Origin of the sequence: Mycolicibacterium stellerae (assembly GCF_003719305.1) — a bacterium.
In the GTDB taxonomy this organism is placed as follows: Bacteria; Actinomycetota; Actinomycetes; order Mycobacteriales; family Mycobacteriaceae; genus Mycobacterium; species Mycobacterium stellerae.
On sequence record NZ_RARC01000007.1, the window covers coordinates 57,071 to 228,964 of the forward strand.

At 66.1% G+C, this 171,894-nt stretch carries 169 protein-coding genes (1 of these 169 running past the window's edge); 74 read left to right on the top strand and 95 right to left on the bottom strand.

The window, feature by feature from the left end; translation table 11 throughout:
- Positions 1 to 1,088 carry the 3' portion of a P-loop NTPase family protein gene (locus D6M19_RS11475; protein ID WP_123025345.1) on the top strand. 997 nt of this gene lie to the left of the window's left edge, so the window shows 1,088 of its 2,085 coding nt (coding positions 998-2,085); its start codon lies beyond the left edge, outside the window; it ends in the stop codon at positions 1,086 to 1,088.
- Between the two features lie 48 nt (positions 1,089 to 1,136).
- Here D6M19_RS11475 and D6M19_RS11480 read toward each other — a convergent pair whose 3' ends face one another.
- Positions 1,137 to 2,729: an ABC-F family ATP-binding cassette domain-containing protein gene (locus tag D6M19_RS11480; RefSeq protein ID WP_123025346.1), complete on the bottom strand. Its 1,593-nt coding sequence runs from the start codon at positions 2,727 to 2,729 to the stop codon at positions 1,137 to 1,139.
- 82 nt (positions 2,730 to 2,811) lie between these two features.
- A complete protein-coding gene (gene dapE, locus D6M19_RS11485; protein ID WP_123025347.1) occupies positions 2,812 to 3,894 on the bottom strand; it encodes a succinyl-diaminopimelate desuccinylase in 1,083 nt (360 codons plus the stop codon).
- Positions 3,895 to 4,027: 133 nt separating this feature from the next.
- Here dapE and dapD point away from each other — a divergent pair, with 133 nt between their 5' ends.
- Complete coding sequence (gene dapD, locus D6M19_RS11490; protein WP_123025348.1) at positions 4,028 to 4,972, top strand: 2,3,4,5-tetrahydropyridine-2,6-dicarboxylate N-succinyltransferase; 945 nt, start codon at positions 4,028 to 4,030, stop codon at positions 4,970 to 4,972.
- A 1-nt stretch (position 4,973) separates the two neighbouring features.
- Here the strand turns inward: dapD and D6M19_RS11495 are convergent, their stop codons facing one another.
- The 5 genes from D6M19_RS11495 to D6M19_RS11515 form a co-directional block, all read right to left on the bottom strand.
- A complete protein-coding gene (locus D6M19_RS11495) occupies positions 4,974 to 6,356 on the bottom strand; it encodes an L-serine ammonia-lyase (protein ID WP_123025349.1) in 1,383 nt (460 codons plus the stop codon).
- Between the two features lie 2 nt (positions 6,357 to 6,358).
- Positions 6,359 to 8,815 (bottom strand): GcvT family protein, encoded by a 2,457-nt coding sequence (locus D6M19_RS11500; RefSeq protein ID WP_123025350.1) that lies wholly within the window; start codon positions 8,813 to 8,815, stop codon positions 6,359 to 6,361.
- Positions 8,815 to 9,738, bottom strand: coding sequence for a choline/ethanolamine kinase family protein (locus tag D6M19_RS11505; RefSeq protein WP_123025351.1), 924 nt, complete (start codon positions 9,736 to 9,738; stop codon positions 8,815 to 8,817). Before D6M19_RS11505 ends, D6M19_RS11500 begins: the two co-directional genes overlap by 1 nt.
- Positions 9,739 to 9,868: 130 nt before the next feature.
- Positions 9,869 to 10,219, bottom strand: a complete 351-nt coding sequence (locus tag D6M19_RS11510; RefSeq protein WP_123025352.1) for a VOC family protein — start codon at positions 10,217 to 10,219, stop codon at positions 9,869 to 9,871.
- 49 nt (positions 10,220 to 10,268) lie between these two features.
- The gene (locus D6M19_RS11515) at positions 10,269 to 11,690 is read right to left on the bottom strand and encodes an acyl-CoA synthetase (RefSeq protein WP_123025353.1); all 1,422 of its coding nucleotides are present in this window, start codon (positions 11,688 to 11,690) and stop codon (positions 10,269 to 10,271) included.
- A 99-nt stretch (positions 11,691 to 11,789) separates the two neighbouring features.
- Between D6M19_RS11515 and D6M19_RS11520 the strand changes: the two genes are divergently transcribed.
- The 4 genes from D6M19_RS11520 to D6M19_RS11535 all read left to right on the top strand — a co-directional run bounded on the left by D6M19_RS11520 (position 11,790) and on the right by D6M19_RS11535 (position 14,124).
- The gene (locus D6M19_RS11520; RefSeq protein ID WP_123025354.1) at positions 11,790 to 12,323 is read left to right on the top strand and encodes an NUDIX domain-containing protein; all 534 of its coding nucleotides are present in this window, start codon (positions 11,790 to 11,792) and stop codon (positions 12,321 to 12,323) included.
- Positions 12,324 to 12,335: 12 nt separating this feature from the next.
- Positions 12,336 to 13,124: an SDR family NAD(P)-dependent oxidoreductase gene (locus tag D6M19_RS11525; RefSeq protein ID WP_123025355.1), complete on the top strand. Its 789-nt coding sequence runs from the start codon at positions 12,336 to 12,338 to the stop codon at positions 13,122 to 13,124.
- A 47-nt stretch (positions 13,125 to 13,171) separates the two neighbouring features.
- Positions 13,172 to 13,576, top strand: coding sequence for a YybH family protein (locus tag D6M19_RS11530; protein WP_123025356.1), 405 nt, complete (start codon positions 13,172 to 13,174; stop codon positions 13,574 to 13,576).
- Between the two features lie 74 nt (positions 13,577 to 13,650).
- Positions 13,651 to 14,124, top strand: a complete 474-nt coding sequence (locus tag D6M19_RS11535) for an Rv2253 family sensor-like surface protein (protein ID WP_407665328.1) — start codon at positions 13,651 to 13,653, stop codon at positions 14,122 to 14,124.
- A 383-nt stretch (positions 14,125 to 14,507) separates the two neighbouring features.
- On the opposite strand, the gene D6M19_RS11540 is transcribed toward D6M19_RS11535, so the two are convergent.
- Together D6M19_RS11540 and pruA are read right to left on the bottom strand one after the other, a co-directional pair.
- A complete protein-coding gene (locus D6M19_RS11540) occupies positions 14,508 to 15,500 on the bottom strand; it encodes a proline dehydrogenase family protein (protein WP_123025357.1) in 993 nt (330 codons plus the stop codon).
- Between the two features lie 12 nt (positions 15,501 to 15,512).
- On the bottom strand, positions 15,513 to 17,141 hold the full coding sequence (pruA, locus tag D6M19_RS11545; RefSeq protein WP_123025358.1) for an L-glutamate gamma-semialdehyde dehydrogenase: 1,629 nt from the start codon (positions 17,139 to 17,141) through the stop codon (positions 15,513 to 15,515).
- Positions 17,142 to 17,237: 96 nt separating this feature from the next.
- Between pruA and D6M19_RS11550 the strand changes: the two genes are divergently transcribed.
- A complete protein-coding gene (locus D6M19_RS11550) occupies positions 17,238 to 18,827 on the top strand; it encodes a PucR family transcriptional regulator (RefSeq protein ID WP_123025359.1) in 1,590 nt (529 codons plus the stop codon).
- Between the two features lie 83 nt (positions 18,828 to 18,910).
- Here D6M19_RS11550 and D6M19_RS11555 read toward each other — a convergent pair whose 3' ends face one another.
- From D6M19_RS11555 to fdxA, 3 genes are read right to left on the bottom strand one after another with little or no spacing between them, the layout of a single operon-like run.
- On the bottom strand, positions 18,911 to 20,683 hold the full coding sequence (locus D6M19_RS11555; protein WP_123025360.1) for an acyl-CoA dehydrogenase family protein: 1,773 nt from the start codon (positions 20,681 to 20,683) through the stop codon (positions 18,911 to 18,913).
- Positions 20,684 to 20,732: 49 nt separating this feature from the next.
- On the bottom strand, positions 20,733 to 21,821 hold the full coding sequence (dapC, locus tag D6M19_RS11560) for a succinyldiaminopimelate transaminase (RefSeq protein ID WP_234834824.1): 1,089 nt from the start codon (positions 21,819 to 21,821) through the stop codon (positions 20,733 to 20,735).
- Between the two features lie 32 nt (positions 21,822 to 21,853).
- A complete protein-coding gene (gene fdxA / locus D6M19_RS11565) occupies positions 21,854 to 22,177 on the bottom strand; it encodes a ferredoxin (protein WP_067071854.1) in 324 nt (107 codons plus the stop codon).
- A gap of 266 nt (positions 22,178 to 22,443) precedes the next feature.
- Between fdxA and D6M19_RS11570 the strand changes: the two genes are divergently transcribed.
- Both D6M19_RS11570 and D6M19_RS11575 read left to right on the top strand, forming a co-directional pair.
- The gene (locus D6M19_RS11570) at positions 22,444 to 23,001 is read left to right on the top strand and encodes a PadR family transcriptional regulator (protein WP_123025362.1); all 558 of its coding nucleotides are present in this window, start codon (positions 22,444 to 22,446) and stop codon (positions 22,999 to 23,001) included.
- Positions 22,998 to 25,013: an NADPH-dependent 2,4-dienoyl-CoA reductase gene (locus D6M19_RS11575; RefSeq protein WP_123025363.1), complete on the top strand. Its 2,016-nt coding sequence runs from the start codon at positions 22,998 to 23,000 to the stop codon at positions 25,011 to 25,013. The genes D6M19_RS11570 and D6M19_RS11575 overlap by 4 nt, the downstream gene beginning before the upstream one ends.
- Positions 25,014 to 25,122: 109 nt before the next feature.
- Here D6M19_RS11575 and D6M19_RS11580 read toward each other — a convergent pair whose 3' ends face one another.
- From D6M19_RS11580 to D6M19_RS11590, 3 genes are all read right to left on the bottom strand, one after another.
- On the bottom strand, positions 25,123 to 25,674 hold the full coding sequence (locus D6M19_RS11580; RefSeq protein WP_123025364.1) for a YceI family protein: 552 nt from the start codon (positions 25,672 to 25,674) through the stop codon (positions 25,123 to 25,125).
- A 71-nt stretch (positions 25,675 to 25,745) separates the two neighbouring features.
- Entirely contained in the window at positions 25,746 to 26,204 is a 459-nt protein-coding gene (locus D6M19_RS11585; RefSeq protein ID WP_123025365.1) for a DUF2231 domain-containing protein, read from the bottom strand.
- 114 nt (positions 26,205 to 26,318) lie between these two features.
- Positions 26,319 to 28,898 carry a bifunctional FO biosynthesis protein CofGH gene (locus tag D6M19_RS11590; RefSeq protein WP_164478437.1) on the bottom strand — a complete coding sequence of 860 codons (2,580 nt, stop codon included), beginning with the start codon at positions 28,896 to 28,898 and terminating at the stop codon, positions 26,319 to 26,321.
- A 217-nt stretch (positions 28,899 to 29,115) separates the two neighbouring features.
- Between D6M19_RS11590 and D6M19_RS11595 the strand changes: the two genes are divergently transcribed.
- A complete protein-coding gene (locus tag D6M19_RS11595) occupies positions 29,116 to 30,408 on the top strand; it encodes a hypothetical protein (protein WP_123025367.1) in 1,293 nt (430 codons plus the stop codon).
- Positions 30,409 to 30,411: 3 nt separating this feature from the next.
- On the opposite strand, the gene D6M19_RS11600 is transcribed toward D6M19_RS11595, so the two are convergent.
- Together D6M19_RS11600 and mshB are read right to left on the bottom strand one after the other, a co-directional pair.
- Positions 30,412 to 30,831, bottom strand: coding sequence for a hypothetical protein (locus D6M19_RS11600; protein WP_123025368.1), 420 nt, complete (start codon positions 30,829 to 30,831; stop codon positions 30,412 to 30,414).
- A gap of 113 nt (positions 30,832 to 30,944) precedes the next feature.
- The gene (mshB, locus tag D6M19_RS11605; protein WP_123025502.1) at positions 30,945 to 31,829 is read right to left on the bottom strand and encodes an N-acetyl-1-D-myo-inositol-2-amino-2-deoxy-alpha-D-glucopyranoside deacetylase; all 885 of its coding nucleotides are present in this window, start codon (positions 31,827 to 31,829) and stop codon (positions 30,945 to 30,947) included.
- 1,329 nt (positions 31,830 to 33,158) lie between these two features.
- Here mshB and D6M19_RS11610 point away from each other — a divergent pair.
- Both D6M19_RS11610 and D6M19_RS11615 read left to right on the top strand, forming a co-directional pair.
- On the top strand, positions 33,159 to 34,745 hold the full coding sequence (locus D6M19_RS11610) for a hypothetical protein (protein ID WP_123025369.1): 1,587 nt from the start codon (positions 33,159 to 33,161) through the stop codon (positions 34,743 to 34,745).
- A gap of 136 nt (positions 34,746 to 34,881) precedes the next feature.
- Positions 34,882 to 36,141, top strand: a complete 1,260-nt coding sequence (locus D6M19_RS11615; RefSeq protein WP_123025370.1) for a chloride channel protein — start codon at positions 34,882 to 34,884, stop codon at positions 36,139 to 36,141.
- Between the two features lie 21 nt (positions 36,142 to 36,162).
- Here D6M19_RS11615 and D6M19_RS11620 read toward each other — a convergent pair whose 3' ends face one another.
- Positions 36,163 to 38,052, bottom strand: coding sequence for an ABC transporter family substrate-binding protein (locus tag D6M19_RS11620; RefSeq protein WP_123025503.1), 1,890 nt, complete (start codon positions 38,050 to 38,052; stop codon positions 36,163 to 36,165).
- 85 nt (positions 38,053 to 38,137) lie between these two features.
- On the bottom strand, positions 38,138 to 40,033 hold the full coding sequence (typA, locus tag D6M19_RS11625; RefSeq protein ID WP_206428510.1) for a translational GTPase TypA: 1,896 nt from the start codon (positions 40,031 to 40,033) through the stop codon (positions 38,138 to 38,140).
- 279 nt (positions 40,034 to 40,312) lie between these two features.
- Between typA and D6M19_RS11630 the strand changes: the two genes are divergently transcribed.
- A complete protein-coding gene (locus tag D6M19_RS11630; RefSeq protein ID WP_123025371.1) occupies positions 40,313 to 40,585 on the top strand; it encodes a hypothetical protein in 273 nt (90 codons plus the stop codon).
- 75 nt (positions 40,586 to 40,660) lie between these two features.
- On the opposite strand, the gene D6M19_RS11635 is transcribed toward D6M19_RS11630, so the two are convergent.
- Both D6M19_RS11635 and D6M19_RS11640 read right to left on the bottom strand, forming a co-directional pair.
- Positions 40,661 to 41,737 (bottom strand): hypothetical protein, encoded by a 1,077-nt coding sequence (locus D6M19_RS11635; RefSeq protein ID WP_123025372.1) that lies wholly within the window; start codon positions 41,735 to 41,737, stop codon positions 40,661 to 40,663.
- 135 nt (positions 41,738 to 41,872) lie between these two features.
- The gene (locus D6M19_RS11640; RefSeq protein WP_123025373.1) at positions 41,873 to 42,265 is read right to left on the bottom strand and encodes a (deoxy)nucleoside triphosphate pyrophosphohydrolase; all 393 of its coding nucleotides are present in this window, start codon (positions 42,263 to 42,265) and stop codon (positions 41,873 to 41,875) included.
- Positions 42,266 to 42,291: 26 nt separating this feature from the next.
- Between D6M19_RS11640 and D6M19_RS11645 the strand changes: the two genes are divergently transcribed.
- Positions 42,292 to 42,576: a 4a-hydroxytetrahydrobiopterin dehydratase gene (locus D6M19_RS11645; protein WP_123025374.1), complete on the top strand. Its 285-nt coding sequence runs from the start codon at positions 42,292 to 42,294 to the stop codon at positions 42,574 to 42,576.
- Here the strand turns inward: D6M19_RS11645 and D6M19_RS11650 are convergent.
- Complete coding sequence (locus tag D6M19_RS11650; RefSeq protein WP_123025375.1) at positions 42,521 to 43,798, bottom strand: mannosyltransferase; 1,278 nt, start codon at positions 43,796 to 43,798, stop codon at positions 42,521 to 42,523. The genes D6M19_RS11645 and D6M19_RS11650 overlap by 56 nt on opposite strands.
- 109 nt (positions 43,799 to 43,907) lie before the next feature.
- Here D6M19_RS11650 and D6M19_RS11655 point away from each other — a divergent pair, with 109 nt between their 5' ends.
- Positions 43,908 to 44,537 (top strand): hypothetical protein, encoded by a 630-nt coding sequence (locus tag D6M19_RS11655; protein WP_123025376.1) that lies wholly within the window; start codon positions 43,908 to 43,910, stop codon positions 44,535 to 44,537.
- Between the two features lie 41 nt (positions 44,538 to 44,578).
- Positions 44,579 to 45,520 (top strand): Rv1157c family protein, encoded by a 942-nt coding sequence (locus D6M19_RS11660; protein WP_123025377.1) that lies wholly within the window; start codon positions 44,579 to 44,581, stop codon positions 45,518 to 45,520.
- Between the two features lie 50 nt (positions 45,521 to 45,570).
- Here D6M19_RS11660 and D6M19_RS11665 read toward each other — a convergent pair whose 3' ends face one another.
- On the bottom strand, positions 45,571 to 45,717 hold the full coding sequence (locus D6M19_RS11665; RefSeq protein WP_123025378.1) for a DUF1059 domain-containing protein: 147 nt from the start codon (positions 45,715 to 45,717) through the stop codon (positions 45,571 to 45,573).
- Positions 45,718 to 45,749: 32 nt separating this feature from the next.
- On the opposite strand from D6M19_RS11665, the gene D6M19_RS11670 reads away from it, so the two are divergent.
- Entirely contained in the window at positions 45,750 to 46,409 is a 660-nt protein-coding gene (locus tag D6M19_RS11670) for a nitroreductase family protein (protein ID WP_123025379.1), read from the top strand.
- 3 nt (positions 46,410 to 46,412) lie between these two features.
- Here the strand turns inward: D6M19_RS11670 and D6M19_RS11675 are convergent, their stop codons facing one another.
- Positions 46,413 to 47,027 (bottom strand): HhH-GPD-type base excision DNA repair protein, encoded by a 615-nt coding sequence (locus tag D6M19_RS11675; RefSeq protein WP_123025380.1) that lies wholly within the window; start codon positions 47,025 to 47,027, stop codon positions 46,413 to 46,415.
- Between the two features lie 149 nt (positions 47,028 to 47,176).
- Here D6M19_RS11675 and D6M19_RS11680 point away from each other — a divergent pair, with 149 nt between their 5' ends.
- The 10 genes from D6M19_RS11680 to D6M19_RS11725 all read left to right on the top strand — a co-directional run bounded on the left by D6M19_RS11680 (position 47,177) and on the right by D6M19_RS11725 (position 57,265).
- Positions 47,177 to 47,473: a DUF732 domain-containing protein gene (locus tag D6M19_RS11680; RefSeq protein WP_123025381.1), complete on the top strand. Its 297-nt coding sequence runs from the start codon at positions 47,177 to 47,179 to the stop codon at positions 47,471 to 47,473.
- Between the two features lie 197 nt (positions 47,474 to 47,670).
- Complete coding sequence (locus tag D6M19_RS11685; RefSeq protein WP_123025382.1) at positions 47,671 to 48,024, top strand: DUF485 domain-containing protein; 354 nt, start codon at positions 47,671 to 47,673, stop codon at positions 48,022 to 48,024.
- Complete coding sequence (locus D6M19_RS11690) at positions 48,021 to 49,661, top strand: monocarboxylic acid transporter (protein ID WP_123025383.1); 1,641 nt, start codon at positions 48,021 to 48,023, stop codon at positions 49,659 to 49,661. The genes D6M19_RS11685 and D6M19_RS11690 overlap by 4 nt, the downstream gene beginning before the upstream one ends.
- Before the next feature lie 61 nt (positions 49,662 to 49,722).
- Positions 49,723 to 50,910 carry an MFS transporter gene (locus D6M19_RS11695; protein ID WP_268812306.1) on the top strand — a complete coding sequence of 396 codons (1,188 nt, stop codon included), beginning with the start codon at positions 49,723 to 49,725 and terminating at the stop codon, positions 50,908 to 50,910.
- A 115-nt stretch (positions 50,911 to 51,025) separates the two neighbouring features.
- Positions 51,026 to 52,042: an amidohydrolase family protein gene (locus D6M19_RS11700; RefSeq protein ID WP_164478439.1), complete on the top strand. Its 1,017-nt coding sequence runs from the start codon at positions 51,026 to 51,028 to the stop codon at positions 52,040 to 52,042.
- Positions 52,039 to 53,181 carry a Gfo/Idh/MocA family protein gene (locus tag D6M19_RS11705; RefSeq protein WP_123025385.1) on the top strand — a complete coding sequence of 381 codons (1,143 nt, stop codon included), beginning with the start codon at positions 52,039 to 52,041 and terminating at the stop codon, positions 53,179 to 53,181. Before D6M19_RS11700 ends, D6M19_RS11705 begins: the two co-directional genes overlap by 4 nt.
- 14 nt (positions 53,182 to 53,195) lie before the next feature.
- Complete coding sequence (locus tag D6M19_RS11710) at positions 53,196 to 54,275, top strand: Gfo/Idh/MocA family protein (RefSeq protein ID WP_123025506.1); 1,080 nt, start codon at positions 53,196 to 53,198, stop codon at positions 54,273 to 54,275.
- The gene (locus D6M19_RS11715) at positions 54,268 to 55,335 is read left to right on the top strand and encodes an amidohydrolase family protein (RefSeq protein ID WP_164478440.1); all 1,068 of its coding nucleotides are present in this window, start codon (positions 54,268 to 54,270) and stop codon (positions 55,333 to 55,335) included. The genes D6M19_RS11710 and D6M19_RS11715 overlap by 8 nt, the downstream gene beginning before the upstream one ends.
- A complete protein-coding gene (locus D6M19_RS11720; RefSeq protein ID WP_123025387.1) occupies positions 55,332 to 56,393 on the top strand; it encodes an Ldh family oxidoreductase in 1,062 nt (353 codons plus the stop codon). Before D6M19_RS11715 ends, D6M19_RS11720 begins: the two co-directional genes overlap by 4 nt.
- A complete protein-coding gene (locus D6M19_RS11725; protein ID WP_123025388.1) occupies positions 56,390 to 57,265 on the top strand; it encodes a fumarylacetoacetate hydrolase family protein in 876 nt (291 codons plus the stop codon). The genes D6M19_RS11720 and D6M19_RS11725 overlap by 4 nt, the downstream gene beginning before the upstream one ends.
- A 63-nt stretch (positions 57,266 to 57,328) precedes the next feature.
- Here D6M19_RS11725 and D6M19_RS11730 read toward each other — a convergent pair whose 3' ends face one another.
- Genes D6M19_RS11730 through D6M19_RS11745 form a run of 4 tightly spaced genes read right to left on the bottom strand, consistent with a single transcriptional unit; the run spans position 57,329 to position 61,085 of the window.
- A complete protein-coding gene (locus D6M19_RS11730) occupies positions 57,329 to 58,072 on the bottom strand; it encodes an ABC transporter ATP-binding protein (protein WP_123025389.1) in 744 nt (247 codons plus the stop codon).
- 13 nt (positions 58,073 to 58,085) lie between these two features.
- A complete protein-coding gene (locus tag D6M19_RS11735; protein ID WP_123025390.1) occupies positions 58,086 to 59,075 on the bottom strand; it encodes an ABC transporter permease in 990 nt (329 codons plus the stop codon).
- Complete coding sequence (locus D6M19_RS11740) at positions 59,072 to 59,911, bottom strand: ABC transporter permease (RefSeq protein WP_123025391.1); 840 nt, start codon at positions 59,909 to 59,911, stop codon at positions 59,072 to 59,074. Before D6M19_RS11740 ends, D6M19_RS11735 begins: the two co-directional genes overlap by 4 nt.
- A gap of 58 nt (positions 59,912 to 59,969) precedes the next feature.
- Entirely contained in the window at positions 59,970 to 61,085 is a 1,116-nt protein-coding gene (locus D6M19_RS11745) for an ABC transporter substrate-binding protein (protein WP_123025392.1), read from the bottom strand.
- Positions 61,086 to 61,262: 177 nt separating this feature from the next.
- Between D6M19_RS11745 and D6M19_RS11750 the strand changes: the two genes are divergently transcribed.
- The 3 genes from D6M19_RS11750 to D6M19_RS11760 are packed head-to-tail and all read left to right on the top strand — an operon-like array spanning position 61,263 to position 63,638.
- Positions 61,263 to 62,363, top strand: a complete 1,101-nt coding sequence (locus D6M19_RS11750; RefSeq protein ID WP_234834816.1) for an LLM class flavin-dependent oxidoreductase — start codon at positions 61,263 to 61,265, stop codon at positions 62,361 to 62,363.
- Positions 62,353 to 62,925 (top strand): carboxymuconolactone decarboxylase family protein, encoded by a 573-nt coding sequence (locus D6M19_RS11755; RefSeq protein ID WP_123025393.1) that lies wholly within the window; start codon positions 62,353 to 62,355, stop codon positions 62,923 to 62,925. The genes D6M19_RS11750 and D6M19_RS11755 overlap by 11 nt, the downstream gene beginning before the upstream one ends.
- A complete protein-coding gene (locus tag D6M19_RS11760; RefSeq protein ID WP_123025394.1) occupies positions 62,922 to 63,638 on the top strand; it encodes an alpha/beta fold hydrolase in 717 nt (238 codons plus the stop codon). Before D6M19_RS11755 ends, D6M19_RS11760 begins: the two co-directional genes overlap by 4 nt.
- Here the strand turns inward: D6M19_RS11760 and D6M19_RS11765 are convergent.
- Together D6M19_RS11765 and D6M19_RS11770 are read right to left on the bottom strand one after the other, a co-directional pair.
- A complete protein-coding gene (locus tag D6M19_RS11765) occupies positions 63,622 to 64,944 on the bottom strand; it encodes a PucR family transcriptional regulator (protein ID WP_123025395.1) in 1,323 nt (440 codons plus the stop codon). The genes D6M19_RS11760 and D6M19_RS11765 overlap by 17 nt on opposite strands.
- A 69-nt stretch (positions 64,945 to 65,013) precedes the next feature.
- A complete protein-coding gene (locus tag D6M19_RS11770; protein WP_123025396.1) occupies positions 65,014 to 66,006 on the bottom strand; it encodes a Gfo/Idh/MocA family protein in 993 nt (330 codons plus the stop codon).
- A gap of 143 nt (positions 66,007 to 66,149) precedes the next feature.
- On the opposite strand from D6M19_RS11770, the gene D6M19_RS11775 reads away from it, so the two are divergent.
- Genes D6M19_RS11775 through D6M19_RS11785 form a run of 3 tightly spaced genes read left to right on the top strand, consistent with a single transcriptional unit; the run spans position 66,150 to position 69,115 of the window.
- Positions 66,150 to 67,298 (top strand): flavin reductase, encoded by a 1,149-nt coding sequence (locus D6M19_RS11775; RefSeq protein WP_123025397.1) that lies wholly within the window; start codon positions 66,150 to 66,152, stop codon positions 67,296 to 67,298.
- On the top strand, positions 67,298 to 67,717 hold the full coding sequence (locus D6M19_RS11780) for a cupin domain-containing protein (RefSeq protein WP_123025398.1): 420 nt from the start codon (positions 67,298 to 67,300) through the stop codon (positions 67,715 to 67,717). Before D6M19_RS11775 ends, D6M19_RS11780 begins: the two co-directional genes overlap by 1 nt.
- Positions 67,718 to 67,771: 54 nt before the next feature.
- Positions 67,772 to 69,115, top strand: coding sequence for an acyltransferase family protein (locus D6M19_RS11785; RefSeq protein ID WP_123025399.1), 1,344 nt, complete (start codon positions 67,772 to 67,774; stop codon positions 69,113 to 69,115).
- On the opposite strand, the gene D6M19_RS11790 is transcribed toward D6M19_RS11785, so the two are convergent.
- From D6M19_RS11790 to D6M19_RS11795, 3 genes are all read right to left on the bottom strand, one after another.
- Entirely contained in the window at positions 69,073 to 69,684 is a 612-nt protein-coding gene (locus D6M19_RS11790; RefSeq protein ID WP_123025400.1) for a LysE family translocator, read from the bottom strand. The genes D6M19_RS11785 and D6M19_RS11790 overlap by 43 nt on opposite strands.
- A 32-nt stretch (positions 69,685 to 69,716) precedes the next feature.
- Positions 69,717 to 69,884: a DUF5302 domain-containing protein gene (locus D6M19_RS34215; RefSeq protein WP_164478441.1), complete on the bottom strand. Its 168-nt coding sequence runs from the start codon at positions 69,882 to 69,884 to the stop codon at positions 69,717 to 69,719.
- A gap of 75 nt (positions 69,885 to 69,959) precedes the next feature.
- Positions 69,960 to 70,403, bottom strand: a complete 444-nt coding sequence (locus D6M19_RS11795; RefSeq protein ID WP_123025401.1) for a PPOX class F420-dependent oxidoreductase — start codon at positions 70,401 to 70,403, stop codon at positions 69,960 to 69,962.
- Between the two features lie 67 nt (positions 70,404 to 70,470).
- Here D6M19_RS11795 and D6M19_RS11800 point away from each other — a divergent pair, with 67 nt between their 5' ends.
- Together D6M19_RS11800 and D6M19_RS11805 are read left to right on the top strand one after the other, a co-directional pair.
- Positions 70,471 to 70,992, top strand: a complete 522-nt coding sequence (locus D6M19_RS11800; protein ID WP_123025402.1) for a DUF1697 domain-containing protein — start codon at positions 70,471 to 70,473, stop codon at positions 70,990 to 70,992.
- Positions 70,989 to 71,813, top strand: a complete 825-nt coding sequence (locus D6M19_RS11805; protein ID WP_123025403.1) for a class I SAM-dependent methyltransferase — start codon at positions 70,989 to 70,991, stop codon at positions 71,811 to 71,813. Before D6M19_RS11800 ends, D6M19_RS11805 begins: the two co-directional genes overlap by 4 nt.
- On the opposite strand, the gene D6M19_RS11810 is transcribed toward D6M19_RS11805, so the two are convergent.
- Positions 71,810 to 72,175: an Rv1152 family transcriptional regulator gene (locus D6M19_RS11810; protein WP_123025508.1), complete on the bottom strand. Its 366-nt coding sequence runs from the start codon at positions 72,173 to 72,175 to the stop codon at positions 71,810 to 71,812. The two genes, D6M19_RS11805 and D6M19_RS11810, sit on opposite strands and share 4 nt — an antisense overlap.
- A 36-nt stretch (positions 72,176 to 72,211) precedes the next feature.
- Here D6M19_RS11810 and D6M19_RS11815 point away from each other — a divergent pair, with 36 nt between their 5' ends.
- On the top strand, positions 72,212 to 72,925 hold the full coding sequence (locus D6M19_RS11815; protein ID WP_123025404.1) for an NAD-dependent deacylase: 714 nt from the start codon (positions 72,212 to 72,214) through the stop codon (positions 72,923 to 72,925).
- 50 nt (positions 72,926 to 72,975) lie between these two features.
- On the opposite strand, the gene D6M19_RS11820 is transcribed toward D6M19_RS11815, so the two are convergent.
- From D6M19_RS11820 to D6M19_RS11830, 3 genes are read right to left on the bottom strand one after another with little or no spacing between them, the layout of a single operon-like run.
- Entirely contained in the window at positions 72,976 to 73,632 is a 657-nt protein-coding gene (locus D6M19_RS11820; RefSeq protein ID WP_123025405.1) for a class I SAM-dependent methyltransferase, read from the bottom strand.
- A complete protein-coding gene (locus tag D6M19_RS11825; protein WP_123025406.1) occupies positions 73,629 to 74,327 on the bottom strand; it encodes a TetR/AcrR family transcriptional regulator in 699 nt (232 codons plus the stop codon). The genes D6M19_RS11820 and D6M19_RS11825 overlap by 4 nt, the downstream gene beginning before the upstream one ends.
- Positions 74,328 to 74,329: 2 nt before the next feature.
- A complete protein-coding gene (locus D6M19_RS11830) occupies positions 74,330 to 76,612 on the bottom strand; it encodes an MMPL family transporter (protein WP_123025407.1) in 2,283 nt (760 codons plus the stop codon).
- A 216-nt stretch (positions 76,613 to 76,828) separates the two neighbouring features.
- On the opposite strand from D6M19_RS11830, the gene D6M19_RS11835 reads away from it, so the two are divergent.
- Entirely contained in the window at positions 76,829 to 77,368 is a 540-nt protein-coding gene (locus tag D6M19_RS11835; RefSeq protein WP_123025408.1) for a DoxX family protein, read from the top strand.
- 114 nt (positions 77,369 to 77,482) lie between these two features.
- Positions 77,483 to 77,614 carry a hypothetical protein gene (locus D6M19_RS35100; RefSeq protein ID WP_123025409.1) on the top strand — a complete coding sequence of 44 codons (132 nt, stop codon included), beginning with the start codon at positions 77,483 to 77,485 and terminating at the stop codon, positions 77,612 to 77,614.
- A gap of 100 nt (positions 77,615 to 77,714) precedes the next feature.
- Here D6M19_RS35100 and D6M19_RS11845 read toward each other — a convergent pair whose 3' ends face one another.
- The 3 genes from D6M19_RS11845 to D6M19_RS11855 form a co-directional block, all read right to left on the bottom strand.
- Positions 77,715 to 78,713 (bottom strand): NAD(P)H-dependent flavin oxidoreductase, encoded by a 999-nt coding sequence (locus D6M19_RS11845; RefSeq protein WP_123025410.1) that lies wholly within the window; start codon positions 78,711 to 78,713, stop codon positions 77,715 to 77,717.
- Between the two features lie 28 nt (positions 78,714 to 78,741).
- Positions 78,742 to 79,494 carry a 3-hydroxyacyl-CoA dehydrogenase gene (locus D6M19_RS11850; protein ID WP_123025411.1) on the bottom strand — a complete coding sequence of 251 codons (753 nt, stop codon included), beginning with the start codon at positions 79,492 to 79,494 and terminating at the stop codon, positions 78,742 to 78,744.
- 107 nt (positions 79,495 to 79,601) lie between these two features.
- A complete protein-coding gene (locus tag D6M19_RS11855; protein ID WP_123025412.1) occupies positions 79,602 to 80,693 on the bottom strand; it encodes a CaiB/BaiF CoA transferase family protein in 1,092 nt (363 codons plus the stop codon).
- Between the two features lie 106 nt (positions 80,694 to 80,799).
- On the opposite strand from D6M19_RS11855, the gene D6M19_RS11860 reads away from it, so the two are divergent.
- Together D6M19_RS11860 and tet(V) are read left to right on the top strand one after the other, a co-directional pair.
- A complete protein-coding gene (locus D6M19_RS11860; RefSeq protein WP_123025413.1) occupies positions 80,800 to 81,612 on the top strand; it encodes an enoyl-CoA hydratase in 813 nt (270 codons plus the stop codon).
- Between the two features lie 157 nt (positions 81,613 to 81,769).
- Positions 81,770 to 83,026, top strand: a complete 1,257-nt coding sequence (gene tet(V) / locus D6M19_RS11865; protein ID WP_407665329.1) for a tetracycline efflux MFS transporter Tet(V) — start codon at positions 81,770 to 81,772, stop codon at positions 83,024 to 83,026.
- Here tet(V) and D6M19_RS11870 read toward each other — a convergent pair.
- From D6M19_RS11870 to D6M19_RS11885, 4 genes are all read right to left on the bottom strand, one after another.
- Complete coding sequence (locus D6M19_RS11870) at positions 83,023 to 83,760, bottom strand: CPBP family intramembrane glutamic endopeptidase (protein WP_123025415.1); 738 nt, start codon at positions 83,758 to 83,760, stop codon at positions 83,023 to 83,025. The two genes, tet(V) and D6M19_RS11870, sit on opposite strands and share 4 nt — an antisense overlap.
- Positions 83,757 to 84,902, bottom strand: a complete 1,146-nt coding sequence (locus D6M19_RS11875; RefSeq protein WP_123025416.1) for an NAD(P)H-binding protein — start codon at positions 84,900 to 84,902, stop codon at positions 83,757 to 83,759. The genes D6M19_RS11870 and D6M19_RS11875 overlap by 4 nt, the downstream gene beginning before the upstream one ends.
- A gap of 42 nt (positions 84,903 to 84,944) precedes the next feature.
- Positions 84,945 to 85,469 carry a gamma carbonic anhydrase family protein gene (locus D6M19_RS11880; RefSeq protein WP_164478442.1) on the bottom strand — a complete coding sequence of 175 codons (525 nt, stop codon included), beginning with the start codon at positions 85,467 to 85,469 and terminating at the stop codon, positions 84,945 to 84,947.
- 104 nt (positions 85,470 to 85,573) lie between these two features.
- Positions 85,574 to 86,530 carry a GlxA family transcriptional regulator gene (locus tag D6M19_RS11885; protein WP_123025417.1) on the bottom strand — a complete coding sequence of 319 codons (957 nt, stop codon included), beginning with the start codon at positions 86,528 to 86,530 and terminating at the stop codon, positions 85,574 to 85,576.
- An 83-nt stretch (positions 86,531 to 86,613) separates the two neighbouring features.
- Between D6M19_RS11885 and D6M19_RS11890 the strand changes: the two genes are divergently transcribed.
- Positions 86,614 to 87,894, top strand: coding sequence for an MFS transporter (locus tag D6M19_RS11890; RefSeq protein ID WP_234834817.1), 1,281 nt, complete (start codon positions 86,614 to 86,616; stop codon positions 87,892 to 87,894).
- 80 nt (positions 87,895 to 87,974) lie between these two features.
- Positions 87,975 to 88,697: a fasciclin domain-containing protein gene (locus tag D6M19_RS11895; RefSeq protein ID WP_123025418.1), complete on the top strand. Its 723-nt coding sequence runs from the start codon at positions 87,975 to 87,977 to the stop codon at positions 88,695 to 88,697.
- A 12-nt stretch (positions 88,698 to 88,709) separates the two neighbouring features.
- Here D6M19_RS11895 and D6M19_RS11900 read toward each other — a convergent pair whose 3' ends face one another.
- The 3 genes from D6M19_RS11900 to D6M19_RS11910 form a co-directional block, all read right to left on the bottom strand.
- The gene (locus D6M19_RS11900) at positions 88,710 to 89,504 is read right to left on the bottom strand and encodes a crotonase/enoyl-CoA hydratase family protein (RefSeq protein ID WP_123025419.1); all 795 of its coding nucleotides are present in this window, start codon (positions 89,502 to 89,504) and stop codon (positions 88,710 to 88,712) included.
- Positions 89,501 to 90,646, bottom strand: a complete 1,146-nt coding sequence (locus tag D6M19_RS11905; protein ID WP_123025420.1) for a thiolase family protein — start codon at positions 90,644 to 90,646, stop codon at positions 89,501 to 89,503. Before D6M19_RS11905 ends, D6M19_RS11900 begins: the two co-directional genes overlap by 4 nt.
- A 207-nt stretch (positions 90,647 to 90,853) precedes the next feature.
- Entirely contained in the window at positions 90,854 to 91,606 is a 753-nt protein-coding gene (locus D6M19_RS11910) for a class I SAM-dependent methyltransferase (RefSeq protein WP_123025421.1), read from the bottom strand.
- Between the two features lie 135 nt (positions 91,607 to 91,741).
- Between D6M19_RS11910 and D6M19_RS11915 the strand changes: the two genes are divergently transcribed.
- On the top strand, positions 91,742 to 92,539 hold the full coding sequence (locus D6M19_RS11915; protein ID WP_123025511.1) for a FadR/GntR family transcriptional regulator: 798 nt from the start codon (positions 91,742 to 91,744) through the stop codon (positions 92,537 to 92,539).
- A 42-nt stretch (positions 92,540 to 92,581) separates the two neighbouring features.
- Here the strand turns inward: D6M19_RS11915 and D6M19_RS11920 are convergent, their stop codons facing one another.
- The 14 genes from D6M19_RS11920 to D6M19_RS11985 all read right to left on the bottom strand — a co-directional run bounded on the left by D6M19_RS11920 (position 92,582) and on the right by D6M19_RS11985 (position 108,058).
- On the bottom strand, positions 92,582 to 94,351 hold the full coding sequence (locus D6M19_RS11920) for a DUF3556 domain-containing protein (protein WP_123025422.1): 1,770 nt from the start codon (positions 94,349 to 94,351) through the stop codon (positions 92,582 to 92,584).
- Positions 94,352 to 94,494: 143 nt separating this feature from the next.
- A complete protein-coding gene (locus D6M19_RS11925) occupies positions 94,495 to 95,757 on the bottom strand; it encodes a WS/DGAT domain-containing protein (protein ID WP_123025423.1) in 1,263 nt (420 codons plus the stop codon).
- Between the two features lie 9 nt (positions 95,758 to 95,766).
- Positions 95,767 to 96,669 carry an alpha/beta fold hydrolase gene (locus tag D6M19_RS11930; protein WP_123025424.1) on the bottom strand — a complete coding sequence of 301 codons (903 nt, stop codon included), beginning with the start codon at positions 96,667 to 96,669 and terminating at the stop codon, positions 95,767 to 95,769.
- A gap of 9 nt (positions 96,670 to 96,678) precedes the next feature.
- Entirely contained in the window at positions 96,679 to 97,359 is a 681-nt protein-coding gene (locus tag D6M19_RS11935) for a hypothetical protein (RefSeq protein WP_234834818.1), read from the bottom strand.
- Positions 97,356 to 98,009: an Rv1363c family protein gene (locus tag D6M19_RS11940; RefSeq protein WP_123025426.1), complete on the bottom strand. Its 654-nt coding sequence runs from the start codon at positions 98,007 to 98,009 to the stop codon at positions 97,356 to 97,358. Before D6M19_RS11940 ends, D6M19_RS11935 begins: the two co-directional genes overlap by 4 nt.
- Positions 97,973 to 99,475, bottom strand: coding sequence for an MCE family protein (locus D6M19_RS11945; protein ID WP_123025427.1), 1,503 nt, complete (start codon positions 99,473 to 99,475; stop codon positions 97,973 to 97,975). Before D6M19_RS11945 ends, D6M19_RS11940 begins: the two co-directional genes overlap by 37 nt.
- Position 99,476: 1 nt before the next feature.
- Positions 99,477 to 100,610 carry an MCE family protein gene (locus tag D6M19_RS11950; RefSeq protein ID WP_407665325.1) on the bottom strand — a complete coding sequence of 378 codons (1,134 nt, stop codon included), beginning with the start codon at positions 100,608 to 100,610 and terminating at the stop codon, positions 99,477 to 99,479.
- Between the two features lie 20 nt (positions 100,611 to 100,630).
- Positions 100,631 to 101,947 carry a virulence factor Mce family protein gene (locus tag D6M19_RS11955; protein ID WP_123025429.1) on the bottom strand — a complete coding sequence of 439 codons (1,317 nt, stop codon included), beginning with the start codon at positions 101,945 to 101,947 and terminating at the stop codon, positions 100,631 to 100,633.
- Positions 101,944 to 103,299, bottom strand: coding sequence for an MCE family protein (locus D6M19_RS11960; protein ID WP_123025512.1), 1,356 nt, complete (start codon positions 103,297 to 103,299; stop codon positions 101,944 to 101,946). Before D6M19_RS11960 ends, D6M19_RS11955 begins: the two co-directional genes overlap by 4 nt.
- The gene (locus D6M19_RS11965) at positions 103,296 to 104,327 is read right to left on the bottom strand and encodes a virulence factor Mce family protein (RefSeq protein ID WP_123025430.1); all 1,032 of its coding nucleotides are present in this window, start codon (positions 104,325 to 104,327) and stop codon (positions 103,296 to 103,298) included. The genes D6M19_RS11960 and D6M19_RS11965 overlap by 4 nt, the downstream gene beginning before the upstream one ends.
- A gap of 34 nt (positions 104,328 to 104,361) precedes the next feature.
- Entirely contained in the window at positions 104,362 to 105,813 is a 1,452-nt protein-coding gene (locus D6M19_RS11970) for an MCE family protein (RefSeq protein ID WP_123025431.1), read from the bottom strand.
- A 4-nt stretch (positions 105,814 to 105,817) separates the two neighbouring features.
- Complete coding sequence (locus D6M19_RS11975) at positions 105,818 to 106,672, bottom strand: ABC transporter permease (RefSeq protein ID WP_123025432.1); 855 nt, start codon at positions 106,670 to 106,672, stop codon at positions 105,818 to 105,820.
- Positions 106,669 to 107,436, bottom strand: coding sequence for an MlaE family ABC transporter permease (locus tag D6M19_RS11980; RefSeq protein WP_123025433.1), 768 nt, complete (start codon positions 107,434 to 107,436; stop codon positions 106,669 to 106,671). The genes D6M19_RS11975 and D6M19_RS11980 overlap by 4 nt, the downstream gene beginning before the upstream one ends.
- Before the next feature lie 148 nt (positions 107,437 to 107,584).
- Positions 107,585 to 108,058: a VOC family protein gene (locus tag D6M19_RS11985; RefSeq protein WP_123025434.1), complete on the bottom strand. Its 474-nt coding sequence runs from the start codon at positions 108,056 to 108,058 to the stop codon at positions 107,585 to 107,587.
- A gap of 232 nt (positions 108,059 to 108,290) precedes the next feature.
- Here D6M19_RS11985 and D6M19_RS11990 point away from each other — a divergent pair, with 232 nt between their 5' ends.
- Together D6M19_RS11990 and D6M19_RS11995 are read left to right on the top strand one after the other, a co-directional pair.
- A complete protein-coding gene (locus D6M19_RS11990; protein ID WP_123025435.1) occupies positions 108,291 to 109,142 on the top strand; it encodes an alpha/beta fold hydrolase in 852 nt (283 codons plus the stop codon).
- Positions 109,139 to 112,099, top strand: a complete 2,961-nt coding sequence (locus tag D6M19_RS11995) for an aminotransferase (RefSeq protein ID WP_123025436.1) — start codon at positions 109,139 to 109,141, stop codon at positions 112,097 to 112,099. Before D6M19_RS11990 ends, D6M19_RS11995 begins: the two co-directional genes overlap by 4 nt.
- A gap of 78 nt (positions 112,100 to 112,177) precedes the next feature.
- On the opposite strand, the gene D6M19_RS12000 is transcribed toward D6M19_RS11995, so the two are convergent.
- The 3 genes from D6M19_RS12000 to D6M19_RS12010 all read right to left on the bottom strand — a co-directional run bounded on the left by D6M19_RS12000 (position 112,178) and on the right by D6M19_RS12010 (position 116,627).
- A complete protein-coding gene (locus D6M19_RS12000; RefSeq protein ID WP_123025513.1) occupies positions 112,178 to 112,945 on the bottom strand; it encodes a TMEM165/GDT1 family protein in 768 nt (255 codons plus the stop codon).
- 333 nt (positions 112,946 to 113,278) lie between these two features.
- Positions 113,279 to 115,897: a helix-turn-helix transcriptional regulator gene (locus D6M19_RS12005; RefSeq protein WP_164478444.1), complete on the bottom strand. Its 2,619-nt coding sequence runs from the start codon at positions 115,895 to 115,897 to the stop codon at positions 113,279 to 113,281.
- Positions 115,898 to 116,015: 118 nt separating this feature from the next.
- Positions 116,016 to 116,627: a TetR/AcrR family transcriptional regulator gene (locus D6M19_RS12010; RefSeq protein WP_164478445.1), complete on the bottom strand. Its 612-nt coding sequence runs from the start codon at positions 116,625 to 116,627 to the stop codon at positions 116,016 to 116,018.
- Between the two features lie 91 nt (positions 116,628 to 116,718).
- Here D6M19_RS12010 and D6M19_RS12015 point away from each other — a divergent pair, with 91 nt between their 5' ends.
- Positions 116,719 to 118,173, top strand: a complete 1,455-nt coding sequence (locus D6M19_RS12015) for a purine-cytosine permease family protein (protein ID WP_123025438.1) — start codon at positions 116,719 to 116,721, stop codon at positions 118,171 to 118,173.
- Positions 118,174 to 118,217: 44 nt separating this feature from the next.
- On the opposite strand, the gene D6M19_RS12020 is transcribed toward D6M19_RS12015, so the two are convergent.
- Positions 118,218 to 119,171 carry a hypothetical protein gene (locus D6M19_RS12020; RefSeq protein WP_206428505.1) on the bottom strand — a complete coding sequence of 318 codons (954 nt, stop codon included), beginning with the start codon at positions 119,169 to 119,171 and terminating at the stop codon, positions 118,218 to 118,220.
- A gap of 25 nt (positions 119,172 to 119,196) precedes the next feature.
- Here D6M19_RS12020 and D6M19_RS12025 point away from each other — a divergent pair, with 25 nt between their 5' ends.
- Positions 119,197 to 119,976 (top strand): adenylate/guanylate cyclase domain-containing protein, encoded by a 780-nt coding sequence (locus D6M19_RS12025; RefSeq protein ID WP_123025439.1) that lies wholly within the window; start codon positions 119,197 to 119,199, stop codon positions 119,974 to 119,976.
- On the opposite strand, the gene D6M19_RS12030 is transcribed toward D6M19_RS12025, so the two are convergent.
- A complete protein-coding gene (locus D6M19_RS12030; protein ID WP_164478446.1) occupies positions 119,973 to 120,683 on the bottom strand; it encodes a class III extradiol ring-cleavage dioxygenase family protein in 711 nt (236 codons plus the stop codon). The two genes, D6M19_RS12025 and D6M19_RS12030, sit on opposite strands and share 4 nt — an antisense overlap.
- 375 nt (positions 120,684 to 121,058) lie before the next feature.
- Here D6M19_RS12030 and D6M19_RS12040 point away from each other — a divergent pair, with 375 nt between their 5' ends.
- On the top strand, positions 121,059 to 122,045 hold the full coding sequence (locus tag D6M19_RS12040; protein WP_123025442.1) for a hypothetical protein: 987 nt from the start codon (positions 121,059 to 121,061) through the stop codon (positions 122,043 to 122,045).
- Between the two features lie 564 nt (positions 122,046 to 122,609).
- Here D6M19_RS12040 and D6M19_RS12050 read toward each other — a convergent pair.
- Positions 122,610 to 122,771, bottom strand: coding sequence for a hypothetical protein (locus D6M19_RS12050; protein WP_123025444.1), 162 nt, complete (start codon positions 122,769 to 122,771; stop codon positions 122,610 to 122,612).
- Positions 122,772 to 122,798: 27 nt separating this feature from the next.
- On the opposite strand from D6M19_RS12050, the gene D6M19_RS12055 reads away from it, so the two are divergent.
- The 3 genes from D6M19_RS12055 to D6M19_RS12065 are packed head-to-tail and all read left to right on the top strand — an operon-like array spanning position 122,799 to position 124,451.
- Entirely contained in the window at positions 122,799 to 123,494 is a 696-nt protein-coding gene (locus D6M19_RS12055; protein ID WP_123025445.1) for a guanylate cyclase, read from the top strand.
- Positions 123,495 to 123,513: 19 nt separating this feature from the next.
- On the top strand, positions 123,514 to 123,918 hold the full coding sequence (locus tag D6M19_RS12060) for a hypothetical protein (RefSeq protein ID WP_123025446.1): 405 nt from the start codon (positions 123,514 to 123,516) through the stop codon (positions 123,916 to 123,918).
- Positions 123,919 to 123,950: 32 nt separating this feature from the next.
- Positions 123,951 to 124,451, top strand: coding sequence for a nitroreductase/quinone reductase family protein (locus D6M19_RS12065; RefSeq protein WP_123025447.1), 501 nt, complete (start codon positions 123,951 to 123,953; stop codon positions 124,449 to 124,451).
- A 6-nt stretch (positions 124,452 to 124,457) separates the two neighbouring features.
- Here the strand turns inward: D6M19_RS12065 and D6M19_RS35165 are convergent, their stop codons facing one another.
- Positions 124,458 to 125,123 (bottom strand): LmeA family phospholipid-binding protein, encoded by a 666-nt coding sequence (locus D6M19_RS35165; protein ID WP_327389787.1) that lies wholly within the window; start codon positions 125,121 to 125,123, stop codon positions 124,458 to 124,460.
- Between the two features lie 548 nt (positions 125,124 to 125,671).
- On the opposite strand from D6M19_RS35165, the gene D6M19_RS12075 reads away from it, so the two are divergent.
- Positions 125,672 to 125,917, top strand: a complete 246-nt coding sequence (locus D6M19_RS12075; protein WP_123025449.1) for a hypothetical protein — start codon at positions 125,672 to 125,674, stop codon at positions 125,915 to 125,917.
- A gap of 69 nt (positions 125,918 to 125,986) precedes the next feature.
- Positions 125,987 to 126,382: an HNH endonuclease gene (locus tag D6M19_RS12080; RefSeq protein ID WP_123025450.1), complete on the top strand. Its 396-nt coding sequence runs from the start codon at positions 125,987 to 125,989 to the stop codon at positions 126,380 to 126,382.
- Positions 126,383 to 126,487: 105 nt separating this feature from the next.
- On the opposite strand, the gene D6M19_RS12085 is transcribed toward D6M19_RS12080, so the two are convergent.
- From D6M19_RS12085 to ychF, 4 genes are all read right to left on the bottom strand, one after another.
- On the bottom strand, positions 126,488 to 127,234 hold the full coding sequence (locus D6M19_RS12085) for a class I SAM-dependent methyltransferase (RefSeq protein WP_123025451.1): 747 nt from the start codon (positions 127,232 to 127,234) through the stop codon (positions 126,488 to 126,490).
- Positions 127,224 to 127,631 (bottom strand): ester cyclase, encoded by a 408-nt coding sequence (locus D6M19_RS12090; protein WP_123025452.1) that lies wholly within the window; start codon positions 127,629 to 127,631, stop codon positions 127,224 to 127,226. The genes D6M19_RS12085 and D6M19_RS12090 overlap by 11 nt, the downstream gene beginning before the upstream one ends.
- A 417-nt stretch (positions 127,632 to 128,048) precedes the next feature.
- Positions 128,049 to 128,477 carry a hypothetical protein gene (locus tag D6M19_RS12100; RefSeq protein ID WP_123025453.1) on the bottom strand — a complete coding sequence of 143 codons (429 nt, stop codon included), beginning with the start codon at positions 128,475 to 128,477 and terminating at the stop codon, positions 128,049 to 128,051.
- A 120-nt stretch (positions 128,478 to 128,597) separates the two neighbouring features.
- Complete coding sequence (gene ychF, locus D6M19_RS12105) at positions 128,598 to 129,677, bottom strand: redox-regulated ATPase YchF (protein WP_123025454.1); 1,080 nt, start codon at positions 129,675 to 129,677, stop codon at positions 128,598 to 128,600.
- A gap of 131 nt (positions 129,678 to 129,808) precedes the next feature.
- On the opposite strand from ychF, the gene D6M19_RS12110 reads away from it, so the two are divergent.
- Positions 129,809 to 130,864, top strand: a complete 1,056-nt coding sequence (locus tag D6M19_RS12110) for a DUF6542 domain-containing protein (RefSeq protein ID WP_327389788.1) — start codon at positions 129,809 to 129,811, stop codon at positions 130,862 to 130,864.
- A gap of 10 nt (positions 130,865 to 130,874) precedes the next feature.
- Here D6M19_RS12110 and D6M19_RS12115 read toward each other — a convergent pair whose 3' ends face one another.
- Entirely contained in the window at positions 130,875 to 131,876 is a 1,002-nt protein-coding gene (locus D6M19_RS12115; RefSeq protein ID WP_123025456.1) for a 4-hydroxy-3-methylbut-2-enyl diphosphate reductase, read from the bottom strand.
- Between the two features lie 174 nt (positions 131,877 to 132,050).
- Between D6M19_RS12115 and D6M19_RS12120 the strand changes: the two genes are divergently transcribed.
- From D6M19_RS12120 to D6M19_RS12135, 4 genes are read left to right on the top strand one after another with little or no spacing between them, the layout of a single operon-like run.
- Positions 132,051 to 132,605: a lipid droplet-associated protein gene (locus D6M19_RS12120; RefSeq protein ID WP_123025457.1), complete on the top strand. Its 555-nt coding sequence runs from the start codon at positions 132,051 to 132,053 to the stop codon at positions 132,603 to 132,605.
- Positions 132,606 to 132,661: 56 nt separating this feature from the next.
- The gene (gene xseA / locus D6M19_RS12125; protein ID WP_234834827.1) at positions 132,662 to 133,837 is read left to right on the top strand and encodes an exodeoxyribonuclease VII large subunit; all 1,176 of its coding nucleotides are present in this window, start codon (positions 132,662 to 132,664) and stop codon (positions 133,835 to 133,837) included.
- Positions 133,834 to 134,046, top strand: a complete 213-nt coding sequence (locus D6M19_RS12130; RefSeq protein ID WP_123025459.1) for an exodeoxyribonuclease VII small subunit — start codon at positions 133,834 to 133,836, stop codon at positions 134,044 to 134,046. The genes xseA and D6M19_RS12130 overlap by 4 nt, the downstream gene beginning before the upstream one ends.
- 51 nt (positions 134,047 to 134,097) lie before the next feature.
- Positions 134,098 to 135,222 carry a 3-beta-hydroxysteroid dehydrogenase gene (locus D6M19_RS12135; protein WP_206428506.1) on the top strand — a complete coding sequence of 375 codons (1,125 nt, stop codon included), beginning with the start codon at positions 134,098 to 134,100 and terminating at the stop codon, positions 135,220 to 135,222.
- Positions 135,223 to 135,227: 5 nt separating this feature from the next.
- Here the strand turns inward: D6M19_RS12135 and D6M19_RS12140 are convergent, their stop codons facing one another.
- Positions 135,228 to 135,506 carry a DUF1876 domain-containing protein gene (locus D6M19_RS12140; protein WP_123025461.1) on the bottom strand — a complete coding sequence of 93 codons (279 nt, stop codon included), beginning with the start codon at positions 135,504 to 135,506 and terminating at the stop codon, positions 135,228 to 135,230.
- Between the two features lie 86 nt (positions 135,507 to 135,592).
- Positions 135,593 to 136,051 carry a DUF5994 family protein gene (locus tag D6M19_RS12145; RefSeq protein WP_123025462.1) on the bottom strand — a complete coding sequence of 153 codons (459 nt, stop codon included), beginning with the start codon at positions 136,049 to 136,051 and terminating at the stop codon, positions 135,593 to 135,595.
- Between the two features lie 355 nt (positions 136,052 to 136,406).
- Here D6M19_RS12145 and D6M19_RS12150 point away from each other — a divergent pair, with 355 nt between their 5' ends.
- From D6M19_RS12150 to D6M19_RS12165, 4 genes are all read left to right on the top strand, one after another.
- A complete protein-coding gene (locus D6M19_RS12150) occupies positions 136,407 to 137,951 on the top strand; it encodes an arylsulfatase (protein ID WP_123025463.1) in 1,545 nt (514 codons plus the stop codon).
- A 2-nt stretch (positions 137,952 to 137,953) separates the two neighbouring features.
- Positions 137,954 to 138,883, top strand: a complete 930-nt coding sequence (locus D6M19_RS12155) for an HAD family hydrolase (protein ID WP_123025464.1) — start codon at positions 137,954 to 137,956, stop codon at positions 138,881 to 138,883.
- Positions 138,884 to 138,959: 76 nt separating this feature from the next.
- Positions 138,960 to 139,844: a formylglycine-generating enzyme family protein gene (locus D6M19_RS12160; protein ID WP_123025465.1), complete on the top strand. Its 885-nt coding sequence runs from the start codon at positions 138,960 to 138,962 to the stop codon at positions 139,842 to 139,844.
- A gap of 2 nt (positions 139,845 to 139,846) precedes the next feature.
- Complete coding sequence (locus D6M19_RS12165) at positions 139,847 to 141,169, top strand: adenylate/guanylate cyclase domain-containing protein (protein WP_123025466.1); 1,323 nt, start codon at positions 139,847 to 139,849, stop codon at positions 141,167 to 141,169.
- Between the two features lie 3 nt (positions 141,170 to 141,172).
- On the opposite strand, the gene D6M19_RS12170 is transcribed toward D6M19_RS12165, so the two are convergent.
- A complete protein-coding gene (locus D6M19_RS12170) occupies positions 141,173 to 141,637 on the bottom strand; it encodes an SRPBCC family protein (protein ID WP_123025467.1) in 465 nt (154 codons plus the stop codon).
- Between the two features lie 91 nt (positions 141,638 to 141,728).
- On the opposite strand from D6M19_RS12170, the gene D6M19_RS12175 reads away from it, so the two are divergent.
- Genes D6M19_RS12175 through D6M19_RS12185 form a run of 3 tightly spaced genes read left to right on the top strand, consistent with a single transcriptional unit; the run spans position 141,729 to position 144,617 of the window.
- A complete protein-coding gene (locus D6M19_RS12175) occupies positions 141,729 to 142,502 on the top strand; it encodes an SDR family NAD(P)-dependent oxidoreductase (protein ID WP_123025468.1) in 774 nt (257 codons plus the stop codon).
- Positions 142,499 to 143,329 (top strand): SDR family oxidoreductase, encoded by an 831-nt coding sequence (locus tag D6M19_RS12180; RefSeq protein WP_123025469.1) that lies wholly within the window; start codon positions 142,499 to 142,501, stop codon positions 143,327 to 143,329. The genes D6M19_RS12175 and D6M19_RS12180 overlap by 4 nt, the downstream gene beginning before the upstream one ends.
- 52 nt (positions 143,330 to 143,381) lie before the next feature.
- Positions 143,382 to 144,617 carry an AI-2E family transporter gene (locus D6M19_RS12185; RefSeq protein WP_123025470.1) on the top strand — a complete coding sequence of 412 codons (1,236 nt, stop codon included), beginning with the start codon at positions 143,382 to 143,384 and terminating at the stop codon, positions 144,615 to 144,617.
- On the opposite strand, the gene D6M19_RS12190 is transcribed toward D6M19_RS12185, so the two are convergent.
- Both D6M19_RS12190 and D6M19_RS12195 read right to left on the bottom strand, forming a co-directional pair.
- Complete coding sequence (locus D6M19_RS12190) at positions 144,598 to 145,545, bottom strand: dienelactone hydrolase family protein (protein ID WP_123025471.1); 948 nt, start codon at positions 145,543 to 145,545, stop codon at positions 144,598 to 144,600. The two genes, D6M19_RS12185 and D6M19_RS12190, sit on opposite strands and share 20 nt — an antisense overlap.
- 8 nt (positions 145,546 to 145,553) lie before the next feature.
- The gene (locus D6M19_RS12195) at positions 145,554 to 146,192 is read right to left on the bottom strand and encodes a DUF4245 domain-containing protein (protein ID WP_123025472.1); all 639 of its coding nucleotides are present in this window, start codon (positions 146,190 to 146,192) and stop codon (positions 145,554 to 145,556) included.
- Positions 146,193 to 146,230: 38 nt separating this feature from the next.
- Here D6M19_RS12195 and glpX point away from each other — a divergent pair, with 38 nt between their 5' ends.
- A complete protein-coding gene (glpX, locus tag D6M19_RS12200; RefSeq protein ID WP_234834819.1) occupies positions 146,231 to 147,277 on the top strand; it encodes a class II fructose-bisphosphatase in 1,047 nt (348 codons plus the stop codon).
- 30 nt (positions 147,278 to 147,307) lie between these two features.
- The gene (locus tag D6M19_RS12205) at positions 147,308 to 148,729 is read left to right on the top strand and encodes a class II fumarate hydratase (RefSeq protein ID WP_123025474.1); all 1,422 of its coding nucleotides are present in this window, start codon (positions 147,308 to 147,310) and stop codon (positions 148,727 to 148,729) included.
- Here D6M19_RS12205 and D6M19_RS12210 read toward each other — a convergent pair.
- The 6 genes from D6M19_RS12210 to D6M19_RS12235 form a co-directional block, all read right to left on the bottom strand.
- Entirely contained in the window at positions 148,726 to 149,976 is a 1,251-nt protein-coding gene (locus tag D6M19_RS12210; protein WP_164478447.1) for a cation:proton antiporter domain-containing protein, read from the bottom strand. The genes D6M19_RS12205 and D6M19_RS12210 overlap by 4 nt on opposite strands.
- A 5-nt stretch (positions 149,977 to 149,981) precedes the next feature.
- Positions 149,982 to 150,863: a polysaccharide deacetylase family protein gene (locus D6M19_RS12215; protein ID WP_123025476.1), complete on the bottom strand. Its 882-nt coding sequence runs from the start codon at positions 150,861 to 150,863 to the stop codon at positions 149,982 to 149,984.
- An 83-nt stretch (positions 150,864 to 150,946) separates the two neighbouring features.
- Entirely contained in the window at positions 150,947 to 152,260 is a 1,314-nt protein-coding gene (locus D6M19_RS12220; protein ID WP_123025477.1) for an RNA 5'-3' helicase PhoH2, read from the bottom strand.
- 248 nt (positions 152,261 to 152,508) lie between these two features.
- Positions 152,509 to 153,336, bottom strand: coding sequence for an acyl-ACP desaturase (locus D6M19_RS12225; RefSeq protein WP_123025478.1), 828 nt, complete (start codon positions 153,334 to 153,336; stop codon positions 152,509 to 152,511).
- Positions 153,337 to 153,393: 57 nt separating this feature from the next.
- Positions 153,394 to 154,866, bottom strand: coding sequence for a glycine hydroxymethyltransferase (locus D6M19_RS12230; RefSeq protein ID WP_123025479.1), 1,473 nt, complete (start codon positions 154,864 to 154,866; stop codon positions 153,394 to 153,396).
- Between the two features lie 254 nt (positions 154,867 to 155,120).
- Positions 155,121 to 156,341 (bottom strand): DUF885 domain-containing protein, encoded by a 1,221-nt coding sequence (locus tag D6M19_RS12235; protein WP_123025480.1) that lies wholly within the window; start codon positions 156,339 to 156,341, stop codon positions 155,121 to 155,123.
- A 30-nt stretch (positions 156,342 to 156,371) separates the two neighbouring features.
- On the opposite strand from D6M19_RS12235, the gene coaA reads away from it, so the two are divergent.
- Complete coding sequence (coaA, locus tag D6M19_RS12240) at positions 156,372 to 157,310, top strand: type I pantothenate kinase (RefSeq protein WP_123025481.1); 939 nt, start codon at positions 156,372 to 156,374, stop codon at positions 157,308 to 157,310.
- A 93-nt stretch (positions 157,311 to 157,403) separates the two neighbouring features.
- On the opposite strand, the gene D6M19_RS12245 is transcribed toward coaA, so the two are convergent.
- The 4 genes from D6M19_RS12245 to D6M19_RS12260 all read right to left on the bottom strand — a co-directional run bounded on the left by D6M19_RS12245 (position 157,404) and on the right by D6M19_RS12260 (position 160,630).
- The gene (locus tag D6M19_RS12245; protein WP_206428507.1) at positions 157,404 to 157,814 is read right to left on the bottom strand and encodes a hypothetical protein; all 411 of its coding nucleotides are present in this window, start codon (positions 157,812 to 157,814) and stop codon (positions 157,404 to 157,406) included.
- Positions 157,815 to 157,910: 96 nt separating this feature from the next.
- Complete coding sequence (locus D6M19_RS12250) at positions 157,911 to 158,318, bottom strand: hypothetical protein (protein WP_123025482.1); 408 nt, start codon at positions 158,316 to 158,318, stop codon at positions 157,911 to 157,913.
- Positions 158,319 to 158,430: 112 nt separating this feature from the next.
- The gene (locus tag D6M19_RS12255; protein ID WP_123025483.1) at positions 158,431 to 159,786 is read right to left on the bottom strand and encodes a hypothetical protein; all 1,356 of its coding nucleotides are present in this window, start codon (positions 159,784 to 159,786) and stop codon (positions 158,431 to 158,433) included.
- A gap of 46 nt (positions 159,787 to 159,832) precedes the next feature.
- Positions 159,833 to 160,630 (bottom strand): (2Z,6E)-farnesyl diphosphate synthase, encoded by a 798-nt coding sequence (locus tag D6M19_RS12260; RefSeq protein ID WP_123025484.1) that lies wholly within the window; start codon positions 160,628 to 160,630, stop codon positions 159,833 to 159,835.
- Positions 160,631 to 160,685: 55 nt separating this feature from the next.
- Here D6M19_RS12260 and trhA point away from each other — a divergent pair, with 55 nt between their 5' ends.
- Positions 160,686 to 161,432, top strand: coding sequence for a PAQR family membrane homeostasis protein TrhA (gene trhA / locus D6M19_RS12265; RefSeq protein WP_234834820.1), 747 nt, complete (start codon positions 160,686 to 160,688; stop codon positions 161,430 to 161,432).
- Between the two features lie 60 nt (positions 161,433 to 161,492).
- On the opposite strand, the gene D6M19_RS12270 is transcribed toward trhA, so the two are convergent.
- The 4 genes from D6M19_RS12270 to mca form a co-directional block, all read right to left on the bottom strand.
- On the bottom strand, positions 161,493 to 161,864 hold the full coding sequence (locus D6M19_RS12270; protein WP_123025485.1) for a nuclear transport factor 2 family protein: 372 nt from the start codon (positions 161,862 to 161,864) through the stop codon (positions 161,493 to 161,495).
- A gap of 10 nt (positions 161,865 to 161,874) precedes the next feature.
- Positions 161,875 to 163,872: a thioredoxin domain-containing protein gene (locus D6M19_RS12275; protein ID WP_123025486.1), complete on the bottom strand. Its 1,998-nt coding sequence runs from the start codon at positions 163,870 to 163,872 to the stop codon at positions 161,875 to 161,877.
- A 78-nt stretch (positions 163,873 to 163,950) separates the two neighbouring features.
- Positions 163,951 to 164,208: a hypothetical protein gene (locus D6M19_RS12280; RefSeq protein WP_123025487.1), complete on the bottom strand. Its 258-nt coding sequence runs from the start codon at positions 164,206 to 164,208 to the stop codon at positions 163,951 to 163,953.
- A complete protein-coding gene (gene mca / locus D6M19_RS12285) occupies positions 164,201 to 165,076 on the bottom strand; it encodes a mycothiol conjugate amidase Mca (RefSeq protein ID WP_123025518.1) in 876 nt (291 codons plus the stop codon). Before mca ends, D6M19_RS12280 begins: the two co-directional genes overlap by 8 nt.
- Positions 165,077 to 165,171: 95 nt before the next feature.
- Here mca and D6M19_RS12290 point away from each other — a divergent pair, with 95 nt between their 5' ends.
- From D6M19_RS12290 to D6M19_RS12300, 3 genes are all read left to right on the top strand, one after another.
- On the top strand, positions 165,172 to 165,594 hold the full coding sequence (locus D6M19_RS12290) for a DUF4307 domain-containing protein (RefSeq protein ID WP_123025488.1): 423 nt from the start codon (positions 165,172 to 165,174) through the stop codon (positions 165,592 to 165,594).
- A 232-nt stretch (positions 165,595 to 165,826) separates the two neighbouring features.
- Positions 165,827 to 166,321, top strand: a complete 495-nt coding sequence (greA, locus tag D6M19_RS12295; RefSeq protein WP_123025489.1) for a transcription elongation factor GreA — start codon at positions 165,827 to 165,829, stop codon at positions 166,319 to 166,321.
- 37 nt (positions 166,322 to 166,358) lie between these two features.
- Positions 166,359 to 167,021, top strand: a complete 663-nt coding sequence (locus D6M19_RS12300; protein ID WP_123025490.1) for a GOLPH3/VPS74 family protein — start codon at positions 166,359 to 166,361, stop codon at positions 167,019 to 167,021.
- Here D6M19_RS12300 and D6M19_RS12305 read toward each other — a convergent pair.
- Positions 167,013 to 168,167 (bottom strand): cystathionine gamma-synthase, encoded by a 1,155-nt coding sequence (locus D6M19_RS12305; RefSeq protein WP_123025519.1) that lies wholly within the window; start codon positions 168,165 to 168,167, stop codon positions 167,013 to 167,015. The genes D6M19_RS12300 and D6M19_RS12305 overlap by 9 nt on opposite strands.
- Before the next feature lie 46 nt (positions 168,168 to 168,213).
- Between D6M19_RS12305 and D6M19_RS12310 the strand changes: the two genes are divergently transcribed.
- Together D6M19_RS12310 and D6M19_RS12315 are read left to right on the top strand one after the other, a co-directional pair.
- Positions 168,214 to 169,053: an alpha/beta fold hydrolase gene (locus tag D6M19_RS12310; protein ID WP_123025491.1), complete on the top strand. Its 840-nt coding sequence runs from the start codon at positions 168,214 to 168,216 to the stop codon at positions 169,051 to 169,053.
- A 60-nt stretch (positions 169,054 to 169,113) separates the two neighbouring features.
- The gene (locus D6M19_RS12315) at positions 169,114 to 170,286 is read left to right on the top strand and encodes an acyl-CoA dehydrogenase family protein (RefSeq protein ID WP_123025492.1); all 1,173 of its coding nucleotides are present in this window, start codon (positions 169,114 to 169,116) and stop codon (positions 170,284 to 170,286) included.
- A 6-nt stretch (positions 170,287 to 170,292) separates the two neighbouring features.
- Here the strand turns inward: D6M19_RS12315 and D6M19_RS12320 are convergent, their stop codons facing one another.
- Both D6M19_RS12320 and D6M19_RS12325 read right to left on the bottom strand, forming a co-directional pair.
- Positions 170,293 to 171,300 carry a DUF2189 domain-containing protein gene (locus D6M19_RS12320; protein WP_123025493.1) on the bottom strand — a complete coding sequence of 336 codons (1,008 nt, stop codon included), beginning with the start codon at positions 171,298 to 171,300 and terminating at the stop codon, positions 170,293 to 170,295.
- 29 nt (positions 171,301 to 171,329) lie between these two features.
- Positions 171,330 to 171,894: Rv1078 family RDD domain-containing protein (locus tag D6M19_RS12325; RefSeq protein ID WP_164478448.1), on the bottom strand; the 565-nt coding region annotated here is incomplete at its 5' end.

Consider the following 171,894-nt stretch of genomic DNA (forward strand, 5'->3'; position numbering starts at 1 on the left):
TGCTCGCCGCTGTCGACGCGGCGACCCTGTCGGACACGGAGCTGATGGCGTGGGCGCTCCCCCGCGCGGCCAACCAGTTCTGGATGCTGTCGGAGCCGGAGCGGGCGACGGCGTTCCTGCAGACCACCCGCAACCGCGTCACGTCGGCTGTCGCGCGCACGACCCTGGACGCGCTGTCGGCGACCTTCGCGATGAACGCGGGCCGTCCCGGCCCGGCGATGGAGATTGCGCAGGGCGTGCTGGCCTCGCCGGACGCCGACGACACCGCCGTCGGCTGGTCGGCGGCGGCTGCGGCGCTCAGTTGCGCGCGGATGGGCCGGTTCGCCGAGGTCGACGCGCTGGCCGACCGCGCGATGGAGGCGCAGCATCCCGGGCTGCTCCGCTTCACCAGTGGGTTCGGCCAGACGACGGCGCTGGTGATGTCGGGTGAGTTGGACCGGGCTCAGGAGCTCGCGCAGCAGCTGACCGATTTCGCGCAGATGCAGCAGCCGGGGCGGGCGATCGGCGAGATTCTTGTCGCCGATGTGCTGATCGCGCGCGGCGAGTCAGTCGCCGCGGCGAAGTTGTTGCGCGGGGCGGCGGAGGCCTTGGCGCCGACCGGGTATTCGTGGGGGCCGTTGGCGTGGATGCTGCTGGCGCAGGCGCTCGGCCACCAAGACGAGATGGGTGAGGCTGCGAAGGCGTTGTCCAGGGCGGAGTCTCGACACGGGCTGAAATCGATGCTGTTCGCCCCGGAGCTGCTTTTGGCCAAGGCGTGGACGACGGCGGCGCGTCGTGACCCGGCCGGGGCGCGGTCGTCGGCCCGCGATGCGGGGCGGGCGGCCGAGCGCGGCGGCCAGTCGGCGATCGCGATACGCGCATTCCATGATGCGGTGCGGCTCGGCGACATCCGCGCTGGCGACGCGATCGCCCGGGACACCGCGGGTGTCGACTGTGTGGTCGGCGCGCTCGCGCTGCGGCATGCCCGCGCTTTCGTCGCGCGCGACGCGGATGAATTGGCCGCGGTTTCGGGCGCGTTCGCCGACATCGGGATGATGGGCGCCGCAGCCGACGCCTCGAAGCAGGCCGCCGCCGCCCTGCGCTCGTAGTGATTTCGGCGCGCTGGCACACCCTCAGCGTCGATTAGCGCGCCGAAATCACAACCGCAGAGTGCGCTCGACGCGAATATTGGCGAGAAAGCTGGTGTCGTGGCTGGCGACGACGAACGCACCGCGATAGGCATTCAGCGCGGACTCGAGCGCAGCGACGCTGGCGAGATCGAGATTGTTGGTCGGCTCGTCGAGCAACAACAGCTGAGGTGCGGACTCGGCGAACAGCACACACGCGAGGGTGGCACGCAGCCGCTCACCGCCGGACAGCGCCGCGACGGGAAGGTGAATCCTGTTGCCGCGGAACAGGAATTGCGCCAGCAGATGCATGCGTCGCGTCTCGCTCAGATTCGGCGCATATGCGATGAGGTTCTCCAGCACGCTGCGGGTCTGGTCGAGCAGGTCGAGCCGCTGCGACAGGTAGGCCGTCCGCCCGTCGGTCCGCCCGACGGTGCCCGCGTCGGGCTGGAGGTCTCCGGACACGACGCGCAGCAGCGTCGTCTTGCCTGCGCCGTTCGGCCCCGTGAGCGCGATGCGCTCGGGCCCGCGAATGGAGACGTCGAACCCGTCACCGAACAACGGACGGCCCCCTCGGGTCATCCGTAATCCGGTGCCCGTGAACATGTTGCGGCCGGCGGGGACTGCAGTGTCGGGCAGGTCGAGCACGATCGACGGGTCGTCGCGCAGCGCGCGTTCGGCGTCGTCGAGCCGGGTTCTGGCGTCGTCGACCCGCGCCGCGCTGACGCCCTCGATGCGCCCGGCGGACTCCTGTGCCCTGCGCTTCATCGCGCCCGCGATGATCTTCGGTAATCCGGCGTCTTTCACGTTGCGCGTCGCGGTGCTCGACCGCCGCGCTGCGCGTTCGCGGGCCTGCTGCATCTGCCGCTTCTCGCGTTTCACCTGTTGTTCGGCGTTGCGGACGTTGCTCTCGGCGACTCGTCGCGCCTCGCGCACCTTTTCCTGATAGTCGGTGAAATTGCCGCCGTAGAAGGTGATTTCACCTCCGCGTAGTTCGGCGATGCGGTTCATTCGGTCGAGCAGCATCCGGTCGTGGCTGACCAGCAGCAGGCACCCTTTGTAGTCGTCCAGCGCGCTGTAGAGCCTTGCGCGGGCGTCGGCGTCGAGGTTGTTGGTCGGTTCGTCGAGCAGCAGCACGTCGGGTCGCTTCAATAGTTCGGCGGCCAGGCCGAGCGAGACCACCTCACCGCCACTCAGCGACCCCAGTCGTCGATCGAGCGCGATGTGTCCGAGGCCGAGCCGGTCGAGCTGGGCGCGAGTGCGTTCTTCGACGTCCCAGTCGTCGCCGATGGCGGCGAACACCTCGTCACGGGCATCGCCGCCCGCCAGCGCCGTCAGCGCCTCGAGTGCGGGTGCGACGCCGAGCACCTCGGCCACCGAGCGGCCGGCTTCCAGCGGCAGTGTCTGCGGCAGATATCCCAGCGACCCCTCGACGGTCACCGAACCCGCCGACGGCCGGTACTCCCCGGCGATCAGCTTCAGCAGCGTGCTCTTGCCTGCCCCGTTAGGCGCCACCAGACCAGTAGGCCCGTCGTCCACGGTGAAGGACAATGCGTCGAACAGTGGCGTCTCGCCAGGCCACGAGAAGGACAGGTTTGAACAGGTAATGGAACTTTCAGACATGTGGGAGCTCTTCGTGACCGCACGGGGAAGGACGACAGCATCGACCCGGAAGTCACTTCCGGGGGCGTCAGCTCACATGCTCTCAGGCTAGCCGCGGCGTCAAGGGAGTTAAGTATCGGCGCAGCATCTCGGTTGCCGCGGTGATCTGCCCCACCTCGACGCGCTCGTCGACGCGATGCGCGAGGTTGGGGTCGCCGGGCCCGAAGTTGACGGCGGGCACCCCCAGAGCCGCGAACCGCGCCACGTCCGTCCAGCCGTATTTCGCGCGCACCTGCCCACCGGCGGCCTCGACCAGCGCCGCGGCGGCGGGTTTGGTCAGCCCGGGCAGTGCACCGGATGCCGCGTCGGTCTGCTCGATCTGCACATCGAGGCCGTCGAGCACGTCACGCACGTGTTGACCGGCCTGCTCGATGCTGCGGTCAGGGGCGAAGCGGAAGTTGATGGTGACCGACGCCGCGTCGGGAATGACGTTGCCCGCGACGCCGCCGTCGATGCGCACCGCCGACAGCCCTTCGCGATAGACACACCCGTCGATGTCGACGCTGCGCGCCTGGTACTTCGACAGTCGGTCCAGCACCGCGCCGAGCTTGTGAATGGCGTTGTCGCCCAACCACGATCGCGCCGAATGCGCCCGGGTGCCGCCGGCGGTGACGACGACGCGCAGCGTGCCCTGACAGCCCGCCTCGATGTATCCGCCGGACGGCTCACCGAGGATTGCGACATCAGCGTGCAGCCAGTCGGGCAACTCGCGCTCGATTCGGCCCAAACTGTTTGCAGAGGCCTCGATTTCCTCGCAGTCGTACATGACCAGCGTGATGTCGTGTGCCGGATCGTCGACCGTGGCGGCCAGGTGCAGGAACACCGCATCGCCGGACTTCATATCCGAGGTGCCGCAGCCGTGCAGCTCGCCGTCGACGCGGCGGCTGGGCACATTGTCGGCGATGGGCACGGTGTCCAGATGTCCGGCCAGGATGACCCGCGACGGCAGGCCACGGTTGGTGCGCGCCAGCACGGTGTTGCCGGTGCGGACGATCTCGAACCCGGTGGTCTGCTCGCGAAGCGCGGCCTCGACCTCGTCGGCGATGCGCGCCTCGTCCCGCGACTCGCTGGGAATGTCCACCAGCGCCGCGGTCAGCTCGATCGGATCACCACGTAGGTCCAGCACAACTCACCAGGTTAGCGGGTCGCCTTCTCCTGGCGAGTCCTGGCGAGCAGACGCAAAAGTCCGCAATTGACGGCGTGTCGGGGCACTTTTGCGTCTGCTCGCGCAGGAAAGGCATCCAGTACCGTGTACCAGCGTGACTGCAGCTTCAGGCGTCGGCGTGGCGACCATCTCCGCCGACGGGACCGTCCTCGACACCTGGTTCCCGGCCCCCGAGCTGGCAGGCGACGGCCCGTCGGGCACGGTGCGGCTGTCGGTGGCCGAGGTTCCGCCCGAGCTGGCGGAGCTGGCGGGTCGCGACGATGACCGTGACGTCGACGTCGTCGTGGTGCGCACGGTGATCGCGTCGCTGGACGACAAGCCGGCCGACACCTACGACGCCTACCTGCGCCTGCACCTGCTGTCCCATCGGCTGATCCAGCCGCACGGCGCGAACGTCGACGGGATTTTCGGCGTCCTGGCGAACGTCGTGTGGACCAACTTCGGGCCGTGCGCGGTGGACGGATTCGAGCTCGTGCGGGCGCGGCTGCGGCGGCGCGGCGCGGTCACGGTGTACGGCATCGACAAGTTCCCGCGGATGGTCGACTACGTCGCGCCCACCGGTGTCCGCATCGCCGACGCGGACCGGGTGCGGTTGGGTGCGCACCTCGCCGCGGGCACGACCGTCATGCATGAGGGCTTCGTCAACTTCAACGCGGGCACGTTGGGCGCCTCGATGGTCGAGGGCCGGATCTCGGCGGGGGTGGTCGTCGACGACGGCTCCGACGTCGGTGGCGGCGCGTCGATCATGGGCACGCTGTCCGGCGGCGGCACCGAGGTGATCGCGGTGGGCAAGCGCTGCCTGCTCGGCGCCAACTCCGGTCTTGGCATCTCGCTGGGCGACGACTGCGTCGTCGAAGCTGGCCTGTATGTGACGGCAGGCACGAAGGTGCAGACCGCCGACGGTCAGACGGTCAAGGCCCGCGAGCTGTCGGGGGCGAACAATCTTCTGTTCCGCAGGAATTCGCTGAGCGGGGCCGTCGAGGTGGTCAAGCGCGACGGCACGGGCATCACGCTCAACGATGCCTTGCACGCCAACTGATTCAGCATTCGACGACGTTGAGCGCCAGGCCGCCGCGCGCGGTCTCCTTGTATTTGTCCTTCATGTCGGCGCCGGTTTCGCGCATCGTCTTGACGGCCTTGTCCAGCGACACCTGATGCGTTCCGTCGCCGCTGAGCGCGATTCGGGCGGCGGTGATCGCCTTGACCGCGCCGACGGCGTTGCGTTCGATGCACGGGATCTGGACGAGGCCGCCGACCGGATCGCAGGTCAGCCCGAGGTTGTGTTCGATGCCGATCTCGGCGGCGTTCTCCACCTGCCGCGGCGACCCGCCGAGCAGTTCGGTGAGCGCGCCCGCCGCCATCGAGCAGGCCGAGCCGACTTCGCCCTGGCAGCCCACTTCGGCGCCGCTGATGGACGCGTTCTCCTTGATGATGCTGCCGATGCCCGCCGCGACGAGAAGGAATCGCACGGTGGCGTCATCGTCGGCGCCGGCGACGAAGTCGTGGAAGTACTGCAGCACGGCCGGGATGATGCCCGCGGCGCCGTTGGTCGGCGCGGTGACCACCCGCCCGCCCGCGGCGTTCTCCTCGTTGACCGCGATGGCGTACAGGTTGACGCGGTCCATCGCGATCAACGGGTCGCTTGAATGATCTGCGCCGGAAAGCTTTTCGGCCAGTTGCGGAGCGCGACGACGCACCTTGAGTCCCCCTGGCAGTACACCCGGCGTGTTGATGCCCGCCTGGATGCACTCCTGCATCACCGACCAGATCTTGAGCAGTTCGGTGCGAACGTGATCTTCTGTGTGCCAAGCCATTTCGTTTGCCATGACGATATCGCTGATACGCAGACCGGTCTCGGCCGCATGAGCCAGCAGCTCGTCACCAGTGCTGAACGGGTACCGCACCGGCGTCGGGTCGGCGACCACGACGGGCTCGTCCTCGTCGGAGACCTGGGTATCGTCCAGGACGAAGCCCCCGCCGATGGAGTAAAAGGTGCGTTCCGCCAACACCGCATTGCTGTCATCGAATGCTCGAAACATCATGGCGTTGGCGTGAAATCGGGCCTGCTTGTTTCGGTGCAGGACGATGTCGTCGGCCAGGCTGAACGCGACGGGATGCTCGCCGAGCAAAGCCAGCTCTCCGGTGTCGGTGATGGCCGCTATCCGCTCGGGGGTGCGGTCGGGGTCGACCCTGTCGGGCCGCTCGCCCATCAAACCGAGCGCGACCGCCGGGATGCTCCCGTGGCCCTTGCCCGTCGCACCGAGGGAGCCGAACAGTTCGACGGTGACCCGCGTCGTCGAGTCGAGTTTCCCGTCGCGCGCCAAACCGCGGGCGAACCTGTCGGCGGCGATCATCGGGCCGACGGTGTGTGAACTCGACGGTCCGATACCGATCTTGAACAGATCGAAGACGCTGAGGGCCATGGTCAGGGTCGAATCTTGGTGCTAGTTGGATCATAGATCGGCTTAAGGGACACCGATATCGGATAGAGCTGACCACCGACGTTGACCTGGTAGCTGCCCGCCTTCACCCAGGCGGCGTCGATGACGGAGTCGTCGGCCGCACGCACGTAGGCCAGACCTACGCAGCCGCCGACCGTCTCACCCCACGCAGCCGAGGTGACCTGACCGGCGACCGCCCCGTCTCGTAGTATCAGTTCACCGCCCCACAACATGGCGTCGGGTGCGTCGACACTGAAGCCGACGAGCTTGCGGCGCGGGCCATCGGCCTTGGCCTTCTCGACGGCCGCGCGGCCAAGGAACTCGATGTCGGCTTTCAGCTTGCAGGCGAACACCAGCCCGGCCTCGACGGGGTTTTCGCTGGGCGTCAGTTCGCGCCCGAATGCGCGGTAGCCCTTCTCCAGCCGCATCGATTCGATGGCGTAGTAGCCGCCGCGGCCGACTCCCAACCGTTGCCCCGCCTGCATCAGGTCCTCGTACACACCGACGGCGAACTCGGCGGGTACGTAGAGTTCCCAACCCAATTCGCCGACGTATGTGATGCGCGTCGCCCGCACGGTCGCGTACCCCAGCGGGATCTGCCTGCTGGTACCGAACGGGAACGCATCGTCGGACAGGTCGGCGGTGGTCAGCGTGGACAGTAGGGCACGCGAATTCGGTCCCATGACACCGAATACCGCGTACGCCGACGTCACGTCGACCAGCGACGCGCGGGCGCCCGTCGGCAGGTTTTTCCGGATATGGTCCTTGTCGCGTTCGGTGGTGGCGGCGCTGCTGACGATGAAGTACTCGTCGGCGCCGGTGCGAGTCACCGTGACGTCGGACTCGTATGTGCCGCGCTCGTTCAGCATTCCGGTGTAGACGGCCCTGTCGACCTCTCCCCCGACGTCGGCGGTGCACAGCCACTGCAACGCCAGTTCGGCGTCGGGCCCCACCAGCAAGTATTTGGAGAACGAGGTCTGGTCGAACACCGTCACCGCGGTTCGGGTGTTGACCTGTTCGGCCGCGGACCATTTCAGCCAGTTCGGCTTGTCCCACGTGTACTCGATCGTGGGATCGGCTCCGGCAGGGGCGAAGAAGTTGGCGCGCTCCCAGCCCATCCGGCTGCCGAAGTTGGCGTTGGCGGCCTCCAGCAGATGATGCACCGGTGATCGCCGGAATGGCCGGGCGGTCTTCATCTCCCGGTTGGGCCAGGGGATTTCGTAGTGCAGGCCGAGCACCTCGGCGACCCGGTCGTGCAGCCAGCGGTTGTTGCCGTTGAACGGTGCGAAGCGGCGGATGTCGACGCCGGTGAGGTCGCTGGTGGGGGAACCGTTGACGATCCACTCCGCCAGCGCCCGGCCGGCACCGCCCGCGGTGGCGATGCCCACCGAGTTGAATCCGGCGCCGACGAAGAAGTTGTCGAGTTCGGGTGCCTCGCCGAGGATGAACTGATTGTCGGGGGTGAAGCTCTCCGGGCCGTTGTAGAACTTCTTGATGCCGGTCACCTCGAGCGCGGGAATGCGCAGCAGGGCGTTGTTCATCAGGACCTCGAAGTGGTCCCAATCCTCGTCCAGCAGCTGGAATTCGAACGGATACGGGATGTCGTCGGGAGACACCCACGGCTTGGCCTCCGGCTCGAAGCCGCCGATGACGAGGCCGCCGACCTCTTCCTTGAAATACGTGTAACCGTCGGGGTCACGCAGGATCGGCAGGTCGGGGTGCACACCCTCGATGTTCTCGGTGACGACGTAGAAATGCTCGGCCGAGTGCAGCGGGACGTTGACACCCGCCATCGCGCCGACCTGCTTGGCCCATTGCCCGGCGCAGTTGACGACGATCTCAGCCTCGATGTCACCCTTGTCGGTGCGCACACCGGCGGCCCGCCCGTCGCGGATGAGAATGCCGGTGGCTCTGGTCTTTTCGATGACGCGGGTGCCGCGCATCCGCGCTCCTTTGGCGAGTGCGAACGTCAGATCGGTAGGGTTGGCTTTGCCGTCGGCGGGCAGCCAGATCGCGCCTGCCAGGTCGTCGACCCTCATCACGGGGTAATGCTCGAGCGCCTGCTCGGGGCTCAGCAGTTCGCATTCCATGTTGAATGCGTCGGCGTTCGCGGCGGTGCGGCGCAACTGGACCATCCGGTCTTCGGAGCGGGCGACGGTCACGCCGCCGCACTGCTTGTACCCGGCGGACAGTCCGGTCTCTCCCTCGAGTTCGGCGTAGAGCTGGGTGGAGTACTGCACCAGCCGCGTCGCACTCTCCGACGCCCGCAGCTGGCCGACCAGACCGGCGGCGTGCCAGGTTGTGCCGCTGGACAGTTGGCCCTGCTCCAGCAGCACGACATCGGTAAGCCCGAGCTTGGTCAGGTGGTAGGCGACGCTGGTGCCGATGACGCCGCCGCCGATGATGACGACACGGGCCCGGTCGGGCAGCTCGACGGCCATCAGTCGTCGGCCCGCACATCGTCGAGCAGCCTGGCCAGGTTGGGGCCGTTGAACTCGGCCACCGCGCCCTCATAGCGTTCCATCGCCCATTCCCAGAAGTCGAATTCGATTGCGCTGGAACCGTTCTGTATGCAGCCCCACAGCGTCCAACCGTACTTGCCGACAACACCTTGCAGGTGGGCCCGCGCGATCTTGTGGCGCAGCCGCCGCCCATAGTAGGCGGTGACGTAATCGTCGAGCTGGTCGGTGGACATACCTGTCTCGCACCAGGTATTGCCCAGCTCGAAACACGGGTCGTTGTTACCCGAATACTCGTAATCGATCAGCCACATCCTGTCGCCGTCTTCGATGAAGTTCCCTGCCAGCAGGTCGTTGTTACACGGGACGGTGGTCTGGTCCGTTGCCCTCAGCACACGCGCAATCTCGTCAAAGGTGTCCGCATGGTCGAGGTAGTCTCGTGGCAGCCGGAACCCGTTGTCCATCACGGTCTTCAAGTAGGTCGGCTGCCTTTCGAACATGTCGAACCGGCCCTGGAACCGCGGGCCTGAGTGCAGGGCGCGCACCGCGGACGCCGCCTTGGCCACGATCTCGGGTCGCTGGAAATCCTCGTTGCACAGGGTCTGCCCCTCGAGATAGCTCAGCAGCAGGATCCCGACATCGGGCCGGTAGTCGATCACCTGTGCGCCGACGCCTGCCTCCGCGGCGGCCTTGGTGTTGTAATGCTCGCGGTCGCGGTCGATGCCCAGCATGTTGGTGGCGGTATCGGTGCAGCGGGCCACGTAGATGCCGTCGGGCGTGGTTACCTTGACGTTGCGGTTGGTCAGGCCGCCCGACAGTTCCTGGAGCTGCCGCGGCCGTCCTGCCAGGACGGGGATCGACTCGAACAGCTCGTCGAGCTGGGCGTCGGTGAGCGGTGGCGACATCGATTCACTCTATGCCGCCTGCGCAGCCCGGTCAGGCGAAAAGCGGGCCACTCGATCCGCGCGAGCGAGGCGCAAATGTACAGAATTTATCGGCGTGTCGCGTACAAACACGGGCGCTCGCGGTGCGACGTCAGTCGTCGGGAGCCAGGATGCAGAATTCGTTGCCTTCGGGGTCGGCCAGCACCACCCAGGACTGCTCGCCCTGGCCGATGTCGACGTGTCTGGCGCCCATCGCGATCACCCGGTCGACCTCGGCCTGCTGGTCGTCGGGCCGGAAATCCAAGTGGATGCGGTTCTTGACGACCTTCTCGTCGGGCACCGCGATGAAGATCCAGTCCGGGCCCGCTCCAGGTGGCGGGTGAAGCCGTACGTCGCCGTCGCCGTCCAACTCGTGCGGCCAACCCAGCACCTGCGCCCACCACTCGCCGAGCGCGGTGGCGTCGTTGGCGTCGATGCAGATCTCGTCAAAAGCTAGAGACATTGGTCGACTCCCGCTCGCTCCGGTCCTCGCTCGTTCCTCGCTGCGATCCTCACTCGCGTTCGTCTCCAACCCATCCCGCCAGCTCCTTCTTGAGCAATTTGCCCATCGCGTTGCGCGGCAGGCTGTCCACGACGCGGACCTCCCTGGGTCGCTTGTGCACCGAAAGCTGTTCTGCGACATAACTTATCAATGCCTCGGGCTCGGCGTCACCGACGATGAACGCGATGATGCGTTGGCCCAAGTCGTCATCGGGTACTCCGATGACCGCAGCCTCGGCTACACCGCGATGCGCGAGCAGAACCGTCTCGATCTCGCCCGCACCGACCCTGAATCCGCCGGTCTTGATCATGTCCACCGACTCGCGGCCGACGATGCGGTGCATACCATCGCCGTCGATCACCGCCGCGTCGCCGGTGCGGTACCAGCCGTCAGCGTCGAAAGCCTCGGCGGTGGCCTCGGCCCTGTTGAGGTAGCCGTCGAAAATCGTCGGAGTCTGAACCTGCAGTCGCCCAATGGTTTCGCCGTCATGCGCACAGGGTGCACCGTCGTCGTCCACCAGCCTGGTCTGCACGCCGCGCAACGGCAGCCCGACCCAGCCGGGCCGTCGTTCACCGTCAGCACGGGTACTCACGGTGATCAAGGTTTCGCTTGCGCCGTACCGCTCAACGGGGGGGTGGCCGGTGAGCTCGGCGAGTTTGTCGAAGACCGGCACCGGCAGCGCCGCGCTACCTGACACCAACAGCCGGGCCGAGGACAATGCTCTCGCCGTGTCGGGGTCGTCGACGACTCGCGACCACACCGTCGGCACCCCGAAGTACAGCGATCCCCGAGCGGCCGCATACTCGGTCGGCTTGGGTTTTCCGGTGTGTACAAAGCGATTTCCGATTCGCAATGACCCCAACAGGCCGAGTACTAGGCCGTGAATGTGGAACAGCGGCAGGCCGTGCACCAAGGTGTCGTCCGGCGTCCACTGCCACGCCTCTGCCAGCGCGTCGATGTCGGCGGCGATGGCACGGCGACTCACCAGAACGCCCTTCGGCGGACCCGTGGTTCCGGAGGTGTACATGATCAGTGCGGTGGCCTCCGGAGCAGGCTCTTGATAGCGGTGCCACGAACGCGCGTGCAACCGCACCGGGATGTGCGGCAGGCCCTCCGGCTCGTCCGGCCGCTCTCCCAGCCACACCTGCGCACCGGAGTCGGTGAGGATGTGTCGCCGCTCAGCCGTGCCGACATCCGCGGGCACAGGAACGACGGGCACCCCGGCAATCAGGCAGCCGGTGACGGCCAGCACGGTGGCGGCGGTCGGCTTGGCCAGCACGGCTACCCGCTGCGCGCCACCGACGCGTTCGGCCACCGACGTCGCGGCGCCGACGAGGTCGCTACGGCTGAGCACGCCGCCGTCGATGCGGACCGCGTCGCCGATGTCGGCACCGCCCGCGACCGCGGCGGGATTCAGCGAGGTCAGCAACACGTCAGCGAGGCTACCCCGGCCGATCCCCGAGTCACTTCGTCTCCCCCACCCTCCGGGTGTGGGCCCGGCCCACCGAGTCCGGCTCGGCATACTTGGCGTGTGGATGAGATCCAGCGTGTCGCGTCTCGCGAGGTGTATCGCAACGACTGGATGACGGTACGGGAGGACCAGGTGCGTCGGCCGGACGGCTCGAACGGCATCTACGGCGTCATCGACAAGCCGACGTATGCGTTGATCATCGCCACCGACCACGACCGCTTCCGGATGGTCGAGCAGTTCCGGTATCCGCTCGGCCTGCGTCGTTGGGAGTTCCCACAGGGCACCGCGCCGGGGCGGGCCGATGTCGACCCCACCGAGCTGGCGCATCGTGAGCTGCGCGAGGAGACCGGGCTGCGCGCCGAATCGATGGTCCCGATCGGGCTGCTCGACGTTGCCGCAGGCATGAGCAGTCAGCGCGGCAGGGTGTTTGTCGCCACCGGCATCACAGAGGGCGACCACGATCGCGAGCACACCGAGCAGGACATGCACAGCGAATGGTTCAGCCGCTCCGACGTCGAACAGATGATGTTAAGAGGTGAAATCACCGACGCTCAGTCGCTGGCGGCATGGACACTGTTCCTGTTGACCGAGTAAAGAGGAGATGCCGTGACAGCCGCCCTCATCACCGGTGCATCTACCGGCATAGGCCGTGAACTGGCGCGGCTTTTCGCCGCGGACGGCGTCGATGTGGTCGTGGTGTCGAGCGAGCGAAGCGTCGCCGAGCTCACCGCGGTGGCAGACGAATTGCGGTCGGCCCACGGTGTGCGGGTGGACACCATCACGATGGATCTCGCCAAGCCGGGCGCGGGCGCCGAACTGGTGGCCCGCGTCGACGAGCTTGGTGTGGACGTCGAGTACCTGGTGAACAATGCAGGCGTCGGCATCCTTGGCCTCACTGTGCAGGACTCCGATCCAGACGCGGTGTCGCGGATGGTTCAGCTGAATGTGGTCACCACAACCGACCTGACCCTGCTGTACGCGGGTCGGATGGTGCAGGCGGGTCGCGGGGCGATCCTGAACGTCGGCTCGATCGCGGCCTACGTCATCCCGCACGGCCTGGAGGCGGGATACGCCGCCAGCAAGGCGTTCGTCAGAAGCTTCTCCGAGTGTGTGGCCGACGATCTGCGCGGCACCGGCGTGACATGCACACATCTGGCGCCCGGACCCACCCGCACCCAGTTCATGGACACCGCCGGACTTGGCGACACGTCGCGGCTGGACAGGTACTTCATGGACGCGGCGCCGGTGGCCAAGGCGGGCTACGCCGCGATGCGGGCCGGACGCGTCAACGTGATACCGGGGGTCGGCACGAAGATCATGCGGGCGATGTCTGCGCTCTCGCCGTCACGCCGCCTAACCGCCGAGTTGTCGGGCAGCTTCGTCAGCAGGCACTGACCTGTGATGAACTAGCGGTGCCACCAAATACGAGATGGGGCGAGACGATGGATGACGAACAAGCCATCCGCGACCTGTTCACAGGTTGGGTCGAGGCGGTACAGTCACAGGAGCTCGAAGGTGTTGTGGCCGATCATGATCCGAAGATCGTGATGTTCGACGTGCCGCCGCCGTACGACGGTGTGCGTGGCATCGAGGAGTACCGCAAGTCGTGGCCGCCGTTCTTCGAGTGGCTGCGCCAGGGCGCCCAATTCCAGCTGTTGGAGCTCCACGTCACCGCGGGCGCCGACGTGGCGTTCGCATATGCGCTGTTGCGGTGCGGCACACAGGATCACTTCGACGCGAACCCCGACAACCGGTTGCGCATCACCGTCGGGCTGCGCAAGCTCGACGGGCGCTGGGTCGTTGCGCACGAACATCATTCGTTCCCGATGACGGACACGGCTTCCTAATCCGCGGGATTGCCCGGCGCGGCGACTACGCTATGCCTCTCGTGGGGGCAGGGCGATGTCGAGTCGGGACGGCGCTGATCGCTGCCACTCTTGTCGCTGCCAACGCCTGCGCAGCACCGGTCGCCGGTGCCGCAGGCCAGGTGTGGAACGGGAAGTACTCGCTGTTGCGCTACGCAGGCGAGAAGACGGGCACCAGCCTGGCTGCCCGCCAACCCGAACCGGACTTCAGCAACATCTACACCTTTGTCACCGAGTGCTCTCGCGAGTGCGTCTCCACTGTGGTCGACGGCCCCAAGCCGGCCAACCCGACTCTCCCGCTGCCGCCCCGCTACACCTGGAACGGCTCCACATGGGTGCACGTCTACGAGTGGCAGTGGGACTGCTATATGGGCGAAGGCGTTCCGAAGGTGTGGAACCCGGCGAGGTCGGTGGCCTACTACACGCCGCAGTCGGACGGGACGTTGAGGGGCAGCTGGCGCACCGACATCTACGGCGGCCCGTGCGACGGCTCCGTCATCATGGACGTCGCAGCGTTTCCGGCCGGCTGACCGCTCATTCGTCCGGGCAGGTCACGTCGCACATACACCGTCGTGAACCCGATGGCGGGGCCTGCGGCATCCGGGTTGTGCACTCCGGTGACGCTGCATTCCGACAACGGCTCGGTAATCGAGCCGTTCCGCATCACGTTGTGGCCCTGACTCTTCAGGCTGGCCACCACATCGTTCGCTGACCCGGAGCCGGTAGGCGCCGCCGTCGCGGACGACGCGCTGAGCATTGCGGCCGTCAAGACCCGGCAGCGCCACCCACAATCACACATGTCTTCATGCATGTGAATAGGGCAGCGGGTTACGACCACGCGCACCACACCGGCGAGCCTGCGACAGATCGCAATTTCACGCATACCCGCGATTTGTGCGCAGTCTCGCCGTCGTCAGTGACGCCGCTCAGCCAGTGCACGAAGGAAGAACGTCAGGTTCGCGGGCCGTTCGGCGATGCGGCGGACGAAGTAGCCGTACCACTGCGTGCCGAACGGGACATAGATCCGGACGTGATTGCCCGCGTCGGCCAGCCGTCGCTGTTCGGCATCTCGGATTCCGAAGAGCATCTGGTATTCGAAATCGTCCACGCCGCGGTTGTTGTCGCGAACCATTGCCGGCACGGCGTCGATGATCTGCGGATCGTGCGAGGCGACCATCGGGTAGCCCGACCCTGCCATCAACGCCTGCAGGCAGCGAAGGTAGGAGTCGGTGACATCCTCGTGGTCGCGGTAGGCCACCGATGCCGGCTCGTCGTAGGCACCCTTGCACAACCGGATCCGCGCGCCGGAGGCGGCGAACTCCTCGCAGTCGCCAAGCGTGCGCTTCAGGTACGCCTGCAAAACGGTGCCGAGCCAAGGAAACTCGGCGCGAAGGTCACGCACGATGGACAGCGTCGAGTCGGTGGTCGTGTGGTCCTCGGCGTCGACCGTCACCCAGGCGCCGACGTTCTGGGCCCTCTCGCAGATCGTGTGGGCGTTGTCCCTGGCGATCTTCTCGCCGTCCCGGGGCAGGGCCTGACCGAGCGCAGACAGCTTCAGCGACACCTCCAGCGGACGCACAGACGTGCTTGGCGTCTCGTGGCGCGTGCCGAGCGTATCGAGCAGACCCAGATATGCCTGCACCGTCGTGTCGGCATCCTCGACCGCGGTGGTGTCCTCACCCAGATAGTCGATGCTGACCATGCGGCCGCTATCCCGCAGTTGCGCAACCGATTTCAATACGTCGTCGATCGACTCTCCGGGCACGAAGCGGTGCACGACGTCGCGGGTGATCGGTAGCCGCTCGGCGGTACGCCGCAGTCCGTCGGATCGGCTGGCAGCCAGAATCGCCGGGCGCGCGACGCGTTGAAAGACGCGATGAGCGCTTGTGCGAAGAGCAGACTCCACAACGACATCTCCTCAACCCATGTGTGGATAGTTGTGATCGGTGGGCGGAACGAACGTCTCCTTGATGGAGCGGGCGGACGTCCATCGCAGCAGGTTCAGCGCCGAGCCGGCCTTGTCGTTGGTGCCCGACGCCCGGGACCCGCCGAACGGCTGCTGGCCGACGACGGCGCCCGTCGGCTTGTCGTTGACGTAGAAGTTGCCCGCGGCGAAGCGCAGCCGGTTCTGGGCCTGCAGCACCGCGTTGCGGTCGTCGGCGATGATCGCTCCGGTCAGCGCGTACTTCGCTCCGCTGTCGACGACGCCGAGCATCTGCTCGTATTCCGAATCGGGGTAGACGTACACCGACAGGATCGGCCCGAAGTATTCGGTGGAGAACGACTCGTCGCCGGGGTCGTCGGAAAGTAGCACCGTCGGCCGGACGAAATAGCCTTCGCTGTCCTCGTATTCGCCACCGACGGCGACGGTGACGCCCGCGGCACCCTTGGCGCGCTCGATGGCCTTGACGTTCTTGGCGAACGCGCGGTCGTCGATGAGCGCGCCACCGTAGTTGGAGAGGTCGGCGACGTCGCCGTAGCCCAATGCCTCTGTGGCACCGAGGAAGTCGTCGCCCATCGATTGCCACAGCGAGCGGGGTATGAACGCCCGCGAGGCCGCCGAGCACTTCTGTCCCTGGTAGTCGAAGGCGCCGCGGATGAGAGCGGTGCGCAGCACGTCGGGCCGTGCCGACGGATGCGCGAGCACGAAGTCCTTGCCGCCCGTCTCACCGACCAGCCGTGGATAGGTGTGGTAGCGGTCGATGTTCGTGCCGACCTCTCGCCACAGGTGCTGGAATGTCGCAGTGGAGCCGGTGAAGTGGATGCCTGCCAGCCGCGGATCGGTTAGTGCCACATCGGAAACGGCGATCCCGTCGCCTGTGACCATGTTGATCACGCCCGGCGGCAGGCCTGCGGCCTCCATCAGCTGCATGGTCAGGTAGGCGGCGAACGTCTGCGTCGGCGACGGCTTCCACACCACGGTGTTACCCATCAGCGCGGCCGCGCTCGGAAGGTTGCCTGCGATCGCGGTGAAGTTGAAGGGCGTGATGGCGTATACGAAGCCCTCCAGCGGCCGGTAGTCGCTGCGGTTCCATACCCCACGGGCGCTGACCGGCTGCTGCGCCATGATCTCTTGCGCGAAGCCGACATTGAACCGCCAGAAGTCGATCAGCTCGCAGGCGGCGTCGATCTCGGCCTGATAGGCAGACTTCGACTGGCCGAGCATTGTTGCCGCACAAAGCTTCTCGCGCCAAGGGCCGGCCAGCAGGTCGGCAGCGCGCAGAAAGACCGCGGCACGCTCGTCGAACGGGGTGTTCGCCCAGGCGTCCTTGGCGGCCATTGCAGCGTCGATAGCGGCCGTCGCGTCGGAGTGCTCGGCGTTGGTGAAGGTGCCCAGTTTGGCGGCGTGCCGATGCGGCTGCACGACGTCGACGCGCTCGCCGCTGCCCATCCGGTGCGTGCCGCCGATGACGTGCGGCAGATCGATCGGGTCAGCGTCGGCCAGTTCGGCGAGCGCGGTGAGCAGGCGCGTGCGTTCGGGACTGTTCGGTGCGTATTCGAGAACCGGCTCGTTAACCGGCCTCGGAACCTCGGTGACGGCATCCATGCAGTAAGGATCCCCTTTTCGAGCATCGTTAACCGATGGCTGATCGAACAACACCGTCGGGGACTTATAGTCGAATCGGACAAAAGGGGGTTGGCGATGGCGGAGCGCGAGGGACTGTCACTCGGCCAGCTGCTGCTCACCCTCGACCGGACGATGGTGACGCTGGTCGAGGCGCCGCGCGGGCTGGACATGCCGGTGGGGTCGGTTGCGCTCGTCGACGTCGACGACATCCGGCTCGGTTTGGCCCTCGGCGCCGGCTCTGCCGACCTGTTCTTCCTGCTCGGGGTGTCCGACGCGGAGGCGGTCGGTTGGATCGCGCAACAGGCCAACGGGGCGGTGCCCGCCGCGATCTTCGTCAAGCAGCCGTCCCCCGCCGCGGCGAAACTGGCGGCGGAACTCGGCAGCGCGGTGGTCGCCGTCGAACCCCGCGCCCGCTGGGAATTGCTCTACAAGCTGGTCAACCATGCGTTCGAACACCACGGCAACCGTGGCGACCCGCGCAGCGACTCCGGCACCGACCTGTTCGGGTTGGCACAGTCGATCGCCGAGCGCACCCACGGGATGATCAGCATCGAGGACGACCAGTCACACGTGCTGGCCTATTCGGCGTCCAACGCCGAGGCCGACGAACTGCGCAGGTTGACCATCCTGGGCCGCGCCGGTCCGCCCGAGCATCTGGAATGGATCGGGCAGTGGGGCATCTTCGACGCCCTGCAGGCCAGCGGCGAGGTCGTCCGCGTCGCCGAACGTCCCGAGCTCGGCCTGCGCCCCCGGCTCGCCGTGGCCATCCACCTGCCCGCCACCGACGCGCGACGACCTCCCGGCTTCGCGGGCACGATCTGGCTGCAGCAGGGCTCTGCGCCGCTTGCCGACGACGTGGAGGAGGTGCTGCGCGGCGGGGCCGTGTTGGCTGCACGCATCATGGCGCGGCTGGCGGCTGCGCCGTCCACGCACACGGTGCTGGTGGGAGACCTGCTCGGGCTTGGTGAGGGCCCCGCCGACGTCGGCGCGATCGCCCGCGAGTTGGGTATCGCCGCCGACGGCCGCGCTGCGCTTGTCGGCTTCCGCGGCGAGGGAGCCGCGGTACCGTCCAACGTGATCGCGTTGAGCGCGAGCGCTTTTCGCGCCGATGCGCAGGTCGCCTCTTCCGGCGATCGTGTGTACGTGCTGTTGCCGAAGATCGGGGCGACGTCGTCGGTGACGTCGTGGGTGCGGGGCATGGTCGCCGCGTTGCGCCGCGAGCTGGGAACGACGATGCGGGCGGTGATCGCCGCGCCGCTGGCCGGGCTGGCCGGTGCTGCCGCAGCCCGCGCCGAGGTGGACCGGGTATTCGACAGCGCCGACCGCCACCCCACCGCCATCGATCAAGTCACGTCGTTGGACGAGGCGCACACCACGGTGCTGCTCGACGAGATCGTCGCGCACGTGGCAGGCAGGCAACGGCTCATCGATCCGCGCGTCCGCGAACTGCGCGAGCAGGATCCGATGCTCGCCGACACGCTGGCCGCCTATCTGGACGGGTTCGGCGATATCTCCGCTGTGGCACATCGACTGCATGTGCACCCGAATACGGTGCGCTACCGCGTGCGTCGGATCGAGAAGCTGTTGTCGACGTCGTTGGACGATCCCGACGACCGCCTCGTTCTCGCGCTCGGCCTGCGGGCGACCGAGCGCTCACCCCAATAGCGCTCACCCCAATATGCCGAGCAGACGCAAAAGTCCCCGAAATGCCGCGTTTTGGGGACCTTTTGCGTCTGCTCGCCGGGGAACTAGCCCGTCAGCGCGCCGGTCACCAGTTCGTCGAAACGCTCGATGGCCTCGTCGCCGTCGGCGTCAAGGCCACGCAGCGGGCCTTGGTCAGCCAGGTATCTCTGCGCGTAGAGCCGGGCCACGAGAGTCTTTCGGTCTGTTCGGTTTTCGGCCAGCTCCCACGCCGCCTGCTCTGTCAAAAGGGCACCGGCATACACGTCACCCATGAACTTCGCGAGCGGGAACAGCCTGGCTTCGGCGACCGCACCGCCGAGCTTGCTCCACGCGGTGATAGCCGCATCGAGGTCCTCGACACGACGAGCGACAAGTGCGGTGGTGTCGTCGGCGTCGGACACCGACACCGCATCGTGCAGACGTTGCAGAAGCGGTTCGTGCGCCTGCGCGCGCTCGATCCCGCGCTTCACGTCCAGACAGAGGATGTTGTCTGGGCCTTCCCAGATGGTGTTCACCTGCGCGTCGCGCAGTAGCCGTGCCACCGGCCATGTCTCGATATAGCCGTTGCCGCCGTGGATTTCGATCGCATCCGATGCCATGGTGATGCCGAGCCTGCAGACCTTCAGCTTGGTGACGGGTACGGCGATGCGCTGACGGACCCGCCGCGGCTGCCGGTGGTTGGCGGCCCCGGTGCCGTCGAAGACGAGCGCTTGGGCGGCTTCGACGTCGACGATCATCTCGGCCAGTTTGCGCCGCATCAACGGCTTGTCGATGAGCGCGTCGCCGAAGGCCTGCCTACGCTGGGCGTAGCACAACGATTCGACCAAGGCGCGTCGCGCATTTCCGAGCGCGAAGAGCGCGATGCCGAGGCGTGCGGCATTCGTCAGCTCCATCATCCGGCCAAGGCCCTTGCCGTCGGATGGACCCGCGTCGTCACTGGCTTGGCCGGACAGAAGAAACGCTTCGGCGTCGACGAACTCGATCTCACCCGACGCGACCGAGCGGGTACCGAGCTTGTCCTTCAGCCTGCGCACGCGGACACCGTTGCGGGACCCGTCGCGGCGCGTCCGCAACACGAGGAACGTCGCGACGCCCCGGCTGGAGTCGGGTGCTCCCTCGGGCTTGGCGAGCACGACGAACGCCTCGCCGTTGCAGTTCGACGCGAACCACTTGAATCCGTTGAGCAGCCACGCGTCTCCGTTGCGCGTTGCCGTCGTCTCGAGTGCGCCGAGATCAGATCCGCCGGTCCGTTCGGTCAGCAGCTGGGCGGTCTGCCCCTCCCACTCACCCGACTCGAACTTGGCCAGCACGTGGTCGCGCACATCGGCCGGGGCGTACGCCGCCACCAGAGCCTTCACCATGCCGCCGCCGGTGCCCAGCGCGCAGCCCATCCCGATATCGGCCTGGTTGAGCAGATAGTTCGACGCGAACAGTGGCAGCGACGAGCTCATGCCTGCGCCACGGGCGTCGTTGCGCAGCGCCTTCTGGGCATCCAGCACGGCTCGGCGGGATTCGTCGAACGAGGTCGGCATGATCACCCGGCTGACGTCGTGGCCCCACCGGTCGTAGCGTTCGAGCCGGGGCGGGTTGCGGTCGGTCTCCTCCGCCCACCGCGAGACCGGGCCAGACATCAGCGCGCCGATACGCGTCAGGTGCGGCGTGGCGACCGCGAGCTCATCGGGCTGTAGGTAGTAGGCCATCGCGGCTTGCAGGGTGGGATCGGTGGTGTACCAGTTCAGGCCCGTCGCACCCTGGTAGTCCTCGGTGCGGTAGCGCGCGGACTTCTCCGGCGTCGTGAACGGCAGCCGGTCGACAGCCTCGACGTCGTAATCGCTCATGACGCGACGGTATTGCAGGTTCGGCGTCCTGCGCGGGCAGACGGTGTAACTAGGCGGCAAGCCGCTCGACGGCGGCGTCGATCCGTTCGTCGGTGGCGGTCAACGCGATTCGAACGTGCCGGCTGCCGCGCGGTCCGTAGAACTCGCCTGGGGCGACGAGGATCCCTCGCTGCGCAAGCCATCCGACCGTGTCACGACACGGCTCACCCCGCGTCGCCCAGATGTACAACCCGGCTTCGGAGTGGTCAACGTCGAAACCGGCGGACTTCACGGCGGGCAGCAGCGCATCGCGACGTCGCGCGTAGCGCTCCCGCTGATCGCGTTCGTGTGCGTCGTCGTCGAGCGCGGCGACCATGGCGCCCTGCACGGGCGTCGGCATCATCATCCCCGCGTGCTTGCGAACGGCCAGCAATTCGGCGATCAAGCCGCGATCGCCTGCGACGAAGCCGGCACGGTAACCCGCCAGCGAGGACGTCTTGGAAAGCGAGTGAATCGCCAGCAGGCCCGTGTGGTCGCCGTCGCAGACCGAGGGATGCAGCAGCGAGACAGGTGCGGCATCCCAGCCAAGGCCCAGGTAGCACTCATCCGACGCGACGATCGCGCCGCGTTCGCGCGCCCAGCCGACGACCTTCCTGAGGTGGTCGGCGCCAAGGACGGCACCGGTGGGGTTGCTTGGCGAGTTGAGATAGATCAACGCCGGTGATCGAGGACCGATCTGGGTCAGCGAGTCGGCCAGCAGCACCTGCGCCCCGGCCAACTTCGCGCCGACTTCATAAGTCGGGTAAGCCAATTCGGGCACGACGACGACATCGTCGGGTCCAAGGCCGAGTAGCGTCGGCAGCCACGCGATGAGCTCCTTGGTGCCGATCGCGGGCAGCACGGCGTCGTCGGCCAGGTTCGTCACGCCGTAGCGGCGACTCAATGCTGCGACGGCCGACGCGCGAAGCGCAGGTGTGCCAGCGGTGGTCGGATAACCCGGCGCGGCGCTGGCGGCCGCCAACGCATCGCGGATGACGGGCGCGACCGGATCAACCGGCGTGCCAACGGACAGGTCGACGATCCCGTCGGGATGCGAGCGAGCCAGCGTCGTCGCGTCGGCGAGCGTGTCCCAGGGAAATACCGGCAGCCCCGCAGAGATGCCGCGGCGGACCACGTCGGGTCTAGCCGTTATCAGTCCTCACCCTGAGGCGGTAGGTCCTTGACCGACTGCGGATCGTTGTCGGTCTGGCCGACTTTCGACGCTCCGCCGGGTGACCCGAGCTCGGCGAAGAAGTCCGCGTTGATCTGGGTGTACCCGCTCCACTGATCCGGCACGTCGTCTTCGTAATAGATGGCCTCGACGGGGCAGACCGGCTCGCATGCGCCGCAATCCACACATTCGTCGGGGTGGATGTACAGCATGCGGGCGCCCTCGTAGATGCAGTCAACAGGGCACTCCTCGATACATGCCTTGTCTTTGATGTCGACGCAGGGTTCGGCGATGGTGTACGTCACTGAGTACTCCTCAAGTCCTCTCGATCAACCTGATCAATGGGGCTGCCTGTGTACAGGGCATGGGTGAAAATTCGCTCCAGTATCCGATGCGGATGCGTGGAGGTCTACCTCAGCCTGCCCTAACTTTTTGCGCCCACCCATGGGGGTGGACGCGTGGTTACTGATACTAGACGTTGCATATACACGTGCCTAGTCGGCACACCCCTATGCGCACGGGTGCAGTGCAACAAGTTGCATATGGATCGCGCCGCTTCTAGGCTGCCGTCGTGGCGCTTCCGCACGCGATCCTTGTCTCGCTGTCCGAGCAGTCCGGCTCGGGCTATGAACTGGCGCGCCGCTTCGACCGTTCGATCGGGTTCTTCTGGAGCGCCACCCATCAACAGATCTACCGCACGCTGCGCGCGATGGAGGACGACGGCTGGGTGCAGGCCACCTCCGTTGTGCAACACGGCAGGCCCGACAAGAAGGTGTACACCGTGGCCGACGCCGGCCGAGCCGAGTTGGCCCGCTGGATCGCCGAGCCATTGACGGGCCGGGGCAGTTCGGTGACCGACAACCGCACGCGGGACCTGGCCGTCAAGATTCGCGCGGCCGCATACGGCGACGTAGCCGCGCTGTGCGTGCAGGTCGGCGCACTTCGCGCCGAGCGTGCCGAGTTGCTCGACACCTACCGGGGATTCGAGAAGCGCCAATTCCCCGATCCTGGCGCACTCAGCGGCAGTGCTCTGCATCAATACCTGGTGCTGCGCGGCGGCATTCGGGCCGAAGAGAGTGCCATCGAATGGCTGGACGAAGTGACGGCGACTCTGGGGAAGAACACATGACCAACCCGTACCCAACTTTGTTGTCGCCGTTGGACCTTGGGTTCACCACATTGCGCAACCGGGTGGTGATGGGGTCGATGCACACCGGCCTGGAGGATCGCGCCGGTGACACTGACCGGCTCGCCGCGTACTTCGCCGAGCGGGCCCGCGGCGGCGTCGGCCTGATCATCACCGGCGGATACGCACCGAACCGCACCGGCTGGCTGCTGCCGTTCGCATCGCAGTTGGTGTCGTCGTCGGAGGCGCGTCGTCATCGCCGCATCACCGATGCCGTACACGACGAGGGCGGCAAGATCCTGTTGCAGATCCTGCATGCCGGACGCTATGCCTACCATCCGTTTTCGGTCAGCGCGTCGGGCATCAAGGCACCGCTCAATCCGTTCAAGCCGCGCGCGCTGAGAAACGTCGACGGCACCGTTGGCGACTTCGCCCATTGCGCGGAGCTGGCCCGCGAGGCCGGCTATGACGGCGTCGAGATCATGGGCAGCGAAGGCTACCTGGTCAACCAGTTCCTCGCCCCCCGCACCAACAGGCGGACCGACAGGTGGGGTGGTTCGGCCGAGAATCGCAGGCGCTTTCCGGTGGAAATCGTGCGCCGCAGCCGCGCGGCAGTCGGGTCGGACTTCATCATCTGCTACCGAATGTCGATGGCCGACTACGTGGACGACGGCCAGAGCTGGGATGAAATCATCGCGTTGGCAACGGAAGTCGAGGCGGCCGGGGCGACGATGATCAACTCCGGGTTCGGCTGGCATGAGGCGCGGGTCCCGACGATCGTCACCTCGGTACCCAACAGCGCGTTCGTCGACATCAGCAGCGCGGTGGCCGAACACGTCGAAATCCCGGTGGTGGCATCGAACCGCATCAACATGCCGCAGGCGGCCGAGCAGATCCTCGCCGACACCCACGTGCAGCTGATTTCGATGGCGCGACCGCTGCTGTCGGATCCGGACTGGGTCGCCAAGGCGCAGCACGACGTCGCCGACGAGATCAACACCTGCATCTCCTGCAATCAGGCGTGCCTGGACCACGCATTCGTCCACAAGAAGGTGTCGTGTCTGCTCAACCCGCGTGCCGGGCGGGAGACGGACCTGGTGCTCTCGCCGACTCGCCGCACCCGCCGCGTCGCCGTGGTCGGCGCGGGCCCCGCCGGGTTGGCCGCAGCGGTGACCGCCGCCGAACGTGGCCACGACGTCACGCTGTTCGAGGCAGGCGATGTCATCGGCGGCCAATTCGACATGGCCAGAAGGATTCCCGGCAAGGAGGAGTTCAGCGAGACGATCCGGTATTTCACGCGGATGCTCGCCAAGCACGGTGTCGACGTGCGCCTGCGCACCCGGGCCGGCGTCGACGAACTGACCGGATACGACGAAGTGGTGCTGGCGACCGGCGTGGCGCCGCGAATGCCAGACATCCCCGGCATCGACCACCCGATGGTGCTGTCGTACGCCGAGGCGATCATGGGCAAGCCGGTCGGAAAGACGGTGGCCGTCGTCGGCGCGGGCGGTATCGGCTTCGACGTCAGCGAGTTCCTGGTCACAGACGAGTCCTCGACGCGCAACCTCAAGGAGTGGAAGGCGGAGTGGGGTGCGGCCGACCCGCAGGAGGCGCGCGGCGCGTTGACGACGCCCATCCCCTCGCCCGCCGCACGCGAGGTGTATCTGTTGCAACGCACCAAGGGCGCCCAAGGTCGGCGACTCGGAAAGACATCGGGCTGGGTGCACCGGGCGTCGTTGAAGGCCAAGGGCGTCACGCAGCTATCCGGTGTGAACTACGAGCGCATCGACGACGACGGCCTGCACATCAGCTTCGGCCCGGATCACGAGCGCGGGCAGGTGCTCGAGGTGGACAACGTGGTGATCTGCGCGGGCCAGGAATCGGTGCGAGAGCTGGAGGACGGGTTGCGCCGCAACGGGATCGACCCGCACATCATCGGCGGCGCGGACGTGGCGGCGGAGCTCGATGCCAAGCGTGCGATCAAACAGGGCACCGAACTCGCCGCCCGCCTCTAGCTCATCCCCTTGCACCGCGAGCGTGCGTGTCTGCACACGACACGCCGCAGATCAGCGTCATTCCGTGCACGTTCGCGGGGCGTTTTGTGCACGCTCACGCGGCGATGCGTCAGACCTGCTTGAGCGCTTCGATCTCGAGGGTGATGGTGACCTTGTCGCCGACGACTGTGCCGCCGGTCTCCAGAGGCATGTCAACCTCGATACCGAAGTCCTTGCGGTTCAGCACGACCGACGCCGTGAAGCCGGCGACCTCGCCGTGGCCCATGCCGGGGTTGGTCCCGTTGAACTCGAGGTCGAGGCTGACGGGCTTGGTGATGCCCCTGAGGGTGAAATCGCCGTCGAGCACGTACTTGTCGCCGCTCTCGCGTACACCGGTCGAGACGAAGGTGGCGGTCGGATAGTTCTCGGCGTCGAAGTAGTCGGCGGCCTTCAAGTGGGCGTCGCGCTGCTCGTTGCGCGTGTCGACGGAGTCGACGGCGATCTCAGCAGTCACCGACGGGGTGCCGTCCTCGGCGACGACGACCGCGCCGGAGAACGTCGTGAAGTGCCCTCGCACCTTGCTCACCAGGAGGTGGCGCACCGAGAACGCGATCGACGAGTGGACGGGGTCGATCGCCCAGGTGCCTACGCTGAGCTTGGTCGTAGCGGTGGCTGCGGTCATGTGACTCTCCTCAAGTGTTGGCGCCGGCCTTTCCGACACCTCGAAGAGAGTAAACGGACCTTAGTCCGCTTCTATTCCCCACCCCACACCGCGCGCGCACCCGCGTCGCCGATCAGCACGATGCCAACGGTGGCCCACCCGCCCACCACAACCGCGAGGACTGCGGCGATCACCGCCAACGCCCGCTTGGGCTCCGCCGATCGTGACTCGATCCGGTGCTGAACCGCCTGGACGACGGCAACCACCAGCAGTCCGATCGCGAAGTAGATCGCCCATTCCGCGCGTTGCTCGTGAGTCTCCAAAATCGCCGAATGCTCGGGTGACTGGTTGTACAGCCACTCACCGGCCGACACCGTCAACGGCGTCAAAACAACGACCGCGGCGGCAAGCGCGAGGTTCAGCCACACCAGTCGCCGTCGTGCTGCTGGCCACAGGGCGCACAGAATCTCAAGCAGTGCGAGGAGCGGTGCGAGCACCACGATCGTGTGGTTGAGGAGGGCATGGGCAGGCAATCCGAACAACGTCGTCAAGGCGCGCTCCTGGGGCTGAGGTTGGCGGCTGTCACTTCGTATACGTGCCGAGCTTGGCACCCGGTTCACCTCAAAGGCGGGATTTCGGCCTTGATTCGCGCTACGCCGCAGGTCCTACGCCGCGAGCGGCGCGTAGGTGGTGGTGCGCTGACGGGCGGGGCGGCCGATACCCTCGGCGATCGCGGTCAGCTCCTCGACGGACTTCGCCGAGCCGAACTCCGAACCGGCCATCCGGGAGATGGTCTCCTCCATCAACGTGCCGCCCAGATCGTTGGCGCCGCCATTGAGCATCACCTGCGTGCGCTCCACGCCGAGCTTGACCCAGCTGGTCTGGATGTGAGAGATCCTGCCGTGCAGCATGATTCGTGCCAGCGCGTGGACGGCACGGTTGTCGCGATGCGTCGGGCCTGGCCGTGCCCCGCCCGCCAGATACAGCGGAGAGGACTGGTGCACGAACGGCAGCGGCACGAACTCGGTGAACCCGCCTGTGCGGTCCTGGATATCGCGCAGCACGCGCAGATGCCCGACCCAATGCTTAGGCGTGTCGACGTGGCCGTACATCATCGTCGAACTCGACCGCAGCCCGACTTCATGCGCGGTCGTGACGACCTCGATCCACATCGACGTGGGCAGCTTGCCCTTGGTCAGCACCCAGCGGACCTCGTCGTCGAGGATCTCGGCGGCGGTGCCGGGGATGGTGTCGAGCCCGGCCTCGCGCAGGCTGATCAGCCACTCCCGGATGGACAGCCCGCTCTTGGTGACACCGTTGGCGATCTCCATCGGAGAGAACGCGTGCACGTGCATCGACGGCACCCGTTTCTTCACCGCGCGCACGAGGTCGGCGTATCCCGTGACCGGCAACTCGGGGTCGATGCCGCCCTGCATGCAGACCTCCGTCGCACCTGCGACGTGGGCCTCCCACGCCCGATCGGCCACCTCGTCGGTCGACAGCGAGTAGGCGTCGGCGTCGCCCTTCCGTTGGGCGAACGCGCAGAACCGGCATCCGGTGTAGCAGATGTTGGTGAAATTGATATTCCGGTTCACGACGAACGTGACGTCGTCACCGACGGTCTCGCGGCGCAGCGAATCCGCCAGCGCAGCAACGGCTTCCAGTGCCGGGCCGTCGGCGGTGGCCAAAGCAAGGTAATCGTCGTCGGTGAGCCCGGCCGGGTCGCGTTCGGCCGCACGCAACGCCGAGGCGACGTCGGTGTCGATGCGCTCCGGAGCGCGGGCCGCCAGCTCTCCCACCTTCTCCCGGATGGACTCCCAGTCACCGAAGGCGCTGTTCAAGTCGCTGCGGGTGGCCGTCAGCCGCCCCTCGGCATCGATCGCCGAATGCAAATCGGTCCTGCCGAGCGACTCGGTCGCTTCGTCGGGCTCCTGCCAGGCCCGCCCAACAGGGTTGACGTCCCTCGCGAAACCGGTGTCGGGATCGGCAAGCGCGGCGACGTGGCCCTGCACCCGCGGGTCGATCCACGCCGCGCCGGCCTGAACGTAGGGCGGCTGGGCGGTCAGCCGCTGCACCAAGTCGTAGCCCGCTTCGGCGGTGACAGCGGCGAGTTCGTCGAGAGCCGGCCATGGCCGTTCGGGGTTGACGTGATCGGGGGTCAACGGCGAAACGCCGCCCCAGTCGTCGACGCCTGCGCCGATCAGAGCGAGACACTCATCGCGCGAGACCAGGTTCGGCGGCGCCTGGATGCGCATCTTGGGGCCGAGCACCAAGCGGGACACGGCGACCGTCGCCAGGAAGTCGTCGATACCGGTGTCGGGCGTCGCAGCCATCGCGGTGTGATCCTTGGCGCGGAAGTTCTGCACGATGACTTCTTGGACGTGGCCGAACGCTTTGTGCGACTTGCGGATCGCGTGCATCGTCTCGGCGCGCTCGGTCAGCGTCTCGCCGATGCCGACCAGTAGGCCGGTGGTGAAAGGAATCGACAGTCGACCGGCATCGTCGAGCGTGCGCAGCCGAACCTCGGGATCCTTGTCCGGGCTGCCGTAGTGGGCGAGCCCTTTCGTCTCGAACAGCCGCCGCGACGTGGTCTCCAGCATCATGCCCATCGACGGCGCGACCGGCTTGAGCCGCGAGAGCTCCGACCAGCTCATCACACCCGGATTCAGGTGCGGGAGAAGGCCCGTCTCCTCCAGGACGCGGATCGCCATCGCACGCACGTAGTCCAGTGTGGAGTCGTAGCCGCGCTCGTCGAGCCACTGCCGCGCTTCGTCCCATCGCGTCTCGGGCCGGTCGCCGAGCGTGAAAAGCGCTTCCTTGCAACCGAGTTCGGCACCACGCCGGGCGACGTCGAGGATCTCGTCGGGCTCCATGAACATGCCGAGGCCCTGGGCGCGCAGCTTGCCGGGGACGGTGACGAAGGTGCAGTAGTGGCAGGTGTCACGGCACAGGTGGGTGACCGGGATGAACACTTTGCGGGAGTAGCTGACCGGCAACCGACCGTTGGGCCCACGCCGATCCGACGACGTCAGCCCGGCATCGCGCACTCGCGCGGCGCTGGCGCTGAGATCGGCCAGGTCGTCACCGCGGGCGGTCATCGCGATGGCGGCCTCGTCGACGTTCAGCGCCACCCCGTCGCGGGCGCGCCGAAGTACCCGCCGCAAAGCGGCGGTGCTGGGGGCGCCAGAAATGGATGGGACCACCGGGCTGGGCAGATCGGTGCCGTGCTGGGGGTTCAGAGCCACTCCCGTGTAACCCCACGTTCGTCGATGATCATCCGCGCGTCTCACATTCTGAAACATGGGCGCCTGGCATATCGCCACAGTAGTCCGCGCATCGGTCTGCGTGTCGGCAGCCTTCGCGACTGTGGAGGCCGACGCGGGTAAGGCGGCCATTCGGCTACGCCCACGTGAGCGTCCGCGTAGGTTCGTCCCGGTCGGGGCAGGAACTGGGAGGATTCTGATGACGATCTCCGCGCGATCAATTCTGATGGCCGGGGTCGCGACGCTCACAGTCACCGCCATCGCCGCCGCCCCGTCGATACAACCAGCGGCCCCGCCGCGCTCAGAGCCCGCGGGCGCAGTTCAGCTGTCGGCAAAGACACAACCACTGATCGACCGTGCCGAGTTGACCGCCTGGCTGGCGGCGGCCCAGAGGCGATCGCGGCCGTCGAGCGTCTCGACCGCCCTGGTCGATCAGCAGGCTGCCCCGACCGCGGCGCTCTTCTCGTTCCCCGGTCTAGGCAACGCAATCATCAACGCCTACAACTTCATCGAGCCCATCGTCGCCTATGGCGTGCAATGGGCTCAGTATTTGGTCGGCTGGATCCCATTCGGCTACCTCATCGGCGACCAGATCGGCATCTTCTACTTCAACCTAATCGAACCGATCGCCGAGACGATCACCTACAACATCGCCTACTGGATCGGCGGCTCGAAAAGCTTCCTCCAAGCCCTCAACGACGGCATCCTCGACTCCGCCAATGCCGGCATCGGCTTTCTGAACGCCGAGATCCGCTGGGGGTGGGGCTTCCTGCCGCCCCTCCCATTCGGGCCCCCGCAGATCCCATACCTACCGTGGTTCGGACTTCTGCAGACGCAGACGGCAGGCGTCGCGACGGCGGGCTTGACCCCCGAGGTGGGTGCGACGAACGCTGCCAGCGATTTGGTCGACGCGATCTACGTCCCCGTCCGCAACGGCATCGACTACGGCATCGACGTGTTGCGAGCCGTGCTCGCCCCAATCCCGCTGGCCAATATCGCGGGCGATCAGGTGAGCATCCTGAACTCGCTGATCAACACCGGGATCAATGAGATCAACTATTTCGCGGGGTTCCCGTTGATCCCGACGGCGGCCGCACAGACACGCGAACTGGACCGTACGACCGAGGTCAGCACCGTCCCGTCGATCGTCAAAAGCCAACCAATCGAGAGCAACGGGTTGCGCGCCGGGCTGATCGAACGCCGGACGGATGACGCGACGAACGTCGGCGCGGCCGCGGAGGAGGCGGGCAATGGCGTGGTCCGGGCTCCCGGTGCGATCCGCGGTGCCGTGACCAAGGCTGTGAGCGACGCGACCAACACTCTGCGGCCGGGCAAGCCCGACAAGTCCGTGGCCGGTGTCGCCAACGCTTCGACCAGCGTGGTGAAGAGCTTGGCCGATACCGCGAGAAAGGTTGTGAAGCAGGCGCGAGAGGCCGCGAAGGACGCCGGCGACGCGGTCAAGAATCGACCTGCTCCGGCCGCCGACGAGTAGCGGCTAGCGCGGTTGGTTGCGCCGGTACAACAGCATCAACGGCGGAATCGCACCCACCGCGATCAGCAGCAGCAATTGCCACTGGGCGGCGTACACCGCGTCGTCGCCGGGACCCGGCAACGTCATCGCCGCGACCGTCGCAAGCCAGGTCCACAGCGGCAGGGCCGCCAGCCGCGGCGCCGACGTCCATTGAAGCGCGACCCACACCAGCGCGGCGTTGAGCAGACCGCTGATCAACGCGCTGATGGGGAACGGAACCGGGCCGATGCGGATCGAGAGGAAGAACGCGGCAACTACAGCCGAGATGACGCCGTTGACACCGAGCAACGTGAGGACGACGGCACGCAGTGCCCGAGTGTCGTCGGGCGGCGGGGTCAGGTCGGGATGCTGTCGAGCACCGATGTGATCGAACCGATCACCCACTGGTAGCTGTCCAGACGGTCCTGCCAGTGCTGCAGGTTGGGGTCCAGATCCTGATCCATGACTGTCCTTTGTCTCTGCCGCGGGTTGGTCGAAGCTTAGCGCGTCTAGCCCGGTTATCCGAGATCCAATCCGGCGAGCAGATCGGTTTCCCAACCGCGGTCGTCGCGGTCTCCGGGTTCGCCGGCCACGAGTATGTAGTGCTCCTCAGCGAGGATGGGCAATGCAATGTTGTTGGAGAGCGCGCCGCAACGACCGTTCGGCGCGACGGTGACCTGGGTGGCGTGCGCACGGAGCGCCGCCACCTTGGCGGGAAGTTGTTCACTTGCATCGACGACGGCGTCGATCTTGTCGTCGGGATAACCGAACGGGATGAGGTCGATCGTCACGCGCACCCATCCGTCGGGTAGCCCGTCGAGGCTGTCGAGGCCGGCGCCCATCGCGCTCGTTGAGGTGACCGTCCAATAGAACTTGGGCACCTTCCACGGCGCGCCCGGGTAATCGTCACCCGCTGCTGCGACGACGGCTTCGGTGGTGACTCGGTGGGCCTGGATGTGATCGGGATGGCCGTAGCCGCCGTTGGGGTCGTAGGTAACGACCACGTGGGGACGCAGCCTGCGAATGATGGCGACGAGTTCGCCGACCGCCTCGCGCATGTCTGCATCCACGAACCGCTGATGGTGGCGCGGGTTGGTGCCCTCCATGCCGGAGTCGCGCCAGCGTCCGGGCCCGCCAAGGAAATTGGGTTCTTTGATGCCAAGAGCTGAGAGCGCCTTTGTCAGCTCGCTGATGCGGTACCCGCCAAGCTGGTCGGCGGCGTCAACCGCGAGTTGGGCGTAGCGCTCGCCGATGACCTCGCCCTCTTCGCCGAGAGTGCAGGTGACGACGTGGACGTCGGCGCCGTTGGCGATGTAGTGGGCGATGGTGCCGCCAGTCGTGAGGGTTTCGTCATCCGGGTGCGCGTGGACGAAGAGCAGGCGAGGAGCTTCAGGCGCAGGCATCGAACCGAACATACCGCCGTATACCGATCCGGGGCGCTGGGCGGGATCTCAGCCGTCGGGCACACAGGTCATTGCCAGGATCCGGCCATGGCGGGTTGCGAGCGACTCATGTTAAGGCGGAAGTGAGCAGTACAGAGCATTTTTCTCGCATGGCCAGTTATTATTGTTCCACGTGGCGGCGCCATGTCGATTGGTTGCTGAGGCCGTAACTGCCGCGGCTGGCCGCCGCGAGGTTGTTAGACAACTCAGCAAATGCGTCGCACAGCGCGGATCTCGAGATGCGCTCAGCGCAAATACGGTTTTTCGTATGCCCAGCGACTCCGCCAGCTAATTCCGCGTGATCTTGAAGGGCTAGCTACCTAGCGACACTAACGACGATTGCGGGTGGTTGCCAGTTTCCGCGCGACCTCCCCTTGGCCTCTCAGGTGTCGGCGCCTTTTGCCGACGGGATCGCGCCGCGCATTCCATGTGGCTAGGGTTAATTACCCTGATCAAACTATGTAGTTGCCGACGCAATAAATCCGCCCGGACCCAAGATTCAGCTGAGAATTGTGTAATAGATTGGTCACTAGCAGCTCGCAGATAGTTTGCGGAATTGTTGGCGGTCCGCGAGATCGCCGGCGCTGCCTGGACGTAGAAGGCGAAGCCCCGCACTTAGGTGCGGGTGGCGGAGGGGGAGCCGCCGATGCCTTCTCTATCGGCCCCGCTGTCGAAGGTGCCCACACCACAGACAGCGGGGCCGGTCCACGTCTGAGGTCGGTTCGCGAGATTGCCGCCAGCACCACGCCCCTTGAAGGTAGCTACCGAGGACGAAGGCCGTTGTCGGTCATCGGCGTGTCGAGCGAGTCTCCCGTAATCTGCTCGTGATCATGAAAATTGACATCGCCGTTAGTTAACGGCACGTTTCGCGCGCGTCCGATCGTCGGATGTAACTGTGGTGTTGCGCACGAGCCGGGTGGTTCCATTGGGCTCCAGCCGGGGCCTCGATCGGCCGAGTTCGCCAGAGGGTATGCACGGTATTGCGGCAAACTACACGATGCAAGAACTTGCTGTTAGCGATGATTGGCGCGCCGTTATGGCTAATAAGCTGTTGCTGAGCACACTTTTCCGGCAGAACCAGGTGGGCATACGATCCGCATCCTTGTTCGATAATTTGCCGACCTAACCAACTATCGAATACCTCGCCGCATACAGCTAATCAATAGCCGTAAGCGGACTTATTGCATATGCAAATACCGCGCTGCCCGTTGGCCCTGAACCTGAGAATTACGTGAATTTTCCGACATAGATTCCTGAGTGCTGCATCACAGTCGATGGCCAGGAGGTCTCATGCAACTCGCACTTCGCCCGTACGTCACCACCGGGGTGGCCCTCGTCGGGGCCAGCGTGCTCGTCGCCGCCCCGATCTCCGTGACACCACCTGACATCCAGATGTCGAATCCAACGGTGCAGGTCGAGCGGGCGGTGCAGCTGACTGCCAATGAGATTGAGAATGCGGTCAACAAGCTGGTGTTCGCCGCAACCGAGGCGGGGGTGTCCATCGCCCAACTCACGACGCCCCTGGTCGCGCAGATCCTCGGAGTCTCGGAGACGGAAGCGGCGATCTTCCTCGCGCTCGGGACAATCGGACTGTTTGGCCCGTTGATCAGCGGAACGGGCGCAATCGGGACTGCGCTCCAAGACATCGTCGACTCCGACGGACTCGAGGAACTCCTCAACAACCTCATTGGTGCTCCCGGCACGATCGCCGACGGCTTCGTCAACGGAGGGTACGGACCGAACCTCGTATCCCTATTGGGATTAGGGTTACCGACGACGGCCTATACGCTACTGGCCGGGGGACTCATCAACCCGGGCGATGTGGAAGATCTCCTGACCTATTTCGCTCCTGGTACATATGTCGCGTCCGGCGCCATCCCCACGCTGCAGAGTCTCGTCGATCAGCTGTTCGGTCTTTTCAGCACCACTTCGATGAGTGCTGAGAGCGTCAGCGCCCTGGCGGCACCCGCCCCCGACTCGACCATCGAAGATGGCATCAACTCGTTGCTCTACACGCTTACCGGGGCGACGTTGTCAGTGGTTGAGCTCGGGGCGCCCCTGGTCGCGAAGATCCTCGGTGTGTCGGAAGCCGACGCGGAAGCCTTCCTGGGGCTCGCCACCGTCGGATTGCTCGGTCCGGCGATCAGCGGCACAGGAGCCGTCGGAACCGCGCTTCAAAACATCGTCAACTCCGACGGCATAGGAGAACTAGTAACCAACCTGATTGGTGCGCCCGGTACGGTCGCCGACGGCGTTGTCAACGGAGGCTACGGGCCCAATCTGCTGTCGCTTCTGCCGGCCCTCCAAGCGATCCCTGGGGCAAACGAGGCCTTCGCACCGGGACTCATCCAGAACCCAGGTTTCATTTATGGCCTACTACCCGGGGGAATCGGCTTGAAGCCGAACGCCACCGGACTGTCCCTTCTGCCTCCCGGCACCATCGCGGTGTTGCAAGGGCTTGTCGAACAGGTCTTTGGTGCATTGCCCTCGGCTGCGAGCGCGAATACAGCCGCTCTGCGGACTTCTGAAGGAACCGAGTCCACCGGTGAAGATCAGAGCAACCTCACACTGACCGAGAACAAGGGCGTGGAAGGCGGCGCTGCGGCTGAAGGCCCAGAAGTCACACCGAAGAAGCACCGCCCGCGCGTCGAGCTGAACGTCTTCAAGCTCAACCCGCTCGATCAGAACAACAACAGTAAGGACGCTGACGGAGCTGCGGCGGACAACAAAGACGCCGCGACTACAACCACCGCCAAGCATGAGCTCGGTTTCGGCAAGACGCCGGTCCGCGATCTGGTCAAGAAGGTCCTCGGCGGCGGAAACGACGATGACGACAAGGACAGCGCTGCGGAACCCGCTAAGACAGCGGCTGAGTAGCGGCTGCTCGAAGATCAATGCCCACCTCATGACGGGGTGGGCATTGGTTTCTCGTCGAATTCTGCAGCCGGGCTGTGCTTTATCGAAATAACCGACCCGCCTGCAGAACTCGCGGACGTGGGCTTAGATTCACAGTGTGACTCGCCGCAACCTTGAGTTCTGTTGCGGCATCATCGTCATCGGGCTCTTGGCCGGAGTCGCCGGTTTGTGCACGACGCTGCTGCTGCGCTTCGTCGAGCACCTGACCTACCACTATACGTTCGGCATGCTGCTGGCCGGAGTCACGGACAGCAGCCCGGTGCGACGAGCTGTCGGCCCGATGATCGGTGGGGCGCTTGCCGGGTTCGGCTGGTGGATGCTGCGCCGGCGCACCGAGGTGCCGCCGCTGACGGAGACAATCCTTAACCACGGGCCGATTCCACGACTCACGATGACGATCGACGCCGCACTTCAAGTCTTGATCGTCGGCTCGGGCGCCTCTCTTGGCCGTGAGGGTGCACCCCGCCAATTCGCCGCTGCCCTTGGCGATCTCGGCACCTCCCGGTGGGCTCTGACCCCACGAGACCGCGAAATCCTGCTCGCTTGCGGCGCCGGCGCCGGTTTGGCCGCGGTCTACAGTGTGCCGGTCGGCGGAGCTCTCTTCGCCACCGCCATCATCCTGAAGACTTGGCACCCGCGGGCCGTCGGCACGGCGCTGATCACCTCCAGCCTTGCGGTAGCGGTCGCTTCGCCGGTCACTCATGAGTCCGCGCCGCTAGACTGGCCCGATCCCCAACTGTCCTATCTGCTGGCAGCTTTCGCGGTCGTACTCGCGCCGCTGGCCCTTGGCGTAGGGCTGGCCTTCAACCGAATCATGGCTCGCGCACGGCCCGCCACCGTCACGAAGTCTTGGGTTCTGATACCGGCGATCGCCGCGGCGGGACTACTCATTGGCATCTGTTCGATCCGATACGCGGAGCTGCCGGGTAACGGGAAGAGCATCCTGACGGTCAGCCTCAACAGCGGCATGACGTTGGGCGTGGCCGTCGTCATTCTTTTCCTCAAACCACTTCTCACGGCTGTCTTCCTGCGTGCCGGCGCTGTCGGCGGCATGCTCACCCCCGCGCTGGCCACCGGCGCGGCGATGGGATCCGTTGTGGCATTGGCGATCAACACCTGGACCGAACATCACGTCAGCGTTCCGGCCGTCTCGTTAACGTGCGCGGCCGGAGTCCTCGCGATTACCCAGCGGGCGCCGATATGGGCGGCGATTTTCGTGTGGGAGCTAGCAAGGCCGCCATGGTGGTTACTCGTCCCCTTCCTGGTCGCAGCAGTCGCGGCCCACTCGTTCCGACTCTTGATCGAGCGGAGTCGCGCCGCTAGGACGCCGGTGAACACCGCTGGCCTCAACCCCTGACGGGCCGATGTGCATGCAAACCTATTGCGGCTTCTTGGCCCAGATGCCGGCATCGCCGACGATCCCGACAGGCACCGCACCCGACAGGCTGACATTCTGCACCCGCGGACCGGCCGCAACGATCGTCGTGTCTTGCAGGATCGGCAGCACCGTCGACATGTTCCACAGCCGAGGCTCGACCGCATCGATCACCTCGCCGATGTTCTCGGTACCCCGTAGCGCCGCATCGATTTTCGGCTGAATGCTTCGGTCGCAGATGCCGGTGAGGTTGGACGGCGCCTGAATGAGCTCATCGGACTCCGGAGCTGGACTCGGTGTCGTCGGCGTCGCCGTCGTGGTGCCGGGCGTCGGCGGTGGACTTGGAGGGCTGGACATCGACGAGGTCGGCGACGTCGGGGGCCCACCCGTCGTCGTCGTCACCGGTGTCGCCTCAAGTGCAGGGCAGCCGTACCGTGACGACAGGGCGGTGGCGAGGTCGCCGCCGGCTTGGTGCCAGCCGACGATCGCGTCAACCCGGTCCTGGGCGAGGGCATCGCCGTAGAGCGCAACGGGATCCATGGCAAGAACCGACGCCTCGATACCGACGTTTCGTAGTTGGTCTGCGGCCGTGTTGGCGACCGCGACCGAAGTCGGATCGTTGGTCGCCACGCCTATCACCAACGACAGCGCCACGCCGTCTTTCGTGATGCGCCCGCGGTCGTCATCGGGCACTGGCGTTCCCGGCGTCGGCGTCGGCGGTGTATCGACTGGCACCAGTTGGTAACCGCTGGCTCCCAACAAGTTGAGGGCAGCCGCCTGGGTCAACGCAGGCGGCGCCGTCGGCGTATAACCGGGATCCGACGGTGAGCGCACCTGCGCCTGTGCCAGCGTCACGGTGTTGTCGCTGCCGGCACCGACAGACGCCAGCAGATCGACGTCGAGTAGACCCAGAATCGCCTTGCGCACTTGGACATCCGCGAGTTTCGGCTGCTGTGCCCGCAGCGTCATCTGCATGACCCGCGGCGTGACGATCCGCGACGTGCGCACATCGGGAATGGCCGACAGCTGCGCGAACGCCGCAGCGCCGCCGTGCACCTGGGCGACCTGTGTGTCGCCGTTGCGAATCGAATCCGCCAACGCCGCCGTCGCGCCTGCGCGTCGGAACAGAAGCTGGTCGGGCTTCGCCGGCTCGGCCCAGTACCGGTCGTTGCGCGCCAGCAGGATTTCCTCGCGCTGCGGATCGATGTTCTCCACGCGGAACTGGCCGCCGGTGACGGGCAGCGCCCGAGTCAAGCCCGATGCGAAGCCACCCGGAACGTCCTTGACGATGTGCGCGGGCAGGATGTCGTTGAACATCTCCCGCCACGCCGGGTACGGCTGCGAGAACGTCACCACCGCCGTCTTCCCGCCCTCGATCGACTGGACGCCGGTGACGAGGTCGTAGCCCGCGGGGTCGACGACACCGGGCTGGCTGACCATCTGCCGCCAGAGATACCAGTAGTCGTCGGCGGCGATCGGCGCGTTGTCGGTCCATTGCGCTTCCGGCCGGATCTTGTAGGTGACGGTGAACGGGTCGTCGTTCGTCACCTCTGCCGATACCAACAGCGTGTTGTCCAGCTCCCAGCGCGAGCCCGTCGGCGATGCCGGGTCCGAGACAGGCCGGAATGAACTCGGCAGGACCAACGAGCTGATGGCCGCATTCACCGGCGACTGGTCGGACAGAAGATGCGAATTGAAGCCGGGGCCGATCGTGTCGATGGCCATGATGATCTGCGTGGCCTTCGGTGGCGGTGGAGCCGCGGTTTCCGTGGTGTCCGTGCTCTGCGGTGCAGGTGGCGGGCTGACGGTGCAGCCGCCGACGAGCAGTACCGATGCGGTGATCAGTGCGCTGCGCGTGATCCAGTCACGTAAGCAGGCGGTCGGCACGCCCAACAGGGTATCGACAGGCCTCGAATAGTCCGATTCGAGAGCCGGGCCGCTGAGTCCACCGGGGCCAGGCGGCCCCGTGACGAGCACACTAACCGCGGGCTTTTGCCCTGGACCGGCTGCGCGCCCTGGTGGTCGCATCTAGTTCGACCTTGCGCACCCGCACCGCCTCGGGGGTGACCTCGACGCACTCGTCCGTCGCGCAGAACTCCATGGCGCGCTCAAGGTCAAGTTCGATCGGCTTGGCGAGTGTCTCGAAGACATCCGCCGTCGACGACCGCATGTTGGTCAGCTTCTTCTCTCGGGTGACGTTGATGTCGAGATCCTCCGGACGCGGATTGATCCCGACGACCTGTCCCGCGTAGGTGTCCTCGCCCGGCTCCACGAAGAACGTGCCGCGGTCGGCGAGCTGAGTCAGCGCGAACGGCGTGATGGTTCCGGTCCGGTCGGACACCAACGAACCCGTGTGCCGCGACCTGATCTCGCCCGCCCACGGCCGGTAGCCGTCGAACACCGCGTTGGCGATGCCGGTGCCGCGCGTCTCGGTGAGGAAGTCGGTGCGGAAACCGATCAGCCCGCGGCTTGGCACGATGAAATCCATTCGGACCCACCCCGCCGCGTGGTTGGTCATCTCTTCCATGCGGCCCTTGCGCGCGGCCATCAACTGGGTGATCGCGCCGACGTACTCCTCAGGGCAGTCGATGGTCATGGCTTCGAACGGCTCATGCAGCTTTCCGTCGATCGTGCGGGTGACGACCTGCGGCTTGCCGACCGTCAGCTCGAATCCCTCGCGGCGCATCTGCTCGACGAGCACGGCCAGCGCCAGCTCGCCCCGCCCCTGCACCTCCCACGCGTCGGGCCGGTCGATGTCGACGACCTTGACCGACACGTTGCCGACGAGCTCGGAGTCCAGCCGCGACTTCACCATCCGGGCGGTGAGCTTGTGCCCCTTCACCTTGCCCGCAAGCGGTGAGGTGTTCGTCCCGACCGTCACCGAGATGGCGGGCTCGTCGACGGTGATCCGCGGCAGCGCATGCGCGTGCTCGGTGTCGGCGAGGGTGTCGCCGATCATGATCTCGGGCAGACCCGCAACGGCGACGATGTCGCCGGCGATGGCCTCGTCCGTCGATGTCCGGTCGACGCCTTCGGTGACCAGAAGTTCGGTGATCTTGGCGTTCGTGATGACCGGGTGACCGTCGACTTCGCGCATCCACGCGACCTGCTGGCCCTTCTTGATCCGACCCTTGTAGATGCGGATCAGCGCGAGCCTGCCCAGGAACGCCGATGCGTCGAGGTTGGTCACCAATGCCTGCAGCGGCGCCTCGGGGTCGCCCTGCGGGGGCGGGATGTGTTCCAGAAGCACGTTGAACAGGGGGTCGAGGTTCTCCCCATCGGGATTTTCGCCGTTGGCGGGCTCGGTGGTGCTAGCAATGCCTGCCCGGCCCGACGCGTACAGCGTGGGCAGTCCGAGCGCGGCCTCGGCGGCCTTCTGGGCCTCGTCGTCGAGGTCGGAGGCGACGTCCAGCAGCAAGTCGTGGCTTTCGGAGACGACTTCGGCGATCCGAGCGTCGGGGCGGTCGGTCTTGTTGACCACCAGGATCACCGGCAGGTGGGCGGCGAGCGCCTTGCGAAGCACGAACCGCGTCTGCGGCAGCGGCCCCTCCGACGCGTCGACCAGCAACAGCACGCCGTCGACCATGGACAGCCCGCGTTCGACCTCGCCGCCGAAGTCGGCGTGACCCGGGGTGTCGATGACGTTGATGACCGTCATGCTGCCGTCGGGGTTCCTGCGATGCACGGCGGTGTTCTTCGCCAGGATCGTGATGCCCTTTTCCTTCTCCAGATCACCGGAGTCCATTAGGCGCTCGATTGCATCGTCACCCCGATGCGTCAGCGCACCCGACTGACGCAGCATCGCGTCGACGAGGGTCGTTTTCCCATGGTCGACGTGTGCCACGATGGCGACATTCCGGAAATCCACCTCCAAATCATCCCAGTGCAGTGGGCCGATCACGAAAACGAGAGATTCCCGTCACTTTGAAGCCGAGCCAGCTTGCCGACCTGAAACCGAAGAAAAAGTGCTGTCGCAGCAAGCCACGCTGCAAAAAATGCCCGGTCGTGGTGCATCAGGTGCGCAAGGCGCAGCGCAATGGAATCCACGGTAAGCACTTGGCGAAGGTGTTCAAACGGGCGCGAAAGTCCTGATCGTCCCAGGGTCCAGGCGTACCGTTGTGTTCTCCGGCAGCTGAGTGCGAAGGTGGCGAAAATGTCGGTTTACGAGGTATTGACCATCGCTTTGATCGCGGTGCTGGCGATCGCAACGACAGCGGCCATTTATCTGGGGCTCCTGAATTGGATCGGCGCCTTCTTCGTCGTCCGGTGCGCTTCGTGCCACCATCTGACGTTCTCTTCGGCGAAGACGGCGCAGAAGTCCTGCCCGCACTGCCGCCACCCGGTGCTCACGCATCCGCTTTATGCCCTGCACCATCCCCGGGACCTCAGCCAGGTCCGCGTGGTGGGCGATCGCCTTCACTACTGAACCCGTCGTCGCCCCGCCGAAACTGCTCACAGATCGCGAAAATCTACGACATCGCGATCTCCCCGCAATCTCGCGTTAGGGGTACGACAGAAGCATCATCACCCTGCCGTCGGGAGACCGTTCGGGGAAGGCGTCCTCGTCGAAGCCGTAGTACTCCTGCTGGTCCTCGGTGATGGCATCGATCACCTTGCCCTGCGCCTCGAGCTTCCCGTTCTCCGTGTCTTTCATCATGCCGACGAAGTCAGGAACCGACAGCGACTCGGCCAGCAGCAAAGCTTCGCCGCCAGAAGGCAATTCGACCAAGACCCCGGCACCGGCGAAGTTGTTGCCGCCGCGACCCGTCCCTCGTGGCGCCCAATACACCGCGTCCGTGAGCATCGGCCCCTCGATGCGGCGATACTCCCCCGCGAACTTGGTGTCGTCGACGGTCACGACGGGCAGCGTGGCAATCGTGCGCTTCTCCTGAAAAAACATCCAGCCCAATGGAATACACACAATCGCGTACACCATCACCATGAGCATCAGGACGGGCTTCCATGCGATTTCCCACGCGAGTTTGCGCTGTGACATCTCTTTCTCCACGGCTCGGTCGTCGACCTGGCGACGACCGAATCGGAAGACGTACCAAGCCAATACGCGCGCCAGCGCCATCAACGCCAGAATGATCAGCCCGACGATGCCCGCGACCCGCCAATAGAACGTGCTGTCTCCGTGGTTGGCCGTGGCCAGAAACATGACCGCCGGGATCGGAGCGGTAAGCAACAGCAGCAGCGAATACGACGGGTGACTCGTCAGGTAGTCGTAGCTCGTCGTCCACCGCCGATTCTGGCCGTAGACGGTCAAGCCGCCGACTTCGGCATGCACCACCGGCGTCCACGAGCCGTGCACCACCCGCGGGCGGATCAGACCCCTGACAAAGAAGAACCCGCAAACCAGCGATACCACCAGCGCGCCCCAGAACACCCCGGGTATGGACTCACCGGTTCCTGGCACGCCGAACCCACCGCGGATATCGATGACCTTGGCGATGAAGAACATCAGCGGCAACGCGAAGAACAGTTCGACCAGCCAAATCTGGATCAGTTGCGGGATACGGGAGCCGATCCGGTCGAACGCCAGGACGCCTCGCCAGATGAACCGCAGCACACCCATGGGTGGGAAGAATAATGTGTGCCGAACGCCGAAGGGGCAAACATGAACCGAGCGGCACCGCGAGACGGAATCCGAGCAGCGAAGTGCGAGTGGACACGTGCCGGGATTCCGTTTCGCGAAGTAGCCCGGCCGGGCTCAGCCGCCGCGCAGCGCCAGCGTCAGTGCTCCCAGCCAGGCGCGGTCGGCAGGCACCCATGGCAGGCCGGCCAATTCGTCGGCCTTCACCCATCGCAGCGCCCGATGATCGTTGCGCCGCAGCGTGCCACCGGTCTGCGTGACGCGATAGGCGCGCAACGTCATCGTCTGACTCAGCGCGACGTCATCGCCCAACCGCTCGCCGACGGTCACCTCGACACCGAGCTCCTCGTGAAGTTCACGGGCAAGCCCGTCGGCGTCGCTCTCCCCCGGCGCGACCTTCCCGCCCGGCAGCTCCCACAGACCGGCCAGGTCGGGCGGCCGGTCACGCTGCGCCACCAGCAGCGCGGCACCCGCGATGAGCGCGCCCGCGACGACGATCTGGTTTGGCATCGCGGCTGACGGTATACGGTCGAAAGATGGCTGTGTTATCCGACGATCAAGTAGACGCCGCACTTCCCGACCTCGACGGCTGGGAACGCAAGGACGGCGCGCTACGCAGGTCGATCAAGTTCCCCGCCTTCCTCGAGGGCATCGACGCCGTACGTCGCGTTGGCGAACGCGCCGAGCAGAGGGACCATCATCCCGACATCGATATCCGATGGCGGACAGTGACTTTCGCCCTCGTCACGCATTCCGAGGGCGGCATCACCGATAAGGATGTGGAGATGGCCCGGGAGATCGACGGGATCTTAGAAAAGTAGGCCGGGTAGAGGCGATCCACGCCAGCGTCACCAACGTCGCCACGATGTAGATCAACCCTGCCCAGGCCAGATACCACGGCCTGCTGATCACCCAGATCGTCGGTTGGGCGAAGCTGAGCAGCCACGGCACGCCGACGATCGTCAGCACCAACCAGCCCCAGCCGAGGATCTGCGCGCCCAGTCGTTCCCGCAGCGGGCCGTGCAGCAGCCAGATCATCAACGGAAGCACCCAAACCCAGTGGTGCGTCCACGAAATCGGCGACAACAGCAGTCCGAACAGTTGCACGACGACGATCGCGCCCAGCCGGTCGTCGGCGCCGCCCAGCGCGCGCCACGCCAGGACCGCCAGCACCGCGGTGACGGCGATCGCCACCACCACGACCGGTCCGTAGCCGGCGTCGTGGCCCAGGATTCGCGAGATTCCGCCGCGCCACGACTGGTTGAACGACGTGCCGATCGGGCCGACGCGGCTGGCGTCGCCGAGCAGTTCGGTGAAGTAGTAACGGGTTTGGTCGCCCACCACCAGTGCCGACACTCCGACCGTCGCGAAGAACACCACCGCCGAGAACACCACGGTTCCCCAGCGGCGCGCACCCAGAAAGTAGAGCCCGCTGACCGCAGGCGTCAGCTTCACACCGGCCGCGAGCCCGACAAGGAGCCCGGACAGCCACCATCGCGTGCTGTACACCGCGTACAGCACGGCGAGCACCAGCAGCACATTGATCTGCCCGTAGTCGAAGGTGCTGCGCAGTGGTTCGAGCCAGATGCCGACGGCGGTCCACGCCATCGCGACGCGTCTGCCCTTCGCGAAGTCGTCGTCGACCGAAAGCAACCGTTGGCTGACCCGCACCACGCCGTAGAGCGCGGCGACGATGCCCAGCTGCCACGCGAGCGCGACGAGCCCGAACGGTAACAGGTGCATTGGATAGAAGACGACGGCCGCGAAAGGCGGGTAGGTGAAGGGCAGCGGGAAGTCCGGCGTCTGGTCGGCGTAGACGTAGTCGTAGAGAGTCCCCGGGTGGTCCAATGTGCCTGCGCCGCCGACGTATACGTGAAGGTCGACGAAGTTCGCGCCGTTGGGCGCCAGGTAGGTCCACGCCAGCCGGGCCGCGATGCTGACCAGCAGCAGCCACGGTGCCGCGGCCGCCAATCGCGCTGGCAGCCGCGGGACTGACTTCGCTCCTGCGTCTATCCGACCGACTCTAGCGACCGGTAACCGTATGCCTTCGTCTCAGTAACGGTTGCATAAATGCCACTCGTGTCACTTGAGTCACACCAGTAACAAACTAGCTTCGGCTTCAGGCCTTCGCCGTCCAACGATTGGGAGAACCATGTACCGCACCAGGAAACTGCTCGTCTCGACCATGATCGCCGCCGCGGGCGCGGCCTCAGCGCTTGCGCTCAGCGCAACGGCCTCCGCCGACCCCGTGCCTGCTCCACCGGTGAACCCCGGCACACAGCTGCTGGCCTCGCTGGGCACCATGGGTTCCGCCGCGCCGCAGCTGATGCAGACCCTCGCGACCGCCATGTCCGGCACCGCCGCCCCTGCCGCAGCTCCGGCGACGCCTCCCCCCGGCGCCACCGCGTCACTGACCCTGCCCGAGGTGCCCGCGCTGCCGACCGCCGCGGCTCCTGCCGCCACTCCTGCTGCTGCCGTCGCAGGCCCGGCCGCCGCTCCGGTCAACGCGCTCTCGTCGCTCACCTCGGCGCTTCCCGCGCCGCTGTCGAACACAGCTGGGCTGGCCCAGTTGCTTCCGACCGGACTTTCGCTCCCAGGCCTTAGCGCGCCTGCGGCGACCGCGACGGCACCCGCAGCCGCCGCACCGCTGGCCGCCGCCGTGCCTCTTGCGGCAGCACCTCTGGCACCCCTGGCCGCCGCACCCGCAGCAGCCGCACCCGCGGCCGCGGCACCCGCAGCAGCCGGCCTCGTCCCCGCCGGAGTCCTCAGCGCCCTGCCGTGACCCCGTAACACAGCCACACACCTTCGAGCCTTGGGAGAACCATGTCACCGACCCGCAAGCTGTTCGCCAACGCCGCCGTCGCGGTCGGCTCGTCGGCAGCGCTGCTATTGGGCGTGACCGGGACCGCCAACGCTGAACCCCCCGCACCGCTGCCGATCGATGCCATGCAGGCACCGGGTATGCCTGCGGTGGAGGGCCTCAGCCCGGCGATTCAACAGGCTGCTTCCGATCCGTACAACGCCGTCTCGACGCTGATGGCGGCCGCGGCAGCGTTCACCGGCAACTCGGCGGCACCCACCGACTCGAAGAATGTGGCAACGGCGGTCAACAGTTTCGTTGCGCAACCGGCCGCCGCGCACGTGCCGGCACCGGGTGCGGTGCCGGGCGCGGAGGCGCATCTGCCGGCGGGCGTCGACCCGGCCAATGCCGTCGGGCCGGCGCCTGAGGCAGTTCCGGCACCTGACGTCGAGGCGGTGCCCGCACCTGCTCCCGAGGCTGCGCCCGCACCAGCGCCGACACCGGACGGTGCGCCGCCTGCTCCCGAGGCCGCCGCCAATCCGCAGTTCGGTCCGGATGCGCCGACGACGCAGGACTTCCTGTATCCGTCGATCAGCAATGGGTGTTTGAAGGACGGTGGCAACGTGTTGGCGACGGCCATCTCGGTGGCCGGGCCCGCCAAGATTCCGGCGCCGGGCCCCGCGGCAGGCCAAACGGCCTACGTGTTCACCGCGATCGGAACCCCCGGTCCGGCAGCAGAGCAGAAGCTGCCGCTGAACGTCACCTGGGTCAACCTCACCACCGGCAAGTCGGGCAGCGCCACGCTCAAGCCGAGGTCGGACATCAACCCCGAAGGCCCGACGACGCTGTCGGTCATCGCCGACACCGGTTCGGGCAGCATCATGTCGACGATCTTCGGCCAGGTGACGACCACCGAGAAGCAGTGCCAATTCATGCCCACCATCGGCTCGACGGTGGTGCCGTAGCGCCGCGTGCGACCTGGGGGCACCACCCCGCGCTCGCGGAGCGAAGCAGGTCAGTAGGCCATGAAGAGGATGGCGTCCCGGTCGTATTCGCGGCCGGGATGCGCCTCGGAGAGGTGCTTCTGCGCCTTCTCGACGAGATCGTCCTCATCCGATCCGGTGATCGACTCGCCGCAGGGGCAGTTCAGGTGTGTCTTCATTCCTCCAGAATCCCACAGTCAAGATGTTGGGCATGGAGTTATACGACGTCATGCGCACCACGGGTGCAGTCCGCCGATTCACCGATGAGCCGCTGCCCGACGAAGTGCTGGTACGAATCCTCGACAACGCCCGGTTCGCCCCGAGCGGGGGCAACCGACAGGGCACCCGGGTGATCGTGGTCAGGGACAGGACGACCCGCAAGGCGATCGTCGACCTCAGCGTGACGGGCGCACAGCGTTACCTCGCGCAGACCAAGAACGGCGAGGGTCCGTGGAACCCCTTGCAGCCCATGAAGGTCTCCCCCGAAGAAGTGGCCGCCACGGCGGTGCCTCCCTACCTGGGTGCGCCGGTGCTGACGGCTGGGGCGGTGCTCGTGGTCTGTGTCGACCTCAACGTCTGCGCGGCGTTCGATCAGCACCTCGACCGTATCGGCGTCATCCCTGGCGCGTCTGTATACCCGTTCGTCTGGAATATCCTGCTGGCCGCGCGCAACGAGGGCTACGGCGGCGTGCTGACGACCATGGCGGTGGCCGAGGAACCACGCGTCAAGGAGCTGCTCGGCATACCGGACGACTACGCGATCGCCGCACTGCTTCCGATCGGCAAACCGGTCAAACAGGTCAAAAAGCTTACCCGCAAGCCGGTTTCGGAGTTCGCGACAAAGGAACGGTTCGACGGCACGCTGCTCTAGCGGCTACTTCTTGGCCGACTTGGCGGGTCCCTTCGCCTGGTCGCTGCGCTCCTGCCCCATCGCGGCCTTCATCTTCTTCTTGTACGACCGCACCTTCTCCAGCGAGCCGGCGTCGACGATGTCGGCCACCGAAAGGTGCGAGCCGGCCTTACCGTAGTCACCCGCGGCCTGGCGCCAGCCCTTCGGCGTTACGCCGTACTGCTTGCCCAGCAACGCGAGAAAGATTCGCGCCTTCTGATCGCCGAATCCGGGCAGTTCCTTCAGTCGCTGCAACACTTCGGCGCCGTCGGGTTCGCCCGCGGCCCAAACGCCGGCAGCGTCGCCGCCGTAACGGTCGACGACGATCTGAGCCAGCGCCTGTATCCGTTTTGCCATCGAGCCCGGAAACCGGTGGACGGCAGGGCGTTCCGAACACAGCGCAGCGAACTTTTCCGGGTCGTAGTCGGCGATCTCGCGGGCGTCCACGCCGCCCATGCGGTCCGCGATCTTTTTGGGGCCGGCGAACGCCACCTCGAGCGGGATCTGCTGGTCGAGCAACATACCGACGAGCAACGCAAACGGATTGGACTCCAGCAGGGCATCGGCCGCCGGATCCTGGGCAAGCTGCAGGGTGGGCACCGGATGAGTTTAAGGCGTGTCAAACGGAGTCAATAAGTGTCCAAACCGCCGCAGGTGCGGACGGGTAGTGACAATTCAAGGCTGTGCATCGGTGGACTGTGCGAACGTGTATACACGGCAACCGGTGTTAGATCCGTGGGGGACGAAAAATGAGACGTGTGGTGGGACCTCTACTTGCGGCGGTGGTAACCGCCCTCACCTTGGCCACCGCGGCGAACGCGGTACCGGACCAGGGCACGCCGGCTTTCGACGAATACATGCAAGGCCTCGATCGCAACGGCTACCACCTGAATCCAGACACCGCATGGCGCGTCGCTCACCAAGCATGTGAGGGCGGCATACCGGGATATATCGGCTTGGAAATGGCTGCTCAGGGGGTTATCGGCCCCGGAGCGCAGGAGCGGGTGATGGACGTGGCCCGGAAGTACGCCTGCCCGGTTCAGTAGCGCATCTTTTCGGATCGGCCTTGACATGGTCGCCCTGTGAGAGAGGTGGCGCGTCGACCCCCGCTTCACGCCTTGAATATCTCTTGACTTGCTGAATCGGCGGTTTCGTGGCGCCACCCGACGGGAACCCTTCCCTGTGAGCCAGGTCTCAGTATGCTGTCACTCACACAATTTCAGATCGAGGTCAGGAGTCCGCCTTGTCCGATACCGACCTTCCATCCGCAACGGCAACCTCCGCGAGCGGTCCTAATTTCGTCGCTGTACAGGCCAGTCCGGAGTTTCAGGACCTTCGACGTAGGTTGCGCCGCTTCGTCTTTCCGATGAGCGCGCTATTCCTGATGTGGTACTTCGCCTACGTGATGCTCGGCGCGTTCGCCCACGACTTCATGGCCACCAAGGTGTGGGGCAACATCAACGTCGGCCTGCTCATCGGCCTCGGCCAGTTCCTCTCCACCTTCGTCATCACCGCCATCTACGTCGTGTGGGCCAATCGCGAACTCGATCCGCACGCCGAAGCCATCCGCGCCGAACTCGAAAGTGGTGCAGCATGACCATCGACGTCCTCGCCGCCGAAGACGCCACCATCGGAAACCCCGCCGTCAACATCGGCATCTTCGCGCTGTTCGTTGCCGTAACGCTCTACATCGTGATCCGCGCCAGCAAGAAGAACGCCACCGCAGCCGAGTTCTTCACCGCGGGGCGCTCGTTCACCGGGCCGCAGAACGGCGTCGCGATCTCCGGTGACTACCTGTCCGCCGCCAGCTTCCTCGGCATCGCAGGCGCCATCGCGGTTTACGGATACGACGGCTTCCTGTACTCCATTGGCTTCCTCGTCGCCTGGCTTGTCGCGCTGCTTCTTGTTGCCGAATTGCTGCGCAACGCAGGCAAATTCACCATGGCTGACGTGCTGAGCTTCCGGCTGAAGCAACGCCCCGTGCGGCTCGCCGCGGCGACCACCACTCTGGTCGTGTGCCTGTTCTACCTGCTGGCGCAGATGGCCGGCGCCGGCGGGTTAGTGGCCCTGCTACTCAACGTCACCAGCGATATCGGCCAAGCGTTGGTCATCGCGGTCGTCGGGGTGTTGATGATCGTCTACGTGTTGATCGGAGGGATGAAGGGCACCACCTGGGTGCAGATCATCAAGGCCGTCCTGCTGATCGGCGGCGCTGCGCTGATGACGGTGTGGGTGCTGGCCAAGTTCGGTTTGAACTTCTCCGAAATGCTTGGTACGGCGCAATCCGCCGTGTCGGGCTCGTCCACCGAAGCTGTCGCTAAGCGCGACATCCTCGCACCAGGCGCGCAGTACGGCGCGAGCCTGACGTCGCAATTGAACTTCCTCTCGCTGGCGCTGGCGCTGGTGCTCGGCACCGCCGGCCTGCCACACGTGCTGATGCGCTTCTACACGGTGCCCACCGCCAAGGAGGCCCGTCGCTCGGTGGTGTGGGCGATCGCCCTCATCGGTGCGTTCTACCTGTTCACGTTGGCGCTGGGCTACGGCGCCGCCGCACTCGTCGGGCCCGACGCCATCCTGGCGGCCCCCGGTGCGCAGAACTCGGCCGCGCCGTTGCTGGCATTCGAGCTTGGCGGGTCGATCCTGCTCGGCATCATCTCGTCGGTGGCGTTTGCGACGATCCTCGCGGTCGTCGCCGGCCTCACTATCACCGCGGCAACGTCGTTCGCGCACGACATCTATGCCAGCGTGTTGAAGAGCCACCAGGTCACCGAGGACGAGCAGGTGCGGGTGTCACGCATCACGGTCGTGGTGCTTGGCGTCCTCGCGATCGGGCTTGGCATCTTGGCCGCCGAGCAGAACATCGCGTTTCTGGTGGCGCTGGCGTTCGCGGTCGCCGCCGCCGCCAACCTGCCGACGATCCTGTACTCGCTGTACTGGCAACGGTTCAACACCCGCGGTGCGTTGTGGAGCATGTACGGCGGGCTGATCTCAACGATCGTGCTGATCATCTTCTCGCCCGCGGTGTCGGGCGCCAAGACCGCGATGCTGCCGAATGTGGACTTCGCCTGGTTCCCGTTGGCCAACCCCGGCATCGTGTCGATCCCGCTCGCATTCATCCTGGGTATCGTCGGCACGCTGAGCTCGTCGGATCGTGGCGACCCCGAGGTGAACGCGGAGTTCGAGGTGCGAACGTTGACCGGCTTCGGCGCCGAGAAGGCGGTCACTGCGCACTAGCGCTAGCGTCATCGGAATAAGGCACCCCGCCTTTGCCGCTGACTCCCTAGTGCTGGAGACCTTGCCCCGACACCGCTTCGCGTTCCCGCTGCTCGCGTACGCATTCGCGGCGATCATGGCAGGCACGACGCTGCCGACGCCGATCTACGCGCTCTACGGCGAGCAGCTGCACTTCTCCGTGCTGACCACCACGGTCATCTACGCCACCTATGCGGGCGGGGTGTTGTTCGCGCTCGTGGTGTTCGGGCGATGGTCGGACGCAATCGGGCGGCGGCCGGTGTTGTTGGCGGGTGTGGCGTTCGCGGTTGCCAGCGGCGTGGTCTTCCTGTTCGCCGATTCCGTCGCTGTTCTGCTCATCGGTCGAGTGCTGTCCGGTTTCTCGGCGGGTCTGTTCGCGGGCACCGCGACGGCAGCGGTCATCGAGGCCGCACCGCCTCGCTGGCGTACCCGCGCGGCGTCCGTCGCGACCGTCTCCAACATCGGCGCGCTCGGTATCGGCCCGCTGTTGTCGGGTCTGTTGGTCCAATACGCACCCGAGCCTCTGCGGCTGAGCTTTGCGGTGCATATCGTGCTCGCGCTGCTGGCGGCGGCGGCCGTGGCATACGCGCCGGAAACGTCGCCGCGCGGCGGGTCCATCGGATTCCAGCGGGTCTCGGTGCCAGCCGAGGTGCGACCAGTGTTTGTCATCGCGGCGCTCGCGGCGTTCGCCGGGTTCGCGGTGACAGGATTGTTCACCGCGGTGGCACCGTCGTTCCTCGCCGACGTGATCGGCATCGGCAACCATGCGCTCGCGGGGCTCATCGTTTCGTCGATCTTCTTCGCATCGGCGGTGGGCCAGCTGATATCCACCAACGTCCGCCCGCAGCGGGCCGTCGCTGTCGGTTGCGGAATCCTGGTCATCGGGATGGTGACTCTTGCTCTGGCGCTGCACTTTTCGTCGTTGATCGCCTTGGTCGCGGCCGCGGTGGTGTCGGGGATCGGCCAGGGCATGAGCTTCAGCAGGGGGCTCGCGGCCATCGTGGAGCTCACGCCGCCGCACTGCCGCGCCGAGGTCAGCTCGACGTACTTCGTCGTGGCCTACATAGCGATTTCGCTGCCGGTCGTCGGCGAGGGCCTGGCGTCGCAAGCCTGGGGTCTGCGGACCTCCGGTGTGACCTTTGCCGTGCTGGTCGCGACCCTGGCCACTGCCTGCCTGGCGGCGATCCTGGTACGCGAGGCACTCGACGCACGGCGAGCGACCTCCGTCTGAGCCGCCATGCCGGTGCCCATGAGACCGTCGCACCGACATTCACGGCCGACGGCAGTGTGCGGCCAGTCCGCGCGTCCTACCCTGGCGCTGAACCCGTAGGAGGGAGAAGGTCAGCGTGGTCAGGGCGTCCCGTAGCGACGGTCCAGTCATTGACATCCATTGCCACCGAGAATGTGCACCCGCAGCCGAGATCATGGCGGACGCCGCGCGTGCAGCCGGGAAGGTGGCTCTCGGCCACGGCAACCCCATCACCCAGGCGGTGAACCGGCGCCAGCTCGAGACGATCAAACCGAAAATGGACATGCTCGATGTCCGAATCGCCGACATGGACCGCATGGGCGTCGACGTCCAGGCGGTGGCCGTCGCGGTTTACCAGTACTACTACTGGGCCGACCCCGAACTGGGGGCGAAAGTCGCGCGCCTGACGAACGAGGAGTTCGTCGAGGCGACATCGACGTATCCGGGACGGTTCCAGCCGCTGGGCACCGTGCCATTGCAGGACACCGACGCCGCCATCCAGGAATTGCGCTATCTCGCAACCGATCTCGGTATGCGGGGCATCGAAATTGGCACCCACGTCGAAGGCGAGGAGATCTCCAGTCGGCGCCTCGATCCGTTCTGGGCAGAGGTGGAGGCGCTCGGGCTCGTGGTCATCATCCACACCCAGGGCGCTACCCATGCGCAGCGGTTGGAGGACCACAACTTCGTCAACATCGTCGGCCACGCATTCGAGGCCACGCTCGCCACCGCACATCTCATCTTCAACGGTGTCATCGAACGCCACCCGGGCCTCAAGATCCTGGTGGTGCACGGCGGTGGCTACCTGCCCGCCTACGCGGGACGCATGGATCACGGTTGGCGCGCGCGCGAGGATGTGCGTGAGGATGTCCCTGCACCGCCGACGACTTACCTGCGCAGATTCTTCTTCGACACCATGGTGTTCGAGCCCGGCCAGCTGGAGTACCTGGTCGATCTCTACGGCGCCGACCATGTGCTGCTGGGCACCGACTACCCATACGACATGGGCGACGACGATCCGCTCGCGTTCCTCGGTGCGGCCGAGGGCTTCGACCAGGCGCAGGTCGACCTGATCGCGGGCGGTAACGCCGCACGGCTGCTGGGGCTGCCATGACCGAAGCGCTGCGGGCGCACGGCACGGTGGGTCTGGCGGTTATCGGCTGCGGCACCGTAGGGCGGATCCGCGCCGTACTCGCCCGCGAATATCCGGGCATCGGCTGGCTCGGCCTGTGCGACGTCGACGAACCGACGCTGAAGACCATTGCCGACGATGTGCGGGCCGACTTCGCCACCACCGACCTCAGCGAATTGCTTGCCAGGCCCGAAGTCGGGGCGATCATCGTCGCGACCGACGAGCGGGTACACGTCGAGCCGATCCTTCGTTCCGTCGAGCTCGGCGTGCCGATGTTCATCGAGAAGCCGCTCGCGACGGATCCGGTTGACTCCGCGCGGGTACTCGAGGCGATCGAGGACGCGGGCGTCGACGCCGTCGTCGGCTACACCCAACGCTTCCGTCGGCGGTTTCAAACTGTCAAGCAGCGCCTGCGTGATGGTCAGATCGGGGACGTCACAACGGTTATCACCCGTGCGTTTATGAACCGCATGGTGCCCGAGGCGACACTGCGAAAGGTGGACGACACGACCGGGCTGACACCGATGGTGGTGTCCGGCACGCACAGCCTCGATATGTGCATGTGGCTGATGGAGGGGCGCACCCCGGTCGAGGTGTACGCCCGTTCCACCGACCGCACACTCGGACCGATCGGCACGAAAGACGGCACGTCGGGCATCTTCACGATGGACGACGGTGTCGTGTTCAGCATGAACATCAACTGGGCTCTGCCGACGGTATGGCCAGGTGCCGTATACGGGTTGGAGATCGGGATCGTCGGTACGCGCGGTGTGATCGACGTCGAGGACACGCACCGCGATGTCATCCTCGCCTCGGAAATCGGTCAGCCTGCCGGGTACAACAGCCGAGGGTTTGCGCCGCCCACCCCGCGACACGTGGACTTCATCGGCAGTTATCCGCCCGGCGACGTGTCGAACGGCATGCTCTGGGGGCCCATGCGGGAAGAGACCACGACGTGGTTTGCCCGAATATGCCGCGGGATCGAGACGCCGCATGCGACGGCGGCGGACGGTCACGCCAACCTGATCAACACCATGGCGATGGACTTATCGGCCCGTACAGGACAACCGATATCTCTTCCCATCAGCCCCGACGAGCTGATCGCCGGGCTCACCCCCTAGCGAAGAGGATGGACATGCGACAGATCAATCTCGGCATCATCGGCACCGGCTGGTGTGGCGGAATTCGTGCCGTCGCCGCGTCGCGTAACCCGTTGGTTGGCGATTTGCATCTGGCGGAGATCGATCCGGTCCGGCTTGACGAGATTGCCGCGCAGACTAATCCGACGACCGCGACTGCGAACTGGGAGGACATTGTCGGCAACCCGGACATCGATGCCGTCATCGTGTCGGCGACACCGGAGGATCTGCACCATCCGATGACCAAGGCGGCGCTCGAAGCAGGTAAGCACGTGCTGCTGGAGAAGCCGATCGCGCTGACCCTCGATGAGGCCGACGAGCTCATCGGCATGGCGGATGCGAACTCGCTGAAATTCACCATCGGCTACTCGCAGCGCTTCAATCCCAAGCCGGCGATGATCAAGCGGGCAATCAACGACGGCAAGCTCGGCGAGGTGACGAGCATCCTGCTGAGCCGCCACATCACCCGCACGCTCGGCGCGAAGATCAGCTCGCGCACCAAACTCTCCCCCGCCGCAATGGAAGCCACCCACGACCTCGACTTCGCGTTCTGGTGTCTCGAGCCGCGACGCCCTGTGCGGGTGTACTCCCAAAATGCCTGGGGCGTCCGCCAGTCCACGCACGGCGCACCCGACACGCAGTACATCGTCGTCACGATGGACGACGGCGTCGTCGTGACGGTCGGCGCCGGAATGTCGCTGCCGCCGCACTACCCGAACGCATCGACGATCTGGATCGAGGTGATCGGGACCGACGGGGCGGTCCTCGCCGATGCCAGCCACCGCGACATCGTGCTCAACACGGTCGCCGACGGAATCCAGTTCCCGCTCTCGACCATGCCCGGAGAGTACATCGACCACATCTATGAAGGCCCGATGGAAAGGGAGACAACACATTTCATCGAGGCGGTTGCGCTGGACCGTCCGGTGATGGTCGACCCGCAGCTGGCCCGCGTCACGATGGAGGTCTACGTGGCAGCGGATCTGTCCGCCGAGCTGAATCAGGTCGTCGAGCTTCCGCTGAGCCGAGAACAGATCGGCCTGGCCCTTGCGGAGGCATACGTCGACCGTGGGTGACTGGTGGCCCGAGCTTGCGCCTCGCATCGAACAATCGCGGGTGCCACGCCACCGCGGCCTTACCGTCGACGCGCACACCCATCTGTCCGTTCAGCCGGCGGCGACACTGGCTAAGCCGTTCTTCCGGCCGGAGTTCGAACCGCGATCAACGCACTCGTCGGCCGAGACGATACGCTACAACGCCGAGTACCGGGCCAGTGAGCACAACACCGCCCAATTCGAGGACGCCGAACAACGGCTGTCCGATATGGACGCCCAAGGCGTCGACATGCAGGTGCTCTCGGTACCGCCGACCGAGTACTTCTACTGGCTGCCCGAGGCGGAGGCGTTGCGCGCCAACCGGCTTCAGCACGAACGGTTCGCCGACGTCGTCGCACAGTGGCCCGGTCGCTTCGCCGCCGTCGCCAACGTGCCGATGGACCACCCGATGCTGGCCGTCGAAGTGCTGCGCGAAGCCCGACGAGACTTCGGCTTCGGCGGCGTCGAGATCAGCGCCGACGTACTCGGTCGTGATCTCGACAACCGACGCTTCGACCCGGTGTGGGAAACGGTCGTGGAACTCGACATGACGGTGATCCTGCACCCGCAGGGCTTCACCCACGGACAGCGGTTCACCGACTACTACCTCGTCAACGTCATGTGCATGCCGCTGGCGTCCACGCTCGCCGTCACCCGGATGATCCTCGGCGGCGTCTGGACCCGTCATCCCGCCCTGCGCGTGATGGTCGTGCACGGCGGCGGATACCTGCCGTTCTACATCGCACGCACCGACCACGCATGGCGGGTGCGGCCCGAACTGCGCCACCACCTCGACGTGCCGCCCAGCGAGGTTCTGCGTTCGATCTTCGTCGACACCAACGTTTTCGACCCGCGTATGGTCGAGAAGCTGGTCGCCGACCTGGGCGCCGACCATGTGCTGATGGGCACCGACTATCCCTTCGACATGGGCACGGTCGATCCGCTCGGATTTTTGGCTTCCGCCGAATTGCGCGACGACGAGCGCGATCTCGTGATGGGCGCAAACGCCGCCCGGCTGTTCGACATCAAGGTGTCGCCATGACGACACGCCAGGCCCCCGCCGCGTTGATCGAGCTCGCGTCGGCGATCCTGCGGGCCAGCGAGGTCCTGCCCAAACACGCCGACATCACCGCGTCGCGCCTGGTCGACGCCGATGTACGGGGACGTTCGGGGCACGGGCTCATCCGCCTGCGACCGTATGTCGACCGTATCCGCTCCGGTGGCATCAACATTCGGCCCGATATCGCGGTACTGCACGAGACGTCCGTCTCCGCCCAGGTGGACGGCGACAACGGCCTCGGGCAGGTCGTGATGACGAAGGCGACAGAACTGGCGATCGCCAAGGCGTCCACATCGGGTCTGGCCTGGGTCGGCACCGTGCACTCCAACCATGCGGGCGCGGCGGGCCTCTATGCCGAGCAGGCCGCCGATGCGGGGCTTGTCGGACTGTACTTCGCGGTGGCCAACGCCAACGGCATGCCGCCTTGGGGTGGCACCGAGCCGCTACTGGGCACCAACCCGATCGCGATCGCCATGCCCACCAACCGGACTCCGTTCGTTCTCGACATCGCCACCACCGCTACATCACACGGGACCATCAAGGTGCACGCCCGCGACGGCCGGCCGCTCCCGGAAGGCTGGGTGGTCGACAGGGAAGGGCGGCCGATCACCGACGCAGCCCGCGCCGGTGAGGGCTTCCTGTTGCCGATGGGCGGATACAAGGGTTCCGGCCTGACGATCGCGATCGGCCTGCTCGCCGGGGTGCTCAACGGTGCCGCGTTCGGCGCCGACGTCGTCGACCATCGTCGGGACCAGGTGACGCCGACCAATACCGGCCAGTCGATCCTGGTCTTGCGGCCTGACCTCTTCCGGCCGAACGCCGAGGTGCTCGCCGATCTGACCCGGCAGCTGGATGCATTGCGCGATACGGGCGGCAGCGACGGACGGCGCGTGCGTCTGCCGGGCGACGAAGCCGCGAGGGTCCGAGCGCAGAACCAGTCAGGCGGCGTCCCGCTGTCGGAATCGCTGGCGACCGAATTGCACGAACTCGCCGGGGAACTCGGCGTCGAATCGCCCTTCACGAAGGCAGAAACGCGATGAAGCTCGTCACCTTCCAGTCACGCGGCAGCGGGCCCGCCATCGGAATACTCGACGGCGGCGAGATCATTCCGCTCGCGGCCGACGCGGGACTACCCGCCACCATGGTGGAGTTCGCCGCCCTCGGTGCCGACGGCGTCGAGCGGGCTGCGGCACTGCAGGCCACCGCGCCGCGCATCCCACTCGACGGCAGTCGTCTGCTCGCGCCGATCCGGCCGCGCAACAACATCATGTGCGTCGGCAAGAACTACCACGAGCATGCCCGCGAGTTCGCGGGCAGCGGCTTCGACGCGTCGGCGAAGCAGACGGTCCCCGACGCGCCGGTGATCTTCACGAAGGCGCTCTCGGCGATCGTCGGCCCCGACGATGCCGTCGGGGTGAGCGACGACGCCACCGGCACAAGCGATTACGAGGGCGAGCTCGGAGTCGTGATCGGTCCCGGTGGGCATCACGTGTCCGAGCCCGCCGCGGCCAGCCATGTCTATGGGTACACGATTGTCAACGACGTCACGATTCGCGATCTGCAGAAGCGACATGTGCAGTTCTTCGTCGGCAAAAGTGCAGCGACCTACTGCCCGATCGGCCCGGTCCTCGTCACGGCCGACGAAATTGTCGATGTCGGGTTGCTGCGGGTTCAGACCCGAATCAACGGTGAGCTGCGTCAGGACGCGCCCGTCAAGGACCTGATCTTCGACATCCCGAGGCTGATCGCGTCGATATCGGCGGCGGTGCGGCTGGAAGCAGGCGACGTCATCTCCACTGGCACCCCCGCAGGTGTCGGCATCGGGTTCACTCCGCCACGCTTCCTGTCAGCGGGCGATGTCATGGCGGTGACGATCGACGGCATCGGCACTTTGACCAACCCCTGTCGTTGACTCTGCGGTGAGGGCGCGAATTCTCGCGAAATCGAGCCCTGTGCGCAAACTCAACGCACGCAGCTAGCTGACGGCCAGCGCTCCGAGGTTCTCGAAGGTCTTGAACACGTCGGCCTTCATCAGCGCGACCTCACTGTCGGCGACATCGCGCGGGAACGGAAGCGTGACTTCGATGTCGTCGGCGAGCCGGCCGCCCTTGGCGAATATCAGGATTCGGTTGGACAGCTCGACGGCCTCGCCCACATCGTGGGTGACAAACACGACGGTCTTACCCGTCTCGGCCCAAATCGTATGCAGCTCTTTGCGCAACGTACGGGCCGTGATCGCGTCGAGGTGGCTGAACGGCTCGTCCATGAACAGCACGTCGGGCTCCGTCGAGAACGCCCGGGCGATGCCGACGCGCTGCTGCATACCGCCGGACAACTCGCCCGGATACTTTCCGCCCTTGTCGCCCAGCTGCACCATCTCGAGATAGTGCTGGCAGCGCTGCCGGGTGGCCTCGTTGCGTTCCTTCTGCACGAACAGCATGTTGTCCATCACCGAACGCCACGGCAGCAGACGCGCCGCCTGAAACACATAGCCTGCCCTTGCCGGCTTGCCGTCCTCGGTGATGTTCACCCTGCCGCTGGTGGGCACGTCGATGCCGGACAGGATGTTCAGCAGCGTCGACTTCCCGCATCCGGATGGCCCGACGATGGAGACGAACGCGTGCCCGCTGATGCTCAGATTTACGTTCTCCAGTGCGACGACCTTGTCGGCACCCAGACCGAACTCCTTGTGCAGGTTGTCGATCGTGATGTCAGCCATGCGATTTCACTCCTCAGTCTTCGGGTGGTTCCAGGTCGTCGTCAAATTGGGGTCGTCCCGATGTCACCATCGAGATGCTGCCGAGCGCGGCACCGGTCGCAGTCGCCCCGGTCGCGGCGGCTCCAATCGTCGCCTTGGTCGGTGCGTCGAACTGCTGCTCGACGACCTCGACGTCATCCAACGATGGACGCCACTTGAACAGCTTCTTGGACAGCTGATCGAACATGAACTTCTCGAAGATCAACGCGAAGATCACGAATAGCAGCGCGTAGCCGATGACACCGTAGGCGCGGTGCGCGTCGTACCAGAACTTGATCGTCCACCCGGCACCGTCCTGCCCGCCGAACACCTCGGCGACGACCAGGCCCTTCCAGCCGAGCGCGAAGCAGTACCGCGCCGCGGCGAACAGGAACGGAAGCAACGACGGGATCAACACGTGGCGAATCACGCGCTGCCGCGGAACGCCGAATGCCCGGGCCATGTCGAACAGGTCGGTCGGCGTGTTCTTCACGCCCTCGCGCACGTTCATGATCACGAACGGGATGCCGGTCAGCACGACGGTGATGATGGGCCCGGTATCGCCGAACCCGAACGCCAGGCTGCAGAACAGCGCCCACGCCAGATTGGGCATCGCGAGGATTGCGACCACCCAGTCGTTCAGGAAGGCGTCGACGGCCTTGGACAGTCCCATCGCGATGCCGATGATCGTACCGAGGATCATCGCGATCACCATGCCGATGGCCAAGCGCTGCAGGGAGATCCCGAACGTCACATACATGTTGTGCGGAGCCAGCGTGTGCCCGGTGATCTCGTCCCACATGAAGCCAAGCACCTGCCACGGCGTTGGCAGCACGTCGACGGCGAACGGCCAGATCGTTGTCACCAGCTTGATCGACAAAAGCCAGATGACCAGACAGACGACCGGGAACAGCAGTCTGCCGGTCAGCGAGCTGCGAGTCAGCCACCGCCATGCGCGGGCCGGTGTCATCGTCGGGGTGCTCATGACTTGAGCTCCCCTCGCCACGCGAAGAACCGGCGCTCGATGGTCTCCAGCACCACCTTGTCAAGGAACAACGCCAGCACGTAGAACGCCAGAATCCAGGTCAGGAACTCGTCGAGCCGGAAAAGCTGTGTGGCCGTTCTCATCTCGAAGCCGATGCCCTTGGAGGCGGCGAACACCTCGGTCAACACCGTGACCTTCCACGCGATGGAGAAGCCGAAGCGGATGCCGGTGAAGATGAAAGGCGCTAGGTGCGGCAGGACGATTTGGCGGTTGCGTCGAACAACGCCGACGTCGAACGACTTCGCCATGTCTATCAGGTCCTTGGGCAACGACTTGATGCCTTCGGACACGTTGACCGTGATAATCGCGAACGTCGTCAACACGATCGCCAGGATCGGGCCCGCGTAGCGGTTGCCGAAGATGATGGCGGTGATCAGCGCCCAGATCAGGCCCGGCGTCGTCACACCGATGGTCACTGCGTCGCGGAAGAACCCGTTGAGGAAGCGGTTCTGCATCAGGATGCCGATACCGATGCCGACGATGAACGCGATCGTGAACCCGACCGCGATGCGGGCCAGCGTGGTGGCGAAGGCGCCGGGCACTTCGCCTGTGGCCCAGAGTTTTCCGAAGGTTTCGAAGACGGTGGACGGACCCGGCAGCAGCCGCTCGTCCATGACCCGACCGGAGGCGAGCTCCCAGATGCCGAGGAAGAACACGTAGCCGGCGATCCGCCAGCCCCACCTCGTCATGCGGTCTTTGCGCTTGGCCGCGCGGACGAGGTCCTCCTCACTGGTGCGCTTGGCCGCCGCTGGCGGGGTCTCCAAGGTCGTCGTCACAATGACCTTTCATCTGTCGATGGTGCCGGGGCCGGCATCGCCGACCCCGGCCAGGTGATCACTGGGGGTTGATGGCCTCGAACCGGGGCGTCGGCGCGTCCGCTGCGAGGTAATTCGCGTTCTCGGGGTTGAGGTCCTTCTGCAGATCCCAGATCTCGGTCTCGTTGCCGATCCAGTCCTGCTCGAGTGCGACCTTGTCGACGAACCAGTCGTTGTCACCGGACACGAAGTCGATCATGTAGTTGACGTCGTCCTCGGACTCGACCGAGAAGTGCTGCGGATACTTGCGGACGGTCTCTGCCTTCTGTTCCTTCCACATGTCGACGCCCGTCTGCCACAGGTCGACGAACTTCGCGGCGAGGTCCTTGTGGGCGTCATACCACTTCTCGGTGGCGACGAAGTTGTTGCCCGAGACGTGCAGCTTGCCGTCGCTGTTCGGCGCGAACTCCTTGTACAGCTGGAACGGCAGCTTGCCGTCGTACATGATCTCCAGCTCACGCTTGCGCAGCTGCGGGATCGCGGCCTCGGGAATCACAGCGGCCGCCTCGCAGTCGCCGCGCAGCAGGTTCGTCGGGTTCACGAAGTGGTCGTTGACGACGAGCTCGAAGTCGCCGCCGCCCACCCGATAGTCCAGGTTGTGCATCTCCTTGGCCAGGATGGTCCAGAACGCGGTGTTCGACGTCGGCCCGGACACACAGATCTTGCTGCCCTTGGGGATGTCGGCCAGCGTCTTGTACGGATCGCCTGCCCGCTTGAGCAGCGGGACCCGCTGGTAGTTGTATTTGCCGAAGGTCACCGTCTTGATGCCCGTCTCGGCCTCGAGCACCGGCGTCTCCTGGGTGGCCATCGAGACGATGTCGCCGTGACCGCCTGCGAAGTAGGTGAACTCGTCCCACGTCGAGCTGGTCTCGATCTTGACGTTGTTCTCCGCTTCCCACTTGGCCGTCGTGCCCGAGTCCTTCAGCAGATCCCACACCGGGTCAGGCGCGAACGCGAACTTGATGACCTGGGGCTCGCCCTCGGCACCCTGATCGGCCGACTTACTACACCCCACCCCGAGCGTCAGCGCCAAGGCGGCTGCCGCGGCGACGCACATTGTCTTCTTGACCTTCACGATGGCCCTCTCCTTGTGCACGTCCACCCGTGGATGGATCACGACTGTGATGCGTACCACTGCTGAGTACAGTGCCAGCCCGCCCGACGTCCTATGTCGTCGCCCGTGAATTTCGATCCCGAAGGCTGTCGCGCCCTGTGACGCCTCCCGTCACCACCCCGTCGCAGTGACGAATCGCGTGATCGAAGCGGCCGGGAATTCGCGGTGCACGCCACTGACCGGTCGACCCTCGCGGCCTTGACTGACCTGATGCGACTCGGCTACTTCTCCATGCCCCTGCACCCCGCCGGCCGGAACTGGTCGGAGACGCTCCGCGAGGACCGGGAGGCGGTGCTGCTGGCCGACCGCCTGGGATACCACGACGCGTTCATCGGCGAACACCTGACCGACCGACACGAGAACATCACCAACAGCCTGGTCTTCCTTGCCACGCTGATCTCGGAGACGAGGCAGATCAAGCTGGGCACGGGCACCACGAACCTCTCGCAGCAGCATCCCGTGCTGGTCGCGGCGAACTCCGCGATGTTCGACCACCTCGCCGACGGCAGGTTCATCCTCGGCATCAGCCCCGGCGCGCTCCCGTCGGACGCCGAAGCCCTGGGGATTCTCGACCAGGACCGCAACGAAATGTTCGCCGAGTCCATCGACGTCATCACCGCAATCTGGGAGAGCGAGCCCCCGTATTCGCTTGTCCGCCAGGGGGGCCGGTTCAACGTCACGACAGAGAAGACACTCGATCTCGAGCTCGGCGTTGGCATCCTGCCCAAGCCGCTGCAGCAGCCGCGCCCCGAGATCGTCGGCACCGTCGTCGCACCCTTCTCCAAGGGCGTCATCGCGATGGGCACCCGGAACTTCCATCCACTTTCGGCGAATTTCCTTCTGCCGCAATGGGTTGCCACGCACTGGCCCAACTATGTCCAAGGCAAGGAGTCGGTGGGTGAGGTCGCCGACACCGCCGACTGGCGGGTGGCCCGCACGGTGTTCGTCAACGACGACGAGGCGGTCGCCGAGGCATACGGTCGCACCGACGACCGCAGCCCCTACCGGTTCTACTACGACAAGATGCTGACCAAGATGCGCAAGATAGGCCGCCTCGAGCTGTTCAAGACAGACCGCGAACAACCCGACGAGGAGGTCACCCTCGACGGCGTCGTCGACCAGCTGGTCATCACAGGCACCCCGGACTCGGTCGCCGACCAGCTGCTGGCCTTCCGCGAGCAGACCGGCGAATTCGGTGAACTCGTGTACGCCGGGCTGGACTGGGTGGATCCCGATCTTGCGCGCCGGTCCATGGAGCTGATGGCCGAACAGGTCATGCCGCGGGTCAATGCCGGCTGAGCTGGCCACCGGCGCCGAACGGTTACCTCTGCCGTCCACGCTGACGGCAGACCAGCAGTATGCAATGGACAAGGTCGCAGCGGGGCCGCGTGGCGAGCTGATCGCGCCGTTTGTTCCGCTGCTACGGGCGCCGGAGTTGATGACGCGGTTGCAGCTGGTCGGCGAGTACCTGCGCTTCGGGTCCGGGCTCCCCGACCACCTGACCGAGCTGGTGATCCTGGTGGTTGCGCGGCGCTGGGATCAGGACTACGAGTGGGGCCATCACGTGCCGCTGGCCCGCGCGGCAGGCCTCGACGAGGACACCATCGCATCGGTTCGCGACGGCGGGACTTTCACCGGGCCCGACGACGTACGTACGGTCTGGCGACTGATCAGCGAGCTCGAATATCGCCGCGGCGTCAGCGATTCGACGTTCGAAGCCGCCCTGGATGCCGTCGGCGACGACGGTGTCGTCGAGGTGATCGCCACGGCCGGCTACTACACGACGTTGGCCATGACCATGAACGCCGCCCGCACACCCGTGCCTGCCGACTACGAACGCCTACCACCCCGAGGAACATGAGCGCACCTGTCGTCTTCCTGCATCCGTTGGGCGCCGACGCACGATTCTGGGACCCGGTGCGCGCCGAGCTCGGGTCGCTGACCACAGTCGCGTTCGACCTGCCCGGGCACGGCTCGGCACCACCGTCACCCGCCGGTGCGGGGATCGACGCCTATTCGGCACCCGTTGCGCTGCAGATCGCGGCACTGGGTGAGCCCGTCAATATCGTCGGCATGTCACTCGGCGGCCTGGTGGCCCAACAGCTCGGCACGGCACACCCCCATCTCGTCGCGTCCGTCGTTCTCGCCGACACCGTGCCGGTATACCCCGAGCCGTTCCGCCGGACCTGGCGTGAGCGCGCCAAGACCGCCCGCGAGAACGGACTCTCGTCGCTTGTGCAGCCGATGGTCGAGATGTGGTTCACCGCCGAGCTGTCCGGTCGTGACGACCCGCGAGTTGAACAGGCGCGACGCACGTTTGCGGCCACCGACCCGGAGGGCTACGCGCGCACCTGCGAGGTGCTCGCCGACGTCGACCTCCGCGAGGGGGTGACCTCGCTGGCGGTGCCTGCGGTGGTGGTCTGCGGAGACGACGACGCCCCGGCGTTCCGTGACGCGGCTCAATGGCTGGCCGACGCCACGCGCGGGACGGTGCACTGGCTGCCCGGCCGTCATGCCTGCGCGGTCGAAGAGCCAGAGCGGTTCGCCGCGCTGGTGGCTACGACGGCGGCATAGCCGGCACCTGCTCGATACCCGACAGCAGCCGGATCAAGCGCGCCGCGACCTGAAGCTCGGTCCGCCGTTCGTTGAGGGTGTGGCCCAGCAGTTCCTCGGCCTTGTGCAGTCGGTTGCGGACGGTGTGTTCATGCAGCTGCAAGTGCTCGGCGGCGGCGACATGGGAACCGAATCGAAACGACGCCTCTAGCGTCTCGCGCAGCCGCGCCGCCTCGACGGTGTCACCGGCCAGGGGGCCGAGTTCACGCTCGACGAATTGACGGGCTTGCTCGGGGTCGCGCATGAGCAGTATTTCCAGGCCGACGTCGCCGTGATGGACCACCGACGGAGCCCCCGGCCGATCCCATGCCGCCCGGATCCGCTCGGCGTCCATCGCTTCGGCCAGCGTGGTGCGGAAACCGTCGATGCCGGGCTGCGCGCCGCCCACCGCGGCAGGCACGCCTGCTTCCGTCAGGACGCCGTCGAGCGCGTCGAGCACGGCACGTTTCCACTCCCCGATCCGGCCCAGCCACACCACCGTCGAGCTGAGGGTCAGCGGATAGACGAGTGAGTGCTGGCAGCTGACCGCGTTGCGCAGGCCGACCGCCAGTTGGGTCGCCGCGCCTTCGGCGACGGTCGGCAGCAGCACCGCGATGTGCCTGCTCGTGAGGTCATAAGACAGGATGGCGGAGTCGGAACCGGACAGCACACCGTTCTCGTCACGCAGGATGTCTTTGACCAGGCTGCGGCGCATATGGGCGCGAGATCTGTTGAGCGCCTCATAGTCTCGCGTGTACGTCTCTGCTACCTGGGACGCGACGAAGTCCTGATATCCGAGGATCGTCTGGGTGAGCAGCTGCTGGGCCATGGCCGCCTCGTCGCGGTCGACGTCACCGTCCTTGATGGCCTTGCGCAGATGACCGCTCCACGCCTCCCACATGGTGAAGAAGCTGATGCGGTAGGACCGCTGCATCGACTTCTGCGGAATACGAAGCTGCGCTTGAACTTTGGCGAAGGACAACACCGTTTCGAGGTAGACGTCTTCGAGTGCGATCTCGCCGGCGATGACCGAGCGCAGGCAGCGGGCGTTGGCGCTGGTGCTCGCCGTCAGGTATTCGCGGAACTCGTCGTCGTGCGCCTGGTTCGGGAAGGCAATGGACAGACAGCGGCCGATGATGACCTCGACCAGGTCTTCGACGTCAAAGTCGTTGGCAAGCGCCTGCACCCACGGCGGCAGCGGCCGGTCGTCGTGCCACAGGTCCAGCGGGGCGGGCATGCGCACGTCATCGGACTCCGTGGCATGACCGTTGTCGATGGTCAGTGACATCGCGATGCACCTCGATCAGGTTGTGTGCGCGATCCTAGTCCGATGACGGGTACCCGTTGTGGGGAAACCTCATCCGACCACCTCGACCGAACCGCTTAGCGCTGACCTGGTGATCGCTTCGAAGGTTCGGGCGTTGGCGACCATCTCCTCAAGCGGAATCGGGTACGGCTCGTCACCCGCAACGGCCTTGGCGAACGACTCGATGTTCTCGCGGACCGAACCGTGCGGCGGGAAGAAGGACGTACGGGCGGGCTCGCCGCGCACTTGCCGGGTGACGTCCCAGCCCCGCGAGTCCTCCGGATGGTTGCGGTCGCGGATCTCCACCCAGCCCTCCGACCCAAGCAGCGTGATGCGGCCGACGAACGGCGTTGCCAGGATCGCCGTGATCAGTGCCGTCTGCCCCTTTTCAAACGCCAGGGTGATCGCGAGGGTGTCGCCGTTGGCGAAGCTCGTGGCCTGCGTCGAGAGCCTCGCCCACACCTCGGTCGGTCGCCCGAAGATGCTGATAGCCAGGTCGACGAGGTGGATACCGGTCGCCGACAGCGGCCCGACAGGCGCCTCGACAGCGGAGAGTCGCCAGTTGTCGGCGGGCAGATCGAGGAATTTGTCCTGGCTGAAGTTGCCCTCGAAGACCAGAGGAGTGCCCAGCTGGCCGTCGACGACCGCGTGCCGCAACTCGACGACGGCGGGCTCGAAGCGCCGTTCGTGCCCGATGCCCAGCTGAAGGCCCGCCGCCGTGATCGCGTCGACCGCGCGCTGGGCATCGTCTCCCGAGGCGCTGAGCGGCTTCTCGCAGAACACGTGCTTGCCGCGCGCGGCCGCGGCGATGATCTGCTCGGTGTGGAATTTGTGTGGGGTGCACAGGATCACGGCTTCGACGGCATCGTCGTTCAACACGGCGTCGATGTCGGGATGAACAACGTCGAGCAGACCGGCGATCTCGTCACGCACATTCGGGTCGAGGTCGACACCCGCGACGATCTCGATATAGGGGCTCCCGTCGAGGTCGCGCACGATCTTGCGGCCCCACCATCCCAGTCCGACGACCGCTGCTTTGATCACGCAATCAGTCAATTGCGGGCGCCGCGGCGATGCATTGTCTGCAGACGTGAACTTCGCGTCCGTGTGTGTCGCAATCCGTGAGTGTTTGCCGCCGAACGCCGACGTTCAATTGACGTAGCAACGGCAACTACGGGAGATCTGTCATGACACAGGAATACGTGCACGCCGCTGAGTCGGTCGACACGGACCTGTTCCGACACGTCGTCGGCCACCTGGCCAGTGGCGTAACCGTCGTGACGACCAGAGACGACGGCCGCGACCACGGCATGACCGCAAGCTCGGTGACATCGCTTTCGATGGACCCGCCGATGATGCTGGCGTGCGTGAACAACGCCGTGCCGACCGCGGCGGCGATCGAGCGCAGTGGCCGGTTCACGGTGAATGTGCTGGGCCAGGCGCACGGCGATCTGGCATACCAGTTCGCCACCCCGCGGCCGGACAAGTTCGCGGGCGTCACCGTCGAGCGCGGCGCGGGCGACGTTCCGATGCTCGCCGAGGCGATCGCGTCGATTGAGTGCGAGGTCACCGAGAAAGTGGCAGGCGGGAGCCATTCGGTGTTCCTCGGTCATGTCACAGCGGCCACCGCACGCGAGGGCGCACCGCTGACGTACTTCCGCGGCGGGTTCGGCCGTTTCGAGTTCGAGCGCAACGACCGCGCCTACGAGCGGGCCAGGGACATGGTGCTCAGCCGCGTGTTCGCCGCGGGACAGGTGATCACCGTCGACGAGCTCGCCGAGCATTTGGACGGCGACCGGGCCCGCGCCTTCTACGCGCTGACTCGGCTGGCGGGTGACGGGCTGGTGCGGCGCGATCCCGACCGCGGCTACGTCATCACGCCGTTCGACGTGCGCACGTCGGACGACACCTTCGAGGCCCGGCTGGCCATCGAGTTGGGCGTCATCGATCGCGTTGCGGGCCAATGTGATCCGGCTCTGCTCGCCGAAGCCCGACGGCACCTGGACTCGATGTCCCGACATCTGGTCGACGACCACTTCGAGGACTTCCACGCGTACCTTGACGCGAACTACGCGTTCCACGAGGCGATCGTCGCGCTGTCGGGCAACCCGCTGCTGATCGCGGCGTTCGGCTCGCTGAGCGTCAAGAACGTGATGGCGCGCAGTTTCGGCACGACGGCGCAGTCGTCGCACGCATTCCTCGCGGTGCAGCGTGATCTGCTCGTCGCGCTCGAGAACGGCGACGCCGACGGAGCCCGAACGGCGGCGAAGGCCTACTGCGAACTGGCCAAGGCACGGGCCCGTCAACTGCTGGCGCTGACCGGCGGACAGGTCTGATGACCGACCGGGTTGGCGTGATCCTGCGGCCGGCGCAGATCCCGGCCCGTCAACGCGGCGGCGGCGCAAGCACCATTCCGCTGGTGTCGCAGCGGGTCGGATCGACCGGTTTCCTCAACGGCATCACCAGGTTCGAGCCGGGCGCAGCGATCGCGGAGCACTTCCACAACTGTGATGAGAGCGTCATGTTGCTGCGGGGAAAGGCCATCGCCCACATCGACGGGGTCGCACACCGGGTCGGCGTCGGCGACACGTCGTTCATCCCCTCAGGGGTCCACCATTACTTCGAGAACGCGTCGGCCACCGAGGAGATGCAAATCTTCTGGACCTACGCATCCGTCGACGCGACCCGAACCATCGTCGCCACCGGCGTCACCACCCGCATCGACGAGGAGCACGGAACCGCGGTCAGCGGCTGAATTTGAGTGCTTCTACTCAGACATCGGAGCGCAGGTCGGGCCTAGATTTGCGGCATGGCCGTGACCGCTTGGTTCCCCTGCCCGGCTGAGGTCGAGGCGAACACTCCCGCGACGCGGGACCGTGCCATCGACGTCATCAGGATCGTGTCGTTGGTCGGCGTGGTCGTTGGACACACCGTCATGGCGACGAGCATCATCCGCGACGACGTGTTCATCTGGAGCAACCTGCTCACCGCCTCCGTCATCTTTCAGGCGCTGACCTGGGTGTTCCAGATCATGCCGCTGTTCTTCTTCGCCGGGGTCGCCGCCTGTGTCGACTCTTGGCACCCCGCGGCGAGCTGGGGCGACTGGCTGATGCGCCGCTGCACGCGGCTGTACCGGCCGGTGTTCTACTACCTGGCGTTCTGGATCTCCGCGCTGGCGATACTGCGCTACTTCCTGCCCGAACACGTCTACGACCCGGTCGCGGGGATCTCGATCCAGCTGCTGTGGTTCCTGGGCGCCTATGTGCTTGTGCTGGCTGCCGTGCCGCTACTTGCGCGCATCACCACGACCGGTCGCCTGATCGGCGCGGTCGCAGGCACGTACGCGTTCATTGCGGTCGTCGACGCTATCCGGATCAACACCGACGCGCCCACGGCATTGGGTTATCTCAACCTGGTCGCCTGGTTGATCCCTGGCATGCTCGGCGTCGCCTACCGTCGGCACCTTGTCGCAGGCCGCTCGGCGCTGGCACTCGGCGGTGTGATGCTGGCCGTCAACCTCGCGCTGATGTGGGTCGGCCCCTACGAACTCAGCCTGGTGGGCATCGAAACCCAACAGCTGAAGAACATGACGCCACCGTCGCTGCTGCTGGCCGGCCACGCAATCATGATGTGCGCGTTCGCGATTGCCGCAGTGCCTGCGATCGGGCGGTGGGCGAGGCGGCCCCGGGTCTGGTGGCTGACCGCCATCGGTAACTCCGGGGCGATGACGCTGTATCTGTGGCACATCCCTGCGCTGCTTTTCATGCACCTGGTGTTCGACTACCTCGGCCATCCGCGCTACGAGGCGGGCGCTCCCGGCTTCGTTGCGCTGAGCATCCTGCAGCTGGCCGTCATGGCCGTCCTCGTCGCGACGGCGTTCGTCGCGCTGCGCCCGTTGGAGAACAACCCGCTTCCGCTGTGGGCCGGCGGCTGTGTGGCCGCTGCGGGTCCGCGCAGTGCGGCGGTCGGCGTCCTGCTGTGCGTCGCGGGTGCGGCGACGCTGGCGTCGGTCGGCTGGGGCCTCAAGGGACCGGGGCTCTACTGCGTGGCGGTGATGCTGGCGGCGCTGATCGGTGCCCGGCTTTTGGCCTGTGACCGGCCGGTCGCCGCTCAGCGGGTCTGCGCGGCCAGCCTGCCCGCGAGCACCAGGTAGGTGGCGCCGAAGCTGCGGCGCACCCACGCCACGACGCGGGGGCGACTGAACACCTTCGTGCGGACCGCGGCCGCGAACACCCCGTAGAGGCTGAACACCACCAGCGTCACCCCCATGAAGACCGCGCTCAGGTACACCATGCGCGATACCGCACCCGCACTGCCGGCGGGCACGAACTGTGGCAGAAACGCGAAGAAGAAGATCGTCAGCTTGGGGTTGAGGGTGTTGACCAGAATCCCCGACACGATCACCCGCCACGGCGAAGGCTTCCCGGCTTCGGTGTCGATCGCGAATATCGACTTGTCGCGGAACGTCTTCCACGCCAGGTACAGCAGGTAGGCCACGCCGAGCCACTTGATGATCGAGAAGGCCACCGCGCTGGCGTGCATGATCGCGGCAAGACCCGCGACCGCCGCGAACATGTGCGGGACGATGCCGAGCGTGCAGGCAAAAGCCGCCACCAGGCTGGCCTGCCAACCGCGCGAGACCCCCGCCGCCAGCGTGTAGAGCACGCCTGCGCCCGGCGTCGCCACGACGATGAGCGTGGTCAGCAGGAACTCCGGAGTCACGTCATTCCTCCTGCTCCCCGCGTCCTGTCCGGTTAACCGCTCTTGCGGCGGAATTCCCGACGGCTCTCCAGCGGGCCGTGTGCCTTGGGTTGCTTGTTGCCGCCGTCTCTGTGCTCGGCGCCGCTGGCTGACTTCGCGTTCTTGCGTTCCAGCGCCTCCCGGAACTTCTTCTTCGTGTCGTCTTCCGGTTCTTTAGCCATAGCCGCAGCTTAGCGTGGCGACTCAGGCGCCGTCGCGGACTTTCCTGCCGCCGAACGCGCATGCTTTCCGGCGGCTCAGCGCATGCCCGGCGGCATGCCGTACAGGTGCGAGATCGGCAGGGTCAGCACGACCCGGCGGTCGTCGACCATGGCGCGTCGGTAGTCGTCCCAGTCGGGGTGCTCACCGGCAATGTTGCGGTACAAGGCAATCAGCGCTTCGACGGTGTCGTCGTGCTCAGAGGCGGCAGGCGGGGTGAGGATCGCGTTACCCTCGGCCACCGCGTACGACCAACCGTCGTCGCAGCTGACGTGCAGCGACGCCCGCGGATCCCGGCGCAGGTTGCGGGTCTTGGCCCGCGGTTCGGTGATCGATGACGAAACGGTGAGGTTTCGCGGATCGAAGTGGTAGGAGACGTTGGACAGTTGCGGCCTGCCGTCCCGTTTGATGGTCGCAAGGACGCCCAGCGAGTTGTTGCTGATCACCGCGAGCAGCTTGTCGTCGAACACCTGGCGGACCATTCCCCGAGCCTACGTCGGCCACCGGCGGGACCGACCCCGATTCGCAGCGCGTACCTACTATGGGTGAATGACCACGTTCGCCGCCTTCCTACGCGGAGTGAACGTCGGCGGGGTCAACCTGAAGATGGCCCAGGTCGCCGCCGCGTTGGAGCAAGCCGGTTTCACAAACGTCAAGACGATCCTCGCCAGCGGTAACGTGTTGCTGGAGAGCCGATCTGGCGTCGATGCAGTTCGTAAGAAGGCCGAGAAGGCGTTGCGCGACGAATTCGGTTACGACGCCTGGGTGCTGGCCTACGACCTGGACACCGTGCGGACGATATCCGACAAGTTCCCGTTCGAGCGCGAAGTCGATGGACACCACAGCTATGTCACGTTCGTCACCGACGCCGACGTGCTCGACGAACTGGCTGCGCTCGCCAAGGACGCCGGTCCGGACGAGAAGATCAAGCGGGGTAAGGGTGTCATCTACTGGCAGGTGCCCAACAAGGGCACCCTGGACACCACGATCGGCAAGACGATGGGCAAGAAGCGCTATAAGTCGTCGACGACGACCCGCAACCTGCGAACGCTCGACAGGCTGCTCAAATGAGCAAGGCAGACGGCTCCGCTCTGACCGGGGTCTCCGAGACGGCGCTGCTGACGCTGCTGGTGCGGGCCACCGAAGCGCGCAGGCCGGACTCCGTCATCGACGACCCGATGGCGATCAAACTGGTCGACTCGATCGACTTCGACTTCGGCAAGTTCGGTTTCACCCGACGCCAGGACATGGCGCTGCGGGCGCTGACCTTCGACCAGTACACCCGGGGCTACCTCGTCGACCATCCATCGGCGACGGTCGTGGCGCTCGCCGAGGGTCTGCAGACCAGCTTCTACCGGCTCGACGCCGCAGGTGTCGGCGACCAGTTCCGTTGGCTCACTGTCGATCTGCCACCGATCATCGAGCTCCGCGACAGGCTGTTGCCGCACTCAGATCGGGTGGCGATGATTGCGCAGTCCGCGTTGGACTTCAGCTGGATGGATCGGGTGGACCCCACCGACGGGGTTTTCATCACGACCGAGGGCCTGCTGATGTATCTGCAGCCAGAGGAGGCCCTTGGCCTGATCGCCGAATGTGCCAAGCGATTCCCCGGCGGCCAGATGATGTTCGACCTTCCGCCGGTGTTCTTCGCCTGGTGGATTCGCGGCGGCTCACGGGTGTCGCTGCGCTACCGGGTGCCGCCGATGCCGTTCGTGCTGTCCCCCTCGGATATCGCAAACCTGGTGAACACAGTGCCCGGCATCCGCGCCGTGCATGATCTACCGATGGTGCCGGGCCGCGGCAAACTGATCAACGGGTTGATGTGGACTCTGCAGCGAGTCCCGCTTCTCGACCCCCTCCGGCCGGTCGTCACCCTGCTCGAGTTCGGTTAGCCGAACGCGGCCTCGACGTACTTCAGCGCCTCGCCCTTCGCGATGCCCAGAGCCTTCGCCGCTGTCGCGTAGGTGTGCGCGGCGGTCGCCATCGCGGCGTCGGCCGGATCTGTACGAGCGACGAAAGTGCCGAAGCGTCCACGTGTTTCGAGAATTCCGGCCGACTCCAGCTCGCGATAGGCGCGGGCGACGGTGTTGACTGCCATGCTCAGCTCCGACGCGAGTTCGCGCACTGTCGGCAGTCGTGTTCCCGGTGTCAGCCTGCCATTTCGAATCCCCTCGATGATCTGACTCCTGAGCTGGTCGAACAGCGGTTTAGCACCGCGCGGATCAGCCTGAACCCATTCCCCCAAATCGGTCACGTGCTCAGTATTGCCCATAGGCGTTACTTTGGTCAGGTGCAATTGACGGTCCTCAGCGGAGCGGGTATCTCCGCCGAGAGCGGGGTTCCAACGTTTCGGGACGTCGAGACGGGGCTGTGGGCGAAGGTCGACCCGTACGAGATTTCCAGCGCCCAGGGCTGGAGCAGGCATCCGGAGAAGGTCTGGGCCTGGTATCTCTGGCGGCACAACCTCATGCAGGGCGTCGAACCCAACAGCGGGCACCGCGCCGTCGCGGCGTGGCAGGACCACGCGGAGGTGCATGTCGTCACCCAGAATGTCGATAACCTGCACGAACGTGCCGGCAGCGAGCGGGTCTACCACCTGCACGGCAGCCTCTTCGAGTTTCGTTGCGACCGTTGCCAACGGGAGTACGTCGGCCGGCTGCCCGATATGCCGGAGCCGGTCGAGACGATGCCGCCGCCCGAGTGTCAGTGCGGCGGCCTGATCAGGCCCAACGTGGTGTGGTTCGGGGAGCCGCTGCCCGACACCGCGTGGCAGAAGTCCGTCGACGCGGTCAACAACGCCGACGTCGTCATCGTGGTGGGCACGTCGTCGATCGTCTACCCCGCCGCCGGGCTGCCTGAGCTGGCGCTGGCCAACGGCATCCCGGTGATAGAGGTCAATCCCGAGCGCACACCGCTATCGGATGCCGCGACGGTCACGGTGCGGGAGTCCGCCGCGGGTGCGTTGCCCACCCTGCTGCAACGCCTGCCGTCGCTTCTCGGGTAATTGCGATTCGGCGCGGCAATCGACGCTGAGCGCACGCCAGCGCGCCGAAATCACGAGGCGACGGGCTTGGTTGCGCGACCGATGGTGTACTCCGCCACCGGCGTGGGAAACCACGCGGGCAGGGCGGGCTCGTTCCGGCTGCGGTCCACCTCGAAGCCGGCGCCGACGATCGACGCCTTCGTGTCGCGATGGGTGTGGCAGTTGCCCATCATGCGGGGCCACACGGTGGCGTCGGCAACCTTCTGCAGCCGCCCACGGAAGCCGCCGCTTCCGACGTGCTCGAGGAAGCGCAGCTCCCCGCCCGGGCGCAGAAGCGAAAACAGCTGCCGCAGAACGGTATCCGGATCTTCTATCGAGCAGAGCACCAACGAGCACACGACCGCGTCGAACGGCTCCCCGTCGGTACCGCCAAGGTATTTCTCGACGGTGCCTGCGCTCACGGTGACCGGGACAGGCGCCTTCTCCGCCGCCGCCCGCGCATGTGGCTCCAGCCGTCGCTCGGGCTCGACCGCCACCACCTCGGTCACCGTCGCCGGGTAGTAGGCGAAGTTCGTCCCCGTGCCGGCACCCACTTCCAACACCCGACCGGACAGGCCGGCCAAGTTCTCCGTCCGCAGGCGCTGAATCTCCTCGGTCTCGTGGCTGGACAGAAACGTCCACAGTCGCGCGAAGAATGGATTGTCGGTGGTGTCACTGGATTCGGTCACGACTTCCTTTCCGGCTGTTGGCGATTCAGCAGCCAGTCGACGGTCTGCTGAGGTGTCGCGTCGTCATCTTCGACGAGGCCGAGCACGACATGACCCAGGCACGCCGCCGACAACGTCTGGTCGGCGAATTCCTCGACATCGCCCCACGGCAGATACGGCTTCGAGATCAGCAGTGACGCAACGCCATGCGCGGCGGTCAGCAGCTGCAGGGCGGCCATCGTCGGATCGCCGGCCCGAAAGATACCCTCCTCGATCAACAACTCCACCGAGTGACGCAGGTGCTGAAACGCCGAGCTGTTCAGCGTCATGTCGATGTCGCTGCCTGGCCTACCCTCGCCCATCGTGGCGATGCGGTACAGCTCGGGCGTCTGCATGGCGAATCGGACATAGGCCAGGCCCTGGGCGCGCAGCACCTCGACCGTCGACGGCTGATCTGCGGATACCCGCTGCATCTCCTCGTCGAGCTTCTCGAAATATCGTGCGCACACCGCGTCCAGCAGCGCGTCCTTGTCGGCGAAGTGCAGGTAGATCGAGGGCGGTGTCACCCCGACCCGCTGCGCCACCGACCGGATCGGCACCGCCTTGGCGTGCCCGGTCTCCAGCAGCAACTCGGTGGTGGCGTCGAGGATTTCGTCTCGCAACTGCTCACCGGAGCCGCGGGGGGCGCGCCGTCGCTTCAGGGGCTGCAGGGACATCGTCACCCAGTGTCCGTCACCGTGACCGCCGCCCGCTCGCGTTTCTCCGCCTGCGGAATGAGATCGTCGGTTGACTCACTGATGCCGATGCGTTCGTGCAGTTTCGCCAGCGGTTTGGGCGCCCACCAGTTCCAGCCTCCCAGCAGGTGCATGAAGGCAGGCACCAGCAACATCCGCACGAGCGTCGCGTCGACCAGGATCGCCAGCGTCAGCCCGACCCCGAACATCCGCATGAACGACACCTGGGCGGCCATCAGGGCAGCGAACGAGATCGACATCACCACCGCCGCCGCCGTGACGACGCGGCCGGTGCGCGCCAGACCGAGCGCCACCGCCTCGTCGTTGTCGGCGCGGGTCTTGCCGGGCAGCGAAAGCCAGTACTCCCTGATCCGGCTGACGAGGAACACCTCGTAGTCCATGGACAGTCCGAATGCGATGCAGAACAACAGCACCGGCATGTTGGCTACCAGCGTGCCGGTCGGCGTGGTGCCAAGGGCGCCGAGGTGGCCCGCCTGGAATATCCATACCAGCGCACCGAACGCTGCCGTCAACGACAACACGTTGAGCACCAACGCTTTCAGTGGCAGGAGCACGCTGCCCGTCAGCAGGAACAGCAGCACGAACGTGATGGCGGCGATTGCCGCGAGCACGAGCGGGAGCCGCTCGGTGATGCCACTCGAGCTGTCCTGGTTGATCTGCGCGACGCCGGTCAGTTCCACCGACTTTCCGCCGGGCGTGCTCACCGCGTGCAGCCGGTCGAGCTGAGCCTCGGAGGCGTCGGAGAACAGCGGGGCATCGCCGACCACGGTGAGGAACGCACTGCCGTCCTTTAGACCCGTTGCCGCCGAGGGCGGCCCGGCCCGCCGACCCTCGACGAAGGCCCCGGTCGGAGACGATACCGACGACACGTCGGGGACCAGGGATAGGTCGGCGGCGTAGCGACCGAGGTCCTGGGGCGTGATCCCGCTGGCGTCGGGGATGACGACGGTGGTGTTGCGCGCCGAGTCGACGGCGAAGTCGTTGCGCATCTGGTCGCCGACCTCGCGAGCCGACAACGACTCGGGCAGCACGCGGTCGTCGGGGAAGCCCCACTTGGCACCGAGGAACGGCGCGCCGAGCAGAAGCAGTAACACGACTATCGCGAGGCCGATCGGAATCGACCGGCGCATAACGAATTTGGTGGAGCGATACCAGAAGTTCTTCTCGACCGGCTTCGGCGTCGGTTCAGGTCGCCCGAGTATGCGGCGGAGCAGACGACGCATATCGAGCGCGTCGAGCCGGTCACCGAGGAGCACGATCGCGGCGGGGGCCACCACAACCGCGGCGACGGCGGCGAACGTCACCACCGCGATTCCGGCGTACGCAAACGATTTGAGGAAGTACATCGGGAACAGCACCATCGCGATCATCGACAGCGCAACCGTCAGCGCCGAGAACAGCACGGTCCGCCCGGCGGTGGCCATGGTTCGTATCAACGCCTGGTCACGCTGCGATCCGGCGGCGAGTTCGTCGCGATACCGGCTGACGATCAACAGCGTGTAGTCGATCGCGAGGGCAAGCCCCATGGCGACGCTCAGATTGAGTGCGAATATCGACACTTCGGTGACGTAGGTGATCGCACGCAGCACCGCCATCGACCCGAGGATCGCGAATGTGCCGACGGCCAGTGGCAACGCCGCGGTGAGCAGGCCGCCGAAAACCCATACCAGCACAAGAAAACTGAGCGGAATCGCAATGGATTCCATCAGCAGCAGGTCCTTTTCGGTCTGGCCGTTGATCTGCACGTAGATCATCGCCTCGCCGCCGGCGCGGACGGTGACGCCGTCGCGGTCATGCACCAGGCGCTCGCTGAGCTCCTTGGTGTATTTCTGCGCGTTGGTCTCCCCGCCGGTGACGCCTGCGACGATCAGCCCGGTCTTGCCGTCCTTGCTGACCAGCGCGGGCGCGGCCGGCGCGGGTGCGGTCCACGCCGAGGTCACGTCGACCACGTGCGGCGACGCCTGCAGCTGGGAGGCGATGTCGGTGCCGACCGCCCGCGCCTCGGGACTGCGCGCGCCGCCTTCGGATGTCACGCTGATGACCAGATCCATGTCGCCCTGGCCGAATTTGTTGACGAGCAACTGCGCGGCCTTGGCGGACTCCGACGTCGGGTCCTGGAATCCGCCCGCGGACAGGCTATTGGTGACCGGTATGCCGAAGATGCCCGTCGCCACCATCACCAGCAGCGCGATGACGATGATCCGCTTGGGAGCCCTGATGGCCATCCGTGCGATCTGTTGCAGCACTTTTGCGCCCTCTCCAACCAGTCCAGCAGTGGCTATCATCAGTAAGTTATCAACGGTAAGTTAGCTCCGTCAAGGCGACCTTGGTGTGGTAGCCCCGACCCATGCCGTGGAATCGTTCCGAGTTCTTACGGCGCGATGACTTTCCGGCCCCTGGACGGTCGGTAGTGCATGACGAACGCATTCACAGGAACCTCACAGGGCCCTAGGCTCGGCGGCATGGCGACCACCGAAACCACCGAAACGACCGAAACGACGACCTCACCGGCCGATGTCGGCCTGCTTATCCTTCGCGTCGGTGTCGGCGCCGCGATGATCCAGGCCGGCCTCATCAAGGCGCTCGACTTCGGCGCGACCGCGGGATTCATGGAGGCGGGCGGCTGGAGTCTGCCGACGATCGGTGCCCTGATGGTGACCGTCGCGGAGACGCTGGGCGGGATCGGGCTCATCCTCGGTGTCCTCACGCCCCTGGCCGCGTGCGCCGTCGTCGGCGCGATGATCTGCGCCTGGGCCGTCAACGTGTCGCAGGGCGCCTTCTGGTCGGAGCCGTTCAATGTGCCGTTCCTGGTGTTCATCGGCGCGGCCACGCTGCTGTTCACCGGCGCAGGCGCTTATTCGGTTGACGCCCGCGTGTTCAACAGGTTGCGGTGGTCGCCCCGGATCCGGGTCGGACTGCTCGTCTTGGCGTTCGCGGTGGCGATCCTCACGTGGGTCGTGCTGAATGGCACAAATCCCATCCACTTCAGCTCGCCGGCATAATCCCAGGTCAGCTACTCGCGAGTAACTTGGCACCCTACCCGGCGGTAAGAATTGCCACGATATTGCGAATCGTGACTCAAAGAACTCTTAATGGTGACCCATACGCTCAGTGTTATGTGGATCGACGACACCAGTGCTGATGTCATCAAGGTTGATTTCGAGGCGCTCTACCACGGCGATGTCCTGGTTGAGGGCGACACCTCCGAACAGCTTGACGGCGATCAGCAGCTGCCCTACGCAGTCTGAGGCAACGCGCTCGCACTGAGCGCGTTGACCCCGTCAGACAGTTTGCCCCGTACGGGGCCTTCGTTGATCCTTCGCTGATCCCAAAATCTCGCGCGATCGCTTATGCGACGTTTTCCTTCGCCGGCGACTCGACCATGTCGGCCAACCGCTCGGTGATAAGTTCCTCGGCGTCGCCAACGATGCGTGACACCAACTCGTCGCATGTCGGGATGTCATTGATCAATCCCATCGATGTGCCCACCGACCAGATACCGGCGTCCAGATCGCCGATCTCGTAGACCTTGACCCCACGCGAGCCCGCAACCAGGTCCTTGACGTCCTCGAACTGGCCACCGTTGTTGAGAATCGCAACCACCTCACGCGACACCGCATTGCTTGCGACGCGCGCAGTGTTGCGCAGCGGCCGGAAGATCATCTCGGTGTCGAGCTCGGTGCCCGCCACGATCGCTTCCTTGACTTTCTGATGAATCGCCGACTCCACCGTGCACATGAACCGCGACCCCATGTTGATGCCGTCGGCGCCCAGCGCAAGCGCGGCCACCAAACCACGGCCGTCGGCGAACCCGCCCGAGGCGATCATCGGGATGTCGATCTTGGCCGCCGCCGCGGGGATCAGCACAAGACCGGGGATGTCGTCTTCGCCGGGGTGGCCCGCACACTCGAAACCGTCGATGCTGATGCCGTCCACACCCAGGCTCTGCGCTTTCACCGCATGCCGCACCGACGTGCACTTGTGCAGCACCTTGATGCCGTTCTCATGGAACATCGGCAGGTGCGGCGCCGGGTTGGACCCGGCGGTCTCCACGATCTTGATGCCCGCCTCGACGATCACCCGCCGGTACTCGTCATACGGCGGCGGGTTGATCGTCGGCAGGATCGTCAAGTTCACACCGAACGGCTTGTCGGTCAGATCGCGACACCTGGCGATCTCGGCGGCCAGATCCGCAGGCGTCGGCTGCGTCAGCGCAGTGATGAAACCCAACGCACCCGCATTCGCCACGGCCGCAACCAGTTCGGCGCGGCCGACCCACTGCATACCGCCCTGTACGACCGGGTGCTCGACCCCGAACGTCTCGGTGAACTTCGTCCTGATCGTCATCGGTGCTCTCTCCTCTTCGCGCAACCGCTCATCGCGGAGCCATCCTGATCGCGCCGTCGAGGCGAATCACCTCACCGTTGAGCATCGGGTTCTCCACGATGTGCACGGCCAGCGCGCCGTACTCGTCGGGGTCACCGAGGCGGGCCGGATGGGGCACCTGCTTACCCAGCGAGGCCTGCGCCTCCTCCGGGAGCGAGCCAAGCAGCGGCGTCTTGAACAGACCCGGCGCGATGGTGACCACCCGGATCAGATCGCGGGACAGGTCGCGGGCGATCGGCAACGTCATGCCGACGACGCCGCCCTTGGAGGCCGAATATGCGGCCTGGCCGATCTGACCCTCGAATGCGGCGACGGAGGCGGTGTTGACGATGACGCCGCGCTCACCGTTGATCGGTTCGGTCTTGGCGATGCGCTCGGCGGCCAGCCGCAGCACGTTGAAGGTGCCGATCAGGTTGACCTCGATGACCTTCTTGAACGCGTCGAGCGGGAACGGGCCGTCCTTGCCCAGCGTCTTGGCCGCATTGCCGATGCCCGCGCAGTTGACGTTGATGCGCAGCGGGCCCATCTTCTCGGCGGCGTCGAGCGCGTTGGCGACGGCGTCGGGATCGGTGACGTTGGTTTCGACGAACTGGGCGCGATCGCCGAGTTCGGCCACTGCGTCGCCACCCCTCAGGTCGATGACGACCACCGATGCGCCCCTGTCCAGCAGTCGCTTGGTGGTCGCCAGGCCGAGCCCGGAGGCTCCGCCGGTGACAACGGCTACGGCGTCCTTGATCTCCACTTAGTGCGTTCCTTCCTATCGATTTCTTCTGGCGAGCAGACGCAAAAGTCCCCTCTCCACGGCGTGTCGCGGCACTTTTGCGTCTGCTCGCGCGGAAAAAGTTGCTTCTATTTCCAGTCGCGCAGAACGGATTCGATGTCGGTACCCGGCTCGCCGAGCGGCTTCGGGGTGGACGGCGCGCTGCGGGAGAACCGCGGCGCCGGAGACGGCAGCAACACGTCGCCGTCGAGATAGAACGTATCGCGTTCGGTGTTGTGCGGCTCGTTCTGTACCTCTGCGAAGGACAGCACGGGCGTGGCGCATGCGTCGCTGTCGGCGAACACCTTGGCCCAGTGGTCGCGATCTTTGGAGGCGAACACCTCGGTGAAGCGGGCGCGCAGTTCGGGCCACCGGCTGACGTCCTGCTGGCCGGGCAGATCCTCGCCGTCGAGGCCGAGACCCTTGAGCAGCTCCGCGTAGAACTGGGGCTCGATCGACCCGATCGACATGTAGCGGCCGTCGGCGCATTCGTAGGTGTCGTAGTAGGGCGCCCCGCTGTCGAGCATGTTGGCCCCACGCTCGTCGGACCACATTCCGCCCGCGCGCATCCCCCACATCATCGTCATCAAGATGTTGGAGCCGTCGACCATCGCGGCGTCCACCACCTGGCCCTTGCCGGAGGTCTGCCGCTCCCACAGAGCCGCGAGGATGCCGACGATCAGGAACATCGAGCCGCCGCCGAAGTCGCCCGTCAGGTTCAGCGGCGGCACCGGGCGTCCGCCCTTGTGACCGATGGAGTGCAGCAGGCCGTTGAGCGATATGTAGTTGATGTCGTGGCCGGCCTGCTGGCTGCGCGGACCGGTCTGACCCCAGCCGGTCATCCGCGCGTACACCAACCGCTCGTTGACCTTCGCGCAGTCCTCGGGTCCCAGGCCCAGTCGCTCGGTGACGCCGGGCCGGTAGCCCTCGATCAGCACGTCGGCCTTGGCGATCAACGCGAGCACCTGCTCGCGGCCTTCGTCGGACTTCAGGTTGGCCGCGACCGCGCGCCTGTTGCGGTTCATGGCCTCGTGGCTGCCCTTCGGCACGCCTCCGGTCCCGCCGGGGCGCTCGACGCGCACGACGTCGGCGCCGAGATCGGCGAGGATCATCGCCGCATGCGGTCCGGGGCCGATGCCGGCCAGTTCGACGATTCGCAATCCCTGCAGTGGTCCCGCCATTGAGAACCCACCTCCCGTAGTTGACCGCGACATAGCTTACTTGTATAACCAAGTGGACCCGCCGCTGGCCTGTGTGGGCTACGGCTCCTCGATCTAAGGTTCAGCAATGACTTCCCTCGACTCGAGCACCGGAGCGTATGTGAGCGTCGACGGCCTTGAAGTCAGTCTCGGCGACGGAGTGCTGTCGCTGACGCTGAACCGGCCGGACAGCCTCAACTCGCTGACCGCGACGATGCTGAACGGCATTGCCGACGCGTTGGACACGGCGGCCACCGACCCGCAGGTCAAAGTTGTGCGGCTGACCGGCGCGGGTCGCGGGTTCAGCTCGGGTGCGGGGATCGGCGCAGAGGACCAGGCCAAGAAGGCAGGCGGGTTGACCGTGCTGGACGCGGCCAACCGGGCGATCCGCGCCGTCGTGGCACTGCCCCGCCCTGTCGTCTGTGTCGTGCAAGGCCCCGCGGCGGGTGTCGGCGCGTCGCTGACGCTGGCATGCGACGTCGTAATCGCCTCGGACAAGGGCTATTTCATGCTCGCCTTCACCAAGATCGGCCTGATGCCCGACGGCGGCGCTTCGGCTCTGGTCGCAGCGGCCGTCGGCCGGATCCGCGCGATGCGGATGGCGCTGCTGGCAGACAAGATCCACGCCGCCGAGGCGTTGCAGGCGGGCCTGGTGACCGCGGTGTATCCGGCCGACGAACTCGACGCGGAGGTGGACAAGGTGATTGCGACCCTGGTGCGCGGGCCGGTCGTCGCGCTGGCGAAGACGAAGGACGCCATCAACGCCGCGACGCTGACCGAGCTCGAGGGCGCGCTGGAGCGCGAACACTCCGGCCAGGCCGCGCTGCTGCGGGGCACGGACTACCGCGAGGGCATCAAGGCCTTCCAGGAACGTCGCGCGGCCAACTTCACCGACTCGTAGCGACAACGAACTACGCCCAAACCAACGTTTGGGCGCATTTGTGCGAGTGCGTGGCGCCATATCGTCGATCTCGGCGCACAGGAAATTCGGTGGACGCCGTCCTACCCGGTCAGCGACCATCGACGGTGTGAGCACGCAAATCGATATTGAGAAGCCGGTGGTCGACGCCGGCCGATGGCGTGTGCTCGCACCATTCAAGTCCCGCGAATACCGCCTGCTGATCACCGCGGTATCGCTGTCGATCTTCGCCGACGGCATGTTCGCGGTGGTGTTGGCCCTTCAGGTGATCGAGCTCGACAACAATCCCGTGTCGTTGTCGATCGTGACGACCTGCTGGGGCGCGGCCTTCGTCGCATTCGTTCTGGTCGGCGGGATCACCGCGGACCGAATCAAACAGCGCACGATCATCATTGCCACCGAGTCCGTCAACGTGATCGCGTCGTCGGCTGTCGCGGTGCTGGGGCTGGTCGGTGTGCTGGAGGTCTGGCATCTCGCGGTCGCCTCAGCGGCGATGGGCGCCGCGGCGGGGTTCTTCTTTCCCGCGTACAGCGCGATTCTGCCGAGGATCCTGCCTGCCGACCAGCTGCTGGCGGCAAACGGAGTCGAAGGCGTAGTGCGGCCGGTGTTCCAGCGCGCTGTCGGCCCTGCGGTCGCCGGGCTCGTGGTGGGCGCATCGTTCCCCGCGCTGGGCGCCACCACCGTGGCGGTGTTGTTCGCCATCGGGCTGGTGCTGCTGGTGGCAACCCGGCCGACGACGAAAACACTTGCTGCAGAGCCTGATCACGAGCGGCCACACGTGCTGCGCGATCTGCGGGACGGCTTCGCGTTCATGCTCCACACGCCGTGGCTGTTGTGGACGCTGTTGTTCGCGAGCATGTTCGTGCTGGTGGTGCTGGGACCGATCGAGGTACTGCTTCCGTTCATCGCCAAAGACCGGTTCCACGACGGCGCCAAGACATACGGCTTCATCCTGGCGTTCTTCGGGATGGGCAGCGCGCTTGGCGCGCTCGGGGTGTCATCGAGACGGCTTCCCCGTCGCTACCTGTCGGTGATGATGGCGATGTGGAGCCTCGGCTCCGTCCCGCTGGTGATCGTCGGCTTCACCTCGTCGTTCCCGCTGATGGCCGTCGCGACGTTCATCATCGGCGTCACCGACGGCGCCGGCATGGTCATCTGGGGCACGCTGTTGCAGCGGCGAGTACCGAGAGAGATGCTCGGCCGGGTGTCGAGCCTGGACTTCTTTGTCTCGCTTGCGTTTATGCCGGTGTCATTCGCGATCGTCGGCCCGCTGTCGAAGGTCGTCTCGATGGAGACGATCTTCCTGGTGGCCGGGCTCGCACCCGTGGTGTTCGCCGCCGTCGCGATGCTGGCGGCCCGGATGCGCCGCGACGAGCTGGCGAACCCGTTGCGCTAGACGCCGAACACCGGCGGAAGTACGAGCACCATCGTCAATCCCCACACCATGTGGGTGAGGATCGGTGCGAGAACTCCGCCGGTGGCTCGGCGCTCGAACGCGCACACCGAGCCGAGCACCAACGCAGCGAACCCCAGCATCGGGTTGCGGGTCGCGACCAATATCGCAACCGTGTAGATGATCGTGGAAATGATTGCGGGATGGTGCTTTTCCAGGGCGGTATAGAGCGCGCCCCGGAAGAACAGCTCCTCGGCAACGGCGTTGAGCAGGATGCTGAACACCATCAGCCACAGTGTCTGGTAGTTCGCGAACTCCAGGACCTTGGTCACATAGCTTGAGAGCGTGGGGATTTCGCGGGCCCCCAACGCACCGACCACGAAGGCGGCGCCGACGGCAACGCCGACCACCGTTCCGGTGATAATGGGCCGTTGATTGCGGCCGAAGAACCGCACATGGCCCAGATGCAGCGGGCCAGACGCGAGCGCGCCGACCGTCCATACTGCCGCCAGGACAAGGGTGAGCCAGTAGAAGGAGGCGTCGCCGGGCTGCAGCCCCAGCGAGTAACCGAGCAACGCACCGCCGATCACCACCACGAACGCGACCGCAATTCGGCGTCGCTTCACGACAATTGGAGACTCGTGGACCGGGGTGGCGACCCTGGTGATGTTGTCCTTCACCTCCTGAAGGAAGGGAGGATGGGACTGCGCAGGTTCTGTCGTGGTCGGTTCTGTCATCCCAAGTGCGCCTTCGGTGTGAGGTTGATCAGGGTGTCGATTCCGGTCCGCAGCGCTGCGGCGACGGGGCCTGGTACGGCGTTGATGAGCCCGAGGAACGGGCGGGCCATCGGCGGGGTGACCGAACTCGCCAACCGCCGCAGCCGCAGCGTGTCGCCGCCTGCCCATCCCGGGTCGGTGTCGGCGAGATGATGTTGATCGGTGAGCGCGTTGACGGGTTGCGGCTTGCCGTTCGGCAGGGAGCGCATGATGGCGTCGTCGATGCCGACGAGCCCGCCTGGCGGGTCGGAGACCAGGTCGCGCAGACCGTCGGATGCCGTCATCGGGTGGTCAAGTGACGCAACCAGATCGGCGGCGAGTCCGCCGGGCACCGGCAACACGGCGGCGGTCAGCATCGATGCCAAGCCGGTATCCACTCCACGGATCGGCACACTAGCCCGCCACTTGCGGGTCGCGCGGCCATATGCGGCCAACAGGTCGCGATAGGTGGTGGTTTCCGGGCCCGAGATGTCGTATGCGCCCGCAGGCACCCGGTCTGCATCGGCGGCGATCGCCAGGTAGTAGAGAACGTCGGTGATGGAGATCGGGTCCATCGGGTTGTTCATCCACTCCGTCGAGGGGATCACGACGAAGCGATCACCGACGTAGCGCAGCATCTCGAACGACGTGGAACCCGCTCCGATGATCATCGCGGCACCCAGCCAGACCACCTCGGGTCCGCCCTGGATGCTCAACGCGGCGGCGACCTCCGCCCGGCTGGTCAGGTGCTCGGACAGGTCGCCTTCCTCCGGCACGAAACCACCGAGATAGACGATGCGGCCAACGCCTGCCTCCTTCGCGGCCTCCGCGACATTGGTCGCGGCCGCGTTGTCAGCATCACGAAAGTCGGGCTGGCCGATGCCGTGCACCAGGTAGTAGACGACGTCGACCGGACCCGCCTCGGCGAACGCCGCGTGCGCCGACGCAGGATCGTGTGCGTCCATTGCGACAGCCGTGACGTCACCGTTCCAGCCGAAATCGGCCAGCCGATCGACGTTGCGCGACGAGGCGACGACGTCGTGGCCTTGGGACAGCAGTTCGGTGACGAGCCGGGATCCGACATAGCCGGTGGCCCCGGTGACCAGGATGCGCATTGGTTTCACCGTACGGTCTTACCCGGACTCAGCCGACGGGAACCGGAACGGTCAGTCGAGCGCGGCGCGGTGCAGATCGATCAACCGTTGGTAAACCTCCGCGTTGTAACGGTTGTTGGCGATCTCGGCGTCGCTGAGTTCGCGCCGAACGGCACCCGGCACGCCGGTGACGAGCGATCGCGGCGGCACCACGACGCCCTGTGGCACCAACGCGGAGGCCGCGATCAACGAGCCCTTGCCGATGCGTGCGCCGTTGAGGATGACGGCGCCGATGCCGATGAGCGCGTCGTCCTCGACTTCGCAGCCGTGCAACACAGCGTTGTGGCCGACGCTGACGCCTGCGCCGACCTTGACGGGGAACTCCGAGTCGACGTGGATGGTGACGCCGTCCTGGATGTTGGTGCCGAACCCGATCTCGATGGGTTCGGCCTCGGCCCGCAGCGTCGCGCCGTACCAGACGCTGGCCCTGGCGGCGAGGCTGACCTGCCCGATAAGGGTTGCGTTCGGCGCGACCCAGCTCTCGGCGTGCAATTTCGGCGCGCGTCCGCGAATGGGGACGATCAGCGGCTCAGCCATGCGCGCCATCGTCGCACCCACCCTTTGCGCGCAAACCGACGTTTCGCAGAAAAAGTGCGAGTAACCGCCGCCAAAACGTAGATCTCGGCGCGACTAGTGACGGGTCAGGCGCCTTGGTAGACCTTGCGATAGCTCGACGGGGACATGCCAACGCCGCGACGCAGGTGATGTCGCAGATTGCCGCCGGTGCCAAGACCCGACAGCCTGGCGACCTCGTCGATCGGCAGGTCACGGGACTCCAGCAATTCGCGGGCGCGGTCGACGCGTCTGCTCCGAATCCAGGCACCCGGCGACTCGCCGGTCTCTTCGCGGAAACGGCGGTTGAATGTGCGCGCGCTCATCTTCGCGTGCCGCGCCAGCCGTTTCACCGTCAGCTCGCCGTCGAGGTGACCCAGTGCCCATTCGCGTGTCGACGCGGTCGAGTAATGATCCGGCGTCGGCACGTGGCGATCGATGAACTGCGCCTGACCGCCTTCCCGCCACGGCGGCACCACGCAGTATCTTGCGACGGCATTGGCCACTTGTGCGCCGTGGTCACGCCGAATGATGTGCAGGCACAGGTCGATTCCCGCCGCTAGTCCCGCGGACGTCAGGACGTCTCCGTCATCGACGAACAACACGTTCTCATCGACGAGCACCTCGGGATGCATGCGGCGCATCGCATCGGCGAACTTCCAGTGGGTGGTGGCAGGCCGCCCGTCGAGTAAGCCGGCCGCGGCGAGAATGAAGGCGCCGGTGCAGATCGACACGAGCCGGGTGCCGGCACGAATCAGTGCCAGCGCGGCGGAAACCTCGCTCGGGAGTACGCCGTCGATGCGGGCGGGCGGATATCGAGTTCCGGGGATCACCACGGTGTCGGCGGTGGCGAGCGCGGCGGCGCCTGCGCTCGGCACGATGTCGAATCCCGATGTGGCTGCCACCCGATCGCCGGTCAGTCCGCAGGTGACCACCTCGTAGAGCGCATTGCCGTCGGCGTCGGTGGCGCTGGAGAACAGGGTCGGCGCGATCGCCGCGTCGAAGCCGACCACGGGCGGCAGCAGCAGGACGACGACACGATGCACGCGGTCAATATTGGCACGTTTTTGATGACTGTTGTCGTTCTTGCCACTATGTGCAGGCCGGGCCCATCGGACACAGTGTTCTGGTGACGCTCGCCGCCGCAGACAAACGCACGCCCGTCGGCCGGATCCACTGGGCCTGGGTGGTGGCCGCCGTCAGCTTCATCGCGATCCTCGGGGCCGCGGGGTTCCGCTCGGTCCCCGGGGTGATGATGACGCCGCTGCACCACGAGTTCGGCTGGTCGCACGGCACGGTCGGACTGGCGATGTCGGTCAACATGACGCTGTTCGGCCTGACGGCGCCCTTCGCCGCCGCCCTGATGGACCGGTTCGGCGTGCGTCCCGTCCTCTCGGCGGCGCTGACGCTCGTCGCGGCCGGATCGGCGCTGAGCGTGTTCATGACGGCCAGCTGGCAGCTGGTGCTGTTGTGGGGGGTGCTGGTCGGTGTCGGCACCGGGTCGATCTCGATGGGCTTCGTCGCGACGGTAGCGACCCGATGGTTCGATGCACGACGCGGGCTGGTCACCGGCGTGCTCACCGCGGCGAGTGCGACGGGCCAGCTGATCTTCCTGCCGGTCGTTGCGCAGGTCACCGAACACCACGGGTGGCGCTGGGCGTCTCTCATCGTCGCCGCGGCCGCGCTTGCCGTGGTGCCATTGGTCCTGGTGTTCATGCGTAACTACCCGCAGGACAAGGGCTTGACCGCCTACGGCGCCACCGAAGCGGCCGAGCCCGCGGCGGTGCCTGCGTCAAGTTTCCGCAGCGCGTTCGACGGCCTGCTCCTCGGCGCGAGGGTGCCCGCCTTCTGGCTGCTGGCCGGCAGCTTCGCGATCTGCGGCATGACCACAAACGGGCTGATCGGGACGCACTTCATACCCGCCGCCAACGACCACGGCATGCCGACCACCGTCGCGGCGGGGCTGCTGGCCACGGTCGGCATCCTCGACGTCGCAGGCACCGTGTTCTCCGGCTGGCTCACCGACCGTGTGGATCCGCGGTTGCTGCTGGTCATCTACTACACCGGCCGTGGGGTGTCCCTGCTGTTGCTGCCGTCGCTGCTTTCCCCGCATGCCGAACCCAGCACTTGGGTCTTCGTGATCTTCTACGGCCTGGACTGGGTGGCCACCGTCCCTCCGACGATCGTGCTGTGCCGCAATTACTTCGGCGCGAGCACACCCGTGGTGTTCGGCTGGGTCTTCGCGTCGCATCAACTCGGCGCCGCGATCGCTGCGGCAGGGGCCGGCAAACTGCGTGATCTGCAGGGCGATTACGACCTCGCGTTCTACCTCGCCGCGGGCCTCTGCATCGTTGCAGCGGCGCTCTGTGCGAATGTTCGCAAAGCGCAGGTCAGCACCCCTGCGACATGACTTCTCGGTGATCTTGACTTTGGCAAAGACTGCTCGGGGCACCTAACATGCCTAGCGACTGACGAGCTGAGGAGCCGATAGTGAAGACTCGCACCAGCAAGGCAACGGGCGCAGCGGCGGCAATCGTCGCGATCGCGGCGTCGATACCGCTGGCAATCAACGCATACGCCGACCCCGAACCGGCGCCGCAGCCTGCAGTGGAGATCCCCGACCCGCAGGGCAACTGTGACCCGTTCAAGGCGGCAGTGCCCAACTGGAAGGGGCTGAACGACGTGCCGGTCAGCAAGGCGCTGGCCAGCATCCCCGATATCAGCACCTTCAACTCGGCGGTGTCCGGCGGGCTGAATCCCCAGGTCAACATCACCTCGGTGCTGGACAACGGGCCGTACGTGGTGTTCGCACCGACCAACGACGCGTTCGCCGCGCTCGAGCCCGCCCAGCTCGAGGCGCTGAAGACCGATCCGGCCGCACTGACCAAGCTGGACTACTACCACGTATTCCTTGGCCTGCTGGGACCCGAAGACGTGCACGGGCAGCGTCCCACCCAGGAGGGCGCCGAAATCAAGGTCGAAGGCAAGAACGGCGACATCAAGGTCAACGACACCGCCAAGGTGATCTGTGGTGGCATTCAGGCCGAGAACGCGCGCATCTACATCATCGACAAGGTGCTGGATCCCGCGAGTCCGCCCGAGCCGCTGACTCCGACCCTGAGTAGCTCGTCGTCGACGACCACGACGACGACGACCACGTCGGAGATGCCCAATGCCGAGGTGGTTCCAGGGGCCGAGGCGCCGGCCGGATAACGGCTCGCGCGCCTACCTGGCTTTCCACACGGGTTGGCGCTTCTCGGCGAACGCCAGGGGTCCTTCCCTGGCATCCTCCGAACGGATGAGCGTCCCGATCTCGCGCATGGTCCTGCCCCAGCCGGGCTCGTCGCCGGTGATGACGTCGTCGTCGACGCCCATTGCCACCCGCTTGCTGGCCCATACGGCCAACGGGGCATTGACGGTGATCCGCTCGGCGAGCGCAAGCGCGGCGTCGACGGCGGTGCCGTCGGGCACGACCTGATTGATCAGGCCCCACTTGAGCGCGTCGGCCGAACTCATCGGCTCTCCGGTGAGGATCAGCTCCATCGCGACCTTGCGCGGCAGGTGGTCCACGATGCGGAAGACGCCACCGGCGGCGGCGATGAGCCCGCGCTTCACCTCGGGCAGGCCGAACTTCGCGCGTTCCTCGGCCACCACGAGATCGCTTGCGAGGGCGAGTTCAGAGCCGCCGCCCAGAGCGGTGCCGTTCACCGCCGCGACGGTCGGCTTGTCGATGTAGTGGTGGACGTAGCCCGCGAAGCCCCACTCGCTGTGGTCGGGGTGGAAGAGGTTCTCGCGTCGAGATATGGCCTTGAGATCGGCTCCGGCACAGAAGGATTCACCGGCGCCGGTGATGACGACCGCGCGCACATCCGGGTCGTCCTGCGCTTCCTGTAATGCGTCACCGACGGCGACGCTGAGGGCGCTGTTGACGGCGTTGCGCGCCTCGGGCCGGTTCAGGGTGATGACCATGACGTTGCCCCGCCGCTCGGTGAGAGCGGCGGGAGCAGGAGCGTCTGTCACAACAACTCGACGATGGTGGCGTTGGCCTGGCCGCCGCCCTCACACATGGTCTGCAGGCCGTACTGAATTCCCTTGTCCCGCATGTGGTACAGCATGGTCGTCATGATGCGGGCGCCCGATCCGCCGAGCGGGTGGCCAAGTGCGATCGCGCCACCGTTGGGGTTGAGCTTCTTCTCGTCGGCGCCGATGTCCTTCAGCCACGCCAGCGGCACCGGCGCGAAGGCCTCGTTGACCTCGAAGACGCCTATCTCCTCGACCTTCAGCCCGGACTTCTTGAGCGCCTTCTGCGTTGCGGGGATCGGGGCGGTCAGCATGATCACCGGGTCCGCGCCCGCGAGGGTCGCCGTGTGCACCCTGGCGAGTGGCTTGAGCCCCAACGACTTCGCCTTCTCCGCCGACATGATCAACAACGCGGCAGAGCCGTCGGAGATCTGGCTGGAGTTCCCGGCATGGATCACACCGTCCTCCTTGAACGCAGGCTTGAGCGTCGCCATCTTCTCGATGGTGGTGCCGCGTCGGATGCCCTCGTCCTTGAGCACCGGGTTGCCGTCCTGGTCCTTGATGGCGACGATCTGGTCGTCGAATGCACCGGAATCCTGTGCCGCGGCGGCCTTCTCGTGGGAGCCGAGCGAGAACTCGTCGACCGCGGTGCGGTCGAAGCCCCACTGCTCGGCGATCATCTCGGCACCGATGCCCTGGTTCGGGGTCCGCTCGTAGCGGTCCTTGAAGCCTTGGGGGTACGGGTTTCCGCCGCCTGCCAGCGACGCACCCATCGGCGTGCGCGACATGGACTCGACGCCACCGGCGACGACGGCGTCGTAGTGCCCGGCCACCACTCCGGCAGCCGCGAAGTGGATGGACTGCTGGCTCGAACCGCACTGGCGATCGATGGTCACGCCGGCGACACTCTCCGGCCAGCCTGCGGTCAGCAGCGCGGTGCGGCCGATGTCGAGCGCCTGCTCGCCTGCCTGCATGACGCAGCCCCAGATGACGTCGTCGACGATGCCGGGGTCGATACCGGTGCGCTCGGCGAGGCCGTTGAGAACCTGCGCGGACAGTTCGGCCGGGTGCACGCCCGAAAGACCGCCGTTGCGCTTGCCGACCGGTGACCGTACGGCCTCGACGATTACGGCTTCTGCCATCACACTTCTCCTTCGAAGATTTTCCTGTGTTCTCCCACGACGTCCATTCTCGAACGTAGAGGAACAAGGTTTACTAGGTCAACCTACTGGTTGGTAGATCACCCCACCTCCGCGGCCCACTTCATGTGGCCCTCGAAGCCCAGGTCGTCGGCCATCTTGCGATAGCGGTCGCGGTAGTCGCGGAACGCCGCCGTCTCGGCCTTGTCGTCAGGTCACGGCGACGAGGTACTCGCCGCGGTAGCGCAGCGTTCCGTCGTCAGCCTCATTCACCTCGTCGACCCAGCGCAGATAGGTCTCGCGGACGATCTCGTCGCCGACGTCGGCGCGCAAGGCGACAAGGGGTGGAAAGCGGGTCAGCATGAAATCGGCGTAGCTCGCGGCCGACGGCTCGTCGAACTCAACGTCATGCCGCTCGAATTCAACGCCGTCGCCGAGCAGTTCGCGCACGTGGTCTTCGGTACCCCACAGCAGAGGCGATTGGAAACCCGGCGGCGGCGGCGCCGAGATCTCGCCGAGCCGCTGGAACATGGCGCCGATGCTGCCCTCGGGCGTCCAACAGGCAATCGCGATACAGCCGTCTTTCCGGCTGACACGGCGTAACTCATCCGCTGTTCGCCTGTGATCAGGCGCGAACATGTGCCCGATCGCAGAGATGACCCGGTCGAAGCTGTCATCGTTGAATGGGAGCGACTGCGCGTCCCCTTCGAGCCACTCGATGTCGACGTTCGCCTCGGCTCCCAGCTCGCGGGCGACCGCGATGAGATGCGGCGAAAAGTCCAAGCCGGTGACTCGTGCACCCAGCTCTGCCGCCGCGATACTTGCATTGCCCGTTCCACATGCGACGTCAAGGACCGTCATCCCGGACTCGACGTGCGCACGCCGTACGAGGACATCGGCGATGGAGGTGACCTTCTGCGCCACTGCCTGGTAGTCCCCAGCTCCCCACATGTCGTCGGTCATGGCGTCAAGCCTTCGCCGGTTGCCGCCGATAAGCCAGTGGGCGGTTTCAAGTCCCAAGTCCCCTACTCGCAACATGGTTTACTGAGTTGTATACCTGGCTGCTACGGCCAGGCGGACCTCGGATCAGGAGTAGTGGTGGCTCGCAGTACACCGTTGGCGCCGATGATCGGGCCCGACGCGGTCTCATCCGCAGCCGGTGCGCCGATCCGGTCGCCGAAGACGGCCGAGCTGGTGGCCGGGACACTGCGCCGCATGGTGGTCGACGGCCAACTGAAGGAAGGCGACTACCTGCCCAACGAGGCCGAGCTGATGACGCACTTCGGTGTCAGCAGGCCGACGCTGCGCGAGGCGGTGCGGGTGTTGGAGTCCGAGCGTTTGGTCGAGGTGCGCCGCGGATCGCGCACCGGCGCGCGCGTTCGGGTGCCCGGCCCCGAGATCGTCGCCCGTCCCGCCGGCCTTTTACTCGAGCTGTCGGGCGCGACGATCTCAGACGTGATGACGGCGCGCTCCGGGATCGAGCCGATGGCGGTCCGACTGCTCACCGAAGCAGGCAGCGCGGAGGCCTTCGACGAGCTCGACCACATGCTCGACGAGGCTATCCCGGCGGGCTGGCAGTCCGGGCGCCTTGCCGAGACGACGGGTGAGTTCCACCGCAGGCTCGTCGAACTCTCCGGCAACGCAACGCTTGGCATGATCGCGGGCATGCTGCACGAGATCACGGTGCGGCACACAGCGTTCGTCTTCAAGGAGCGCAGGCCCGTCTCGAAGGCCGACTACGAGAAGGTGATGCGGTCGTACCGGCGGCTGATGGAGTTCATGCGGTCCGGCGACGGCGCGGCCGCAGAGGCGCATTGGCGCAGACACCTCGACACGACGCGCAACCTGCTGCTGAAGGGGCTCGAGACCGTCAAGGTCCGCGACGTCGTGGGCTGACTCGCCGCCGCATGCCCTCCCCGAGACTGCTGGGAGATCGCGCTACTGCGCAGAATCGCGATCTGCCCGCAGGCTCGGTGCGTCGGCGGACCATTCGACGTGCACGGGTATGTCGTCGGTCCACGGTTGACCCGTCACCATGTCGGCGACGTTGACGTAGCCCCGCTCGAATTCGCCCGTCGCCGCGTCCACCAATCGGTATTGCTGGCGCTGCCGATGAAACGGTTGCGCGTCGAGCAGGATGACGCGCACCTCGCCCGGCTCGAAACCGCAGCGCTCCTGCATGGCTTCGATCAACTGCTCGTTGTGCATGTGGCCGTCGCCGAAATTCCAGCCGACCGCGGTGCTGCACAACCGCTCGCCCTCGGTGATGACGTACTCGTCCTCGTTGCGTCCCGCCAACGCATTGTGCACAAGGGTCAGAAGCGCCTTGCCGTGAGAGTTGAACCCGCGGAACGCGTATCCCTTATACAGGAATATCTGCGCTTGTTCCTCGCTGCCGTAGAACTTCTCGAGCTGAGAGGCGGGCATGCTGGCGATCGCGACCAGACCGCGGTCGATCTTCTCGTTGGCCGACGGCTTGATGCACCACCACGACGTGTCCCAGTTACCTGCGTAGTAGCGCATGCCCGGCAGGAACGAGATCTTGCGCGGGAAGAGGTTGCCAAGCACGACGATCGTTGCGAGCAGCGCGAAGAGCAATACGGGAAGCGGTGTGGTCATATCCGACAGCCCCACCTCGGCATGGCCGACGAACAACGCCAGCACCGAGAACATCATGAAGACGTTCCACTCCAGCGGCACGCCCATCGGGATCGCCGACAGGATGCCGAAGTGGAAGCAGAGCATCACGAATGCGGCGATCGCCGTCGGCCAGCCGCCGTGGGAGAACAGCAGCGCCAACGGCACCAGCATCTCGATCGCCGTGCTGAAATGCGCGATGAATCGCGACAGCCGGCCTGGCCGCAGATCGTCGGGGAACTGTTCGAAGAACTTCCGTTTCAGCCACTTGGTTCGGATCAGCGGGTTGTTCGACATCATCGTCGAGATCACAAACGGGAAGTGCTTGTTGAGCTTTGACGTCGCGGCCCCCATCCAGATCGCGACGCACACCAGCTTGGCGGCGATGATCATGTCGACCCCGTAGCCGGCGAACAGGAACGCCACCGCGAACGAGCCGTACACCTCGCCGCGCGCGGCCAGGAAGATCACCTTGTCCCGCAGCCCGAGTACCGCCAGCAGACCGAGAATTGTCCAGATCTGCCACAGCGGCACCACGCCGATCTGGGTGCCGAGCGCGGGAATGGGCCCCGAGCCGTCGGAGAACAGCGCGACGAGAAGCATCACCAGCAGCGCCCCGTACAGCGCGACATCCACCGGCGTGCGCGCCGTGCCCTTTGTCAGCGGCACCCGGCTCGGCCATGGCGGCAGCCGAATGGTGTTGGGCCGCAACCAGTACAGGATCGACCCCAACGGCGGGAAGAACCGGTTGTTCAGCGGCCCGAAGCCGCACCCGAGGCCGACGACCTCGAACAACATGGTGTAGAGCACGACCTTTTCGAAAACGATCGGCTCGGTCCACCACTGCGCGACGTTGGTGAAGCCGTCGACACCCTTGGTGGCAAGCGCGAACAGCCAGCCGCCGAGGATGTAGAGCAGGATCTTGAACACGTAGAACAGGTGCATGACGACCGGCGTGCCGAAGCCGACCTCGGCCCAGTGCCTGGCCATCGGGCGGATCTTTTCGGAGCGGGTTCCCTTACTCCACTCGGCGAAGTCGACGACGGGCATGTCGGGCTGAAGGAATCCCATGGCCACACAGACTAGAACGTGTTCTAGCTCGGTACTAGGGGGTTCGGCTCACTCAGCGCGAGCAGACGTAAAAGTGCCCGTCGGACCGGCGTGTCGCGAACTTTTACGTCTGCTCGCGCAGGGGGTCGAGTCGGATAGGGCGCTCAGCCTGACAGTGCCGCGTCCAGTCGCGCGACGTATTCGTCGACGTCCCCGATGGCCGACTCGGCGGCATGCACGCTGACGGCCACGGTGTCCCCGATGCCGTGCACCCCGTGGGTGAGACCCATCATCGGCGACAACGCCGGGTAGCCGGCGGTGACCACAACGGGTGCACCGCCGAACTGCAGGTCCGCCGGTCCCCGGTTGACGCTGGAGACGACGGTGTTTCCGGTCACCGTCGGCGACCGCACGGTCGGGTCGAACTGTGCAACGCCCCAGCGCAACAACGGAGCGGGCGTGACAGCGAACGCGCGGCTGGCCGCCCGCATCGCCGGGTGCTCGGCGCGTCGGCGGCGGTCGGCGAACTCGGCGGCGATCCGCGTCGCGCGCTCGTCGAAACCCAGCTCAGGGTACAGGCCGACAGAGACATTGCCGAAATGGTTATTTGCCTCTCGCGCAGTGGTTTTCGCCATCGGTACCTCGGCACCGAGCGTCGACGGATCATCGCCAAGCCCGCGCAGATGAGCCGACAGCGCGGTGGACACCGCACACAGCACGCCGATCGTCACAGTCGGGCCGGGCAGTTGGTCGCGGTGCCGGACCACGGTGCGCACGCTGCGCACACCGGACGGTCGGGTGTTGCTCCGCAACGCGGGTCGCGACGGGGCCTGTGCTGGCACCAAACCCGCCGCGGTGTCCCCGACCAGGCGGCGGTGCGTCCGTGCGGCGAGCAGGCCGCGCCACGGAAGCTTGACGCCGCGCACCCGCGGCGCCGTCACCGGCGCAATGTCGACTGTGCGGCCGAACAGCCGCGCCGCCATCGCCGATGACCGCACCCCGTCGGCGAGCACATGCGAGATCTGCAGCACGGCGACCGTTCCCACCCCCGTGGCGCCGGGCACACCGTCCACCGAGGTGAACACGTGCATCCGCCACGCATACATCCGCGGATCGAGGTGGTCATCGGCGAGCCTGCTGATTGCGGCCAAACAGCCCGCCCAGCTGTTGTCATCGATTTCGTGGACCGTGAACTGGCCTTCGTCCACGTCGCGGCTCACCCATGCCGGATAGGTCATGGCGTTGCCTTCGCGAACCCGAAGCCGAAGCTCCGCACAGTCACTTGCCCGGCAGCGGATGACGTCGATGGCGTGTTCGAGATCGGTGGGCACGCCCGCGAACCCGTACACCAGGAACTGGTCGTTGGGAATCTTGGCCGACATCCAGTAGGTCTGCGCATCGACCGCTGCAAGCCGGCGCACCGTCATGCCCTCCAGTCAGAATCGACCGATGTAGTCGACGATGTGGCGCCCCACCACATCCGGCTGCTCGAGTTGCAGGAAGTGCCCCGCACCCTCGACCACGAAGGCGCCTCCGCCCGGCGGGAGTATCCGTTCGACCCACGCGACGTAATCCGGTGCCATGCAACCGTCGTCGTCGCCGTGCAGGTAGAGGATGGGCATCTCGGGTGGCTTCATGAACAGCGGCTGCAGATCCGCATACTCTGCGGGCGGCTTGCTACCGCGAAAGTTCTGGCGGTACATGCTGATTGCGGCGCGCCAGTTGTCGGGCGCTCCGATGGCGTCTTCGACAAGCCGGACGTCCTCCGCCTCGTCATAGCCCGGCGACCACTGCCGCCACAGCGTCGGCACCACCCGCGACGCGGAAAGCTCAGGAAGCCAGGGCAATTGGAAGTACATGATGTACCAGCTGCGCAGCAGCTGCCGGGGGATCTGGGCCAATAGGCGGAGTTGGTCGGGCGCTCGCCCCCATGGTCGATAAGCGGCGAGCGGCGGCATCGACATGATCACCGACTTGGCGAACGGGCTGTCCGGCATTGCGGCGAGCCCGGCGGCCGTCATCGCGCCCCAGTCATGGCCGATCACCACGTCGCGTCCGGTCGGGCCTGCTGCATCCAGCACATGCAGCGCGTCGTCCATCAACGCGCCGACGTGGTAGCTGTCGTCCGCGGAGACCGTCGACGGTGCGTAGCCGCGCATGAACGGCGCCACCACCCGCCAGCCCGCGTCCACTAGCAGCGGCGTGACTTTGCGCCAGCCCCAGGCGGTGTCGGGAAAACCGTGGAGGCACAACGCGATCGGGGCGTCGGGCGGCCCCCAGGTCAATGCGCGCAGCTTTACCGAGGGGGTCGCGATGTCGATCCAATCCGGCTCCCTCATGTCGGCGGGCTACACCGGTTCGAATTTCGAGATCAGCCAGCGGTCGCCGACCTTGTCCAGCGTGATGCGCACGCTGGACGCGGTATCGGTGGGTACGCCGTTGCCGATGGTCACGGTCTGGTTGACGAACAGCAAGACGACCGCCTCACCGGGATCGGCCGAAACCGAGGCCGCGCCGGGCACACTGGCGACCGCCGCGATCTGCTTCTCCTTGGCACCGGGTATCACGACGTTCTTGGTCAGGTCGGCGTACTCGCCACGGAACTCGCCGGTGAGTCGGTCCTGCGCCGCGGTCAGTTGCTGTTCGACCGTGTCGGGTTTGTACGACAGCAGGGCCACCGTGCTGTCCTTGGCGGCCTGCACCGACTGTTCACGGGCAACGTCGCTGTCGCGCACGCCCGAGTCCAGAAATTTCAACACCCCGGCGCCAATCGCCAGCAAGAACGCGAGCGCAGGCAGCAAGGCGAACGCCACGATGCGCGACCGATCGAGCTGCCGTTTCGGCTTGGCCGGTTCGGAAACTTCTGGTTCCTCTGCCGCCTCAACTTCTGGTTCCTCTGCCGCCTCCGGCTCATCGACCGCCGAGTCCTTCGCCGGCGATTCCGTCGTGGTGTCGGTATCGGCTTCGACCTCGAGCCTCGCCGCGGCTTCCTCGACGGTCTCGTCGCTCAAGTTCTTGTTCTCGGTCACGATACGAACCTCACGTTGGCCACCTTGGCTTCGTCACCGACTTTCTGCACCGTGATCCGCATCCGCCAGGCACGCGGCTCCTGTTCGGCCGCACCCGCATTGGACGTCTTGACGGTGACGGCGACCAGCACCTCTGCTCCGTCGTCCGTCTCCGATTCGACGCCCGCCTCGGCGATGGTGCCGACGGATTTAGACTTCGCCTGCTTCACGACCTCTTTGAAGGGTTGGGCACGCGCCTGGAAGTCGTCGTAGAACGTCCCCGTTGAGGAGTCCAGTACGCGCTGCACGTCCTCGTCGGCGTGTTCGAAGTCGATCGTGGTCAGGTTCAACGCGGCCTGACGCCCCACCTGAAGGAACAGGCTGCGCTCGTCGGCCGCCTTTCGGGATTCGTACGCGCGGAAGCCCAGCCACCCGCACAGCCCGGCCAGCGCGACCACCGCAACGAGCCCCAGGATCGTGGCGAGCCGGACATGCGACATCTTGGCCTTGGCGGTCGCCGGCTGTTCCTCGCCTGCCCCCTCCTCAGCGTCCTCGCCGGATCCCTCGCCGGACTCGTCGGCGACGGATTCGGTCGAAGTATCGGCTTCGGCTTCGTCCTCCCTGGTTTCCTCGCTCAGTTCCCCGTCGGGGGCAGCAGCATCGTCTGCCATGTTTGCTCCTCTGTGGCGCCACGTGCCAAGTCGGCTTGTGTGTACACATGCCCGTCCGGTCCAACGTACGTGCCGGATGCTGGATCATATTCGGCGGCCGCTATTGGCGGCGGCACCGGGCTGGGCGGAGGAGGCGGTTCTGCAGGTGACTCGCCGGGCGGCACGTGCGGTACCGACTGCCCGGACAGTGTCGCGTTGGGGTCACCTTTCCAGTTGTAGCCGTCGTTGAGCGGCACGTAGTACTCGTCGCTCTCGCACTGCTGCCACGTCGGCGCACGTTTGCCAGGGACTGCCACGCACGGCAGGTTGCGGGCGCCTCGCACGTTGAACGGCCCGTCCTGCGGGACTCGGCAGTACAAGTCTCCGGCAGGCCGATCGGGGTAATCCTCGAAGGTGGGCACTCGCTGCTGCTGGGCGGGCAGGAAGCCGGTCGTGCACGGTGGTGGCAGCTGCTGCGGCGGCAACGGTATCGGCGCCGGAAGCGCGGGAATCACCAGGTTCAGGTTGAAGACCAAGGCATCGCCCTTGTAGTCCTGCTTCGTGTTCCGCTTGTGCACGCCGACGGCCTGCGTGACCGCGGTGCCCTGGGGCAGCAGCACAAGCAGCTGCTCGAGGCTCGGCTGGTAGGTGACGGCCACCTCGCCGATGCTGACCAGGTTGGCTAGCACGATCGGCAGCGTGGGCTGCAGCCGGTCGATCAACGCCCGCGTCTCCTCGGCAGCCCCTGGGCCCTTGTCCAGAATCCCGGCCACGGCCGGGTCCTGGCTCTGCAGCTGGCCGGTGATGGAGGCCAGGTTCGCTGCCCATGCCTGGATCGAGTCCGCGGTGTCGGTCTGGCTGTCCAGCACCGGTTGGGACTGGTCGATGAGGGTGGTCAGCGAGTCGAGGTTCTTGCGCGCGTCGATGGCCAACGTGGTGCTGCCGGTGACCAACCTGCGTAGCTCCGGTCCGAGCCCGCCGACGGCGATATAGGCCTCGTCGACCACCGTCTTCAGGTTGTCGCGCGGGATCGCCTCCAGACCGCGGTTGGTCATGTCCAGCACCGTGTTGATATCCGTCGGGACGGTTGCGCGGTCGCGCGGGATCACATCGCCGTCCTTCAAATCCGGACCATTACCGCTGCGTGGGATCAACTGGACGAACTGCTCGCCGACGGAGGACACGCTGTGTATTTCGACGTCGACGTCGGCGGGGATTCTGGTGTCCGACTTCAGCGACAACACGGCCGCGACACCTGAGTCGGTGAGCGAAACGCTGTCCACGATCCCCACCTCGACACCGCGATAGGTGACGTTGCTCCTGGGATACAGCCCGCCGGTCTCGGGTAATTCGACGGTTATCCGGTACTCCCCGACGCCCAGCATCGCCGGCAGCCGCATGTAGCCGAACACCATGATCGCCAGTGCCGTGGTCGCTATCACGGCGAAGATCGCCATCTGGATGAGGATCTGTCGGGTCAGGATCATGTCACGGCCCCTGGTCCAAACGGTATGGAGCGATCAGGGGGTTGCCTGCGCCGTTCGGCGGGGCGCTCGCCATGCACGGGCTGGGGAACTGGCCGATCGTTCGGCCCCACTGCAGCTCCAACCAGGTCAGATCGCACTCCCAGCGCGTTCCGGTGAAGAAACTGGAATCGAGCCGGCTCAACGTCAGGTCGACGATCAACGTGAGGTTCGCATAGTCGCCGCGCATCCAGTTGGTAAGTGTCTCCTTCGGGAAGGGGAACGTCGGCAGGAAACTCAGCGCACGGGTGAGCGCGGGTCCGGCATTGGCCAGTGACTCCAGCACCGGCCCGAGATCCTTGAGCTCCTGGACAAGTGCTTCCTTGGTCTGGTCGACGGAATCGGCCGCCAACGCGCTGAACTTTCCGAGCTGCACCAACGCCTCGGACAGGTTGTCGCGCTGATCTCTCAGCACGGCCAGAGCATCGGGGATTGTCCGTAATGCCTTGTCCACCACGGGCTTTTGTTCGGCGAACTGGCCGATGAGGTCGTTGACGCCTTGCGTGGCGGCAATGATGTCGTCCTTCTGGTCATCGAGGTAGCCGACGGCCTTGTCCAGCTGCTCGATGAGACTGCGCAGGTCATTCTCGCGACCGGTGAAAGCGGTGCTCAACGCCTCGGTGATGTCCTGGATGTTGCCTATTCCACCGCCATTGAGAAGCAGCGCAACCGCCGCCAGCGCCCGCTCGGTGGTCGGATATGCCCCCGACGAGGACAACGGGATGACCGAGCCGTCGTGCAGCCTGCCCTCAGGCGAGACGTCCGTCGGTGCCGCCAATTCGATGTGCTCGGAGCCGAGGAGGCTGGTTTGGCCGAGCTTGGCGGTGGCGTTGGCGGGCAGTTCGACGTCAGCGTTGAGCTCCATCGTCACCAGCGCGTGCCAGTCCTGACGTTCGATCCTCTTGACGGTGCCGACGTTCACGTCACCGACGCGGACGCGGGAATTCGGTTCGATGTTGTCCACGTCGGGCATCTGGGCCGTAATTGTGAATGCACCGGGGCCCGCGCCCTGGACACCCGGCAGGGGAATGGAGTTCAGCCCGCGCCAGTCGGAGCAACCCGACACCGCCGCAGCCAGCACCGCCACGCCGGCCAGCATGCGTATCACCCTGTCCCGCTTCATGGTCCAGCTCCGGCGGGCACCATCATCCCCTGCAGGCCGTCGCTGGGGTTCGTCACAGCCGGTGCCTCTGCCGCCAGCGGTGGCCCGGTTGGCACATCGGCAACCGGCGCCGCTTGCGCACCCTCCGGCGGAATCGACTGCGGTGGAACGTAATCGGGCCGCATCCAGTCCTCACTGTAGGTGAGCTCATTCGGCCGGGTGGTGCCACCGACGAAGACGTTCTGCGCAAGAGGCAGGAAGTTGTATTGGCGGTTCTTGACGATCGGCGCCAGGTATTGCACGCACAGCTTCGCCGACTGCTCGGCGCCCAGACGTGACGCCGCCTGGATAGCGCCGCACAGGAAGGAGATTGGATTGGCGAAGTTGTTGAGCATTGGCACGCTGCTCACCGCACCCTGCGCGGGCTGCCAGATGTTCACATAGTTCTGCAACGTGTTGGGCGCCACGTGCAGGAACTGCTTGACGTCGCCGAGGCTGTCGGTCAGCGCCTGGGTCACCCCCGCCAACTTGTCCGAAGTGGTGCCAAGCGCTTCGCGATTCTCGGCCACGAACGTCTGGACCTCTCCGACGACGTTGTTGAGATCGCTGACCGCGTTGGCGACCTCGTCTGGATCGTTGGCAAGCAAGCCGGTGACCGATGCCAAGTTCTGGTTGAGCTGGCGCATCAAGTCGGTACTGTCCTGCAGCGCCGAAACCAGGATCGCCAGATTCTTGACGGTGGAGAAGATGTCGGAGCTGTGATCGCCCAGCGCCGAAAACGCTTGCGACAGCTTGATAACGGTGTCGCGGATGTTCGCGCCCTGCCCGCGCAGGTTGTCGGCGGCGGTGTTGATGACCGAACCCAACGGGCTGACCCCGCCGGGCTCGGTGGGTTGCAGCGAGTCGGCCAGCTTCTCCAACTGCTGGCGGACCTCGTCCCACTCGACGGGAACTGCGGTGCGTTCCCGCGGGATCACCGCGTTGTCGGGCAGCGCAGGCCCCTCGGTGTAGACGGGCGTGAGCTGAATCGCACGCGAGGTCACCAGCGTCGGCGACAGGATCGCGGCGTTCGCATCTGCGGGCACCTTGTACTTGCTGTCGTACCAGAACGCGATCCTGACTCGCTCGGGCTGCGGCTCGATGGTCGTGATCTTGCCGACGGTCACCCCGAGAATGCGAACGTCGTCGCCGGGGTAGATGCCGTTGCTGTTTTCGAAGTACGCGACGACGTTGGTGCGGTTGATGGTGTCCGTCGTTCGCATCAGCACCACCACCCCGGCGATCAGCAGCGCGACCAGCCCGACCGACAGCCCGATTCTGAGTTTGCGGTTCACGGACCCACCTCCGCAGACACGAGCGGCGGAACTTCGTTGGGCGCAGGCACGTAGACGCGGGTCGGGCTCGGCAGAGGCGTGGAGGCCACCCCGGCAGGGGCCACCGCGGGCGGTCCCGGTGGCGGACCGCCAGGGGGCGGAGCAGGCAGTGGCTCGCGGTAGGGATAGCAGCCAGTGGGGCCGGGCAGCGGCAAGCCGGGCGGACCGCAGCCCTGATCGCCGGGGTTACCGGTGATCGCATCGGGCAGGGTCAGATGCGGTTCACCGCCCTGGCCCGTCCGCGGAAAGGGCACGGGCAGGGCCGGTGTGCCCGGCTGGCCAACCTGCGGGTCGCTGCGCTCCGAGGGAAGCAGCACATTCGGATCAAGCCCGAGGTCGGAGAACGCGGCGTCGATGAACGGCTGCAGGAACTGCCCGGGAAGCAGGTTGGCGACGTACGTCTTGAAGAACGGCCCCGACGCCACCGATTCACCGAGCGACATCGAATACTGGCCAAGCAGTTTGATCGACCTCTGTAGACGTTCCTTACGGTTGTCGAGGATCGTCAGCACACCATTGAGCTTGTCCAGAGCCGGTCGCATGGTGTCCCGGTTATCCGCGATGAACCCCTGCAACTGCCGGCTGAGAGCCGACACGTTGCCCGCGATCTGATCGACTGCGGCGCTTTGGCCCTCCAACTCGGCCAGCAGCGCGTTCGTGTTGCCGATGAGGCTGACCACCTGGTCGCTGCGTTCGGCCAGCACCGTCGATGCCTTGTTGGCGTTGGTCAGCAGGCCACGCAGGTCGGCGTCGCGTTCGTTGAGGGTCTCGGAGAACCGTGCCACGCCTTCGACGGCGATGCGCAGCTGCGGCGGGGTGTCGGCGAACGTATCCGACAGCACCCTCAGCGAATCCGACAGCTGGTTGGTGTTCAGTCCGCTGATCGTCATCGCCAAATCGCCGAGCGCATCGGGCAGTTGATACGGCGACGTGGTCCGGTCGAGCGGTATGGTGCCCTCCTGCTGGCCGGTGCCGCGGGAGGTGACCTCGAGCATCTTGGTGCCCAGCAAGCCCCTGGTCTTGATCGCAGCCTCGGTGCGGTCACCAAGGCGGATCTTGCGGTCCACGGTGAACTTGATCAGCACCCGGGGCCCGTCAAGCTCGATGGACTTCACCTTGCCGACGGTGAAACCCGACACCTGGACGTCGTCGTCGGTGGTCAGACCGCCGACCTCGGCGAAGTACCCGGAATACTCCCTACCCTGAAAGATCGGCAGCTTGTCGTATTGCACCGCACCGATCACGATGCCGATGGTCAACGCCAGCCCGATCGCGCCGATGACGTACGGGTTGCGTTCGCTGAAAGGCTTCACTTCGGCGCGCACCTCCCAGTGGACTGGCCGGCGACCTTGACGTACACCGGTTGACCGCCCTTTCCGTTGAGTTTGAGGACGATGTCGCAGAGGTAGAAGCTGAAGAAGTCGCCGTAGATGCCTTGCCGCGCAAGCGCTTGATACGCGTCGGGCAGGGTGTTGATCAGGTTGTCGAAGTACTCGTGGTCGGCGACCACGATGCCTGCGGCCCTGTCGGTCTCCCGAATCGTTTTAGCGAACGGCGGACGCGCCTGCGCCAGTAGATCGGTGATGCTTGCGGCGGCGGCATTGGTGTACGCCAGGCCGTTGCTGATCTCCTGCTTGCGGGATGCCAGCCCCTGCACCAGTCCTGACAGTGCGTCGACGGCCTTTGCGAACTGGTCGTTCTGGTCACCGAGCGATCCCAGCACCACGTTCAGGTTGACGATCACCTCCCCGATCAGCTGATCCCGGTCGGCCAACGTGGTGGTCAGAGCCGCCGTCTGGGCAAGAAAGGAATTGATGGTCCCGCCCTGGCCCTGCAGCGCTTGAATCAACTGGCCCGACAACGCATTCACCTGCTCGGGATCAAGCGCCCGGAACAGCGGCCGGAACCCACCGATCAGCGCGTCCAGGTCAAGCGCGGGCGAGGTGCGGGCCATCGGAATCGTGCCACCGGGCCGCAGCTTGATCGTGCTGCCCGCACCTTCCTCCAGCCCCAGATAGCGCCCGCCGATCAGGTCGTCGTAGCGGATGACGGCCCTGCTGCCCTCCGTCAACACCACCGAACGATCCGCGGTGAAGTCGACCAACGCGGTGGTATCTGGTTGGATCTCAACGCCTTTGACCTGGCCGACCTCGACCCCGGCGATGCGGACGAAGTCGCCTTTCTCGAGCCCGGTCACGTTGGTGAACTCGGCCCGGTAGCCGTTGGTCTCCTCCCCGAACCGCAGGTTCCCGAACACCGCGTACACCCCGAACACGCCGAACAGGCAGACGACCAAGAACACGCCAAGACGCAGTGCGTCGTGACGAAGCCTGGTATTCATCGCCGGTTACCTTTCTGGGCTGACGGTCGGATGATCACGGTGACGGTGCCGCCTCCCGCGGCAACGGGATCGGCGGTAGCGGTGTCGGCTGCATCTGCGCAGGCGCGGGAACCACGAACGACTCGGAGCCCGGGGTCTGGCCGGGATCCCGGGGTGCGCCGGGCGGCGGTGCCGGGGGTAGTCCAGGCCAGAGCGGCGTACCGTCCGGCGCGTAGAGGTCTGCACCGTAGGCCGGGGCGCCCGGATACGGGATCGGTCCCGGTGCCGGACCACCGAAGAGATTGCGGATGCTCGGCGGCTCGGGCACCGCGCGGGTGACCGGCAGGTAGTTGGCATAGGCGGGGAACCCGATGCCGGGGTTGGGGCGCCAGTCCATGCCGGTGCCGAACCCGGTGTTGGTAACGAGATTGCGCACCGGCCAGTTCTGCGCGACGTCGGGAAGCGAGCCGCACGACGGTTTGCCGCCCGGCCCGCCCTTGGCGCCGACGACCGGCAGGTTGTCCGGATAGTGGTACGGGTCGTCTCCGAGCGACAGCGTGGTGTCCAGCACCAGTGATCGCCCGTTGCCGCCTGGCGCCTCGTAGCCGCCGGTGTCCAGCAGGGTCTTGGCGCCAACGAGCAGACAGGTGTATTCCGGGTTGTACTTGTACAGCAGGTTCGTCGTCGGCTCGAGGACGTTGACGGCCTTGATGAGATTGGCTTGATTGGGCGCCAACAGTTCGATGCCGGCATTGGACAGCCCGATGGTGGCCATCAGCAGCGCATCCAGTTCCGTGGCGTTGTTGGTGACTGTCACGCTCGTCGTGCTTGCCGCGTTGAGTGTGGCCAGGATGTCTTGCGCTGCAGCACTATAGGCGTCGTTGAACCGTTTGAGCGCTCGAAAGTCCTCGCGGATGGTCTCGTTGCGCGGATTCAGTTCGAGCAGAACCTGGTTGGCGTCGGTGGTGGCCTGTCCGATCCGCTCGCCTTGGCCGCGTACGCCCTCGGCGAGCGCGGAGAGCGTGCTGTTGAGTTTGGCCGGGTCGATCTGGTCGAGCACCTTGACGACGTTCTGGAACGTGGTGTTGGCCTCGACGGTGACATTGCGTGACTTCAGCACCTGACCGGCCGCCAGCCGCTGCGAACTGGGATCGCTGGGGTACACCAGGTCGACGAACTTGGCGCCGAACACCGTCGTTGCCCGGATCTGGGCCTCGACGTTCGCGGGAATGTATTTGATTTTGTCCGCGTCGATCTCCAGCGTCAGCGCCACCGGTTGGCTGCCACCCTTGATCGCGGAGACCCTCCCGACCTGCACTCCGCGCAGTTTGACCCTCGCGTTCGTCTCCATCACCAGGCCGGAGCGCTCGGAGGTCAACGTGACCGGGACGACGGACTTCAAGGTGCCCATGAACAAGGCGTACGTCAGCCAGGTCAAGAGGGCGAAGATCACCAGCAGGATCAGTGTGTGCCAGGCGGGGTGCAGACCGGTATCTCGTTCGTCCACGGCGCTAACCCGCCAGGTTGAAGTTGCCGGACTGGCCGTACACGGCCAGCGAGATCATGACGAGGACGAAAGCCGAGAAGATCAGCGAGGTACGCACCGCACGCCCCACCGCTTCGCCGACCCCGGCAGGGCCGCCCCTCGCGGTGAAGCCGTAATAGGTGTGTATCAGCATGATCACCACCGCCAAGGCGATGCTCTGTACGAACGACCAAATCAAGTCGGTCGGGTTCAGGAACGTTCTGAAGTAGTGGTCGTACACGCCAGTCGACTGGCCGTAGAGGACGGTGGTCCCGAAACGCGCCGCCCAGAACGACGCAAGAACGCCTATGCAGTACAACGGGATCACCACGAGCAGGCCTGCCACGACGCGCGTGGAGGCCAGGTAGGCGACGCTGCGGATACCCATCACCTCGAGCGCGTCGATCTCCTCGTTGATCCGCATGGCGCCAAGCTGTGCAGTCGCCCCGGCACCGATGGTGGCCGACAGTGCGATCGCGGTGGTGGCCGGCGCGATCAGTCGGACGTTGAAGAAGGCCGACGCGAACCCGGTCAGGGCCTCGACGCCGATCTCGGAGAAGTCGCTGTAGCCCTGAACCGCAACCAGAGCGCCGGTGGTCACCGTGAGGAAGCCGACGATCGCGACGGTTCCTCCGATGATGATCAGCGCGCCTGCCCCCAGCCCCATCTGCGCGATCATCCGGATCAGTTCGACCCGGTAGTCGGTGAACGCATAGTGGATCGAGGCAATTGTTCGGCCGTAGAACTTCGTCTGCTGCCCGATCCGGTTCCAGGGGTCGGCTATGCGGCGAAACTGGCCCTTCAGCCAAGGGAACTGCGAGTGGGGCCGCGAGATCGTCACATCGTCACCTTTATCGCGACCGCCGTTGCGACGATGTTGATGGCGAACAGCGCCATGAAGGTGAACACCACGGTCTCGTTGACCGCGATGCCGACACCGGCCGGACCACCGCCGACGGATATGCCTTTGTAACAGGCGATCATTCCGGCGGAGAGCCCGAACAGGGCGGCCTTGATCAGGGCGATCGTCACGTCGGTGCCACCGATGATCAAGGTCAGGCCGGAGGCGAAGGCGCCCGGTGAGACGTGCTGGATGTAGACGGTGAAGAAGTAGGCGCCGGAGATGCCGACGAGGATCACCGTCGCGGCCAACGCCAGCGATACGATGGTGGCGGCCAGCACGCGTGGAACGACAAGCGCCTGAATGGGATTCACGCCCATCACTCGCAGTGCGTCGAGCTCCTCACGAATGGTCCGCGCGCCCAGGTCGGCGCACATGGCGGTGGCGCCGGCGCCGGCGACCACCAAGACCGTGACGATCGGCCCGATCTGACGCACCGTGCCAAGCGCGGCACCGGTTCCGGAGAAATCGGAGGCACCGATCTCGGTCAGCAGGATGTTTTCGATGAAGGTCAACAGGACTGTGTAGGGAATCGTCAACATCAGCGTCGGTACGATCGACACCCGCGCGACAAACCAAGCCTGCGAGATGAATTCGCGCCACGCAAAGGGCGGCTTGAACATCAACACGAACGTGTCGAGCGCCATCGCGTAGAAGCCGCCAAATGCGCGCACCGGCTTGGCAATTACGGTGGACGCGACCATCAGCGGCCCCCGTTCCGCATGCACCTCACCGACATCGGCTGCCGACCTTCCGACTTCAGCCTCGACTCTTCGGGGCTGTTGGCTGGAATTTACACACGGCGGGCAGCAGAGATTCGCTTATCAGCGATTTGAGGACGTTAGTCCTTTTTCACGCGTTGGCGCTGGCCTCTTCGAGTTCGGCGACGACGATCTTGCGCATACCGAGCATCGCTTTGGTGGCGGCGGTCGCACGGGCCGGGTCCGGGTCGTTGATCAGCTCGAACAACCGGTCGGGCACAATTTGCCAGCTCAGCCCGAAGCGGTCCTTGAGCCAGCCGCACTGCGACTCCTCACCGCCGTCGACCAGTCGATTCCAGTAGTAATCGACTTCGGCCTGGTCCTTGCAGTGGACCATGAACGACACCGCTTCGGAGAACTGGAAGTGCGGTCCGCCATTGATACCGATGAACCGCGTGCCGTCCAGCACGAAGAAGCCCGACAGCACATCGCCCGGGTCGCCGGGTCCTGCTCCGGTTGTTCGGTGGAGTTCCTCGATCGACGAGTTCGGGAAGATCGAGGTGTAGAACTCGGCGGCTGCCTCGAGGTCGTTGTCGAACCAGAGCGACGGGGTGATGGCCGGCATCGGGGTGTTCCTTTCTCTGTATGTGCAGTGCTACCCCCATGCAGACTCCGCGGCCCGCCGAAACTCATCTAATGTGGCCGGTCGGCCAGGGCGTCGACCTCCTGCCGCAGCGTCGCCAGGAACGGGGGCGCCCGGCAAATCTGGCTGCACTGCGCCGTTTGGTCACCAGCCGGATATGGGCGATTCTCCGCTGGGTAACGTGAGCGCGGGGACAAGGCCCGAGAGGACGTCCGTGAGCGCTGGGCAAAGCGAATTGCAAACGGTGAAGTTTCGGGGTGCCGACGGGCTGACGCTGATCGCCGACGAGTGGAACAACGGAGGCGACGGGCCGTCGGTGCTCTTCCTGCACGGCGGCGGACAGAACCGGTACTCATGGAAGAACACCTGCCAGATCCTGGCCGACGAGGGTTTGCACGTGATCGCGCTGGACTCGCGCGGCCATGGCGACAGCGACCGCTCCCCCGACGCCAATTACTCGGTGGATGCGCTATGTGCCGACACCCGCGCGGTGATCGACCAGATCGGGCGTCCGGTCATCCTGATCGGTGCCAGCATGGGCGGAATGACCGGCATCCTTGCCGCCCATGAGGCGGGCCCGGAGCAGGTGACGAAGCTCGTGCTCGTCGATGTGGTTCCTCGGTACGAGAAGGACGGCAGCGCACGCATCCGCGATTTCATGGCCAGCGGTCTGCACGGCTTCGAGTCGCTCGAACATGCCGCCGAAGCCGTGGCCTCCTATCTGCCGCACCGCAAGAAACCGCGCAGCCCCGAGGGCCTGAAGAAGAACCTGCGCTTCCGCGACGGGCGCTGGTTCTGGCATTGGGACCCAGCGTTCTTGACCAAGCCCGTCGACGATTCGTTCGTCCGCGAAGAGAAGCTCGAGCAGGCAGCCATCGATCTGAAGATTCCGATTCTGCTGATCCGCGGGGGCCTTTCCGACGTGGTCAGCGAGGAAGGCGTGAAGCACTTCCTCGATACCGTGCCGCGCGCCGAGTTCGCCGAGTTGTCGGACGCCGGGCACACCGCAGCGGGCGACGACAACGACGCGTTCAGTGAAGTCGTGGTGCAGTTCGTCAACCGGTGAGCACTCCACGCCGCACAGTCGGCTTCAACTTCCTCGAAGAACCTGAGCTGCCCGGCCCTCAGGTGACCGAAGCGCGGGCCGAGCAGATCGTCGCGCAGCACTACGGGATGACCGCGCGGGCCAAATTATTGGGCAGCAACCAGGACTGCAACTTCATCATCTATGACTCAGACGACGACGTCCTCGGCGTGCTCAAGGTCGCCAACCCCGCCTTCAACGCAACGGAATTGGAGGCCCAGGATGCGGCGGCCGAACTGATCGCCGAGGCAGAACCATCGCTGCGGGTGGCCGCGCCGCTGCCCAACGTCGCCGGCGAGAAGTGCACGGTGATAACGGGATTGCTGGATAAGACCGCCTACGTCCGGCTGCTGAGGTATCTGCCGGGCGGCACTCTGCTCGAGTCCGGCTACCTTCCGCCTGCCGCTGTCGCGAGTCTCGGCGAGGTGGCGGGCCGCGTCAGTCGTGCGCTGGCCTGGTTCACCCATCCGGGCCTGGACCGGGCCTTGCAGTGGGACCTGCGGTATGGCGCCGACGTTGTGGCGCAACTGCTTTCCCACGTCGCCGACCCGTGGCAGCGGGCGAAGGTCTCCGAAGCCGCGGCAAGCGCCTGGTCACGGATATCCCCGCTGGCCGAGCGGCTGCCGCGACAGGCGACACATCTCGATCTGACGGACGCCAACGTCGTCGTGACTCGCGGCGTGGGCACAGCGGCGCACCCTGACGGCATCATCGACTTCGGCGACCTGTCGCACACCTGGGCGGTGTCGGAGTTGGCGATCGCGGTGTCGTCGGTGCTCGGCCACGTCGGCAGTGATCCGACCTCGATCCTTCCTGGAGTGCGGGCATTTCACGCCATCCGGCCGTTGACCGTCGAGGAGGCCGAGGTCCTGTGGCCGCTGCTTGTGCTGCGCACAGCGGTGCTGATTGTCAGCGGGGCACAACAGGCCGCGCTTGACCCCGACAACGCCTACGTCACCGAGCAGACCGACGGCGAGATACGGATGTTCGAGCAGGCGTCATCGATCCCGGTCGACGTGATGACCGCGCTGATCAAGGCCGACCTCGGGCTGGCGGGCAAGCCGGGCGATGTGCACGTCGACACCGCGCTCATCGACGGCGTCGATCCGGCCGGAGTGGTGACCCTCGACCTGTCGGCGCAGGCCGATGCGTTCGATTCGGCGTTCGTTCCCGGCGGCTGGCTGCGCACCGATGTCGAGAGCGAACTCGCAAGGGCCGCAGTCGCTGACGGCGCCTCGCTGGTGGTCACCCGCTTCGGCCAGCCGCGGCTGAGCCGGGCCACGCCGCTGAGCCAGGACAGTCCCGACGTGGTGCCGACCGGTATCAGCCTCTGGCCCGCCGCGGACGCCCGCGCCGTCGCGCCGTGGGATGGCGAAGTCGTCGACTGCGGCGGTGTGGACAGCGTCACGCTTCGCGGCGGCGAGTACGAGCTGACCCTGTCCGGCGTCGCCCCGCTGCCTGCGCCGGGAACGCTACTGCGCGCCGGTGACCCGCTCGCCGACGCCGCGTCGGGCCGGTGGGCCGAAGTCGGCGTGCGGCCTGTCGGCGCGCCATCCGCGCCGCGGCTGACGACCGCCGAATTGTCGAGGGGCTGGCTGGCGCTCAGCCGCGATCCGCGCCAGGTCCTCGGTCTGCCCGCCGTGGCCGAATCGCATCGCGCCGATGATCTGCTGGCTCGACGCGACGAAAGCTTCGCGCAGGTACAGGAGCACTACTACGCCAAACCGCCTCAGATCGAACGGGGTTGGCGGCACCACCTGATGTCCACGGCGGGCCGGTCCTACCTCGATATGGTCAACAACGTCACCGTGCTGGGCCACGCCCATCCGCGGATCGCCGAAACCGCGGCCCGGCAGCTGCGGAGGCTGAACACGAACTCGCGCTTCAACTACGAGGCGGTGGTCGAGTTCAGTGAGCGGCTGGCCGCGATGCTGCCCGAACCGCTGGACACCGTGTTCCTGGTGAATTCCGGTTCGGAGGCAAGCGATTTGGCGTTGCGCCTGGCGATGGCCGCCACCGGCAGACGCGATGTCGTGGCAGTACGCGAGGCATACCACGGGTGGACGTATGCCACCGACGCCATCTCCACATCGATGGCCGATAATCCGAATGCCCTTGCCACCCGCCCGGATTGGGTGCATACGGTGGAATCGCCGAACAGCTTCCGGGGAAAGTTCCGCGGCGCCGACGCGATCCGGTACGCAGCCGAGGCGGTGGCGCAGATCGAGGGCCTGATCGCCGGCGGCCGCGCGCCCGCTGCGTTCATCGCCGAACCGGTGTACGGCAACGCGGGCGGCATGGCGCTGCCCGACCACTACCTGGAGCAGGTCTATGCCGCGGTGCGGGCCTGCGGCGGCCTGGCCATCGCGGACGAGGTGCAGGTCGCCTACGGCAGGCTGGGCAACTGGTTCTGGGGTTTCCAACAGCAGAACGTCGTCCCCGACATCGTCTCGGTCGCCAAATCGACCGGCAACGGGTATCCGCTCGGCGCGGTGATCACCAGCAAGGAGATCGCTGACAGGTTTTCCAGCCAGGGTTATTTCTTCTCGTCCACCGGCGGCAGCCCGCTGTCCTGCGCGATCGGAATCACCGTCCTCGATGCGCTCCGGGACGAGGGGCTGCAGCAGAACGCCGCGCGGGTGGGCGCCCACCTGAAGACGAGATTGCAGGCGCTGAAGGACAAACACTCGATGATCGGCACCGTGCACGGCGTCGGGTTGTATCTGGGCGTGGAGATGGTCCGCGACAGGGACACCCTCGAACCGGCGGTCGAGGAGACGGCGGCGATCTGCGACCGGATGCTCGAACTCGGTGTGGTGATACAGCCGACGGGCGATCAGATGAACATCCTCAAGACCAAGCCGCCGCTGTGTATCGACACCGAAGCCGCCGACTTCTATGTCGACGCGCTGGATCGCGTGCTCACCGAAGGCTTCTAGTTTCCCTCGCGGGCCCACGCGCGAGCGGGCCCACGCGCGAGCAGACGCAAAAGTACCCGAAAGGCTCTGAAAATTGGGCTATTTGCGTCTGCTCGCGCCGGATCGCGCCGGCTCTGGGTTCTCGTCCGATGCCGCTCGGGTGGGCTCGGTGCGCCTCACCGCAGGCTTTGTGCGCATCACTGCAGGACGTAACCGCTGCGGCATCGCACGCAGCGCGGCGCCGAGAAGCAGGACGACGCCCACCGCTATCGCGACGATCACGACAACCGGGAGGCCCGGGACGGTTCCCTCGACGAGCATGTAGATGCCGAAGACGAGGAACGACGCCGCCGCGACGATTTGAATGAGCCGCGCTGGCAGATGCTTGCCCGCGATCGCCCCGACCAGGATGGCCAGCGCGTCGGCGGCGACCATGCCGAGCGTCGAACCGATCCACACGCCCACCCAGTCGTTGTCCGCCGCGAGGGTTACTGTCGCGAGCATCGTCTTGTCGCCGAGTTCGGCAAGAAGGAACGCCGACGTGACGGCGAAGAACGCGGGTGCGGTGGACCGCTGGGCCCTGGTGGCCTCGTCATCGCTGAGGCGGTCGCCTCGCAGCGTCCACAGCCCGAAGAGAACGAACGCCGCCCCGGCCAGGATGCCGAGTAGATGCGTCGGCAGTGCAGCACCGAGGTAGTGGCCGACCGCGACCGAAATGAGGTGGATCGCAGTGGTCGCGACGGTGATCCCAGCAAGGACCACCCACCAGCGATGACGCAGCGCGAACGTCATCGCCATCAGCTGGGACTTGTCCCCGAGCTCTGCGACGAAGATCACGGCGAAGCTCAACAGCAAGGCGGCGAACACGTACCACTCCCTGTTCGGTGCGGCTGCCGCTCGGAAGAAAGTCATCCTCCGGCCGACAACCAATACGGTCTATCCGGCCGAAGGTCTCGCCCACCGGCCGTTGGCCGGTCCGGGTAACCGGGCTGTGCGGTGTGACCGCGACGCCAGTATGTCGATTACCTGATTGGGGGCTACTCCCCTTCGCTATTAGCCATGCTACGCACACCTGCCTGCGCGCGCAATTCGGTTATAGCGGGATCGCCTGTCGCACAATAAATTTGAGCTACCGGCAATTAGAGTTCGGGTACCCTGATCCAGCCACAAGCGTGACCGCAACGTCGATGTTGGGCACCGTCAATCCGCTGCTGCCGGACCTTTCCGGATGATCGCGGCCAGTTCCTCGCGGGAATTGGCGCCGACGCGCTGACATGCGCGGTACAGGTGTCCCTCGACGCTGCGGACCGACATGTAGAGCTTCTTTGCGATGTCTTTGTTCGACATGCCCGCGACCGCCAATTCGACGATCTCGCGCTGCCGTTCGGTCAGCGGATGACCGGTCGGGCTTCGCAATGCGGGCGTGCTGAGACCGCCGCATTCGTCGGACAGCCCCTGCGCGATCGCGGCGGCATACAGCCGGCGTCTGCGCTGTTGGCTCTGCGAGAAGGCCACCGCCGCTTGCGCTGCCGCATCCGCGGCAGCCGCTCGATCGCCCAGCGCCCGGTAGTCATTCGACGCCAAAAGCAGGCCCTCGCCATCCTTGGCTGCAAGTGATTCGGCATGGCGCGCAACGGCATCGGCCAACGGCAGAGACAACTCGCCTGCGAGCTCACGCGCCCGGTCCGACATTGAGGGATCGCCCCATTGCGCTGCCACCTGCAGGCAGAGCAGTTCATGGGTCAGCTGACCGCGGTCGCGTGCCTTCGCCGCGGCGTCGCGAACGGCCGTCACTGCGTCGGACAGGTATCCGCCTGCCGCGAGCGCCCATCCGGTCGCGATGGCCAGGGCGGTGTGCATGTACACATAGGCATCCGGCACGTTCGCCCGCGCCTCTTCCAGTGCTGCGTTCGCTTCCGCCGCCTCGCCGAGTTTGGCGTGCGCCTCCGTCAGCGCGAAGCAGGTCGCGGGCCGCAAACCCGTTGTGATGCCGTGATGCTCGACGCCGGCCAGTGCTTCGTGCAGGAGTTTGACGGCGCCTGGCAGCTCCCCGCGCATCAGGTCGGACTGGCCGAGCAGAAATACCAGGTTGGCGTAGGCCAGTCCGGGAACGTCGTTCACGGAGTCGGCCATCTGCTTGGCGACCTTCGCACAGTCGTCGATGCGGCCGGTCAGCCTGCAGGCGCGCGCGAAGACGCCACCGAACCAGAACCGCAGGGGTGCCGTCTGGAAGGACGTCGACGCACGGTCGAGCGCCCGGTCGGCGACGGCCGCCAGCTCGTCGCCCCGGCCCAGAGCCCCGAGCGCCATCACCAACGCGAACGACGCCATCATCGCGTGGAAATCTCCGAGCTGCTCCGAATTCAGTGCAGCGGAGGCCTTTTCGGCTGCCAACTGGCAACGGCCGTACACCGCGTCGACACACGCCTCCACCGCCGCCCGCGATTCGGCTTGAGTCGGCGACTCCGGGCCTGCGGCAAGACCCTCGAGGATGGCCGCGGCGTCAGTGGGCCTGCCGAGTATCCAGATCAGGTTGGCGGCACGCACGGTCGACCATCGGTGCGCGTCCTCGTGGCCGTCGGCGGTGATCTCCTTGAGCAACTTCTCGGCGTCGTCGCCGCGACCATGCAACACCAGGTTCATCACCTGAACGCCGGGCGCTTCGCTCGCCCCCGCCGATACCGCGGCGTCGGCGAACCGGTCCGCCATATCGAGATCCAGCAGCGTCATCGCGAAGCGCGCGGCGTCGACGAAGAGTTCAGGATCGGGGGGCAGATCCGACTCGAGCGTGAGCAGGGCGCGCCGCACGGTCGACTGCATGTCGGCGTCGGGCTTCTTGGCGAGTCCCTGGGCCAGCTTGCCCCGAATTCGAGACAGATACATTTCGCCCGCGCTGGCCCGTCGGAGTTCCCCGAAGAGGGGATGCGCCAATCGCGCCATGCGCTCGTTGCCCGAGCGCTCGACGGTGACCAGTCGCATCTGCTCGGCGGCCTCCAGATCGGCGCGATCGGCCACTTCGCACAGCACATCGACGGCCAGCGGCTCGCATTGCGACAACGTGTCGACCACGAGCGCCAGCCCGTCGGACAGCTCACCCAATTGGCGGCCGACCATGTCGGTGATGTTCTGGGACACCGCAACCCGTTCGTCCCACATCCACACCCCTGCGACCTGCCGCATCCGCCCTGCCGCCACCTGATCGGTCACCAGCTGGCGAAGGAACAGGGCGTTGCCGCCGGTCAATCGCCAGAACCGCTGCGCGCTGCGGGCGTCCACCGCTCCGCCCAGAGTCGACTCGATCAGGCTGCGCGTTCCCGCCTCCGACAGGGGTGCGAGATCAAGCCGGGCCAGCAGGCCGTCCTTCCATAACGCCGTGACGGCGTCCGGTTCGGCCTCGCCGGTGCGCACGGTGACGACCAGCCGTGGCCCGCGCGTCTGGGCAAGCTGGTGCACGACGTGCGCCGACAAACCGTCGAGCAGGTGCGCGTCGTCCACACCGATGAGCACCTTGCCCTGACGTTGTTGGGCGACAAAGGAATTGATGAGGCGGCCCACGTCGGGCATCGAACCCGGAGCCGTCTCCGCGATGGATCCGGTGAACGCGCCGAGCGGCAGTGGTCGGGCCGACTCCGTGCCGGTGATCCAGTTCGTGCGCTCGCCCGCGGCCTGTGCGCGTGCCAGCACCTCTCGAGCGAGTCTGGTCTTGCCGACGCCTGCCGCGCCGCAGATGACGACACCGCAGTAGTTGCCCGTCCCGCTCAGCGCACGACGAATCACGCCTAGTTCGCTGTCGCGCCCTGTCAGCAGATCGCCGGTCATTTCGCTGCCTCCGCGCCGGCCATGCATCCCTCCGCCGGTCATGGACTGTTTTACGCGCTAAGCATAGGGCTCCGTCGCTGGCGGGGCCGGTAATTGACGACGCAAATAGCGGGTTCGCTCAATCCCGCTCGGCGATGCCCAGTTCGGACGTGAAATACGACCGCGCAATGTGCTTGGCTTCGCGCGACGGAACGGCTCGCACCACCATCTGCGCGCCGAGCCCGTCGATCATGGTCAACAGCCGCCGTGCCGCGACGTCGGCGTCTGCCGCGTGAAACTCACCGGAGCCGACGCCGAGGCGAACGATGTCCGCGAGGATCTCGAGCCACGCGTCGGTCAGAGTGTTGGCTTCGGCGGCCAACGCGGCGTTGCGCCGACCCAGGCTCCACGCGTCGAGCCACAGCGCGCTGGCGTCCTCGCTTGACTCGTCGAGCACGTAGTCCATCAGCGCGTCCATCTTGGCGGTCGCCGTCTCGGCGGCGGCAACTCGGGTCCTCGCGTCGGCCAGATCGGCCACCGCGGCCGTCGTGAACGCCGCGGTGATGAGCTGTTCAGCCGACGAGAAATAGTGACTGACCAGGCCAGGCGTCACGTTGAGATCGCTGGCGACGCGACGCAGGGTCACCGCCGACAGTCCCTCGGCGGCGCTGATCTCGACGGCCTTGGCCAGCAGCTCGCCATGCCGCTCGGCGGGCAGCTTGCGCTTGGCGTCCCGCGTTTCGACGCTCAAGTCCCATCCTCCTATTGACGAATCCCGATTCTTATTGAACACTACATCAACACTATTGAGCTACCCGTCAACAAGTCGAATCGAGCAGCCCATGACCGCAACACTGCCTGCGCCCGCCGCCGAGCCCACCGAGGACCGCGTCGGCGCGATCGAAGCCGCAGGCGTCGAATACCTGCCCGAAGAGGCCCGCGACTCCGGGCCGCGCAACCTGTCGGCGGTGTTTCTCGGCGCCAACCTGACCTGGACGAACGTCGTCTTCGGCGCCTTCGCGATCCTGTTCGGCCTGAGCTTCTGGCAGACCGTCGCCTCGATGGCCGTCGGCACCGCGCTCGGCACTCTGGCAGTGCTGCCCACCGCGATCATCGGGCCCCGCACCGGCACCAACATGACCGTCTCCAGCGGGGCCTTCTTCGGCATCCGCGGCCGGTTCATCGGATCCGGTCTTGCCCTGGCGATCGCCCTCGCCTTCGCAGCGGTCACGGTGTGGACCAGTGGCGACGCCCTCGTCGCCGCCGGGCACCGCCTGCTCGGCACGCCGGACAGCGACCTCGTGCACGCTGTCGCATACGCTGCAGTCGCGGCGTTGATGGTGACCGTCGCGCTCTACGGCCACGCCACTATCGTCGCCATCCAGAAGATCGTGGTGCCCGTCGTCGGCGGATTGATGATCCTCGGGGTATTCGCGTTCGCAGGCGGCTTCGACCCCAGCACGTCGGGCGGCGAGTACGCATTGGGCGGCTTCTGGCAGACCTGGGCGCTGTCGGCGGTGCTCTTCGCCGCCGCGCCGATCTCCTACGGGCCGACCATCGGCGACTACACCCGGCGCATCTCGTCCATCCGGTTCAGCGACAGGCAGATCTGCACGGCGTTGGGCATCGGGATGTTCATCGGGGTGCTGCTGCCCAGCCTGTTCGGCGCGTTCACCGCGCTGGCGTTCGCGAACCCGACCGACTCCTACATCGACGACCTCGTCGCAGCGTCGCCCGCCTGGTACGTCCTGCCCATCGTGGTGATCTCGTTGTTCGGCGGCATGAGCCAGGGCGTGCTGTGCGTCTACGCCAGCGGCCTCGATCTCGAGGGGCTGGCGCCACGGATGAAGCGGACGCAGACCACGATCATCACCGCCGCCGTCGCCATCGCCCTGCTGTATGTCGGCGTGTTCGTGTTCGACGCGATCGACTCGGTGACCGCCATGACGGTGGCGCTCAATGCCGTCATCACGCCGTGGGTGGCGATCCTGGCGATCGGCGCCCTGCGCACGAAAGCCTATGACCCCGTTGACCTTCAGGCGTTCGCGGATGGCCGACGCGACGGCCGGTACTGGTTCGTCGGCGGCTGGAACATGCCTGCGGTCGTCGCATGGGTGGTCGGTGCCACGTTCGGGCTGCTGACGGTGAACACCACGCTGTATGTCGGACCGCTTGCCGATATCGCCGGCGGCGTCGACCTGAGCACGATCGGCTCGGCCGCCCTGGCGGCGTTGATTTACCTCGCCTCCCCCTCCCCCGCGAGCAGACGCAAAAGTCCCCCAATCGAGGGCATTTAGGGGCACTTTGCGTCTGCTCGCCGGGAGAACTCTCGCCGGGAGAACTACGCCAACAGCGGCACGTCGGCGTTGCGGGCATCGGTGAGTATCTCGAACATCGCCCGCCGGGTAGCGACCAGCTCCCGGCGGGCACTCCCGCTGCCGGACAGTCGAATACGACAGGTCGCAAGCGCGGAGTTGTAACAGAACTTCGAGTCGCCGTCGGTATCGGTGTAGGTCAGCCCGATCACGTCGGGCGGCTCGGCGGTGATCTCGCCGTCCACCGTCACATCGTCCACGCGGGCCCCGAAGGACCAGCTGAACGGCAGGTACTCGGCGCGCGTATGGCGGGTCGCCAGCACCGAGCGCACTGCCACCTCTCGCCCGTCGTGCCGGAGCACCAGAAGCGTGGCGGCAGGCAAGGAAATGGGACCGACCGCGGCGTGCGCGGTCACGATCTCCAGGCTCGATCCGGGCGCCCCGTCGAATCCGCACACCTGACCGAATGCATAGGCGGGTGTGTGGCGGCGGCCCCAGTTGTGGTTGACGCTCCCGGTCCAGCCGTCCACCTTCAGGTGGACGTCGTCGAGTTCGACGCTGCCGTCGAACCGTGCGAGTGGATGGCGAACCATCGTCTTGGCCGTCGGGAACTTGGCCTTGTACCCGCGGTCGGTGAGTAGTTTGACCGCCGCCTCATCGCCCGGCGTGATCCGCAGGTCCCACCGCGCCGACCGGCCCGCGCCGTCCACCGACCCACGTGCCGACCGGTCGTCGATGGATGTCGCGCCGATGCGCGCGGTCCAGGTGTCGTACTGGTAGTCGGACTGGTCGATCGGAAATGGCTGCTTGAGCGCCCGATTGCCTGCCCCGTCGGGGTCGAACACCATCACCCACGAGTCGGCGACCGGCGCCCCCGACGTCGGCAGCAGCAGCGTCGAACGCAGCCATATCGCCTGCGCACGACCGGGATCATTGGCGCGGATGAATCTGCTCTCGTAGTAGGGCGGGTGCGGCTTCACAGGACCAGCATCCAATACTTGAGCGGTGACAAGTACGGAGATCGCCACCTACGTGCTGGCGGTCGTGGCCGCAGCCGAGGCCGTCGTGATCGTCGTGCTGGGCGTGCAGCTCAACCGCGCCCGACGCGAGGCCGACGAACTGCGCAGCCGCGTCGACACCCGCAACGCGCTGCTGTCCGGCGGCCGGGAGGCCGTCAAGACGATGTGGCAGACGGCCAACATCATCCGCAAGGAGGGGTTCGGCGCCGCGGTTGCCTCCTCGATCGAGGACCTCGCCGACTGGGCCGAGGTGGAGCGGCCCGACCTGGCAAGGCTGGCGCCTGACGGCAAAGTCGCGATCCTGTTCTCCGATATCGAGGAGTCCACGGCGCTCAACGAGCGCATCGGCGACCGAGCCTGGGTCCGCCTGATCGGCAGGCACGACAAGTTGGTCCGCCGGTATGTGAAGAGTCACTGCGGCCACGTGGTGAAGAGTCAGGGCGACGGGTTCATGATCGCCTTCGCCGAACCGGAACAGGCGGTGCGGTGCGGCATGGACGTACAACGGGCACTTCGGCGGCGCCCCAACGGGATCCGGGTGCGCATCGGCATCCATACGGGCAAGTCGGTGCGGCGGGGCGACGACCTGTTCGGCAGGAACGTCGCGATGGCCGCGCGGGTGGCTGCGCAGGCCGACGGCGGCCAGACTCTGGTCAGCGAACCGGTTCGCGAGGCCGTCGCCTGCGATGACATCTCATTCGACGACGGCAACGATGTCGAGCTCAAGGGGTTCTCGGGCAGACACCGCCTGTATGCGGTCACCTAGGGCGCGGTCTGCGCCTCGATTTCCCACGCCAGCTTCTCGCCGAGGCGAGTCAAGTCCAGCAGGCAGCACCATTCCCACATCGCGGTTTCGTCGTACCTATCGACGTAGAAGGCGCGAATACGACTCAACGCCACCTCCAACGAGCAATTCCACGGCACCAGGCCATCTGCGTTCTTCTCGATCTGCCCGATCACCGCCAGTTCCTCTTCCACCAACTCGGCGATCAATTGCAGAGTTCGCTGCTGAACCACCTCGATCGGCACATCAGGGCTGACCTCTTTGACACGCCAGTGGATCTGACCCAGTTCGACCCAATCAATCGTGCCGTAAAGGAGGACCTCCCGCGCAGCATCCAGCAGGGGCCAACCGAATTGCTTGACAGCGCTATCCGGCGACCTCTCCTTCTTCGTGACCGGAACTGCGTTCGCCGCAAGTCGGCCCGCCTCGGTCAGCTGCAACCAGGTTTCCTGTGTGCCGTCGAGTAGGTCGTTGTGGGGATCCGACCGCTTCACAAACCCCGACTCGGTGCGGTCCCCCACGACCGCGAGCCCGTCGCGGAGCAACGCGCGCACCAACTCCGACGTCACCTCCCCGATGGCCTCCGGCGACCGATCGGGATCCTCCCGATATGCGAGATTGCGCACCGCCTTCAACCCAAACAGGCCCCTCTGCGTCCGGAAAAGCACTTCATCACGTAGCCATGACACGGCCCCAACGCTACCGGTGCTTGTACCGGCCCCTCGCGGCAATTCTGCGCGCTCAACACCCGCTGGCCTGCCTTAGATTGGGTGAATGGCGTCAATCCACGTCGATCCTGCGGCGCTGCGCGACGCGGCTGCCAAAATTGACGCCGTCGCGGCAACATTCACCGGGACGGGCGCACCTTCGTTCGCCGTGAAAAGTCCGCAGTCAACGACGGCCGCTGTCAAAGCCGCCCTTGACGCTGCCGCGGAGGCCGAGCGGGCCATCGCGACCCGTTTGCGCTCGACCGGGAGTGCCATGTCCGCCAGCGGAACTGCCTTTGCCACAGCCGAACGCGCGTCCACAGCCGCCCTCGTAGCCGTACCGGACGCCCGGTAGACATGGCCGCCACAACCGGCGGCGCGATGCTGCGTTTATCGGAGATCCAGTCGTGGGACACCGAACACCTCACCGCGGCCGCGGGGTGGTGGGATGCGACCGCTTCCCGCTGGGAAGACAGGCTCTCCGAAGTCGTGCGCCACTCATACACGCCGGGCGGGAGCATCTGGGAAGGCGCCGCGGCCACCGCCGCCCAGGAACGCGCACTGGCCGATCGCACGACGGTGAGTGCCACCGCTCACCACCTTCGCGCGACGTCGGCAGCTGCGCGTGCGGGCGCCGAAGCGCTCGCATCGGCGCGCCAGCAGACACTGGCCGCGGTGAATGCGGCGCGGGCGGCTGGTTTCCACGTTGGCGACGACCTCAGCGTCTCCTACGACGACGACGGGACGCCCGCTTCTGAGGCGAAGCGCGCGCAGGCCACGTCAATGGCACGCCAGATCTGGCACAGCGCAGAACAACTCGCCGCGACGGATCATCGGGTTGCAGAACAGATCAAGAAATCGTCCGACGGTGTTCAGAGCCTTGACTTCGGGATCGGCGGCGGTCCTCCGTTGACTCCCGTCGATGGAAAAGGACCGCACAACGCCGATGACGTCTTCAAGATTGTCGACCCGCTTCCTCCCGGTAAGCGGCCGCACGTTCGTGAGCTGCCAACGTCCGATCAAATCCGAGCGCTCTACGACTGGCTGACGCAAAACGGTGCACCAGCCGCACCGAGCACGTACAACGGCGTCGAAAGCGTTCTCGATGACGGCACGCGAATCAGCCTGCGGGAAGAAAGCCGGTCAGAGGGCACGACCGTCGACATTAATTTCGGTGACGGGCGGGCGCCCATGAAAGTCCATCTGCCCAGAGACGGTGAAGAGCCGCAGCCCGCCCCCGAATCCGGAAACCCCGGCTTCTGGGAAACGGTCGGTGGGATCGGTGTCGCAATACTCGGCGGAATCGGATGGGTTGGCCAACATGCTGCCCACCCATTCAGCTGAACGAGCCGAAACTATTGCGACGCCGAATCATCCGGGCATCCGCTGTTGCCCGCCAGCACCCACCGGCACCACGATCGGTGTAGCTGCAAGGACACCGCACGAACCGGACAGTTCAGGTACACGACCATGAGGAGTACAAGCGCGATGCGCGAGCTGCTCGTCATCGATCCCGCGAAGACCGTCGCACTCACGATCTACCTACAGCGCGACTTCCTGGACCCATCGGTCGCGAGGGCACCCGCCGCCGCCCACATCGCCGAGCGGGTGGTCGCAAATATCGCGACGATGCTCCAAATGTGCCGTGAATCGGGCATTCCCGTTGTGGACTGCTATGTCAGCCGTCGCCCCCAGGAGGCGGCTCTCGGTGGACACCATGCGCCGTACTCAGCCGCGGGTTCCGCCCGATGCTCATCGAGGAGTGTGTCCGCCAGCATGCGCGGCGACGACCGTCACCAAATGGCGCTCGAACTGATGGCAGGCGGCGTGGCGGGGTGCTTACCATGGGGCAGTTGCACGAGAAACTCGCCCTCGCACACGCAGCCACCGCGACCGCCTGAGCGGGCGTCAGCCCTTCTTTTCCGACTCCGCCAATCGTTCGTTCAACTTCGCCCGAATGTCTTCGGGTGTGTAGGCGTTGCGGCGCCGCTGATCGCGTGCGACCAGCGCACCGCCGGCCACCACACCGGCGACACCGGCCAGTCCAACCCACTTCCAGATGCTGTGCATGACCGCCAGTGTGCCTAAGCTGCGGCTGTGGATGCGAACACGGTCACCCTCGCGCGCGCCCTCGACGAGACCCGCACCGGGGATATCTGGCTGTTCCGGGGCGATTCGAAGCCGGATCGGGCGATCCAGACGATGACCAATGCGCCGGTCAACCACGTCGGGATGACCGTCGCGATCGACGACATGCCGCCGCTGATGTGGCACGCCGAACTCGGTGACAAGCTCCTCGATATGTGGACGGGCACCAACCACCGCGGTGTTCAGCTCAATGACGCACGGGCGGCCGTCGAACGCTGGATCAACAATTACGGCCAGCGCTGCTGGTTGCGCCAGCTCACCCCCGACGCCACCCGTGAGCAGGAGGACCAGGTGCTCCGCGTCATCGCACGCATGGACGGCACACCGTTCCCAAGCACGGCACGGCTCACCGGCCGGTGGTTTCGCGGCCGGGTTCCGACAGCGGCCGACTGGACCAGGGGTATCCCGTTCTTGGACAATAGGGTTCGCGAATCTGCTCGACGCAGGAAGGCCGAAGAACGCCAGGTCGGGTTGGAGACTGCGTACTGCGCAGAGACCGTCGCGATCACCTACGAGGAGATGGGGCTGCTGACGACCGAGAAGCACTCCAGCTGGTTCGACCCTGGCAAGTTCTGGAGCGGCGATCTGCTGCCGCTGACAGAGGGATTCAAACTCAGCGACGAGATCGCCGTGGTACTCGGTTAATCACTGATAGCTTCCAGGCATGCGCCTGACGAATGCTTTCTTCGCCAACCACGCCGAAGTGGTCGACGACATGCTCAACGTGACCGGCGGGTGTTGGAATTCAACGACCGTCGCCGACGGTTCGACGGCCTTTGCCACCCGTTGCGTCGTCTTCTGCGAGGTCACCCGGCAGGACCGGGGTAAGGAATTCGTCCTGCACATCGACGCGGCAGGCCCGTCGGGTCAGGAATGGACGCCTGCACGATCCTCGACTTTCACAGTGCCCAGCAAGATCGCGTTCATGGTGACGCCGACGATCACGCTGCCGGTCGAGCCCAACGGCGGGATGCACGTCTACACCGTCCGCCTCGAAGATCACCCGGAGCAGATCACGCTGCCGCTGCACGTTCAAGTGGTGGCCGGCAGCGCGTTCCCCAGTCACTGAATTGCCGAATCGAGTACCCGGCGCGTCCGCCCATGCCGCTTCACTACGTGGATCCGACCAAGAAGCACGGCCACTTGTACCGGGCCATGGAGGGCTGGAGCCGTTCTCGTCCCGGGCAGTTCGTAGCGCGCCGCCTTTTCCCTCGCATCGACCCGTGGTTGTTCCGTGTGACCGGCGGTCGCTATCCGTGGATCCTCGGCACGATGTCGACCGCCCCCTTGGTCAGCACGGGCGCCAAATCGGGTCTAGGGCGTGAGCATCAACTCACCTACTTCCACGACGGACCTGACCCGATCCTGATCGCCTCCAATTACGGCGGAACGCAGCACCCCCAGTGGTACTACAACCTCAAGGCCAATCCGCAATGCGAATTCGGCGACGAGCCCTTCATCGCAGAGGAAGTCACGGAATCCGCTGAACACGCCCGCCTGTTTGGACTGGCCGAACAGGTTTACAGCGGTTACGGCGACTACCGGGGGAAGGCGGCAGCCGTCGGGCGCACAGTTCCCGTCTTCCGGTTGATATCGCGCTAGCCGGTCCTACAGTCGCGCGAAGCAGGGGTTCGCGTCCTCTTTGGGGATCGACGCGTTCTGGCTGGAGAACTTGCCGACGACTCCGGTGTCGGTGACTTCGACGCTGTCGGCGTGGATTCCGAGCGGATAATTGTCGTTCAGTTTCTTCGTCAGATCGTTCAACGCCGTCTGCACCGCGTCCTTCGGCAGCGGCCCGGTGACGTCCAGTACCTCGAGGTTGAGATCGCCGTCGGTGACAACGGGTTTGGCCGTGACGCTGTTCTCACCGGCGTCCACGATGATCGTGCCTGCGGCCGGGTCGGTGCGCACACCGGTGATCAAGCTCCCAACAGCGGGAAGGTTGGCTGCCAGCGTGTCCTTGATACCTGCGGACTTCCACGCGAGCGTCGCGGTCAGCGACCCAATGGTGCCCTTGGAGTCCCCGGTATCCCGCAGTCGTACATCTGAGACGGTCACGTCGGCGGTCATCCCGTCCGCGTCTTGAACGCGCTTCCCGGCGGTGGTGACGGAGATGTTGGTGTAGTGGCCGGTGATGTGCTGCCAGAGAAACGGCGGGTTGACGCCGTAGGAGATGGTGACGCCGTCTTGCACAACGCATTCCGCGACGTCGACAAGGACGCCGTCGGCTCGGTGGCGGGCGTAGAGCTCGCCACCCGCCAGTCCGCCTGCCACCAGAGCGACGATGATGACCGCGATCAGGATGATTGACTGCCGGTTGAAAAATCCCCTCCCGCGCCGCTTCTTGGCATCCGGTGGTTGCGCATCAGGCGGCGGAGCGGGTTGTGAGCCGCCCGGAGGCGGCGGGGGCGGTGCTGCGCCTGGCGGCGGTTGACCACCGCGCAGTGGTGGCGGCGGCCGGGTGCCGGTAGGCGGCGGTGGCCGGGTGCCGGCTGGCGGCGGCGGCGAACGGAATTTTTCTGTGGGTGCTGCATCGGGAGGCTGCCTGCGCGCACGGATCTGCTCGGTAGGCGGTTCGGGTGCTCGATCCGGGCGCGGGATCCTCCGCGTTGCGGGGTCCTGGTGCGGGTTTCCCCTGCCTTGCCGACCGGGCCCCCCGGGGCGTTGCGGCGGCGGCGTGGTCACCTGCGCGATTCTGCCTTATCGAGCCGGATACATCGTGCCAATCCCGACGAGTACCGAAGTACCCATGTTGAGACGTCCGACGGCCTCTACCGTCGGATCGACAGTCCAGTCGCAGCCGGAGCAGCAGAGGAGGGCTCATGACAGGCCTGATCGCGCCGATCATCACCATCGCGGTGATGGCGTTGTTCGTGGCGGCATGGGTGTTCTACCTTCGCCGCGTCCGGCAGGGCCGCGCCGACCCCGTCGTCGATCCCAGCTGGCCCAGCAATTTGAGGCCCATGCCCCGACGCTTGCACGACCCGGCGAGCCAAGACCCGGAACACAGCCTGTACATCGAAACCAACGAACCTGCGCTGAGGCGTCGCGAGGCCGATTCGGACTGAGCCTCCCGGCCTACGACACGCCGACCTTCAACACGCCCGAGCGCGCCAGCAGCCGCCATAATTCGGCCTGTGCCGTCCAGGAGTCCGACCCGCTCGAAGCGGTACGCGCGCCGCCGCAGGCGCCGCATCGCGTCGAAGGTGCACGAACTCACCGATTCGCAATGGGACGCACTGAAAGTGGCGTGGAGCGGCTGCGCATACTGCGGTGCCACGGCGACACCGCTGCAGAAGGACTGCGTGCTGCCCATTTCGCGCGGCGGACGCTACGAGGTCAACAACGTCGTACCCTGCTGCCGCTCGTGCAACACCAGCAAATGCAACGCCGAAGTGACAAGCTGGATGCGGCGCAAGAAGCTGGACGAACGGGCATTCCTGTTGCGGCAGGCCGAAATCAGCGCGTCGCTCGCGACGCAAACGACGGAAGATGTCGCGCAGGCCGAGTGTGACGACGACGTGCCGGCCTGAGATCGCCGGTGTCTGCCTTCCGTAGGCGTGGTTCACGCGATAACGGATTACATAACGTCCGCATGTCATCGCGACGCTGTGTCGCGGGACCCGACCACGTCGCGCTCAAACCATCCCCCTCGCGGCCCATGCGGCGGCAGTGACGGTGAACGGCCCATTGCCAAGACGTTCGCGAGCCACCGATTCCAGACGTGCACGGCCATCGCCATCGAGTCGCTGAACATAGTCACCCGCAGGGCCGACACCGTAGGTGTAGGGCTGCCACCACTGCTCGAAGGTCGGATGCACGACATCGACGACGATCGAATCCTCTGCGACATCACGGAGGCCGGCGCTCTCGAACAGTTCAGTCAGGTGCCCCGCGTGCGCGCCGGACAGCAGCGCTTCGTCCTCGGCGTCAGGGTCGATCACGTGAACCGCGTTCCAGAACGGCGCCAGTGCGCCGGTGGGCCCATCCCACACGCAGGCGGCAACGACGCCGCCGGATTGAGTGACGCGCCGCATCTGCCTGACACCGCCCACCGGATCGGTCATGAAGTGCACCACCAATTGCGCGAGCGCAGCGTCGAAAGCCGCTGTCTGGTAGGGCAATTCCTCGGCGGTGCTCTGCCGCACGTCGAGATCCGGGAAGCGGGCACGGATCGCGTCGACGAACGGCGGTGAAGGATCAATAGCCGATACCTCCGCCCCCAGCGAGAGCAAGTGCGCCGTCAGCGCGCCGGGCCCACAACCCACGTCGAGTACTTTGTCGCCCTCGCCGACCCCGGCGAATGCCGCGAAGACTTCCGCGAGAGGCTCGGCATATCGGCCCATGAATCGGGTGTAGGCGTCCGGTGCGACGTCAAAACTCACCAACAAATGCTACGTCTTGGTCGCGAATGGCCTGCTTGTCGATCACCGACCACACTTCCACGATCCGCCGATCGTCGAACCTGTAGAAGACGTGTTCGGGGAACGAGACCTCCCGACCTGGCGGCTCGAATCCCAAAAACGCGTGCCGCGGGTTGCACCGAAAGTAGAGGCGGCACGCCACAATGTGATCATCGGCGAGAAGCAGTTCGGCGTGAAACTGCAGATCCGGGATCGCGTGGACGTCGGCTTCCAACATCGCCCGGTAGTCGGCAAGGGTCATGCGTTTCCCGTTGTAGGACAGTTCGTCGGCGACGTACTCGCCGAGCCTCGGCCATTGCCGCTCGTTCAAGCATTCCAAGTAGCCGCGATAGGCAGTCAGCAGAACGTGTTCAGTCATCACATCCCTCTTCGCTTGGTTAGACGTTGAACGGGACTCGACCCTATTGCGTCATCGGTAAACGTCACCACGATGCGCAATGTGAACAACGCCGACCACGACACATGCGAAGACCTGACTAGAGCACCGAAACTCGCCCCGCCGAGCCGAGTACCGCCCCTCCAACTGACCGCGAAGTGGTCTGCCTGCTCGTTGCGGGTCCTCTGCGAGCGGTCCTCGAATGAACTCCCAGCACGCCTGAGTCGGGCTGGCATGTCGATCACCGTTTGCCTATTGGGAGCCGCCGGCTTCGGCGCTGTCACCGAGTTCTTCTCGGCGTTCACATTTCGAGGGTGGGTCTGCTACGCCTGATCAACCCGAAGCCGACTTCGTCCTAGACGTTGAAGCGGAACTCGACGACGTCACCGTCTATGCGCCCTACTCCGGACCTTCCAACAAGTGGGCGTAGGGGTCACTGGCGGCACCGACGGACTCAGGCATCGGATAGTAGGTCTTGATGAGCAGATTCCCGTCATCGTCCCACGCGAACGTCTCGATGCTGTAAGCCATTTGAACGTTGGGCTCCGCGCCAAAGTGATTCTCGCAGACCCACGCCATCTCGTTGCCGTTCACCTGGACGGTGATCATCTTGATCTTGAGGATCGACTGGAACATGTCGAACGCCTCCGAGGTCGCGGCGGCGAAGCCATGCTTCTCCTCCGTACCGACCGGGTCGAACATCCGGACCTCGCCCGGGCAGATCGTTCGCCACGAGGCCACCCACTCGTCTTTCTTCCCCGCGTTCCACAACTCGGCGTGCTTCGCTGCGTGCGCCAGGCGAGCCTTGCGGGTCGGGACACCACTCATGACTTCGCCTCCAATGGCGCACATCAGGCAGAAAACATTGACTGGTCTATGAAATCACGTCCGCGTCCGGCTTCTGCACCTGGGATGTTCCGCGCGCTAAGCAGCGGTTACTGCTTCGTCCTAGACGTTGAAGCGGAACTCGACGACGTCACCGTCGGCCATCACGTAGTCCTTGCCCTCCATCCGGACCTTGCCCGCCGCCTTGGCCGCGGCCATCGACCCGGCCGCCATCAAGTCGTCGTAGGAGACGATCTCGGCCTTGATGAATCCCTTTTCGAAGTCGGTGTGAATGACCCCGGCGGCTTTGGGCGCGGTGTCGCCCTGATGGATCGTCCACGCCCGTGATTCCTTGGGCCCGGCCGTGAGGAACGTCTGCAGCCGCAGTGTGTGAAAGCCGGCCCGGGCCAGTGCGTCGAGGCCGCGCTCGGTCTGACCGATCGACTCAAGTAGTTCGGCGGCCGACTCGTCGTCGAGCTCCTGCAGCTCGGCCTCGATCTTCGCGTCGAGGAACACCGCGTCGGCCGGGGCGACCATCTCCCGCAGCGCGGCGACGCGGTCGGCATCGGTGAGCACGTCTTCGTCGGCGTTGAACACGTAGAGGAACGGCTTGGTCGTCAACAGGTTCAGCTCGCGCAACAACGCGGTGTCGATCGACTTGCCCGCGGCGAACAGCGTCTTGTCGCCGTTGAGGATCTCCTGGGCGGCCAGCGCGGCCTCGTACCCGGGCCGACGCTCCTTGTGCGTGCGGGCTTCCTTCTCGAGCCGCGGCAGGGCCCGCTCCAGCGTTTGCAGATCGGCCAGAATTAGCTCGGTCTCGATGATCTCGATGTCGGACTTCGGGTCGACCCGGCCGTCGACGTGGGCGACGTCGTCGTCGGTGAAGACCCGCACCACTTGGCAGATCGCGTCGCTTTCGCGGATGTTGGCGAGGAATTTGTTGCCAAGACCTGCGCCCTCCGAGGCGCCCTTGACAATGCCGGCGATGTCGACGAACGTGACCGGCGCATGCACGATCTTTTCAGATTCAAACATTTTCGCGAGCTCGTCCAGCCGCGCATCCGGCAGCGGCACGACCCCCTCATTCGGCTCGATCGTCGCGAAGGGGTAATTGGCAGCCAGCACGTTGTTGCGTGTCAGGGCGTTGAAGAGCGTTGACTTACCCACATTCGGCAGACCAACGATTCCTAGGTTCAAGCTCACAGAGAGCCAAGTCTAGGAGACAGCCTCGGGCGCGCCCGCGAGCGCTGTCAGCCACTTCCAGCCGAAGCCGGTACGGTCAACATGTGCCAGGACAGCGCGCGAGGTCTGCGGTAGCGGCCGAGCATCGCTCCATGATCCCCACGATTCCGGGTGTGCCGTCGTGGGGTGCGCTGCTGATCGCGGTCACCTTCACCGCAATCGGCTTCGCGTTCGACGCCGGTGCCGGCGGCAAAGAGTTGACGCTCGTCTTTGCTGTCGCCTACGCCGTCGGTTGCGTAGCCGCCGTGGTGGCAGTGCGGCAGTCCGGCGTCTTCACCGCGGTCATCCAGCCCCCGTTGATCCTGTTCGTCTCCGTGCCCGGCGCATACTTCCTGTTTCACGGCGCCACGATGGACGGCGTCAAGGATCTGCTCATCAACTGCGGCTACCCCTTGATCGAGCGCTTCCCGCTGATGTTCTTCACCACGGCCATGGTGCTGCTGGTCGGGCTGGTCCGCTGGTATGTGGGCATGTCGCGGCGTCGTTCGGCGCCCGTGGAAACCGCTGCGACCGAAGGCCCGCTCTCGGCGGTGACATCCAAGATCGCGGGGCTTCTCACGCGCGACGCCGATACAGAGGACGCCGCCGATGAGGTGCCTGCATCGCGGCGCGACAGGCAGCACTCGATCGACCGCAGCGCCAGGACTGCGAAGTCGGCTGCGGCCGCCACCCGGACACGCAGCGGGCGGCCGGTCAAGCGCACGCAGCCGTCGCGCTCGCGACATAACCGGCCGCCGGAGACCGAGATCATCGAGCCCGTGGCCGAGCGCCCGCGTCGGCCGCGCACCGCCCGGCGGAGCACAGAGCCGACGGTGCCCCCTGTCGAGCCGCGGCGTCGTTCCCGTTCGTCGTCGACGCGCGAACCCCGCAAACAACCGCCGCCGACCGAGCGCCGGTCGTCGTATCAGCGACCCGATCGGCACAGCCGGTTCGACGGCTTCGAACCGTTTGAACCGCATGGAACGAACGGGGCCAACGGCTCGAATGGATCCAGCGGAACCAACGGATCGCGCAACGGCAGCCATCACCCGATCTCTCGGGTGCGGTACCGCGGCGCCGATGACGGTGAGCAACGTTCGCAGTATCGGGCCCGCCCGCGCACCTCGAGGCCCAAGCACCGGGCCGATGCCTGGGAGTACGACGTCTAGCTGCCTGCCCTCAGCGGCGGGCTGGGCGGATCTCGCGCGGCAGCGCGAAGACCAGCGTCTCATTGGCGGTGGTGACCGGCTGCACCGTGTCGAAGCCATATTCGGCGAGCCGGTCCAAAACGCCGCGGACAAGGATCTCGGGGACCGACGCGCCTGAGGTGACGCCGACGGAGGTGACGCCGTCCAGCCAGGCCGGGTCGATGTCGTCGGCGTAGTCGACCAGGTAGGACGCATCGGAGCCTGCGCCCAGCGCCACCTCGACCAGCCGCACCGAGTTCGACGAATTGCGCGAGCCGACGACGATCACCAGCTGGCATTCCGGCGCCATCGCCTTCACCGCGACCTGGCGGTTCTGGGTGGCGTAGCAGATGTCATCGCTCGGCGGATCCTGCAGCGTCGGGAAACGCTCCCGTAGCCGCCGCACGGTCTCCATCGTCTCGTCGACGCTCAACGTCGTCTGTGACAGCCAGATCACTTTGTTCAAGTCGCGGACCGTGACGGCATCGACGGCCTCCGGGCCGTCGACGAGCTGCACATGGTCGGGCGCCTCACCTGCAGTTCCGACAACCTCTTCGTGGCCTTCGTGACCAATCAGCAGAATGTCGAAGTCGTCGCGCGCGAAGCGTTTTGCCTCGTTGTGCACCTTGGTCACCAGCGGGCACGTCGCATCGATGACCTGGAGCTTTCGCTCGGCGGCCGTGGTGTGCACCGTGGGGGCGACGCCGTGGGCGGAGAACACCACGATCGCGCCTTCGGGGACCTCGTCGGTTTCCTCGACGAAGATCGCGCCGGCCTTGGCCAGCGTGTCCACCACGTGCCGGTTGTGCACGATCTCGTGTCGGACGTACACCGGAGCGCCGTGCTTTTCCAGCGCCCGCTCGACGGTCTCCACGGCGCGATCCACGCCCGCGCAGTACCCGCGGGGCTCGGCCAGCAGTACCCGCTTGCCTGCCACGCCGCTCGACGCCGAGCTCGAAGCGCCCGGAATCCCCATGTCGATAGTTGGCGGCATGGGTCCCAGGGTACTGACCCTCGCTGCCGGGAGTGAACCCCGAGGTGATGTCGGCATAACCTCACATCAGCTGCGTTGGCGTCGGATGCCGCAGAACTTTGACATCGGCGATCGACGGATTCAACGCGCAGCGCTTCGCTTTGACATCAACGATGGTTGAGGCAGGCTAGTGCCATGGCTACTGCACCGTATGGGGTCCGTCTGCTGGTAGGAGCGGCGGTAACGGCTTTCGAGGAAACACGCAGGCTTCCGCAGACCATCCTCACCTATCCGATGACCGTCGCCAGCCAGGTCGCACATCTCGTGATGAAGGTGCAGCAGGACGTGGCCGATCTGGTCAACAGGGGTGACGAGACGCTGGAGAGCCTGTTCCCGCCAAAGGATGAGCAGCCCGAATGGGCGACGTTCGACGAGGACGTCAGCGACGAGGCGCCTGCGCCGTCGGTCCTGGACGGTGAACGGCTCACCGAGGGCAGGTTCGCGCTGTTCACCGGCGGTGAACCGGATACCCAGGTCGACGGCTCACCGACCCCCGCGGCAAGCGGCCAGCCGGAGGTCGTCAAGCGCCTGGACTACGAGACGCTGACGCTGGCCCAGTTGCGCGCGCGGCTGTCCTCGCTGCGTGTCGCCGACCTGGAAGAACTGCTGAGCTACGAGGAATCCACCAAGTCCCGCGCCCCGTTCCAGACCCTGCTGGCCAACAGGATCACCCGCGCGACGGCCAAGTGAGCGCTGACGACCGAGGCCAGTCCGCGGACAATCCATACCCCGTCCGCACCGTCGCGATGATGGTGAAGGACTGGATCGAGAAGCTCGGAACCGTCTGGGTCGAGGGGCAGATCGCGCAGCTCTCCCTTCGACCGAACACAAGCACGGCGTTCATCACGCTGCGTGACCCCGCAGCCGATATGTCGCTTTCGGTGACCTGCCCACGTGACCTGGTGATGAATGCCCCGGTCAAGCTCTCCGAGGGCACCCAGGTGATCATGCTGGGAAGGCCGAATTTCTTCGTAGGCCGCGGCACGTTCTCGTTGCGGGTCAACCAGATTCGCGCAGTCGGTGTCGGTGAACTGCTCGCTCGGATCGATCGGCTGCGCAAGCTACTCGACGCCGAAGGGCTGTTCGATACACGGCTGAAGCGGCCGATTCCCTTCCTGCCCAATACCATTGGCCTGATCACCGGGCGTGCCAGCGCCGCAGAACGAGACGTCATGACGGTCGCCGCAGGACGCTGGCCCGCCGTCCGCTTCGCGGTCCGCAACACGGCCGTTCAGGGTTCGAACGCCGTGCCCCAAATCGTCGAGGCCTTGCGCGAACTGGACGCCGACCCGGCCGTCGACGTCATCGTCGTCGCTCGCGGTGGCGGCAGCGTCGAAGACCTGTTGCCGTTCTCCGACGAGACGCTGTGCCGTGCGATTTCGGCGTGCACCACGCCAGTGGTCAGCGCCGTCGGGCACGAACCCGACAACCCGCTGTGCGACCTCGTCGCCGACGTGCGGGCGGCCACGCCGACCGACGCCGCCAAACGCATCGTTCCCGACACCGCCGCCGAGCAGGCGCTGGTGCTGGATCTCCGCAGGCGTAGCGCGCAGGCGCTGCGCAACTGGGTACATCGCGAGCAACATCACCTGAGCCAGCTGCGCAGCAGGCCGGTGCTGGCCCAGCCGCTGGCCGCGCTGACCACGCGGGCCGACGAGATTCACCGCGCCAGGGCGGCCGCTCGTCGCGATATCAGACGGCTGGTGACCGCCGAGTCGGAGCGCGTCGGCCATCTGTCGGCCCGGCTGTCGACGCTGGGACCTGCCGCGACCCTGGCCCGTGGCTACGCGGTGGTGCAGGCGGTGACGGCCGTGGGCGAAGCCGCGGTGGTGCACACCGTGGCCGACGCGCCCGCCGGGACGCGGCTGCGAGTACGGGTGTCCGATGGGGCCGTAATGGCGGTCAGCGAAGGAAGTCAATGAAGCCTATTAGTCAATTGGGCTACGAAGAAGCCCGCGATGAACTGATCGAGGTCGTACGTCAGTTGGAGCAGGGCGGGCTGGACCTTGATTCATCGCTGAAACTCTGGGAAAGAGGCGAAGAGCTGGCACGGAGATGCGACGAGCACTTAGCTGGAGCCCGCAGGAAGATCGAGGATGCGCTCGCCGCCGCCAACGACGACGAAAGTTGACAACAAAAACGTTTTTGGCCCTGGGGGTCGAAACTGGAACACGTTTCATTTATGCTTTCGGGCATGGGTGATTCAACGCTGACGACTGATCTTGGCCGTGTGCTTGTCACCGGCGGATCCGGCTTCGTCGGGGCTAACCTGGTAGCGGAACTGCTCGAGCGGGGCCACCAGGTGCGCTCGTTCGACCGCGCGCCGTCCCCGCTGCCCGAGCATCCGCGGCTGCAGGTCGTCGAAGGCGACATCTGCGACAGGGACACCGTCACGGCCGCCGTCGACGGCATCGACACCGTCATCCACACCGCGGCGATCATCGATCTGATGGGCGGCTCATCGGTCACCGAGGAGTACCGTCAGCGCAGTTTCGCGGTGAACGTCGGCGGCACGGAGAACCTGGTGGTCGCCGCCCAGGCGGCCGGGGTGAAACGGTTCGTCTACACCGCGTCCAACAGCGTGGTGATGGGCGGCAAGCGAATCTCGGGCGGCGACGAAACCCTGCCCTACACCGAGCGTTTCAACGACCTCTACACCGAAACCAAGGTGGCCGCCGAGCGTTTCGTGTTGTCGCAGAACGGCTTTCGCGGGATGCTGACCTGCTCGATTCGACCCAGCGGAATCTGGGGCCGTGGCGACCAGACCATGTTCCGCAAACTGTTCGACAGTGTGCTCGCCGGACACGTCAAGGTCCTGGTCGGCGGCAAGCACGCCAAGCTCGATAACTCCTACGTGCACAACCTGATTCACGGGTTCATCCTGGCCGGCGAGCACTTGGTGCCCGGCGGGACCGCACCGGGACAGGCGTATTTCATCAACGACGGTGAGCCGATCAACATGTTCGAGTTCTCCCGCCCCGTCGTTGAGGCATGCGGGCAGCGTTGGCCCCGGCTGCGCATCTCGGGTGCATTCGTGCGCTGGCTCATGACGATCTGGCAGTGGCTGCACTTCCGTGTCGGGTTGCCCAAGCCGCCGTTCGAACCGCTCGCGGTCGAGCGCCTCTACCTCGACAACTACTTCTCGATCGCCAAGGCGGAGCGCGATCTCGGCTACCGCCCGCTCTTCAGCACTGAGCAGGCGATGCGCGAGTGCCTGCCCTACTACGTCGAGCTGTTCGACCGGATGAAGGCGGATACGCAGGAAGTGCCTGTGAAGGCGGTCAGTACGGGCAGCCCGGCGGGCTGACCACCTCAGCTCATCAGGTGGACGGGGTGCCTCGTTACGGCCTCGATCCGTGATCCTGCCCGGTGCAGCAGATCCGTGCCAAGCGAGATCAGCGCTCTAGCCGCAGCGATCTCCTCGCCGATCATCGGCTGACTGAGGTCCCTGGGATTGCGGTAGGCATCACCGATCGCGGTCAACGTCTCGCCATCACCGAGGTGAGCGCGGACGGTCGCATGTGTATGCGTGTCACTCTCGTCGAACTCGATGTCGAGGTGCCAAGAGTCGTCCAGAGATTTGTCGTGCATGGTGTCACCTTCCCGCGTCCCGCCTACAGAGTGCTACGACTCTCGGCTGCGCACCGGAAAATGGCAGGCTTTGCTACCGCCGGGCGCTACAACCTGGCCGCCGGATCGGGTTCTGCGGCAAACCGGTCTACCAGATGTCGCAGCACCGCTACGCTCATCGCCCCGGTTGCGTTGCTGACTGCGCTCAGGACGCGCCCGACGGCGGCGCCGGGCACCGCGGGCGGCACGACGAACAGCACCGCATTCCGCGCATGCGTGCCCATCAGGTAGATCGTGTCGTTGGCGACCAACGTGTACGGGTCGACAGTGGTCAGCGCGGTGCCACGAATGATTCGCGAGGGTGCTGCGGGCCAGAGGCTCGGGTCGTAGACCACCCGCCGGACCGGGCCGATCGACATCCCGAGGACAGCGACGAGGTCGGGTAGTTCGGATCGCAGATCGCAGCTTTGCGGCCACCACGCGCCGTCCACGGCACCCGGAATCGCCGCGCGGTCGCAAAACGCAAGCCTGGCGGGACTCGGCGAGGGGGAGGCGATCGGCACCATGGTGCGGTGCTCCCGTCAGCTAGGTGAGCAATCGCAGACGGTGACCAGCGAACCGGAGACGCGAGGAACCTACGACTTGCTAACGATAACAGCGCAGAAAAAATCGCCGGGTGGCGATTATGACGGTTTGGCAATTATTGAGTGCGAGGAAGCCGAAGCCACCAAACAACCGAGACTGCAGGCATAAAGTCCAACCCGCACAGTTGATTCGGCCGGGGCTCGAAGAGGGGGCGCATATGTCTGACGGCAAAGTTCCTAAAGACGTTCCAACAGGCTGCCCCCGCATCCACCGGCCACTTCCGGTGTCGAACAGGCGATCGAAAAGTTGCACGAATTCCGAGCGAAGGACTAAACCATGCCTAACTCCAAACCGAATATTCTCGTCATCTGGGGTGACGACATCGGAATCTCCAACTTGAGCTGCTACAGCCGCGGAATGATGGGCTACTTCACGCCCAACATCGACCGGATCGCCGACGAGGGAATGCTTTTCACCGATTCCTATGGCGAGCAGAGCTGCACCGCTGGCCGGTCGTCGTTCATCACCGGCCAGAGCGTCTACCGCACCGGAATGAGCAAGGTGGGGATGCCCGGGGTCGACATCGGGCTGCAGAAGGAAGATCCGACGATCGCCGAACTGCTCAAGCCGATGGGTTACGCCACGGGTCAATTCGGCAAGAACCACCTCGGCGACCTGAACAAGTACCTGCCGACAGCTCACGGCTTCGACGAGTTCTTCGGCAACCTGTATCACCTCAACGCCGAAGAGGAGCCGGAGAACGCCGACTACCCCACCGAGGAGGAAGCGCCGTTGCTGCGCCGGGCATTGTTGCCCCGCGGGGTGATTCACTCGTGGGCCACCGACAAGGATACCGGCGAGGTCGACGACCGCTACGGACCGGTTGGCAAACAGCGCATCGAGGACACCGGACCGCTGACCAAGAAGCGGATGGAGACGATCGACGACGAGACCACCGGCGCGTGCATCGACTTCATCCGACGCCAACACGAGGCGGACACGCCCTTCTTCGTATGGATGAACATGACCCACATGCATTTCCGTACGCACACCAAGCCGGAGAGCCTTGGTCAGTCCGGCCGGTGGCAGTCGCCCTACCACGACACCATGATCGACCACGACCGCAACGTCGGACAGCTGCTCGACCTGGTCGACGAGCTCGGCATTGCCGAGGACACCATCGTCGTCTACTCCACCGACAACGGCCCACACGCCAACAGCTGGCCCGACGGTGCCACCACCCCGTTCCGCAGTGAAAAGGCGACCAACTGGGAAGGCGCCTTCCGGATACCGGAGATGATCCGCTGGCCGGGAAAGATCAAGCCGCGTTCGGTCTCCAACGAGATTGTGCAGCACCATGATTGGCTGCCAACCTTTCTTGCCGCGGCCGGCGACCAGGACATCGTCGACAAGCTGAAAGCCGGCCACAAGATCGGCGATATGACATACAAGGTGCACATCGACGGCTACAACCTGGTGCCCTACCTGACCGGTGAGGTCGACAAGAGCCCGCGCCGAGGCATGATCTACTTCTCCGACGACTGCGACGTTCTCGGCATCCGCGCCGAGAATTGGAAGGTGGTTTTCCAGGAGCAGCGCTGTCAGGGCACACTCCAGATCTGGTTCGAACCATTCACTCCGCTGCGGGCACCGAAGCTGTTCAATCTTCGGACGGACCCGTTCGAACGTGCCGACATCACGTCGAACACCTACTGGGACTGGGTGATCGACCGGATCTATCTGGTGCTCTACGGTTCGGCGATCGCGACGCAGTTCCTGGAGACGTTCAAGGAGTTCCCGCCGCGGCAAACCCCCGCATCGTTCACGATCGACAACGCGGTCGAGGAACTCGAGCATTTCCTCTCCACCCGCGGTGGCTGAACGTGGCAGAACTCGCCTCCTGGGTCGAAGGGCTGACGAAGTCAGCGATCGTCGACTTCGTCGGTCGCGTCACATCGGCTGACGGGCCGGATCACGTCGCGCCAGAAGAACGTGTCGCGGTCTTCGACAACGACGGCACGCTGTGGTGCGAGAAGCCGATGTACATCCAGCTCGACTTCATCGTCCGCAGGCTCAGCGAGAAGGCGGCGGCCGATCCGTCGTTGGCTGCACAGCAGCCCTACCGGTCGGCGGCGACCGGTGACCTCGCCTGGTTCGGCGGCGCCATCACCAAGCACTACCAAGGCGACGACTCGGACCTGAAAGTCCTTGCAGGCGCGGTGATGTCCCTGCATGAGTCGATGAGTGTCGAAGACCACGCAGCACTGGTCAGCAAGTTCTACTCGGAGGCGAAGCACCCGACGCTGGGGCGCCCGTACCAGGACTGCACGTACACACCGATGGTCGAGCTACTTCGTTACCTGGAGGCCAACGACTTCACCTGCTACATCGTCTCCGGCGGTGGCCGCGACTTCATGCGCCCGATCACCAGCACGATCTACGGGATCCCGCCCGAACGCGTCGTCGGCAGTTCACAGGGGCTGAAGTTCGACGGCGCGGATGGCCATGGCGACCTGTTGATCCAACCCGCTTTGGACGTCTTCGACGACGGACCGGAGAAGCCGGTTCGGGTCTGGAACCGCATCGGTCGACGGCCAATCTTGTCGGCGGGCAACTCCAACGGCGACGACGAGATGCTGATGTACTCCGGCAGACCCGGTGCCGCGTCGCTCCGGTTGCTCGTGCTGCACGACGACGCGGAGCGCGAATTCGACTACACCGCAGGCGCGGAGCGTGCACTGGACCACGCCAAGCAGTTCGGCTGGACGGTCGTCAGCATGAAGAGCGACTGGGCGACAATCTTCAGTGACTGATCACACTGCGCCCAAACCGACGTTTGGGCGAGAAAGTGCGAGTGGGCGCCGCCATTTCGTCGATCTCGGCGAAGACATGGTGCGGATTCCAGCGCAGACCGTCGTCGTCGGGTCCGACAAGCACTATCCGGAAGAGGCGCCCGCGAAGTCCGTCAGCGTCAGCGAGTTCTCGATCCAGGCCCACCAGGTGACCAATGCCCAGTTCGCCGAGTTCGTCGACGCCACAGGCTATGTCACCGTCGCCGAGCGGCCGTTGAACGCGGCAGACTACCCCGACGCACCCGCAGCGAACCTGCAGCCGGGGTCGATGGTGTTCATGCGTACGCAAGGACCGGTCGACCTTCGACATCTGAGCCGGTGGTGGGTGTGGACGCCCGGCGCATCGTGGCGGCACCCCGTCGGGGCGCACTCATCGATAGCGAAGCGCGCCGACCATCCGGTGGTGCACGTCGCCTACGAAGACGCCGAGACCTATGCGCGGTGGGCGGCTCTCGCACTGCCGACCGAGGCGGAGTGGGAGGTCGCGGCGCGCGGCGGCCTCGAGGCAGCGACGTACACGTGGGGCGACGAGCCCGAGCAGCCCGGCCTGCGGCGGGCCAACTACTGGCACGGCGATTTCCCTTGGCGTCCCGATCCGGGCTACGGACGCACCGCGCCCGTCGGCAGCTTCCCGCCCAACGACTACGGCCTTTTCGACATGGCGGGCAACGTGTGGGAGTGGACCACCGACTGGTATGCCGACACTCGAGAAGGCGACCCGTGCTGCGAGGCGGGCAGCTTCGACCCGCAACTACCGCAATTCCGGGTGCCGCGCAAGGTCATCAAGGGCGGATCGTTCCTCTGCGCCGACAACTACTGCCTGCGATACCGGCCCGCCGCCCGCCGGCCTCAGATGATTGATACGGGCATGAGCCATATCGGCTTCCGCTGCGTAACGCGATCAGCACCTGTGAAGATGTAAGCGTGAAGGACGGAGGCGTTCACTACGCCCGCAACGGCTCGGTGCGGCTTGCGTATCGGGTGCTCGGTGAGGGCGAAACCACACTGGTTTGGATACCCGGCTGGATCAGCAATGCCGACATCCTGACCGCGCCTGACATGCCATTCCAAGCATTCCTCGAAGCGCTGAGCCGCGGCAACAGGTTGGTCGCGTGGGACAAGCGCGGCACCGGACTTTCGGATCCGGTGACCCACGCCCCTCCCCTGGACGAGAGGATGGACGACCTCCACGCGGTGTTGGACGCAGTCGGCGCAGATTCCGCTGCGCTGTTCGGTGTCTCCGAGGGCGGGCCGATGAGCATTCTCTTCGCGGCGACCTACCCCGAGCGCGTCGATTCGCTTTCGTTGTACGGCACCATGGCACGCTTCACTCCCGAGTTGCCGGATCACCCATGGGGTTACACCAGCGACCGGAGGACCGAGATCCTCGAGGAGATCGAAAACCATTGGGGTGAAGGAGCGCTGGCCGATCTGTTCTTCGGCGAGATCGCGAAGATGCCGGGTTTTCTCGAGTTCTACGGGCGGATTCAGCGGTTCGGAGCAAGCCCCGCGATGTGCCGCATGCTCTGGGATGGGCTGTTGGACATCGACGTCAGGGGTGTGCTCGGCTCGGTGCACACGCCGACCCTCGTGCTGAGCCGCGCCGACGACCGTATGGCCCCCATCGACGGTGCGCGCGCTCTGGCGTCGGCGATGCCCAACGCCCGCTTCCTCGAACTGCCGAACGGGCCGCACGGGTTGATGGACGACGTATTGGCGGACGCGGTGGTGAATTTCGCCCTCGGCAAGCCTGCCGACGAATCGGGCGAACGGGTGCTGTCGACGGTGTTGTTCTCCGACATCGTCGGCTCCACGGAGCAGGTCAGCGCGGTTGGCGATGCGCAATGGCGTCGCCAGCTCGATGCACACGACAAGCTCGCCGACTGGCTCGTCGACAAGTACGGCGGCCGCCGCGTCAAACATACCGGCGACGGGATGTTCGCCTTATTCGACGGCCCGACAAGGGCGGCGCGCTGCGCGCTCGAGATGGTTCCGGCTCTCGCCGTGCGGGGCACCAACATCCGCGTCGGTGTGCACACCGGGGAATGCGAACGGCGCGGCGACGAGTGGAGCGGGTTGGCCGTCCACGTCGGCGCGCGTATCGGTGCGATGGCAGGCACCGGCGAAGTTCTCGCCAGTCGAACCGTCCGCGATCTGTCCGCTGGCTCGGGGTTGCGGTTCGACGCGCTCGGCGCGCAGAAGCTCAAAGGCATCGCCGACGAAGTCGAAGTCTTCCGGGTGTCGTGACCGTCAGGACTCCACGGCCTTCTTGATCGCGGCGAGGGTGGCGGGGATGCCGCTCCTGGCCGCCTCGCTTCGCTGCTCGATCTGGGCGTCGGCCTCGGCGCCGTACCGGTCGTGGAAACCCGCGATGCCCGCGGGCAGGAACTCCCACGACTCGGTGAGCCTTGTGCCGTCGCCCTCTGGCTCGAACGCGTACTCCCAGTGCACCCAGCCGTTGTTGACCTGCCAGGCGAACTTGCGCCCCGGTTCGGCGGCCACCACCTGGCTTCGCGTCTCCCATGTCCGCTCCGGGGTCTCGTTGCGGCCGGTGAACCACGCGCCCACTTGCGGGCCGCCGCCTCCCTCGTCCCACCAGCAGGCCTTGCAGATCGGGCTCCACTCGCCCGTCCGGGTCACATCGGAGACCAGCGCGTAGAGCTCGTCCGGAGGCACCGATACGGATATCGAATCAGAGAACGTCAACTCGGTCACGCCTGCGAGTCTGCCACCTCGCGGCTATTGCGCTTTGCGCGCCCGAGTGTGAAGTTAGAACGCGTTCCACCGCCGTCGAAAGGCCAACCGGATGAGCAACAGTAGCGAGCGGATCGCCGTCGTCATCGGCGCGGCGTCCGGGATCGGCTGGGCGAGCGCACGCGCCCTCGCGGCCGACGGCTGCCGGGTGACGCTCGCGGACCGCAACGGCGACGGTGCCCGCGCCAGGGCGAACGAACTGGGCGACCCGCACACGGCCGCGGAGGTCGACGTCACCGACGAGGCGTCGGTGCAACGCCTCTTCGACCAAGTCGGTCCGCTCGACGTCGTCGTCAACTGCGCCGGCTTCGGCAGCCTGGGACTGATCACCGACCTGGCGGTCGACGAGTTTCGCTCCGTCATCGACGTCTGCCTCAACGGCGGTTTCATCGTCGCCAAGTACGCGGGGCGCAAGCTCCGCGAAGGCGGCTCGCTGGTGTCGATCAGCTCGCTCAACGGCAGGCAGGCGGCGGTGGGCATGAGTGCCTACTGCTCGGCCAAGGCCGGCCTGTCGATGCTCACCCAGGTCGCTGCGCTGGAGATGGGACCGCGGGGCATCCGCGTCAACGCGATCTCCCCCGGGTTCGTCGACACCCCGCTCACCGAGGGCTCTTACCTGGTGCCCGGCCTCGTCGAGGACTACCTCGAGAACACTGCGCTCGGCCGTGCGGGTAAGCCCGAGGAGATCGCCGACGCGGTGGTGTTCCTCTGCTCGCCGAAATCATCGTGGCTGACCGGTGAAGTGCTCGACCTCAACGGCGGCGCGCACCTCAAGCGCTATCCCGACGTGCTCGGCCATGTCATGAAACTTGCGGAGGCCCAGTGAGTTTCACCGGAAAGCAGGCGATCGTCACCGGTGCCGGATCCGGCATCGGGGCGGCGTTGTGTCGCGCGCTCGTCGCGGCAGGCGCCGACGTGGTCTGCACCGACATCGACGGCGAAGCCGCGCAGCGGACGGCCTCGGCCCTCGGCGACGGGGCCCGCTCGGCCCGCCTCGATGTCACCGATGCCGCAGCGGTACAGGCGACCGTCGACGATGTCGTCGCCCGCACCGGCCGCCTCGACCTGATGTTCAACAACGCGGGCATCGTCTGGGGCGGCGACACCGAACTGCTGACCCTCGACCAGTGGAACGCGATCATCGACGTGAACGTGCGAGGGGTCGTGCATGGCGTCGCCGCCGCCTACCCGCAGATGATCAAGCAGGGCCACGGCCACATCGTCAACACGGCCTCGATGGCCGGGCTCACCGCGGCGGGTCAGATCACCAGCTACGTGATGACCAAGCACGCCATCGTCGGACTGTCGCTGGCGCTGCGCTCGGAGGCCGCCGCCCACGGCGTCGGCGTGCTGGTGGTCTGCCCGTCCGCCATCGAGACCCCGCTTCTGGAGAAGGGTGCCATCGGCGGATTCGACGGCCGCAACTACTTCCTGCAGGGCCACGCAGGCAAGGCCGCCTACCCCGCCGACCGCCTGGCGCAGGACACGTTGAAGGCGATCGAACGCAACAAAGCCCTACTGGTGAAGCCGCGCAGCGCGCACGGCCAGTGGTTGTTCGCGCGGCTCGCGCCGGGGTTGATGCAGCGCGCGTCGATTCGCTTCATCGCGAGCCAACGCGCCCACCAGGCCCAGGCGCGCTCCGACAAACGCTAGCGCAAACCGGGTTTCCCGCGGCCGGACTGGTTACGGTAGGCCGGTGGCCGCCATGAAGACCGAGTTCACGCTGACGCAGAAGCGTGCCCTGGCGGTCGCGACGGTCATCGCCGTCCTGTTCGGCGCCTACTTCCTGCGCAAGTACTTCATCCTCATCGTGGTCGCCGCGGTGGTCGTGTACCTGTTCAACCCGCTGTACAACCGGCTGACCAAGAAAATGGGCACCGGGTTGTCGGCGACGCTCACCCTGCTGGCGGTGTTCGCAAGCGTCATCGTGCCGGTCGGACTGATCGGACTGCTGGCCGTCGTCCAGATCACCGAGATGGTCCGCAGCGTCGCGGCGTGGGTCGAGCGGACCGACCTGTCCACCCTCGGCGACAAGACGTTGATCGGCGTCAACGAACTGCTGGAACGGGTGCCGTTCGCCGACGTCACGGTGACCCCGGAAATGATTCGGAAGGCGATGACGACCGTCGCCCAGAACGCCGGACAGTATCTGCTGCACCTGTTGCAGGGTGCCGCGGGCGGCGTCGTCGGCGCGATCACCGCGGCGATCCTGTTTATCTACGTGTTCATCTCACTGCTGACGAACAAGGATGCGGTGCAACGGCTGATCCGCCAGCTCAATCCGCTCGGCGAAGAAGCCACCGACCTGTATCTCGCGAAGATGGGCGCGATGGTCGGCGGCACGGTAAAGGGGCAGTTCATCATCGCGGTCTGCCAGGGCGTCGCGGGTGCGATCTCGATCTATATCGCAGGCTTCCACGACGGCTTCTTCATCTTCGCCGTCATCTTGAGTGCGCTGTCGGTGATACCGCTCGGCAGCGGCATCATCACGATTCCCTTCGGCGTAGGAATGATGCTGTTCGGCAACGTATTCGGCGGCGTCTTCGTCATCTTGTTCCACATCATCGTGGTGACGAACATCGACAACTTCCTGCGACCGATCCTCGTGCCGCGCGAGGCCCGCCTCGACTCGGCGCTGATGCTGCTTTCGGTGTTCGCCGGAATCGCGATGTTCGGCGCGTTGGGCATCGTCCTCGGCCCGGTGCTGATGATCGTCATCGTGACGACGATCAGCGTCTACCTGGCCGTGTACAAGGGCGTACCACTTCAGACTCATGACGACGACGACACCGGACGGTCGAAGAAGAACAACCGGGTGATGGGATGGTTGACGCGCAGAGCGCGGCGCGCAGCACCGGAGGTGCCAGATCCCGAAGAGCCAGGCCCGGAGGCGGATGCGCCCGCACCCGAGCCGGACGCGGCTAAACCAGCCTCTCCCTGAGGAATTCGACGACACGCTTGCGCGCCTCGTAGGCGGGGTGACCCTCTTCTTCGCGCAGCTCCAGCGTCAGCACCGAGTGCGCCCTCTTGCCGAATCCGTGCTCGTTGCCCTTCTTCGAGTCGATCTCGATGACCTCGAAGGCGTCACCAAGCCGCTGCTTGAGCGTCTTGAACCGAGCTCCCGGCGACAACGGGTCCTCGCTGAACCGCAGCCCGAGCGCGCACAAGCCCTCATCGACGACTCGCTGTTCGACGATCTTCAACTCGGCTTCCGACAGACCCGGATCGCGCCGGTGCTTGGCCGTCAGGCCTATCGGCAGCGACGGCTGGCTGAGCACCGGGGCCAGCACACTGTCGTCCACAGCGGCCGCCAACGCGAAGCCCCCACTCCAGCACTCACCGATCACCCCGACGCCCTTACCCGGTGTTTTGTCGTTGAGGTCGCGCGCCAATGCCCGAAGGTATTGGGCAACGGGTCGATCGGCGTTCGTTGCGAAGGCCGCGAATTCCTTTGCCACACAACCGCGCAGCATCACCGGCACCATGCCCGGCCGGACGGGAGGTGCGCCCGGCGTGCCGTACAGCGACGGACAGGCGACGGTGAATCCGTTGTCCACCAGATGATTGCCAAGGGCCAGCACTCCGGGATGAATGCCGGGCATCTCCGGAATCAGCACCACTCCTGGGCCATCGCCCTTGCGGTACACGTCGTGGGTATAGCCCGCGGCGGTGAAGGGTGCCGCGGTCCAGCCGCTCAAATCGGCTTCCGGAGCCGCCTGGCCGGCGACATTGGGGTCCGGAGCCGCCTGGGCCGCGACATTGGGGTCCGGAGCCGCCTGGGCCGCGACATTGGGGTCCGGAGCCGCCTGGGCCGCGACATTGGGGTCCGGAGCCGCCTGGGCCGCGACATTGGGGTCCGGTGCGGTCATCGCGGCTCCTATTTCGCTTTCGCGGTCAGTGGCGGCTGCTTCTGCACCGCCGCCGACAGCGTACGGTACTCATCGGTACCGCCGGCCCCCCTGATCGCGATCTGCGCCGGTCCGGTCGGGCCGTTCAGCCGCGTCGTCCACACCGGCTCAACACCGTCGCCACCGTCGTAGACCACCCACCGCACGCCGTCGACATCCTGCGTTCCGGTCGGCGCCATGTCGGAGTCGATGGAGCCGACCAGCTTCTCCTCGTCGGCATTGCTCTGTGTCAACGCCATGTACATCCCGGTCGGGGTGAGGTATCCGACGGTCGAGGAAACCGCGCGGCCCGCCTGCCCTGACGGGTCCGTCCGGCCGGCCTCGATCCCGGCGCGGCTGCCGGAGTTGGCGCGCCAGCCGTCGGGTAGCGCAGGCACCCGGATCGGGATCCGCAGCGCGTCGGCGTCGGCCTTCAGTGCCGCAGGGGCGTCGTAGTCGGGTGCAGGTCCAGCGCCTGGACCGCCGGGCGCAAACGAGCACATCCCGACGATGCCCGCGAGGACGACGCACGCCACGACCAGCGGCACCAGGGACCAGAACATGTCCCGACCGTCCTGCAGCAACCGCGGCTTCGCGGGTCTGGGCGCGGGTTGCGGCTCGGAGGTCACAAGGGCCAGTATCCCAGCTCCCACCGGCCGACCCGCCAATGGGAGAATCGAGAGCCATGAGCCCAGCACGCGGAGAAGCCCCCGACCGCAACCTTGCCCTCGAGCTCGTTCGAGTCACTGAAGCGGGCGCGATGGCGGCAGGACGCTGGGTGGGCCGCGGCGATAAGGAGGGCGGTGACGGCGCCGCCGTCGACGCCATGCGTGAGCTGGTCAATTCGGTGTCCATGCGCGGCGTCGTGGTGATCGGCGAAGGCGAGAAGGACAACGCGCCGATGCTTTACAACGGCGAGGAGGTCGGCAACGGCGACGGCCCCCTGTGCGACTTCGCCGTCGACCCGATCGACGGGACCACGCTGATGGCCAAGGGCATCGCCAACGCGATCTCGGTACTCGCGGTCTCCGAGCGCGGAACCATGTACGACCCGTCGGCGGTGTTCTACATGAACAAGATCGCCGTCGGACCTGACGCCGTCGACGTCATCGACATCACGGTCCCCATCGGCGAGAACATCCGCCGGGTCGCCAAGGCCAAGAATGTCTCGGTGTCCGACCTGACCGTGTGCATCCTCGACCGGCCGCGGCACAGGCAGCTGATCGAAGACGTTCGAGCCGCGGGCGCCCGTTGCCGGCTGATCTCCGACGGCGACGTCGCAGGCGCGATCTCGGCGTGCAGGCCGAACACCAGCACCGACCTGCTCATCGGAATCGGCGGCACACCCGAGGGCATCATCGCCGCCGCAGCCATCCGGTGCATGGGCGGGGCGATCCAGGGCCAGCTCGCGCCGAAGGACGACGAAGAACGTCAGAAGGCGATCGACCGCGGCTACGACCTGGATCGAATACTGCACACCGAGGATCTGGTGTCGGGAGAGAACGTGTTCTTCTGCGCGACCGGCGTCACCGACGGTGACCTCCTCAAGGGCGTTCACTATTACGGCGGCGGCTGCACAACCCAGTCGATCGTCATGCGCTCGAAGTCGGGCACGGTGCGGATGATCGAGGCCTACCACCGGCTGTCGAAGCTAAACGAATACTCCGCAATCGATTTCACCGGCGATAGCAACGCTTACCAGCCGCTGCCGTAACTCACTGACCGATAAAGCAAAGGATCAACTGTGAGCGTCGACTCAGCTCGTTCCGAAGACGTCGAGTACCGCATCGAGCACGACACCATGGGTGAGGTGCGGGTGCCCGTCAACGCGCTGTGGCGTGCACAGACGCAACGCGCGGTGGAGAACTTCCCGATCTCCGGCCGAGGTCTGGAGCGCACCCAGATCCGTGCGCTCGGCCTGCTCAAGGGTGCTTGTGCACAGGTGAACAAGGACCTCGGCCTGCTCGCCCCGGAGAAGGCCGACGCGATCATCGCCGCCGCCGCCGAAATCGCCGACGGCCGCCATGACGATCAGTTCCCCATCGACGTGTTCCAAACCGGCTCAGGCACAAGCTCGAACATGAACACCAACGAGGTGATCGCCGGGATCGCCGCGCGCGGCGGCGTGTCGGTGCACCCCAACGACGACGTGAACATGTCGCAGTCGTCCAACGACACGTTCCCGACCGCGACACATATCGCTGCCACGGAAGCCGCTGTGCGCCATCTGATTCCGGCGCTGGAAGTCCTGCACGAGTCTCTTGCGGGCAAGGCTCGGCAGTGGCGCGTCGTGGTGAAGTCGGGCCGTACGCACCTGATGGACGCCGTGCCGGTCACGTTGGGTCAGGAGTTCAGCGGCTACGCGCGTCAGATCGAGGCCGGCATCGAACGGGTGAAGGCCACGCTGCCGCGACTCGGCGAACTCGCGATCGGCGGCACAGCGGTCGGAACGGGCCTCAATGCCCCCGACGACTTCGACGAGCGCGTGGTCGCGGTGCTGAAGGAACAGACCGGGCTGGCCGAATTGCGAGTCGCGACAAATCATTTCGAGGCACAGGCGGCGCGTGACGGGCTTGTCGAGGCGTCCGGCGCACTCCGCACGATCGCCGTTTCGCTGACCAAGATCGCCAACGACATCCGGTGGATGGGCTCGGGCCCGCTGACCGGTCTCGGCGAGATTCACCTGCCGGACCTTCAGCCGGGCAGCTCGATCATGCCGGGCAAGGTCAACCCCGTCCTCCCCGAGGCCGTCACGCAGGTGGCCGCGCAGGTGATCGGCAACGACGCGGCGATCGCATGGGGTGGCGGCAACGGCGCGTTCGAACTCAACGTGTACATCCCGATGATGGCGCGCAACACGCTCGAGTCGTTCAAGATCCTGACGAACGTCTCCACCCTGTTCGCCAAGCGCTGCATCGACGGCCTGGTCGCCAACGAAGAGCGGCTGCGCGAGCTCGCCGAGTCCTCACCGTCGATCGTGACCCCGCTGAACTCCGCGATCGGCTACGAGGAGGCCGCAGCGGTGGCCAAGCAGGCGCTCAAGGAGAAGAAGACCATCCGGCAGACGGTCATCGACCGCGGGCTCATCGGCGACAAGCTGTCCGAGGCGGAACTCGACAAGCGGCTCGACGTGCTGGCGATGGCCAAGGTGAAAGACGGCGACTAACGCGAGGAGCCGTGGGCCAGCGGCGACTCCCTTGCACGGGCCGTCTCGCGGGTTTTCTCGCGGGCCGAGAGCCAGCGGATACCTGCCCACGCGGTGGCGCTGTGCACGACGAGGCTCAGCGTCACCGTCACGACGACCACCTGTGTGATGAGAGGCGCCTGTTCGATCTCACCGCGCTCGACCATCAGCAGCCCAAGCACGAGGGTCCCGATGCCGCGCGGGCCGAACCAGCCGATGAACATCCGCTCGTGCACGGGGACGTCGCTGCGAATCAACGCGGCATGTACTGCGACGAGCCGCACCACGAACAACGCGACGACCGCGAACACCACCACCCGCCAGTCGGCGTCACGCCATCCGACAATCACCGCATAGCCACCGAACATCGCGAACACCATGAGCTCCAGGAGCTGACCGGCAGCGTCGGATACCTGGGTGTCGGGCTTCACGCCAGCCCGCCGTTCGGCGAACGCGAACGCCAGACCGCCTGCGAATGCCGCGACGAAACCGCTGCCGTGAAAGCGTTCTCCCGCCGCGAAGCACACCAGCGCGATCGCGAGTGTGGCCAACTGCGCCCAGGTGTCGCTCATCCATTCGCGGCGACGCGACCTGGCGATGATCCACCCGCCCAGCGCCCCGATGGCCACGCCGACGACTACGGACACCACTTCTGTGCGCACCAGGAACAAGCCCCACTTGGAGAAGTCGGGTTTGGTGTGGTCCGATGCCAGCGCCAGCGCCGCCAACATCGCCGCGAGAGCGAACCCGTCGTAGAAGCCGCTTTCGGTGGACAGCGCGTGCCGGATCCGTTCGGGAATGCGCTCGTCGTCGAGCAGTGCATCGATCAGCGCGACCTCGGTCGGGGCGACGATCGCCGCCAGACACACCGCCTCCCACAGCGGCATGACGGGAAGAACCAGCAGTGCGGTCAGCGTTCCGAGGCCGAGCGCAAGGGGAATTCCGATGACAAGCAAGCGGAACGTGACGCCCCGGCGGCGCACCACCCCGCCGAGGTCGAGTTCGGCTGCCTGGTTGAACAGGATCACCGTCAGCGCCAACTGCGCGACGACGGTGAAGGTAGCGGTGTCCGTGCCGCCCTCGATCAGGTTGAGCACGAACGGCCCCAACACGATTCCGAACAGAACGAAGATCAGCGCGGGCGCGGTGTACCACTTCTTGACCAGACCAGACACCACCGCATAGCACAGCACCAGCAGGGTGAGCACGAACACGGTGTCGCTGCTCACGGCGGTCAGGCTCCGTTGTTGGGTCCGCCGGAGTTGGCGCCCGGGATGTCGGTGATCGGGAAGTTCGGCATCGGCGGCGGGGATGGCGTATTGGGCAGCGACGGGATCTCGTCGGCCGCGATCTCCTGAAGAACGTTGGCGGGTGGGCCGTTGTCGCGCGCGCCGTATGTGCTTCCCGGCTCACGCGGTCCGAGCAGTTGGCTGACCGTCACCAGGTGGTAACCGTTGGCCTTGAGCACGGGGATGAACTGGTAGACCAGATCGACCGTGCTGGAGTAGGTGTCATGGAACAGCACGACTGATCCGGGCTTGATCTGCGTCATCAGCATGTAGCGGGTCGCCGCGATGTTCGCGTCGTTGATCCAGTCGAAAGGGATGACGTCCCAGTTGATGTCGGCCAAGCCAAACTTCTTGGCCTCCGCAAGCACCTGATCGTTGATCACGCCGCCTGCGGTGCGGACCAGCTTGGGTCGCTGGCCCGTCGCCGCCTCGATGGCGTCGCTGGCCCTGCTGAACTGTGCGGGGACGTCCTGCGGTGGAATGGTGGTCATATTGGGGTGTTCCCAGGTATGGCTGCCGATTTCCATGCCGGCGTCCGCGATGCGCTTGGCCCCGGCGGGGTTGGCGGCCACCTTGTTGCCGATCAGGAAGAACGTCGCCTTCGCGTCGTTGTCCTTCAGGATCTGCAACAGCCGGTCGGTGTAGGGCCCAGGCCCGTCGTCGAACGTCAACGCAACGCATTTGACTTGCGTGCAGTCGACGTCGCCGGGGGTCTCGCGCTTGGCGTGGCCGGTGAGCAGCGAGACCACGACGATGGCGACCGCTGCGACGACGCCGAGCACCACAAGGCCGTACTGCCAGGCCCGGCTGTCTCGTCGCTTCGGCACGGCCGCAGCTTACCGGCGGTCGCTGAGTGATTTCGGCGCGGTCACGTGTGCTGAGCGTATGTGAGCGCGCCGAAATCGCCCGGTTACGGGAGCGCCCCGGGGCTGATCTCCTCCAGCATCTCGGTCACCAGCGCGGCGATCGGCGAGCGCTCGCTGCGCAACAGCGTGATGTGGGCGAACAGCGGGTGGCCCTTGAGCTTCTCGATCACCGCCGCGACACCGTCGTGCCTGCCGACGCGCAGGTTGTCGCGCTGGGCCACGTCGTGGGTGAGCACCACCCGCGATCCGGCGCCCAGCCGGGACAGCACCGTCAACAGCACGTTGCGCTCCAGCGACTGCGCCTCGTCGACGATCACGAAGGAGTCGTGCAGGGAGCGGCCGCGGATATGGGTGAGCGGCAGCACCTCGAGCATGCCGCGCGACAGCACCTCTTCGAGCACCGCGGGGCTGGCAAGCCCTTCGAGGGTGTCGAAGACGGCCTGCGCCCACGGCCCCATCTTCTCGCTCTCGCTGCCGGGCAGATAGCCGAGATCCTGCCCGCCGACCGCGTACAGCGGCCGGAACACGACGACCTTGCGCTGGGTGCGCCGTTCGAGCACCGCTTCCAATCCCGCACACAGTGCCAGCGCGGACTTACCGGTGCCCGCCTTGCCGCCAAGGGACACGATGCCGACGGACTCGTCGAGCAGCAGGTCGAGTCCAACCCGTTGTTCGGCGGAGCGACCGCGCAACCCGAAGACCTCGCGGTCACCGCGAACCAGTTGCACCCGCTTGTCCGGATTGACCCGGCCCAATGCGTGAGAGTTCGCTCCGAGCAGCCGGATTCCCGTGTGGCACGGGAGATCTCGTGCCGACTCCAGGTCGATCTCGCCCTCGGCGAACAGCGTGTCGATGTCCTCGCTTGACACGTCGATCTCGGCCATCCCGGTCCAGCCGGACGTGACGACGTCCTGAGCGTGGTACTCGTCGGCGGGCAGACCGACCGCTCCGGCCTTGACGCGAAGCGGAATGTCCTTGCTCACCAACGTGACCCGCTTACCCTCTGCGGCGAGATTGGCCGCGCACGTCAGGATCCGCGAGTCGTTGGTATCGGTCCGGAAGCCGGCGGGCAGCACCGACGGGTCGCTGTGGTTCAGCTCGACATGCAGCGTCCCGCCCTGGGTACCAACGGGAATCGGCTGATCGAGCCGGCCGTGCTCGAGCCGGAGATCATCGAACAGGCGCAACGCCTGCCGGGCAAACCAACCCAACTCGTGATGATGGCGTTTAGCCTCCAGCTCGCTGATGACGACCAGCGGGACGACCACTTCGTGCTCGGCGAACCGTGTACAGGCCCATGGGTCGGACAGCAACACGGATGTGTCGAGAACGTAAGTCCGGACGGAGGAATCGGTCACGTAACGCTCCTTGAGCAATCGGCCGACTCCTCAACGACCCAGGGTCGCATCGTCGTCGACCGGAGCCCGCGCGGCCCCGCACGAACCTCTCGGCGGAAACTGCGGCACCAGGGCCGGGACCGGCCCTCTCGAGTTGAGTCGATCGGTACCGCCCGGATAGCAGAGCATGTCGCTAGCCATCGGAAACGACGCTACTCCCGAGAACGCGAGCGTGACGTGCAGGCGCGCCGGGTTAACAGCCCAGCAACTTAGACGTTGACTGACCGACGCAATTGCGGGTCGTCGGCAAGGCCCCACGCGGTGATGCGGTCGGAGATCACCTGGCGCAGCGTGGCCTCGTCGAAGATGCCCGCATCTGCGACGTTCTTGCGCTTGTCCGCATAGGCGTCGATGTCGGCGCCGACCACACGGAGGTCGGCGGCGCGTCGTGCGATCGCATTGATCGTGTCTTCGCGGGCGTATCCCAGGCAATGGTCGACGAGGTTGTGGAAGAACTCCTCGTGCCGCTCCTCGTCCTTGGCGATGCGGGCCATCAGACCGTTGAGCACCGGCTCGGTGATCTGCGCCTGCAGGTTGCGGCAATAGACCGCGTACGCGCGCTCGTGGAATGCCATGAACACCAGCCGCTCGATCTGGCTGTAGCTCTCGGCGCGGTAGCCCTTCATGACGTGCTCGACACGCACGTCCTCATTGGCGCTGGGATCGATCTCACGGGTGACCACCAGGTAGTTGCGCAGCGCGATGGCGTGCAGATGCTCCTCGGCGGTCCACCGGCCCAGCCAGCGGCCCCACTTGTCCTCGAGGATGAAGCTGAAGACGAACTCGCGGTGGTAGCCGGCGAGGTTGTCCTTCTCGATCAGCAGGATCTCGAGTGCGTCCGTGATGTGCTTGGGCAGCGTGACCTGCGACGGGTCCCAGTCCTGGCCACCGAGGAACGCGAAGTTCTCGCCCTGCTCGAACGGCACGTAGTCGTGCGCGAACCAGATGTCCTCGGACTCCAGATGACGGGTCAAGTTCTGCTCGACGACCGGCTCGAGTTCGGTGGTGAGCGTATTAGGGACAGGTTTCTGCGCCATGAAAGTAACTGTAACCCACGTTCACACCTTTTTGAAATCAGGCCGACTCGTGTCGTGTTACAGCGTCAAACCCGGGTAGAGCGGGTTGGCGGCCAGCAGTTCGGCGGCCGCTGCGTGCACGCGATCGGCGGTGCCGTCGGCCAGCTTGTACTTGGCCTTGGATGGTCCCGATGACGCGGCCGCCGCCTCGGTGTTGGTCAGCACGTCGACGATCAGCTCGGCCACCCGGTCGAATTCGGCGGGACCGAAGCCGCGGGTGGTCAGCGCGGGTGTGCCGAGCCGGATACCGCTGGAGTACCAGGCGCCGTTCGGGTCGTTGGGGATCGAGTTGCGGTTGGTGACGACGCCCGAGTCCAGCAGCGCAGACTCCGCCTGCCGCCCGGTCACCCCGAACGACTGCACGTCGAGCAGCACGATGTGGTTGTCGGTTCCGCCGGTGACGAGCGTCGCACCGCGTTTGAGGAAGCCCTCGGCGAGCGCCTTGGCGTTGTCGGCGACCCGCTGTGCGTACGTCTGGAACGACGGCTGGCGCGCCTCGGCCAGCGCGACGGCCTTGGCCGCCATCACGTGCGAGAGCGGGCCGCCGAGCACCATCGGGCAGCCCTTGTCGACGGCGTCGGCGTACTCCGGCGTCGCGAGCACCAGCCCGCCGCGCGGGCCGCGCAGCGACTTGTGCGTGGTGGTCGTGGTGACGTGGGCGTGCGGCACCGGGTCCTCGTCGCCGGTGAACACCTTCCCAGCGACCAGACCCGCGAAGTGGGCCATGTCCACCATCAGCGTTGCGCCCACCTCATCGGCGATTTCGCGGAGCTTGGCGAAGTTGATACGCCGCGGGTATGCCGAGTAGCCGCCGACCAACACAAGCGGCTTGAACTCGCGGGCGGCCTCGGCAAGCGCGTCATAGTCCAGCAGACCGGTCGTCGGGTCGGTGCCGTAGCTGCGCTGGTAGAACATCTTGCCGCTGATGTTGGGCCGGAATCCGTGGGTGAGATGCCCGCCGGCGTCCAGCGACATACCCATCAGCTTCTGGTTTCCGAGCTTGGCGCGCAGCTGCTCCCAGTCCGCCTCGGACAGGTCGTTGACGTTCTTGACGCCGGCCTCGGCCAGGCCGGGCGCCTCGACGCGGGTGGCCAGGATGGCCCAGTACGCGACGAGGTTGGCGTCGATGCCGGAGTGCGGCTGGACGTAGGCGTGTGGCGAACCGAACAGCTGCTCGGCGTGCTCGACGGCCACCGACTCGACGGTGTCGACGTTCTGGCAGCCGGCGTAGAAGCGGTGCCCGATGGTGCCCTCGGCGTACTTGTCGGAGAGCCAGGTGCCCATGGTCAGCAGCACCGCGGGCGAGGCATAGTTCTCGCTTGCGATCAGCTTGAGCGAATCGCGTTGGTCGACAAGCTCTTTGCGCGTCGCGGCAGCGATGCGCGGTTCGACAGATTCGATGATCTGCAGGATGTCGCGATACGCGGTGCTGGCGGTGTCGGCGTACTCGGCGCCGGGAGCGGGTGCGGTCACGGACGGATCTGCGGTCATGGTATCCAGCGTAATCGGAGCGACAACAGGAGGACCCGGAGGCTGCCTACGCGCGCCGAACCTCACCAGTCGCAGGAACCTCAGGAATGCTCATCGGCCACTGAGCTGGGGATGGCGGAAGTGCCCGCCTCGCAGCGAAACAGTCGCTCATACGGAATCGGTTTCAGCAGTAGCGAATCTTTCGCTGTGAGGCGGGCACGACGAGTTGTGCCGCCCGGCGTGACTCGTGGGGCCAGGGTGACGGCCCGCCGCGGTCAGGCGGCGCGCAGGGCCGACGGGATCAGCGGCTCGTCGAGCAGCCTGCCGAACCGTTCGGTGAGGCTGACGCCTGCGGGCCGGTCGTCCAGCCAGCCCCGCAGAAGCCGGTAGCCCTCGACATAGGTGCTGGTGTAGGCCCGCCACAGCGGCGAAGACAGAAACCGCAACGTCTGCCTTGCCCGCTCGTCGCTGACCAACAGCCAACGCTTCAGGAATGCCACCACGTCGTCGACGTCGCGGTGTTCGTCGTGCAGCATCAGCGCGGCGTCCTGCCTGACATCGGCCAGCGCCGCGGTCGCATCCGAAACCGTCGCCGCGCGCTCCCCGTCGAATCGAAGGCCCAGATCGGCGTAGATCTCGCCGGCCCATGTACCCCAGCTCGAACCGATCGCGGCGTGGAGCGCCAAGTCGGCCAGCCCCTCGGCCATCAGGCACTGCGGAGTGTTGACCAGAAACAGCGTCTGCTCGGCATGGCCGCGTTTGGCGACCAGACCGGCCTCCTTGCGGCAGTGCTCGGTGTGGTGGCCGGGATAGGACTCGTGGGCAACCAGCCGCGGCAGGTTCGACATCTGCTGGCGCAGGTCGGCATTCACCGCGACGGTCGAGCGGTAGTCGCCGAGGTAGTAGTTGAACCCCGACCACGGCTTGTCGGTCACCACTTCGTAGTTGATGGTTTCGCTGTCCGGCAGCGGGAAATCGGCGCGCACCCGGTCGCGCAGGGCGCTGGAGAACGCGTGGATGCACTCCTCGAGGCGCTCCGGCGGGATCTCCTCGGCACGGCGGTAGGCAGCCATCCGCTCGGCCAGTGGCCCCGTGCCGCCGAGTGCCTGGTCGAGGCGGGCGTGCGCGTCCGCGTAGCGGTCCGGATCGCCCTTGCCGATCTGGACGTCGAAATAGGCGTCGACCTCGTCGACGAATCCGACGGTCTGCCCGGCGAATTTCTTTCCGGCACAGGCCAGCGCGCGCAGATGGGCGCCGAGGTAATCGGCGCGTGCGTCGTCAAAACCCGCCTGGCCGTCGGTGCGCGGCACATTCGGCAGCTCGGCGAGCAGCCGGTCGGCCTGTCTGGCCAGGTCAGCGGGGTCAGGCGCCGGTTCGGATGCGACCGCCTCCCGCAGCGCGGGGTCGCCGGTGAAGGAGTCGACGTAGCCTTCCTCGATCCGGTCGAACCTCAGACCGAGCAGTAGATATTCGCGGATGAGGGTGCCGGACTCCATGGCAACCACGCTAACTGCAAGACTGATCCCATGCCGCGGCTGAGCGAGCCGAGCCCCTACGTGGAGTTCGACCGGAGTCAATGGCGGGCGCTGCGCATGTCGACGCCGCTGAAGCTGGCCGAGGAAGAGCTCGTCAAGCTGCGCGGCCTCGGTGAAAAGATCGACCTGCTCGAGGTCGAAGAGGTCTACCTGCCACTCGCCCGGTTGATCCACCTACAGGTTGCGGCGCGCCAGCGGCTGTTCGCCGCCACCGCCGAGTTCCTCGGCGAGCCGCAGCAGAATCCCGACCGCCCGGTGCCGTTCATCATCGGCGTCGCGGGCAGTGTGGCGGTGGGTAAGTCGACGACCGCCCGTGTGCTGCAGGCACTGCTGGCCCGCTGGGAGCACCATCCCCGCGTCGACCTCGTCACCACCGACGGCTTCCTGTACTCGAACACGGAACTGACGCGCCGAAACATGATGCACCGCAAAGGTTTCCCGGAAAGTTATGACCGCAGGGCGTTGATGCGGTTCGTCACCGCGGTGAAGTCAGGCTCCGATTACGCCTGCGCCCCCGTGTATTCGCATCTGCTCTATGACATCGTGCCCCGTGAGAAGCAGATCATCCGGCATCCGGACATCCTGATTCTGGAAGGGCTCAACGTCCTGCAAACCGGTCCGGCGCTGATGGTTTCGGACCTGTTCGACTTCTCGGTCTACGTCGACGCCCGCATCGAGGACATCGAACAGTGGTACATATCCCGGTTCCTGTCGATGCGGGCGGGCGCGTTCGCCGACCCCGCGTCGCACTTCCACCACTACTCGACGCTGACCGACGATCAGGCGGTCTTCGCGGCCAGCGATATCTGGCACTCGATCAACCGCCCGAACCTTATCGAGAACATCCTGCCCACGCGGCCGCGCGCCACCCTGGTGCTGCGCAAGGACGCCGACCACTCCATCAACCGGCTGCGGTTGCGCAAGTTGTAAGCGCGAGCAGACGCAAAAGTCCCCAAACACTCGGCGTGTCGGGGACTTTTGCGTTCCCTACCTGCGGTGTGGGCCCAGCTCGGCAGAAGAACGTCAGCGCTTCATGCGTCGCACACCCTGGTACTGCAGCTCGGCGAACACCAGCGTGTACACACCGGTGGCGAGCGTCAGCACGATGCCGGTGATGGTCAACGGGAAGACGTCAGCGAGCACGAACACCACGCTGGCGACCGTGAACAGCAGGTTGCCGATGGCCAGCATCAGGCCGACGCGTCGCACCGACGGCAGCTGGGCGAGCGCAAGCACCACAACGCCGTAGGCGATGAAGAAGGCGCTCATCGAATACTCGAACGCCGTACTGGTGCCGGATATCTCGGCCAGCCAGCCCGCGAGTGGAAGCCCGGCGACACCGGCGAGCCCGGTCAGTACTGCGTCGGCGCGCATCGCGAAGCGCAGCAGCGAGTCCGTCGACTCCTTGAATCTCGGTGTGGTGATGGCGGTCATCCTGATTCCTTTCTTTGGTGGGATTACCTTCAGCCGGTGCCGGAGTCGACGCCGCAACCTCTGTCAGCGGCGACTCCGGACCGGGTTGGAAGGGAGTCACGCCAGACGGCGCACTCCGAGGTACTGGGCGTAGGCGAATGCCAGCGTCGCGACGGTGAACGCGATTGTCGACGCCACCCCGAACGCGGTCAGCGGCAGCCACCCCGCCATGAGCACGATGGCAACGACGACGGTGAATGCGATGTTCCCGACGAGCACGCCGACGCCGACACGGCGGACGTCCGGCACACCGGCGGAGACATACAGCGCGAGGCCGTAGCCGACGAGCGCCGCGCCTGCGATCCATTCCGATGTGGCCGACAGACCTGACAGCCGCGACAGCGGATCGGCGGCCATGGCGATGAGCAATCCGAGCGCCCCGCACAGGGTGGCGTCGGCGCGCAGGGCGAAACGCAGCAGTGAATCCGTGCTGTCCCGGACGGGCCGGGCGGTGATGGCGGTCATGGCACTGATGTTGCGCAGATGCCACTGCCAGATCGACGCCAGACGCTGCCAGCTACTGCCAACCGCAGGTCAGAACGGTTTCCTCGTCGTCGCCCCCCACCGCCTCGAGGCGTTAGAAGTCTTGTGCGGTCACCAAATTGCCGCGCAGATCGGCGGCGATCAGCCGGGCGGCGGCGTTCTGCCAGTTGTGCAGCGACCGCTGTGGCACCTCGGTGACAAACCACTGCCAGGCCTGGCGGGCGACGGGATCCAACCCGGCAGCGGTGGCGTTCTGCGCGTACGCCCGCACACCGACGACGTACGGGAAGTACAGCGCGTTGTAGTGGCGCCACTGCTCGGTGGTGCCGAAGTCGCCGCCGTCGCGGGGCTTTAGCCGGGCGATGCGGTCGGCCAGCAGGGCCTTGAGCTCGTTGGCGCGTTCCAGCGGCTGATCGGGAGCGCCGCGGGCGGCCAGCCGTTCGTCGATGCCCGGCAGGGCGGTCAGCGGGCTGGCGACGAGCTTGGACAGGTCGCCGTAGTGGCCGAGCGCGCGGCGGGTGAGCCGGACGAAGGTCTCGTCGTCGACGTCGGAAAGCGGGTTCGTCGACCGCAGCGGCAGCGCTGCCTCAGTGCGGCGCAACGTCGCGCGGTCGGCGCGCAGACCCGGCGAGCGGGAGAACGCCAGCCGGTCCAGCAGGCCGGCCAGCGGGTCGGCAAGCACGTTGATCGCGATCGCTATCGCGACACTGGTGAAAAGAAGCACGGTCAACGCCGTCTGCTCCCCCGTCAACACCAGTCCGACCAACGCCTGCCCGCCGAACAGCACGACCACGACGCCGGTCGCGACGAACGAGCGCAGCATGTCGCCGCGCAGCGCCTGGCCTTCGTCGAACGCGTCCCACATCGCGACCGCGACTCCGAGCAGCACGACGTCGCAACCCGTCGACGCGAGGGCGAGCCAGCTGGGCACGAGGCCAAGCGGGATGACGAGGATCGCGTTGCCGAGGGCGAAGAACAGCGTCGCGACCACGACGTAGCCAACCACCGGCCGCGGCTGCCACGGGCCGAACACCGCCCTCAGCATCGCGCCGAGTGACGAAAGCGAGATGACGGCGAACATCACCCAGTGGCCGAGCCGAACCGGCCCGTCGACGTTGCCCGCCATGGCCGCGCCGAAGAACGCCGCCGCGGCCACCGCGGCGATCAGGGCGATCTCGCCTGCGCGGCTGCGCCAGGTGTCGGACGGCCTGGACAGTTCGAGCAGCACAGCGAACCACGCGATCCCCGGCACCGCGACCAGATAGATTTCGATGCTGCTGAGTCCGTGCAGACCGCTGACCACCCGCACGGCGTCGAGCGCCACCACCGCCGCGAAACTCGTCAGGCCGATAGCGGCCAGCACGAGCACCGGCTTACGCGGATCACGGGCCAGCAGGTACAGGCCCAGCCACCAGCTGAGCGAGAAGACCAACGCCGAAAGCGCCGCCATGGGTCAAGTGTGGCATGGCGATCAGTGCCTGTAGAGGTTGAGCCGATCAGCGGCCGTAGCGGCGGTGCCGCGCGGTGTAATCGCGCAGCGCGCGCAGGAAATCCACCCGCCGGAACTCCGGCCAGTAGGCCTCCGTGAACCACATCTCCGAGTACGCGCTCTGCCACAGCAGGAATCCCGACAGCCGCTGCTCCCCCGATGTGCGGATCACCAGATCCGGATCGGGCTGACCGGACGTGTACAGGTTCTCCGAGATCGCCTCCGCGGTGACCGCCTCGATCAGCTGGTCACCGCTTACGCCGTTGGCGAGTTCCTTGCCGAGAAGCGCCCGCACCGCGTCGACGATCTCCTGCCGTCCGCCGTAGCCGACGGCGACGTTGACATGGAAGGTCCCGGCGGTCGCTTCCGACGCCGTCGACTCCACCGCGTCGCGCAGCCGCCGCGCCGGCTCTTCGCCGAGCAGTTCGAGGTCGCCGACCGTGCGCACGCTCCACTTGTTCGCGGGGGCACAGATCTCCTCCACCACATCGGTGATGATCTCGATCAGGGACGACAGCTCGTCCGGTTCCCGCTGCAGGTTCTCCGTCGAGAGCAGGTAGACGGTGGCCATCTCGATGCCCGCATCCTGACACCAGCGCAACATCTCGGCAATCTTGTCCGCGCCCACCCGATAGCCGTAACTGACGTCATCGTGACCAGCATCACGGGCCCATCGCCGGTTACCGTCACAGAGAACCGCGATATGGCGGGGCAGTTCGGTTTTCGATGCCGCGAGACCCTGCCGCAACCGCATCTCATAGAGCCGATACACCGGCTCCTTGAGACGAGCGGGAATGATCTCCACGAAAATCAAGACTACTGTGGCGAACGGGAATCACCGAGCGGCCAATGGAGGTGACGTGACCGCCTCGATCGACACCGACGAACCGGATCGCACCCACCGTCGTGGTGATGGCGCAGAAGACTTTCCCGAGGCGGTCGTCGACCGCGTCGCACAGGCCATCGGCAGGCCGCGGGCGCGGGGCTGGATCCACGTCTACGCGGCCGTCGTCGCGCTCATCGCAGGCGCGACGCTGGTATCGGTGTCCTGGGCGATGGTCGGGACCAGGGCCGGGCTCGCGACACTGATCTACACGTTCACGATCGTGGCCATGTTCGCCGTCAGCGGTGCATACCACCGGATCACCTGGAAGTCGGCGACGCTCCGTAAATGGATGAAGCGCGCCGACCACTCGATGATCTTCGTGTTCATCGCGGGCAGCTACACACCGTTCGCCCTGCTCGCGCTGCCGTCGGAGAAGGGCATGGTGCTCTTCTGGATCGTCTGGAGCGGCGCCATAGCGGGCGTGCTGCTCAAGATGTTCTGGCCGTCTGCGCCGCGCTGGGTGGGCGTGCCGCTGTACCTCCTGTTGGGCTGGGTTGCGGCGTGGTTCGTCGGACCGATCCTGCACGGGGCGGGGGTGGCGGCGCTGGTCCTGCTGATCGTCGGCGGCGCGCTCTACAGCATCGGCGGCGTGCTGTACGGCCTGAAATGGCCCAACCCGTGGCCCGAGACGTTCGGGCATCACGAGTTCTTCCACGCGTGCACCGCGGTGGCCGCTCTCCTGCACTACATCGCGATGTGGTTCGCCGTCTTCAGCGGCTAGCCAATCTGCGATTTCGGCGCGCTCACGTACGCTCAGCGTCGATCAGCGCGCCGAAATCACTCATGCGGGCTTGAGGTTCTCCGGGCCCCAGTAGGCCTTCATCGACGCGATCTTGCCGTCGTCGTTGAACGTCATCGTGCTGATGATCTCGATCTGCATCCGATTTCCGCCAAGCTCGAGGGTGAGCGCCCAATAGAACGCGGCCTCCTGCCCCAGCGACCGCAGCGTGTACAGCTCGGCCGCGTTGTCGCCGGTAGGGATCGCCGAGTAGAACCCGCGGATCGCCTCGCGGCCGATGTGCACCTCTCCGCCGACCGGATCCTCGACGGTGCCGTCGCCGGCGTAGAGGTCGACGATGTCGTCGGTGCGACCTTCCGCTGCCAGTTCGAGGTAGCGCTTGACGGTCTTGGCGTTGCCTTCGGGCGTCGACATGCGCCGAACGCTACACGGCCACACCAAGAGCGGACGCGAGATCCCCGACGGTGGTGACCGGCAGGTCGCACACCCGGCCGCGGCACACGTAGGCGGCGTCAGCACCGTCGACCCGATCGCGATCGGTCAGCAGCTCCGAGGAGTTCACCGCGCCACCGACGACCACCGCGCCTCCGGGAGCCAGCTCGCGGGCCGCGCGGAGCAATGGCGAGTCGGAACCACTTGTGGCGACCGCGATTTGGATGGGGCCACGCACGGCAGCCTCGGCAACGGCCAACCAGTGTCCGGCCGAGCGCGGCAATCGCGCGAGCACCGGAGTCGCCGACGACAACGACTCCGCGGCGGCCGACGCGTACCGGTCGGCGCGGGACGCGGGCACCAAATGCGCGGCGGTGAGCAGCGCTTCGGCGATCGATGAGGCACCCGACGGCGTCGCTCCGTCCAGCGGATCGGCCGGCCGCACCAGCAGTTGCTCGGCGTCGTCAGCGGTGTCGAACCACCGGCCGGGACGCTCGGGGTCGGCGAAGTGCTCCAGTGCCGTGTCGAGCAACCCGATTGCGGCGTCCAGCCATTGTGCGCCGCCGACGATCTGGTGCAGGGTGAGCAGCCCGGTCGCCAGAGTCGCGTAGTCCTCGAGGATTGCGGCGCTGTCGCCGACGCGTCCGCCGAGGCTCGCACGGCGCAGCCTGCCGTCGACGATGTGTAGGTCGAGCACCGTCCGCGCGCATCGCGTCGCGGCGTCGAGGAACTCGGCCTCATCGAGTGCGACACCCGCCTCGACGAGTGCAGTGATCGCCCACCCGTTCCACGCCGTGATGACCTTGTCGTCGCGGCCAGGCTGCGGCCGGGTCAACCGGGCGGCCAGCAGGGCGGTCCTGATGCGGTCGAACCGTTCGATGTCGTCGGGGTCCGCCGGTAATTGCAGCACCGAGCTGCCGTGTTCGAACGTGCCCGCCTCGGTCACACCGAAAAGTGCTGCCGCCCAACGTCCGTCGTCACCGCCGAGCAGCTCGGTCAGCTGGGCGGGCGTCCACGCGTAGGTCAGCCCTTCGATTCCGTCGGCGTCGGCGTCGAGCGAGGAGATGAACATCCCGTCGGCGCTCAGCTCGTCGATCAAGAAGCGCGCCGTCTCGCGGGTGACCTTGCGCGCCAGCGGGTTTCCCGTGCGCCGCGACCAATGCGCGTAGGCCCGCAGCAGCAATGCATTGTCGTAGAGCATCTTCTCGAAGTGCGGCACCACCCACGAGGCGTCAACGCTATAGCGGGCGAATCCACCGGCCAGCTGGTCGTAGATGCCGCCGCGGGCCATCGCGATAGCGGTGCGTTCGACGGTCGCCAGCGGCGCAGGCTCGCCGGTGCGTTCGTGGCTGCGCAGCAGTGCCTCGAGCAGCGCCGACGGCGGGAACTTGGGCGCTCCGCCAAATCCACCCCTGACCGTGTCCTCGTCAGCCAGCACCGCGGCGACAGCGTGGTCGCACAGCGCGGGCGCCACCTCGGGGCCACCGCCGGGCAACCCGGATGCCATCGACCGCAACTCGGTGATGATCTGGTCGGACGCCTGCTCGACGTCGTCGCGCCGGCCCTGCCACGTGTCGCTGACAGCCGCGAGCAACTGCAGGAAGTTCGGCTTCGGGTAGTAGGTGCCGCAGAAGAACGGCCTGCCGTCGGGGGTCAGGAAACAGGTCATCGGCCAGCCGCCCTGACCGGTCAGCGCCACGGTCGCGTTCATGTACACCGCGTCGATGTCGGGTCGCTCCTCGCGGTCCACCTTGATGCACACGTAGCCCGCGTTCATCGCGGCCGCCACATCGTCGTCCTCGAACGACTCGTGCGCCATCACATGGCACCAGTGGCATGCGGCGTAGCCGATCGACAGCAGGATCGGCACGTCCCGCGCGGCCGCCTCGGCCAACGCTTCGGGGGTCCACTGGCGCCAGTGCACCGGGTTGTCGGCGTGCTGCCGCAGGTACGGGCTTGTCGCCTCGCCGAGGGTGTTACCAGTGCTCATTCTCGACTCACGCTCGTCCCCTGCCCTGCGGGCCTGGGCCCGCCGGTCCTCACTCGCGTTCGCCTTCGGGGAGGCCCACTAGGACGCCTTGCTGCCCGCATCCGGTTCGACGGTTCCTTCGTCGACGACCTGATCCGGCTCCGGGTTCTCGCGGTCGAACGACTCCGGTAGCCGCTTGAGGCGCCGATTCATCGACCGCACCAACAGGAAGGTCCCGATCATCAGCAGCACGACGACCAGCAGGCCGAACGGGCTGGCCTTGCCGAAATCCGGTCCGGTGTCCTTGGGTGCCTCGTCGGCCAGCAGGCCGGCGATCATCACCAACGTGTCAGTCATCGTCGTCCATGATGCCTGTGAACAGATCGGTCTCGGGCAGGCTGACCGGCACCCGGGACCTGGCCAGCTCGAATTCCTCCGTCGGCCACAGCCGCTGCTGCCATTCGATGGGTGCGGCGAAGAAGTCGCCTGCCGGATCGATCTGGGTGGCGTGGGCGCGCAGCGCATCGTCGCGCTGGGAGAAGTACTCCGAGCACTCGACGCGGGTCGTCACCCGGCCCGCGAACACGTCGATCTCCGGATCCCAGTGCTTGAGCCATTTGTCGAACGGTCCCGACTGGCCGTGCTTGGCGAACTCCTCCTGCAACAGCTGCATGCGCTGGCGCAGGAAGCCGTGGTTGTAGTACAGCTTCTTGACCGCCCACGGCTGCCCCGCGTCGGGATAAAGCCGGTGGTCGGACGCGGCTTCGTATGCGGCAACCGATACCCGATGACAGGCGATGTGGTCAGGATGCGGATATCCGCCGTTCTCGTCGTAGGTGGTCATCACATGCGGCTTGAAGTCGCGGATCACCTTCACCAGCGCCTCGGTCGGGATGTGCAACGGTTCGAGCGCGAAGCAGCCTTCCGGCAGCGGCGGCGGCGGGTCACCCTCGGGCAGGCCGGAGTCGACGAAACCCAACCAGTGGTGCTCGACGCCGAGGATCTCGGCGGCCTTGCGCATTTCGTCGATCCGGATCTCGTGGATCCGGCCGTGCACCTCGGGCAGGTCCATCGCCGGGTTGAGGATGTCACCGCGCTCGCCACCGGTCAGGGTCACCACCATCACCCGCGCGCCTTCGGCGGCGTAGCGGGCTGTGGTGGCGGCACCCTTGCTGGACTCGTCGTCCGGGTGGGCATGCACCGCCATCAAACGCATCTGCTTCAAGTGGTTCCTCATCACGTCGACACGTTTCAACCGTTTTCGGTAGCCCTATAGTTCCAGTCCTAGTACTTGTATCCGACCGACGGGCCACTGAACCCTTGATTGATCGTCCCCCAGCCCGTTACGGGCGGCAGCGCATGTCACGCCGATCACGTCGCTGGTGGGCGATCGGCCTGACCGCGCTGGTCCTGGTCGCCGGGGTGGTGATCGCGATCGTGGCATCGCAGCGTCTCGGCAGCGGCGACGTGCAGGGTGAGCTGGGCGGATACCGGCTGATCGACGACGAGACGCTGTCGGTGACGATCAAGGTCACCCGCGCCGACCCGTCGCGTCCGGTGGTCTGCATCGTGCGGGCCCGCGCCATCGACGGCAGCGAGACCGGACGCCGGGAGGTGCTCGTGCCGCCGTCGTCGCAGGACACCGTGACCGTCACCACCACCGTGAAGTCCACCCGGCCGCCGGTGGTCGGCGATGTGTACGGGTGCGGGACGGACGTGCCCGCCTATCTGGTGGCGTCCTGATACCGGCGTCTGGCCTGCCACGCAACAAACCACAAGAAGCGATTGTGTGAAAACCGGCTGACGTGGCGGTGGTAACATGGCCCGATACACGGTTCCTGCTGGGACCGTGTATTGCTGCTTTTGCGCACGGATTGAGCGCTGGCCACTGTGGCAATACATATGACAGCTCCCAGCAGACGAGACACGGACTTCACACGCGAAAAACGCGAGACGAAGACAGGAGCGCGAAGACATGACCGACACTCAGGTCACCTGGTTGACCCAGGAGGCGCACGACCGGCTGAAGGCTGAGCTGGACCAACTCATCTCCCACCGACCGATCATCGCCGCGGAGATCAACGACCGCCGCGAAGAGGGCGACCTGCGGGAAAACGGCGGCTATCACGCCGCACGCGAGGAGCAGGGCCAGGAAGAGGCCCGGATCCGCCAGTTGCAGGAGCTGCTGAACAACGCCAAGGTCGGCGAGGCGCCCAAGCAGTCCGGTATCGCCCTCCCCGGCTCGGTCGTGACGGTGTTCTACGACGACGACAAGTCCGATAAAGAGACCTTCCTGATCGCCACCCGCCAGGAGGGTGTCAGCGACGGCAAGCTCGAGGTCTACTCGCCCGCCTCGCCGCTCGGCAGCGCGCTGATCGACGCCAAGGAAGGCGAGAGCCGGACCTACACGGTGCCCAACGGCAACACCGTCAAGGTCACGCTGGTCAAGGCCGAGCCCTATCACTCCTGACGCAAACGCGTCCGAGCCAGCCAGCTAAAGTCCGTCCGTGGCGCAGATCGCCGAGGACATGTTCTTACTGCTGTTGGACAACGCCGACGCGCAGCCCGGTCTCGACCGGTCCCGACGCGGTCGTGTGCTGTCGGGCGCGGTGCTGTTGGACTTGGCCCTGCTGTGCCGGGTCCGTCCTTCGATGAACGGTGAGGCCGTCGCGCCGGGGCGGTTGGTGGCCCTGGCCGGGCCGATGCCGCTGGACCCCATCATGGACCCGGCGTTCGAGTTGCTTGCACGGCGGCCGCTCACTCCCGCCGCCGCGGTGTCCAAGCTGCGTCGCGGGGTGCAGGACAACATCGCCGGGTTTCTCGAGCACACCGGGCAGATCCGACGTGTTCAGTTGCAGAGCAAGCGATTCCACCATCCGCCCTCGTGGCCGGTGGTCAACCGTGAGCGGGTGACACAGGCCCGCGCAGCGCTGCTGTCGGCGCTGTTCGACAAGGAGCCACCGACACCGCAGACGGCGGCGATCATCTCGCTACTGCACGCCGTTGACGGCCTCGGCGCCCTGCTGAGCCTCAATGACCGCGGCTGGCGATGGGTCCACATGCGCGCCAGCGAAATCGCCGGCGGCGGTTGGGTCGACGAGTCCGAGGCCGCGCTGCCCGAGATGAACCTTGCGGTCACCGCGTCGGCGGTGCGGCCCGCGCTAACCTAGCGCCTGTTCCAGATCTGCGAGCAGGTCCGCCGCGTCTTCGATACCCACCGAAAGTCGAACCAGATCGGCAGGCACCTCGAGTTGCGAACCCGCAGTCGACGCGTGCGTCATCGCACCCGGGTGCTCGATCAGCGACTCCACGCCACCGAGCGACTCCGCCAATATGAAAACCTCTGTCCGCGAGCAGAACTCACGCGCGGCGTCCATCCCCCCACGTAGCCGGACCGACACCATGCCACCGAATGCACTCATCTGCTTGGCGGCCACCTCGTGTCCTGGATGGCTCGGCAGGCCCGGGTACAGCACGCTCTCGACGGCGGGATGGTTTTGCAGGAACTCGGCGACCAGTGCGGCGTTCTCGCTGTGCCGCTGCATCCGCAACACCAATGTCTTCAGTCCGCGCATGGTCAGATAGGCGTCGAACGGACCAGGAACCGCACCCGCGCCGTTCTGAAGGAACCCGAACGCCTCGTCGAGTTGTTGGTCGCTGGTGAGCAGCGCGCCGCCGACGACGTCGGAGTGCCCCCCGATGTACTTGGTCGTCGAGTGCAACACGATGTCGGCGCCCAGCACCAGCGGCTGCTGCAGGGCGGGCGAGGCAAAGGTGTTGTCCACCAACACCTTTATGTTCGACGGGGCGGCGATCCGGGCGATGGCGCTGATGTCGGCGATGGACAGCAGCGGGTTCGTCGGCGTCTCGACGATGACCAGTTTGGTCCTCGGTGTGATGGCGTCGCGCACCGCGTCGAGGTCTGAAAGGGCCGCCGCCGTGTAGTCGATACCCCACTGGGTGAAGACCTTGTCGATGAGCCGGAAGGTGCCGCCGTAGGCGTCGTCGGGCATCACGACGTGGTCGCCTGGCCGCAGTATCGCGCGCAATGCGCAGTCGGTGGCGGCCATCCCCGAGCTGAACGCGCGCCCGAACGTCGCCTCCTCGACCGCGGCCAGCGACGCCTCGAGCGCCGCACGGGTCGGGTTGCCGGTGCGGGCGTACTCGAAGCCGCCCCGCAGCCCGCCGACCCCGTCCTGGGCGAAGGTCGAACTGGCGTAGATCGGCGCGTTGACGGCGCCGGTCTGCGGGTCGGGACGGAATCCCGCGTGGATCGCTTTGGTGGCCAGACCCTGCCACCTGCTGTGCTCGCTCATCACGGCCCAGCGTAACGAGGGGCGCCGCGCGGGATATCGTCAGCCGATGGAACAGTTCCGCCGCGGCGACCTCGTGTTCGACGTGATCGACGCCGGACCCGCCGACGGGCCGGTCGTCGTGCTTCTCCACGGCTTCCCCGAGAGCAACGCGATGTACCAGCCGGTGATCGACCGGCTGGTAGCGCAGGGCTACCGCTGCCTGGCACCCCTGCAGCGCGGCTACTCCCCCGGCGCTCGGCCGAAGCGCAGGCGGGACTACCGCGACTCCGAGCTGGTCGGCGATATCCTCACGCTGATCGACGCCAGCGGCGCACAACGGGTGCACCTCGTCGGTCATGACTGGGGCGCGGCCGTCGCCTGGTATGTCGCCCAACGGTTTCCCGAGCGCCTGATCACTCTGACGGCGTTGTCGGTACCGCACCCGGCGGCGTTCCTGAAGGCCGTCGCGACCAGCCGTCAGGCGGCGTCGTCTTGGTACATGCTGTTCTTCCAGCTGCCGTGGCTACCGGAGCGGCTACTGCTGAGCAAACGGGCGATGGCAGGGTTCATGGCGTCCAGATCGGCGCCCGAGCTCGCCGAAGCCGAGGTGACCGCGATACGGCAGCCAGGCACGCTCACGGCCGCGCTCAACTGGTACCGCGCGATGCCGTTCGGCAACCCCACGGAGACCGCCAGGAAGGTGACCGTTCCGACGATGTACGTCTGGAGCGACGACGACATCGCGTTGAAGGAGAAGGGCGCCCGGCTGTGCGCCGACTACGTCGTCGCCGAGTACCGCTTCGAGGTCCTCGCGGGCGCGTCGCACTGGCTTCTCGACGAGCAGCCTGAAACGGTGGCCGGCCTACTTCTGGAATGGCTCGGCACGCATTCCGGCGCTCGAGCATGACTTGAGCGCATGAACGGCCACACGTCCGTGTCGCCGTTTACCAAGGTGTAGACATGGACCATGAGCGCTACGGCCCGCATCGATGACCTGCTCGACCTCGACGCCCTGCTGACTCCAGAGGACAAGGAGCTGCGGGAGACCGTCCGCCGGTTCGGTGAACAGCGGTTGCGCCCGCACATCGCCGAATGGTTCGAGGCCGGCGAAGTTCCCGTCCGGGAATTGGCTGCCGACCTGGGCAAGCTAGGCATCCTGGGCATGCATTTGGAGGGTTACGGCTGCGGCGGCTCGACCGCAACGGCCTACGGTCTGGTCTGCCAGGAGCTCGAGGCGGTCGACAGCGGTTTGCGCAGCTTGGTGTCGGTGCAGGGCTCGCTGGCGATGTTCGCCATCCATCGGCACGGTAGCGAAGAACAGCGCGAGCAGTGGCTGCCCGCGATGGCCACCGGCGACGCGATCGGGTGCTTCGGTCTGACCGAGCCCGACTTCGGCTCCAATCCCGGCGGTATGCGCACCACGGCAAAGCGGGACGGCTCGGACTGGATTCTCAACGGGTCGAAGATGTGGATCACCAACGGCTCGGTCGCCGACGTCGCGGTGGTGTGGGCCCGCGCCGAGGAAGGTGTGCTCGGCTTCCTCGTGCCCAACGAGACGAAGGGATTCGCCGCCACCGATATGAAACGAAAGCTGTCACTGCGGGCGTCGGTGACCTCGGAGCTGCACCTCGACGATGTGCGGCTGCCCGCCGAGGCGCAGCTGCCGGAGGCGCGGGGCTTGTCGGGTCCGCTGGCCTGTCTCTCGGAAGCCAGATTCGGCATCGTGTTCGGCAGCGTGGGAGCCGCACGGGACTGCCTGGAGACGACGATCGACTACGTCGGCACCCGCGAGGTCTTCGACAAGCCGCTGGCGGGATACCAACTGACACAGGCCAAGATCGCCGACATGGCGGTCGAACTGGGCAAGGCGCAACTGCTTGCGTTGCACCTCGGAAAGCTGAAAGACGAGGGAAGAATCCGCCCAGAACAGGTCAGCTTCGGCAAGCTGAACAACTGCCGCGAAGCGATCAAGATCGCGCGGCAGTGCCGAACCCTCTTGGGCGCCAACGGAATCACGCTGGAGTACCCGGTGATGCGGCACGCCAACAACCTCGAGTCGGTGCTGACCTACGAAGGCACGGCCGAGGTGCACCAGCTGGTCATCGGAGAGGCGCTGACGGGTGTCAGCGCCTTCCGATGAACCAAGCTACGGGGTGAGCGGTGCGACCTGTCCGCCGCTGAGCCGCCGCCAAGCGTAGACCAGGATCAACGCCGCGACGGGAACGGCGACGATAAGGCCGACACCACACAGCAGCGCACCGACGAATGCGGTCGCGACCATGGCCAGCCACGTCACGAACACATTGCCGAAGTTCGCTTTGCTGAGGTCGAAACTCGTCTTCACCGCATCGACCGGTGACAGGTTGCGGTCGAGCAGGGCGACGACGGTGAAGACCAGCATGATGCTGGCGATCACGCCCGGGATGATGCACAGGAAGAACCCGATCGTCGTGATGACGCCGACGATCAATCCCGCGACGATGACCTGGCCGATGTTGCGAGGCCGGAAGAACGAGCCGACCGACACCTGCTGACCGTTGGCGATGTCGAGCACGCCACCGATGTAGCCGGACTGGATTGCGGCGCCGACGATCAGCGACACGAACCAGCCGACGATCGAGATGAGAATCCCGCCGAGACCCATGGACGTACTGCTCCACGAGTACGAGAAGCCGCTCCCGCTTGAGCTGTAATCACTCACGCCGGGGCTGACCGCCGCCTGCAGGAGGTTCACGATCACCTGCAGGACGATGAGGATCAGGCCGTAGACGATCGTCGCGATGATGAGCGGGCCCGCGTTCTTGGTGAACTTGTTCCACGCCCAGGAGAACGCCTCACCGACGTTATACGGTTGTGCGCCACCGTATCCCGGCGGACCCACAGGCGGGTAACCTCCGGGGGCCTGCGAATATCCCGGTGTCCCCTGGGGTGGAGGCGGATATCCGCCTTGCTGGGATGGCGGCGGATAACCACTCGGCGGCGGCGGCGGTGGATAGCCACCCTGCTGTGGCGGCGGGTAACCACCCGGTGGAGGCGGTGGATAGCCACCCTGTTGCCCTGGCGGCGGATAACCGCCCTGTCCCGGCGGCGGATAACCACCTTGTCCCGGCGGCGGGTAGCCGCCGGGCGGAGGTGGCGGTGGAGGATTGTTCATCGAACCTTCCGTAGTTGAGAGTGAGCCCTCTACAGGGCGACGGCGATGGTCGACATGATCTTGTCGGCTAATGTCTGGCGCTTCTGGTCCCATAGCGGGAACAAGTAGCCGATGTAGCAGATGATGGCGTCAACGACATGCGCGATCTGCCGCACTATTGACATGCCGAAACCAATTGGCTGGCCGGTCTTTTCGCTGACAATCTTGAATTTCATGATGGACTTGCCGATGCTCGATCCGGTAGTGCCCTGGCGGTAGCCATAGTTCCAGATCACATAGGCGAGAACGATCAAGCCCGCAAGACCGATCGACACCTGACCGATCGTCGATGCGCCGGTAGCGCAGAACTCACCGAGTTCGTATTCCGAAGTGTCGGTGATGCAGGCGGTCTCGCGGGTACCGATCAGCAGAAGCCAGCCGATGCCGTACACGATGAGGGCTGGGATGTAATCGATGAACCACGCCAATACCCGTGTACCCCAAGGCGTATACGACTCTTTCGGCAATGCTCCAGCTGGTCCGGCCTGTGGCGGGAATCCGCCGTACTGCGGCGGCGGGAAGCCTCCACCCTGCGGGGGTGGCGGCGGGTATCCA

Bases quoted from the DNA above. Each gene is read 5' to 3' on its own strand.
- D6M19_RS11735 (WP_123025390.1), bottom strand. From the start codon at position 59,075: ATGAGCACCCCGACGATGACACCGGCCCGCGCATGGCGGTGGCTGACT.
- D6M19_RS11775 (WP_123025397.1), top strand. From the start codon at position 66,150: ATGACACAGGAATACGTGCACGCCGCTGAGTCGGTCGACACGGACCTG.
- D6M19_RS12100 (WP_123025453.1), bottom strand. From the start codon at position 128,477: ATGAGTGGTGTCCCGACCCGCAAGGCTCGCCTGGCGCACGCAGCGAAG.
- D6M19_RS11690 (WP_123025383.1), top strand. From the start codon at position 48,021: ATGACCATCGACGTCCTCGCCGCCGAAGACGCCACCATCGGAAACCCC.
- D6M19_RS12120 (WP_123025457.1), top strand. From the start codon at position 132,051: ATGGCTACTGCACCGTATGGGGTCCGTCTGCTGGTAGGAGCGGCGGTA.
- D6M19_RS11835 (WP_123025408.1), top strand. From the start codon at position 76,829: ATGGCGACCACCGAAACCACCGAAACGACCGAAACGACGACCTCACCG.
- D6M19_RS12090 (WP_123025452.1), bottom strand. From the start codon at position 127,631: ATGACTGAACACGTTCTGCTGACTGCCTATCGCGGCTACTTGGAATGC.
- D6M19_RS11930 (WP_123025424.1), bottom strand. From the start codon at position 96,669: ATGAGGGAGCCGGATTGGATCGACATCGCGACCCCCTCGGTAAAGCTG.
- D6M19_RS11640 (WP_123025373.1), bottom strand. From the start codon at position 42,265: ATGCCAAACCAGATCGTCGTCGCGGGCGCGCTCATCGCGGGTGCCGCG.
- D6M19_RS11720 (WP_123025387.1), top strand. From the start codon at position 55,332: ATGACGACACGCCAGGCCCCCGCCGCGTTGATCGAGCTCGCGTCGGCG.
- D6M19_RS11765 (WP_123025395.1), bottom strand. From the start codon at position 64,944: ATGTCACTGACCATCGACAACGGTCATGCCACGGAGTCCGATGACGTG.
- D6M19_RS11805 (WP_123025403.1), top strand. From the start codon at position 70,989: ATGAGCAAGGCAGACGGCTCCGCTCTGACCGGGGTCTCCGAGACGGCG.
- coaA (WP_123025481.1), top strand. From the start codon at position 156,372: ATGCCGCGGCTGAGCGAGCCGAGCCCCTACGTGGAGTTCGACCGGAGT.
- D6M19_RS12110 (WP_327389788.1), top strand. From the start codon at position 129,809: ATGATCCCCACGATTCCGGGTGTGCCGTCGTGGGGTGCGCTGCTGATC.
- D6M19_RS11725 (WP_123025388.1), top strand. From the start codon at position 56,390: ATGAAGCTCGTCACCTTCCAGTCACGCGGCAGCGGGCCCGCCATCGGA.
- D6M19_RS11910 (WP_123025421.1), bottom strand. From the start codon at position 91,606: ATGACCGACGACATGTGGGGAGCTGGGGACTACCAGGCAGTGGCGCAG.
- D6M19_RS11925 (WP_123025423.1), bottom strand. From the start codon at position 95,757: ATGACGGTGCGCCGGCTTGCAGCGGTCGATGCGCAGACCTACTGGATG.
- D6M19_RS12305 (WP_123025519.1), bottom strand. From the start codon at position 168,167: ATGAGCGAGCACAGCAGGTGGCAGGGTCTGGCCACCAAAGCGATCCAC.
- D6M19_RS12135 (WP_206428506.1), top strand. From the start codon at position 134,098: ATGCTTTCGGGCATGGGTGATTCAACGCTGACGACTGATCTTGGCCGT.
- D6M19_RS11480 (WP_123025346.1), bottom strand. From the start codon at position 2,729: ATGTCTGAAAGTTCCATTACCTGTTCAAACCTGTCCTTCTCGTGGCCT.
- D6M19_RS11505 (WP_123025351.1), bottom strand. From the start codon at position 9,738: ATGTCGCCACCGCTCACCGACGCCCAGCTCGACGAGCTGTTCGAGTCG.
- D6M19_RS11610 (WP_123025369.1), top strand. From the start codon at position 33,159: ATGCAACTCGCACTTCGCCCGTACGTCACCACCGGGGTGGCCCTCGTC.
- mshB (WP_123025502.1), bottom strand. From the start codon at position 31,829: ATGCCTGCGCCTGAAGCTCCTCGCCTGCTCTTCGTCCACGCGCACCCG.
- D6M19_RS12275 (WP_123025486.1), bottom strand. From the start codon at position 163,872: ATGAGCACTGGTAACACCCTCGGCGAGGCGACAAGCCCGTACCTGCGG.
- D6M19_RS11730 (WP_123025389.1), bottom strand. From the start codon at position 58,072: ATGGCTGACATCACGATCGACAACCTGCACAAGGAGTTCGGTCTGGGT.
- D6M19_RS12060 (WP_123025446.1), top strand. From the start codon at position 123,514: ATGCGCCTGACGAATGCTTTCTTCGCCAACCACGCCGAAGTGGTCGAC.
- D6M19_RS12270 (WP_123025485.1), bottom strand. From the start codon at position 161,864: ATGTCGACGCCCGAAGGCAACGCCAAGACCGTCAAGCGCTACCTCGAA.
- xseA (WP_234834827.1), top strand. From the start codon at position 132,662: ATGATGGTGAAGGACTGGATCGAGAAGCTCGGAACCGTCTGGGTCGAG.
- D6M19_RS11550 (WP_123025359.1), top strand. From the start codon at position 17,238: ATGGCGGAGCGCGAGGGACTGTCACTCGGCCAGCTGCTGCTCACCCTC.
- D6M19_RS12175 (WP_123025468.1), top strand. From the start codon at position 141,729: ATGAGCAACAGTAGCGAGCGGATCGCCGTCGTCATCGGCGCGGCGTCC.
- pruA (WP_123025358.1), bottom strand. From the start codon at position 17,141: ATGGATGCCGTCACCGAGGTTCCGAGGCCGGTTAACGAGCCGGTTCTC.
- D6M19_RS12005 (WP_164478444.1), bottom strand. From the start codon at position 115,897: ATGACCGGCGATCTGCTGACAGGGCGCGACAGCGAACTAGGCGTGATT.
- D6M19_RS11530 (WP_123025356.1), top strand. From the start codon at position 13,172: ATGGATGACGAACAAGCCATCCGCGACCTGTTCACAGGTTGGGTCGAG.
- D6M19_RS12250 (WP_123025482.1), bottom strand. From the start codon at position 158,318: ATGACCGCCATCACCGCCCGGCCCGTCCGGGACAGCACGGATTCACTG.
- D6M19_RS11665 (WP_123025378.1), bottom strand. From the start codon at position 45,717: ATGAAGACACACCTGAACTGCCCCTGCGGCGAGTCGATCACCGGATCG.
- D6M19_RS11945 (WP_123025427.1), bottom strand. From the start codon at position 99,475: ATGATCCTGACCCGACAGATCCTCATCCAGATGGCGATCTTCGCCGTG.
- D6M19_RS11710 (WP_123025506.1), top strand. From the start codon at position 53,196: ATGCGACAGATCAATCTCGGCATCATCGGCACCGGCTGGTGTGGCGGA.
- D6M19_RS12040 (WP_123025442.1), top strand. From the start codon at position 121,059: ATGGCCGCCACAACCGGCGGCGCGATGCTGCGTTTATCGGAGATCCAG.
- D6M19_RS11645 (WP_123025374.1), top strand. From the start codon at position 42,292: ATGGCTGTGTTATCCGACGATCAAGTAGACGCCGCACTTCCCGACCTC.
- D6M19_RS12225 (WP_123025478.1), bottom strand. From the start codon at position 153,336: ATGGCGCAGAAACCTGTCCCTAATACGCTCACCACCGAACTCGAGCCG.
- D6M19_RS11795 (WP_123025401.1), bottom strand. From the start codon at position 70,403: ATGGTCCGCCAGGTGTTCGACGACAAGCTGCTCGCGGTGATCAGCAAC.
- D6M19_RS11575 (WP_123025363.1), top strand. From the start codon at position 22,998: ATGACCAACCCGTACCCAACTTTGTTGTCGCCGTTGGACCTTGGGTTC.
- D6M19_RS11825 (WP_123025406.1), bottom strand. From the start codon at position 74,327: ATGTCCCTGCAGCCCCTGAAGCGACGGCGCGCCCCCCGCGGCTCCGGT.
- D6M19_RS11510 (WP_123025352.1), bottom strand. From the start codon at position 10,219: ATGTCTCTAGCTTTTGACGAGATCTGCATCGACGCCAACGACGCCACC.
- D6M19_RS11800 (WP_123025402.1), top strand. From the start codon at position 70,471: ATGACCACGTTCGCCGCCTTCCTACGCGGAGTGAACGTCGGCGGGGTC.
- D6M19_RS35100 (WP_123025409.1), top strand. From the start codon at position 77,483: ATGTGGATCGACGACACCAGTGCTGATGTCATCAAGGTTGATTTCGAG.
- D6M19_RS11635 (WP_123025372.1), bottom strand. From the start codon at position 41,737: ATGGGTGTGCTGCGGTTCATCTGGCGAGGCGTCCTGGCGTTCGACCGG.
- D6M19_RS11670 (WP_123025379.1), top strand. From the start codon at position 45,750: ATGGAGTTATACGACGTCATGCGCACCACGGGTGCAGTCCGCCGATTC.
- glpX (WP_234834819.1), top strand. From the start codon at position 146,231: ATGGGAGAATCGAGAGCCATGAGCCCAGCACGCGGAGAAGCCCCCGAC.
- D6M19_RS11855 (WP_123025412.1), bottom strand. From the start codon at position 80,693: ATGGCGGGACCACTGCAGGGATTGCGAATCGTCGAACTGGCCGGCATC.
- D6M19_RS12245 (WP_206428507.1), bottom strand. From the start codon at position 157,814: ATGACCGCCATCACCACACCGAGATTCAAGGAGTCGACGGACTCGCTG.
- D6M19_RS11905 (WP_123025420.1), bottom strand. From the start codon at position 90,646: ATGGCAGAAGCCGTAATCGTCGAGGCCGTACGGTCACCGGTCGGCAAG.
- D6M19_RS11950 (WP_407665325.1), bottom strand. From the start codon at position 100,610: ATGCTGGCCGGCGTGGCGGTGCTGGCTGCGGCGGTGTCGGGTTGCTCC.
- D6M19_RS11785 (WP_123025399.1), top strand. From the start codon at position 67,772: ATGGCCGTGACCGCTTGGTTCCCCTGCCCGGCTGAGGTCGAGGCGAAC.
- D6M19_RS12065 (WP_123025447.1), top strand. From the start codon at position 123,951: ATGCCGCTTCACTACGTGGATCCGACCAAGAAGCACGGCCACTTGTAC.
- D6M19_RS11495 (WP_123025349.1), bottom strand. From the start codon at position 6,356: ATGGCCCTCAGCGTCTTCGATCTGTTCAAGATCGGTATCGGACCGTCG.
- D6M19_RS11880 (WP_164478442.1), bottom strand. From the start codon at position 85,469: ATGGCTGAGCCGCTGATCGTCCCCATTCGCGGACGCGCGCCGAAATTG.
- D6M19_RS12075 (WP_123025449.1), top strand. From the start codon at position 125,672: ATGACAGGCCTGATCGCGCCGATCATCACCATCGCGGTGATGGCGTTG.
- D6M19_RS12185 (WP_123025470.1), top strand. From the start codon at position 143,382: ATGAAGACCGAGTTCACGCTGACGCAGAAGCGTGCCCTGGCGGTCGCG.
- D6M19_RS11760 (WP_123025394.1), top strand. From the start codon at position 62,922: ATGAGCGCACCTGTCGTCTTCCTGCATCCGTTGGGCGCCGACGCACGA.
- D6M19_RS11980 (WP_123025433.1), bottom strand. From the start codon at position 107,436: ATGGTCGCGTCCACCGTAATTGCCAAGCCGGTGCGCGCATTTGGCGGC.
- D6M19_RS12115 (WP_123025456.1), bottom strand. From the start codon at position 131,876: ATGCCGCCAACTATCGACATGGGGATTCCGGGCGCTTCGAGCTCGGCG.
- D6M19_RS11870 (WP_123025415.1), bottom strand. From the start codon at position 83,760: ATGACAGAACCGACCACGACAGAACCTGCGCAGTCCCATCCTCCCTTC.
- D6M19_RS11940 (WP_123025426.1), bottom strand. From the start codon at position 98,009: ATGGCAGACGATGCTGCTGCCCCCGACGGGGAACTGAGCGAGGAAACC.
- greA (WP_123025489.1), top strand. From the start codon at position 165,827: ATGACCGACACTCAGGTCACCTGGTTGACCCAGGAGGCGCACGACCGG.
- D6M19_RS12320 (WP_123025493.1), bottom strand. From the start codon at position 171,300: ATGAACAATCCTCCACCGCCACCTCCGCCCGGCGGCTACCCGCCGCCG.
- D6M19_RS12190 (WP_123025471.1), bottom strand. From the start codon at position 145,545: ATGACCGCACCGGACCCCAATGTCGCGGCCCAGGCGGCTCCGGACCCC.
- D6M19_RS12050 (WP_123025444.1), bottom strand. From the start codon at position 122,771: ATGCACAGCATCTGGAAGTGGGTTGGACTGGCCGGTGTCGCCGGTGTG.
- D6M19_RS11920 (WP_123025422.1), bottom strand. From the start codon at position 94,351: ATGGGATTCCTTCAGCCCGACATGCCCGTCGTCGACTTCGCCGAGTGG.
- D6M19_RS12235 (WP_123025480.1), bottom strand. From the start codon at position 156,341: ATGGAGTCCGGCACCCTCATCCGCGAATATCTACTGCTCGGTCTGAGG.
- D6M19_RS12130 (WP_123025459.1), top strand. From the start codon at position 133,834: ATGAAGCCTATTAGTCAATTGGGCTACGAAGAAGCCCGCGATGAACTG.
- D6M19_RS11555 (WP_123025360.1), bottom strand. From the start codon at position 20,683: ATGAGCGATTACGACGTCGAGGCTGTCGACCGGCTGCCGTTCACGACG.
- D6M19_RS11630 (WP_123025371.1), top strand. From the start codon at position 40,313: ATGTCGGTTTACGAGGTATTGACCATCGCTTTGATCGCGGTGCTGGCG.
- D6M19_RS11965 (WP_123025430.1), bottom strand. From the start codon at position 104,327: ATGAATACCAGGCTTCGTCACGACGCACTGCGTCTTGGCGTGTTCTTG.
- D6M19_RS11780 (WP_123025398.1), top strand. From the start codon at position 67,298: ATGACCGACCGGGTTGGCGTGATCCTGCGGCCGGCGCAGATCCCGGCC.
- D6M19_RS11860 (WP_123025413.1), top strand. From the start codon at position 80,800: ATGACTTCCCTCGACTCGAGCACCGGAGCGTATGTGAGCGTCGACGGC.
- D6M19_RS11845 (WP_123025410.1), bottom strand. From the start codon at position 78,713: ATGACGATCAGGACGAAGTTCACCGAGACGTTCGGGGTCGAGCACCCG.
- D6M19_RS12255 (WP_123025483.1), bottom strand. From the start codon at position 159,786: ATGGCGGCGCTTTCGGCGTTGGTCTTCTCGCTCAGCTGGTGGCTGGGC.
- D6M19_RS11985 (WP_123025434.1), bottom strand. From the start codon at position 108,058: ATGCCGGCCATCACCCCGTCGCTCTGGTTCGACAACGACCTCGAGGCA.
- D6M19_RS11755 (WP_123025393.1), top strand. From the start codon at position 62,353: ATGCCGGCTGAGCTGGCCACCGGCGCCGAACGGTTACCTCTGCCGTCC.
- D6M19_RS11660 (WP_123025377.1), top strand. From the start codon at position 44,579: ATGTCACCGACCCGCAAGCTGTTCGCCAACGCCGCCGTCGCGGTCGGC.
- D6M19_RS11705 (WP_123025385.1), top strand. From the start codon at position 52,039: ATGACCGAAGCGCTGCGGGCGCACGGCACGGTGGGTCTGGCGGTTATC.
- D6M19_RS12145 (WP_123025462.1), bottom strand. From the start codon at position 136,051: ATGGTGCCGATCGCCTCCCCCTCGCCGAGTCCCGCCAGGCTTGCGTTT.
- D6M19_RS12150 (WP_123025463.1), top strand. From the start codon at position 136,407: ATGCCTAACTCCAAACCGAATATTCTCGTCATCTGGGGTGACGACATC.
- D6M19_RS34215 (WP_164478441.1), bottom strand. From the start codon at position 69,884: ATGGCTAAAGAACCGGAAGACGACACGAAGAAGAAGTTCCGGGAGGCG.
- D6M19_RS12015 (WP_123025438.1), top strand. From the start codon at position 116,719: ATGACCGCAACACTGCCTGCGCCCGCCGCCGAGCCCACCGAGGACCGC.
- D6M19_RS12280 (WP_123025487.1), bottom strand. From the start codon at position 164,208: ATGACTGACACGTTGGTGATGATCGCCGGCCTGCTGGCCGACGAGGCA.
- D6M19_RS12140 (WP_123025461.1), bottom strand. From the start codon at position 135,506: ATGCACGACAAATCTCTGGACGACTCTTGGCACCTCGACATCGAGTTC.
- D6M19_RS12230 (WP_123025479.1), bottom strand. From the start codon at position 154,866: ATGACCGCAGATCCGTCCGTGACCGCACCCGCTCCCGGCGCCGAGTAC.
- D6M19_RS12160 (WP_123025465.1), top strand. From the start codon at position 138,960: ATGGTGCGGATTCCAGCGCAGACCGTCGTCGTCGGGTCCGACAAGCAC.
- D6M19_RS11680 (WP_123025381.1), top strand. From the start codon at position 47,177: ATGAGACGTGTGGTGGGACCTCTACTTGCGGCGGTGGTAACCGCCCTC.
- D6M19_RS11595 (WP_123025367.1), top strand. From the start codon at position 29,116: ATGACGATCTCCGCGCGATCAATTCTGATGGCCGGGGTCGCGACGCTC.
- D6M19_RS12315 (WP_123025492.1), top strand. From the start codon at position 169,114: ATGAGCGCTACGGCCCGCATCGATGACCTGCTCGACCTCGACGCCCTG.
- D6M19_RS12310 (WP_123025491.1), top strand. From the start codon at position 168,214: ATGGAACAGTTCCGCCGCGGCGACCTCGTGTTCGACGTGATCGACGCC.
- D6M19_RS11500 (WP_123025350.1), bottom strand. From the start codon at position 8,815: ATGGCCGTCGAGCTGCCCGACCGGGCCCGTGTCGTCATCATCGGCGGC.
- D6M19_RS11580 (WP_123025364.1), bottom strand. From the start codon at position 25,674: ATGACCGCAGCCACCGCTACGACCAAGCTCAGCGTAGGCACCTGGGCG.
- D6M19_RS11655 (WP_123025376.1), top strand. From the start codon at position 43,908: ATGTACCGCACCAGGAAACTGCTCGTCTCGACCATGATCGCCGCCGCG.